The following is a 226,388-nucleotide window of genomic DNA, read 5'->3' as shown; positions in this document are numbered from 1 at the left end:
TCTCCTGCCGGGACACCCCGCTTATCGCGATGACGTCGGGGTTGAGATAGAGCGCGCCGCCGGAGGCAATCGCGCCCATGGCGAGTTCCGGGTGCCCGGGCAATCCGAGCTTTCGCGCGATGAGCACGTCGAGTTCGGCGCCCAAGGCCTTGGCCACTTCGTATCCCACCGGCACGCCGCCGCGCGGCACCGCCAGCACAAGCACGTCATGGTGGTGCGCATAGGCCTGCAGCGCCTGGGCCAGCTTGCGGCCCGCGGCGAAACGATCCTGGAAGCGATCATCCATGACGCCACCTCACACCGACACATGCCGTCAGGCTAGGCGGGTTGGCGTGGCGCGCGATTGATCGAGATCAAGTTGCCGAACCGAAGCGACGGGACATCCCGCGCCGAAGTTCCCGCGGCCCGCCGCGCTCAGACACCTTGCCAGCGGCGCACCCGGCCGATGTCGACATGCACGAAATCCGAGCGGGGATACAGGCCGACGCCTCCGACCTGCAACGACAGCGCGACCCGGTGCAGTTGCGTCAGGTCGTGCCCGGGAACGCGGATGTCGGCAGCCATGCCGTCCATGTGCAGGCTGTGCTTGGCCACGCCCGCGCTGCGGGCGTGCAGCATGGCGTTGGTGCTGGGCGAGCGGTAGCCCGACACGAGTTGGATGGGCTGGGTCGCGCCGAGTCGTTCGGTGATGGCGTGCAGCAGATCGAGCAGCGAGGGGGCGATGGCCCTGGTCTCGTTGTTGCGGAAATCGCGCAGCAGGTGGTTGACCTCGGCGAGCGATTCGGGAAGGTACACGCCTTGCGCCCAATAGACGGTGCGCAGGGTTTCGCCGGTGTGCAGGTTGTGCACGTTGAGCGCGCGCTCAGCGCTGGAGGCGCGTGTCTGGGCGAAGGCCGGTCGGGCGGCGACGCCGCTTCCCGCGGCCAGAATGCCGGCCGCGGCCGAGAGGAAACGTCGGCGTTCGTGGTTGGCTACTGCGTGTGGGTGAGACGGTGTATCGGGGCGGATACGCGACATGGTGGCTTCCTTGCTTACGGTGCCGGGGGCTGGTCTTCGGCTTGGCGGTCGATGCGCCTCGCCAGCCCCTCTTGCTGCTCGACGACTTGCCGGGCCTTTTGCCAGTCGATGCGGTCGGTCAGGCCATGTTCGGCCGCGAGTTTGACCAGCGCATCCCAGGGCTTGGGTTGTTTGCGGTAGATGTCCGGGTTGACCTCGAGTTCAATGTTGCCATCGGGCAGCGCGGCGAGCAGCAAGCGAGCATAGATGATCTTGCCGGGGGTGCCGAGCTGGACATGGGCGAACAGGGATTCGATGTCGTCCGGATGCAGCCGGATGCAGCCGTGGCTCTGGACATGGTAGACGCTGGGCGGCGCGCTGGTGCCGTGGATGCCGTAGCCGGGCAGGCTCAGCCCGATCCAGTATCGGCCCAAAGGATTGTCAGGCCCGGGCGGCATGCGGGTGATGATGGCCTTGCCTTCGCGCCGCATTTCCTCCTGGATCGACAGCGGGACATGCCAGGTGGGGTCTTTGCGCAATTCCACCACCTTGAAACGTCCCGCTGGCGTCGGCCAGCTCGGTTTGCCCAGGCCGACCGGATAGGCGCCGGCGAGCCGGCCGTCATGGAAGTCGAACAGCATGCGCTGCGGCAGATTGATCAGGATGCCATCGTCCAGGGTTTCCGGGACGATGTGGCGGTTGTCGATCTGAAGCGCCTGTCCCGGATGGATCGCGGCATGGGGAGCCAGCGCATTGCGCCGCGCGATGACGGCGGCCGACTCGCCGAAGCGCGCCCCGATCGCGGTCAGCGTATCGCCCTGGCGCACGGTGTATTCAAAGCTGCCGCCGACGATCTGCTGCGACAGCCCCGGCTGGGTTGGCAGGGGCGCCGTTGCGGGGGTCTGCGCCCATGCGCCGCCGGCGCCGACGCAAGTCAGCACGGCGGCGAGAAAACGGATGGCCATCTTGCGCATGAAAACGGCGGGCCTCGCTTGCCGGCGTTGCGCGCCGTCAGGCCAGGCCCGCAGGTCCGGGTGGGAGATTCACCGGGACGGCCAACACGCCGCTGCGCCCGGGCACGGTGCCCATGCCCACGCCTTTACGCGGCAATGCCCCCAGGTCCAGCGTTGCGGCGTAATCCGCCATGCTGCCGACGCGCAGACCGGACTGGCTCCAGCCGGTCAGCAGGGCATCGAACACGGGCGCGAGTTGGCCGCCTTCCAGTTCGGCGTGCAGGGTGTAGACATGGTCGCGGCCGTCCAGCGAAAGCTTGAGCAGGTGCGCGGCCACGTTTTCGGGGGTGATGCCGTCCACGCCGATGAGTTCGTCCAGCGTCGGCAAGGTGGTCGGCAACTGCGGCACGGCGAGGGCGCGGCCATGGACCACGGGGCGATACGGCGCATCGCCTCGGCCGTCCGAGGCGAGGGTAAAGCCGAGTTCTTCTTCCAGCAGGTAGGCGGCGTCGTTCATCTGCCAGCCCGCGGCGCCGTGCACCTTGGGCGCGTGGCCGAAAATCTCGGCGAAGCGATCCACCGCCAGCCGCATCTGGCGCCGCGTCCATGCGGCGTCCTTGCGCGCGACGTTGTCCTGCCAAAGGATGTGGTCCCAGGTGTGGACGCCGACCTCGTGCCCGGCGCGGTAGGTCGCGCGCATCGGTTCGGCCGCCAGCCGGCCGATGTCCGGCCCCGGCAGCAGGGTGCCGTAGAGCAGGGTCTTGAGGCCGTAGTGGCTGGTGACCGAGGTGCGCCGCACCTTGGCCAGGAACCCCGGGCGGAACACGCGCTTGAGCGCGCGGCCGGTATGGTCGGGTCCGAGACTGAACAGGAAGGTGGCGCGCAGACGATGGCGCGCCAGAAGCCGCAGCAGCGTGGGCACGCCTTCGCGCGTGCCGCGCAGGGTGTCGACGTCGACCTTGAGGGCGAGGGTTGCCATGCCGTACGGTGTCGCAGACTTGGTGCGCGGCTCAGTTCCCGCCGTCGTCCATCAGCGCGCGCGCCTGGCCGATCTGGCCGCGGTAGGCCTCGAAGATCTTGCGCAGGGCGGTGTCCATGTCGGCCTTCGGCGTCCAGTCGAGGTCTCGCATGGTGTTGGTGATCTTGGGCACGCGGTTCTGCACGTCCTGGTAGCCGGAGCCGTAGTAAGCGCCCGAGCTGGTTTCGACCAGCCGGACCTGTTTCGCGCTGTCGCGGTATTCGGGGTATTCCGCCGCGAGACGCAGCATGCGCTCGGCCAGATCGCGCACCGAGTGGTTGTTGGCCGGGTTGCCGATGTTGTAGATCTGGCCCTTGGCGACGCCGTTCTTGTTGTCGATGATGCGCATCAGCGCGTCGATGCCGTCGTCGATGTCGGTGAAGGCGCGCTTTTGCTGCCCGCCGTCGACCAGGCTGATGTTCTCCCCGCGCACGATGTGGCCGAGGAACTGGGTGACCACGCGCGAGCTGCCTTCCTTCGGCGTGTGGATCGAGTCCAGCCCGGCGCCGATCCAGTTGAAAGGCCGGAACAGGGTGTAGTCCAGCCCTTCCTGCTGACCGTAGCCGGCGATGACGCGGTCCATCAGCTGCTTGGAGCAGGCGTAGATCCAGCGTGGCTTATTGATCGGGCCGTAGATCAGCGGCGAGTTCTCGGGGTCGAATTCGGCGTCCGTGCACATGCCGTAGACCTCGGAGGTGGAGGGGAACACGAGGCGCTTGCCGTGCTTCACGGCCGCGCGCACGATGGGCAGATTGGCCTCGAAGTCCAGTTCGAACACGCGCAGCGGCGCCTTCACGTAGGTGGCGGGCGTGGCGATGGCGACCAGCGGGAGGATGACGTCGCACTTGCGCACGTGGTATTCGATCCACTCCTTGTTGATGGTGATGTCGCCCTCGAAGAACTTGAACCTGGGGTTGGGCAACAGATCGTCGATGCGATCCGTGCTCATGTCCATGCCGTAGACCTGCCAGTCGGTGGCGGCCAGGATGCGTTTGGACAGGTGGTGGCCGATGAAGCCGTTGACGCCGAGGATGAGGATTTTTTTCATGGCAGATGCGCTGCGAGTTCCGAAACTTGTTGCGGGCTGAGGGGCGTGCCTGGGAAGCCGGCGTCCCACAGTTCGAGGATATGGATGACCCCGCCGTCACCGGCCCTGGCCAGCAGCTTGCCGGCCGCCGCGTGCAGGCCGAGGCCGCAAGACTCGGGCAGCAGGGCGGCGATCTCGGGCCGCGCCAGGCGGGCCCGGGCGACGACGAGTCGCCTGCCGCCCGACTCGAAAAACGCGCCGGGGTAGGGTGGCGCCACGGCGCGGATGAGGTTATAGAGTTCGGCCGCCGGCCGGGTCCAGTCGAGCCGCCCGTCCTCGGGCTTGCGGCCGCCGAAGTAGCTGCCCTGCGCGAGCGGGTTGGGCCGGCGCGGCAGTTGCCCCCGCATGAGCTGCGGCAGCACGCTCCACAGCGCGATCTCGGCGGCCACGGTCACCTTGTCGAACACGTCCTTCGCCGTGTCGTCGGGCAGGATGGGCACCGCCTGTTGGGCGACGATGTCGCCGGCGTCGGGCTTGGCTTCCATGACGTGCAGGGTGGCGCCGGTTTCGCGCTCCCCGTGCAGCACGGCCCAGTTCACCGGCACCCGCCCGCGGTACTTGGGCAGCAGGGATCCATGCATGTTCAGCGCAGCGATGCGCGCCGTGGCCAGCAGCGCGGGCGGCAGCATGCGGCGGAAGTAAAAGGAAAACAGGTAGTCGGGATGGATGGCCGCCACGCGCGCCTGCAGTTCGGGCGGCACGGACAGATCCACCAGGGCCACCGGGATGCCATGCTCGGCCGCGACGGCGGCCACGCTCTCGAACCAGATGGTTTCACCGGGGTCGTCCGGGTGCGTGAGCACCAGCTCGACCTGCATGCCGCCTGCCAGCAGGGTGCGCAGGGCGCGTGCGCCAACGTTGTGATAGGCGAAGACGACGGCGCGCATGCGGCGGGTGCGGGCGGCTGAGTCAGCGACGGGAGGCGGCGAAGCGGTTGGCCTCGGCCTGCGCATTGCCGCTGGCGGGCGCGATGCCGGCCGTGGTGTCGTCCAGCACGGCTTGCACCACGTAGCGGGGACGGCCGCGCACCTGCTCGTAGACGCGCCCGATGTATTCGCCCAGCAGCCCCATGCTGAACAGCAGCACGCCCAGCAGGCAGAAGGTGATGGCGAACAGGGTGAACACCCCCTGGACCTGCGAGCCGAACAGCAGGCGTTCGATCATCAGGTAGAGGAACAGGGCGCCGGAGGCCAGCGACAGCAGGATGCCGAGGAAGGACATGAACTGCAGCGGCATGAGCGAAAAGCCGGTGACCAGGTCGAAATTCAGCCGGATGAGCTTGAACAGCGAATACTTGGACTCCCCGGCGGCGCGTTCCTCGTGGGCCACTTCGATTTCGGTGGGGCGCAGCGAGAAGGTGTAGGCCAGCGCCGGGACGAAGGTGTTGACTTCGCTGCAGCGGTTGATGGTGTCGACCACGTCGCGCCCGTAGGCGCGCAGCATGCAGCCCTGGTCGGTCATGCGCACATGGGTGATTTTCTCGCGCAGGGTGTTCATCGCCAGGCTGGCGTTGCGGCGGAACCAGGAATCCTGGCGCTGCAGGCGGATCGAGCCGACATAGTCGTAGCCTTCGCGCATCTTGGCCACGAGCTTGCCGATTTCCTCCGGCGGGTTCTGCAGATCGGCGTCGAGGGTGATGACGATGTCGCCCCGCGCGTGCTCGAAACCTGCCAGGATGGCCATGTGCTGGCCGTAGTTGCCGTTGAACAGGATGGCGCGGGTGACGTCCGGACGCTTGCGCTGCTGCTCGGCGAGCAGCGCGGCGGAGCGGTCCTTGCTGCCGTCGTTGATGAAGATGATCTCGTAGCGCTCGCCGAGGGCGTCGAGCGCGGGGTAGAGGCGGGCGAACAGGGAAGCGAGGCCGGCTTCCTCGTTGTAGACGGGAATGACGACCGACAGCGCCAGGGGCGGGGCGAAAGTGCTCATACCTTGAATTCTCGCAGCACGGCGGAGAGCGCCTCGGCGACGCGGCCGATGTCGCCGTCCCGCATGCCCGGAAACAGCGGCAAGGTCAGGGTGCCCGCGCCGACGCGCTCGGCATGCGGGAAGTCGCCCGGCTTGAAGCCCATCTTGCGGTACAGGGTGAACAGGTGCATGGCCGGGTAGTGCACCCCGGTGCCGATGCCGCGGTCCTTGAGCCGCTGCATCACCCCGGCGCGCTCCACCCCGTCGGGCAGCACGACCTGGAACATGTGCCAGTTGCTGTCGGTGAAGTCGCGCACCGGAAGCTGCACGCCGCGCCCTCCGAGGTCGAGGCCGTCGAGCGCGACGCAATAGGCTTGGGCGAGTTCCCTGCGGCGGGCGTTGAAGTCGTCCACGCGCTGCAACTGGCCGAAGCCCACGCGCGCCGCCACGTCGGTGAGGTTGGCCTTGCCGCCCAGCACGTCCACATCCATGCCGTCGAGGCCGAAGCGGCGCACGCCCTGCAGGCGCAGGCGCTCGGCAAGCGCGGGGTCGGCGTCTTCGGGCAGCACCAGGCAGCCGCCTTCGATGCTGGTGGCGTTCTTGTTCGGGTGGAAGCTGAACGAGGCGAAATCGCCGAAGCCGCCGATGCGCTTGCCGCGCCAGGTGCTGCCGATGGCCTGCGCGGCGTCTTCCAGCACGCGCAGCTTGTGGCGCTGCGCGATGGCGTCGATGGCGTCGAGATCGCACGGCAACCCCGCCAGATGCACCGGCAGCAGAACCTTGGTGCGCGGCGTGATGGCGGCTTCGATGCGCGCCGTGTCGATGTTGCGCGTCGCGGGGTCGATGTCGACGAACACCGGCGTCGCGCCCACGGCGAGGACCACGTTGGCCGTGGCAACCCAGGACAAGGGGGTGGTGATGACTTCGTCCCCCGGCCCCACGCCCAGCATGCGCAAGGCCACTTCCATGGTCACCGTGCCGGAGTTGAAGGCGCGCACCGTGCGCCCGCCGAAGTAATCCGACAGCGTTTGCTCGAAGCGGGCGGCCCAGGGCCCGGTGGTGATCCAGCCCGAGCGCAGCACCTCGGCGACGCCGGCGATGGTGGCTTCGTCGATGTCGGGTCGCGTCATCGGAAGGAAGTCGGAGGCAGTGGTCATGGTGGGTGGGTTCAGGAGCGGGCGACGAGGATCACGCCGACGATGATGATGGCGATGCCGAGCAGTTTCTGGGCCGTGAGCGCCTCACCGAACAGCCACCACGCGGCGAAGGCCGTGACCACATAGCCGAGAGAAATCATGGGATACGCCATGGACACCTGCACCCGCGTGAGCGCGAGGATCCACACCACCACCGACACGGCGTAGCAGGCCAGGCCCAGCAGAATCTGCCATTGCAGGGCGAAATGCAAGCCGGCCTGCCAGAGGTTGCCGAGCGTGAACGAGAACCGCCCGGCGGTTTCGGCGCCGGCCTTGATCAGCAGCTGCGCGGCGGCATTGAGCATCACCCCGGTCAGCACCAGCACGAGCGCCACCGTGCTCACGTGCGTGCTCCCGTGAGTCGGCGAGCCGCTTCGCCGGGGCTGGCGGCGCTGCATTCTGTCGGGTCCGGCACGGGGCTCATGGCTTGTCCTGGTGGTTGGTGCCGCCCGCCGTGGGGGCATTCCACGCCGCCGGGAGGCGCGCCGCGGCGGCTTGCGCCGCGGGCCCGTAATTCTGCCCCGGTTTGGCGATCACGGCATAACGCGGGGTGAGGTCGATGATGCGGAACGGCAGGCCCATCGCGCGCAGTGCGGCCAACTCGCCCACCGGCATGAAGGCCAGCGGCAGCCTGTCCTGTTCCCAACGCTTGGCGAAGTCCGCGACGCTGGGCACCCACAGTTGCGGCTGCTGGGTGATGCCGAAATGCAGCTCGCCCTCGTAGGCCACCACGGTCACCGTGCGGCGCAGGTAGAACGGCAGGGTCTGGTCGTAGGTGCCCACGGCGTAGAAAGGCTGACCCGCGTGCAGCCAGGGGCGGATGGCGGCGACCACGTCCTTGGTCGACGCGGTGCGTCCCAGGATCTGGAAGGCCTGCGTGCCCACCGTGAGTCCGACGAACATGCCGCCGGCCAGCACCAGCACGGCAGCGGTGCGGCGCCCCGCGCCCTCCAGACGCCAGGCCAGCAGACTGCAGATCAGGCCAAGCACCGCGGTGATCTCCAGCCACCAGCCGTATTGCTGATACAGCGCAGCGGGCGTGATGGCATTGCCCGCGCGCCACAGTTGCGTGAAGCCGACGATGGCCGCAAGCGAGATGGCCGCGTTCAGCACGAACTGCCAGCGCAGCGCGCCGCGCGGCGCGCGTGCGAAGCGCTCGCCCATCATCAGCGCCAGCGCCGGGAAGATGGGGAGGATGTACGAGGGCAGCTTGGAGTGCGAGGCGCTGAAGAACAGGAAAATGAACACCGACCAGATCAACAGCACCCAGTTCGGGCGCAGCGCGGCACGCGCGGACGATGTGGCAGCGCGCTCGGCCATCGGCTGCTTGTAGGCGTGCCACAACCCGGGAAGCAGTCCGCCCAGCCACGGCACGATGCCCAGCAGCAGAATGGGAATGAAGTAATACCAGGGCCCAGGCCGCTGTAGTTCGGGCGTGAGGAAGCGCGTGAACTGCTGGTAGACGAAGAAGTAGTCGAAGAATTCCGGGTTGCGGATCTGCACCCAGACGTACCAGGGCGCCGCGATGGCGAGAAAAATCAGCAGCCCGGACGCGATATGCAGGCGCTTCCACAGGCCCCAGTCGCGGGTGATCAAGGTGTAGAGCACCAGTGTCGAGCCCGGGAACGCGACGCCGATCAGTCCCTTGGACAGCATGGCCAGGGCCATCATGGCCCAGCAGGCCCACATCCACCCGCGCGTTTGCGCCTTCGTCGCGGCCTGGCGTTGCGCCAGCAAAAAGGCGAACAGGCTGCCGGCGAGAAAGGCCGACACGCCCATGTCCAGCGTGTTGATATGGCCCAGCCCGACCCAATACAGCGAACTGGCCAGAATCGCCGCCGCATAAAGGCCGGTACGAGGGCCATAGAGAACCCGGCCGGCAAATCCCGTGAACAGGATGGTGAGAAAGCCGGTGAGCGCGGTCCACAGCCGGGCCTGCCATTCGCCCAGGCCAAACAGTTCGTAGGCGGCGGCGGTGGCCCAGTACTGCAGAGCTGGTTTCTCGAAATACTTGAAGCCGTCCAGGCGCGGCGTCACCCATTCGCCGCTGGCCACCATTTCGCGCGGGATCTCGGCATAGCGGCCCTCGTCGGTGGGAACCAGGTCGCGCAGGCCCAGCACGCCGAACCACAGCGCGGCAAGCACGACGGCCAGCGCCAGGAGCACGCCACGCGAGGGAAGATGGTCTTGTGGGGAGGGGGAAGTCACGGAACAGGCGGTTGGACGTAGGCCGTTCGTGGTGCCGGTGAAAGGAATCGAAGAGCTAGTATTTATGCTGCTTCCAGGCGGTTTGGTGCAAATTCTGGTGCAAGTTTTCAAGGGTAGGAACGCGAACTCAACTGTAAACAATTCGACAAGGGCTTAAGTCTATCGCTGGAACCAAAGCGGCATCAGCGCGCGGTCCTTGGGCGGCCACCCTTGGACGTTGGCGCGCCCTCGCGATGGCTGGTCGCCCATTCGATCACTTCCGCGGCGCTCCAGCGCGGCGTGCCACGCACTCCGGCTACCGTCGGCAAACGGATCGCTTTGGGAAATCCTGGCATCAACGCGTAGCGCTCGGACACTTGGCGGGAGCCAACCTTGAGGTAGGCAGCGATTTCCTTGGCGCTCCAGAGTTCAACGTCAATGGGGACGGGGCGTGCAATGCGCTGTGCAATCACGGTTGCAAGCGCGTCAAGCTCGGCATTCAGGGCTGGCAATTTGGTTGCTGTAAGCATGGGGCATCTCCTTGCGTCCATTTCACGTCACGCATCCTGAGTTGCAACCTCGAAAAACATGAAAATCACCCCATCATTTGGAGGCGTATAAAGGTGACTGGTGGCTTCTTGGTCAAGCTAGGAGGCCGTCGGACTTGAGTCCGAGCGAAGCCGAATGATTGGTGCGACGCGTTTTTTTGGACGGCGGCGCGCTGATCGAGCGCTCTCGATGATTGACGAGACACTGTGAGGGCGCATGGGGCCGCCTGAGGACTCGGTTTGGGCGTGATCGGGGCGCATTTTGCCCTCACGCCGCGCGCAGTACGTGCATGCGCTTGATGTTCCAGGCCATGGTCACCAAGCTCCATTCGCCTTGTGCCTTGGCCAGCCCGCGCATGCTCATCTGGCGCCAGCCCATCACCCGCTTGATGATGCCGAACACCGGCTCCACCGTCTGCTTGCGCAAGCTGTAGAGGGCTCGCCCGGCCTGTGTGCTCAGCCGGTGCGCCATCTGCACCACCGGGTCCGTCGTCTGGGGTTCGGGCGCATCGGATGCGAAGCGCTCCATCACGGGCGTGTGATGCGACTGCCTCTTGAGCGCCAGCAGCGGCTCGACCCCGGCATCGCCGCAGGCGATCACGTTGGCCTGGCTGAAGAAGCCGTTGTCCGTGATCAGTGACTGCACCTCGCCCAGCACCGCAGGCAACGCCACGATCTGCTCCAGCGTGGGCACGACTTCGCGCTTGTCGTTGGGTGCCTGGCTCACATGCCGGGTGATCACCATCATCGTCTCGGTGTCCACGCCGGCTTGCGCGTTATAGCTTTGCTCGAAGCCCCCACCCGACACGGGCATGATGCGCGACTCCTCATCCGTGAGGTTGACTTGGTCGCTGCTCCGGGGGCCGGCCTGGGGCGGCTCGGGGTCCTTGCCGCGCGGCGTCCGTGCGGCCTCGCGCTGAGACTTGCGCTTGGCCGTCTTCGCCTCGTACTCCTGCTGCTCGCCCAGATGACGCTCGGCCGCGCGCTGCTCGATCCTGGCCTTGGCCTGTGCAATGGCGCTCAATCGGTCTTCACGCCGAGCGATCTCCGCCGGCACGTCCATGCCATCGGGCACCGCCGCGCGATCGCTGTTCTCGGCCAGCGCCAACAGGGTTTGCACTTCCTGGCGCAACTGCGCCTCGATCTTGTTGGCATGCGCCCACGACAAGGCCTTGTGCTTGCTGGCGTTGGCGTCGATCTTGGTGCCGTCCAGCGCGATGTGCCCGAGCTTGAGCAGCTTCATCTCGCGCGCCAGCACCAGCACCTGCACGAACAGCGCCTCCACCTCCCTCAAGAAGCGGCGGCGGAACGTCGCCAGCGTGTCGTGGTCAGGATGCGTGTTGGCCGCCACATAGCGGAACGCCACCGAGTCGTAGGTCGCGCGCTCGATCTTGCGGCTGGAATGCACGCCGTTGGCATAGCCGTCAATCAGCAGGCCCAGCAGCACTGCAGGATGGTGCGCCGCCGAACCCCGCCCCGCGTACTGCCGGGCCAGATCGCTCAGATCGAGCTGCTCGATGACTTCGACCACGAAGCGCGCCAAGTGATCTTTGGGCAGCCATTCGTCCACCGACGGCGGCAACAGATAGGCGGTGTCTCGGTCTACAGGAACGAAGCGGCTCATCGGGGCGGGCTGGGTTGTGCAGCAGCGATTGTCTCGGACAGTCTCAGCATCTGGAACACTGGAAAGCCCGACAAACTCCTAGGCAGGCGCGTCATGGCCGTGCCGCGGATGATCTCCGGAATCGTCCATGCGAAGGCGAAGGCGAAGGGCGACAAACTACCCAGCCCCTTCACATTGATGCCGCTGCGTGAAGGCTCCTAACAACGCACCCGTGAGCGCGTGGTAGCTCCCCATTTAGGCCAACAGCAGATAATCGGGCGCCACGGACAATTGCGCTCACTCCCGCGCGGTGCTCGATGGAAACCAGGATATTCCTGCGAAAAACTCGTCGAGCCCGAAGCACAGACCGATCCAGGCCGCGAAGGCTGATCGGAATGCCCGGCCTTCGCGCCCGGGAGCCATGACAAGCTATACGAAAAATCCGCCGACCGTGAGGCATGCCGTGTAACCCTGGTCGCCGTGGCCGAACGACAGCCCAAGGCACACGCCAAGGATGACGGCCATGAACGCTTGCGCAAGCGCTCACGGCAAGACGGCCCTGTTGTACTTTGATATGGACGCGCCCGATACGATCTTTAGAGGTGTCAGCAAACAAAGTGGACCTTGGCGGAAAACCCGGACCGTTCGCTGGAGTGTTTTGAATCGGATCAAGGACTTGCAAGTGGATGACCTGTTGCGGCGCCCAATTTCTGGGGTGCATCGGGCGCGATGAATGCCAAAGCGGCCGTGCAGGGATAAGACCAGATCGCGCACGCCTGGCTCGAGAACCTCAGGGCGTGCGGTCGGGTCGGCAACACAGACTGTTCGAATGCGCATGAACGCCTCACGCCATGCGCGTCGCCACCTTCCAGAACCCGCGCGCATTCGCCAGCACGGGCCTGGGCAGCACGCTGAAATCCACCCCGGCGAAGACATCGCGCATGGCATCCTCGAAATACTGCGCGCCGCCTCCAGCCAGGATCAGGTGGTCAACTCGCACCTTGTTCGATTGCTGGCTGCGCTGGAGCATCTCAGCCATGCGCTGCGCGATGATCCTGGCGCCCTTGCGCACCGTCTGGCGATACTCCGAGAAATCGATGCTGCCGACGCCGACCAGGGAAATCCTGCCGCGCTCCAGCCCGTCCTCGACCGTCTGGATGTCGACACGCGCATTGGGGTGCTTGCGAGTGATCGCCACAGACACGTCCTTGAGCAACTCTGACACCCCGCCGTCGAACGCCCCCGACAGATCCGGAATGATCACATGGCCGCGCATGGCGAACCAGTCGAACGTCTTGTAGCCAGGATCGGCCACGATCACCGTATCGCCTTCCGGGGGCGGCACGGTCAGGCGTCCGCGCCAATCCGTCATCGCGCCGACCGGCTGCGGCATGACCTTGATCGCCTTCGCCCGCACGAACACCGTGTCCTTCCCATAGGCGGCACGAAGCTTTGCCGGGACCGGAACCTCAAACCCCTTGCCCATTTCGGCCGCCAGACCCTCCCGGAACTTGCCGAAGCTGTAGACAGGCAGGCCAACGACGAGCGCGTCGACCCACTCGACCACCTCGCCGAGATCCTTGAACGCCATGTGCAGGGCTCCCGCGACCAGCGCGCGGTATTGCGGGGTATGGATGTAGTCGTCGTGCAGCGTGCGGCCATACACCGCAGTGGACGGGCCGACGACATAATGGCGGCCGTCGACCAGCACCAGCACCTCGTCAGTCTGCCCGGCAGAGGACAGGGCGCGGTAATCCTCCAGGTCGCGGATTTCGTGCGCCACCGATGGGATGATGACGTTGTGCTCAGGCCCGGCANCGAGCGCGTCGACCCACTCGACCACCTCGCCGAGGTCCTTGAACGCCATGTACAAAGCGCCGGCGACCAGCGCGCGGTACTGCGGGGTGTGGATATAGTTGTCGTGCAGCGTGCGCCCATAGACGGCGGTGGATGGGCCGACGACATAATGGCGGCCGTCCACCTGCACCAGCACCTCGTCGGTCTGCCCGGCCGAGGACAGGGCGCGGTAATCCTCCAGATCGCGGATCTCGTGCGCCACCGATGGGATGATGACGTTGTGCTCCGGACCTGCGTCGGTGGACCAGACGCCCTTGGTGTTGCCATAGCCCACGTCCAGGCCGAGGTTGAAACGAATGACTGCCATATTGAGACTCCAGGTTGAAAGGTTTTGGATTTGCGCCAGCAGGCGTGATCAGGCGAGCTTGCTGAAATCGAGTTCGTCGATGAACGTGTTCACATGCCCAGGATCTGAAACCGCCGGTGCGGCAACCTGATGGGGGGCCAATGAGGCAGGCATGGGAACGGGTTGTTGCGCGGCGCCTTGCCCATAGAGCATGGCCGTGCCGGTGTAGATGACTTGCTGAATCGCGCGGGCGCGATGTTGCTTCCCGGGGCCATGCGGGAGACGGATCAGGTGTTCATATAATGGCCTCAAGCCCGGGTCTTCCGGGTCGATGGTGAGATTGAAACGCACGCTTTTTCCTCACGATTTGGATAGCGAAAAACAGACCACGTCAAGCCAACGCGGATGAGCCGGTTTGCGGCGAGAAATCCGCCGATTGGGCCGAGAAACCAAGTTGGTCCGCGTCAAGGCCATGCAGTTGTTCTACACCGACATGCTGCATCCGCAAGCCGGTGGCGCCGCAGTTGAAAAATGACCCGCACGGCATGGGATTCGGTCCACACAAACCCCCGGTCTTCGGTTTAGGATGCAACCAGCCCATCACCGGGCACCGTTTTCCAACCCCGCACAAGCGGAAAGTGTCTCCAGCCGGCATGCCCGGTTTCTTGCGCCTTGCACGAGGCGCAAGGTCTCGCAAGAGACCATCGCACCATGCCGCCGCCAGGCGGTTTTTTTGACGTCCCTCACCAAAAAAAACAGCAGAACCCTGAGTGAGGCACGAACCGAGTCCACACGCGCTTTTCCGGGTATAAAAGACACCCTTCACCATCCAGTAGCAGAAAAAATCGTCGCCGCAGAAGCTGGGCAAGGCAGCCCCATCGTCGTTTCGCACGCATCATGATCTTGGTGCGGCGGGCGCGATGAAGCCATGTCTCCCGAGGGAGCATGGCCGCCCGATCGAGGTCGGGTCTCCAAGAATTAAAGCGCTGATGCCGCGCGCCGGGTCGCTCCGGCAGCATCCGCATGGCCCCCGTCAACGGGCCTGTTCCCTCTTCGCAGAGGGAGACCACCACCCGCAAGGGCGTGGCAGTTGGAAGCGGTGGCGACCGCTTTTGACTGAATTCGGGACTCCTGAAGCAATCTCGCCCCCTGTACACAGGTGAAAAGGCAGGACCCGGGGCCTCAATCCGTGGCGGTGAACGAGACACACCTGACTGTCTCAACCCCACATCCATGCTCGGTGCGTGGATGGTTGGTTCTTTACCCTGATTGCGCGCGCCGGGATGATGGGCGCGATGCGCCGCGGCCCACCCAGGAGAACTGGCGGCTTGCGCCGCGGCGGGTGCGACGAAAACTCTCAGCGATGGGCTGGTTTTTGCGTCGGCTTGCGCCGCGGCCACCTCTACCTTGACGGTTTCAGGAAGGAGCAGCCATGGCGACAGCCGCAGAAACCAAGCCAATCATCCGCCTCGACTTCGAGGGCAACCCCATTCTGGTGCAGATGGGAGACGACGGAAGCGTCTGGTATGCCGCCAAGCCCCTGTGCACGGCGCTCGGGTTCACGAAGATGACTGCAGCCCTTGAACGGCACGTCAAGCCAGGCGATCAACAGCCGCGAGGCGTGCCCACGGGAAGTGGCGTGCAACAGATGATGCACGTCAACGAAGCCGGGATGCAGGCGCTGGCATCAGCCAGCCGTCTGGTGGCCGCGAGACGTTTCAGGAAGTGGATCGTCGCTGGCGTGATTCACGCCGCTGTACGCGCGATGGAAGCCCAAGACGGCGAGGTGCTTGGAGACAGGCTCCAAGGAATGACGGAATTCAAGCCGGTCGAGCCAGAGCGACAAGCGTCATGTCCAGCGCCGCGCGGGCAGGAGGCGCAAGTTCAGGCAGCGGCAGAGCAGCAGGGGCAGGCCATGAGTACAGAGGTGATGGAATTCAGCTTCGGCGACAAGACGTTCAAAGCCACACTTGGATTAGACGGGCAGTCATGGTTTGTGGCATCAGAGGCGTGCGAAATCCTCGGTTTTGGCAATCCGCGCCAAGCTGTATCCACCCACGTTGAAGAAGAAGATCGGGGCGTCCATTCGATGGACACCCTTGGCGGCAAGCAGAAGGTGACAGTCGTCAATGAGTCAGGCTTGTACGCGCTGATTGTTGGCAGCCGCAAGCCCGACGCCAAGAAATTCAAGAAGTGGGTCACCAGTGAGGTGCTTCCGACGATCCGCAGAACGGGTCGCTACAGCGTGGAAAAGCCGGCATCCCCAGCCCTTGGCCCGATTCAAGCCCCCGGCACGCAAGAAAAGCTGCAAGGCGCGATGGACGTCGCCCGGGCCTTGATCGGTGTCGGCGAAGCGACACTCGGGCGAGAGGGCCTCAAAGTGCAAATCCCCCATCTCAGCCACCAGGAAGTCGCCCTCGGACTGGCCGGGCTGATCCTGAAGAACAAGCGCTTCCTGCTGACGGTGGACGACATCGAGCATCCGGTGATCCGTCCGCTCGAGAAAAACGAAATGATCATCCAGGCGAGCGGCAGCGAATGGATCGACAAGCTGCTCAGCGTCATGAGCCAGGATCAACTCAAGGCCATGGCGCGGCTTGCGATGGCCCGGATCGTTTAAGTCTCGACGAGGCAAGAAACCATGATGCACGTCTCGAAGATGATTGTTGTCCGGCGCGAGTACCGGGGCCAGCCGCTGGTCGTGCTGGTCCGTAACGGCCGTCCCTGGTTCGACTTCAAGGCCGTTTGCCAGGCCATTGGGGTCAAGGACGTCGAGGGCGAGGCCGCGTTATTGGGGGATGGACACGTCACTTGCGTCGACACCTACGACGAGGACGGTTCGGTGAACCGGATCATCAAGTGCAGCGTCGAAGGGTTGGATGTCATTCTCGACCGACGCCAAGCGAGCGCCTACAAGGCATGGGTGATCGACGTCGTCATGCCGGCGGTTCATCACGCCATCCGAACCATCATACGCAAGCATCCAGAGGCCGCGGCGCTGCCGCCGGTCGCTGAAGGCGTGGATTGGTTGATCGATGCGCTGGATGCTGGTCATGCCGAGCCTGCGGTTACGTTGGGGTGCCTGGCATGAACCGGATGCCGCTCACCGGCATCTGGCCGGAGCCAGTCGTCACGGCGATTGCTTGGATTCTCGCCAACCGGCTGCCAGGCGCGAGAGCATCGGATTTGGACGTGTACAGGATTTACATCGACGATCCATGCGACGGCACGAGATCCGAGCTTTCGGAGCATGAAGATCATGGAGAAATCAGCGTTCACCGCCTGCGCGCCGATCTTGAGGTCTGGCAAACCATGCCATCGTCATGCAAGGTCTGCGGTGCGGGGTTTGCGGTAGCCCAGCCCGAAGCCCATGGCTCCGAGTTTTTGGCGCGCTACGAGATACACGACAGACGACACTTGCCGACACTCGAGCCGCACACGCTCAACCAAGGCGTCGCCGAGGCCCCGCCAATCGAATCCAGTGAGAAAGCTAACCAGATCGCGCTGGCTTACTCTTACCCCTGAGCCAACCCAATGACGACGGCGAAACCGGACAGGGTCGTGTACAGCGCGTTTGGATGAAGAAAATGACGATCCTGACGCTGGTCTTGCAGACCCAGGTCTGCGGCGTATGCGGTTCCTGGATCGTCATGGCGCCGGCGCGGACACGGCGACGTGCCGACTGAAAACTCAGCTTCGCCAATCGGCACCGGGCATGATGCGGCGCATGAAGGCGTCGAACAACGGCACCGTGAACGCCGTGTCCCCGTGATTGGGGCTCCAGATCATGCCCTTGGCGATGAGCTGACCGCGCGTGGGTCCAAGCGACGTGACGTTACGGCCAAGCACATCCGCGATGTCACCCGAGCGGTGTGGCCCGGGGCCAAGCTCCGCCATGGCACGCATGTAGCGTTTCTCCGTTGGGGTCAGGCGGTCGAATCGCACCCGAAAGAAACTCTCATCCAGGGCGGCAAGGGAAATCTTCGAGGCCTCCTCGACATCGGCTGCGGTAATCGGGGATGCGCGAGCCGCATCCCAGGCTTGCTTGCCCCACTCCTGGATGAAGTAAGGGTAGCCGTGCGTTTCCACGACGATGGCGTGTAGCGCGCCGCCGTCGATGACCACGCCCTGGTCATGCAGAGGTTTGGTGATCGCGAGTTCGGCCGCGTCATCGGGCAGGGGGCCGATTTCCGGGAAATCGAACAGTCGCTCGGCGTAGGACTTGGCCAATCCCATTTGACCGCGGAGCTGTGGCAAACCAGCGCCAACCATCGTCACGGGTAAGCGGCGCTGAGCACAGCGGTGCAAGGCCGTGATGAGGGCCGCCAATTGCTCCTCATGCACATACTGCAGTTCGTCCAGGAACAGCACGAGGGCAGTGCCAGCCTCACGTGCGGCGACCCCGACCGCTTCAAACAAGTCGGGAAGGTCATTTTCGAGATCGCCGTTATCGGCCAGTCCTGGCTCCGGATCGAAATCCAGGCCGACTTCGATATCCTGGTATTTGAGCTTGAGCGCCCTGGCGAATCCGGCCAACCCCCTGAGAGCGCGTGTGGCGAGATCCTTGGCTTGATCGTTGCGGGACAGCCGAAGCAACGCGATGCGCAGTTGAGGCGCCAGGATGGCAGGCAATGATCGCTGCTCCGGCGCTTCGATCCTCACGCATTGGAACCCGCTGGCTGCGGCATCTTCCCGCATGCGGTCCAGCAAGACCGTCTTGCCGACGCCGCGCAGGCCGACCATGATGACGCTTTTGGTTGGGTGACCGAGGCGCACGCGCTCCAGCGCGATCCGGACGGTCTCACGCACCGCGTCTCGACCGGCAAGCTCTGGCGGAGGCGTGCCGGCGCCTGGCGCGAATGGGTTGTGGATCGGATTCATATGCGAGAATTTTACACGACAAAACCATATTTACAAAGAATACATAAGTTCGGATAAACTCGGTAAGAATCCAGCCGCGCTACACATCCTCGCGCAGCATCGGCAATCCGGCATCACGCATGTCGATCGAAGCTTGATTTTGTCCCAGCAAGCGGGATTTCAAAGCGTCGCGCGGAGAAAATAGGAACATCTTGAGGCGACGACCGGGGCTGCCGGATGCGGCGATTAGCCGCCACATTCGCCGCGTATGACGCGGAGAATGACTTGCCCTTGCGGCGAATTGGGTGTTTAATCTCCGCATGAACGGCGGAGAACAACACTACATCTGGCAAGCCGACGACTGGCCCAACTGGCGCTACGACCTGTCCGCGCTGGCCGGGCCGCTGACCGAGGTCAGCCGCGCCCAAGGCGTGCTGCTGGGCCGCCTGGCCGACGTGGGGTTGGCGCTGCGCGATCAGGCTAGTCTCGCCGCCTTGACCGAGGACGTAGTCAAGACCAGCGAAATCGAAGGCGAAGTGCTGAACGTCGAATCCGTGCGCTCGTCCATCGCCCGGCGTCTGGGCGTGGACATCGGCGCAGTAGCTCCGGTCGATCGGCACGTCGAAGGCGTGGTCGAGATGGTGCTCGACGCCACGTCCCACGCCGCCGCCCCGCTGACCGCCGAGCGCCTGTTCGGCTGGCACGCGGCGCTGTTCCCGACCGGGTATTCGGGCATGAACAAGCTCACCGTGGGCCAGTGGCGCGACGATGCCGCCGGGCCGATGCAGGTCATCTCCGGCCCGGTGGGGCGGCGCAAGGTCCACTTCCAGGCGCCGCCCGCCGAGATGCTGCCCGCCGAGACGGCGCGCTTCCTCGCGTGGGCCAATGAGGAAACCGGCGAGCCGATGCTCATCAAGGCCGGGCTGGCGCATCTGTGGTTCGTGACGCTGCACCCCTTCGACGACGGCAACGGGCGCATCGCCCGCGCCGTGGGCGATCTGTTCCTGGCCCGCGCCGATGGTAGCCCGCAACGCTTCTACAGCCTGTCGGCGCAAATCCAGCGCGAGCGCAAGGACTACTACGACGTGCTGGAGCGCTCGCAGAAAGGCACGCTCGACGTCACCTGCTGGCTGTCGTGGTTCCTCGGTACGCTCGGGCGCGCCGTCACCAGCGCGCAGACCACACTGGATGCCGTGCTGGTCAAGGCGCGTTTCTGGCAACGCAGGGCAGGCACGCCGTTGAACGAGCGGCAGGTGAAGCTGCTCAACCGTCTGCTCGACGGCTTCGAGGGCAAGCTCACCAGCAGCAAGTGGGCAGCCATCGCCAAGTGCTCGCCCGACACCGCGCTGCGCGACATCACCCAACTGTTGGAACTGGGCGTGCTGAAGAAGTCGCCCGGCGGCGGGCGCAGCACCGGCTACGAATTGGCGGATCAGTAGTCGGATGCCGGAAGCGGAAGTCAGACGGGCAGCGATGCCAAGGCCTGCTGCAACGATCTGCGCTGGTCGTCCGGATCGGTCTTTGCGTTGATGCCCTGATCCTTGGCCTCCTGCAACCAGCGCTTGGCCCATGCCATGACCTCGTCGCGGTCGAAGCGGATGAGTGTATGCGTCCAGCGAACCCGTCTTGACGCGGGTCCGGGCGCAGGTCAGGCGGCAGCCGGAGGCGGCGCGCTGGCCGCGACCCAGCGGTAGGCCTGCAGCACCCGCTGCGTCAAAGGTGACGAGTTCTGGGCACTCTCCGCCGGGCGGTGTTCATGTTGCCCCGTCCTGTCACCCGACCAACTTCAGGGATTGATGCATGAACGACGACGCAACAGCCGTGCTGACGCCCCGCCCATCTCCACATCCTCATGCCTTCGACACCGGCAACATCATGCCAGCGTCTCGGCGGTTTTTCGAGGCTCCCAGTTGTCGCTGAGCGCAAGGTAATTGTCGGCCGCCAGTTTTTGCAGCCATGGTGATCTCCTCGATCTCTCACTTGAGATACGTTGTATCGCAGACGATCAGCAACCAGAATCAATCTCCCGGACCGTGCGGCCGCCAACCATCGGCGCAGCAAAGTCGGTGAAGCCTTGCGTTGAAATCAGGCCAGCACCACCTTTGTATGGACCTCGACCTTGAGCGCATGCTTGATGGCCGCAAAAACTGCCGAGATGTTGCTCATGGTCGGATTGCCGGACTGCGACAGCATCCGGTGCAGACTCTTGGCCGGCTTGTGGATTTCTTCAGCCAGCGCCTCGAAACCGACCGTAGCGTTGACGAGGTCGCGCAGGATCAGCTTCGCCGATTCTGGCTCACCGTTGACGAACAATGTGATGGCCTGCACGCCAGGCCGATCTGCTCCCGGTCGATTACGACCACGTCGTCTTCACGCCGCCCACGCCCATCGCCGAGATCGCATACCAGAACAAGGCCGCCGTGTATGCCTTGCTGTTCGACGTCGCCGCCGAAGTGCTGCTGACCATTGCCGCCGACCCCAAGCACCTCGGTGCTCGGATCGGCGCCACGCTCGTGCTGCACACCTGGGGCTCGGCGCTGACGCATCACCCCCATGTGCACGGCATCGTGCCCGGCGGCGGCCTGGCACCCGACGGTACCTGGCGCGCCTGCCGAGCCGGATTCTTCCTGCCCGTGCGCGTGCTCTCGCGCCTGTTTCGGCGGCGCTTCCTCGAAGAACTCCAGCGCCTGCACGAGGGCGGGCGACTGCGCTTCTTCGGCGAGCTCACGGCGCTGGCTGAAGCCGGCGCCTTCGCCCACTGGCTCGCGCCCCTGCGCCGCACCGAATGGGTGGTCTACGCCAAGCGCCCGTTCGCCGGCCCCGCGGCCGTGCTGGCCTACCTGTCGCGCTACACGCACCGGGTGGCGATCTCCAACAGCCGATTGCTCAGCATGGACGCGCGCGGCGTGACCTTCCGCTGGAAGGACTACCGCGCCCGCGGCAGCATGCGTCGCAAGGTCATGACGCTGGCCTGCACCGAGTTCATGCGCCGCTTCCTGCTGCATGTGCTGCCCGCCGGCTTGCATCGCATTCGCCACGACGGCTTGCTGGCCAACGGCCGTCGCACATCAGGCCTTTCAGCAGCATTCACCAATCCGATGGACTCGTCCTGAGTCACACCCGAAACCTGCTGTAGGTTCAGCCCCATTGCAGCGCAATCAGGCTCCAATTTTGTGCATCGTACGACAGGCGCGACGTGTTAGGCAGCTCTCTAGCCATGCGATTTACGCATTTCTGTTGGCATGACAATTGCTTGCGTACAATCGTTGTAAAAATGGTATACAAAAATTCACCATATTACATTAATGGATGTATTCATTTCAGCAACCAAGGCTCAGCCAAATAGGGCCACTTCACTCCTCACTGCATAAGCGCAATGTGTGAATTTCCGCAATTTTCTAATTCTGACCATTGGAGTTGACGATGTGCCCTGAACGCCGAACTGTCCTCAAAGCTTCACTCGCTGCATTGACTACACCCTTTTTCGCGCGGACCAGTCTAGCCGCTGATTTGACAACTTTGAGCATGCAAGCCTCTTGGGTCAATGATGCCGAATTTGCCGGATATTTCGTGGCTATGGATAACCATCTTTACGAAAAGCAGGGGGTTGTATTGCATTACAAACCGGGTGGGCCGGACGTCATACCTGAGAGCACCTTGCTCGGCGGCGCAGCAGACATTGCACTAACAACACCAGATACGACCATCAAGGCTATCGCTAAGGACGGCGCGCCATTTCGCATCATAGGTGCGCAATTCCAGAAAAATCCTCTCGGTGTCGTCAGTTTGGCTAAGTCGAATATCCGTAAGCCTGCAGATCTCGTCGGTAAAGTGCTTGCAGTGCCACCTGTCAACACCTTGTCCGTGATGGCGATGTTTCGGATGAATAGAATTGATCCAAAATCGGTCAAGATCGTTCCTTATCAATATGACCCCACGCCACTTATCAAGGGAAATGTCGACGCTACTGTTGATTTCACGACAGATGTTCCTTTCACAATAGAACAAGCAGGACTTAAAGCCTCGTCATTTTTGCTCTATGATTATGGTTTTACGATTTACAACGATACGGTTGTCGTGACATTAAACACACTGAAAAAAAAGCGAGCTGCACTCATAGGTTGGTTGCGAGCCAGCCGAGAGGGATGGGTGGAAAACCTGAAGGATCCCAGCTTTTACCCACCGAAATTTTCGACGACTTGGTTCAAGGGAACAGGGCGTACGACGGCTAACGACGTATTTACGAATACAGCGGACAAGCCGCTGATCGAGAGCCCGAAAGGGATCTATGCGATGACGCCAGAGGGTGTTGAAATGAACATTAAGGCGCTGGCAGCAATTGGAATCAAGGCGAAGAAAGAGTATTTCGACACATCTCTCCTCGCTGAGCTATGACCGCATCGCTCCCTTCGCTCTTGATTTCTCAGCTTGAGAAGTCGTTCTCCGTGGGGGGCAAGGCAGTTCGGGCATTGCAAGACATCTCGCTGAGCTGTCCTGAGGGTTCGTTCACTGCGCTCATCGGCCCATCTGGCTGCGGCAAATCCACTTTGCTGAGGATCATCGCGGGGCTTGAGAGCGGGGATAGTGGCAAGGTACTTGTCGGGGGATCCATGCCCGATGTGCTGCGCCGCAGGGGTGCGTTAGGAGTAGCCTTTCAGGATCCTGCACTCCTGCCTTGGCGTAGTGTTAGACGCAACGTCGCACTGCCATTTGATGTACTAGGTCATCGCCCGACAAATTGGCGGCCCCGCGTCGATAGTCTGATCAGACTAGTCGGACTTTCTGCATTCGCAGACGCACTTCCCCGCCAGCTTTCCGGCGGTATGCGCCAGCGTGCATCAATTGCGCGTGCACTTGTAACCAATCCTAGTCTGCTTCTGCTCGATGAGCCCTTTGGTGCACTAGATGAAATCCTTCGACGCAGTATGAACCTGGAGCTCCAACGCATATGGTTGGAACAACCAGCCACAGCCGTTTTAGTGACGCACGACATTGAAGAAGCAGTGTTCCTAGCCGACCAAGTCGTGGTCATGCAGTCGCATCCTGGGCGCATTACGCGTATCTTGCCAGTGCCATTCCCGCGTCCAAGACCTCGGGCGCTGATGCGTGCTCCCGAATTCCATGCGTTGGTGGACGAGCTTGCAACGCTATTGGAAGGTACTCAAGCAGCATGAGGTCTCGCTATTCGACGATTGTCGGGCTCCTGACTCTGCTGGGTTTGTGGCAGCTCGCCGGACAAAATGGTTGGGTAGCAGATGGGGTCCTTCCCGCGCCATCGGCGATCTTGACACAGATTTTCAGTGACCGCGCGGAGTACCTTCCTCACGTCATGGCGACAGCCAAGGCTGCATTCCTCGGCTTCGCAGCGGGCAATGCGATAGCACTGATCGTGGCGATGCTCGTGATCCGATGGCCGCTCGTCGAGCGATGGACAGCAGGGATCAACATTGCAATTTTTACGGTCCCCCCCATCGCTGTGGTCCCTGTGCTCCTTATTGTGCTTGATGCTCAGGTCGAACGCGTCGTCATTGCCGCCCTAATGGTGTACTACACGAGCCTTGTGTCAGCCATACTTGGCATGCGTCAAGCTGATACGCGAGCTTTAGACGTTGTGCACGCCTACGGTGGAGGGGCATGGACAGCTTTGCGCCTAATCCGGTTTCGCTCAGGCCTACCAACAATGCTGGCTGGACTGCGAATTGCTGCGCCAAATGCTGTTCTAGGCGCAATCCTGGGCGAGTTTGGTAGCGGATTAAGGTGGGGGCTGGGCAGTTTTTTGCTGGGCTCTATGGGGCGCGCAGACCCCGTTCGTCTTTGGGGCATTGGCTTGGTCGCCACTGCCTTGGCTGGCTTCGCCTACAGCATTGCTTGGCTTCTCGGTGTCTTGTTTACTCGTGGGGCCACTCCAGCCACCCTTGCCACAGGGCGCAGTCACATGCCGGTGTTACAGACGCGGATGCAGCATTTATTCCAGTTGATCGGGACTGTTTTGCTGCCATTTACAGCCTGGTGGCTCCTATTGGATCTTGCGCGATTATCACCTATTATCGCAAAGACGCCAGCCGGTGTTTTTGAATACCTGTTCACGGCTTCTGGTGCTGGGGATTCACGGGCAACTTTGATTAGCGCGCTTGCGATCACCATGCCACATGCCCTCTATGGACTCGCTGTCGGCATACTTTTCGCGTTCATTCTCGCGATACTGGGCGTACTCATGCCACCATTGGTGCGCAGCCTTATGCCAATCGCGCTTGTCTCGCAATCCATGCCGTTGGTTGCCCTGACGCCGCTCATCGTTCTCCTGTTTGGTCGCGGCCTGACGGCCACGCTTGTCATCGCGATCTCGGTGACGTTTTTCCCTGCCTTTGTCACCATCAGCGAGGGGCTAGCACAGGTACCAAAAATTGCGTTTGATGTCGTGCGCAGCTATGGGGCTGGACCCTTTCGCCAACTGTTTTCGGTGGCAATACCTTTCTCAACCCCTTATATTTTAGCTGCTGCTCGGCTGGCCGCACCGCGCGCACTCCTGGGAGTGATGATTGCAGAATGGCTCGCCACTGGGGTCGGCCTTGGCAACTTATTGAACCAGTCTCGTGGCATGCTCGATTATGGAATGATTTGGGCCGTTGCCTTTGTATCAGTCGCGGTTGCCACGATGTTCTACGCAGTTGTTTTCACCATCGAGTCCATTCTTCTCAGACGCTTCTAGTGTATTTGCCGGTAAATGCTCGGCAAAATCGTGCATTCAGTTTCGGGGTGTTGGCGTCGGAGCAGTTTTATGACCTTGCCGCATGAAAGTAGAAATAGTGACTGCGAATAGTGACTGCGCTGGCGATTACTGCATTCTGACTAGCGCGCAGTCGCTTATGTTCGCACGGACTTGATGCTTAATATCAGCTGTTTTTGTATTCACCTCATAAACAGAGGTTCATCATGGATCACAAAGGTTCAGTTCGTGAGCGCGTCTTTCAAGATTTGCGTCAGGTCGCTTATCCGGACAGTCGTTTTCACTTCGATTTTGGCGAGTTCATTGCCGACTTTCAGGGCAGCGAACAAGCTACGGAGCGGCTGATCCAACACCCATGCTACCAAAATGCGAAGTGCCTATTCATTACCCCCGACAATTGCCTAGAACTGCTCCGTTACCGCGCACTACAGGACGGCAAACATGTGCTGATGACCACCTATTCCATCCGGCGTGGTTTCTGGCTGATTGACCCAGCCACCATACCGAAAGATCGCTGGTTATACGCCGTGACGCTGGATGGAATGGAACGTCATGCCAAACCGATGACGCTCGCGGATATCAAGACGCAATTGCCCCTGCTGGATTGCATGATTACAGGCACCGGCGCTATCAATGAGGCTGGTGTGCGCTTTGGCAAGGGGCATGGTTTTTTTGATGCAGAGTGGGGCATGCTTTATCGTATTGGCAAGATCACTACTGCCACCCCTTCGGCCGCTGTGGTTCACGACTGCCAGGTACTGACAGAGACTCTGTATCCAGAGGTGTTTGATACTGTGGCTGATGTCATCTTTACGCCTACGCGCACCATTGAAGTTGTGAATGCGCACAAGCCCACATGCGGTATTGTCTGGGAACTCCTTGACGCACACATGTTTGAAACTATTCCTCCGCTACAAGAACTCAAGGCCATGGAAGCGGACCTTTCGTTATGAAGACCGAGGAAGAGATTTACCAAGTGTCTGCCGACTTTAAGGAGACGCTGATTTATTCGATGCCGGCACGCCCCACATATCGCAAACCATTGATTTGCAATGGCCCAAACCAGACCAAGCGTTGTGTTTTCCGAGGAAATCAATGCTTCCTAAAAGAGGTAATTTTCGCGAGAGTATAGGGCGCCTCGAATTACCAGGGGCGATTTCAAGTGCTAAGTGCAACACCCTTGGGGTTAGATGGCGTTGTAAATCGTCTCGTAGAACACATGGCGGCTGGAATCGTCGGGATATGTGCGCTTGAGCGTCGCGGCGATCTCCAGGGGCGACCACTTCCACGCCAGCATCTCGCGCACCGCACCCCACCCCACGGCACGCTGCTGGGGGCCAGCTTCGTCGCAGGGCGACTGGGGACGCGGCGTCTGCCCCACCATGGCGTCGTATCCGGTCGCGTTCACTTGTGCATTGCGGGCAAGCTCCCGCGTCAAGGTCGAGGGCGAACGGTCCAGCCTGCGGGCCATGTCCCGCAGGCTGACCTTCTCGGCCTTCCGGATGGCAAAACGTGGCACTTCAGATTTGAGGCCGCCCGCTCAATCTGACCTACCAGAAATGCGTATTTTGTGAATTATCGCATCACCAAAGATCTGCAAGCACGAGGATGGTGCAAGCCAACGCCTAGCATAGAATTTGCTTGCACTCAGCCACGTAAAGTTTCTGAAGAAATTCTATGAATAAATTAGATTAAAACAAGGACTAATTGTCGCAAGAAAACACTTTTTATAATATCTAAATAAAATTTTAATTTCGGGTGGGTTGTCTTTTTGACAAAATAAATAGTATATCATATTGTCGCGCACTATAGGTCATGGTGCTTGAATAAAAATATTTTAAATTCTAGTTTGCATAATAATTTCTTATCATGAGGGGCGCTCCGAAAATGAATGAATTATATCCACACGTCGATATAAGTATGATCCGGCGCCTTGCTGGTGAGCGCGATTTCAGTAAATTCTTTGAGTTGGCAGCAACAGAGGCCGCACGTGCAGTTCAAGCGGATGGGGCAGCATTAATCCAGCATGCCGGGGATAACCGCCTTCAGTATCGTTTTTTCCAAGGGCTCCCTGCGGACTATCAAAAGCTGGCGTCCAGTTTTACATTCTCCAGCGAATCCGGCACCGCTGGTGTAGCCCTAAGAACTGGCTCTCCGATTTTCACACAAAACTATAAAGAAAGTCCCTATGCAATACCAGAATTTATTGAAACCGGCATACAGGCCAACTTCGTCATACCCATTGGACCAGAAGATGATCGACGCGCCGTGATGGCCATTGCATGGTTTAAAAGTAAACCAATTCAGCCACCAAATGCCACCCAACTTGCCATTGTTCAATTGCTTTCCGATTTGATATATGCCGCGCTTTACCGACAATCGCTTGAAGAAAATTTGGCTCAGCAGGCGCAGCATGATGCGTTGACGGGCTTGCCAAATAGGCGGTACTTACTAGATCATCTCGGCAAAATACTGAATCAATCTCAGGAAAATCGAGATCATATGGCGGTAGCCATACTTGATTTAGATGGCTTCAAACCCGTCAATGACACCTATGGGCATGCTGCTGGCGACCAGGTTCTTAAACAGCTTGCTGCACGAATGGTCACAGTGGCACGCGATGTTGATTTCATTGCCCGCTTGGGCGGCGATGAATTCGCATTCGTGTTCGGCAGCGTTCAGGGTAAGGCCTGTTTGGAAAACCTCTTGGATCGGATATGCGCAATCCTCGAAAAACCTTATATTTTATCGGATGGCAACAGCGTCGAATGCCCCAGTAGCCTGGGCGTCATCCTAGTGCCAGAACATGAAACGGATGCCGAAACATTATTACGGCATGCTGATCGCGCCATGTATGTCGCAAAGGGCAGAAAAAAAATTATTGACACACCATGGGAAATTTTCAAATCGGAGTCACTGAGCCATGCAAGCAGATCTAGTCAAGACTTAGGCGCACTCTTTTCAAGTCAGCTTGAATTGCACTATCAACCCGTTTTTGATATTTCACGTAAATGCGTGGTTAGACTAGAGGCCTTGGCTCGATTGCGTGATGGTGACAGACTCACGATGCCATCCAATTTCATCCCATCGCTCAATCAACGCCAGAGACGGAAGCTTTTTGATGCAGTATTAGAGGGTGTGCTAAATCAAGTACAAAAATGGAAGATTGAAAATGACTGCATAACGTCAATTTCAATTAATGTTGAACCTTTAACTCTTGTTGATTCACAATTGCCTCAACGAATTTATAACGGCCTCAATTTATACGATGTAGAGCCCCATCAGATCACACTTGAAATTTTGGAGCAGGGAGAATTTTTATCGCAAAAAGCAGCGATAAGGCAGTTAACTGAGCTTCGCGCCATGGGGATTAGATTAGCCATCGATGATCTTGGGGCAGCCTATTCAAGCCTACTTCGGTTGCGAAATTTTCCCATTGATGAAGTTAAATTAGACCAAGCTTTTGTGCGTGAACTCTCGAGCAATTTGAAGGACATCGCCTTTGTCTTAAGTGTTCGGGAATTGGCGCGCGGTCTAGCCGTTGATTTGGTTGCTGAGGGTGCAGAAACACCAGAGGTCATTAACATTCTGCAGGCCTTGGGAATAAACCAAATCCAAGGCTATGGCATTGCGATGCCGCAGCAGCCGTCAGATGTACCAAATTTACTGCATCAGCTCAATAGCTGGGAAAATCCTCCACAAAAAAATATTTTTGCGGTAGCGTATACCAAACACCTTACTATGGACTCCAATATTATTGGTTTATTGTTAAGCTCTCCTCGGCATCTCAACGCTGAAACGCTTTCCGGCCAGATCTCAAGCGCTTTGGGCGGAATTCTTGCGTGCATCCCGGAGGCATTTTCCTTATACCGAAAACAACTTGTTTTACTGCACGACATGGCCAGGCATCATGACACCGACCTTAGACTACCTATTAAGCGATATCAAGAACTTGGGAGTCAGCTACGTCATGTCTTACATGAAGCAGCCAGGATGGAATAGTTTCTTTGCAGTTTCGGTAAACATGAATTTTACGTAGGGAAGTGTGATTTCAGTTGACTGCGATTGCTACGTGCAGCGGGGCGTTTGAGGGGCGATTTCGCCGCGTTTCACACCCCTTAGGCTGCCTGTAGACCGACACGGATTCTCTCATTTCATGCAACAACGTGCGTCGCACCATCTAGAGATTGCTCAGCGCAAACAGCGTGTGCAACCAAGCCTCAGTCAAATAGGGCCGCATCCAAGTCCAGCGCCTTGCGAACCGCAGGCTAGCTCAAGCTCATGAGTGCCACGATGGCCATCACGCGGTGCCCGCACGATGCAGTCGCGCGACTTGCTTGCGCCTCTCATGCAACTGCTCCAATTTCTGAAAACGGGCATCTTCTTTCTCCATCTCCAATGGACACCAAGTCGCACGAAAAGTTTAGCTATGTTCGTACCGGATCCATAATGATGGAAGCGATGGACATTTTGACATCCCGATGTTGGCCCGCCGCCGTATCGAGACAACTCAGGGTAACTCCCCGACCTGCGCATGAGCCACCGGAATCGGCCGGAGGTCAATCAAGATGCCCAGGTTGATCAGCGCGCATCGGACGAGATTCGGGGCTCCAAGCGATGCACATGACCGTCTGACCGTGGATCCAGAACCTGCAACGGCTTGCCTGCCCTGAAGCGGGGCAGGCGAGTGCGTTGCCGCAGGAAGGTTTCGCCGGTTCTCGGGTTGCGCGTCATACGCGGCTGGATGACCGTGACGCGGAACGATCCGAAGTTGCGGATCTCGACGCGTTTGCCCTTCACGAGTGACTGCACGATGCCCCCGAGGATGACCTCCGTGGCCTCCTCCACATCACGCTGTCGCAGATTCGGGAAGCAAGTGTGCAGCCGGGCAATCAGATCAGAGCGGTTCATGTGAGCGTTTCATCAAGTTGGCGCGCATCGGTGCGCAAATCATCGGTTGAGTCTACCGCCGCTAGCCCCACCCACCATCGCCTCACATAGACCCCGAGCCGATCTGCAGCGTGTTGCAGATCGCCCCGTCCGGTTACCGCCTGCATGCTGCCAGGCAGCGACATCCTGGATTGCTGCCCGCCCGCGCCCAGCGCGATCAGAGGCTGATCCCGCACATTGAGCGCGGCTGGCAATCCAATCTGCAGGTCTATGGGGTCGATAAAGTCTGGATCATGCAACGCATGCACCACAAGTCAGGCGCGCACATCGACGACCAAGCCGCTTCAGCAAATGCATGGCAGACGCCGCGCGGCGAACACCGCGCAACGGGCTCAGCGCCACACAGCATCGTCCGCGGCGATGAAGGCCGCCAGCGCCCGGAGCATGCAGCGGTGGTGCTGCTTGAGCAGCCAGGTCATGCTCAGAACCCCCAGGCCAGCCAGCCAGAAGCTGACCAGGCGAGGGCTGTCGGCCGGCAGCCAAGCCAGGATGCCGACCCAGGTCAGCAAATTGACCCCCGCAGCCCAGGCCCAGCGCCGGGCCTGCGTCCAGGGATGCCCGATCGAGGCGCCCAGCGCCTCAGGCCGCCACGACGCCAGCACGCGCCGCAAGGGCAGGGCCTGGACAGCAATCCCCGCATTGCGATACAGCGCCCGCCACCAGGCATCGGCCCGCCCGAGTTGCAGCACCCCATGGCCGTACAGCAGGCCGATGGCCAGGCTCAGCGCCAGCAGCAGGTGGCGTCCTTCAGCCGAGCTGCCCACCAAGACATGACCGGCTGCGGCCAGGGCGATGACCCCAGAGGCGGGGTGCACAGCGTCACGATGACCATGCCGGCCAGCAGGCGGTGTGTGGCACGGAGCCTGGCCTGCTGCGGTGGCAGGCCGGCGCGGGTCGCGCGTTGCGCCAGGCGCCGGCACCCGCGCACGCCGGCCGCGGCGTCGCTCCAGAACAGGGCCAGGGTCAAGTCGCGCAGGCCAGCAGCCAGGCCTGCATGCGGCAGGGCAGCGGCGTCGGCATCGAGGGGAGTTTGCATGGTGATCTCCAGAAAAGGTGGGTGATCACCATCACAGCATGCGATCTGCGCGATGCAAGTCGCACCCGCGCGGCTCAGGTCTGTGGCGGGCGAGCTGGCCCCGGGCAGCTCTGCGCACGGGACAGGCGTGCGCGGCGTTCTGCACGTCGCAACTCGCGTTCTTCGAGCCAGTCGAGAGTGACGGCGACCAGCAGGCCAAGAGGGACTGCGGCGAAGACGATGAGCACCGGAATCAGTCGGGATGGCATGGTTGAATCTCCCCTGCAGGCCCGTGCAGGATAAATGATCGGCGTGCGATTTGCGGCCGGCTGTTCGAACCGCGCGTGGGGGCTCGATCGCGTCGAACAGGATCGGCGCCTGGCATGGTAAGCACAGCCCAGTGGCAGCGTCCACAGCAACATGAGGGGCCGGGAGGCTCCGGCTGGAGCGTGCCGGCGCTGGATTGAGCATCGATCAGCCGCCGCGCAGCGTAATCAAGAGATTCACCAGTTCGACGATGGCGGTGTAGGGCTCGGGGTCGCTGTAGGCGTTGAAGCGGGCGGCCAGCGCTCGCGCTCGTTGCGTGGCGGTGTCGAGCCGGTCGCGGGTGGTGGCGAAGGCACGGCCTGCGCCCTTCTCGTAACCGGGGATGTGCTGCTTCAGTCGGCGCATGACCTCGTCGCGGTGAATCGGCGCCTGAATGTCCTCGTCGTGCAGCAGCAGCCACAGTTCGAAGCTCGGCACCGAGGCGATGGCCTTGAAGGTGACGGGCCGTTTGTTGTCGTTCCTCAGCTTGCCGTCCAGCGACTCGGCCAGCTCCAGGGCGTTGAAGTAGCTGGCATGGTCGTCACGGTCGAACACGGCATAGACCTGGTCGAATACGCGCGGCTCGATACCTTTGTGGATGTCACCGCGCTCAAACAGATCCTTCGCATACTGCACGACCTGAATCGGCTCAGTTCCAAGCGCACTCGGTATGGCGGCAATATTGGCGGTGGGCAGACGCTGATCGATGCGGATTTCGTCGAAATACAGCGGTTCCGTCTTACGTCCTTCGGAGACGATCAAAATGCGGGCATAACCGGCGCACCGTCCCTGCTTTTTGCGCTCCAGTTGCTGGCGCTGACGCTCTTTGGGAGAGTTGTCGCGCCCCATCAGTGCTGCAATCCATACTGACTCAGGAAAGGCACTCCGCCATAGCGCCCTTGTAGATAGCCGCGCTCCAGAGCCTCGGTTTTGCGTGGGCTGAACTCCGTGAGTCCATACAACTCGGAGCTTTGGTCTTTTTTCTTCTCAACGAACCACACCTGATCGCGCCGGAATAGACCGTAGGCGTCGAGCAAAGAGGTGTCGTGGGTGGTGAAGATGAGCTGTGCGCCGCCGGTGTTGACGTCGGGGCGATGGAACAGCCGCACCAACTCGCGCACGAGCAGGGTGTGCAGACTGGTGTCAAGTTCGTCGATGACCAGCGTCAGCCCCTTGTGGAGGATGTCCAGTACCGGGCCAGCGAGAAACAGCAGATTGCGCGTGCCGCTGGATTCGTCCTTGAGATCAAAGATCGCCTCGCCGCCTTCGGTCACATGCTGGAATTTCAACTCGTTCACTTCATTCTCGACAGGGCCGATCTCCTGCGCACCCGTGACAAGATCAATTTTCACTCCATGGCTTATGACCTTGCGTGTCACGACATCGATATTGGTGATGCTGATGTCAGCAGCAGTGAGGAGGTCACAAATCTCCTTGCGTTTTTCCGGTTGCTTGAGCATCTGCACAGAAAAATTCTGGGCGAGCGGCGTGTCTTCGTTGAAGATGACCAAGCGGCTGGCGAACCAATCGAATACGGGGCGCAGGTCCTCGCTGTTGAGCTGTACTGCCCTCGACAGAAACAGCACGTTCTGAGGGGTCGCACCTTCCCACAGGTTCTTGGACCCCCTGAGGCCGGTGCCGAAGTCGTAGACGTCCTTTCCGGTTTTTGCATCGAAATGACGCTCAAACCAGCGCTGCGGCTTGAAGGCCTTGTAGACCAGAAGATGCTCGCTGACGATGCGCTGCGGCGTCATGGCAAAGCCGTACTGGTAACGCACATCGCCAAGAATGAAAGTAACCTCAAATTCCGTGGGATGGCTGGCGGATTCGGCATCAAGGCGGAATGGCTGCACGGCAAAGGTCTGGCCCGGCTGGATTGTGGCCGACCCCAACACGACGCCGCGCATATATTGCAGCGCCTTGATGAGGTTGGATTTGCCGCTGGCGTTGGCGCCGTAGATCGCAGCGCTCCTGAGCAGGCTGGGCGCGGCCTTGAGACCGGTGGCCAGGGTGTGGCTGTCTTGCAGGGTCTTGTCCTTGGACGCCACAAGACTCAGAACCTGCTCGTCACGCAGGCTCCGGAAGTTCTTGACGCGGAACTCGACCAGCATTGCATTCTCCTTTGTGATTTGAAATTTACTAAAATTATGCAAATTTAAAGCAAAATTGCAAGTTATTTTTACTTGCCTCCCATCCTGATGCGATGAAAGGCAGGCGTCGGTCTATTGCGACTTAAAGTTCCTTCATGCCTGGAGGCAGCGCTTCGCGCCAGGTTGGTGTTCCACCTCCGGCTGATCCGCCTGCTGACGCATCACCCACGCTCCGACGTCTTCGCCGCGCGTTCCGCCCGGCGCACGCGCACCGTCCCATCCTCCCCGACCTCCCAGGCCAAGGTATCCCCAGCTTCGACCCCGAGCGCCTCGAGGATCTCGGCTGGAACCCCAATCCTGCGGTGCTGGTTGCGGCGCCGGTTCTCCTGTTGCGTCCGCTCCGCCAGGCGCATCACGAACAGCACGCTCCCCAGGGTGCAGAGTATGGCCAGCGCGGCAGTGACATACACCCCAGTCATGAATGACATCGTCCTTCTCCTTCCGGTTCGATCTGCAAGTTGCATACCTTGGTGCTGCAGGGCGGGGATGCGTTCATGCGGTCGTTGTCGTCCGCAGCCCCGACTACCGCATCCGGGCTGAACACCAGATGGCGGCGCCAGGCGTGCCGGGTCTCCACCCTTGCGGTAAACCCCCGCTGGCGCAGGAACTGGATGAAAAACCTGAAGTCATCCGGCGAGCCGAACTCCGCTCCCAGGATGCTGGGTGCCGGATCCCCATGGCCACGGCGTCGGCGCAGCGTGCGGCAGGACACGCCGTAGTCGCCGGTCAGTTCCAGGAATTGTCGGGCGGTCAGGTTCAGGGTTTGGGGATCAACAACCATGGATCATCCTTTGACAAATGGGACAGAACAACAGCTTGAACAGCATTCAGGCCTGCGACAGAAACGGTTCGCCACAACGCCTGCAAATCCAGGACCGGTTCCAGCGCGCCACCTGCCAGGGCCGGATCGCGGTCGTTGAGGTTGCGGATGGCTTGCTCGTCCATCAGCGATGACCTTGCGTCCATCGTTCGTGCCGCACTGGGGACAGGTGCACGGGAGCATCAGAAGCTCCTCCGGGTCCGGCCATGGCATGGCCTGGCTTCCTGCGCCCGCACGGCGCAGCGCATGGCCCAGAATGCGGCCAGCGGCCACAGCAGCAGGGTTAACGGCAAGGAGCAGCGCGGCCACCGCCGCCCCAGGGCATCCCTGCCGTTTCAAAACCAGGAACGGGATCCGCGTCGCCACCAACATTTTCATTGCTCTTTCTCCTCGGATGCCCACCGGGGCATCTCCAGAACCATCATCCCGCACGCAAGGCGTTGCGCAAGTCGGCAAGCCAGGCGGCGGGTGCAAGCTGGCAAGACGGGTTTGCCGACTGCCGACTGCTCGACCGCCGGCAGACTTCAGGTGCTCGCCACCCAGAGCGTCTTGCCGCTGAGGTGGCACAGCGGGCGGATATGCCCCTCGCGTTCGAGCTTCACGGTAAGGGCTGCGCTGAGGGACAGACGCTGATGCGCGGCAACCAAGGTGTAGCGCCGTCCAGCCTGGTGGGACTCTTCGATCTGCGCGCCAGCGGCGACAAGTTAAATGAGGACGGGGTAGAGGCGTTCTTCGCGCATGGGATTCTCCTGAAAGCGATGGACAGTGCAGACGCACGAAGGGTGTGCGTGGTGCCATGCTTGGGGCCGCAACGGCGGCCGATTCAGGATGTGCGCGGGGGAAACCACCTCGACGAAGGGACGATGGAAATCATGTTACACGCGCCGTGCGTCGGCGCAACTGGACCCGCCGCCGTCATCGACTGTTTGGAGCAGATCGGCGCATTGCAGCAAGCCGAGAACTCGGCAAGATCCAGGGTGCGGGCAGGGCTGAGTCAACGCAGGGTGGCGTCGGGGCACACCAGGATCCAGGATCCTCCGTCGTATCGATCTCCTGCGTTGCAGCCCGCAACCCCTGTTCTTGCGCGAACCTTTCGAACGTACGCAGTTCCAGGAACGAGTCAAATCGCAGTTGGAGGCAGCGCCGCCCCGCTGCGCCTTTGGTCCCGGTACTGGCAAAGAATGGACTGACCCCGTACACGGCGCAAATCTGCAGCAACTGCTGCGTCAGCGGGGATTCGATGGGTTGAACGAGATGCGTGCGAGCGCTCCTTTGCGGACAGTGTCGCCCAGAATCTGCGCAGCGCAAGCGCCGCACCCGCGTAGGTTCTGGTCGGCTGCAAGCATGGGCACGGCGTAGAGCGCTGCCGGCATGGACCCACACAGCATTTTGGGGTGCGTACGCTTCCTCGGGCGCATGGTCATGTTGTCTAATGACGCCATACCCCAGTCGCCCCGGCGACCCAGCCTCTTCCTCGCCTGAAAACTCATGACAGCTTCCCAGACCCTGTGGCTTTACGGCGCCGTGGTGATCCTGACCGCAGCCGCCTGCGCCACGCTCCCCCGCGCGATGGCGGCGCTTGCCGGACGGCTGGACCGACGAGGGGCCGGTCGGTTGCGTCTTGTGGTCCGCGACCAGGCGCTGCAGCACCTGGCGCGGGACGTCCATATCCTGGCCTACCTTCAGATCCTCGCCGTCGTGGTCCTCGCGATCCGCGCGCACGATCCGGCAATTGGCGTTCTCGTCGCGGCAAGCGGCTGGCTCGCTCTCACCTTGGCCGCATCCTCCCTGCGGCGCAGGGGGCGGCGGCTGCAAGGGATGTAGCCGGACCGTCCCAAAAATCGGCAGCGATGGCGCCCGTGCAGCGCGATCTATCATCCAAGACGATGACGTTTCAGACAAAGCCCGCGCGGCGTTGCAGGCTGCGGCGCTCGTTGTCAACCGGGTGGAAGATCTCGGCGGCGGTATACGCGCGCCCGGCATCCGACGGCTCTGGCACACCGGCGGCACGCGCCAGGGCGCAGCACTCGGCGAAGTCCAGAGGCCGAAAGCGCAGCACGTCGAAGCAGCGCCCGGCGCGCACCAGCGCAGGATCGACGTCGGCCGGGCTGTCGAGATTGGTCGAGAAGATCATCTTCTTACCGGCCAGGGTCACCAAGCCATCGCCGACCGATAGCAGCCGGTGCATCAGGGTGTTGCCCTGTTCACGCGAGGCGAGCATGGCGTCGGCGTCTTCGAGCACAAACACGCCGGTCTCGCCGCTGAGAAAGGCGCTCAGCGGTCGGTCGGTGGCGAGCAGCGCCGGGTCGTAGCTCACCAGGGCATCGCTGCGGGTGTGCTGCAGGTAGCCGCGAATGAAGGAGGTCTTGCCCGTCCCAGGCGGTCCCATGAGCAGCAGGACCGAAGCGGACGAGGCGGTGTAGGCGTCGTAATAGTCCTGCAGGGGTGCGCCCAGGAAGGGGAACATCTGCGGCAGCGCGCGCAGATCCTCGCGCAGGGGAAGCTCCACGGCCTCGCCGTATTCGCCGCCATGCATCCAGTGGATGGCGCATCCGGCGGCATCGAACGCCTCGCCAAGCTCGGCCGCGACGGCGCGGGCCAGCTCTGGCGAGCCCAGCACCGTGACCTCGGCGGGGAAGTCCGCGGCGGTGAGCGCGGCGCCCTGTGGGGGCGAGTCGGTGGTCTCGCGCAGAAGCTCGCGCAATGCGCTGCCCGCGCGCCGGTGGGCATCCTGGTCCATGCGCAGGATCATGAGCACACCGCGCTCGCCGTCGAAGGCCAGCGACGCCACGCGCCCGCCGCGGTCGGTGCCTGAGTACAGCGACCACGACGGCCGCGCCTCAAACCAGGCGTGCCAGCGCTCCAGATGCACCCGCAATCGGAGGTGCTCAGTGACCGCGCAGCGGTGGCGCGCCAGCGTGGCCTGCCGGGCGCGGTCGACAAGGGTTGCGTACCAGGTGTCGTGTTGGATCGACGCAGGGATCGAGGTGCAGAGATCGGCGAGGGTTGCGGTCATAGGGAAGGAGGAAGGAGGTGAGGGTGGGGTGGGTCGATTGTGCGTGTATACGGGCGGGGCTCAGCAGCGCAGGCGTCACACCGCAAGCCATGGGATGCGCGCACGGCCCGCAATGGCACGCCATGCGCCAAAGTGGAGATCACTGATCCCCCTTCAGCGTTGGAGATACGTCCTCCATGGCAAATTCCTGTGGGCCGGGTTGGGTTCGGAGCCATCGAGGCCGGAATCCCTTCCGGCAGAGCATCACACCACAGCCGGCTGGGAGGACTTCGGTGTCGTTGGCATGGCGATCGGCAGCATGCGCGCGCCTGAGTCCCCAGTCAACGCGTGAAGAGTCAACGTGACGTCATACGGGTCGCGCTGACCGACAAGGCGAATTGCGGCGACTGCGTCACGCGCGATGGGGGAGTCGTGCGCCTGTGGTGTGGTCTGCATCCATGCCCAGAACCCGTCCAGCGAAGGTAAATCGGTGGCGCGCTGTTTTTTGAACTCGAACGGCAGGATGCCCAGGCGCTTCTGATGGCCGTCGCGCATCACCAGTTCGACCCAGACCAAGCGTTTGTCGTCCTCGAGCGCGAACAAAATCGGCAGGGCGTCGAGGGCACGTTCGCCAATCGCCGCTGCAACGATGCAGTCGCGCTCCTGTGGTGAGGCGATGGACTTGGCACAAGCGCATCGGTAGAGGTCGGGCGGCAACAGCTTCCAGCGCACCTCCTCGTAGTGCCGGGTGGTGGTGACCCGCGTGACTGTGAAACGCTCCCGGTCGGGATCGACCGCGGCAAAGACGACGAAGAAGGCAATCCGCTCGGGATCGAACACCAGCAGGCGCAGATCGCGGGGCGTCTGTGCCAGCGTCGCGCGCGCGTCGGAGGTTGTAGCCCACGCGAGGCGGGAGCCAATCGCGCGTTCGCAGATCGTGCAATAGCGGCCGTTGGCGATCAGTTCCACGAGATCGCTTGCGGTGATGCCAACGGCTTGTCGCAGTTGGGCCGCGATGCGATCGCCGACGCCCATGGAATACGCATCGATGCGGGACGAGGAGGTGTTGGCAGGCGGCGCCAAGGTGGCAGCGGGCGAGGCGCGGAATCGGAGAAGGATGGAAGTGAGCAGGTGGAGCATCAGGAACCTCGATGGATGGAGTTGCGATGCGTCCATCGTCCCAGCATCTTCCTCCGGTGCAAGTCGGGGCGACTTCTGGCAAGCGAAGCGGTCAGACAACACATCTCTAAGGTTCATGCGCGGCGGCAGGATCGGGCCTACCTTCGTCGCCTTGCAGAAGCGTCCCGACCGCTGCCATTACGAGAACATCGCCTGCAGCGATATCGGCGGCACGAGCTTCGACATGGCCCTGATCACGAAGGGCAATTTCGCCATCGCCTCCGATCCCGACATGGCGCGCCTGGTGCTCTCGCTGCCGCTGGTGGCCATGGACTCGGTAGGCGCCGGTGCCGGCAGCTTCGTTCGGCTTGACCCCTACAGCGGATCCATCAAGCTCGGCCCCGACAGTGCCGGTTACCGGGTCGGCACCTGTTGGGAAAAAAGCGGCCTCGACACGGTTTCGGTGTCGGATTGCCACGTCATTCTGGGGTACCTCAACCCGGACAACTTCCTCGGCGGCGCCATCAAGCTCAACGTCGAGCGCGCCCGCCAGCACATCAAAGTGTTGGCGCCGATGCCGATTTGAGCCACATGCCGATGGGCGAGTGAGCCACGGCAGACGAACTGCGTGCGGCGTCAGGCTTGAATGTCGTCGCGCTCCAGCCGGCTCACCGCAAATCCGGCGCCTGGCTCAAATCGGCATCGGCGCCAACATCGTCTGCCGACCTGTGCGGGACGAAATCGCCTCGCTTGTTCAGAAATTGAGCACCTGATGATCGCCATGACGCGATTGCAGAGGCTGGAACTCGTGCGTCAGACAAGTACTTCAACGGCCTGCTCGTATGTCGCGTGCGCAGGCGTAGCCCCGATCTCCATCGGCGGCCGCTAGGATGTTCGTATGGTTCGCCGATCCGCTCCAGGCATTCGCCATCAGACGGTTTATTTTTTCAAAAAATACTTCAAAAAGTTTGGAAACAAGAATATTCAACCGCCTTGGTGAGATCGAGCCGAGGGATTGGGATGGCCTTTGCGCGCGCGGCTCGGTGGCCATGACGCGTGACTTCTGGGGCGTCATCGAACGCTCCGGCATGAACGACTTCGCTTACCGCTACGTCATTGTGTACGAAGGCGCATCTGCTGTTGCCATAGCCGCCGTCTATACCGTAACCACAGACATTGCGATCTTTGCGCCGTCATTCATCCGTCGCGTGCTTGACGGCATTCGCAAGGTGTTCCCCAGTTTCCTGAAGTGGAAGATGCTCGAATGCGGCACCCCGATCACCATCAGCAGCCCGCCATATATCCGCGTCGAATCCGCTTCGGATGAGGCCATCATCGATGCGCTCAACAGAGAACTGCGTGCGCTGGCGAAAAAGGAACGATGCCTGATCATCGTCGTGCGCGATTTTGAACCGAATGCGCAAGGCTTGCGTGAACACTTTCGTCGTCACGGCTACCACTGGACTGACAGCCTGCCCAATACCTACATGGATATCCGTTGGTCCACGCCGCAGCAATATCAGGCGGCCATGCGCAGCTATTTCCGCAGCAAGCTCAACAAGCATCTCAAGCGCAATGTCGACGCGGGTATCCGCCACGAACTGGTGGACGATTTCGCGCCTCTGGCCGATACACTGTGCGCGCAGTGGATGGAGGTGCATACCCATGCCAGCGAGTTTCAACGCGAGGTCCTCACGCCGACGTTCTACCGCGAACTTCCAGCCCGCATGGGAGCGCTGGCCAAGGTGCTCTTGTTTTACAGAGGCGATGCGCTGGTCGGTCACGCTTTGCTGCTGATGGACGGAGCGATGCTGCGGTGGCTTTACGTCGGCCGTGAAGTCGCGCAGAACGACAGTCTCTATATCTACGTTGCCGAGAAGGTGGTCGAAACGGCCATTCTGCTTGGCGCCAAGCGCCTGGAAATGGGGCTGACGACCTACGCCATCAAACAAGACCTCGGTGCCGATGTCGTGCCGATCAAACTCGCTATTCGTGCCTCCTGGGGCTTGATCAATCCCTTTGTCGGATTGGGATATGCCTTGCTCAACAAAGTCCCCGATCCTCGGCCCCGCCAGGTCTTCAAGTCGTCCGCTGACGAGGTGCGCGCCCCATGAGCCCGCGCGATTACACAGGACAATCTGTCCTGGTGACGGGGGCGACCGGCTTTGTTGGCGGGCATCTCGTGCAGCGGCTTTTGCAGCAGGGCGCGCAACTCAAACTGTTGGTGCGCGACCCGGCCAAGCTCCCGGCGCAATGGCCTAGCCGTGTCGAGGTCTGTGTCGGCGACCTGACCGATGCAGCGTCGCTTGGCGACGCGGTCCACGGCGCGCGCTGGATTTTTCATTGCGCCGCCAATGTGCAAACCTGGGGGCGGGCGCAAGACTACGAGGCCGTCAACGTCCGGGGCGTACGCAACATCCTCGATGCGATCGCGCGGCAGACGGACAAACCCCACCGGTTCGTGCATGTGTCCACCGTGGACGTGTATGGTTTTCCGACGGCGCCGTGTGACGAGCGCTGCGCGCTGCGCCCTCCTGGCTTCGGATACGGCGACAGCAAACTGCGCGGCGAATTGCTGCTGCGCGAAACAGCGCGTGGCATGGGTCTGTCCTACGCCGTGCTACGCCCGGCCAATGTGATGGGGCCAGGCAGTCCCTTCATCGAACGGGTCGGACGCGAACTGCAAAACGGCTTGATGCTGCGGATTTCCGGTGGCCGCGTGGACGCCGGTTTTTTGTATGTGGACAACCTGGTCGATGCGCTGCTGTGGGCCGGCCAGGCGCCGCAGGCTGAAAACGAAGTCTTCAATGTTGTCGATCCGCAATCGGTCTCCTGGCGGCAACTGCTCGACGATTTGCGCCAAGGCATCGGTGGCAAGGGCTGGATCATCGATCTGCCGTATGCCATTGCTGCGCTGGCCGCCGCAGCAATGGAGTTGCCCTATCGTGCGCTGGGCATCAGGCAGGAGCCCTTGTTGCATCGCCTGATCGTGAAAATCTTCGGCCACACATGTGGTCATCGCGCCACCAAACTCGCCGCTGCCGGCTGTCCGGTGGGGCGTGTCGGCTATGCGCAGGGCATGGCAGAGTCTGCAAGCTGGTTTCTCACCAATCACACCAAGTGAGAGCCACGTTGTGAAAAGCCCAGCGCGCAATGCGTCGCTCGCCCCGCATCTTGTCTTCCTGCAAGGCATGCCATCGCCGTTTTATCGGTATATCGCCCAGCATCTCAAGGCGCATGGATGGCGCGTGACACGCATCAACCTGTGTACCGGAGACTGGTTGTTTTGGCACGGCGAAGATGCCATCCCCTACCGTGGACGTCGCAGCCGATGGCCGCGCTTCATTGCGCGGTTCTTCGCGGAACAGGGCGTCACCCATGTCCTGCTGCTCGGCGAAAACCGTCGCTATCACCGGCAGGCCGTGGACATCGCCTTGGCAAACGGTATCCAAGTTGTCGTCAACGATTTCGGCTACATCCGGCCAGACTGGATCACCTTCGAGCGCAACGGCATGAGCGGCGGGTCGCTGTTTCCCCGCGACCCCGATGCCATCCGGGCGATGGCCGCCTCACTGCCAGACATCGACTGGACCCCGCGCTTTGCCGACAGCGCCTTCCATATGGCCCGGGGTGATCTGCTGCACAACCTGTCCAACCTCTTCATGGGGTGGCTGTTTCCGTTCTATCGCCGCAGCGACCGCAGGCCCCATACCTTGATTTACACCCCGGCCAGCGGTCTGCGCCTGCTCACCAACCGCCTGCGCAAAAAACGCACCGAGCAGGACGTGGAGAATTTGCTTGCATCGCAGCAACCCTACTACCTGTTCCCGCTGCAACTCGATTTCGACTTCCAGATCGTCGCTTACTCGCCTTTCGACGGCATCGCACAGTCAATCGCGCACGTGGTTGCCTCATTCGCACGGCACGCTCCCACGCACACCGTGCTGCTGCTCAAAGAGCATCCATGGGACCCCGCGCTCAAAAACTGGGAGCGCGTTCTCCGGCGAGAGGCGGCCAAATGGGGCGTAGAAGAACGCGTACGGTATCTGCGCGGCGGTCACCTTGACACGCTCATCCATCGGGCGCGGGGCGTGGTCACGGTCAACAGCACAACTGGGATGCGTGCGTTGCACCTAGGCACACCGCTGGTAGTCCTGGGTCAGGCCGTATTCGATGTTCCAGGGCTCACCCATCAAGGCGGGCTCGACAGCTTTTGGAGCCAAGCAATCCCTCCTGACGCTGACCTGGTGCGCGCTTTTCTCAAGGCACTCGCCGGCGCATTGCAGATCCGCGGAGTTTTCTTCGAGAAGGAGGGTGTCAGCCTGGCGGCAAAGGAGGCGGCAGAGCGATTGATCCACGGCCGTGTGGGGCAAATCTCGACTGACGCGAGCACGACGTAGCGGGCGCCCGGTCATGGCGGCGAATGCAGAACAGCGGGGTGTACATTCGGAATCGGGGCGGAATTGAATTTTTTCTCAGGCTATTTGCCTCGCCATCGTCTTGATGATGGTGTGCAGAATGGTTCGAAGGCAACGCGATTCTCCCGCCATGGTTGCTGACAGCGCCGGGCGCGCACTGGCGATCCCTGCATTCTCGGCTTGGACCTCGCCGTAAAGAATTTCAGCCTCTCGTGTAACGCGGCTGCGCAGGTATTCCAGCAAGCGATCGGCCGTTCCTTTGGCCAGATTCAACACCGCGCCAGCCTCCAGCAGCAATTCACGGTTGATGTCCGAGAAGTGACGCGCACCCAAAATCGGCCAAGCCAGTTGGGTTTGTGCTGGCCAGCCACTTTTGTCGAAGGCGGGCGTGTCATAGCTGGCAACGCTGAGCAGGTCATAGAACGGCGCCAACTGCACACCCTCGTGGGAGACCATGAAACTGAGGTTTTTCAGATGGGCATCGGAATTGCCAACGAGTACATTGAACACCAGCCAGCCAAAGAGCCGGGCGCGCGCCACTGCCGGGCTGCGACAGACATTGGCCAGCGCCGCCAGACTCTCCATGCTGCCCTGGCTGTATTTGAAACTACGGTCCAGCCCCAGCAATTGGCAGGCATCGATCACATGCCGGCGTTGCCACCCCTGAGCATCAGGAATCCGGTCAAAGCGATCGATCAGATAGACCGGAGATGGCACATAGCGACGATGCACGTTCGGCACAATCAGGCCGAGGCCGAGGCGCTTGGCCAGGCTCATCGCGAACCACTCATTGATTACGGAATGCGGGTAGTCCTCGCCCGGGTGATCTGGCTTCAGGATCTGGGTGGAGGGTGTGGCGCCTGCGGGTTCAAACAACCGGCCATCTTGCAGGACGACCGCCAGCTTGTGCTGGGCGCCGGCAAGCGACATGCGTTTGATGGCTGCATGCGTCAGCGGTGCATTGGGTAGCTGACGGATACGCGCTTCCAGGGCATCGTCCGGCAAAGGGCGCAGTGGTCCTTCGGCTTGAAGCCCTGTATCCGGAGGCAGCAAGGTCACCGACCCTGCCGACTCGGCGCCGTACCAGGCCAGTAAGCTGAAGGCGTCAGCCGCATCCAGCTTGGCGTCTCCGGCCAGCAATACACGCTGCCCTTCTTCTGGCAGCAGGTTGTCGAAGTACCACTGCACTGGCCGTTGGCTTGCGCCGTCGAGCAAGGGCTCTGCCGCCAGTGGAAGATGCGGACTGAGCGCGAAACGCCCAGGGTCGTCCAGCCAGGCGTCCGAGTATTGGAAACTCCAAAGGCCGCTCACCTCCTGCAAGGTGCCGACCTCCGTCCGATTGATGAACGCACGCAAAGAGCGGCCGGTCATGGTGTCTTGCCCTGATTGCTCGATGGGGCGTTCAAATAGGCGGCCACGTTCTCGGGCACATCCACCACGACGCGCACGCCCAGCCCCTCCAGAACTTGAAAGAGCTTGCCCCATTGCACAGATTCGCTGCCGCGTTCGATTTTGCCAAGGAAGTTCTCGCTAACGCCGATGCTGCCTGCAGCATCATCCTGCCGGATCTTCTGAGCCTTGCGGCTGGCGCGTACCACCTTGCCGATGGCGGCTGCATTGTCGATCGGTATCTTCATGAAAAATCCTCACGTTTATGCGGATTTTGCACCAAGTGGGCGGGCTTGGCTACAAATCCTTTTGTTCGTGCGGATTTATTGCCTAGACAGCCTCATTCCCTGAAATTCCTCTCGTTCTTGAGGATTCGTGGGGGGGGTGGTTCTTTGATTGCCCCAGGCTCAAAACGCGCGCTGAAGCCCAACCGAGATGATGTTCTCGGACTCTGCATTGGGTCCAAAATCTTCCGTCACACGAAAATGGATGTCTTCAAGTCTCATCGTCCACTGCTTGTTTAACGCCCAATCCACCCCCGCCCCGACGTTGTAGCCATGCTTGTGGGATCCGGTCACAACGCCCCCTTTGACAAAGATCGGCCATGAGCCAGCAAAGGCAAGAGCGTCCAGCGTGATCTCCGGGCCTGCATGGGTGGTCGGTTCCTCCCGCCCCTTATTGATCACCGACCCCTCGATCGCCCATGCCTTGTTCTGGTAGCCGAGCGAAAAATAGCCACCGCCGGGAATGAAGCTGTACCCCAACCCGGCCGTCAGGCCGCCGGCGTGACTGACATTCAGCATGAGAAACGGCAGGAGGCAAAAGAGCAGTTTGTTGACGTGGCGTGACATGGATGTTCAGGTTCCTATTTCTGAGTTCGTGCGGGATTGAGACAACAAAACATCAAGCAGGTCACCGCACCCCGATGAAGCGGCGCAGGAAGAAGCGGTAGATTTCTTGCCACCAGGGCGTTTTACCCGCCACGCGTGCCTTCCAGGCCAGCAATTCATCCAACGCCTGCTCAGGCGTCACGAGCCGCTTGTTGGCGCGGCTGAGGTAGAGCGGATACAACAGCAGCACACCGGCAACCAGTTCATCGAGCTGCAGCCTGCGGGTGCGGCGCAGATGAGGGACGATGTCGTGCGTCAGGCCCCAGCCGGCATAGAACGGTTGCCCGTAGCAGGTCACGGTCTTGCCCCGCAGCAGAGCCTCGAAGCCGGCGAGTGAGGTCAACACGTGCACTTCGTCCACGCCGTGCAGTAATGCATCCATGCCGATGCCGGCGACGACTTCGTCGCACCAGCGCTGGGCGTGGTCTTCGTCCTGTCCGAGCTTGCGCAGCCTGGCCACCACGTCCGGATGCGGCTTGTACAGCACATAAGCCTCGGGGTTGGCTTTGCGCACCGCACGCAGCAGCGCCATGTTGTGCTGAAGATCCGTCGCGCCGAAGGCGATCGACGCATCGCTTTCCACCTGGCCAGGCACCAGGATCACGTGCGTGGCATGGTGCGGTCGCTGCCACGCTTGCGCGCCGACGTTGTATTTGGTCAACCCCGAAGACACAATCCGCTCGCGCAAGGCGCGCGCACGGTCCAGTAGTTCGGGCGCAAAGCTGGCATGACCTAGTAGCCATTCCAGATCGGACTCCTGCCCCGCGTCGTAGTAAATGCCGCGCGTGTCGATGACCCACGAGAGGGGCCGCACCAGATCGGCCCCCAGCCCGACCGAGCGCAAAAACCCATCCTCCACGCGCAAGATCCGCGCGTCAGTCGCCGCGCCTTGCGGCACGGCGGCCCTGCCCCAAAGCACCAGGCAGCGCGTCTGCTGCGTGACGTCCTCGGCTTGGATGAAGCGCAGCGTGCGTCCCGGAAAGCACTGCCGGATCACGGGCCATTTCCATCGCGGGAACGCCACCACGTGCAACACCTCGGGTAGACCCGCAAGGCGTTGCTCCGCGTCGGGGGGCGCGCCGGAAAAATCAGTCATGAGGCGCAAGACCCGCCGCATCGATGGCTGGTGTCCGGAGCATGCCGGCGCCTCGGGCGATCTGGCTCAGCCAGGTGTCAACCTTGGCGAAATGCGCGTCCCAAGTCGGCGCCTCAAACCCCTGCATGCGGACCTGTTGCGCCAGCCGCGCCGGGTGCAGCGGGTCGGCGAATGCCAGCACGGCCTGAAGCCACCCCAAGCCGTCGATCGGATCGAGATAGTGCGGAATGTCGCCCGCCACCTCGCGAAATGCAGGCAAGTCGCTGGCAATCACCGGCACGCCAGCGACCAAGGCCTCAACCAGTGGTAGCCCGTACCCTTCGGCGAATGACGGGAACAGCAGCGCCTGCGCATGCGCGAGCCAGGTGGACAACTGCGCGTCATTGCAGTGCGGCACTTCCAGCACCACGCCGTGCAGCGCGTCGCAGCGCTCGAGCAGATCGACCACCTGCTCGCACTCCCAGCCGCGCTGGCCGATGAGCACGAGTTTGGGTGCGGCGTGCCCAAGGCGCTCCACCAACTCGCGCCAGACATGCAGCAGCAGCAAATGATTCTTGCGCGCCTCGATCGTGCCCAGCATCACGAAATACGGCGGCGTGATCGGCGGCGTCGGGCTGGCCGGCGGCAGCTCGGAGCCGCCCAAGTGCGCCACCAAGGCCGCGGGGCAGGGCAACTCGTGCGCACGCGCATAAGTCTGCAAATCCTCAAGGGTCGCCTGCGAATTGGCAATGACCCCATGCCCCGTGTGCAACATGGTCCGCAGCCGCTGGTGGTGTTTTTGCACCTCCCCGGCACGGCAGTATTCCGGATGGGTGAGAGGAATAAGGTCGTGCAAAAAGTACACCGGACGCAAGGCGTGATGCCGCACCCGCTCGGCATACTGCGGGTCGTCCAACCCACTGTGTCCGGTGTTGAATAGCGGTGCGCCTTTGGTGAGACCCCAGCGCAGCACATAGGCCGCCGCCACACAACGGCGAAGCGTCGGCTTCGGCTGCTGGTCTTCCCCCAGCAGGGCCGCAAAAACCCGCAGCGACGCGCTGGGTGAAAGCTGCATCCACCGCCCCCAGTGCCGCACCACCGCCCGCGCCCGAGCGCGGTAATGAAAGATGTACGCCAGACTCACCCGATCCACACCGGTTGGGTGCTTACCTTCGAGCAGCCGCGCCGCCAGGCGGGTGACGTCGATGAGGATCGGTGCGATGTCGGAGGGCATGGAGGGAGTGGAGATGCAGTTGAGCGAGCGCGGCTCCGGATAAGCGAAATACGCCATGCATTGGCTCGGTTAGTTGGCGCCGATCTTTAACTGCTTCCCGGCCTTCAGTCCCGGGAGCAGTCAAATTCGTCACTCCTGAAAAACCGGCGTTAGCGCGCCGGGGTTGTAATCACGGCACCTGTTGGGCCGCGTGCTTCACTCTCAAAATCTCGACGGTGCGGGCCTCGGCCAGCACTCGATAAAAAATGATGTAGTTCGGATGCACGACCAGTTCGCGCAGCCACTCGGGCAAGCCCGGTCGCCCTTTGCGGCCAAGCTCTGGATGCTGTGCAAGCGGCTTGGTCTTGTCGCGTAGATCCTTGCCGAAGCTCTTGGCCCGCGTCGGGTTGTCCTTGCCGATGTAGCGAACGATGCCGCGCAAGTCCTCGCGGGCCATGGGCCGCCACTCAATGCGGTAAGGCTCGACCGTCATGCGCTCTTTTTCTTCGGCAAGGCGGCAATGTCGGCGTCCATCTCGGCAATGACTTCATCGTGAGGGATATTCGGCCGGGGGTCGTCAATGGATGCCTGAATCTCGCCGGCCAGCCACTGGTTATAGGCTGCAGCTTCATGCGCTCCGCGCATGGCCTCGGCTCGGCTCTGCCGGCTGCGGGTCATATCCTTCTGTTCGGGATTCCAGTTGGTGGCGTCGATCTGCGCAACGACAATGCCCACGTCACGCAAGACGATCATCGCGGAAGTGGGGTTACCAAAGCGGCGCGGCTCCGTGGTGCGGGCCTTCGCCAAAAAGGCGTCCTGGCCACTGCGGGTGGCGATTTCAACGAAGAAGCCGCCGCCCTGTCCTTTCAGGGTTACACCCGTCACACCGCCGGCGCTGGCCGTGGCGCGTAGCTGCTCTAGTGTCATGCTGTGCATGGCGCGCTCATTTATCAATCAAGGTTATTTACAGGCTTTTATTGTGCATGAGCGATAGAAAGCATGCAAGCGGTTTGCAGCCCCTAAACGATGCTCTGCGAGAAGCCTTGTCGATAAGGCGGCACAATGCAGCGCCGATGTGGCCGGGTCGTTCTCGAAAACCGCTCTCGTTTTGAGGGGTATCCGGATTTGCGTGTGGTCGATCGCGTAGCGCGGGGCGCGCTACATCATGCGCAAAACCGGATTTGGTTGTTGCGCCGAGCGTCACCCCTTGCTAGACTGAAACCGGACTTGCATGTGGAGGCGAGCATGGACGCGCACACGATTGATCCGGATACCGAGAGAGCGGTCAAGCAGTTTCTTGGGCTGCTCGCCGGACGCTACGACCTGGCTGGAGCCATGCTGTACGGCAGTCGTGCGCGAGGCACGCATCAACCCGATAGCGATGCGGACGTGGCCGTGCTCCTGCGCGGCGAACACCTGCGGTTGCTGCCGACGACGTTGGCGATGGCTGACGCCGCCTATGACGTGCTGCTGGAAACCGGCGTCAACATTACCCCGCTCCCGATCTGGATGGATGAGTGGGAGCACCCCGAGACCTATTCAAACCCCGCTCTGCTGCGCAACATTGCCCGGGAAGGGGTCCGTCTGTGAACGTGGACGATCTGATGACCAAGGCCGCGCAGGCGGCCGAATCCGCCCGCGCGCTGCTCACGCGCGGCGATGCCGACGGGGCTTGCAACCGCGCCTACTACGCCATGTTCGATGCCGCTCGCGCCGCGCTGCGGGCTGCTGGGCACGATGTGGGAAAGACTCACCGTGGCCTGCTCAACGCCTTCAACGATCTGCTTGTGAAGGACGGCCCGATGCCCAAGGAAACGGGCCGCCTCCTCAAGCACGCGGAAGCCTTCCGGTACGTTGCCGACTACAGCGACAACGCCGTGGATCTGGCTGACGCCCGCAATATGGTCGAGCAGGCCGAATCATTTGTGATGACCGTTCGATCCATCCTGGAACGCCTTGCTCCGGATAGCGACCATGCGCCGGACATGGGGCAGCGATGAATGACGACCCGACGAAAGAGGATCGACGCGCCAGAAGGCGCCGGATGGAAAACTGCCTCTCGATTCTCGGGAGTCAGCAGGCGCAACTCGCCAAGACCTCAGGGCAGACGAAGCAACAGATCCACGCCTGGATGGCGTCGGCGGGCGACCACGCCTGTTCCAAGTTCGCGCTGTCGTGTCGGATGGCGGGCCTGACCGTCACCGGCGACTGGATCGCTTACGAGTACGGCACCCACCCGTCAAAGCAAACACCGCGCTCGCAATTCTCTTGGCCGAATTCGAGCAGTTTTGTCATCGAGCGATAGCCCGTCTTCGCATTGCCAAGGTTCCATCATCACAGCCACTGGAGTCCAACCCATGACGCCCGCCCCCGCATCCACCTGCCCGGATCGCGGCGACATCCTGCTGTTGGTCAACCCCGCCAAGAAGCGCCGACTGGTCATCGAGGCGACACTTGCCGGCGTGCTCATGATCTTTCTGCTTGCGCCTGGGAATCCGATGAGACGCTGGGCGCAAGCCCAGGATCACCGTGACGAGGTGAGCAAGATGACGCCGACGATGGAACGGCTGGCCGCGCAGGGAAAACCTGACGCAATCATCTGGGTTGCGCGCAACGAACCCTCGAAGGACGATGGCCGGTTGGCCACGCTCGCAGCCTCGGGAAACGACGAAGCCCTTTTCCTTCTCGGCGCGAAGACTTGGCCTCATGACGATGCGAAGGCGCTGCAACTGCTGAAAGCCAGCGCGGTGGCGGGTTACGTCCCCGCCGTGAAAGCGGAGTTGCACGTGCCGCGACGCCAAGTCACCGCCTGGCGTTGAGGCGCTTGAAGGCATGCGCGACATCGCGGACCTCGTGGTCATCGTTTGGGCCAGCCTGTTTGGCGTCTCGTGGCTGTGGCGTGTCACAGATCCAGATCCGACCCGAGGCCGAGTTCGCTTGAGCCAAGCTGAGATCTCCGCCTCGCAAGAGAGGGAGCCGTGGGCAAGGGCGCAACTCGCCCAACTTGCCACGGCAGCGGGACTTCGCAGCGTGCCATCGTTCGGCGTCGCCAACGCCGGCACCTACTACATTCCGTTGCGCCACCGCATCCAGGTATCCCGTGCTTACCTGGCCAGATTGTCAGATGCGGAGTTGCGTTTGATATTGGCGCACGAGGTGGGTCATGCGACGCGCCGATGGAAGGCATTCGCTCGCCGCTCGCCGGACGAAGAAGTGGCGGCCGATCGTGTTGCGCTGCGCATCACAGGATCGACCCCAGATCAGTGGCGATATGCCGTGGAGTCCACTGGTCGCGCGGAACCTGGACAGATTGTCGGCGAGGATGTTGTTCATCGCGCGTCGGCGCTTGGATTGCAGGGTGAGTCGTGCCGGTCTTCCGTTCCCAAGTAGATGCCAGCGAACATCCTGAATCTGCCCGCCTACAAGGTTCTGCGGGTCGAAGAAACCGAGCACGACTATCACATCCGCGCGGAGGTCGCACAGCGGCCATCCCATTGCACGAACTGCGGCAGTGATCGCCTCCTGCGCTACGGGCGCAATGAGCAGCTTGTCCGCGACCTGTCGATCCACGGCAAGCGCGTCGGCATCTACGTGGACACCCAGCGTTGGAGGTGCCAGGCGTGCGGCAAGACCTTCATGGAGCCGCTGCCAGCAATCAACACCAAGCGGGAGATGACCGACCGCCTGGTCGTCTGGATCGGCCAGCAAAGCCTGCGGCGCACTTTCGCCAGCATCGCGGAAGACATCGGCCTCGATGAAAAGACGGTGCGCAACATCTTCCGCGACTACGTGAACGAGTTGGAGAAGACAGTTCGCTTCGAGACGCCGACCTGGATGGGCATCGACGAGATTCACATCATCAAGCCACGCTGCGTGATCTCCAACATCCGCAGCAACACCATCGTCAACCTGCTGCCGAACCGCGACAAGAAGACGGTCATCAACTATCTGGGCAACCTCGACGGCCGCCACGATGTTCAGACCGTGGCGATGGATATGTGGGTGCCATACCGCGACGCGGTGCAGGCGGTCATGCCCGACGCGCGCATCGTCATCGACAAGTTCCATGTCGTGCGCATGGCAAACGACGCGGTGGAGCGAGTCCGAAAGTCGCTGCGCGAGTCGCTGACGCCAAAGCAGCGCCGAGGGCTGATGCACGACCGTTTTGTCCTGCTCAAGCGCGAGCGCGACCTGAACGACAAAGAACGCCTGCTGCTCTCGGGCTGGACGGCGAACTACCCCGAGTTGGGCGAGGCGTACAGGCTGAAGGAGGCGTTCTACGGGGTCTACGAGGGCATGGGTACACCCGACCAGGCGCTGGCCCGCTATGCGGCCTGGCAGCGGTCTGTCATCCCGGAGGTGCACGATGCCTTCGCCGACCTGATCCGCGCCTTCACCAACTGGCAACCGCAGATCCTCGCCTACTTCGACCACCCGGTCACCAACGCGTACACCGAGAGCCTGAACAGCCTGATCCGGGTGATGAACCGTCTGGGTCGCGGCTACAGCTTCGAGGCGCTGCGCGCGAAGATCCTCTTCACCGAGGGCGTGCACAACAAGGTCAAGCTGAAATTCCGCCGTCGTGAAGTAATGGCCGACGACATGGCCGGGCGCATGGCGATGTTCACCACGTTTCAACACGACGCGCCAGAAGCAGAGAAGAACTACGGTGTGGACATTTCAACACTGGCCAGGCTCATCGAGGAAGGCAGGCTCTGAGCCTTCTTACACATTGACATCCTCCCCGGCCTGAAGGCCTGAGATTCCTACGGCGCTCAGGCGCGGCATGGAGCCGCGCCTGAGTCGCTTCGGTGGGTTCCTGCTGTTGGCGGCCTTGCTGCACCGCTCACTTCACAGGCGATCCGGGCTGTGCTCGCGCACCCGGCGGAAGCGTCCGCCGTGTTCTGCCCTTCGTCCCGCAGCATTTGCATCCCACGGGAAAGGATATTGATCGCGCCGACGACGTCGGCGTTTTCCTCGAAGCCGCATTCGACGCACGCGAACCGCGCCTGCGTCTGGCGGTTCTCTGCCGAGACATGGCCGCAGCATGGACAGGTCCGGCTGGTGTTCTGCGGCGGCACAGCGACGAGCCAGCCGCCGTTCCACGCCAATTTGTAGTCCAGTTGGCGCCTGAACTCGAACCAGCCCTGATCGAGGATGGATTTATTCAGGCCCGACTTGGCCCGAACATGTCTTCCCGGCTTCTCGGTGCTGCCTGCCGCCGTCCTGGACATATTCCGTACCTGCAAGTCCTCGATACACACCATCGCGTGGTTTTTGCTGATCGTGGTCGTGGTCTTGTGCAGGAAGTCGCGGCGAGCGTTGCCGATGCGGGAGTGAATGCGCTGGACGCGGGCCTTCGCTCGTCTCCAGTTGCTGCTGAACTTGGTTTTGCGGCTCATCGCCTGCTGCGCCTTGCGTAAGGCGATTTCGTGCTTCCTGAAGCTGTTGAGCGGAGCAACGAACCTGCCGTCCGAGAGCGTGGCGAAACGCGCTACGCCCATGTCGATGCCCACCGCGTCGCCCTGGGGTAACGGTTGTTCGACCTCGCGCTCGGTCTGGATCGACACGAACCACGTGCCGTCCGACTGGCTCACTGTGACGTTTTTCACCGCGCCCAGCACGTCCCGGCTGAAGCGGACCCGCAACCAGCCGAGCTTCGGCAGGAAGATGCGGCTGTTGGCCTGGTCGAGCTTGATCTGCTTCGGGTCGGGGTAGCGGAACCCGTCGCCCTGGCCTTTTTTCTTGAAGCGCGGGAAGTCGGCGCGTTTGGCGAAGAAGTTGGAATACGCGCGCTCCAAATCCTTCAGAGTCTGCTGTAGCGGGTGGACTGGCGCATCCGCGAGCCAAGTCCAGCCGCTTGCTGCGCAAGGAGCGGCCCGACATTCAAAAACGCTACTGGAAAGGCGTGCTGTGGTCGCCGTCCTACTTCGCCGCATCCTGCGGCGGCGCTCCGATCTCCATCGTGCGCCAGTACATCGAGCAGCAACAGACGCCACACTGAAACCCTAGGACGGCTACGCCGTCCGCGCTATCCTTCCCCGCCCTGAACGGCGGGGCTTGTCGCGCACCGGGTCAGTGCCATCACCACGTCCAGCATGTCGGAGAAGGCAAGCCCCAACTCATTTTGACGCAAGGTCGCACAGCGCATTCGCGCGTCACAGCCCCTCATACGCCGCAATCGCCTCGTTCACAGTCTCGTACACCGTTAACCGTCCTTGCTCCAGTACAGCGGCATGATCGCAGTGGTTGCGGATGAGATCGGTCTGGTGCGCCACGATGACCATGGCGCGGTCGCCCCGCTTTTCAAACAGCTCCTGGTCGCACTTCACTGCAAAGCGGTGGTCACCGACCGACATGGCCTCGTCGATCAGGAAACAATCGAACTCGATGGCCATGGAAATGGCAAAGGCCAGGCGCGCGCGCATGCCGGAGGAATAGTTTTTCACCGGCTCGCCCAGATACGCCCCCAGCTCGGCGAAACTCTCCACCATCTCCAGAGCCTTGTGATAGTCGACCCCATACACCCGCGAAATCAACCGGGTGTTGTCTTTGCCAGTGAGGCTGCCCTGGAAGGCATCGCCAAACGCCAGCGGCCAAGAGATGGACATCGTCTTGCGAACGATGCCGCTCTGCGGCCGGTCTGACCCGCTCATGACGCGGATCAGGGTTGACTTGCCCGCGCCATTGCGCCCCATGATGCCCCACTTCTCGCCGGGTTTCACCGTGAAGTTGATGTGGTCCAGCACCTGCCGCTGGCTGCGGCCGTGGTGAATGGGGTAGCTCTTGCAAATGTCGATGAGTTGCATCATTTTTACTGTGAATTCCTTCTCTTGCGTAGGCCTTGGGATAGCCCCTCTGCGTCCCCCTCATCCTCCATGGCGCGCCCAGAACTCGGCTGGCGTCAAGATTGGGTACCGGTCGGCAAGCGCCAGCAGGTCTTTGTCACCGGTGATCAAACAGTTCGCTGTGCTGGCCAGGAGTGTCTGCAGCACAGCTTGGTCAGCCTCGTCACGCAACTGCGCATCGCGAGTGCCCGAGAGTTCGACAATGTCGGCCAGGAACATGAAGCTATCGGCCAGATCGCGGATCTCCGCGCTGTTCAGCCTCACCCGCGATAAACGCGGCAAAACACGCACCATTTCATCCAGGATGTAGCGTGAGAGCGCCACGTCCAATCCCCCTTGGCGCCAGGCCATGACGATGCGCCCTGGTACGCTGGCCGGGTAGGCTAAACCTGACACCAGCACGTTGGTGTCGAGCACGACGCGCAGCGACGGCATCAGCGCTTGCCGCGTACGGCACTCACCGCTGCATCGATCTCGGCCAAGCCCAGCTCGATCGGCACCTCGTCATACGACGAAGCGATGCGGTCACTGAGCGCCTCGAAGCGCTCGCGCATGCGCCTAATGCGGGCGAATAACTCGGCATCCACCAAGGCCGCGACTGGCTTGCCATCCTTGTTGATGACGATGCTGTCGTTGCGGTACTGCACTTGATTGAGCATCTCGCCGAGGTTTTGCCGAAAATTGACAGCGCTGATTTCAGTGATCATGGCGGGCACCAGAGTGATATGGTCGATATGATCATTATGACTCAAGTGGCGACCTGCGTCCATCCGCATGCAGCCTCGGCTCGCTTCTGGCTGGCTTCGGCAACCATTGGAATGGGGGCATCATCAAACAGACTCATCTTCCCAGTTTTCCACGCGCAGATGCTCCACTCGGGTGAACTCGCGCAGATTGCGTGAAACCAGAATGAGGTCGCGTGCGCTGGCCTGGCCGGCGATCAGAAGGTCATAGCCACCGATGGGCGTGCCTGACGCCGCCAACACAGCTCGAATTTCCCCGGCGCGGCGCGCGTCTTCCTGGTCGAAAGGAACCACTTCGAAGCGCAAGCCATCGACGATGGTCAAATTTCTCTCCACGCGCTGACTTCTGAAAGCCCCGAAATACAACTCGTGCATCACGATGACCGAGACCCCCACCTCCGCTGGCCGATGCTGTCGAACACGTTGCGACACGGGCCCAGCCGGGTCTTTCAGCAGGGCAATGATGGCGTGGGTGTCGAGCACGTAGCGCATCAGCGAAACACTGCTTTCAGTTCTGGGCGGTCTTGGGCTTGCGTCTGCTCTGTTGCAGCCTGAACAAAATCGGCATCCAACGGAGCGCAGAGCGCATCCAGCCATGCCCAATCCACAGGCATGGGTTCGAGAATCACCGCCGCGCCGTGCCGACGTATGCGCACCTCGTCACCCTCAAACCGAAACGACTTTGGCAAACGCACGGCCTGCGACCTGCCGGACCAGAAGACCTTGGCTGTTTCCATTGCAAGTCCTCAAAAAGATATATCAAAAAGATATGCCTTTGTCTGTCTGTTGTCAACAAGCGCCAAGGGGTGTTGCTCTCGAAAGGCATGCCTGGCGCGCCTTGGGCCAGACACCCTAGACCAGCCCGCGCAAAAACGCCTCCCATTGCGGCACGATGCGCTCGGGCAGGTAACGTGCGCTTTGCTCCAGCCCGGCCGCCCGCAGGGTTTCGGCTCGTGGCTGGGCGTCGTCTGCATCAACGAGGGCCTGCAGGGCATGCACCACGGATTGCGTGTCGTACGGATCGAAGTACACCGCGGCATCGCCGTATACCTCGCGATGCACGGGAATGTCGGAGGCCGCCACCACGCCGCCGCAGCGCATGGCTTCCGCCCCGGAAAAATCAAAACCCTCGCCCACGCTCGGACACACCGTGACGGTGGCCTGCTGATACAGGATGCGCATCGACTCTGCCGGCACACTGTGCAGCATGAACAGGCCACCCTGTTCGATCCATGGCAGGCAGCCCTCCAGCACGGCCTTGTGGTCCCAGCCAATGTGGCCGACCAGGACCAGCTTGAGATCGGGATCGACCCGGTCGCGCAACACCTCCCAGGCCTCAATCAGCCGCGCGTGATTCTTGCGCGGCTCGATGGTGGAGACCATCAACACGAAGCGCGAATCAGGACCAAATGCCTGGGCGTAAAAGGCGGATTTTTCTGCTTCGTTCGAAAACGACTTGGCCAGCTTGTACACATTGCGGTCGGTCTTCGCGCTGCTGCCCTTGGGGCGATACTCGTCATGCAGATGCCGCCGCACAATGCCCGGCACGCGTTCCGGTTCCACCGCTTCAGGGTGATAGTGAGAGGGCAGCATATTGTGGATGGTCACCGCGCGCGCTTCGGCCTCGGGAAAGAGGCTGAGCAAATCGCGCCGTGTGGCCTCAGACACGCAGACGAAATGGGCTCCATCGCGCACATTGGCGGCCAGTGCCTGGAAGTGGCTGGCCTCGTGAAACGCCCGATCCGAAATGGTATGGGGCATCAGCACCGGAATGGCGTCGTGGTAGTGCACCACCAGCGCAGTCCCCGCGCTCACACGGCCCGGATAGGGCGTTTGGGTAATGAGCACGTCAACCCCCCGCGTGTCGAGCCTTGGATAGCGCGATTTGCCAAGCAGGCCCGCCCGCTCGATGCCCACCAGGTGCATCCAGCGCCAAGGCGAGGAGCAAATGCGATAGTCGCAGCGCAAGACCTGCTCGCGCTCCGCAGGGGGCACGCTGCGGGCAAACAACTGCTGCCAGATGAAGTCGCGAAACGCGCGGGTTTCAAACGACTGCAAGCGTAAGGGGGCGGCGCCAGCCCATGCCCCCCATCGCAGCGCCCATTTATGGAACAGGGCGCTCACCCAATCCGCGACGCTTTCCTTCCAGTCCGTGACGCTCTGACTTTTGAGCGACACCACCGCCTTGGAATAACGGTGCACCCGCTCGGCTTCGCTGAATGCCTGACCTGGCGTAACCCCGCCTTTGACCCGTCTGGTGGAGAGTTGAAGCAAACCGGAAACGCGCAAACCCGGCAGTGCCGCCAGTGCGCTGAACAACAGCCGGGTTTCCTGCGGAATGCCATAAAACCCATCGAGGGCAGGTCGCATGTCCAGCAGAACATCGGTGATGGGAGCGGCTTGCGCCTGCTCGGGCCGTGCGCGCGACGGTTGCGAGTCGCTGTTCAAGGCGATTCTCCGTTCAGCATCCAACGCAATGTCTGTTCCATAGGGATTTGCGGCGTCAAGCCGGTGTAATGCTGCAATTTTCGGCCCGACCCGAGCAGCCGCGGCACCTCATTTGCACGCACGAAAGCCGGGTTGACGCGAATCTCCACGGAATGGCCACAGATGCGCTCCGCCATGCCGAGAATGTCCCGCAGGGAATGTGCGCGTCCTGAGCAGACGTTGAGCGTTTGGCCCTCGACCCCCTCCGCATCCAGCAGTAAAGCGGTGTACATCGTGGCGACGTCCCTGACGTCGGAGAAATCGCGACTGACATCCAGGTTGCCCAATTCGATGAACGGCGCGCGGCGCTTGAAATGGTTCACGATCTTCGGGATGAGGAATTTCTCGTCCTGCCCCACGCCGGTGTAGTTGAACGGCCGCGTCATGACAATGGGCAAACGCTCGAACCATGTGCGCGCCATATGCTCCATGGCCAGTTTGCTGTTCGCATAATGATTGACGGGCGCAGGGCAGACCGACTCATCAATGACCTCCACGCCTGGCGTGCCATACACATTGGCGGAGCTGGCGATGAGCACTTTGCCCGGCGGCACTGGAAGCGCTGCAAGCGACTCCAACAGGTTCAGGGTTCCGAAGAGGTTGACGTCATAAAACGCCCTTGAATCTCCATGTCCGACGAAGGACAACGCGGCAAGATGCGCCACATGCGTGGGCTGAACGCGCGCCACCGCTTCCCGCAACGATGCGGCATCGGTGAGGTCGCAGGCGACTTCATCGGGGTCTTGCGCCACCCCCTGCACGAGACCCACAACCCGGGCGCCCCGCGTGCGCAGCGTAGCGTCCAAATACCGCCCGGTGAAACCACGCAGGCCAGTGATGAGAACTATCGGGCGCAAGGTCGTCTCCTGTCCATTGACCCCCGCCGGGAGCGGGCTGGGCACAGCCCTGACTTGGGAGCGCTCAAAACGACGCCCACGCCGCATTCCTGCGCAGGTCCGCTTCCACCATCATGGCGCAGAGCTGCTCCAGGGTGGTGGTCGGCTCCCAGCCGAGCTTGGCCTTGGCCTTGGCCGGGTTGCCGATGAGCAATTCCACTTCGGCGGGGCGGTAGAACTTCGGGTTCACCGCCACGACGGTTTTGCCCGTGGCAATGTTGATGCCGCGCTCCTGCTCGGCCTTGCCCTGCCATTCCAGCGCAAAACCAGCAGCCTTGGCCGCCATGGTCACGAAGTCGCGCACCGTCTCGGTGCGGTTGGTCGCCAGCACATAGGTGTCCGGCTCGTCAGCCTGCAGCATGCGCCACATGCCTTCCACATAGTCCTTCGCATAGCCCCAGTCGCGCTTGGCGTCCAGATTGCCCAACTCCAGCACGTCTAGCTTGCCCAGCTTGAGCTTGGCCATGCTGTCCGTGATCTTGCGGGTGACGAACTCGCGTCCGCGCAGCGGGCTTTCATGGTTGAACAAAATGCCGCTGGCGCCGAAGATGCCGTAGCTCTCACGGTAGTTCACCGTCATCCAGTGCGCATACAGCTTGGCCACGCCGTAGGGGCTGCGCGGGTAGAAGGGCGTGTCTTCCACCTGAGGCACGGCCTGCACTTTGCCGAACATTTCCGAAGTGCTGGCCTGGTAGAAGCGGATCTTGGGGTTGACGATGCGAATGGCCTCCAGCAGATTCAAGGCGCCGATGCCGGTGATCTGCGCCGTGGTGTGGGGTTGGTCGAAGCTCACGCCCACAAAGCTCTGTGCGGCGAGGTTGTACACCTCGGTGGCTTCACTGGTTTGCAGCAGGCGGATGGCCGAGCCCAGGTCGGTGAGGTCGAACTCCACCAGGTGCAACTTGGGGTGCTGGGCGATGCTCAGTTCCTCAAGGCGCCAGAAATTGACGGAACTGGTGCGGCGGTAGGTGCCGTAGACGGTGTAACCCTTGGCCAGCAGCAGTTCGGCCAGATAGGCACCGTCTTGGCCTGTGATGCCGGTGATGATTGCGATCATTTGTTTGCTTTTCCCCAATTAATTTTTGATAGTTCGCACTGATCCGATGCTGGCGGCTGTATAAGCACACCAAATAAATGGTCTGGAATATTAAAATTGCCGTCGTAAAGATCTTTTAGGTTTGGTAATGTAATGCATGGCTCCATTATTAAAGGGCCTTTCGGCCTGAATTTGTCTCGATGAAGCATAAACACATATTCGCCATACCAGGCGAATTCGTACGGCGCCATGCTGATAAGCCCGACAAATCCACAAAAACCCTTTTCGTTCGCATATTTTTCTAGGCCTATTGCAAGCTCAGAGTCAAAAAATCCTGACCCACCTATATATTGATGCGTGAATTCCGAGTCATTGCCCATGAATGCGCAAATGGCCTCCAGTGATTTGCTGAGATTCACTAATTCGCCATTCAACCAACCCTTTTCGTCGACGTGCTGATAGCATCTGTAAAAATCTTCTTTTCTTAAGGGGCTGGCCGCGGTGCAAAAAACACCATCATCGGAATACAGGGTTCGATAATCAAAGGGTTTTGTAAATATCATGGCGCTATCCAGGGTTAAATAGTGTCGCGCCAGTTTTGTTTTTGAAAAACAAAGCTTTATGATTTGTTGCACATGCCAGCCCGTGAACTCGGGGGGGCATGCGATACCCGACACATGAAGAACATCCTCCTCTGTTAATAAAAATGGTCTTTCTGTAACCGCGCCTTGCTCGACCTCAAGTTCAAAACGGCGCTCAAAATTCACAATATCTTCTTTGGGTACGACCATAAAAAACGGTGCTTCGCGTGCAGCATGCTTGCGCCACGATTTATATAGCGCTACTGACCATTCCATGTCCTTGGCATAACTCTTGTTCACAACCGCAAAATCATGGATAAAATTGCCAAAAATCTCGTTTTTTTGTTTTAATTCTTTTTGCAAATCAAATAATAATGACCCTACAAAAGAACCAGTCGCATGCATCACTGACACCTCAATGCCTTCCACACTCAGGCGGCTTTCTTCTCTCACACAAATGCGGATTTCCACATCCGCGTACGCGGTTTCGAGGCTGAATTCCTGCATTTCCTGCCATGTCCCTGGAGGACCTGCGCGCAATTCGAGATGGAACAGTTTGCGTTTGCCTTGGTTGCAGGACACATCCAGCCATTCCTTTCCGGTCCAGTGGTCGGCTGTGCCGCGAATGAACAGTTGGTACCGTCCTGGCTGGAACTGTTCATAGGGACCGTAGATAAGCATGCCCGCCTTGCCGGTAGCGCATATCGCACGGCCTTTGCGTTGACCGACTTCAGTGTGCAAGCGCGAATCTGCGCCCCAGTAGCGGCGCACGCCGTCGGGTAGCCAGGTTTTGTATGGAGGGGTCGTCCCCAAAATGGCATCCAGCGCTTGTTTGGCGCTATCTTTCCAAGTCTGGCGCGGCATGGCGTCACTAAGTGGGTGTTTGCCTTGGTGGTAGAGCTCGAGCCAGGTTTGCACCGCATCGCCAATGGCATCGGGCTCGCGCCGATCAGGGAAAAAAAAGGCGTGGGCTGCCGTGACCTCGTGGAACACCGGAATGTCGCGCACCAGCAGGGGCAGCCCGTTGCGAGCGGCTTCGATGAGCGGCAGGCCGAAGCCTTCGCCGTAGCTTGCGGCGATCAGGCAGGTGGCATGAGAATAGACCTGCTCGAGATATTCATCGCTGATGCCTTCGAGCCAGAAAAGGCGTTTACCGAGTTCTGGATGATTGCGTAGCGCACGGGCGGTTTGTGGGATGTCGCGGCGCTGCTCGTCGGGCACCGGCTTCCAGCCTTCCTTGCCGATGATGACGAGGTTCACATTCACACCCTGCGTCCAGAGTTGGTCGAAGGCCAGCAGAGTTTGCAGATATCCCTTGCGCGGTTCGATGGTGCCGACCATCAGGAAAGTTGGGCGCGATTGAAGCGCTGCGAGCGTGTTTGGCGCATCGCTGGGCATGCCTTGTGAGGGCGCGCTGCCATCCACATCTGCCCCCAGATGGAACCAATTCAGGGCAAAGGGCCGTTCGCGCTTTTGTCCAAAGGTTTGAAGCCAATCGAAGAGTTCATCGGCCACGGCGCGAGAAATACACAATGCGCCGTCAAAGCGGGTTATGGTGGATAACCAGTGCTGATGTAAATCTTGCGTACCTTCCGGGAATACCTCGGGCAGGGTGACTGGCAGCAGGTCGTAAATTACAAAATAAACAAAAACACCGCGCAATTTCCAATTTTTTAGCGTTTCTTCTTGCGCCAAGACGACATGATGCTGCAGATCCAATCCCAAGAAAATATCGCTCTGCCAAACCTCGACCGGCGCATCTTCGGCCCAGTCATCAGGCAACCCCAAGAACCGGCTGGTGAATTTTCTGGCATAGCGATAACCGGGCTGGTCTGGCGTGGCATAGACGGGTTCCACCGACCACCCGGCAGGCGGCGCGGCGAGCAGTGCTTGCAGCAGGGCGCGGGTGACGCGCTGTATGCCCGTTTTCGCATCGCGCTGTACGAGTTCGGAAAGATCGAGCAAAAGCTGCCGCCTGCGCGGGTGCGGCGGGAAATTTGCCGCCAGCGTTTGCGCCAAGCGCGGCAGCTCGGCGGGTGCCAGCGCCGGGGAAGCGACCGCCAAGGTCTGAGACAAGCCTGCCAAACCTTGCGCGGCCTGGGCGTAGGCGGTTTCCAGCGCGGCCGTATAGCGCTCGGCGCAGCGGCGGGGGTGGTGATGCTCATGGATGTGCGCCCGCGCCCGCGCGCCGAGTGCTTTGCGCCGCGCCGCATCCCGATAAAGACTAGCGAGCGCGTCGATCAATTCGGCATCGCTGAAGGCATCCGGCAGCATCCAGACCGTATCGGCGGGCAAATCGGCCATCGAGCCATGGGCGTTGACAATAGTGGGCAGGCCGTAATTCATGCAATCCAGCACCGTGCCACTGGTTTCGCCGCGCGACAGGGTACGGAGCTGAACGCCCACATCGGCTGCGGCCAGCCAGGCGCGGTAGGCTTCCGTGTCTGCCCAGCCAGTGATGGTGATGCGGTCGTGCGCCCGGCTGCTGGCAATGGTGTGGAAGAGATTTTGCCCGTAATCTCCGCCATCGTTTTCACCCACAAACACCAGGCGGCAGGCGGTGTCTTGCGCCAGCGGCGAGGCCAGCCAGGCGTCGAGCAGGCGATGGTTGAGTTTGGTGGAACCGAGCAACCCAAAACTGCACACCACAAAATCAGTTTCCGCCACCCCCAGTCGTTGGCGTGCTTGGGTTTTGTCTACCGGTTTAACAGGTTGACGTAGATGGGGAATCAAGACCCAAGCGGCCGCTGCATGCTCCCCGTAGAACTGCTGCGCGAGCTGGCGAGAAAAGCTGGAGTGGATGATGATCCCCTGCGCCTGTTGCAACACGGCCAAATTGCAGGGGTAAGCGGTGAGCACTTCGAGCACATCATTCCACGAGCTGACTTGCAGGCGTTCACGCACGGCATTCCAGCCATGACCGGCCAGCAGCGCCTGTGCCCAGCCATGCTGCGCAGGGCCATGTTCGTCGCGGTGCCAAACGGGCGAGGAGAGATAAAAATCATGCAAGACCACCATGCCGGGGATGTCAGCCAGAAGGTCGAACATGTGGCTGTGGAATGGCGAGTTCCCGAACTGGTAAATCACCCGGTCAAACTGCCGGGCGTGAGCACGGAACCAGGCCGCATCACGGATGGGCGCATTGGCCTGCACCCAGGCATTCTCAACCCGTTCCTGCTGCACGATGACGGTGATGTCGTAATGCCGTGCCAGCTCGGGCAAGATCTCGGCGGCATAGTCGGCAATGCCGGTTTTTTCGGGCGGCAGGGGGGAGACAAACGCCAAACGTGGCCGTTTGGCATGGGTGTGGCTGGGTGCACAGTTTTGCGCCTTTTGCTGATGCAGTGCATCCAGAGCATTCCAGGCACGACGGGCGCTCGTTTCCCATGAGAATTTTTTAGCTTGCTCGAGCCCGTGGCGCTCCAGTTCATGCCGGAATTCAGGGTTGCCGAGCACTTCGGCCATTTTTGCCGACATGGCGACATCGTCGCGCGGGGCGAACAGGGCCTCCGCGTGCCCCACCACTTCCGGCAGACTGGAGCTATTGGCGGCAATCACCGCTTTGCCGCAGGCCATGGCTTCCAGTACCGGCAGGCCAAAACCTTCGTGCCAAGACGGGAACACAAACAGCGTGCAGGCGTTGTAGAGGAGAACAAGATCGTCCTCGGTAACCTGATCGGTCAACAGCAGCTCGTTTTCAAGCAAACCTGCTTGTCTACTCAACGAGAAATAGCGCTCACGCTGGTCAAATAGTTCCCACCCGGCTAGCACTAGCTGGTATTCCGCGCGCAATGCAGGGGGCAGTCTCGCAAACGCACTAATCAAGCCTTCGACGTTTTTGCGCAGATCATTGCCGCCGGTGTACAGGACGAAGGGACGTTCGATACCAAAGGTTTGAGCAAGCCGTGCTCGGGCAGCATTATCGAGGGGATGCGTGCGAAAATGCGCGTCACAGGCCGTCGAAATATTGGTAATCGTGTGAGCTGGGAAATTCAGAAATTCTTTGCCTTCTTGTTCAGAAGATCCTGAGATTGCCAACAAAAGATCGATGCGACGAAGATGATCGAGTTTCCCGTAATACCAGCGCGACATATGCGGATCGCGCAGATAAATGTCCCGATGAACGAGTGGAATCAAATCATATAAAATAGCCGCCGTCGGCAAAGTGTTGGTTAATGTCCCCACTGAGATGACAGCTTCACCGCCATATTCTTCGAATAGTGACGATACCAGCACGACATCTGGCGCCAAGCTAGCCAGAAACGCCTCGCGTATGGCCTCTGCCGCCTTGCGCCGTGCGTCGTTGGCTGCATCGTGTCCACCTACCGGGCCCATCGCCTGCCAGACACGGACATGGTCAGCGGGCAAGAGATCGGCAAAAGCAGCTCGGATGGGCTCGATAGTGTCGGCGTAACCAGCGTTGAGCGCTAGGAAAACTTCATGCTGTCCGCGCAATTCTGCCATTGCCTTGACCAACGCCAGGGTGTAACGCCCGATGCCGCGAAACCGGCTTGCCGTTTGCGCACCTTGCATGTCAATCACTAGACGCATAACTTAAATTCCTATGTCGGCAAGCTTGGCTTGCAGTTGTTGTTTAAAAATGCCACGGGCGTGCTCTGTCAATGCAGCCAGGCGCGCCTGAAATTCATCTGATTGGATGAGAGCCTCACGAAGCACGGCTGCAGAAGGGAGAAGGGAGTGCCGATGGATGACTTCTTCGTTTTCGGGTTCTCGACCCAGAATTGCGCGAAAAAGGGATAGAACGGTTTCGCGTGACAAATGAGGCGGTTCTGTCGTCTGGGGTGAAAGGGCCGTGATCACTAGGGGTTGAGAATCCTCAACAGGACGAGGGAAGGCCCGAATCAGGGCAATAATCTCGGCATGGCGTTCGAAGTTGGCGTCGGACATGCGCTGGACCGCAGCGATGATTTGGTGTGTGCATTGTGTTGTCGTGTCTTCTAACCGCATTAGGTTGTGTTGTTGAATACGAGCGAGTTCATTGATGCCACTGTGCAGCCCTTCTTCCAGACGTTGGCGGCGGCCAAAGATTTGCCAAAACCAATGGGCTACACGACGCTCTTCGGCCATCAGTTGAGCAAGGCCACCAATCTTTGCTACCGATTGACACTCGGGAGATTTCGCTATTTGGGCAATGACAGCCGATTTTCTTTTTCCCATAGCTAAACGGCCAAGGTAATAGCGCATGCCGTGCTCATCTGGCTCGCGCGCGAGCAAATTGCGGTATGCCTCGACAACGAAGGTTTCTCCATCCAAGGCAAAGAGTTCGGCAATGTGCTGTATCGAAGGCATGGGTTGTTGCTTCATCGTTTCTTTGGTGATGATTGGTGATGCGGCCGGGTTTTGAGTTTGCGAGACGGCGATATCGGAATTTGCTTTGGGCGGTGGGGGCGCTGCCATGATCCGCTGCAACGATAACTGCACTTCACTCGCTCGCCGATTTTCGGGAAGTGGCATGAAAGACTGCCGAGGTTTGAACAAGCGCCGCCACCAGGGTTGTCGTATTGTGCGCATCTGTTCGACGAGCACTGCGATCGTGTTTTGTTGTTGTTGCATCTCCCAATACAAGTACTGTTGCGTGTCCTCTTGTTGCATAAAGCGCAGTTGCATCGCGTCTCTTTGTGCGGCAGTTTCGTTGCGGATTTCAGCAACACTGGCTTGGAGCCTTGCATCCGCATGGGTGGCTATAGCCTCACTTTGCGCCTGAAGTTCGTCACGCAGGGCGTCGAGTCGGGTCTGAGTGTCGTTGCGCAGCGCTTCCTCGCGGCAGAGCGTGGCGGCCTGGGCAGCTTCGAGGGCCTGACCCAGCACTACATGCCGCTCCTTCCATGCGGATTCGTATCGCTGCGCGAGAACGCTCAGGGTCAGGCCATATTCGGTTTGAAATGCAGAATCGAACGCGGAGAGAATCGATCCAAGTGCCGCTTTTTGGGCGACGACCGCGTAATCGGGACTAACGCCTTCGATAACTTGAAGTAGGCCAATGTCCTGCGCGTCGCGGAGTTCTGGCGCTTCTTGCAGGCGCACGACTTTGCTTCGGGCAAAACCCGCGCTCTCGGGTAGAAAGGCTAAAAGTTGCGGCGGTATGGGCCGCTGGTGGGTCGGGTCGAGATAAAAACTGCATGACCCGACGGTAAGATTTTCCGGATTTGGCGTTTCGAGAATGAGGATGCCGCCGGGCTTGAGTGTGCGTAGAGCTTCGGCCACGAGCGTTTGCAGAGCATCAATAGAGATGTGTTCGGCGACATGGAAGGCTGAGACGATGCATAAGCTTTCATCGGCACATGCTTCTAGCGCGCTAACTGCGTCTTGATGGGAGGTTTGCAAACCGCGTTCGATGCAGGCGGCCAGCATGCCATCGTCCAGGTCCACACCGCGTGCCGAAAAACCTTGCTCAGAAATGACTTCGAGCCATTCGCCCCTGCCGCAGCCTAAATCCAGTGCTTCCCCATGGGGATAGAGGATTGCGAGGGGTTGAATGAATGGCGCATATTGACACAAGCGCTGTCTTATGAGTTCACGCGAGCCCCGAAAAGCATCTTCGAAGGTACGGTAAAAGGTCGTTGTCTGATCGAGCATGGGAGACAACGCTTCAAAGCGCCTCGTAAGCGGCAATCGCTGCGTCTACCGAAGGCATGACACTCAGACGGCCTTGCTCAAGCGCGGCTGCGTGATCGCAATGGTTGCGAATGAGATCGGTCTGGTGGGCGACGATGATCAAGGCGCGGTCTCCGCGTTTCTCCAAAATTCTGTATCGCATTTTTTTGCAAATCGATGATCGCCCACGGACATGCCTTCATCGATCAATAAGCAATGGAACTCAATGGCCATGGAGATTGCGAATGTTCGGTGAGATAGGAGCCCAGTTCGGCGAAGTCTTCCACCATCTCGAGGGTTTGGTGAAAGTCCGCACCATAGACCGCGAGATGAGTTTGGTGTTGCCGCGCCCGGTGAGGCTGCCTTGGAAAGGGGCGCTGAAAGCCAGCGGCCAGGAGACGGTCATGGTTTTGTTGGCGCGGCCGGAGTGCGGCTTGTCAGAACCGCTGATGATGCGGATCAATGTGGATTTGCCTGCGCCGTTGTGCCCAAAGATGCTCCCTTTTTCATCGGGGTTGATGGTTAGATCGACATGGTCGAGCATGAGTTTTTGTGCCCGCCCGTGGTAGGTGGGGAGGTGGGTTTTGCAGATGTCGGTGAGTTCGATCATGGCGATTCCGCTCCCGGCCTCCGTCGCCAGCAGGGGAGGAGGGTTTGGGTGGTGGTGATGGTCAGTTGCGCTGCACGCGGCGGATGGCGATATTGGTGAGGGTGTAACCAAACAGCGTCATGGCGAGGATGACAAACATGCTGTAGCCGAGGTGGTAATAGGTGGTCATGCGGTCGCCGTAATATCCCCTATGAAAAAACTCGACGGCATCCACCAGCGGAAAGTAAAGCAGAATTTCACGAAATTGTTCTGGTATTGCATAGAGTGGAATAAAAACTCCTGAGACAGGCAACATGAGATAAAGCACGATATGCGAGACGCGCTCGATGGTTTCGCTGAGTTCAGCCAGCGCGGCCATAATGAGCACGAAGGCGAAGGAAAACCAGATCACCAGGATGTAACCTAGGGCCATGGTGAGGGTGTCGGCCGGCCAAGTGCAAATGCCGAGTTGCACAAAGACGAGGTAGAGAATGAAGAACGCCGCCGCCGAGCCGGAGAATTCGAGCAATATGCGCGAATAGATGATGTCCATCGGGCGGATTGGGGCGTGATGTAGTAGGGCGCGGTTGATTTCGATGGCTTTGGTCACGCGGCCAGTTCCATTGCGCCAGAACAACAGGGTCGGGTAGCTCACGGCCAGGTATTCCGCAATGGAATATGTCGCATGGCTTTCGATATGCGAGAAAATCACCATCACACCGACGATGAACATGGCAGGCTCGGCAACCAGCCAGATCGTGCCCAGCCCCTCGCGCCCGAAGCGGGTGATGGTTTCACGCATGGTCAGCGCCCAGATGACCCGGCGCTGAATGCGCAATTGGTGCCAGAAGCTCGGATTGGTGTCGACCGGCGCTGGGCGGTGGGTTTCAGCGGTCATGGTGCTCCTTCACGCCGCCGATGATCACGCTCAACACGCCCCACAGCAGCAGGCCGACGACGAGCACGGCCAGCACGCCGCGCACACGCTTGGGCTGCATGGCCTTGTCGGGCAGGCTGGGCTTGGCGATCACTTCCACGAAAAGCTGCTGTTTTTGGGCGGTGATGCGTGCTTGCTCGAGCGCGGCGATGGCTGCGGCAAGTTCTTTTTCGGCAAAGGTCTGGTTGAGCACCAGTTGCTCGTAGGGCGACGCCTTGCTGGCCAGGGAATTGCTGCCGCCCGTCACTTTGGCGCTTTGGCGGGTGATTTCCCGCTTCAGCTCCTCGATGCCTTTGCGCAGCAGGGGGGCCTGCGGGTTGCTGGGCGTGCCGGACAAAAGCTGGGCGAGCTGGGTTTGCTCGGCAATGAGCTTGTCTTGCAGCTTGGAAACCAGTTGCAGTTGCAGGGCGCTTTCCGGCGCGGGGTTGAACACGCCGTGCTTGTTGCGGTAGGCGGCCATGGCCAGCGAGGCGGCGCGCACCTTGGCCTCGGCGTTGGCAACATCTTGCTTGTAAAACCGCACCCCTTCCTCGTTGGCCTGGGCGTTGAGGCGGTTGACCAGGTTCTGGCCCAGTGCGAGGAGGTTGGCGTTGATGCGCTGGGCGTCCAGCGCGGTGTAGGCCTTCACCTGCAAGGTGCTGATGTTGGAGACGGTGTCGATGTTGTCGGACACCATTTTTTTGTAGTAATCGAACAGCTCTTCAAAGCTGGAGTACGGGGCCAGAATGCCGCCAAAGCGGTTGAACAGGTCAATGCGGCTGTTGCTGACCATCTGGCGGTAGTTCAGCGTGCGCTGCAGTTCGGCCAGCGCGTCGCGCGAGAGGATGTAGTCGTGCACGGAATACGCGCCCGAGCTGGAATGCGACAGCCCCGCCGTGGCCAGCAGTGAACTGAAGCCGCCCGTATTGGTTTGCTGCGGGTTGTAGATGACAAAGCTCGAATCCGAGATGTACTCCCCGCTGGCGATGAAGCCGTAATACACACCCGACAGCGCCGTGGGAACGACCACGGTGGCGAGAAAGAGTTTGTTGATGCGTTGCCAGAATGGCTTTTTGTTGATGGACACGGGTATGCGATCGATGGCGTTGCTGAAACCGGGAGGTTGATGCGCTGATTGGCGTGGTCAAGGTTTACGCGGGCTGGGCGGCTTGGGCATTCTCGGGCTTGGCGACACGGCCATAGGCGTCGGCAAAGCGGACGATGTCGTCCTCGCCGAGGTAGTCGCCGCTTTGCACTTCAATCATGACCAAACTGACTTTGCCGGGGTTCATGAGGCGGTGCGGGGTGCAGGGCGGAATGAAGGTGGATTCATTGGTGCGAACAAAACGGTCGTCCTCGCCGTTGATGATTTTCGCCGTGCCGGACACCACGACCCAGTGTTCGCTGCGGTGGTGGTGCATCTGCAGCGACAGGCTCGCGCCGGGCTTGACTTCGATGCGCTTGATCTTGAACTGCGGGCCTTCTTCCAGCACGGTGTAGGTGCCCCAGGGACGGTGCACGGTGCGGTGGAGTTTGTGGGTATCGTGGCCACGGGCTTTGAGCGCGGCATAGAGCTGGCGCACATCCTGGGTGTTGTCCTTGGACACCACCAGCAGAGCGTCCGGGGTGTCGACGATGATGAGCCCTTGCACCCCCGCCGCGCCGATGAGACGCTGCTCGCCGTGAATGGCGCAATCCTTCACATCGTGCAGCACCACGTCGCCATCGATGCGGTTGCCGTTGGCGTCCGAAGTCAGCAAGTTGCTCAAGGCGGTCCAACTGCCAATGTCGGTCCAGCCGATGTTGCAGGGCACGATGGCCACCTGGTCGGATTTTTCAGCCACGGCGTAGTCGATGGACTGGTCGTGCACGTGCGCGAAGCTGCGCGCGTCGAGCTCGACCTGCATGATGCCCTCGCCCTGCACCCGGCGCGAACGGCCCAGGCAGTCCTGCACGCCCTCGACGATCTCGGCACAATGCCGCTGCATTTCCCGCAGGATGGTGGCCGGGGTGAAGCAGAACATGCCGGAGTTCCAGTAATAGCCGCCTTGTTGCAGGAAGCCGCGCGCGGTGTCGAGATCGGGCTTCTCGACGAAGCGCTTGACCTTGTGGCCGTCTGCCTCGATGTAGCCAAACCCGGTGTCGGGCGCCTCGGGCTCGATCCCGAAGGTGACCAGCCAGCCGTCGCGCGCCAGTTCCGCGGCTTGCTGCACGGCGGTGGCGAAGGCGGCCTGGTCGTGGATGAGATGGTCTGCCGGCATCACCAGCAGCACGGCGTCTGGCTGCTGGCTTTCGGCGTGCAGCGCGGCCGCCGCAACGGCCGCCGCGGTGTTGCGGCCGAAGGGTTCCAGCAGGTAGGTGGTGGAGAGTTTGCCGGGGTTGACGGCGGCGTAGTCGTCTTCGGTCTTGAAAAAGAAATCGCGGTTGGTGACGGTGTAGACCTCCTCCACGCCCGGCAGCGCGGCAGCGCGCAAAAAGGTCTTTTGCAGCAGGCTTTGTCCGTCCGCCAGTTTGATGAAGGGTTTGGGATGGCTTTCGCGCGAAACGGGCCAGAGCCGGGTGCCGGCTCCGCCGGAGATGATGACGGGAATGAGAGTCATGGATGTCTCACTGGGTGATGTTGGGTGTCAGATCAGTTCGGCCAAGGCGTCGGCGGTGGCCAGCAGTTGCTGCGGCTCGTGCATGGCGCAGAGAAAGAAGCGGATGCGCGCGGCCTTTTCTTCCACCGCCGGGTAAATGATGGGTTGGGCGTTGATGCCGCGCTCGAACAGCGCGTTGGACAGCCGCGCCGCCTTGAGCGACGAGCCCACGATGGCCGGGGTGATGGCGTGCCCTTCGGACAGGCCGGTGTCGATGCCGCGCGCGCGGGCGAGCTGCAGAAACTCTGCGCCCACGGCCTGCAGCCGGGCCACGCGCTGCGGCTCTTCCTGCAGGATGTGCAACGCTTCCAGCGCCGCGGCGGCCAGTGCCGGAGACAGGCCCACGCTGTACACGAAGCCCGGGGCGTTGAACTTGAGCAGTTCCACCAGCGGGGTGCTGCCGGCGATGTAGCCGCCGCAGGAGGCCAGGGTCTTGGACAGCGTGCCCATCCAGATGTCCACGTCGCGGGGGTTGATGCCCCAATGCTCCGCGCTGCCGCGCCCGGTGGCGCCGAGCACGCCCAGGGCATGCGCGTCGTCCACCATCAAAAAGGCTTTGTGCCGCTGCTTGAGCGTGACGAAGTGCCGCAGGTCGGGGCCGTCGCCGTCCATGCTGTAGAGGCCTTCCACCACGATGAGCACGCGTTCGAACTGGCCGCGCAACTGGCCGAGCAAGGCATCGACCCATTGCCAGTCGTTGTGCGGAAAGCTGCGGCGGTGCGCGCCCGAGAGCTTGACGCCTTCGAGCACGCTGTTGTGGATGAGGGCGTCGTGCAGCACGAGGTCGCGCGGGCCCAATAGGGTGGCGATGGTGCTCACATTGGTGGCGTGGCCGCTGACGAAGGCGATGCAGTCGTCCACGCCAAGAAACGTGGCCAGGGCCTGTTCGAGCTGCCGTTGCACCGGACGCTCCCCGGCGACGAGGCGGCTGGCCGACGGCGACGTACCGTAGCGCTCCACCGCGCGCTGGGCGGCCTGGTTGACGCGGGGGTGGCCGTTGAGGCCAAGATAGTTGTAGCTGGAAAAGTTGAGGTACTGGCGCGCGCCGATGGTGGTGGTGGCTCCCGCCACCGCCTCGTGCACACGGAAGAACGGGCTCTGCACCCCATAGCGCTCGGCCGCGCTGTGCGAGACAAGCAGCCTTTCATACGCCGGGTGGCGCTCGAAGCGATAGAACTGATCGGGCACGTTGGCCGCGGGCGCGGCGGCGCGTGCGGGTGCGGCGCTCGCGCCGCCCTGGCGCGTGCGGAAACGGTCGATCAGACCGAGGCGGGCTGCCTTGCCCAGGCCCGGTGTGGGATCGTCGTCGGCGGGGGTGTTCATGCGATCAGGCGCGTGGCGCCGTGGGTTTTGGTGTGCAGGTCCTCGACCAGGTCCTGCACTTGCCGCGCGTCCAGACCGGATTCGGCGTGTTGCGCGGCCATGCTCTGCACGAGCTGGGTTTGGGCGGACGTTTCATCGGCCGCGCCTTCGCCGAACAGCCCGGCGTAGACCCGGTCGGCGATGCGTTCGACGGTCGGGTTGTCGTTGATCAACATGGCCGGCAATGTGACGCCAAAGCGTTTTTCCAGGGCGAGACCGAGTTCCACGGCCATGAGCGAATCCAGCCCAAGATCGTGCAGCGAACGCGCGCAGGGCACAGCCTCCGGTGGCAGACGCAGGATGGCGGCGACTTCACCTGCCAGCATGCCGGCTATGGCCTGCCGGGCTTGCTCGGGCGGCATTTGCGCGAGGTGGGCGCGAACGTCGCCATCGGCGTCCTGGCCCTGGCTGTTGCCGGCCATGCGCCACAGATCGGCAAAGCGGCGGCTGGCGGTATCGGGCAGGGCGCGGCGCAGGGTGGCGGCGTCGAGCGGCATCACGGCGAGACCGGAAACCCCGCTGGCGATGAGGCGACCCAGGGCTTGCAGGGCTTGCGCGGACTGCAGCGGAGTTTCGCCCAGGCGGGTTTCCAGGGCGTCGCGGGCGGCCGCGTTCGCCGTGAGCACGCCGACGTCGCCAATCGGTCCCCAGGCCACCGCCAACGCCGGTAGTCCTTGCGACCGCCGTGAGCGCGCGAAGGCTTCGAGCGCGGCATTGGCCGCGACGTAGTTGGCCTGACCGGGATTGCCCAGCATGACCGTGGCGGAGGAATACAGCACAAAGAAGTCCAGCGCCATGCCGAGGGTCGCCTGGTGCAGGTTCAGGGCGCCGCCAAGCTTGGCCGCGAGCACGGTGGCGAAGCGGGTGGCGTCAAGGTTGGGCAGCAGCGCGTCGTCGAGCACCATCGCGGCGTGGATCACGCCGCGCAGCGGGGGCAGGGCGTGCCCGAGCGGGGCAAGCGCTTGTTGCAGCGCGGCGGCGTCGGACACGTCGCAAGCCATCACAACGACCTGCGCGCCTTGTTCGCGCAAGGCCTGCAGCGTGGGCTCCAGGCCGGGGGTGGCCAGACCGCGGCGGCCCAGCAGCACGAGGTGGCGGGCTCCTTGTTGCACAAGCCACTGGGCCGTGGCCAGGCCGAAGCCGGACAGCCCGCCGGTGACGAGATAGCTGGCCTCGGCGTTCAGGCGAAGTTGCGGCGCGGCCTGCGCTGCTGTATGCACCTGGGTCGGGCGCTGGCGCAGGTCGATGATCAGTTTGCCGATGTGGCGGCCTTGCTGCATGTGCCGCAAGGCGTCCTTGATGCGATCGGCAGAAAATGCGGTGTAGGGCAGTGGGTTGAGGTGCCCTTGCGCGAACTGCGCCATGACTTCGCCGAACACGCGCGTGGACAGCTCGGGGCGCAGCGCCATGAGCTGATCGGCGTCGAAGCCGAAGTAGCTGATGTTGTTGCGGAAGGGGCGCAGGCCAATGGTGGTGTCTTCGTAGAAGTCGCGTTTGCCGAGTTCGACAAAGCGGCCAAAGGGGCGCATGGCGCGCAGGTTGCGCTCGATCGCCTGGCCGGCCAGCGAGTTGAGTACCACGTCCACCCCTTCGCCCTGGGTCAGGTCGAGCACGGCTTGGTCGAAGTCCGGGCTGCGCGAATCGAGCACATGGTCGGCGCCCAGCAAACGCACGAAGGCGCGTTTGTCGGCGTTGCCGGCTGAGGCGAAGATTTCGGCGCCGAGCAGCTTGGCCACTTGAATGGCGGCCAGCCCGACGCCGCCGGCTGCGGCATGGATGAGCACGCGTTCACCGGCTTGCAACCGGGCCAGATGCACCAGCGCATACCAGACGGTGAAGAACACCGTGGGCACGGTTGCGGCCTGCTCGAAACTCCAGGATGGGGGCTTGAGTGCCGCAGCGCGCTCGGACACGCACACGTGGCTTGCAAGACTGGATCCGGCAAAGGCCAACACGTCGTCGCCGGGTTTGAAGCGGGTCACGCCGGGACCGCAGCGCAGCACGCGGCCCGCGACTTCCAGGCCGAGCGCGGCGCCGGCGAAGCCCTGCTCCAAGGCCTCGTCACTCAGCAGGCCCATGGCGTACATCAGGTCGCGGAAATTGAGCCCGGCGGCAACCGCTTCGATTTCAATCTGATCGCCCTGCGGCGCGCCGCGGGAGGCCACCTGCCAGTGCAGATTGCGCAGTTGTCCCGGCAGGGTGAAGTCCAGACGCCAGTCATGGGCGGCTTGCGGCGCGGAGGAGGCTGGCGCGAGTGCACCGAGATCGACCGCCTGGATGCGTGGCGCGAAGCGGCCTTGCGCACTGAGCAGGGTTTCGTCTTCGCCGTCGTCATGCAGCACGGCGTGGGCGATGCGTGTCGCCATGGCGGCTGCACTGGCAAGGTCGGCCGGGTTTGGCACGTCGAGCAGGCGCATGGGCAGATGCGGAGCTTCGTTGCGCTGCACGCGCACCATGCCCCACAAAGCGGAGGGCACGGGGTCGTTGCTGCCTGGTTGCGGCTCCTCAGCCAGCGCGCCACCCTGGGTCACGAGCCATACGCACGGAGGCTTTTCCAGGGCGGCGGCTTGCAGCAGGCTGCGGCGCACGGCGTCCAGGTCGCGCGCCAACTGCTGTGAACCGGCTTGCAGCGTGGAAAGGGCGGGGAAAAGAATGGCTGCGTCGCAGTTGGCGAAGGTCGCCGCATCCGGCGCTTGCGTGGCGATGTGCGCGTATTGCCCCTGGCCGAGCAAGGTTGCGACCAGTGCTTCGGCCATGGGCCGCCAAGCAGGATCTTGCACCAGCAGGGCATGGCGTTTGGGCGCGCGATCTTCCAATGTGTTCCGGGCTTGTGTCGTGGGTGGGCGCGCCAGCACGACAAAACTTCCCAGCCCTGCGGCTCCGGCGATGGGGTCGGTCATGCTCTGCACGTGCTGCCAGCCGGCCGCCTGCAAAGCTTGCGTCCAGGCATGCGGGGTCATCAGGCTGGGGACGACGCCGCTGCCAGCGGTGTGCCACCAGTTGCGCTGTGCGCCAAACAGCAGGTTGCTGGCGCGGTCGGGCCAGCGTTCGGCGATGATCAGCACAGCGTCCGCCGCCATGCGCTTGGCGAGTTCGGCCAACGCCGCAACCGGGGTCGGGCTGGCATGCAGGACATGGTCGAGCAGCACGACATCGAAGTGTTCGGGCAAGCCATCGACCGCATCGACCGCGAAGCTGGCCGGATCGATGTGCGTGGCGACGCTGTGCGCCGCGCCATCCATGTGCGCCTGCAGGGATGCCACAGCCGTCTCCGAACTGCTCGCGTACACGAGATCGCTGCGATCGGGGGGCAACTCGGCGTGGAGGGCGTCAAGCAGGCTGCTTTCATTGGCGCAGACGTCGAGCACGCGCAGCCGGCGGTTGCGCGGCCAGCGCTGCACCAGCGCCCGCATGCCGTAGAGGGCGGCCTGGTGCGCGGCGGCGTACCAGGGCACATCGGACGCAGCGGATGCGACCTCTGCCGCGCGGTCGTTGGCTTGCGCGGTGGGGCCCTCGGCCAGTTCGGCCAGACTTTCGGCGACGCGCGCCATGCGGAGCAGTTCGGGCCAGGCTTGCGGACAATCGATCAGGGCCGATTGCCAGATCGCGGTGGTCGGGGGCAGTTCGTCTGCGCGGAGCTGCCAGCCAGCGGTGTGCCTGCGCAGGACGCCATCGTCTTGCAGCGTGCCGATACACCACGTCCACAGTGGATGGCTCTCGCGCAGTCGTGTGAGGGTGGCGGGGTCGAGCGTGCCGTCGGGCTGCGCAAAGGGAAGGAGGGCGTCGCGCGCAAAGGCGGCGGGCAATGCATCCACCAAGGGCGCGAGTTCTTCGGCATAGCGGCGGAACGCGCCGAGATCGGCGGCGGTGAAACCGTGTTCGATGGCCTCCACGAGGTCGGGCGTGGAAGGCAGCGGCGCCGTGGCGACGGGGTCGCCTTGCAGGGGCGTGAGTTGCGCCCGCGTGGCCCAGGCTTGCGGCAGTGTGTGCTGCGTGGTGAGGGCGGCTGCGCGAAAACGCACGCCGCGCGCCTCGGCCAGAACGTGGCTGTCGGCGTCAAGCAGATCAAAGTCCACCAGCAGCGAGCGCGGGCTGCGACGCACGAGGCGCGCACGCAGGTGCGTGGCCAAGGCGCCGACGTCCGCCTGTCGCACCGTGACGCGCTCCATGCCGACGGGCAGGAACGCCGTGGGGCGCGCAGCCGTGGCGAGTTCGGCCTCGAACCAGCCGAACGTGGCCTGAAAACACTGGTCGAGTACCGCGGGGTGCAGCACATAGCCCTGCGCCGGGGTGGTGTGTTCGGCCCAGGCGAGTTGCGCCTGCAGGGTGTCCGGCGCCACTTGCAAGGCGTGCAGGCCGCGAAAGGCGGGGCCATAGTCCAGGCCAAGTGCGCTGGCGACGGCGTAGAGGCGCGCACCGTCGATGGACGCCGCGTGTGCGCAAGGCGCGGGAATCTGCCCTGGTGCGGGGATGTGCTTGGCGCTGCCGGCGCGCACCTGGCAGCGTGCGTGCAAGGCCCATGCGTCATGGCTCAGGCGCCTGCGGCCTTCGATCCGCACGCGCCCATCGGCGGGGTCGAGCATGACGCGCAGGGTGTGGGCGTGCTCACCATCGAACACGACGGGGCTGAGGATTTCCAGGTGATCGACGAGGGTCTGTGCGGAGTCCTCGTGCCAGGCGCGCGCGGCAGCCAAGGCCATTTCAAGATACGCCGCGCCGGGCAGGATGACCGCATGCCCGACTTGATGGTCGGCCAGCCACGGCAACTTGACCGGGTCGAGATGGTTTTCCCAGGCGGCGGGCAGGTCGTTCAGCCGCCAGCCCAGCAAAGGGTGCACGAGGCTGCGCTCGATCAGGGCGCAGCTCTCGGCGGTGTGGCCGGCCCAGTAACGCTTGCGCTGCCAGGGGTAGGCGGGCAGTTGCGCTCGCTTCCAGTCGTTGTCGGCGGGGAAGTAGGCGTTGGCGTCCACCGGCGCGCCGAGCAGCGCGGTACGCAGGGCGGCGCGTTCGAGCGCCGGAAGATCATCGGCTTCGCGGCGGACGGTGGGCAGCGCACGGCCGGGGTGCTTGCCGTCCTGCAGGGTTTCGTCGATGTAGCGCTGCAAGATCGAATGCGGTCCGATTTCGAGGAACACGCGATGACCGGCCGCGGCCATGTGGTCGATGGTCGGCCCGAATTGCACGGGTTCGCGCACATTGCGCCACCAGTAGTCAGCGTCGAGCGCTTCGGATGTCAGCGGCGCCGCGCTGACCGTGGAGTAGAACAGTCCGGTCTGCGACCGCTCGTGGGCGAGGTCGGCCAGATCCGCCTGCAACCCCTGGCGAATCGGTTCCATCAAGCGGCTGTGGAAGGCGTAGTCCAGATCGAGTTCGCGATAGAAGATGGGTTGGGGCCGCAAGGCGTTGCGCAGAATGTCCAGCGCGGTCTTGAAGCCGCTGACGGTGACGTTGCGCGGGCTGTTGACCGCCGCGATTTCCAGCGCGTCGTCGAGTTGCAGGCGAGCAAGGGTGTCGCGCATGGCCTCGACGCCAAGACCGACGGCGGCCATGCGTCCGGTGCCGCGAGTGAGCGCCTGGGCCTTGCTGCGCGCGACGATGACGCGTGCCGCGGCATTCAGGTCGAGTGCGCCCACAGCCCATGCGGCGGCGATTTCGCCCACGCTGTGCCCGCAAGCAGCCTTGGCGTCGATGCCGAGGCTGCGCAGGAGTTCGGTCGTTGCCACCTGCACGGCAAACAGCGCGGGCTGAGCCAGCGCGGTGTCGTCCATCACAGCGGGGTCTTGCGCGTCGAGAACCTCCAAGACGTCAGGCCCGCCGTGTCGGGCAATGGCCGATGCGGTTTGCAGCAGCGCATGACGGAAGACGGCCGATGTCGCCAGGAGCTTGCGGCCCATGCCGGACCACTGCGCGCCGTTGCCGTTGTAGACGAAAGCAAGCTTTGCGGGAGCTGGCAGGGCTTGTTCGTGCACGAGGGTGGGGACGCTTTCACCCTCGGCAAAACGCCGCAGGGCGTCGAGCGCGTCGGGGTCGAGCAAATCGGGCAGGGCCAAGCGCATGTCCAGCCAATCGCGCCCCTGCCATGCGGCCTGGGCGATGCGAATGCGGCCCGCCGCATGGGTCTCGGACAACAGCGGTAGATACCGTGCGGCGAGTTCGCGCAGGGCGGCGTCGTCCTTGGCCGACAGCAAGAGGGGAAGCGGAGGGCCGTCGCGGCGCGGTAGCAAAACCGGCTGGGGCACGAGTCGCGGGGATTGCGCGGGCGTGGTGTGCCCATGACCGGCCCGGTACTCCTCGAGAATGACGTGGGCGTTGACTCCGCCGAAGCCGAAGGAATTGATGCCGACGCGAAGCGGACGGTCTTGCTCCTCCAGCGCCATCGCCTGCCGCGCGACCCGCAGATGCAGCGCATCGAAATCGATCTCGGGATTGAGCGTCTGAGCATGGATCGACGGGGGGATGGTGCGGTGCTGCAGGATGAGCAGTGCCTTGAGCAGCCCAGCCATGCCCGAGGCGGGTTCCATATGCCCGAGATTGCTCTTGACCGAGCCGATGGGCAGCGGCTGCGCGCGCCGCGCTGCGGCGCCGTACACCTGGCCGATGGCGCGGGCTTCGATGGGGTCGCCGATGCGGGTGCCCGTACCGTGGGCTTCGATGTAATCGATTTCTTCGGGCAGGAGCCTGGCGCTGCGCAGCACCTGACGCATGAGTTCGGCCTGGGCGTCCGCGCTGGGAATGGTCAGCCCGGTTTTGCGCGCGCCGTCGGCATTCACCCCGCTGGCTCGGATCACGCCCCAGATCCGATCTCCGTCCTGCTCGGCCTGATGTAGCGGCTTGAGCAGGAACATCGCCGCGCCTTCCGCGCGGACATAGCCGTCTCCATTCTCGGCGAAGGCGCGGCAGCGGCCTTGCGCCGAGAGCATCGATGCCTTGGTAAAACCGACAAACGGATAGGGGTGCAACAGCAGATTGGCGCCACCGACCAGGGCTGTCGAGGCTTGGCCCGTTGCCAGGGCGGTGCATGCCTGGTGCAGCGCGACCAGCGACGACGAGCAGGCGGTATCGATGGCCATGCTCGGCCCGTGAAGGTCGAATGCATACGACAGGCGATTGGCGGCGATACTCAACGTATTGCCCGTCATGGAGTGCGCACCCATCTTGGACAGGTCGTCGAGCATGCGCATCCCGTAGTCCAGCCCTGAAATCCCCACGAACACACCGCAATCACGACCGGCGAGCGTGGAGGGTTTGACGTGGGCGTTTTCCAGCGCCTCCCAGGTGAGTTCCAGCAGCAGGCGCTGCTGGGGATCGAGCAATTCAGCCTCGCGCGGGGAAATCCCGAAAAAAGCCGCGTCGAACGTATCGATGCGCGACAGGACGCCTGCAGAGAATGTCACGCTGCGGCCCGGCTCGCCGCGCTTGGGGTGTTCAAGGGCGTCCACCGCCCAGCGGGAACCGTCGATTTGGGTGACGAGATCAGCGCCCTCGATCAGCGCTGTCCAAAAGGACTGGGCGTCAGCCAAATCACCGGGCAAACGCATCGCGATCCCGATGATTGCGACATTTTGTAATTTGTCGTTATTTTTATTTGAAAAAGGCATTCTTCCCCGCCCAAGAAATGATTTTTATGTCCGTTCTAAAAACATCCTAACCGAAAAGGATGACACATTTTTGTCACGTCGGGCCGACAGCGGTTCGCGCTCCGACAGCTAGCATCCGAGTTTTGGCCCGATCAAATTTCCACAGACCCCACTTTCGCTCATGGCCCATATTCTTTTGGTTGGTAAAGGCGGGTTTGGCGACATGATTCCCTTGTTTGCACTGGCTAAAGCACTGCAAGATCGGGGCCATGACATCCAAATTGCAGCGGAAGAACATCACCGTTCGGCCTGCACAGCCATGGGCATGCGTCTGGAACCGTTACCGCAGGCTCGGCACATGCCTATCGAGCAGCACCAAAATAGGGCGCATTCCCAGAGTCTGGGAATGCGCCTGCGATCCACCCTGGCGCCTCGGCAGTTCGAAGCGGAACTCGATGCCTTGCTGCCGCTGGTGCAACAGTCGGACCTGGTGATTGGCAACCAGCTCGCCTATGCCGGCGCACTGGCTTGTCGGGTTGCAGGCCGGCGCTGGGTATTTTCGGCAGCGTCCCCCTTGGTCATTCCGTCCCGCCATGACGCGCCGTTCTGGCCCTATCTGTATCCCTGGCAACAACGCGCGGCACGTCTGGGGCTGTCGCAACGGATGTTCTTGCCCTTGGCTCGACTGGCCACACGTGTGTTGATGCAATCGCAGGTGCGGCTGTATCGCCGGTTCGGCATTCCTCTGCCGGGGCATCCGCGCTTTGAGGGCATGTATTCCACGGCACTCAATCTCTTGATGACGTCGCCCGAACTCGCCCCGACGCAGTCGGATTGGCCGCAGGGCGCTTTGGCGACGGGCTTTGCCTGGTTTGACCCACCGTTCCTCGGTGGAGACGATCAGGAGCAGGCCATCGTCGCTTTCGCCACAGCGGGGCCGCGGCCCATCGTGTTTGCCCCTGGCGGCAGCACGCGCGGCGATCCGGGGACGTTTTTCGAGCAGAGCGTGACGGCGGCGCGATCAAGTGGTCGGCGCGCAATCATCGTGGCCGCCAAAAAGTTTCACGGGCAATTCGCGCCGCACGCGGACATCCTGGTCACTGGCTATTTCCCGTATGCCCGGCTGTTTCGTCACGCCGCGCTGGTGGTGCATTCCGGTGGCATCGGTGCCCTGGGCTGGGCCGCGCGTTTCGGCGTGCCCTCCCTGCTCGTCCCGTCGGAATGGGACCAGTTCGACAACGCGCGCCGCGCCGAGTGCATCGGGCTGGGGCGCGTGCTGGACATCGGGAACTACACCGGGGCGAACATTGCCGCCGCGATCCGCACGATTGAAGGGGATGACCGGATCGCCAAAGGCCTATCGCGCATCGCGCCCATCTTGAACGCCGAGGATGGCGCGCGCGTCGCGTGCGATGCGATAGAAGGTCTGTTGGAGCAGTCTGCGGCATGACCCAAAAATCGGTCGGAATGACCGATGTGGTCTGCCGACATCCGTGGTGCCGAACCCATGCCGGACGGCTGCGCGGCATCCCGTCCAGACGCCGCGCCGTGCTTTTGCCCCCGATCAACGCATCCCACGGTTACCGTATGACGCCAAAGGATTGAAGGGTCTGGAAGGGATAGACGATGGAGCCCACGACGTTGAGGACCTTTTGCAGATCCGTGGCCGGGGCGTCGGACACGTAGATCAGATCCTTGTTCTCCACTGGGAATGTCTGTGCGACAAAAAACGTTGCGGGATCGCGCAGATTGAACTGAAAAATCGTGGGGACCTTGCCATCGATCAGCGTCGTGGGCTTTTGTGGCCACGGCAGTGCATCGGGCGGCACCATGCGGAACAGGAAGACGCCCGCCGGATTGGAGCGGTTGTCGTCCAGCCCGCCGATGCGCGCCAGAGCTTGGGCCAGATTGATGCCGTTGGCTTCGAAATCGACCTCACCGTTGCGGCCGATCGCTCCCAGCGCGGTGAAACTCAACGGCTGATACAGGGCCGTGACGACGTCGCCCGATTGCAGGGCGATGTTGTCCTGGGGGTTGCGCAAAATCGCTTCCAGCGGCAACGTCATGGTGCGCCCGTCGCGTGAAATCTGAATGGTCGACTTCTCCACCGGTTTGGTGACGCCGCCCGCAAGCGCGATCGCCCGTAGAAGCTTGACCCCGCCGGGGGTCATCGGCACTTCCATGCTGTGCTGCACATTGCCGACGATGGTGACATTCTGGGTATTGTTACGGACCAACCGAACAATGACTTGCGGATGATTCGCCTTGCCGCGCAGCCGGTTGGTGATGTCGGCTTCGATTTCGGAGAGTGTCTTGCCGTCCACCCCAATTTTTCCGGCGAACGGAACGACGACCGTGCCAGAGTTGCCGACGATCTGTTCGGGCAGGGTTACCGTACCCGTGCCACTGCTGCTGAGGCCCGAGCCGCTGAGTGCTTGTGGGGTGAACAGCATGGCAGGCGGCGCTTCCCAGATGAACACCTGCAGGACATCTCCCGGGCCGACGTGATAGTCGGTGAGCCTGGGCTGGCTGAAAAAACTGGAAAACCGGCGCCCCTCGCTTTGCTTCTTCAGCGCCGTGGCAATCCCATAATTGACATCGACGAGTTCGATGCCATGCAGGGAGGCTGCCTGTGGGGCATCCACGACGGAGGCCGTGCGTGGCCCGGCCGAGGGAACGAAATGGGCACACCCGCTCAGAATGGCGAGGGTCGAGGCCGCGAGCGCGAAGCCAATCTGACGGATCATGGGAAGCATGGGATGGGATGAAAAAAAACGGATGGAAAGCTCGCCAGGTCAGCAACATGCCCTTGAAGCGGCGATGCCTGCTGCTTGCGTCGCGGACGACAGCCACGGCAAACTGCGGCAAGTGTAGCGATTGCGGTCAGTCACACGTCTTGAATCTTGACGCTTTTGCGGGGCCAGACCCTCCCGAAATCACGGCCATGGGACAGACGCGCCGTCGAGCAATATCGGACGCGTCGCGACGACGGTGAGGTCGTCAGCCGATGCGTCGGTGATCTGGGTAGGCCGGCGACGTCGCGGAAAGTTTCGGCGACCGAGGCCAGACCGCTCGCACCAAAGCCAAGCAGATCGGCGTCGCGTGTCGCTCGATGCGGCATGTCGTACCGAGGGTAAACAGGAGCGCGCCCTTGCGCAGAAAACGACCCGCGTGCTGCGATCGGGTCGGGCGATCGAGGCTGCGCTCCAGCGCGAAGCGCGCCAGGACCTGATTGAAATGGGTATCCAGATTTGAGTGTGTATTTGTATGATCGGTCTGCGTCTGTCATGAACACGATAGATCGGATCAATCTTTTGTCGTGAGCGCAGCATCATCTTATGATGAATTCGGATTGCGTTGTGGAGATCAAGCCATGAGACCACCTGCCGCCCTGGAGTCCAACCGCGTGGCGATCCGCCGGATTGCCGAGGCGCACCGCACCCGCAATCCGCGCGTGTTCGGTTCGGTCCTGTACGGCGATGACGCCGAGGGTAGCGACCTAGACTTGTTGATCGACCCGACCCCAGAAATGTCGCTGGTCGACATCGGCGCGATCCGCCTCGAACTGAGCAATCTGCTCGGCGTGTCGGTCGATGTGTTGACACTCAATGGTTTGCCGGACAAGTTCCGGGCCACGGTCATTGCGGAAGCGAGGCCCGCATGAAACACGACGATCTGCGGCTGCCGGACATCTCGGCCACATTCTCGAAGCCATCGGGCGCAGTTTGCGCGACACGGACCTACCGCTGATTGATGCCCACCAACATCCTGAATCTCCCCGCCTACAAAGTCTTGCGGGTTGAGGAAACCGAGGATGACTACTACATCCGAGCCGAGCTCGCTCATCCGAATTCGGTTGTGTTCTCCATGCCTGGGGAGGAAGATGAGACACCTTATCGGTTCAGTTTTCGGTTTGTTTCTCGGTTTTTCTCATGCGTGGGCAGCGTCGCCCTGGTCGGCTGGGATCAGCCTCGGCACACTCGGGGCTGGTCTAGTTGTCAGCCGTGATGTCGTGCCAGAGAGTCTTAGCATCGAGGCGTCCATTCAGGAGTCCAATCTGTACCACAGCTATGACAGCGGCGGTGGACATACGGACGGCACCGTTCAATTGCGCAGTGCCATGATGCGTGCCAACTATGCACCGTTCCTGGGTCGGTTCTTCCTGAGTGCCGGGGTTCTCTACAACGACTCCCGCATCAATCTGCAGGCGACGGCCACGGCTGGGGGCTATGTCCTCAACGGCCACACTTACAGCGCCCAGGATGTCAGCAGTCTGGATGGGCAAGCCCGTTATGCGCGCTGGGACCCTTATCTGGGTGTGGGCTGGCAAGGCAATGCACCGGTGGTCAGGGGGTGGCATTGGCAGGTCGATGTCGGTGCGTTGTACCAAGGCGGCGCCATGGTCCATCTGCAAGGGGTGACCACGCTGGGTGGAGCGCAGCAAACGGCGTTGCGCACGGACCTGGATGCGCAACGCCAGGATCTGACTGGGGCATTGAATCAACTGCGCTGGTATCCCGTGCTGGGGTTGGTCTTGCAGCGCAGTTTCTGAACATCGAGGAGTTTTCTCATGCATCTTCGCATTGGCATGAAGCGTCTAATTGGTTCGTTGTGTACAAGTCTGGCGGTCGTGCTTGCGGGTTGTGGCGGCGGAGGGGCCGCCAGCACGACTTTGAGTTGCCCGACGTGCACCAAAGCGGCCTCTGCAAGTCCGAGTTCTTCTCCCACAAAGCCCGCTTCATCGGCTTCTGCGCCGATCGCAGCCAAGGCGCAGCCTTGGCCCATACCCCCGGCGCCACAGCCCGTCAAGGGGGTGCTGACGGGCGAAGCGCTGAGGCTTTATGTGCTGAACTCAGCGCGTTACATGATCGCGCACCCACAGTTGCTAGATCAAACCTCCACTATCGCGGGCATCACCAACGCCCACGGCATCCGGGTGGATATCTACAACTGGATTCAGGGATTGCCGATGACGGCGGCGCAGAAGGCGGCCATGGTGCAAGAGGCACATGCGACTCAGGACGCATTATTGGTTGATCCCACCAACGCAAAAGCGCTCGCTGCGGTCGACGCAGAAGTTGGCAATGCGGTTAACTGCCTAGGCGACTCATTGGGTAGTGTATTTTATGACCCCGGTTGGACCAATGCCATCGATTTCATGATTGCGAACACACCTATCCGTCAGAAAGCATATATGGCCTATAACAATGCGCCAAGCGGCCCTCTCGGACTCCCGTCTGGAGACACTTGTAAATCCTATTGAGCGTCGCTATAGATATGCTTCGAAATATCGCCACTTATTTCCTTTCGGCGCTTCTTCTAGCTTCCCTGCTTATGGTCCCGGAAAGGTTTGTTTTAGCGCAGACTTGCCCAGCGCACAAGATTATTATTCCATTTATCAATGGTGTTTTTGTCACAAAAATTGGGGCCTATAAGGATATAAAATTCTTAAAGTCCGCCATTTGCGCCAACCCCTCCGACACAACCGCCTGTCAGAACGGCGATTTCGAATTGCTATACAATAGTAGCGGTCTAAACAACCTGCCATCTGACAAGGGAACGCTCACCTCCATGGTCGATGCCATCAAAGGCGCTTGGCAGGACGTTGTCGAAACCCTCTGGCAAATCGCCAACGAGAATGGCCGCCCCGCGCCAGCCTGGTATGACTATTTGCTGTACATCTTCATGAACCCAGGCAATCAGTCGGTCGTCAATCTCAATGCCGCCGATCTGATGTACGAGGCTGCACACCCGCCGACGCGGGCCGATACGGCGGCGATGAGCACGGCGTTAGATGGCTGGTACAACGCAGGCGATGACATCCTTCTGACGGCACACTCTCAGGGCAATCTTTTTGCCTACCCGGCCTACAACACATTCACAGCCGGGCATAGCGCTCAATTCATCGCAGCGTATGACATTGCTCCGCCCACATCACTGCTACCGGGACAGTACACACTCAACTCGCTGGACTTGGTGATCAAGCTGGCGAGTGTGGCCGACGGCGTGCTCAACCCCAGCATCGAGCCGCCAACCCCGAACACGTCGGAGTTCTGCTCGGATGACTGGAGCGGGCATAGTCTGACGTGCTATCTAGAAGGGCAACAGGGAACTGGGATTACGAGCGATATCGGGACGCTGTATTTGCAGCTTGAAAATAATGGATATCCATCACTCCAGCCGCCTATTGTGCTAACACGCTATTACAATGCATCGCTTATTTCGGCGGATGCCATCACTGGATCCGTAGCTGGCTGCGCAAACCCAGGTTCAGAAACAACCTTAGCGGCCGCTGAAAACGATGCAGAAAGTTGGACCGCCTGTTATGCAAGCGTAATACATTCTAGCGAAGGCAACTTCGATGGCCCGTGGACACCAAGCACAACTGCAGATCTATTTTATAATCAAACGCAAGCCGTCTTTTCAATCTTCCGCCAATATGGGAGCATGAATACTATGCATGGGTCTATGCGTGTTCAAGCAACTTATACGTGCGGCCAGATGTACACTCCACCGTACGGCTCGATTCTTATTAATACTGATGGGACCGTCCCGTATCCACCAAGTTGCATAGTGCGCACTTACTGCAAGTAATTTATCACAAAACACCGTGATGATTCTTCCATATCCGAGTCGCGTGCCGGGAGCCTCTTGAGTTCGTCGATCCGTTCCAATTTTCCGATCCTGATCCATGATCGCATCACTGGGTATTATAAAATTCCCGCTAATATCCTGAATCTCCCCGCCTACAAGGTATTGCGGGTTGAGGAAACCGAGCACGACTACCACATCAGCGCCGAGATTGCGCAGACGCCAACCCACTGTCGGGCATGCGGACACGACTGCCTGCTGGGCCATGGTCGCAACGAGCAGATCGTGCGTGATTTGTTGATCCACGGCAACGCGTGGGCATCTACGTGGACACCCAGCGTTGGAGGTGCCAGGCGTGCGGCAAGACCTTCATGGAGCCGCTGCCAGCAATCAACACCAAGCGGGAGATGACCGACCGCCTGGTCGTCTGGATCGGCCAGCAAAGCCTGCGGCGCACTTTCGCCAGCATCGCGGAAGACATCGGCCTCGATGAAAAGACGGTGCGCAACATCTTCCGCGACTACGTGAACGAGTTGGAGAAGACAGTTCGCTTCGAGACGCCGACCTGGATGGGCATCGACGAGATTCACATCATCAAGCCACGCTGCGTGATCTCCAACATCCGCAGCAACACCATCGTCAACCTGCTGCCGAACCGCGACAAGAAGACGGTCATCAACTATCTGGGCAACCTCGACGGCCGCCACGATGTTCAGACCGTGGCGATGGATATGTGGGTGCCATACCGCGACGCGGTGCAGGCGGTCATGCCCGACGCGCGCATCGTCATCGACAAGTTCCATGTGATCCGCGCCTTCACCAACTGGCAGCCGCAGATCCTCGCCTACTTCGACCACCCGGTCACCAACGCGTACACCGAGAGCCTGAACAGCCTCATCCGGGTCATGAATCGCCTGGGTCGCGGCTACAGCTTCGAGGCGCTGCGCGCGAAGATCCTCTTCACCGAGGGCGTGCACAACAAGGTCAGGCCGAAATTCCGCCGCCGTGAAGTAATGGCCGACGACATGGCCGGGCGCATGGCGACGTTCACCACGTTTCAACACGAGGCGCCAGAAGCAGAGAAGAACTACGGTGTGGACATTTCAACACTGGCCAGGCTCATCCAGGAAGGCAGGCTCTGAGCCTTCCTACACAGTCAAATCCGGATAGCCATTGAAATCGACACCCTGCGTCTTGGCGAGGTTGAGCAGGCGCGCACGGACGGGGGCTGCAATATTCGCCTGATTCGTTGCCCGCGCCAGGCTCATGCGATGTTCTCCAGATCGGGCCGCATCACGTTGGCCACGCGGCAGACTTGGCGTAGTGCCAGATGGCATCGACCGAGGCCCTGTTGCGGGCCCGGGCGTCCTTCAGGGCCTCCGGTGCCGCGTCCAAGCCGATCTTGTTGCGAGGCTTGAAGCAACCAGCAATCGGCCACGGTCTTGGCTCGTCGGCGTAGGCCCCTTCAATCCATCTTGAGTCGATCCGCCATCGTCTCGGCGCTTTCGTTGTAATAGATTTAGATTTGCAGCATGCGAAGATCCTTGTGCCCGATCATCCTCGCCAGATCCAGAATGGGGAGTTTCTTGGCGAGTCGGGTAACTGCCGTATGCCGCAGATCGTGGAAATGCAGATCTTCGATCATGGCGTGCTTCTTCGCTTTGCGCCACAGCGAATCGAGCTGCGATGTAGCCAGATCAAAAACTCTGGCCGTGAGGTCGACCGGATCCGGTTTCAGCCCTGACAACACGGTTTGCGCGACGGGTGAGAGCGGAACACGGCGTGTTGCGGCGGCGGTCTTGCCTGAACGCACCGTCGCGACGGTCGGAGCGACGTCGGCCCAGGTCAACTTGGCAATTTCGCCGGCCCGCATGCCCGTCTCGACAGCGAACACCGCAGCGGCTCCAATGCGCTGCGAAATCGTGGATGGGCGCAGTCCAGGCTGATAGCTGAGCGTCAAGAGGATGCGACCCAGTTCCGCCTCGGTTGCCAAGCGGTCTCTTGGCGGGGTTGGGGGAGGGCGCCGCACCCCAGTAAACGGGTTTTCGACCAGCCAATGCCACTCCCTGACGGCCAGACTGCAGGCGTGCGACAGCAGGTTCCATTCGCGCTGCACCGATGCGGGGCTGACCTGCTTTAATCGCCGGTCTCTCCATGCCACGACAGCAGGTTGTGCCAGACGCGCCAGCGGCACCTCGGCAATCGGGTCTCGCAATGTACGGTGGATGCGCGCGACCTCCCAGCGCTTGCCGCGCTTGGATTCGCTCACCTGATCTCGGTAGTGTTCGAGCAGGGTGGCGAACGTCGCTCCAGCAGGGGCGACCGTGTCACCGGAAGCGCCGGCATCGATGTCCCGCTCGACTTGTTCGACCCATGCGTAAGCTGAGGCCTTCGTATCGAAGGTCGCGGACCGGCTGATGCCATGGCGCCTGACTTGCGCCCGAAATGTCTTGCCGCGCTTGACGACCGTTCCCATCCCCCGTTCACCTCCAAGCTTGGTGCAGCACCTGGTGCAAATTTGGTGCAAATGGTATGGGAAATTATCGAAAATGGCGATGATTGGTGGTTAGATGAAGCAACAAAAAAGCCACGTAACTCATTGAATTACGTGGCTTTTAGGGGTTAAGCGGTGTTTGGTGATAAATGTTCGTGGTGCCGGGAGGGGGACTCGAACCCCCACGCTTTTAAGGGCGGCGGATTTTGAGTCCGCTGCGTCTACCGATTCCGCCATCCCGGCAAAGCGTTCAATTATTTCACAGTCGAGCCAATCCAGGCTGACGCTTCAATTTGTTTGCCTTAAGCGCGGGCACTTGGCAGGGGCGGTGGTTCCGCCATGGCCGACGCTGTGGAGGGCAGCGCAGTTTGGCTGTAGCGCAGTCGCAAGCCGCCGGTGGGGCGGTTGTCGAGTTGGATGCTGCCCCCGAGGTTTTGCGCGATGTTGCGCATGATGGCCAGGCCCAGGCCGCTGCCCATGGACTCGGCCGCGCGGTCGAGGCGCTCGAACGGTTCGAAGGCGCGCTCCAGGTCTTGCTGCGGGATGCCGGGCCCGGTATCGGCGATATCGATGTTCACGCGTTTCACCCCGTTGCCCGACACTTCCGTGAACACGGCGAGGTCCACGCGCCCGCCCTGCGCTGTATAGCGCAGGGCGTTGTCCAGCCCGTTGCGCAGCAGGGTGTAGAGCTGGGTGGGGTCGGCGAGGACAAGGGCGCCCTCGTTGCGTTCCAGGCCGAGATCGATGCGGCGCTGCTGGGCCACGGGCATGAGATCTTCGATCACGTGGTGCAGCACCTGGGCCGGGTCGGTCGGGCGCAGCGCCACGCCGCGGCCCGACTGCGCGCGAGCCAGGCTGAGCAATTGCTCGACCACGGCACGGGTTCTCGCCAGGCCTTGCTGGAGGCTGCGCAGGCGGGCGCGCGTGTCGTCGGGCAGCGCGGCGTGTTCCAGGTTCTCGGCCTGCAGGCTGAGTGCGGCAATCGGGGTGCGCAGTTCGTGGGCGGCATCCGCGACGAAGCGGCGTTCACGTTCCAGCATGGCGGCCAGGCGCATCAGCAGGCGGTTGATGGAGGCGAGGAAGGGGCGGATTTCCTGCGGCACGTCGTCCAACGGCAGCGCGTCGAGTCGGTCGTCGTCGCGCGCGTCGACTTGAGCGGCCAGCCTGCGCACCGGCCGCAGCGCCCGGCGCACGACCCAGGCCGCGAGCAGGGCCAGCAGAGGGATCAGGGCCAGCAGCGGAAACAGAGTGCGCTGGGCGCTGTCGATCGCGGCGTCGGTGCGCAGATCGGTGCGCTGGGCCACGGCGATGCGTCCATGCGCGCCACCGCGCACATACACCCGCCAGGCATGCCCGTCGGACTCGACGACGTGCATGCCGTCGGCCAGACCGGGCGGCAGATGCAGGCCATGGTGTGGCGCCGGCAAGTCCAGGCGCTGGACGACGATGCGCGCGTCCTGGTCGACGTCGGCGCCGCGCGGTTCGACAACGCCTTGCGGAGGATGGCCCCAGCGGTGCGCGAGGCTGGCGATCTGGCGCAGCTGCGCATCCTGCAGCTCATTGGCTTCCTGGTAGCCGAACCAGTAGGACAGGCTGGCGGTGGCGATGCCGACGCCGACGACGATGACCGTCATCCACAGCCACAGCCGCCGCAGCAGCGACTGCGCGGCCCAGCGCCGCAGCGGCGTCAGAGGGTTCATGATCCGGGCGCGGCGGAGGGTTGTTGCGCTTCGCGGTCCACCATCCACCCCACGCCGCGCACGTTTTTGATCGCAGCCTGTCCGAGTTTTTTGCGGATGCCGTGGATGAGGAACTCCACCGCATTGCTTTCCACTTCCTCGTTCCAGCCGTAGATGCGTTCCTCCAGTTCGGCGCGCGACAGGATGGCGCCAGGGCGCAGCAGCAGGGCGTGCAGCAGCGCGTATTCGCGGGCGGACAGGCGGGCTGCGCTGGTGCCGAAATTGGCCTCACGCGTGGCCGGGTCCAGGCTGAGCAGACCGTTGCTCAGCACGGGCTGGGCCTGGCCGCCCTTGCGCCGGGCGACGGCGCGCAGCCGCGCCAGCAATTCCCCGGCCTCGAAAGGTTTGATGAGGTAGTCGTCGGCGCCCAGATCGAGGCCGCGAATGCGGTCGTCGACGCCGTCGCGCGCGGTGACGACAATCACCGGAAGATTGTTGCCGGCCTGGCGCAGCGCCTGCAGCACGGCCAGCCCGTCGCGCTTGGGCAGGCCGAGGTCGAGCAGCATGGCTTCGTAGGGGGAGGCCTTGACGGCCGCCAGCGCCGAATCGCCGTCCAGCACCCAATCCACCGCGTGGGCCGCGTCGCGCAGCGCCTGCTGCGTGGCCGCGCCGAGCATGGAATCGTCTTCAACCAGCAGAATGCGCATCGGTTGTTACCTCATCGATTGCTGTGGGGTCATTGTCTTCGCTGGCGAGGCTGCCGCCCAGCAGCTTGAACAAGGCTGGCATGAGCAGCAGCACCAGCGGCAGTTGCACCGCCAAACCGGCGATGATGGCCACCGCCAGCGGTTGCTGCATGGCCGAACCCTGGCCGATGGCCAGGGCCAGCGGCGCCAGCGTCAAGATGGCGGCCAGCGTGGTCATGGCAATGGGGCGCATGCGGTTGATGCCGGCCTGCACCAGCGCCGCGTCGAGCGAGATGTCGGGGTGCGCCTGCTGCAACTCCTGCACCTCGCTGAAGTAGAAGATGGCCACCTCGGTGACGATGCCCACGATCATGGTCATGCCCATCATGGCCGAGATGTTCAACTCGATGCCCGAGATCCACAGCCCGATGAACACCGCCGGCAATGCCGCCAGCGGCATGGCGAGTATGGCGAGCGCCACCTTGAAACGCTCGTACAGGAACAGCAGCAGGAAGAACACCAGCAGCACTGCGGCCACCAGCACCTGCAGCAAACCCTTGAAGGCGATTTGCTGCTGCTTGTACAGGCCGCCGAGCCGGGTGTAGACCCCTTCTGGGTAATAGTTCGGGGCATCGATCACGTGTTTGACTGCCACGATCGTCGAGCCGAGGTCGCGTCCGCTGATGCGCGCCGTCACCGCCGCCATGCGCTTCAGGTTTTCGCGCGTGATCTCGGGCTGGCCGGTCAGAATGTTGATGTTGGCGACTTCGCGCAAGGCGAACACATGGCCGTCGGGCGCGCGCAGTGGAAGCGCAGCGATGTCTTCGGGCGTTTGGCGCAGGTCGGGTGCGTCCCACACCCGCACGCCCACCATTTTCGGCCCCTGCTCGATCTGCGTCGCCACGCTGCCGCCGATGAGCGCCGCCAGTTGCGCCTGCACCTGCTGCGCGTCCACGCCCTGCAGCGCCATGCGCGTGGGGTCGAGGCGGATGTTGAGGGCGTCCCCGGCAGGTTTGATGCCGCTTTTCACATCGACGATGCCCGGAATCTTGGCGATGCCCGCTGCAGTCTTGTCGGCCAACTGCGTGAGTTGTCGCGGGTTGTCGTCGAAGATCTTGATCTCGACCGGCTGGGGCACGGCCGTCAGATCCCCGATCAGGTCCTCCATCAGTTGGGCCATCTCGATCTTCAGCCCCGGCACCTGCGTCTCGATGCGCTGCCGCACCGCTTCCATCACCTGATCGATGGGCTTGCGCGGCGGGGGTTTGAGGCGCACGAAGAAGTCCCCCTCATTCGCTTCGGTAATGCCGCCACCCAACTGCGCCCCGGTGCGCCGCGACCACGTTTGAACTTCGGGCGTCTGACGCAAGATCGATTCGACTTGGGTCAGCAAGCGGTTGGTTTCGGTCAGGGACGTTCCCGGCGGGCTTCGGTAGTCGAGAATAAAACCACCCTCATCCATATGGGGCATGAAACCGCTGCCTACGTGGTGATAGGCGATCCAACCCACCACCAGCAACGGCACCAGCCCCACCAGCAGCAAGGCGGGCCGGCGCAGCAATGCCGGCAGCAGGCGGCCATAGCCGCGCTGGAAGGCCGACAGCAGACGGCCATGCTCGCGTTGCTGCTCCTTTTCCACGTCGCGCCGGGTGATGAAACGGTCGGCCAGCAGCGGCACCGCCAGCCACGAGACGAAAAAGGAAATGACCAGGGCCGCCGCCATGGTCAGCGCCAGCGCCTTGAAGAAGGCGCCGGTCACGCCCGACAAAAAAGCCAGCGGCACGAAGATGATGACGGTGGAGGCGCTGGAACCGGCCAGCGGGCGGAAGAACTCCATCGCCGCGTGCATCACCCCGCTACGGCGCGCCGTACCGCCTTCCTCGCCGGTATGCGATTCGCCCAGCCGGCGCACGATGTGCTCGCTCATCACGATGGCGTCGTCGATCACCAGGCCCACGGCGGCCGCCATGCCGCCCAGGGTCATGATGTTGAAACTCATCCCTAGGGCATACAACAACACCACGGTGGCGGCCAGCACGGCTGGAACCGTGATCATCGCGATCAGCGTGATCTTGAAGCTGCGCAGGAACAGCAGCAGCACCAGGCCCGCCAGCACCACGCCGATGAGGATGGCGTCGCGCACGCTGGCGGCGGAGGCCACCACCAGTGTGCTCTGGTCGTACCAGTTTGCCAGCTTCACGCCCGGCGGCAGTTTGTAGCGGGCCAGGGCCTGGCGAACCATGCGCGCGATCTGCACGCTGTTGCCGCCGGGTTGCTGGTAGATGTTCAGCAGCACGGCATTGTGGCCATCCGCCGTCACGCGTATCCACTGCGGAACCGTGCTGCGTGTGACCACGGCCACGTCGCGCACGCGCACCACCCCGGTGGGCGTGGCCCTGAGCACCAGGTCGCCGATTTGCGCGGCGCCGCGCAGGCGCGAGTCGGCCAGTGCGAGCAAGAGTTTGTAGCGATCCTCCAGCTTGCCGACGGCTTGCACGCCGTTGCCGGTGGCGAGGGTGCGCTCCACATCGCCCAGACTCAGGCCGTCGGCCTGCAGTTTGGCCGGATCGACGATGACGTGGTATTCCTCTTGTTCGCCACCTTGAACCTGCACCCGTCCGACACCGTTGATGCTGGACAGCAGCGGGCGCAACTGGAATTGAGCCAGGTCGTAAATACGGGTCAGGGGCACCGTGTTCGACGTCAGGCTGTAGGCGATGATGGGATCGACCGTCGGGTCCATGCGCTTGCTGGACAGAATCGTTCCCGGCGGCAGTTGAGGAAGTTTCTGCGTCACTGCCTCATTCACCTGCACGGCGGCGACATTCATGTCCGTGCCCCAGTGAAAACTCACGGAAATATCGGCTGTGCCACGGCTGGTGGTCGAGCGCACGTCGACCACACCCGGCACCCTTCTCACCGCCTGTTCCAGTGGGTAAGTCACCTGCAGCATCATCTGGCGCGAAGGCCGATCGCCTGCGTCCGCGCTCACCACCACGCGCGGAAAATCCACATTGGGGAACAATCCGACCGGCAGCTTGAACGCCGCCATCACCCCGCCGGCGGCCAGCAGGGCGAGCAAGAACAGCACCGAGCGGCGATGCCGCTGCAGCCATTGCGAGACATTCATTTCGCCACCCGCAGTGCCATGCCCGGGCGAAGTTCGTCGTTGCCCAGAACCACCAGCGGCAGGCCCGGGTTCAACGGCCCACTGACGCCCGTGTGCTCGGCCTGATCGAGCTCGATCTTCACGTTCACGCGCCTGGCCTTGCCGTGATCGTCCTGGAACACATAGGCCTGGCCCGAGGCGTCGCGCAGGACGGCCTGACGTGGCACGACCCAGCCTCGCCAATGGCGCAGGTCCATTTGCGCCTGGACCGCAAGGCCGGGCAGCAAGCCCTTGGTCTGCGGCGACAGCGCGAGGGTCACGTTCACGAGGTGGCTCTGCGGGTCCACCACGCCTGCGATGGACAGCACCGTGGCGGTGTCCGTCTTGTCGGGGTCGAACACGGGTTGCAGGCGCGCGGGCTGGCCCGCGACCAGTGCGGCCGCGACTTCGGGCGTCACGCCCACGACGGCTTGTAAACCCGCCGAGGGCGCCAGCGTCAGCGCGGCGCTGCCGGGACCCAACAGCGCGCCGGGCGTGGTCTGCACCGCAGTCACCACGCCGGCAAATGGCGCCATCGTTTGGCGCACGCCGCTGCCCATGCCCTGCTGCTGCGTGGCGGCCAGTTGCGCTTGCGCATCGGCCAGGGTCTTGCGTGCGGCGTTCACCTGTGTCTCGGTGGCGAGTTGCTGCGCGGCCAGTTGCTGCACGCGCTGCAAGTCGGCTTGGGCGTAGCGCACCGCGTTCTGGGCCTGGGTGTAGGCCAGATCGGCACCCGGGGCCGTCTGCACCGTCATCAAGGGCTGGCCCTGTTTCACGCGCTGGCCCGTACGGACCAGAACCCGTCGCACCTGCACCTGGCGCGGAAAGACAATCGTCAGATTCCGGCTGCTGGCCGTGGTGACGCTGCCGAGTGCGTGCACCGTCTGCGCGAGCTGCCCCTGGCGCAGCGGCGCCACTTGCGCCAGCACCGAGACCGCCGGTGCAGCCGCGGCCTGGGTGCGGCCTGGTACGGCGGTTGCGAGCACCAGGCCGAGCAAGGCCAGCGGTCGCAGCCGGCGCAGGAGATGGTCAGGAGATGCGCAGGGCAGGGACATCATCATCGGGATTTGCTCCGCAGTTCGGAAGTTGGCTTGGGCGTGTCGGGCTGCAGCGCGGCCGGCGCCGGGCGGTACACCCCGGTGCCCGTGAGAAGGTCCAGGGCCACGGCCTGCTCGGCGGCTTGCTGGGCGTTGGCCTGCAGGGCCAGGCGTTGCTGCAGCAAGGCCATGCGCTGGGCCTGGGCCTGGGGCAGGGTGATGGCTCCGGCGTCCAGCGCCGCGGTGGCGGCGCGTTCGGCGCTTTCGAGCTGTGGCAAGCCGGTTTCCAAGTTGTGGCGCTGGTGCTGCAACAGGTCGAGGTTGGCGAGGACCTGGGCCACATCGGCACGGGTCTGGTCCAGCCGCAACTGGTAGGCGTCGAACAGCTCTTGCCGCGTGGCGCGCTGCACCGCGATGGCGCCACGGCTGCCGTTGAAGATGGGCAGGCTGAAACTCACACCGAAGCCGAGGGTGTTGACGTTGGCGGTGTCGCGCGCCCGGTTCAGGCCGACGCTGAACGAGGGGAACTGCGCCAGCACCGCCTCGCGCAACTTCTGCTCCTGGCTGGTGTAGCCGGCGCGCAAGGCCATGAGGTCGGGGCGGATGGCGGCGAGATGCGCCAGGGCTTCGTGTGCGGCAGCGGTGTCGTGCGCCGGCAGGGCCGGCAGCGGCGCCAGTTGCAAGGGCACGTTGGGCGCCAGGCCGAGCAGGGCGTGGAGCCTGGATTCGAGCTGGAGGCGCTGCTGCGCGTCGCTCGCCAGGCGCTGCTCCACGGCTTGAAGCTCGACCAAGGCCGCGTCGGCGTTGGTGCGCGGCAGGTTGCCGGCCGCAACCGCCTGGCGCGTGCGTTGCAGCCCTCGCCGCAGCAAGTCGCGTTGGCTCCGAAGCAAGGCGTCACGCTGCTGCAGGCCGCTCAGTTGCACGAACAGCAGTTGCGCCTGTCCCACGGTTTGCCATTCCCGCCACAGCAGTTGCAGGTCGATGTCGCGCACATGGGCCGTTGCCGCGGCGCGCGCGGCCGGGCGGGTGATGAGACTGCCGAGGTCGAAATTCAGGGAGTAGTTGTAGGCACTGCTGGTGGCTCCCGCGCTGTTGCCGGGATAGTCCTGCGTGGTGGAAAACTGCGGGTCGGGTAGCAAACCCGCGGCAAACGCCTGCGCCTGGGCGATGCCAACCTGGTCGCGCGCCAGTTGCAGTTGTGGGTTGTTGAGAACGGCCAGCGTGGCCACCGCGTCCATCGTGAGGGGTTGGCCAAGGTCCAGAGGCTGCGCCGCCAGGCGGGGCAGAGGGATATCGCTTGGATTCACGCGCAGCGCGGCAAGCTTGTCCTGCCAGTGGGCGTTTGCGGGCAAGGGCTTGGGGGCATAACCCGCGCAACCCGCCAGCAACAGCGCGAGGGCCGCAAGGCTGCCGGCCAGCATGACCTTGCGACGGCGACGGCGCTGGCGTCTTGCGTCGGTGACGAAGGCGCGAAGCCCGATGTGCGCGGGCGCATGGCGCATGGCCGGCGTTCCTTGCGGTGCCGGGATGGACGGGCCAGGCGGCGTCTTGCTCATGCTTCGATCCAGTGACGCGCGATCAGCGGCTGCGCGATGCGCCGATAGACGCGATTCATGAGGCGCGTGGCGAACCGCAAGGCCCCATGCCAGGGCCACAGCAGCAGCGCGCTGCCGCTGGCGACCATGGCGGCACCCAGCATGTCCAGTGGCCAGTGCACGCCCAGGTAGACGCGCGCCCAGGCCACGGGAAGGCCCATCAAGGCCAGCGCGAAACCGGCTTTGCGCCAGCCCTTGTGGAACAAGAGGGAGAAGGCCGTGCCCCAGATCACGGTCAGATGGTCGCTGGGGAAGCTGTTGTCCGCTCCGTGCGCGAGGAACTGGTGCCCCAGGCCGAGCATGAACGGCCTCGGTTCGAACCACAGCAGGCCGATTCCCTGGTTGATCATCAGGCCCAGCAGCGCGGCCAGCGCGGCATGCACCAGCGCCGCGCGCGGCGCGCGGGTGCGCCACAGCCAGCCGCCCACCAGCAGAAGGGGTGCGGCCAGCACCAGGGTTTGCGCGGCAAACCAGGCCAGATCCAGCAGCCAGACGGGCGGCCGCGCCGAAGCATTGATCCAGAGAAAAGCGGTGGTGTTGAACGAAACCATCGAGACCCGACGTTCCGGCGCCAGCATGGTGCCGTACGTCTCCCACAAGGCCCGCCGGATTGGCGTGAACCGCAGCCTAGGAGCGGGGACTTAGGGGTTTCTTAGGCCGCCGCGCGCCGCGGCCCGGTGCGATCAGCCCGTGTTGCGCAGCCCCGCCGCGATGCCGTTGATGCTCAGATGGATGCCGCGCTTGGTGCGCTCGTCGGTCTGGCCTTCGCGGAAGCGGCGTAACAGCTCGATCTGCAGGTGGTTGAGCGGATCGATGTAGGGGAAGCGGGCGCGGATGGAGCGCGCCAGCGTGGGGTTGCTCTGCAGGAAGGACGTCTCGCCGGAGATGCGCTGCAAGGCGCGCACGGTGCGCTCCCATTCCTGCGCGATGGCCGAGAACACCTGTTTGCGGGTGCGCGCGTCGGGCACCAGTTGGGCGTAGTGCGAAGCCACGGCCAGGTCGGTCTTGGCCAGCACCATGTCCATATTCGACAGCAGGGTGCGGAAGAAGGGCCATTGCTTGTGCATGCGCGCCAGCAGCTCGGCACCGTTTTCCGGGTGGGCTGCGATGAACTGCTCGACGGCCGAGCCGAAGCCGAACCAGCCGGGCAGGGCGACGCGGCACTGGCCCCAGGAGAAGCTCCAGGGGATGGCGCGCAGGTCGGCGATGTCCTGGCTGGCCTTGCGCGACGCCGGCCGGCTGCCGATGTTGAGGCCGGCGATTTCGCTGATGGGCGTGGCGGCGTAGAAATACTCGGCGAAGCGCGGGTTGCCGTAGACCAGGTCACGATAGGTGGCGATGGCCACTTGCGACAGGCCGGCCGCGGCCTGCAGGAAGGTCTGCGGCGCGCCGGTGCGTACGCCCTGGCGTGGTGGCGTGTCGCCGCTCTTGCCGCGTGCGGACAGCAGCGTGGCTTCCAGGGTGGCGGCCACCAGGGTTTCCAGGTTGTGGCGGCCGATCTCGGGGTTGGCGTATTTGCTGGAGATCACCTCGCCCTGCTCGGTGAGGCGGATGCTGCCGCCCACGGTTCCCGCCGGCTGGGCGAGGATGGCCTCGAAGCTGGGTCCGCCGCCGCGGCCCACGCTGCCGCCGCGGCCGTGGAACAGGCGCAGGCGGATGCCATGTTCGGCGCCGAGCTGGGCGAACAGCTCGGCCAGCGCGACCGAGGCCTTGTGCAGTTCCCAGTTGGAGGTGAAGTAGCCGCCGTCCTTGTTGCTGTCGGAATAGCCCAGCATGACTTCCTGCAGCGCGCCGGACTGCCGCACCAGTTCGGGCATGCCCGGCAGGGCGTGGAAGCCGCGCATGATGTCGGGCGCATTGCGCAGGTCGTCGATGGTCTCGAACAGCGGCACCACCAGCAGCTCGGCGCTCGCGCCCTCGGTGCCCAGGGTGCCGTGGAACAGGCCGCATTCTTTCTGCAGCACCAGCACCTCGAGCAGGTCGCTCACGCTTTCGGTGTGCGAGATGATGGTCTGGCGGATGGCGTCTTCGCCCAGCAGGCGGCGTGCCTGGCGCGCCTGCTCGAACACGGCCAGCTCGGAGCATGTCCAGTCGGAATAGCTGGCGTCGGGCACCCGCAGCGGGCGCGGGTCGCGCAGGGTGTGCAGCAGCAGCTCGATGCGCGCGGTTTCGTCCAGCGCGCTGTAGTCGGGGCACAGGCGGGCCGTGGCGAGCAGCTCCGCCACGACCTGCTCGTGCTTGTCCGAGCTTTGGCGCAGGTCCACCGTGGCGAGGTGGAAACCGAACACCTCCACGGCGCGGATCAGCGGGTCGAGCCGCGGACGGGCCAGGGCCTCGGCGTGGTGGCCGGCGAGCGAATCGCGCGCCGTGCGCAGGTCGTAGGCGAAGGCCTCGGCATTGGGGTAGGGTTCGGCCTGGCCCATTTCGTGGCGCAGCACCTCGGCGCCGCCCAGCTTGCGCAGCGTGGCGGCAAGGCGCGCATACACGCCGATGAGGGCGCGGCGATAAGGCTCGTCCAGACGATGCTCGGATTTGTCGGGCGAGGCTTCCGCCAGCGCGAGCAGCTCGGGGCTGGCCGAGGCCAGCATGAGCGAGACCGACAGTTCGGCTCCCAGCGCATGCACCTGGTTGATGTAGTGCTCGAGCGCCGTGCGCGCCTGCAGGCGCAGGGCGTAGGCCAGGGTCTCGGCGGTGACGAAAGGGTTGCCGTCGCGGTCGCCGCCGATCCAGTGACCCATGCGGAAGAAGGGCTGCAGGCGCCAGGGCTGTCCGTCCGCGCGCGGGAAGAGTTCGTCGAGATCTTGTTCCAGCTCGATGTACAGGCGCGGCACCTCGCTGAAAAACGTGCTGTCGTAATAGGACAGCGCATTCTTGATCTCGTCGGAGACGCGCAGCTTGGTGTAGCGCAGCAGCCGCGTCTGCCACAGCTGGGTGATGCGTGCGCGCAGTTCGGCGTCGATGTCGCGCAGCCGGCGCGGCGGCTGGGTCTGGTCGCGCTCGGCCAGCAGGCGGGCGATCACGCGTTCGGCGTCGAGCAGGCTCTTGCGCTGCACCTCGGTCGGGTGGGCCGTGAGCACGGGAGAGATGAGCGCGCGAGCAAAAAAATCGCCGATCTGCTGCGCGTCGAAGCCGGCCTTGCGCAGCTTGTCCAATGCAGCGCGCACGCTGCCCGGCTGGGGCTTGCCGCCTTCCAGTTCGTGGGCCTTGCGCCGCCGCAAGGCATGCCTGTCCTCGGCGATGTTGGCCAGGATGGAGAAATAGCTGAAGGCCCGGATCACGCTGACCGCCTGGTCGCGCGTGAGGCCTTGCAGCAGCTTGTCGAGGGCGCGGCGCTGCTTGGCGTCGCCTTCGCGGTGGAAGGCCACCGACAATTGCCTGACTTTTTCCACGACGTCGAACATGGCCTGCCCTTCCTGCTCGCGGATCACGTCGCCGAGCAGGCGGCCGAGGTGGCGTATGTCGTCGAACAGGGCGATATCGGAATGCGGGTCGGCGGGGCGGTTGGACATGGCGGAGCGGCTGGCGAGGCGACTGGCAGAGAGGAATGCGGTGCGCAACGGCGGTAGGGAGCGGGACGTTTCATGCTATCAGCCGGTGGTGCCGGTGGAAGCCCCGGGCCGCGAGCTTGCGCATGCACATTGCGCGGGCGCGAATTTCCGTCATGCCATGACCTGTTGCCACTGCTACGATTTCCCGATGAATCTCGCCGCGACGATCCCATCATCTGCCCCCCCTTCGATTCCTCCCCGCCTGGTTATTGCCACCCGGGAGAGCCGTCTGGCCATGTGGCAGGCCGAGCATGTGCAAGCCCTTTTGCAGGCGCTCCATCCGTCGAGCCGGGTGTGCCTTGACGGCATGACCACGCGCGGCGACCAGATCCTCGACAAGACCCTAGCCAAGGTCGGCGGCAAGGGCCTGTTCGTGAAGGAGCTGGAACTGGCGCTGGAAAGCGGCGAGGCCGACCTGGCCGTGCATTCGCTCAAGGACGTGCCCATGGTGCTGCCGGCGGGGTTCGCGCTGCCCGTCATCATGCAGCGCGAAGACCCGCGCGATGCCTGGGTGTCCGAGCGCGCCCCGCACTTCACCGCGCTGCCGCCGGGCGCGGTGGTGGGAACGTCGAGCCTGCGGCGCGAGATGCAGATCCGCGCCCTGCGCCCCGACCTGCGCGTGATGCCGCTGCGCGGCAATCTGGACACCCGCCTGCGCAAGCTCGACGAAGGTCAGTACGACGGCATCGTGCTGGCGGCGGCCGGACTCAAACGCCTGGGCCTGGAGGCGCGTATCCGGGCCCTGATCGACCCCGCCGAGCTGCTTCCCGCCGTGGGCCAGGCGGCGCTGGGCATCGAGATACGTGCGGACCGTGCCGACATGGCCGTCATGCTGGCGCCGCTGGACCATGCTCCCACGCATCTTTGCGCCCTGGCCGAGCGTTCGGTGGCGCGCGCCTTGGGCGGCAGCTGCAGCACGCCGCTGGGGGCGCATGCGCAGTGGTCCGGGCAGACCCTGGAATTGCGCGCGTTGCTCGGACTGCCGGATGGCAGCCGCATGCTGCGTGCGGAGGTGGCGGCAACCGTGGCCACGTCCGCGCAGGCCGACGCGCTGGGCCTGGAAGCCGCGCGGCAACTGCGCGAGCAGGGTGCGCAGGCCTTGCTCGACCAGCTCGAGGCAAGCTGAGCGTGCGGCATGGCGACGGCCGATCGGCCTGATATCCGCCGCGGACCCGTGCTCGTCATCACCCGCCCGCGCCGCGGCGCGCAAGACGACGACGCGGATGACGCGCGCGAGCGCGAACTGCGCGCCCGCGGCATTGCGCTGCGGTCTTTCCCGCTCATCCGCATCCTGCCTCCCGCCGCGCCGGCGCCGGCCGCCCAGGCTCTCATGAGGCTGGCTGACTTCGATCTGGCGATCCCCGTCAGCCCCGCCGCGGTGCAGGCCACCTTGGCCATGCTGCAAGGTCCTTGGCCGCAAACCTGCGCCGTGGGCCTGCTCGGACCCGGCAGCCGGGTTGCATTCGAGCAGGCGCTGCGGGCGCGCGGGCAGGCGCCCGAATCGCTGCGCATCGTCTGCGCGCCTGCCCAAGCGGCGGATTCGGAGGGACTGTGGGCCGCGCTGCGGAGCCTGCGCGCGGACGCTTGGGCCGGCGCCCGCGTCCTCATCTTGCGGGGCGGAAACGGCCGCGACTGGCTGACCGAGGCGCTGCAGGCCGCAGGCGCCGAAGTGCTGCGGGTGGACGTCTATCGCCGCGAGCCCCCGGAAACCGACCCGGTCACGCTCGAGACCTTGCGCGAGCTGCTGGACAGCCCCGCGTCCTGGTTGCTGACGGCGTCCGAAGGCGTGCGCAATCTGCAAGGCCTGCTGCGCGCCGCGGGCATGGACCCGGCCGCAGGGCTGGCGAACCAGCGCGCCCTGGCCACGCACGCCCGCATCGCGGAGGCGGCGCGGCAAGCCGGCTTTGGCCGCGTCGAGGTCTGCCCGCCGCAGACCGAGGCCATCGTCGCCGCGTTGCACCGGGATGCGAAGGCCTGAACCGCGGGTGCGCGGAACAACCGCCGGAGAGCCAAAACCGCCTCGGCATGACCCTGGCCGTCCGCAGCTTTCAAGCTTCCCTAGAATCAGCGCATGTCCGAGCCGACTCCCACCCCAGCCCAGGGCCCTGAATCGCTGCCGGAACCTGCGGGTTCCAGCACCGGCTCGGCCGTGTCCGCGACCATGCGGGCAGCGTCCAGCCCGCCCTACGAAAGCGTCGACGCGTCGGAGATCGCTCGGCCTGACGCCACGGGCCAGCCCAGGGTGGGGTTGTTGTGGCTGGCCGTGGCGGCTCTCGCCGTGCTGGTGCTGGCCGTGGCCTGGTGGCTGAATGGACGGCTTTATGCGACCCAGGCCGAAATCGCGCGCCGCCTGCAAGGCGCCGAGACCGCATCCATCGAGGCGCGCACCATTGCCAAACAGACGGCCGACGCGGCGCGCGACCTCAACGCCCGCGTGGCCGTGCTGCAGGCGCACGAGCAAGACCTGTCGGCGCAGCGCCAGGCGCTGCAGCAGATCTACCAGGACTTTGCCAAGAGCCGGGACGACGCCTTCCTCAGCCAGACCGCCGAGCTTATCGCCCTGGCCCAGCAACAGGCCCAGCTCACCGGCAGCCTGGCGCCGCTGGTCAGCACGCTCGAATCCTCGGCAACGCGGCTCAAGCGCGCCCAGGGCAATCCGCGCGCTTCCATGGTGCTGCGCGCCGTGCAGCTCGACCTGAGCCGACTCAAGAGCAGCGTGGCGCCCGATATTCCAGCCGCCGCGCAACGTCTGGACGAACTGGCCTCCCTGGTCGATGGCCTGCAGCCGCTGTCTTCGGCGGCGCCGCTGGAAGGCCGGCATGCGCCGGCGGAGCAGGCGGCCCCCGCGCATGAACCGACAGGTCCGCGTTGGGCGCCCTGGCTGGGCCGCTGGGCCCATGCCGCCTGGCTCGAAGTGCGCCAACTCGTGACCATCACCAAGGTGGATCACCCCGACATGCTGCTGATGTCACCCCAGCAAAGCGACTACCTCCGCGAAAACCTGAAGCTGCGCGTGCTCAACGCGCGGCTCGACCTGCTGTCGCGCAACGCCTCGGCTTACCGCGAAGACATGCGCGGCATCGACACCGCGCTGCATGCGGACTTCAATGTCCGCCAGCCTCGCACCCAAATGGCGTTGGCGCTCGCGCGCCAGGCGGCGCAAATCGATCTCGCGGCCCAGCCGGCGGCCAATCTCCAGTCCCTGGCGGTGCTGGCCAATCTCGGCCAGGGGAGTAGCTGATGCGCTGGCTCGCCTGGGTCGTGGCGCTGGGGCTGACCGCGGCATTGCTGGCCATGGCGGCGAGCGGCCGGCCGGGCAATGTCGCCATTTTTCTGCCGCCCTATCGCATCGACCTGTCGCTGAATCTGGCCGCGCTCCTGGTGCTGGCGAGTTTCGCGCTTTTCTACATCGCGATCCGGGCTTTCACCCTGCTGCTGCGATTGCCGCGTGCCGCCGCGTTGTTCCGCTCGCGCAGGCGCTTGCAGGTCGCGGCGACGGCGCTGCATGAAGCGATCATGCATCTGCAGGGCGGCCGCTTCCGCCGCGCCGAACGCGCCGCGGGAAGGGCCGCCGAGGCGGAAAACTTCAAGCCCGGCGCCTTGCTCACCGCCGCCCAGGCCGCCCAGGCCATGCAGGCCTACGAGCGGCGCGACGCCTATCTCGAAGCCCTGCCGACCGCGGCGCGCGAAACCGGCGCCCTGCTGCAGGCCGAATGGCAGATCGAGGCGCGCGACGCGCGAGCTGCACAGAATGTCCTGCGCACCCTCTCCGGCGGCATGCAGCGCCGCACGCAGACCATGCGTCTGGCGCTTGCGGCCGCGCGGGCGTTGCAGGACCACGCCGAAGTCATGCGGCTGGCCATGACCTTGCGCAAGCATCATGGCCTGCACGAGGCCGCGGCCCAGGCGATGATCCATGGCGCGGCGCTCGGATTGATCCGGCAGGCCAACCACGACGCCGAGACCTTGCGCCGGCTCTGGAAGTCTTTCGACGTCGCGCTGCGTCTCGATGCCCAGATCGCGGTGGCCGGGGCCCGCGGTTTTGCCTTGGCCGGCGATATGGCCCAGGCGCGCGCCCTGCTGATCGAGGCCCTGCGCGTGCCGAGCGCGGAACCGGCCGCGCTGATGCCCGCGCTGCGCGGCATGCTGGCCGGGATCGATGCCGGTTTCGTCGCGCAGGCCGAGGCCTGGGTCGACCGTTGGCCGCAGGAGGCGCAAGCCGTGTTCCTGGCCGCGCGAGCCTGTATCGAGCTTGAACTCTGGGGCAAGGCGCAGCAGTATCTGAGCAAGGCGCTCGAGCTGTGCCAACCTGACGAGCGCCGCCTGCGTGGCAGCGTCCACACCGCCCTGGCGCGTCTGCAGGAGCGCATCGAGCGCGAGGATCAGGCGGGGCGCCACTGGCGCCTGGCCGCGCTCGACCTCTCGGGTGAGGATGCCGGCACTCACGCCTGAGATCGTGCGCGGGCTTCTTTCCCGCCTGCGCGGCTTTCTGAGACGAGAGCGCCTGCTGGGGGTTTTCGGTTTGCTGGCGCTGTTCCTGGCGCTGGCCGATCCCCGTCCATGGGCCCTGTACCGCAACTGGCTCGACCTGCCGACGCTGCTGGGTCTCGCCGCCCTGCTCGTCACCGTGGAGGGCATACGCGCCAGCGGTTATGTGCAACGCGCGGCGCGCTACACGGCCCTGCGCACGCGGAGCCTGCGCGGGCTTGCGCTGCTGCTGGTGCTGGCGTCGGCCTTGCTGGCCATGCTGCTGACCAATGACGTGAGCCTGTTCCTGGTGGTGCCGTTGACGGTGGCGCTCGGCCGGGAAGCCCGTCTGCCGGTGCAGCGCCTGGTGATCTTCGAGGCCCTGGCGGTGAACGCCGGCTCCACGCTCAGCCCCATCGGCAACCCGCAGAACCTCTTGCTGTGGCAACGCTCGGGCCTGTCGATGCCCGGGTTCATGCTGCACCTGCTGCCGACTTTCGCGGTCATGCTGGCCTTGTTGCTGGCGCTCGTGTGGTTCATGTTCGACGCCCGCACCTTGACCCTGCAAACCTCGGCGCGCACCGCGGCCGAGGCCCTGCCGCGTCCCGCCCTGGGCGTGACGGCCGGCTTGTTGCTGCTGGTCGTGGTCGGGCTGTTGCAGGGACATCATGCGCAAGGCGCCGCGGCCTTGGTCCTGGCGGTGTTCGCGGTCATGTTTCGCGAGGTTCTCCAACGCGTCGACTGGATGTTGCTGGCGACGTTCGCCGCGATGTTCGTGGGCCTCGGCCACCTGGCGCAGATTCTGCCCGTGCAGGGCCTCGGCCTGCAGCAACCCGGGGTGCTGTATATCGCGGCCATCGCGCTGTCGCAGGTCATCAGCAATGTGCCGGCCACCGTGCTCCTGGAGCATGGCGCGCACGACGTCATGCTCCTGGCGGCCGCGGTCAATGTGGGCGGATTCGGCCTGGGCATCGGATCGCTGGCCAATCTCATCGCCCTGCGTCTGGAGGGCAGTCCCGGCTCTCTGGCACGGTTCCACCGCATCAGCGTGCCGTTCTTGCTGGTGTGCGCGCCGCTCGTGTGGCTGGTGCTGCGCTGGGTTGCCTGAGCCGGATCCGTCGCCGCATGCCAGAATGCACCAAGGAGAAAAAACCATGCCTTACCTCACGCTCGATCAGACCATCGGCAACACGCCGCTCTTTCAATTGCAACGCGTCGCGGGCGCCGACAACGCGCGGCGCGGCAATGTCATTCTCGGCAAGCTCGAAGGCAACAATCCGGCGGGCTCGGTGAAGGACCGCCCGGCGCTCTCGATGATCCGCCGCGCGCAGGAGCGCGGCCAGATCAAGCCGGGCGACGTGCTGATCGAGGCCACGTCCGGCAACACCGGCATCGCGCTGGCGATGGCTGCAGCCATCCTCGGCTACCGCATGGTGCTGATCATGCCCGAGGACCTGAGCATCGAGCGCGCGCAGACCATGAAGGCGTTCGGCGCCGATCTCATCCTCACGCCCAAGGCGGGCGGCATGGAATACGCGCGCGATCTGGCAGAGCAGATGCAGCGCGAGGGCAAGGGCCTGATGCTCGACCAGTTCGCCAACCCCGACAACCCGCGCGTTCACTACGAAACCACCGGTCCCGAGATCTGGCGCGACACCGAAGGCCGCATCACCCATTTCGTCTCGGCCATGGGCACCACGGGCACGATCACGGGCGTGTCGCGCTATCTGAAGGAGCAGAACCCGGAGGTGCAGGTCGTCGGCGCGCAGCCGGAGGAGGGCTCGCGCATTCCCGGCATCCGCAAATGGCCGCAGGAGTATCTGCCCAAGATCTACGAACCGCAGCGCGTGGACCGGCTGGAGTACGTCAGCCAGGCGGCGGCGGAGGCCATGGCGCGCCGCCTCGCGCGCGAGGAGGGTTTGTTCTGCGGCATCAGCGCGGCCGGCGCCTGCGAGGTGGCGCTGCGCCTCGCGCGCGAGGTGGAAAACGCCACCATCGTGTTCATCGTCTGCGATCGTGGCGACCGCTATCTGAGCACCGGGGTTTTTCCGGCCTGATGTCCGGATCGGCGTTCAGCTCCCGTGCAGCAGACCGTAGGCCAGGCTCCACATGGTCAGGCCGATGACCAGTTCCAGCACCTGCCACGTCCGGGGCCTCTGGAACAGCGGCCGCAGCAGACGCGCGCCGTAGCCCAGGGCGAAAAAGAAGACGAACGAGGCCGACGCCGCGCCGAGGCCGAATTCGAACCCGTGCCCGGGAAACTGGGTGGACACGGACCCGATCAGCAGCAGCGTATCCAGATAAACGTGCGGATTCAGGAACGTGAAGGCCAGGCACGCGGCGAGTGTCTGCCAGAGCGTTGCCGGGTCGCTCCCCATGGGTTGCAGCGTGGACGAAGACCTGAGGGCAGCCAGCAGGCTGCGCCCGCCGTACCACAGCAGGAAGGCCGCACCGGCATAGCGGCCGGCCGGCTCCAGCCAGGGCGCACGCAGGATGAGTCCATGAAAACCGGAGACGCCGGCGGCAATCAAGACGGCATCCGAGACCGCGCAGGTCAGGCTGACCCAGAACACATGCTCGCCTTTGAGCCCCTGCTTGAGCACGAAGGCGTTTTGCGCGCCGATGGCCAGGATCAGCGATAGGCCGAGAGAAAACCCGTAGAAGTAGGTTGAGGCGTTCGTGTGCATGGGGCGGGCGAAACGGCAAGAGCCGGGGCCGAATGCATGGAGGAATGCGTCGTATCGGGCTGGCCCGGGCTGAATCGCCTATTCTCGCAGCCGAGGCTTTTTCGTACTGTGCCCACCCGCTGAGCCCACCGCATGTCGACACCCAAAACCCCGCTGCCGTCCCTGGCCCAGTCGTCGGGCATTGCCACCGCCATGCTGGCGGCCCTGTTGTTCGGCGCCAGCACTCCGCTGGCCAAGCTGCTGCTGGCCGAAACCAGTCCCTGGATGCTGGCGGCGCTGCTTTACCTCGGCTCCGGTCTGGGTTTGGCGACATGGCTCGGCGTGCGCCGGCTGCGCCATCCGGATTCGCCCCGCGCGCGCCTGCAGCGGGGCGAATGGCCATGGCTGGCCGGCGCCATTCTGGCGGGTGGCGTGGCGGCACCCGTGCTCCTGATGTCCGGGCTGTCGGCGATGCCGGCCACGGGGGCCTCGCTGCTGCTCAACGCCGAAGGCGTGTTCACCGCCTTGCTGGCCTGGTTCGTGTTTCGCGAGAACGTCGATCGCCGCATCGCGCTGGGCATGCTGGCGATCGTGGCGGGCGGCCTGGTGCTGAGCTGGCCGCAGGATGGCGCGCACCTGCACTGGAGCGCGCTCTGGCCTGTGATGGCCGTGCTCGGCGCCTGTCTGGGCTGGGGGCTGGACAACAATCTCACGCGCAAGGTGGCGCTGGCCGATGCCGGTTTCATCGCCATGACCAAGGGCCTGGCGGCCGGCGCCACCAATCTTCTGCTGGCTTTGTTCCTGGGAGCGCGCCTGCCGCAACCGGACGTGGCCGCGATGGCGGCCGCGCTGGGATTTGCCAGCTATGGAGTCAGCCTGGCCTTGTTCGTCGTGGCACTGCGGCAATTGGGCACGGCGCGCACAGGGGCCTATTTTTCGGTGGCGCCGTTTTTCGGCGCGCTGCTGGCCGTGCTGCTGCTCGGCGAACCGCTGACGATACCGCTGCTGCTGGCGGGGTTGCTGATGGCGCTGGGCGTCTGGCTGCACGTGAGCGAGCGCCATGCGCATCTTCATACGCATAGGCCGCTGACGCACGACCACAGCCATGTCCACGGCGGCCCGCGCGATGATGGCCATCACGACCACGTTCACGAACCCGCGCTGCCGCCCGGCACGCGGCACAGCCACCCGCATGCCCACGCGCCAGTCACCCACAGCCACGCCCATTTCCCGGATGTGCATCACCGCCATCGCCACGGTTGAACCTTGCCGCAGAACGCTGCAACCGTTCCGGGCCCAAGGCGAGGAGCGTGTTTGTGGCCCCATGGACACAACACCGCGAATGGTTGACGTGACGCAAATAGAAACATATTGCGCGTCCCTAGACTGAGCTCTGCACGTTGCGCAGGGTGCCGAGGGCCAAGGTGGGCGGCGAAACAGGCATGCGTTGTCGGGTTTTTGCCGTTCCACACGAAAAATTTCAGGTCCTGTGGAGGAGACATCTGCGGAAACAACCATGGGGAAATGAAATGAAAGCACAGTGGGTCGCGATGTTCGCGTTGACGGTGGCGGGCCAGGCTCTGGCGGCGGGAGTGGCACAGGTTCCGAACCCCCCGACGCAATACCCGGAGGGGGAGCTTGGGCGCATGGTCAAGCTCGGCGAGGACATCATCATGCATACCAACACCCAGCCGCTGACCAAGGATCTGGTGGGCAACAAGCTCCAGTGCACGAGTTGCCACCTCGAAGGCGGTCGCTCCAAGACCATCGGCACGTTCATGGGCACGGCCACCGCGTTTCCCGCGTATTCAGAGCGCGAGAAAACCGTGCAGACGCTGCAGGATCGCATCAACAACTGTTTCATGCGCAGCATGAACGGCAAGCGTCCGATCATCGACACCGAAGCCTCGATCGCCATGGCGACCTACATCACCTGGCTGTCCGAGGGCCAGCCGATGAAGATGAACGCCAAGAAACCCGTGACGCCTTACTTCACCGCCACCTGGCCGGACAAGGACGTGGTGCCGCTCATCAAGCAGGCGACGCATGAGAGCTATGTGAACGGGCAGAAGGTCTACCAGCAGAAATGCCTGGCCTGCCACGCCGAGAACGGCCAAGGCGTCGGGAATTTCCCGCCGCTTTGGGGCCAGGACAGCTACAACACGGGAGCGGGCATGAGCAAGCTCAACAAAATGGCCAGCTGGGTCGAATCCAATATGCCGCTCGGCAATGCGAATCTGACCAAGCAGGAAGCGGTGGACGTCACGCTGTACGTCGATGCGCAGCCCAGACCGAACTTCAATCTGCAGGACCATTTGCTGCCGCGAAGCGAGATGGGCTACTACAACTCCAAGGTGCTCGAGGAAAAGCACACGGTGCGCAGCAATTTCAAGATGTTCGGCCTCGACGTCGACACCATTCGCGGCGACCATCTGATTCCATGATCGGCACGGCCCTGCATCGGCCGGCGAGATGCGTGCCTTCCCCGGGGGGTGACATGCCTCCCGGCGGCTTGGCCGCTTCGGCGCTAGGCGTTGCCGATGAGAACGCCGACGGTGAAGACGAGCGCGCCACCCACGATCACCTGCAGCACCGCCAGGCCGAAGGACGTGTCCATGTAGCGCTTGCGCACCCAGGCGATGAGGCCGAGTTCGGCGATCACGATCGCGACGGCGATGGCTGTGGCGATGTGGAATTGCGGGATCAGGTAGGGCAGGGTGTGCCCGAGGCCGCCCAGGGTGGTCATCAGGCCGGTGATGCCGCCCCGCAGCACCGGGCTGCCGCGGCCGGTCAGCGCCCCGTCATCGGACAAGGCCTCGGCAAAGGCCATGCTGATGCCGGCGCCGATGGCGGCGGCCAGGCCCACCAGAAAGGTGCTCCAGGTGTTGTGCGTGGCGAAGGCGGCGGCGAACAGCGGCGCGAGGGTGGAGACCGAGCCGTCCATCAGGCCGGCCAGGCCGGGTTGGATGAACTGCAGCACGAACATGCGGCGCTGGGTCTGGCGTTCGGTGCGCACGGCCCCTGGGGTGATGAACTTGTCGCCCAGGGTCTCGGCCTTCGATTCATGCCTGCTTTCCTCGGCGGCGAGGTCGCCGAGCAGTTGGCGGATGGCGGCGTCGGTGGTGTGGCGCGCGGCCTGGGCGTAGAAGCGCCGGGAATCGGCCTCCATGATCTCGGCCTGGGCGCGGATCTTCTCCAGGTCCAGCGGCTGCATCAGCCACAAGGGCTTGCGCTCGATGAAGCCGCGCACGTCCTGGCGCCGGATCAGCAGGATGCGCTCGCCGAAGCGCTCGCGGTAGAGTTCGATCAGGCGGTGGCGATGGCCGTCCTCCTCCGCGGCCATGCCGCGGAACAGTCGGGCGGTGTCGGGATAATCGCCGGCCAGGGTGTCGGCATAGGTGTTGTAGATGCGGGCGTCATCCTCTTCCAGCGCGATGGCCAGGCTGAGGATCTGCTGTTCGCCCAGATCGGAAAAATTCAGGCCGGCCGATTCTCGGCCGGGCCGTACCGGGAAATTGAACCAGGATGCAATGGCCATGGCGACGGTGTGTGGAGTGGCGTCATGGCTATTGTCGGCCCGACACCTTCGCGCGGCCATTGAACTTTTAGAATCACCTCATCGAACGCGACAACACAAGGGGACGACCGTGGACATGAACGCAGCGGCGGAAAAGGCTGATGTGGAAGTGGACGCGCGCGGCTTGAACTGCCCGCTGCCCATCCTCAAAGCCAAGAAGGCCTTGGCGGGCATGCAAAGCGGGCAGTTGCTGCGCGTGCTGGCGACCGACCCCGGCTCGGTGCGCGACTTCCAGGCCTTTGCGCGGCAGACCGGCAACGAACTGGTCGAGCAGAAAGAGGCCGATGCCGGCTTTGCCCACGTGCTGCGCCGGCGCTGAGACCCGGTGTTCTTGAAACACCGGGCGCGGGGTTCTGCCCGCCTTACGCCAGCTTCAGGTTCTTGATGTACTCGGCGAAGGCCGGCCCGGCTTCGGGGTGTTCGAGCCCGAGTTGCACCGTGGCTTCGAGGTAGCCGGCCTTGCTGCCGCAGTCGAAGCGGCGGCCGTTGTACCGGTAGGCGTACACCGCTTCCTCGGCCAGCAGCGCGGCGATGCCGTCGGTGAGCTGGATTTCTCCGCCGGCGCCAGGCTTGGCGTTGTTGAGATGGTGGAACACGCGGGAACTGAGGATGTAGCGGCCCACCACCGCCTGGGTGGTCGGCGCATGTTCCGGCGCGGGTTTTTCGATGATGCCCGACAGCGAGGTCAGACCCGGCGTGATTTCCTGACCGCTGACGATACCGTAGCGGCGGGTGTGTTCGCGCGGCACGTCCTCGGTGGCGATAACGCTGCGCCCGTGGCGGCCATGGATCTCGACCATCTGCGCCAGCACGGGAGGCGTCCCCACCAGCAAGTCGTCGGCGAGCAGCACGGCGAAGGGCTCGTTGCCGACCAGCCGCTCCGCGCACAGCACGGCCGCGCCGAGACCGTTGGCCACGGGCTGGCGCACGAACACGCACTGCACGTCGGCCGGCTTGACGCTGCGCACCACGTCCAGCAGCGCGGACTTGCCGGCGGCCTCGAGTTCATGTTCCAGCTCGTAGGCCGTGTCGAAGTGGTCCTCGATGGCGCGCTTGTGGCGCCCGGTGACGAAGATCATTTCGGTGATGCCCGCGGCATAGGCCTCCTCCACGGCGTACTGGATCAGCGGTTTGTCGACCACCGGCATCATCTCCTTCGGCGTGGCCTTGGTGGCGGGCAGAAAACGCGTGCCGAGGCCGGCGACGGGAAAGACGGCTTTGGTGATGGCTTGGGGCATGGGCATAAATTCTCCGTAGGTTTGTTGAAACACAGGATAGTGGCCGTTCGTGACGGCCCCATCCCCGGAACGCAGGCCACCCCCATGGCCTGCTTGACGCTGCCTTCAGGCTGGCAGCGGAAGGCGGTCGATCTGCTCGCGCACCTTGGCCAGCGTGGCGCGGAATGCGTCCAGCCGCTCGCGCTCCTGGGCCACCACGGCGGCCGGTGCGCGCTCGACGAAACTGGCGTTGCTGAGCTTGCCTTCGGCCTTGGCGATCTCGGCTTCGAGGCGCAGCGCCTCCTTGCCCAGACGTTCGCGCTCGGCGGCGGCGTCGACTTCAATGAACAGGGCCACGCGGGTGGCGCCGACCACGGTGCTTGGAGACGCTTGCACCGCTTGCATCCATGCGGCTTCGTCCGCGAACAGCCGGACATCCGCCAGCTTGGCCAGCGCCTGCAGGGCGGGGCGGTGACGCTCGATGCGCGCGGTGTCGCCGCAGGCCAGCAGCGGCAGCTTCTGGGCCGGCGACACGCCAAGCTCGCCGCGCAGATTGCGGCAGGCGTCGACCAGTTGCTTGAACGCGGCGATCTCGGCCTCGGCCTCGGGGTCGATCTTCTCGGGCTGGGCCTGCGGGTAGGGCGCGACGCAGACCGAATCACCCGAGCGACCCGCCAGCGGCGCGACCTTCTGCCACAGTTCTTCGGTGATGAAGGGCATGACGGGATGGGCCAGGCGCAGCACCGTTTCCAGCACCCGGATCAGGGTGCGCCGCGCGGCGCGCTGCTGCGCGGGCGTGCCGGTGGCGGTCTGCACCTTGGCGATTTCCAGGTACCAGTCGCAGTACTCGTCCCACACGAACTGGTAGATGGCCTGGGCGACGAAGTCCAGGCGGTAGTCGGCGAAGCCCTGCGCCACCTGCTGCTCGGTGCGCTGCAGTTGCGAGGCGATCCAGCGGTCGGCGGCGGAGAAGTGCATGTAACCCTCCGGGCCGCAGTCGCCCGTGCAGGTTTCCATGCCGCGGTCAAAGTCCGACAGGCCGTCGACCTGCATCAGCACGAAGCGCGTGGCGTTCCACAGCTTGTTGCAGAAATTGCGGTAGCCCTCGCAGCGCTTGGTGTCGAAGTTGATGTTGCGCCCGAGCGAGGCGTACGACGCCATGGTGAAGCGCAGCGCGTCGGCGCCGTAGGCCGGGATGCCGTCCGGGAATTCCTTCTTCACCCGGGCGGCGACCTTGGGCGCGGTCTCGGGCTTGCGCAGGCCGACGGTGGACTTGTGCACCAGCCCGGCAAGGTCCACGCCGTCGATCAGGTCGACCGGGTCGATCACATTGCCCTCGGACTTGCTCATCTTCTTGCCGTGCGCGTCCAGCACCATGCCGTGGATGTAGACGTTGCGGAACGGCACCTTGCCGGTGAAGTGGGTGGTCATCATGATCATGCGCGCCACCCAGAAAAAGATGATCTCGTAGCCGGTGACCAGCACGCTCGACGGCAGGAACAGGTCCTGCTCGACGGTGTGCGCCGGCCAGCCCATGGTGGAGAAGGGCACCAGGGCCGAGGAGTACCAGGTGTCGAGCACGTCCTGCTCGCGCTGCAACGCGCCGGTGTAGCCGGCGGCCTGCGCCTTGGCACGTGCCTCGGCTTCGTTGCGCGCGACGAAAATTTCGCCTCCAGCTCCGTACCAGGCCGGAATCTGGTGCCCCCACCAGAGCTGGCGCGAGATGCACCAGTCCTGGATGTTGTGCATCCACTGGTTGTAGGTGTTGACCCAGTTCTCGGGCACGAACTTGACGTCGCCGCTGGCCACCGCGTCGATGGCTTTTTGCGCCATGCTCTTGCCGTCCGGCCCCGGCTTGGTGGTGGCGACAAACCACTGGTCGGTGAGCATGGGCTCGACGATCTGCCCGGTGCGCGCGCAGCGTGGCACCATCAGCTTGTGCTTCTTCACCTCGACCAGGAAGCCCTCGGCTTCGAGCTGGGCGACGATGGCTTTGCGGGCTTCGAAGCGGTCGAGGCCTTGGTATGGCATCGGCGCCTGTTGGTTGATCTTGGCGTCAAGAGTCAGCACCGACAACACTGGCAGCCCATGCCGCTGCCCCACCGCATAATCGTTGAAATCGTGCGCCGGGGTGACCTTCACCACGCCGGTGCCGAAGTCCTTGTCCACGTAGGCGTCGGCGATGACGGGCACCAGGCGGCCGGTGATGGGCAACTTCACCTGCTTGCCGATCAGGTGCTGGTAGCGTGTGTCGTCCGGGTGCACCATCACCGCGGTGTCGCCCAGCATGGTTTCGGGCCGGGTGGTGGCCACCACCACGCTGTCCGAGCCGTCGGCCAGCGGGTAGCGGATGTGCCAGAGGAAGCCATCCTCCTCCTCGCTTTCCACCTCCAGGTCACTCACCGCGCTCTTGAGCACCGGGTCCCAGTTCACCAGGCGCTTGCCGCGGTAGATCAGGCCTTGCTCGTACAGGCGCACGAAGGTTTCCACCACCACATCGGACAGCTTGTCGTCCATGGTGAAGTACTCGTGCTTCCAGCTCACCGAAGCGCCCATGCGGCGCATCTGGTTGGTGATGGTGTTGCCGGACTGTTGTTTCCATGTCCAGACCTTGGCCGTGAACGCCTCGCGCCCCAGGTCGTGCCGGCTGATGCCCTGGGCCTGCAACTGGCGCTCGACCACGATCTGCGTGGCGATGCCGGCGTGGTCCGTCCCCGGCACCCACAACGTGTTGTCGCCGAGCATGCGGTGGTAGCGGGTCAGCGCGTCCATCACCGTCTGGTTGAAGGCGTGACCCATGTGCAGGGTGCCGGTGACGTTGGGCGGCGGCAGCTGGATGCAGAACGAAGGGCGCGCGGGGTCGAGCGTGGGCTCGAACCAGCCACGCTGCGCCCAAGCGGCGCTCCAGCGGGATTCGATGTCGGCGGGTTCGAAGGATTTGGCGAGTTCGGTCATGAAGGCTAGGGTCTGGGGAATGCGGTGTGGTCGTGGGCCGCGCGGGTCACATCAGCAGATGTTCGCCGGCGTTGTTCTGGCCGAGGATGACGTAGTTGACCTTGCGGATGTCGGCCAGCACGGTGCCGCCGGCGTAGGAGATGGAGCTTTGTAGGTCCTCCTCCATTTCCTTGAGCGTATCGACCAGCCGGCCCTTGACGGGTTCGAGGATGCGCTTGCCCTCGACGTTGCGGCGCAGCCCCTTGTTGAACTCGGAGGCGCTGCCGTAGTACTCCTTGTACAGCGCACCGTCGACTTCCACGGTCTTGCCGGGGGATTCCTCGTGCCCGGCCAGCATGGAGCCGATCATCACCATGGCGGCGCCGAAACGCACGCTCTTGGCGATGTCGCCGTGTTCGCGGATGCCGCCGTCGGCGATGATGGGCTTGGTCGCCACGCGGGCGCACCACTTCAGCGCCGAGAGCTGCCAGCCGCCGGTGCCGAAGCCCGTTTTCATGCGGGTGATGCACACCTTGCCCGGACCGATGCCCAGCTTGGTGGCGTCGGCGCCCCAGGATTCGAGATCGATGACGGCCTCGGGCGTGCCGATATTGCCGGCGATGACGAAGGCCTCGGGCAGCTTGTGCTTGATGTGCCCGATCATGCGCTGCACGCTGTCGGCATGGCCGTGGGCGATGTCGATGGTGATGTAGTCGGCCCCCACCCCCTCGGCGGCGAGCTGGTCGATCGTGGCGGCGTCGTCGGCTCGGACGCCGATGGAAATCGACACGAACAAGCCGGCGTCGCGCATCTGGCGGGCGAAGGCCACGGCGTCGACATCGAAGCGGTGCAGGATGTAGAAATAGCCATGCTCGGCGAGCCAGCGCGCGATGTGCGCGTCGATCACGGTCTTCATATTGGCCGGCACGACGGGCAGGCGGAACTTGCGCCCGCCGAAGGTGGTCGAGGGGTCGCATTCGGCCCGGCTGCCGACCCGGCAGCGCCTGGGCAGCAGCAGAATGTTCTCGTAATCGAAAATTTCCACCACGCACTCCCGCGCAAGCCCCGTACAGAGCACCCGCGCCAACAAAAAACCGGGCGCGAAATCGCGGCCCGGTGCCCGATTGTAGGCGCCAGCCGGACCCCACGCTGCACTGCGCGCGGCGCGCTTTTCACAACCCGGCCGGGCCGTCCCCGGGGTTTTCCTGGCACGCGCAGCAGGGCTGCGGCGCGACCCGCGCCGCAGGCGCCCGGAAGCGGGGCGGCACCTAGAATGCGGTCATGTCCGATCTGCTGGCCAACCTCAATCCCGAACAGCTTGCCGCCGTCACGCTGCCCGCCGAAAACGCTCTCATCCTGGCCGGTGCGGGCAGCGGCAAGACCCGGGTGCTCACCACCCGCATCGCCTGGCTGATCGGCACCGGCCAGGCGTCGCCGGCGGGGATCCTGGCCGTCACGTTCACCAACAAGGCGGCCAAGGAGATGCTCACCCGGCTGTCGGCCATGCTGCCCATGCCGGTGCGTGGCATGTGGGTGGGAACCTTCCACGGCCTGTGCAACCGTTTTCTGCGCGCGCACTGGAAGGTGGCGGCCCTGCCGCAGACCTTCCAGATCCTGGACACGCAGGACCAGCTTTCCGCCGTCAAGCGCCTGCTCAAGGGCCTCAATGTGGACGAGCAGCGCGCGCCGCCGAAACAGGTGCAGTGGTTCATCAACGGCTGCAAGGAGCAGGGCCTGCGGGCCAAGGACTGCGAGGTGCGCGATGCCCAGAGCCGGTTGATGGCCGAGATCTACGCCGCCTACGAGGCGCAATGCCAGCGCGAGGGCGTGGCCGATTTCGCCGAGCTGCTGCTGCGCACCTACGAGGTGCTGCGCGACCACGCCGAGATCCGCCAGCATTACCGCGCCCGCTTTCGCCATATCCTGATCGACGAGTTCCAGGACACCAACCGCCTGCAATACCAGTGGCTCAAGCTGCTGGCCGGACCCAACGAGGCGCAGCCCTCGGCCGTGCTGGCCGTGGGGGACGACGACCAGAGCATCTACGCTTTCCGCGGTGCCAACGTCGGCAATATGGACGACTACCAGCGCGAGTTCCATGTGCACCATCTCATCAAGCTGGAGCACAACTACCGCTCGCACGCCAACATCCTGCAAACCGCCAACGCCCTCATCGCCCACAATGCGCGGCGCCTGGGCAAGAACCTGCGCACCGAGGCCGGCGCCGGCGAGCCGGTGCGGGTCATCGAGCAGCCGACCGACCAGCAGGAGGCGCTGTGGCTGGTGGAGGAAATCCGCCTGTTGCTGCGCGACGGCTATGCGCGCGACCAGATCGCGCTGCTGTACCGCTCCAACGCACAGTCGCGCGTGATCGAGGGCGCGCTGTTCAACGCCGCCATTCCCTACCGCGTGTACGGCGGGATGCGGTTTTTCGAGCGCGCCGAGATCAAGCACGCATTGGCCTATCTGCGTCTGCTCGACAACCCGCACGACGACACGGCCTTTCTGCGCGTGGTGAATTTTCCCCCACGCGGCATCGGCGCGCGCACGCTGGAGCAGTTGCAGGACGCTGCCCGCCTGCGCCAGGTGCCGCTGGCCGACGCCATCTCCGCGCTCGGCGGCCGCGGCGCCGCCAGCCTGCAGGCCTTCGTCGACATGCTGGGCCGCGCCCGTGTGGAGTGCGCCGCGATGTCGCTGCCGGACCTGGTGCGGCACGCGCTCGACGTTTCGGGCCTGCTGGAACATTACCGCGCCGAACGCGACGGCCAGGACCGTGTGGAGAACCTCGAGGAGCTCATCAACGCCGCCACCGCCTTCGTCACGCAGGAAGGTTTCGGCCTGGACGCCGAGGCCCTGCGCGAGCAGGCGCTGTCCGAGCAGGCGCTGCAGAACCTGCAGGCGGTCGACCCGGCCACCGGTGAAACCCTGTCGCCCTTGACGGCGTTTCTCACCCATGCCGCGCTGGAGGCCGGGGACAACCAGGCCCAGGCCGGACAGGACGCGGTGCAGATGATGACCGTGCATGCGGCCAAGGGCCTGGAGTTCGACGTCGTGTTCATCACCGGCCTGGAAGAGGGGCTGTTCCCGCACGAGAACGCGATGAACGAGGCCGACGGGGTGGAGGAAGAGCGGCGGCTGATGTACGTGGCCATCACGCGCGCGCGCAAGCGCCTGTACCTGAGCCACGCGCAAAGCCGCATCCTGCACGGGCAGACGCGCTACAACCTGCGTAGCCGGTTCTTCGACGAGTTGCCCGAGGACACGCTGAAGTGGCTGTCGCCGAAGGCCGGCGCGGGCGGCTTCGGCGGCGCGTACAGGCCGACCCTGCGCGCCGCGTGGAACGCCGCGCCCGCCGCGCCCGCGGTGCCCTTCACGCCGGCGGTGCAGGCCTCGGCGCCGCCGCATGGCTTGCGCGTCGGCCAGTCGGTGTTCCACACCAAGTTCGGCGAGGGCGTCATCCTCACGCTCGAAGGCCAGGGTACGGATGCGCGCGCCCAGGTGCGCTTCCATCGCCATGGCCCCAAGTGGCTGGCGCTCAACATCGCCAAGCTCACACCGGTGAACTGAGCGGGCGCGCGGCTTGTCGGCAACCGGCAAGCATGCCGGGGTGGGCCCTTCGCCGTGTCCAAGCCCGCGCAGGCAGGCTTGGAGCCGCACGGCTCAGCGTTTGACGACGACGGGCCAGTCGCTGAGTTCGTTGCGCTGCGCGCCGTCCCGTGCGGGGGCATGTTCGGCGAGCAGCTTGCTCACGTCGTCCACCCCTTGCAGGATGGCATCGAGATGGCGCGACTGGCGCAGATGCCGCTCCATGCCGCGGCACACCGCCTGCCATGATTCGGGGGCGACGCGCGCGGCGATGCCGCGGTCGGCGACGATTTCCACCGCATGCTCGGCCAGCAACAGGTAGATCAGGACGCCATCGTTGCGTTCGGTATCCCACACACGCAGCGAGGAGAACAGGGCTATGGCCTGTTGGCGCGGCGTGACGCCGCGCCAGAGTTCGGGCCAGTCCAGCGCGCCCTCGATGGCGACGCGGATTTCCCCGCCGTGCCGGCCCTCGGCGGCGTGGATGGCGTTGGCGATGACCTGCATCGCCTGGCGCGGAAACAACATGTGGACCCGCGCCGTGGGATAGAGCGTGTGGCGGAACAGGCGCTGGAGGGCCATGCTCACCATCTCCCGGAAGCGCCGCCGCCGCCGAATCCGCCCCCGCCGCCGGAAAACCCGCCGCCCCCTCGGCCGCCGCCGAATCCTCCGCCGCCGAAACCCCCGCCCAAGCCACCGGGTCCGCCGAAGCGCATGCCGCTGAACACCGCGAAGAAGGCCAGCAGCGCCGCAAGCCCGGCGAGCAGGCCGGAGCCGATCAGCAGCCAGCCGGCGAAACCGGCCACGGCTGCGGATGCGCCTGCGCCCAGCAGGCGGCCCAGTGCCGCGCGCAAGGCCTGGCCCACGACCACCGCGCCGAACACGATGAACAGGGCCAGCTCCAGCGGCGGGCCATGCGTTTGCGCGGTTTTCTGGCTGGGGGCGGGGGGCAGGGATTCGCCGTCGATGATGCGCATGATCTGCGCGGTGCCAGCGCCGATCCCGCCGGCGAAATCGCCCGCCTGAAAGCGCGGAACGATGACCTCGGCGACGATGCGCTTGGCCACTGCGTCGGGGATGGCGCCCTCCAGCCCGTAGCCCACTTCGATGCGCACGGCGCGGTCGTCCTTGGCCACGAGCAACAGCACGCCGTCATCCACACCCTTGCGGCCGAGCTTCCAGGCGTCGGTGACGCGGATGGAATATTGCTCGATGGTTTCGGGCCGGGTGGTCGGCACGATGAGCACGGCGACCTGGCTCCCCTTGCGGGCGGCGAAGGCTTGCAGTTGCTGGTCGAGTTCCTGCACCTGGGCCGCGGTCAGGGTGCCGGTGAGATCGGTGACGGGGGCGGTGAGCGCCGGCACGGCGACGAGCGCCCACGCCGGCAGCCACGCGCAGCAGGCCAGCAGCAGGCCGATGAGCCCGTGCCGCGTCGATCGGCTTGAAGGCCGTCTCGCGATGCGTTTCATCGGCTTGTGCCGCGGGGGGCTGCGCTCAACGCGACGCGGCAGGCCGGGGTACTGGCGCGGCCGTGCCGAAGTCCACCTTGGGCGGCGCGGCAATGGCTTTCTCGTTCTCCACCGTGAAGCTGGGCTTGGTCTTGTAGCCCAGGGCCATGGCGGTCAGATTGCTGGGGAACTGGCGCACGGTGCCGTTGTAGGCCTGCACCGCCTCGATGTAGCGCATGCGTGCCACGGCGATGCGGTTCTCGGTGCCCTCGAGCTGCGCCTGCAGGTCGCGGAACGAGGCATCGGCCTTGAGTTGCGGATAATTCTCGGACACCGCGAGCAGGCGAGACAGCGCGCCGGTCATCTGCTGCTGCGCGGCCTGGAATTTGGCGAAGGCCTCCGGGTCGTTCACCAGTTCGGGCGTGGCCTGGATCTGCCCGACCGAAGCGCGCGCTTCGGTGACTGCGGTCAGGACGTCTTTCTCGTGGCTGGCATAGCCCTTGACCGTGGCGACCAGGTTGGGCACCAGGTCGGCCCGGCGCTGGTACTGGTTGAGCACCTCGGCCCACGAGGCCTTGACCTGTTCGTCTTCGCGCTGCAGCGCGTTGTAGCCGCAGCCGCTGAGGGCGGCGGTGAGCAAGAGCAGAGTTGCCAGGAGCAAGCGTCGCATGGTGGGCCTCGTCGGTCGGAATGCACGGTGACAGTCCGAAGCATACGGTGTCCGGATGTATCGCCGCTCAGGGCTTCGCGTCCGGCGACGTGTGGGCGGGGATGACGCCTCCCGTTTCGCGCTCGGGCAGCAGGCTGCGCGCGCTGGCGTAGAAGGACATGATGAAGGCCAGGAACATCAGCAGCGCCACCGGCAGGCTCAGGAACATGGCCGTCTCCACGTTGGCGCTCATGGCCCGCGCGAGGGTGGAAACCAGCAGCGGCACGGTGGCGAACAGCAGGAACCACTGGATCAGATAGAGCACGAAAGCGCCCAGATTGCGCAGCACGATGACGAAGCTGGTGAACAGCGCCTGCATCGGCCCCATGCCATGCCAGCTCACCAGGGGCGGAGCGAACCAAAATGCCATCGACACCGGGATGTAGCAGACCGTCGCCAGCAGGGCCGCACCGCGCAGAAGGCCGCTTTTCACCACCCCGCTGCTCGGTTCCGTGCCGAACATCAGCATGCGTAACAGCGCGCCGCCGTCCACCAGCGCGGCGATGGCGAGCACGCCCACCACGGCCGCGGCGTACAGCATCCCCAGAGCCAGCAGGGCATGCACGCGCGGCCGGCTCTCGCGCAGCCCGGCCAGCAGCACGCTGGGCCAGACGGTGCGGCCGCGCTCGATGTGCCTGGATGCCGTCATGAAACCCACGGTGGCGATCTGCACCGCCAACAGCGGCACCAGCCCGCCCACCATCGGCAGCAGGGAGAACAGGCCGACCGCGAAGATGTAGCTGCCCATCATCAGCAGCACGCTCCAGGGCTGGCGCAGCAGCCAGACGAAACCCTGTTTGACCCAACTCAGACCCTCGCGGGCGGGGACGGTGCGTAATTGCATGGTGGGCGGACGGTGGGGGAGTGATGCAGAGGAAGAGAGAAGAACGCAGCCGGGGGCCGTTCAGGCGAAGGCGAACAGGTTCTGTTCGGCGTCGACCCGCTGGCGCAGCACACGCTCGAAATGCGCGGGATCGTGCGGGGTCAGCAGGTGGGCGTCGCGCGGCAGGTGATAGTCGGCCAGGCGCGAGGTCCAGAAACGCAGCGCGGCGGCGCGCAGGGCGTCCGGCAGCAGGGCGCGTTCATCGGCCTGCAGGGGCCGCTCCCGCTGGTAGGCGTCGAGCAGGGCGCGGGTGCGGGCGGATTCCAGCGCGCCGCTCGGCGGATCGATGCACCAGTCGTTGAGCGCGACGGCGAGGTCGAAGATCCAGCTGTCCACGCCGGCGAAATACCAGTCGAACACGCCGGTGAGCCGATCGTTCTCGAACAGTGCGTTGTCGCGGAACAGGTCGGCGTGGACCGCGCCGCGCGGCAGCCCGGCATGGGCGCTCGTGGCGGCCAGGGCGGTCTGGTGCGCCAGTTCGTTGACGATCAGCGCGCGCTGACCGGCGCTCATATAGGGAAGCACGCGCGGGATGGTCTGCTGCTGCCACGCCAGGCCGCGCAGATTCGGCTGCTGCAGGGGATAGTCGCGCGCGGCCAGATGCATGCGGGCCAGGCAGCGGCCGATCTGCGCGCAATGCGACGCCGCCGGCTGCATCACGCTATGACCGGGAAGACGGGTCACCAGCGCGGCGGGCTTGTCCTTGATCCGGTGCAGGATATGGCCCTCGCGGTCGGCCATCGGGTCGGGGACCGGAATGGCGTGCGCGGCCAGATGGTGCATGAGCCGCAGGTAGAACGGCAGCTGCTCGGCGCTCAGGCGCTCGAACAGGGTGAGCACGAAGCGCCCTCGTGTCGTCGTCACGAAGTAATTGGTGTTCTCGATGCCGCTGGCGATGCCTTGCAGCTCGCAGAGCGTGCCCAGGTCGAAGCGGGCCAGAAAGGCCTCGACCTCGCTCGCGTCGAGTGGGGTGAAGACAGCCATGGGGATGCGATTCAGAGGGGGGGCGCCTGCCAGTGGGCGCCAGACGACGAGGCGCGCGCGAACCCGGGTCCGCGCGCGGGGTGACGGTTCATCGGAAGGTGCCGAGGGTCCACTGCATGCGGCCCTGCATATGGGCGGGATCGGTGCTGGACGAGACGTCGGGCGGCACGATGCTGTAGCTGGGCCCGCCGTGCAGGGGTTGCACGTGGATTGCGGTGGTGGCGCCTCGCACTTGCTGTTCCCGGATGCGCACCGCGCGGTCCTGTATCACCCGGTTGCGCACCACGGGTTCAGGAAACGTCGGCTTGGGCTGGGTGTCGGCCAGGCGTGCCGCGGGCGGCAAGCCGCTGCGCGGGGAGGAACTGGCTGGGGCCGGGAGCTGGGCCCGGGCCGAGGCGCAAGCCAGCCCGAGCCAGAGGACCAGGGCGGAGCGCGCGGCGATCTGTGTGGGTTTCATGGCGCCGATTTTAACGGTCGGCCATGGCCATGCTCCACGGCACGGGGTCGGCGGGCGCGCGCGGCGGCAACCGATAATCCCGCCATGACCGACCATCCCGACTTTCCCCCCACGCTGCTGCTGGTGGATGGCTCCAGCTATCTCTACCGCGCGTTTCACGCCATGCCCGACCTGCGCGGCCCGCAGGGCGAGCCCACCGGGGCGCTCTACGGCATGGTGGCGATGCTGCGGCGCCTGCGCGAGCAGTATCCGCCGTCCAAGGGCTACCGCTACTGCGCCTGCGTATTCGACGCCAAGGGCCCCACGTTCCGCGACGCGTTGTATGCCGACTACAAGGCGCACCGGGCGCCGATGCCCGAGGATCTGGTGCAGCAGATCGATCCGATTCACGAAGCCGTGCGCCTGATGGGCTGGCCGCTGCTCGAGGTTCCGGGGGTCGAGGCGGACGATGTGATCGGAACCCTTGCGGTGCGTGCGCACGCCAAAGGCATCCGCACCCTGGTCTCCACCGGCGACAAGGATCTGGCGCAACTGGTGAACGACCACATCACCCTGGTCAACACGATGAGCAACGAGATCCAGGACGAGGCTGGCGTGCTGGCCAAGTTCGGCGTGCCGCCCGCGCGCATCGTCGACTATCTCACGCTGGTCGGGGATGCCGTCGACAACGTGCCAGGCGTGAGCAAGGTCGGGCCGAAAACCGCGGTGAAATGGCTGACCGCGTATGGCTCGCTGGAGGGCATCATCGCCCACGCGGGGGACATTTCCGGTGCGGTGGGCCAGAGCCTGCGCGACGCGCTCGAATGGCTGCCCACCGCGCGCGCGCTGGTGACCATCTCGACGGATTGCGACCTGGACGGCTACGCGCAGGATTTCGACGCCGACCTGACCCCGGCCGCGGAAGATGCCGCCAGGCTCGCGCCCTTTTTCGCCCGCTACGGACTGAAGAAATTCCTGCACGAGCTGCAGGCCAGGCAGCCCGCGGCGCAGGCTTCTCTCTTGCCGACCGGGGCGACGCAGCAAGGCGCCGAAACGTCGGCCGGTTCCGACCCTCCGGCTCCTCGCATCGCTTCGCTGGCGGGGACCTACGAAACCGTGCTGACCTGGGCGCAGTTCGACACCTGGCTGGCCCGCATCGATGCCGCCGAACTCACCGCGCTCGACACCGAGACCGATTCGCTCGACCCCATGCGCGCGCATCTGGTGGGTGTCTCGCTGTGCGTGGAACCGGGCCAGGCCGCCTACATTCCGCTGGCCCACCGCTACCCCGGGGTTGCGCCGCAGCTGCCGCGCGACGCGGTGCTGGAGCGGCTCAGGCCCTGGCTGGAGCGCGCGGACAAGCCCAAGCTGGGCCAGAACAGCAAGTACGACCGGCATGTGCTGGCCAATTGCGGCATCGACGTGCGCGGCTATGCGCACGACACCCTGCTGCAAAGCTATGTGCTGGAAGCCCACAAGCCGCACAGCCTCGACAGCCTGGTGTCGCGCCACCTCGAGCGTGACGACACGCTGAGCTACGAACAGGTGTGCGGCAAGGGCGCCAAGGCCATCACCTTCGACCAGGTGGCGCTGGACGTGGCCACCCGCTACAGCGGGGAGGATGCCGACCTGTGCCTGCAAGTGCATCGCAAGCTGTGGCCGGGCATTCAGGCCGACCAGGGCCTCGGCCGCATCTACGCGCTGGAAATGCAGGTCAGCGAGGTGTTGCAGCGCATGGAGCGGACCGGGGTGCTGGTCGATGGCGATGCGCTGCGCCGGCAAAGCGCCGAACTGGGCAAGCAGATCGCCGCGCTCGAGGCACGGGCCTACGAACTGGCCGGCGGGCCCTTCAACCTCGGCAGCCCCAAGCAGATCGGCGAGATCCTGTTCGACAGGCTGCAATTGCCGGTGCAGAAAAAAACGGCCGGAGGGGCCCCCTCGACCGACGAGGAGGTGCTGGAGAAGCTGGCCGAGGACTACCCGCTGCCGCGCGTCATCCTGGAACATCGTGGGCTGTCCAAGCTCAAGAGCACCTACACCGAGAAGCTGCCGCAGATGATCAATCCGGCCACCGGCCGGGTGCATACCAACTACGCCCAGGCCGTCGCCGTGACGGGGCGGTTGGCGTCGAACGACCCCAATCTGCAGAACATCCCGGTGCGCACGCCGGAAGGACGGCGCATCCGCGAGGCCTTCATTGCCCCCAGGGGCTGGGTCATCGCCTCGGCCGACTACTCGCAGATCGAACTGCGCATCATGGCCCATCTCTCGCAGGATTCCGGCCTCCTGAAGGCCTTCGCGCAGGGGGAGGACATCCACCGCGCCACCGCGGCCGAGATTTTCGGCGTCACACCGCTGGAGGTGAATGCCGATCAGCGCCGCATGGCCAAGGTCATCAACTTCGGCCTGATCTACGGCATGAGCGCCTTCGGCCTGGCCCGCAACCTGGGGCTCGAGCGCAGCGCGGCGCAGCTCTACATCGACCGCTACTTCGCACGCTACCCGGGCGTGGCGCAATACATGGAGCGCACCCGCGCCCAGGCCAAGGCCCAGGGCTATGTGGAAACCGTGTTCGGGCGCAGGCTCTGGCTACCGGAGGTCAACTCACCCAACGGGCCGCGTCGCGCCGGCGCCGAGCGCGCCGCGATCAACGCGCCGATGCAGGGCACTGCGGCCGATCTCATCAAGATGGCGATGATTGCCGTCGACAGGGAGCTGGCGCAAAAGCGTCTCGGCGCCCGCGTGGTGATGCAGGTGCACGACGAACTCGTGCTCGAAGTTCCGCAGGACGAGATCTTCTGGGTGCGCGAGCATATTCCGCGCCTCATGGCGAGCGTCGCCAGCCTGAAGGTGCCGCTGGTGGCCGAATTGGGGCTGGGCGCCAACTGGGAGCTGGCGCATTGAGTGTGGCTGGCGCCTGACCGCGCGCTTGACACGTCTGACAACAATTGGTGACACTGCGATGCCATCCAGGCCGGGAGACGAGCATGTGGAACGCCGATTTGCAGAGCGAATGGAATAGTCTGACGCGCAGCGGCCCGGATCCGGGTTTTTCGAGACGCGACTTCGTGCGTACGGCGCTGGGTGTGGGGTTTGCCGCCGCCGCCGGGCCTGTCGTGGCGCAAACGGCCATCGAGACAAGCAGCGAAGGATTGCTGGTGGGGGATGTGCAGGTCGATTCGGCCGGGCAGAAGATCCCGGTGTACCGCGCGCAGCCCAAGGGCAAGTCCGATTTACCGGTGGTTCTCGTCGTTTCGGAAATTTTCGGGGTGCACGCGTACATCGCCGACGTGGCGCGCCGTTTCGCGCACCAGGGCTACCTGGCCCTGGCCCCCGACTTGTTCGTGCGGCAGGGCGACCCCATGGCGTACGGCAGCATCGCCGAGGTCATGAGCCAGATCATCGCCAAGGTGCCCGACGCGCAGGTGATGCAGGATCTGGACGCCTGCCGCACCTGGGCGCAGACGAACGGCGGCAGGGCAGGGCATGTCGGCGTCACGGGCTTTTGCTGGGGCGGGCGCATCGTCTGGCTGTACTGCGCGCATGCCCCGGTGCAGGCCGGCGTGGCGTGGTACGGCAGGCTGGTGGGCCATACGGGTCCGCTGACGCCGCGCAACCCGATCGACGTGGCCAAGGATCTCAAGGCTCCCGTGCTGGGACTCTATGGCGGCAAGGACCCCGGCATCACGCTCGAATCCATCGCGCAGATGCGCAACGCCCTGGCCGGGGGAGACGCGGCGGCCAGGGCCTCGGACATCGTGGTGTATCCCGAGGCCGGGCATGGTTTCCATGCCGACTACCGTCCGAGCTACAACGCCGAGGCCGCGAAGGACGGTTGGGCGCGGACGCTGGCCTGGCTGCACAAACATGAGGTGGTGGCGCTTGAAGCCGAATTCCCGCCCCAGGACGGCACCTGTGCCGGACTTCCCGGTTTGCTGGGTGCGCCGCCCGGGGACGGTTGAGCGGACTTCGTGCGGCGTCCTGCGCAGCGCAGGACAAGCCCGGTCTCGGCTTCAGCGCACGACCAGAACCGGAACCTTGGTGTGCGACAGCACGCGCGCCGTCTGGCTGCCGAGCAGGGCCGACGTCAGGCCGCCGCGGCCATGCGAGGACATGACGATGAGGTCGCAATGTTCGCGCTCGGCGACGGCCAGCAGGCCGCGCCAGGCGAGGGTGTCTTCCTGCACGGCCGTATTGCAGGGTATGCCCGCCGCCTTGGCGGCGTCGGCCACCTTCTGCACCGCGGCGTCGGCCTGGGCGCGAATGGCTTCCTGCCAGCCCTCGATGCCGGTGGGCATGACCTCGATCGCCCCGATGTAGGGATACAGATCGATCACGGACGCCGCGGTCACGCGCGCGCCATTCAGCTTGGCCTGCTCCAGGGCGATCGGCAGGGCTCGGTCGGAAAGCTCGGAACCGTCTGTGGCGATGAGGACATGCTTGAACATGGTGGTCTCCAGGAAAGTGGTCGGGAAGCTTGGCGGGCGGTGTTCAGGAGCGGCCTCATGCTCCGGGATCAGCGCACCACCAGGACCGGCAGGTGGGAGTGGGTCAGCAGCTTCTGGGTTTCGCTGCCGAGCAGCAGCGACTGCATGCCGCGTCGGCCATGCGAGGCCATCACCACCAGATCGCAGGATTTTTCCTGGGCGACTTCCAGCATGGCTTTCCAGGGGTGGATGTTTTCGGAGACCACGCAGTCGCAGGCCAGGCCGGCCGCCTTGCAGGCATCGACCAGGGGCGACAGCGCAGCCTCGGCCGCCTTGGTCACGCTCACGCGGTATTCGTCTGCCGTGATGGGAACGGACTCGGCCAGGCCCGAATAGGGGTAGGGGTCGGTCACCGTGACGCCAACAAGGGCGGCACCGCATTGTTTGGCCAGTTGCACGGCTGGGGCAATCGCCTTGGCGGCCGTCGCAGAGCCGTCCGTCGGAACCAGAATCTTGTTGTACATGGCATCCTCCTCGTTCGGTGAAAGATCAAAACATGCCGATATATTGCAGCGCGCGGTCGTCGCGCGGTTTGATCTGGTGCAAACTTCCCGCCTTTGGGCGCCGGCATCCCGCATCGAGGCCCGGCAGGCCAGACGCCCGCTGCCGAAAACTACGACGACGCTTCGCAAACCATCGGGCGCGCGGGGTCCGCGCACCATTCGCTCCACGACCCCGGATAAAGCAGCGAGCCGTCCAGCCCCGCATGCTCCAGTGCCAGGATGTTGTGGCAGGCCGAGACTCCCGAACCGCACTGGTTCACCACCTCTTGAGGTTTGCGCTTGCCAAGAATGGCCAACCATTCCGTGCGCAATTCGTCGGCGGATTTGAAGCGGCCGTCGTCCCTCAGGTTGTCGCGGTAGAAGCGGCACACGGCGCCCGGAATATGGCCGGCTTTCGGATCCAGGGTTTCGCCTTCGCCGCGGTAGCGCTGCGGCGAGCGGGCGTCGATCACGAGGCGCTGGCGGTGTTGCAGATTGCCGAGCACGTCGTCCACCTGGACGAAGCGCACCAGGCTGGGCTTGACGGCGAAGTCGCCGCGCGGGCGCGCGGCAGGGGTTTCGGTCTGGCTCGCGCCCCCTGCTTCCAGCCAGGCTTGCCAACCGCCGTCGAGCACGGCGACCGGCGCATGCCCCAGCCAGCGCAGCAGCCACCACAGGCGTGCCGCGTAGGTGCCCTGGCTGCGGTCGTAGGCGACGACCTGCTGCCCCTGGCGCAGACCCATGGCCGCCAGTTGCGCGGCCAGCTCGGCGGGGTCCGGCAAGGGGTGCCGGCCATTGCGCCCGTTCGGCGCGGAGGAGAGGTGCGTGTCCAGATGCAGGTGGACCGCGCCCGGGATATGGCCGGCTGTGTAGTTTTGCAGCCCGGCGCGGGGATCGGTGAGTTCGTGACTGCAGTCGGCCACGAAGGCGGCAGACAGACCGCGTTGCAGCTGTTCGGCGGAAATGAGCGTGGTGTAAGGTGTCGTCGGCATGGCGGGGAGGGAGAAGAAAACGGGGGCCGGGCGCATCGATTATGCCCCGGCCCCCGTGCCATGGACCACCTTGGGTCCGTCTCAGCCTGCGGGCATGTTCAGCTTGCGCCGGTACCACTCGTGGAAGTGCAGCATGCCATCCTCCATCGGCGACTGGTAAGGGCCGGCCTGGTCGTCACCGCGTTCCATGAGGGCGCGGCGGCCGGCGTCCATGCGCAAGGCGATCTCATCGTCCTCGATGCAAGTCTCCATGTAGGCGGCACGCTCGGCTTCGATGAAGTCGCGTTCGAAGGCGGCGATTTCCTCGGGGTAGTAGAACTCGACCACGTTGAGGGTCTTCTGCGGCCCTTGCGGATACAGCGCCGATACCACGAGCACATGCGGATACCACTCCACCATGACGTTCGGGTAGAGCGTGAGCCAGATGGCACCGTGTTCGGGCAGGACGCCCTGGCGAAAGTTGAGCACGGCCTCGTGCCATTTCGCATAGACCTTGCTGCCGGCTTTGCGCAAGGCATTGTTGATGCCGACGGTTTGCACGCTGAACGCATCGCCGAACTGCCACGCGAGATTGTCGCAGCTGACGAACTGGCCGAGCCCGGGGTGGAAAGGGCCGACGTGGTAGTCCTCCAGGTACACCTCGATGAAGGTCTTCCAGTTGTAGTCGCAGACATGCTGCTCCACGTGGTCGAGCACGAAGCCGCTGAAATCGAACGCGGCTTCGTGCTGCAGTCCCCGCAGCGCCTGGGCGACGTCGAAGCCGTTGCGCTCGAACAGCAGGCCGTTCCAGTTCTGGGGCTGCGCATAGCGCTGCAGGTTCAGGCAAGGGTCGTCATCGAAATGCGGGGCGCCGATCAATTCGCCGTCGAGCCGGTAGGTCCAGCGGTGCAGGGGGCAGACGATGTTGTGCCCGGTGCGGCCGCGGCCCTTGAGCATCACGGCCTGCCGATGCCGGCAGACGTTGGAGATGAGGTCGATGCCAGTCGCATTGCGCACCAGCGCGCGGCCTTCGCCTTCCTGCGGCAGGGCGTAGTAGTCCCCCGGGTTGGCGACGGCAAGCGCGTGCCCGAGGTAGCGCGGCCCTTCATCGAAGATGAGTTGTTTCTCCTTCGCATACAGCTCAGCGTCAAAATATGCCGTCACCGGCAGTTGGGTTTTGCTCGGGGCCAGATGCACACTCAAATCCGACATGATGGGCTTGAAATCTCCTGAAAAATCAAACAAATAAACGCAGGCCGATTCTAGACCGACCTTGGCGCGACGGGGATACTGGGGACGGGGGGTATCTTCCCCGGCTCTGTCGATAAAATCAAGCGTTCGATCCCATTTCACCGGCCTCGCCATCCCGGCAAGGCCCCGGCGACATCGCCGCTCCCTCATGAATGCAAGCACGCGCAAGCAAACCCCGGCCGACACCCAGCCCGCCAGTTACGAGCAGGCCACCGCGGAGCTGGAACAACTGGTCCAGCAACTCGAGTCCGGGCAGATGAGCCTGGACGACACGCTCAAGTCCTACCAGCGCGGCGCGACACTGCTGCGCTATTGCCGCGAGAAATTGCAGGCGGTCGAGCAGCAAATCCAGATCCTGGATGGCACCGAACTCAAGCCTTATGCAAGCGACCGCCAAGCAGGCAACTGACGCGATGCCGGTGGACGGTGCATCGTCGCCCAGCCAAGCCGCCGTGCCGCAGCATCGCCGGGCGGCGCATTCGTCACCGGCCGGCAGCGAACACGACTTCGACGCCTGGGTCGCCGCTCGCACCGCGCGTATCCAGGCGCTGATCGGCCAGCATCTTCCTTTGCAGCCGGCGGCCAGTGCGGCGCTGGCCGAGGCGATGCACCATGCCGCAGCACTGGGTGGCAAACGCATGCGGCCGCTTCTTCTGTGGGCGGCTGGCGAGTGTTTCGACGCGGATCCGGAGGCCATGGATGCTGCGGCCTGCGCGGTCGAGTTGATGCATGCGTATTCCCTCGTGCACGACGATCTGCCCTGCATGGATAACGACGTTTTGCGCCGCGGCCAGCCCACGACGCACGTGAAATTCGGCGAGGCCATGGCTTTGCTGGCTGGCGACGCCTTGCAAACACGCGCTTTCGAGGTGCTCACGGCGAATCCCGGCATTCCTGCGCAGACTCAAGCGCGCCTGTGCGGCTTGCTCGCAGGGGCCTCCGGCGCCGCGGGCATGGCCGGCGGCCAGGCCCTGGATCTTGCGGCCACCGGCCATGCGCTGGGGGTCGATGCCCTCAGCGACATGCACCGGCGCAAGACCGGGGCCTTGCTCAAGGCGAGTCTGCTGATGGGGCTGGCCTGCCGCCAACCCGGCAGCGTCGCCCCGAGCGACGAGCTGCGGGACGCCGAAATCATGGGCCGCTACGCCGATGCCATCGGCCTGGCCTTCCAGGTGGTCGACGACGTGCTCGATGCGAGCGCCGATTCGACCACGCTGGGCAAGACAGCGGGGAAAGATGCGCGGCAAGCCAAGGCCACTTTTGTGACGCTTCTGGGCCTGCACGCGGCGCAGGACTGGGCGCAGCGTCTGCTCGCGGACGCGCTGGCGGCCTTGGATGGACTGCCACCGGAGCGACGTCCGAGGGCGCAGCGGCTGGCCGAACTGGCGCGGCGTATCGTGAGCCGGAGCCATTGATCATGGACCTGCTCGGACGCATCCAAGATCCTCACGACCTGCGTCGGCTCAAAGCCGAGCAGCTTCCCCAGCTCGCGCAGCAGTTGCGCCAGTTCATTCTCGACACGGTGTCGCGCACGGGCGGCCACCTCTCGTCGAATCTGGGCACGGTGGAACTCACCGTGGCCTTGCATTACGTGTTCGACACTCCGCACGACCGCCTGGTCTGGGACGTCGGGCATCAGACCTACGCGCACAAGATTCTCACCGGGCGGCGCGAGCGCATGGGTTCGCTGCGCCAGTACGGAGGCATTTCAGGTTTCCCGCGCCGCGAGGAATCGCCGTACGACACCTTCGGCACGGCGCACTCGTCCACTTCGATCTCGGCGGCGCTGGGCATGGCCCTGGCAGCGCAGGCCAAGGGCGAGCGGCGCAAGGTCGTGGCGGTGATCGGCGACGGCGCGATGACGGGGGGCATGGCCTTCGAGGCCATGAACAACGCAGGCGTGCACCCCGAAGCGGATCTGCTCGTGGTGCTCAATGACAACGACATGTCGATTTCCGCACCGGTGGGCGCGCTCAACCGCTATCTGGCGCGCCTGCTGTCCGGGCGTTTCTATGCCAGTGCACGCGACGCTGCCAAGCAGGTTCTGAAGGCCGCTCCGCCGCCCTTGTTCGAGCTGGCGCGCCGCATCGAGGAGCATGCCAAGGGCCTGGTGGCGCCAGGGACGCTGTTCGAGGAATTCGGTTTCGACTACGTTGGCCCCATCGACGGGCACGATCTGCACGCCCTGATCCCGACGCTTGAGAACCTGCGCGAGCGCACCGGCCCCCGCCTGCTGCATGTCGTGACGAAGAAGGGGTATGGCTACAAGCTTGCCGAGGCCGACCCCATCACCTATCACGGCCCGGGCCGTTTCAACCCGGCCGAAGGCATCAAACCGCCGGCCGTGGCGCCCAAGCCGACCTACGCTCAGGTGTTCGGCCAGTGGCTGTGCGACATGGCGCGGCAGGACGAACGCCTGACGGCCATCACCCCGGCCATGTGCGAGGGTTCGGGCCTGGTGGAGTTCGCCAAGCTGTTCCCCCGGCGCTACCACGACGTGGGCATCGCCGAGCAGCACGCCGTGACCTTTGCCGCCGGCCTGGCCTGCGAGGGCATGAAGCCCGTGGTGGCCATTTATTCCACCTTTCTGCAGCGGGCCTACGACCAGGTGATTCACGACGTGGCGATCCAGAATCTGCCCGTGCTGTTCGCGATTGACCGCGCCGGCGTGGTCGGCGCCGATGGCGCGACGCATACCGGGGCTTTCGATATCGCGGCCCTGCGCTGCCTGCCCAACTTCACGCTCATGGCACCGGCCGACGAGATGGAGTGCCGGCAAATGCTGTCCACCGGATTTTCTCTCGATGGGCCGGCCGCAGTGCGCTATCCGCGTGGGGCCGGGATTGGTGTGCGCGTCGATCGATCCTCGCTCGAGGCGCTGCCCGTCGGGGTGGCGTCGCTGCGTCGCGAATCGCGCGCGGCGACGGGCCGGCGCATTGCCATTCTGTCGTTCGGGCCCGTGCTTTATGCGGCCTTGCAGGCGGCGCAGACGCTGGATGCGACCGTGGTGAACATGCGCTTCATCAAGCCGCTGGATCTGGACATGCTGCGGCGCATGGCATTGAGCCACGACGCCCTGGTGACGGTGGAGGAGGGGACCGTGCTTGGCGGGGCGGGGTCGGCGTGCATGGAGGCTTTGCAATCCCTGGGCATGCAGATTCCCGTGTTGAACCTCGGCCTGCCCGATGCCTGGCTCGAGCATGGCGATCCGGCGCAGATCACAGCGCAGCTTGGTTTGGATGCAGCCGGCTTGCTGGACAGCATTCGCACGCGATTTCCCGGACTCGTCGGCGACCATCCCGATGCGCCACGGCGTGCGGCCAACGCATGATCGGCCATCGGTCCCCGGGCATGGGCGACTGGCGAGGCGGTGGTTTCGCCGGTAGCACCCCCTGGGCAGCGCCGGATTCCAGATGCCGCGATAATTCCGAACGAATCAGTCAACAATGTCCTTGTCCAGCATGATCCGGCAGGGCTCAACCATGAACAAGCCTTTCGAAGCCATTCCGGATATTCAGAGCGCGACGGACCATCGCCACATGGCGATTCAACGCGTCGGCGTCAAGAGTTTGCGTTACCCGCTGAGCGTGCGTACGGCAGACGGCGGCAGCCAGCCGACCGTGGCCGTGATCGATGCCGATGTCGCCCTCGCTGCGGAGAAGAAGGGCACGCATATGTCCCGGTTCGTCGAAATTCTGGAGGGTGTCGACGCGCCCCTGGATCATGGCGGGCTGGTGGCCCTGGCTCAGGTCATGCTTCGGCGCCTGCAGGCCGATGCCGGACGGATCGAGTTTCGGTTTCCACTTTTCGTGCGCAAATCCGCTCCCGTCAGCGGTGTGCCGAGCTTGATGGATTACGAGGCGGGGTGGATCGCACAAGCGCAAGGCGGCGGCGTCCAAGTCACCGCGCGAGTCCAGGTTCCGGTCAAGGCGCTATGTCCCTGCTCGAAGGAAATCTCCGACTATGGCGCGCACAACCAGCGCTCGCACATCACCATCACGGCTCAGCTCAAGGAGCCGGTGCCGTTCGAGCAGCTCATCCGCATGGCCGAGGAGGAAGCTTCCTGCGAGCTATGGGGCCTGCTCAAGCGCCCGGACGAAAAGTACGTGACGGAGCACGCATACGAGAATCCGAAGTTCGTCGAGGACCTCGTGCGCGATGTGGCGGCGCGGGTGCAGCGGGATGCCCGTATCGGCAGCTATGTCGTGGAAGCCGAGAATTTCGAATCCATCCACAACCATTCCGCCTACGCCCGCATCGAGGGGGCGGGCTGAGCGGCCGGGCGTCAAGTCCAGAGGCTTGCGTTTTCTGCCTCTTTGCCCCTGGGTTGGCTGGCTACTGAGGCGTCGCCAGCAGGGCTTTGGCGCGTGCGGAAGCCTGCCCCATGTCGGCGCGGCCGGCCAGGCGCGCCTTGAGCGGGCCCATGACCCTGCCCAGGTCTTGCGGCGTTCTGGCCTGGACCTCGGCGATGACGGCTCGAATTTCACGGTCGAGTTCCTCGCCGGCGAGCCGGGCGGGGAGGTAGGGTTCGAGAACGAGAATTTCCGCCTTTTCCTTGTCGGCGAGGTCATGTCTGCCGCCGGCTTCGAACTGACCGATGGCATCGCGACGTTGCTTGATCATCTTGTCGATGATCGAGACGACGCCGGAATCGTCCAATTCCACCCGCTCGTCAACCTCCTTCTGCTTGATGGCGGCCATCAGCATGCGGATGGTGCCGAGGCGATCCGCATCCTTGGCACGCATGGCGGCCTTCATGTCGTCTTGAACACGGGTTTTCAGATTGGTCATGGCAAAAAGCCCGCAGCCTTTGGGGGCTGCGGGCGGAATTCTGGGCGACGTGAAAATGGCGGGTATGAACTCGGGGCACAGGTCTGAACCGACCCATGCTGCAACTGCATACCCGGAGCGATTTGGCTCAGTACAGGCGCTTGGGCAGCATGTGGCTGCGAATGCGCTTGTAGTGGCGTTTGATGGCGGCGGCTTTCTTGCGCTTGCGCTCGGCCGTCGGCTTTTCGTAGAACTGACGCGCGCGCAGGTCGGTCAGCAAGCCGAGTTTTTCAATCGTGCGCTTGAAGCGGCGCAGCGCTACATCGAAGGGTTCATTTTCTTTGATGCGAATCGTGGTCATTGCAAACAACTACCTTTCAGCAAAGCCCGAGCAAATCTCGGCTGGATTGGACAAAATTAACTTGCGAAGTATAACGTCTCGGACGAGACTTCGGTGCGAATGAAGCGGCCTGGACGCCGCAAATCACGAACACGGAACAATACGAGTCTTGAAAACAACCATCAGGCCCATCATTCCATGCGAACCTCCATCTGCATTCTCGGTCTGGAAACCTCATGCGACGAGACTGGCATCGCGGTGTACGACAGCGAGCGGGGGTTGCTTGCCGACGCCTTGCATTCGCAGGTGGCGATGCACCAGGCCTATGGTGGCGTGGTGCCCGAACTCGCCTCGCGCGACCACATCGCGCGGACGCTTCCCTTGGTTGAACAAACCTTGGTTCGGGCCGGTTGCGGACTGGCGGACATTGACGCCGTCGCCTATACGCGCGGGCCGGGACTGGCGGGCGCCTTGCTGGTCGGTGCGGGGTTGGCTGCGGCGCTGGCCATGGCGGTCGATAAACCTCTCATCGGCATCCACCATCTGGAAGGCCATTTGCTGTCTCCCCTTTTATCCGATCCCGCGTTGAAATTTCCTTTCGTTGCGCTGTTGGTGTCGGGCGGGCACACCATGCTGCTCGATGTCGCGGCACTCGGCAACTATCGCCTGCTCGGAGAAACCGTGGACGACGCCGCAGGCGAAGCGTTCGACAAATCCGCCAAACTGCTGGGGCTTGGTTATCCGGGCGGCCCCGAACTGGCGCGCATGGCGGCCTTCGGCCATGCGGAGGCGTTTTCCCTGCCCAGGCCCAAGTTGCATAGCGGCGACCTCGATTTTTCCTTTGCCGGCTTGAAAACCGCGGTGCTGACGCGCGTCAACCAGTTGGGCGCCAACGTCTGCGAGCAAAGCCGTGCCGACCTCGCCGCGGCAACCCAGGAGGCGATCACGGATGTGCTGGTCAAGAAAGCCATGGACGCGATGCAACGGACCGGCAGGAGGGTTCTGGTGGTTGCGGGTGGCGTCGGCGCGAACCGCCGCCTGCGCGAGAAACTCGATGCATCATGTGCGAGCGCGGGGGTGCGGGTGCATTACCCCGCATTGCAATGGTGCACCGATAACGGGCCGATGATTGCCTACGCGGCGTGCCGCAGGATCGAAGCCGGACTGGCCCGTCCGCGCCGCAGTTATGCCTTCGACATCAAGCCGAGATGGGATTTATCGGAACTGGCCGAGGGCGAGACGTTCGAGGCCGGCGTGGAAGCGCCGGCTTCGGCCTGACCGCACCCTTGGGACGCCCCGTGATCAGACCTCCCAGACGCCCAGGGGTTTGAAGTCGTAATCCTCACCGCTGCTGGCATGCCCGCGGGAGTTGCAGATCACCCGCGAGGTGCCGACGGCGTAATCGTGCCGGCAGTGCAAGTGGCCATGGATCCACAAATGGCAGCGTTCGATCAGGTCGTCATAGGCATTGCAGAAGCTGGCTGTGGCGCCGTTGACTGGATAGCGCGCATCGGTGCTGCGCAGACTGGGGGCGAAGTGGGTGATGACGACGGTCTTGTCGTACTCGCCTGGCACGCTGGGCGGTGCTTGCAGCACGCCGGACAGCCAGGCTTTGTTGAGTAGTCCTTCCTGGCGCAGCGACTCGGCGTCCATCGGCATGCCGTGGCGCGTCGAGCGCTGGATTTCGTCGATGAAATAACGGGCGGCACGCATGCAGCGCTGGCGTTCGTCGGGGCCGAACAGATCGAAATCGTTCCAGAGCGTCGTGCCGACGAAGCGCACGCGTTGCGAGCCGAAGCGCATGACGATGCTTTCGCGCTCGAGCATGATGATGCCGTTGCGCTCGCAACGCTCGCGTAGCGCCAGGAGGGTGGCGTCGAAATCCTTGTTGTCGAATTCGTGGTTGCCCGCCACGAACAGGACCGGGACAGGCCACTCGGCGAATCGATCCAAGCCGGTGTGCTGTGCGTCAATATCGCCCGCCAGCACCAGCACGTCGGCTCCGGGTGCAGGCTGCGGCGAGAACGTTTCGGTTTCGAGGTGAAGGTCGGAGAGGAGTTGAAGGCGCATGGCGCGCATGTCGGGGACGAAGTAATCGAGCCAATGTAACTGCAAAATCCTGGCCAGGGCGCAAGATTGCGCCGGCTTGGCGTGAAATGCAGGGTTCGCGTGAAATACCGCACTTCTCGTGCGGTGAAGTCCAACTTGATGCGCGGTCGAGGCCCGGTCCGTCTGGCTTCATGTCCTGGGACTGCTTGCACGTTCCGTTGTCCGCCGAGATCAGGACGGTGTGCTTGCCGCGCCCCGGTCTTCGGCATCAGGTAAACTTCGCTTTTTTTCACGGCGCGGAACGGTTTCTTCTGCGTTCGCCAGTTTTTTCACAGGAAACTTTCAACATGAGTCTCGAGAAGAGCAACACGGCGCAAATCGTCGCCGACAACGCGCGTGCGCCCAAGGACACGGGATCCCCCGAGGTTCAGGTCGCCCTGCTGACAGCCCGCATCAACGAGCTGACCGGGCATTTCAAAATCCATGCCAAGGACCATCACGGCCGTCGTGGCCTGCTCAAGATGGTGAGTCGGCGTCGCAAGCTCCTGGACTATCTCAAGTCCAAGGACGCTGAGCGCTACAAGGCCCTGATCAGCAAGCTGAGCCTGCGCAAGTAAAGGTGGTGGATTGAATCGGGCGCCTGTGTTGAAGCTTCGACGCAGGCGCTTTGTTGTTGCGCGGGCCGCAGGGTGTACGCGGGGCCCGTTTGACGAGGGAAGTGCCGCTGTGTCATTCCAATGCGACTTTTCGTTTCGCAGCACAGCCCTAGAGTTGCGCTGGAATGGCATTGTGCTTCCCGCCTCACCCTGTTCCTTGCGGGCAGGTCACTGACAGAGGGTGCCGGGGATGTCCCCCGCGCCCATGAACTGGAGTTCACGATGTTCAACAAGATCACGAAATCTTTTCAATGGGGCCAACATACGGTGACCCTGGAGACGGGCGAAATCGCGCGTCAGGCCTCGGGCGCCGTGCTCCTCAACATGGATGACACCGTGGTGCTGGCCACCGTGGTGGCGGCCAAGAAGGCCAAGCCCGGGCAGGATTTTTTCCCGCTCACCGTCGATTACATCGAAAAGACCTATGCCGCGGGCAAGATTCCCGGCGGCTTTTTCAAGCGCGAAGGCCGCTTGAGCGAGAGCGAGACCCTGACCTCGCGCCTGATCGATCGCCCGATCCGGCCCTTGTTTCCCGAAGGTTTCTACAACGAGGTGCAGGTGGTCATCCATGTGATGTCGCTGAATCCGGAGGTCGAGGCCGATATTCCGGCGATGATCGCCGCCAGCGCGGCCCTGGCCATTTCCGGCGTGCCGTTCAACGGCCCGGTCGGCGCGGCGCGCGTGGGCTATGTGAATGGCGAGTTCGTGCTCAATCCCAGCAAGGCCCAGTTGGCCGGCTCGCAACTCGATCTGGTCGTTGCCGGAACCGAATCGGCGGTGCTGATGGTGGAGTCCGAAGCGGACCAACTCTCCGAGGACGTGATGCTGGAGGCCGTGATGTACGGCCACAAGCAGATGCAAACGGCCATCGACGCCATCCATGAACTGGTGCGTGAAGGCGGCAAGCCGGCCTGGGATTGGAAGCCCGAGGCCCGCGATGAGGCGCTGATTGCGCGCATCGACGCCGTCGCCGGGGAAGGTTTGCGCGCAGCCTACAAGATCACGCAGAAGCAGGCCCGGACCGATGCTCTGCGCCAGATCTACGCCCAGGTGCATGAAACCTTGGCGGCCGACGGCACCGAGGTGGATGCCGCCAAGGTCGAGTCGATCCTGTTCGACATGGAAGCGCGCATCGTGCGTGGCCAGATTCTGAACGGCGATCCGCGCATCGACGGGCGCGACACGCGCACCGTGCGTCCGATCTCCATCCGTACCGGGGTGCTGCCGCGTACCCACGGCAGCGCCTTGTTCACCCGCGGCGAAACCCAGGCTCTCGTGGTGGCCACGCTCGGCACCGATCAGGATTCCCAGGTCATCGACGCCTTGGGCGGCGAGTACCGCGACCGTTTCCTGCTGCACTACAACATGCCCCCGTTCGCCACCGGCGAGACCGGGCGCATGGGCTCGCCCAAGCGCCGCGAGATCGGCCACGGTCGCCTGGCCAAGCGCGCCCTGCTCGCGGTGCTGCCGAAGAAGGATGATTTCGCCTACACCATGCGCCTGGTGTCGGAAGTGACGGAGTCGAACGGGTCTTCGTCGATGGCCTCGGTGTGCGGCGGCTGCCTGAGCCTGCTCGACGCCGGCGTGCCGCTGAAGGCGCACGTCGCCGGTATCGCCATGGGACTGATCAAGGAAGGCAACCGTTTCGCCGTGCTCACCGACATCTTGGGTGACGAGGACCATCTCGGCGACATGGACTTCAAGGTCGCCGGCAGCGCCACGGGCATCACTGCGTTGCAGATGGATATCAAGATCCAGGGCATCACGCGTGAAATCATGCAGGTGGCTTTGGCGCAGGCGCGCGAAGGGCGCATGCACATCCTGGGGCTGATGCAGCAGGCCGTGGGCGGCGCGCGCACCGAGGTTTCCCAGTATGCGCCGCGCCTGTACACGATGAAGATCAATCCCGAGCGCATTCGCGACGTGATCGGCAAGGGCGGCGCCGTGATCCGCGCCTTGACTGAGGAGACCGGCACGCAGATCGACATCGCCGAGGACGGCACGATCACGGTCGCCGCGACCGACGCCGACCGCGCGAAGGAGGCAATGCGTCGCATCGGGGAACTCACAGCCGAAGTCGAGATCGGCCAGATCTACGACGGCACGGTGGTCAAGCTGCTGGACTTCGGCGCGCTCGTCAACGTGCTCCCGGGCAAGGACGGCCTGCTGCACATCTCTCAAATCGCCAACGAGCGCATCAACAAGGTCTCCGATCATCTGCAGGAAGGCCAGAAGGTGCGCGTGAAGGTCATCGAGACCGACGACAAGGGACGTTTCCGCCTCTCGATCAAAGCTCTGCTGTCGGCCGAGGAAGGATCTGCCCAGCGCGAGGCGGTGGAGCCGCAACAGTCCTGATCCCGAGTCGGCGCGCGGCCATTGCTCCCGAGTCCCTAGTCCCATGTCCATGCTCGTTGCCGAAATCAGCCAACCCGGCCCTCCGGGCGTGCTGCGCTGGGTCAGCCGCGCGCGGCCGGAGCCTGGGCTCGGCGAGGTGCTCTTGCGCGTGCGTGCCTTCGGCATCAACCGCCCGGACATCCTGCAGCGCAAGGGGTTGTACCCGCCGCCGCCCGGCGCCTCCGACATTCCCGGGCTGGAAGTCTGCGCCGACGTGGTGGGAGGCGATCTTGCCGAGTCGGCGTTGCGCTCCGGTCAGCGTGTCTGCGCCTTGCTCACGGGGGGCGGATACGCCGAGTATTGTGTTGCCCCGGCCGGACAATGCCTGCCCGTCCCCGAGGGGCTGAGTGACGCCGAGGCGGCGGCACTGCCCGAGACCTTTTTCACGGTCTGGCATAACGCATTCGAGCGCGGTGCGCTCAAACCGGGCGAGTTGATCCTCGTGCAAGGCGGCTCCAGCGGAATCGGGACTGTGGCGATCCAGTTGGCCCATGCCCTGGGGTCCAGGGTCTGGGCGACGGCGGGATCCGAGGCGAAATGCCAGGCCTGTCTGGCGCTCGGCGCCGAGCGCGCCATCAATTACCGCACGCAGGACTTTGTCGAGCAGGTTCGGGAACACACCTCGGGCCGGGGCGTCGATGTGATCCTCGACATGGTGGCGGGGGATTACGTGGCGCGCGAGATGGCTTGCCTTGCCGAGGATGGGCGTCTGGTCGTCATCGCCGTCCAGGGCGGCACCGCCGCCGCGTTCGACGCCGCGCTGCTGATGCGGCGCCGGCTGAGCATCACCGGATCCACGCTGAGGGCGCGCAGCGTGGAGTTCAAATCCAGGCTCGCCGAAGCCTTGCGCAAGAACGTCTGGCCATTGCTCGAATCTGGCCGGGTCCGTCCGCAAATTCACGCCGTCTTGCCGGCGGAGCAGATCGCCCAGGCTCACGCCATGATGGAAGGTGGTCAGCACATCGGCAAGATCGTGCTGACCTGGTCCTGATCGACCCCACAAGGAGACAACACGAGATGCGTCGCAACATGGTTGCCGGTAACTGGAAAATGCATGGTTCATTGGCTGCGAACCAGGCCTTGCTGTCGGCCTTAATCGCAGCTCCCGAGCCCGCTTGCGACGTCGTTGTTTGCGTGCCATTTCCCTATCTGGCGCAGGCGGGTCAATTGCTTGCCGGGCATGCCATCGGGCTGGGAGCGCAAGACTGCTCCATGCACGAACAGGGCGCTTATACCGGCGAGGTTTCGGTTGGCATGTTGCGCGAGTTTTCCTGCAGCCATGTCATCGTCGGGCATTCCGAGCGCCGCGCCTATCACGCCGAGGGAGATGCGCTGGTGGCCGCAAAGGCCCAGCGCGCACTGAGCGCCGGGATCACGCCGATTGTCTGCCTGGGCGAAACCCTCGAGCAGCGCGAGCGTGGCCAGACCGAGGCCGTGGTGGGTATGCAGCTCGATGCCATCTTGCATCTGCTCGGCAGCCGCATGCATGAACTGGTGCTGGCTTACGAGCCTGTCTGGGCCATCGGCACCGGCCGTACCGCGACGCCTGAGCAGGCACAGGACGTGCATGCCTTTATCCGCCAGCGGGCTTTGCGGCACCATGTTTCTGCCGAGCAGACGCGTTTGCTCTATGGCGGCAGCGTCAAGCCGGACAATGCCGCCGAACTCTTTGCGCAGCCTGATATCGACGGGGGCCTCATCGGTGGCGCCTCCCTCAAGGCCGTGGACTTCCTCGCCATCGTCGACGCGGCCAAACACCGCGGCTAAAGCGCGGAACGTTTATCAACGGATTTCCATCATGCATATCGTTCTGAACCTCATCCTCATCGTCCAAATCCTCTCGGCGCTGGCCATGGTTGGCTTGATCCTGATGCAGCACGGCAAAGGTGCTGACATGGGGGCATCGTTTGGTTCGGGCTCATCCGGCAGCCTATTCGGTGCCACCGGTTCGGCCAATTTCCTGAGTCGCAGCACGGCTGTTGCCGCCACCGTGTTTTTCGTCTGTACCCTGGCTCTGGCTTATTTCGGCAATTTGCCTGGAAGCGACGGGGGCGGTCTGATGAGCCGGCTTGCCGGCACGGAGAAATCGGCGACCGTGCAACCGCCGGCTGGCCCGTCTTCCGCATCGGCTGCTTCCAGCGTGCCTTCCGGTATCGCCCAGATTCCCGGCGCCGCTTCCGGCGTCGCTCCGGCGGCCAAGCCCAAGTCCGTCGCCTCGACACCCGCGGCGGCCACGCAAAGTGGTGGCAAGAAGCCTTGATGGTGCAACGCACAACACTTTTTCTGCGGTTTGTCAATCGGTTCGGATTTTGAAACTTGTCGTTGCGCAAACGTGCGCTCTGCGGCGTTGCGGGATGGCTACCGAAGTCGTTAAAATGTAGAGTTTGGTTGCATCCCGCTTGGGGTGCGGCCGGTTCTGAATGAAGCGTCATGCCGACGTGGTGAAATTGGTAGACACGCTATCTTGAGGGGGTAGTGGCGAAAGCTGTGCGAGTTCGAGTCTCGCCGTCGGCACCAGATTTGTTGCGGTGAATCAAACAAGAAAAAAGCAGCTGCCGATACATTGACGGCACGTTGCGGGTGGATCCGGTTGACCTGTGTGCAACCGTCTTGAATCGACCAAATCACGAGGAGGAGAGCCTGATGTTTTTGGAGCAATACCTGCCTGTTTTGCTCTTCATCCTGGTCGGGATCGGGGTTGGTGTCGGTCCTTTGGTGCTGGGACGTCTGCTTGGGCCGAACCGACCCGATAGCGCGAAGAATGCGCCCTACGAGTGTGGCTTCGAGGCCTTCGAGGATGCGCGCATGAAGTTCGATGTTCGCTACTACCTGGTTGCCATCCTGTTCATCCTGTTCGATCTCGAAATCGCCTTTCTTTTCCCCTGGGCCGTCGTGCTCAGGCAGGTGGGGGCGACCGGTTTCTGGGCCATGATGATCTTCCTGTCCATTCTTGTGGTGGGCTTTATCTACGAATGGAAAAAGGGGGCGTTGGACTGGGAGTAATCTTGGTCGCGCACCTTGGGGAGCAAGCATGAGCATCGAAGGCGTTTTGAACGAGGGCTTCATCACCACATCGGCCGACAAGCTGATCAACTGGACGCGCACGGGATCGCTTTGGCCCATGACCTTTGGCCTGGCTTGCTGCGCCGTCGAAATGATGCATGCCGGTGCCGCGCGTTACGACCTCGACCGCTTCGGCATCGTGTTTCGTCCCAGCCCGCGCCAGTCCGACCTGATGATCGTGGCCGGAACCCTGTGCAACAAGATGGCCCCGGCGCTGCGGAAGGTCTACGACCAAATGGCCGAGCCTCGCTGGGTGGTCTCCATGGGGTCCTGCGCCAACGGTGGCGGTTACTACCACTACTCCTATTCGGTGGTGCGCGGCTGTGATCGCATCGTGCCGGTCGACGTCTACGTGCCCGGTTGCCCTCCCACGGCGGAGGCGCTGCTCTACGGCCTGATCCAGCTGCAGAACAAGATTCGGCGAACCAACACCATCGCGCGCTGAGCCCGGTTCACAGCGCACTTACCGCACGTCCCGATGACCAGCAAACTTGCACAGCTTCAGCTCGATCTCCAGCAATACTTGGGTGAACGCATCGCGCCATTGTCGATGGACTTGGGTGAACTGACCCTGGACGTGCGGCCATCCGAATATCTCGAAGCCTGCCGCATCCTGCGCGATCACGAATCCCTGCGTTTCGAGCAGCTCATCGACCTCTGCGCGGTCGACTACCAAGGGTATGCGAACGCCCCTTGGGACGGGCGCCGCTATGTGGTGGTGCTTCACCTCCTGTCCGTGCACTGCAATCATCGCGTGCGGGTGCGGGTATGGTGTCCCGACGACGATTTTCCCATCGTGCCTTCGGTCGATTCCATCTGGAACAGCGCCAACTGGTACGAGCGCGAGGCATTCGATCTCTATGGCGTGGTGTTCGAGGGGCACAACGATCTTCGCCGCATCCTGACCGACTACGGCTTCATCGGGCACCCCTTCCGCAAGGACTTCCCGATCAGCGGTACGGTCGAGATGCGCTATGACCCCGAAGCCAGGCGCGTGATCTACCAGCCCGTGACCATCGAGCCGCGCGAGATCGTGCCCCGCATCGTGCGCGAAGCCGGCTACGGCGGCCTGAAACACTGAGCAAGCCATGGCAGAAATCAAGAACTACACGCTGAATTTCGGCCCGCAGCATCCGGCGGCGCATGGCGTCCTTCGTCTTGTCCTGGAACTCGATGGCGAGGTCATCCAGCGCGCCGATCCGCATATCGGGCTGCTGCACCGCGCGACCGAAAAACTGGCGGAGACGCGCACCTACATCCAGGCCCTGCCCTATATGGACAGGCTGGACTATGTGTCGATGATGTGCAACGAGCACGCCTATGTGCTGGCGATCGAGAAACTCCTCGGCATCGAGGTGCCGGAGCGCGCGCAGTACATCCGCGTCATGTTCGCCGAGATCACGCGCTTGCTGAACCACCTGCTTTGGCTGGGTGCGCACGGGCTGGACTGCGGCGCGATGACCATCTTCCTCTACGCCTTCCGTGAGCGGGAGGATCTGTTCGACATGTACGAGGCGGCTTCGGGTGCCCGCATGCATGCCGCCTATTTCCGTCCGGGCGGCGTGTATCGCGACCTGCCCGACTCCATGCCGCAGTACCGCGAATCCAGCGTCCACGGTCCCCGCGAGACCAAGGCGCTGAATAGCAATCGAAGCGGATCGTTGCTGGACTTCATCGACGACTTCACCCAGCGCTTTCCCAAGTACGTCGATGAATACGAAACCTTGTTGACGGACAACCGCATTTGGAAGCAGCGCACGGTTGGCATCGGCGTCGTGTCTCCCGAGCGCGCCTTGCAACTCGGTTTCACGGGCCCCATGCTGCGCGGTTCTGGCATCGTCTGGGACTTGCGCAAGAACCAGCCCTATGACGTCTACGACCGGATGGACTTCGACATTCCCGTGGGCAAGGAAGGCGACTGCTACGACCGCTATCTGGTGCGCATGGAGGAGATGCGCCAGTCCAATCGCATCATCCAGCAGTGCGTGGCTTGGCTGCGCGCCAATCCAGGGCCGGTCATCACCGACAACCACAAGGTGGCTCCGCCATCGCGGGTCGAGATGAAGACCAGCATGGAACAGCTCATTCATCACTTCAAGCTGTTCTCCGAGGGGTTCCACGTGCCCGAAGGACAGGCCTATGCGGCCGTGGAGCATCCCAAGGGCGAGTTCGGCATTTATCTCGTCTCCGACGGCGCGAACAAACCCTTCCGTCTGAAGATCCGCGCCCCTGGCTTTGCGCATCTTGCCGCGATGGACGAAATGTCGCGCGGCCACATGATTGCCGACGCCGTGGCCATCATCGGCACGATGGACATCGTGTTCGGCGAAATTGACCGGTGAATCCCATGTTGTCTGAATCGACCCGCCAGCGCATCGATCGCGAATTGGCCAAATACCCCGCTGATCAGAGGCAGTCGGCAGTCATCGCTGCGTTGTCCATCGTGCAACAGGAAAGCGGCTGGGTTTCGCCCGATGCCGAGCGCGACGTCGCTGACTACATCGGCATGCCGGCCATCGCCGTGCACGAAGTGGTGACCTTCTACAACATGTTCAACACCAAGCCGGTGGGACGCTACAAATTGAACATCTGCACCAATCTGCCGTGCCAATTGAGCGGCGGCATGCAAGCGGCCCAGTATCTGAGCGAGAAGCTCGGCGTGGCACTGGGGGAGACCACACCGGATGGTTTGTTCACGCTGCAGGAAAGCGAGTGTCTGGGGGCTTGCGGTGATGCGCCCGTCGCCTTGGTCAACGACCGTCGCATGTGCAGTTATCTGAATCACGCTCAACTCGACGCTCTGATCGACGAACTCAGGGCCGACGCGGCGCGAGGGGGAGCGGCATGAAGGCTGGAACATCGAGCGGCCTGGAAACCTGCTTCCACGGCCGTCATCTGAGCCCGCAGATCCTGCTCGGGTTGGATGGCAAGAACTGGGGCCTGAGCGGCTATGTCGCGCGCGACGGCTACCAGGCATTGCGCAAGATTCTCGGCGCTGACGGCGGCCCCGGCATGACGCCGGAGCAAGTGATCGCCGAGGTCAAGCTCTCGGCCCTGCGCGGGCGGGGCGGCGCCGGTTTTCCGACCGGTTTGAAGTGGAGTTTCATGCCACGGCAGTTTCCGGGTCAGAAGTATCTGGTGTGCAATTCCGACGAAGGCGAGCCCGGAACCTTCAAGGACCGCGACATCCTGCGCTTCAATCCGCACATCGTCATCGAAGGCATGGCGATCGCCGCCTACGCCATGGGCATCAGCGTCGGCTACAACTACATTCACGGCGAGATCTTCGAGGATTACGAGCGTTTCGAGGAAGCCTTGGAAGAGGCGCGCGCCGCAGGTTTTCTCGGCAACAACATTCTTGGCAGTTCGTTCAGCTTCCAGTTGCACGCCTCGCACGGCTTCGGCGCCTACATCTGTGGCGAGGAAACGGCGCTGCTGGAGTCGCTCGAAGGCAAGAAGGGGCAGCCCCGCTTCAAGCCTCCATTCCCCGCCAGTTATGGCCTGTACGGCAAGCCCACCACGATCAACAACACCGAGACTTTCGCCGCGGTGCCCTGGATCATTCGCAATGGCGGCCAGGCCTATCTCGAGGTCGGTAAACCGAACAACGGCGGCACCAAGATCTATTCGGTCTCGGGCGACGTGGCGCTGCCGGGCAACTACGAGGTGCCGATGGGCACGCCGTTCTCCAAGCTGCTGGCGCTGGCCGGGGGCATGCGCGGGGGCAGGGCGCTGAAGGCCGTGATCCCCGGCGGATCTTCCGCGCCGGTGCTGCCCGCGGACATCGTCATGGACTGCACGATGGACTACGACTCCATCGCCAAGGCCGGCTCCATGCTCGGTTCCGGCGCGGTCATCGTGCTCAACGACACGCGCTGCATGGTCAAGTCGCTGCAGAGGCTGTCGTACTTTTATCAGCATGAGTCGTGCGGGCAATGCACGCCATGCCGCGAAGGCACGGGATGGCTGTACCGCATGGTTCACCGCATCGAAAACGGTCAGGGCCGCGCCGAAGATCTGGAATTGCTGAACTCCGTGTCCGACAACATCGCAGGGCGCACCATCTGCGCGCTGGGGGATGCGGCGGCCATGCCGGTGAAATCCTTCATCAAGCATTTCCGCGCCGAGTTCGAGCATCACATTGAACACAAGACCTGCATGGTTCCCGCGTATGTTTGACGCCATCGACGCCAAGCCGCAGACCCTGCACACGAGGTTGACACGACATGGTTGAACTGGAAATCGACGGTCGCAAGGTCGAGGTGCCCGAGGGCTCCATGGTCATGGACGCCGCGCACAAGCTCGACATCTACGTTCCGCACTTCTGCTACCACCCCAAGCTGTCCATCGCGGCCAATTGCCGCATGTGCCTGGTCGACGTGGAAAAGGCGCCCAAACCCCTGCCGGCCTGCGCCACGCCCGTGGCGCAGGGCATGATCGTGCGCACCCATTCGGACAAGGCGGTGCAGGCCCAGAAGGGCGTGATGGAGTTGCTGCTCATCAACCACCCGCTGGATTGCCCGATCTGCGATCAGGGCGGCGAGTGCCAGCTGCAGGACTTGGCGGTCGGTTACGGCGCGTCGGCTTCGCGCTATCAGGAAGAAAAGCGCGTCGTGTTCCACAAGAACGCCGGCCCCCTGGTGGCGATGGAGGAGATGAGCCGCTGCATCCATTGCACACGCTGCGTGCGTTTCGGCCAGGAGGTGGCGGGCATCATGGAGCTCGGCATGGTCCATCGCGGCGAGCATTCCGAGATCACCACCTTCCTCGAAGGCTCGATCGACTCCGAGTTGTCGGGCAATATGATCGACATTTGCCCGGTCGGCGCGCTCACCAGCAAACCCTTTCGCTTCGCCGCGCGCACCTGGGAGCTCACGCGCCGCGCGTCCGTGAGTCCGCACGACAGCCTGGGCAGCAACCTGGTGATGCAGGTGAAGAACAACAAGGTCATGCGTGTGGTGCCGCAGGACAACGAGGCCATCAACGAATGCTGGATTTCCGACCGCGATCGTTTCAGCTACGAGGGGCTCAATAGCTCGGAGCGCCTGACCCGCCCCATGATTCGCGACGACGGGACGTGGCGTGAGACAGACTGGCCCACGGCGCTGGGCTATGTCGCGCAGGGTTTGCGCCGCGTCATCGAGGTGGACGGCGCCCGGGCCCTGGGGGCGCTGGCCACCGCCGACAGCACGCTCGAGGAGTTGTTCCTGCTGGGCAAACTGGTGCGCGCCTTGGGGAGCGAGAACATCGATTTCCGCTTGCGCCATGCCGACTTCTCGCACGATGCCGTCGGCCACGGCATTCCCTGGCTGGGCCTGCCCATCGCCGATGTGCGACGTCTGCAGTCCGCTTTCGTCATCGGATCCTTCCTGCGCAAGGATCATCCCCTCCTCGCCGCCAAGCTGCGCCGCGCTTGCAAATCAGGCTGCAAGCTCAGCGTGCTGCACGCGGCAGACGACGACTTGCTCATGCCCGTGCATGCACGGCTCATCGCCGCTCCCAGTGCCTGGGTGTCCCTGCTGGCCGAAGTGGCGGCCGGTGTCGCCGATGCCAAGGGCATCGGGCGCCCCGTGGCAGTCGCGAGCGTGCGCCCTGGCGAAGCCGCCCAGCGCATCGCGCAAAGTCTGATGGCCGGGGAACGCAAGGCCGTGCTGCTCGGCAACGCCGCGGCCCAGCATCCCGAAGCCACCCAGCTGGCGGCTCTGGCGCGCTGGCTTGCCGACAACACGGGGGCGAGTTTCGGCTATACGGTGGAGGCGGGCAATACGGTTGGCGCGCACCTCGTGGACGCAAAGCCGCGTCAGGGCGGATTGAACGCGGCGCAAATGCTGGATGCGCCGCCTGCCGCCATGCTGTTGCTGAACGTCGAGCCCGAGTTCGACACGCCGCGCGGGGCCGCAGCCCTCGAGGCGATGCGCAAATCCGCCTTCGTCGTGGCCCTGAGCGCCTACAAGCATGGCGCGATGGACTATGCCCAGGTCATGCTGCCCATCGCGCCCTTCAGCGAAACGGCGGGCAGTTTCGTGAATTGCGAAGGTGTCTTGCAGTCCTTTAATCCGGTCGTGGCCTCGGTCGGCCAATCGCGTCCGGCGTGGAAGGTCCTGCGCGTCCTGGCCGACCAGCTCGGTCTGGCCGGTTTCGAGTACGACGCCATCGAGGCCGTGCGGGAGGCTGCATTGCAGGGCGTGGATATTGCCGCGCGTCTGGGGCGGTCTGAGGCGCCGCCGCTGTCGCAGACCCTGGGGTCGGCCAACGGCCGGGAGCCAGCTGGCGATGCCGGGTTCGAGCGCCTGAGCGAAGTCCCCATCTACCGCAGCGACGCCATCGTGCGCCGCGCGCCTTCGTTGCAGCAAACGCGCGACGCGCGCCTGGCTGGGCAGATCGCCCTGCCTGCCGATGCCTGGGAACGCCTGGGCTTGCAGCCGGGCGATCGCGTCACCGTGAAGCAAGGTCCCTTCTCCGCCGAATTGCCGGCCAGGCTGGATGCCGGGTTGGCTGCCGGCGTGGTGCGAATCCCGACGGCACATCCTGCCACGGCCAGTCTCGGCGCGTTGTTCGGCGCCGTCTCCGTCCACAAGGTCTGACCCATGTTCGACGCCTTCAACTCCGGTGGTTTGCAACTGCTCGGGCCCGTGGCCTGGCCGGTGGTATGGACGGTGATCAAGATCGTCGCCATCGTCCTGCCGCTGTTCATCGCCGTGGCCTATCTCACGCTGTGGGAGCGCAAGCTCATCGGCTGGATCCAGATCCGCATCGGCCCGAATCGGGTCGGTCCCTACGGCTTGCTGCAGCCTATCGCCGACGGCTTGAAGTTCATCTTCAAGGAAATCATCGTCCCGACCAAGTCCAGCCAGTTCCTGTTCATTCTCGGCCCCATCATGACCATCATGCCGGCGCTGGCCGCGTGGTCGGTCATGCCCTTCGGGCCCGACGTGGCGTTGGCCAACGTGAATGCGGGGTTGCTGCTGATTCTCGCCATCACCTCGCTGGAGGTGTACGGCATCATCATCGCCGGCTGGGCATCCAACTCCAAATACGCCTTTCTCGGCGCGATGCGGGCATCGGCGCAGATGGTGAGCTACGAAATCGCCATGGGCTTTTGTCTGGTGATCGTGCTGATGGTCTCCGGCAGCCTCAATCTGAGCGCCATCGTGGCCGGCCAGCAGAAGGGCCAGTTTGCCGGCATGGGGCTGAACTTCCTGTCCTGGAACTGGCTGCCCCTGCTGCCGATTTTCGTCGTCTACCTCATTTCCGGCATCGCCGAAACCAACCGCCATCCCTTCGACGTGGTCGAAGGCGAGTCCGAGATCGTGGCCGGGCATATGGTCGAATATTCGGGCATGTCGTTCGCGCTGTTCTTCCTCGCCGAATACGCGAACATGATCCTGGTGTCCTTCCTCGCCAGCATCATGTTCCTCGGCGGCTGGGATGCCCCGGTGGCTTTTCTCGGTTTCATTCCCGGGTGGATCTGGCTCGGTGTCAAGGCCTTCCTGGTGGTGTCGATCTTTCTCTGGGTGCGAGCCACCTTCCCGCGCTATCGCTATGACCAGATCATGCGCCTGGGCTGGAAGATCTTCATTCCCGTCACCTTGGTCTGGCTGGTCCTGATCGGCGCGTGGATGCAAACGCCCTGGTCGATCTGGCACTGAAACGGAGAACACACAGCCATGGCCGCAGTCCGCGACACCTTCAACAGCTTTTTCCTGGTCGAACTCGTCAAGGGTCTGGCCCTGACCGGCAAGCACGCCTTCCGGCGCAAGATCACGGTGCAGTACCCGGAGGAGAAGACGCCGATGTCGCCGCGTTTCCGCGGCCTGCATGCGCTGCGCCGCTACCCCAACGGCGAGGAGCGCTGCATCGCCTGCAAGCTCTGCGAGGCGGTTTGCCCGGCGCTGGCCATTACCATCGAGTCCGAGCAGCGCGATGACGGCACGCGCCGCACCACGCGCTACGACATCGACCTGACCAAGTGCATTTTCTGCGGCTTCTGCGAGGAAAGCTGTCCGGTCGATTCCATCGTCGAAACCCATATCTTCGAGTACCACGGCGAGCAGCGCGGTGATCTGTATTTCACCAAGGACATGCTGCTGGCCGTGGGTGACCGCTACGAGCACGAAATCGCCCCCAACAAGGAGGCCGACGCCAAATTCCGCTGAAGGCGGCCATGCCGGCTCGGACTTGACCCGGCTGGAAGCCTCTCCTCATTGCCAGTGCATCGAGCAAGCTTGCCTGCGTCAAGCCTTGCGCAGTTTTCCCGCGCTGTCGAAACCATCCGATCATGAGCATCCAAACCGCGCTGTTCTATCTGTTTTCCGTCGTCCTGTTGTTCGCCGCGTTCCGCGTGATCACCGCGCGCAACCCGGTGCATTCGGCGCTGTATCTCGTGCTGGCGTTCTTCCAGGCATCGACGATCTGGATGCTGCTGAAGGCCGAATTCCTCGCCATCGTGCTGGTGCTGGTGTATGTCGGGGCGGTGATGGTGCTGTTCCTGTTCGTGGTGATGATGCTCGACATCAACCTCGATCGCCTGCGCCAGGGTTTCTGGCGCTATTTCCCGGTTGCGGCGCTGGTCGGCGCACTCATCATCCTGGAGATGTCCGCCGTGCTGATGCAGGCGTTCCAGATCGGGGGCCAGACCGCGGCGGCCCAGGCCGCAGGCCAGGCGGTCACTCCGGTGGCACACGCGCTCGCGCAACTGCCCAATACCAATGCCCTGGGGCTGGTGCTCTATACGCGGTATCTCTACCCGCTTGAAATCGCGGCGGTCATTTTGCTGGTCGCCATCATCGCCGCCATTTCACTGACCCTGCGTCGTCGCAAGGACACCAAGACGATTCAGGTCTCCGAGCAGATCAAGGTGCGGCGCGAGGACCGCGTGCGCCTGGTGCAGATGAAAGCCGAAGGCAAGGAGTAAGCCATGTTGGGATCCCTCAGTCTGGCCCATTACCTCGTGCTGGGCGCCATCCTGTTCGCCATTTCGGTGGTGGGCATCTTCCTCAACCGCCGCAACCTGATCGTCTTGCTCATGGCCATCGAGCTGATGCTGCTCGCGGTCAACCTCAACTTCATCGCGTTCTCGCATTACCTGCAGGACATGGCGGGACAGGTGTTCGTGTTTTTCATCCTCACCGTGGCCGCGGCCGAGTCGGCCATCGGGCTGGCGATTCTGGTGGTGCTGTTCCGCAACCTGTCCACGATCAACGTGGATGAACTCGATCATCTCAAGGGTTAAGGCATGGCTGACACGCTCAATCCCACGCTTCTGCTCGTCATCGCGCTGGCTCCCTTGGCGGGGGCCGTCATCGCCGGGCTGTTCGGACGGAGCATCGGACGCACAGGCTCGCACGTCGTCACCATCGCCGGTGTCGGCCTTTCGTGCGTCCTGTCGGTCTGGGTGCTGATCCAGGTCATCGGCGGCGCCCACTACAACGCCACGGTCTACACCTGGATGCAGGTCGGCAGCCTCAAGATGGATGTCGGCTTCCTGATCGACAGCCTTTCGGCGCTGATGATGGTGATCGTCACCTTCGTCTCACTGATGGTGCACGTCTACACCATCGGCTATATGTCGGACGACCCGGGCTACCAGCGCTTCTTCGCCTATATCAGCTTGTTCACCTTCAGCATGCTGATGCTGGTGATGAGCAACAACATGCTGCAGCTGTTCTTCGGCTGGGAGGCGGTGGGCCTGGTGTCGTATCTGCTCATCGGCTTCTGGTACACCAAGCCGTCGGCCGTGTTCGCCAACCTCAAGGCCTTCGTCGTCAACCGCGTGGGCGATTTCGGCTTCATCCTGGGCATCGGCCTGGCGCTGGCCTACACCGGCAGCCTCAACTACAGCGACATCTTCGCCAAGGCGCCCGCGCTGGCGCAGCTGCATTTCCCGGGCACGGACTGGATGCTGATCACGGTGATTTGCATCAGTCTGTTCATCGGTGCGATGGGCAAGAGCGCGCAGTTCCCGCTGCATGTCTGGCTGCCCGATTCGATGGAGGGCCCCACGCCCATCTCGGCCCTGATCCACGCCGCCACCATGGTCACGGCCGGCATTTTCATGGTGGCGCGCATGTCGCCGCTGTTCGAGCTGTCCAATACCGCGCTGTCCTTCATCCTGGTCATCGGCGGCATCACGGCCCTGTTCATGGGTTTCCTCGGCGTGATCCAGAACGACATCAAGCGCGTCATCGCCTATTCCACGCTGTCCCAGCTCGGCTACATGACGGTGGCGCTGGGGGCCTCGGCCTATTCGGTGGCCATCTTCCACCTGATGACCCACGCCTTCTTCAAGGCCCTGCTGTTCCTGGCGGCCGGCTCGGTCATCATCGGCATGCACCACGACCAGGACATCCGCCACATGGGCGGCCTGCGCAAGTACATGCCCATCACCTGGATCACCTTCCTGGTGGGCTCGCTGGCCCTGATCGGCACGCCTTTCTTCTCCGGCTTCTACTCCAAGGACAGCATCATCGAGGCGGTGGCCGCAAGCCACCTGCCGGGCGCGGGATTCGCCAGCTTCGCGGTCACGGCCAGCGTGTTCGTCACGGCGCTGTATTCCTTCCGCCTTTACTTCCTGGTGTTTCACGGCAAGGAGCGATTCCGCGACCTGCCGGGACATGACGAACACGGCCATGATGGCGGGCACCACGCCGCGCTCGAACCGCACGAGTCGCCCTGGGTGGTCACGCTGCCGCTGATCCTGCTGGCCATTCCCTCCGCGGTCATCGGCTATTTCGCCATCCAGCCGCTGCTGTTCGGTGGTTTTTTCAACGGCGCCATCACGGTCGACACCGCGGCGCACCCGGCCATGGCCGACTTGGCCGAGCATTTCCATGGCCCGCTCCTGATGACCTTGCACGCCTTCGCTTCGCTGCCGCTGTGGCTGGCGGCGGCCGGCGTTGCCGTGGCGTATTACAGCTATATGGTCAACCTGGCGTTCCCGGCGACGATGGAGCGCATGTTCAAACCCGTCTACACCCTGCTCGACCACAAGTACTACATGGACTGGATCAACGAGCACATCATCGCTGCGGGAACCCGCCTCGTCGGCAGGGGGCTCTGGAAAGGCGCCGACGCCGGGCTGATCGATGGTGTGGTGGTGAACGGCACTGCCCGCCTGGTCGGGATTGCCGCAGGCCTCATCCGCCAATTGCAGACCGGCTTCATCTACTACTACGCCCTGGCGATGATCGCCGGAGTCGTGGTGTTCATGTGGCTGTTCGTTCCGGGCAAGTTGTTGTCCGGCTGGTTCATCCGATAAATCCAACAGGGCCCGCGGCTTTCGTTCAACCCTATGCAATCGCTACCCTTGCTGAGCCTGTCCATCTGGACGCCCATCGCCTTCGGCATCCTGATCCTGCTGCTCGGGCGCGAGACCAACGCCCCTGCCATGCGCTGGCTGGCGCTGGTCGGCGCCTTGCTGAGCTTGCTCGTGACCATCCCGCTGGTCACCGGGTTCAACATGGCCGACGCCGGCATGCAGTTCGTCGAGCGCGCGCCCTGGATCGAGCCGTTCAACATCCACTACCACCTCGGCATCGACGGCATTTCCCTGTGGTTCATCCCGCTGACGGCCTTCATCACCGTCATCACCGTGATTGCCGGCTGGGAGGTGATCACCGAGCGCGTGCCGCTCTACATGGCGTCCTTCCTCATCCTCTCCGGGTTGATGGTGGGGGTGTTCTGCGCGCTCGACGGCATCCTGTTTTACGTCTTCTTCGAGGCCACGTTGATTCCGATGTACCTCATCATCGGCATCTGGGGCGGTCCGCGCCGGGTCTATGCGGCGTTCAAGTTCTTCCTCTACACCCTGCTCGGCTCGCTGCTGATGCTGGTCGCGCTGATCTATCTGTACTTCCAGTCGGGCGGCAGCTTCAACATCCTCGACTGGTACACCGTGCCGCTGTCGCGCATGGCGCAGATCCTGCTGTTCGTGGCCTTCTTCTTCGCCTTCGCGGTCAAGATCCCGATGTGGCCGGTCCACACCTGGCTGCCCGATGCGCACGTCGAGGCGCCGACCGGGGGCTCCATCGTGCTGGCGGCCATCATGCTCAAGCTCGGCGCCTACGGCTTCGTGCGCTTCGTGCTGCCCATCGTGCCGGACGCCAGCCATGAACTGGCGCCGGTGGTCATCGCCCTGTCCATCATCGCGGTCATCTACATCGGCCTGGTGGCGATGGTGCAGACCGACATGAAAAAGCTGGTCGCCTACTCGTCCATCGCGCACATGGGTTTCGTCACCCTGGGCTTCTTCCTGTTCTCCGACCTGGGCGTGCAGGGCGGGCTGGTGCAGATGATCTCGCACGGCTTCGTCTCGGGTGCCATGTTCATGAGCATCGGCGTGCTGTACGACCGCATGCACACCCGGCAGATCGCCGACTATGGCGGAGTGACCGGCCCCATGCCGCGCTTCGCCGCGTTCGCCGTGCTGTTCGGCATGGCCAATGCCGGCTTGCCGGGGACCAGCGGCTTCGTCGGCGAATGGATGGTGATCCTGGCCGCGGTCAAGAGCAGCTTCTGGCTGGGCCTGCTTGCCGCGACGACGCTGATCCTGGCGGCGGGCTACACCTTGTGGATGGTCAAGCGCGTGTTCTTCGGCCCGGTGGCCAACGATCACGTCGCGGCGCTGAAGGACATCGGCGCTCGCGAATTTCTCATCCTTGGCGTCCTGGCGGCCGCCGTGCTGTGGTTCGGCCTGTACCCCAAATTCTTCACCGATCCGATGCAAGCCAGCGTCACCCAACTCCTGCAGCATGTCGCTGCTTCCAAACTGCAGTAAGCCTGCCCCTTCACGATGAACTGGATTGCGGTCTATCCCGAGATCTTCCTGCTGATCATGGCTTGCGTGGTCATGCTCGCCGACCTGTTTTTCAAAGGCGCCGAGCATCGCGTGGCCTATGGCCTGACCTTGTTCACCCTGCTGGTCCTGCTCGTGTTGAACGCGGCTTACTACATGGCTGGCTTCGATCTGTTCGCGATGGACCGCATGGTCATCGTCGATCCCATGGCCATGCTGCTCAAGCTGTTCACCACGGCGGCCACGGGCATGAGCCTGATCTACGCCCGGCGCTACGCGCTGGATCGCGGCATGTGGGGCGGCGAGCTGTTCAGCCTCGCGCTGTTTGCCCTGCTCGGCCAGTTCGTGATGATCTCCGGCAATAACCTTCTGGTCATCTATCTCGGGCTCGAACTGCTTTCCCTGGCGCTGTATGCGCTGGTGGCCTTGCGCCGCGACTCGGCGCTGGCCACCGAGGCCGCCATGAAGTATTTCGTGCTCGGCGCGCTGGCGTCGGGCTTCCTGCTCTACGGCATGTCCATGATCTACGGCGCCACCGGCTCGCTGGATCTGGCCGTGGCCTTCAAGACCATTTCGCTCGAACCGCTCAACCGCGCCGCGCTGGTCATGGGGATCGTGTTCATCGTCGCCGGACTGGCCTTCAAGCTCGGCGCCGCCCCGTTTCACATGTGGATTCCCGACGTCTATCAGGGCGCTCCCACCGCGGTGGTCTTGCTGGTCGGGGGCGCACCCAAGCTCGCCGCTTTCGCCATGAGCATCCGGCTCTTGGTGGAAGGGCTGTTCCCTCTGGCCATGGACTGGCAGCAGATGCTGGTGGTGCTGGCCGTGCTGTCCATGGCCATCGGGAACTTTGCCGCCATTGCGCAAACCAATCTCAAGCGCATGCTGGCCTATTCCACGATCGCCCAGATCGGCTTCATGCTCTTGGGGCTGATGTCGGGCATGATCAACGGCAACGGCATTTCGGCTTCGGTGGCCTACAGCGCCTCCTTGTTCTACCTCGTGATCTATGTGCTCACCACGCTCGGGACCTTCGGCATCATCATGTTCATGGCCCACCAGGGTTTCGAGGCCGAAGACATCCAGGATTTCGCCGGGCTGGGCAAGACGCATCCTTGGCTGGCTGGCATCATGACCTTCCTGATGTTCTCGCTTGCCGGCCTGCCGCCGTTCGCCGGGTTCTATGCCAAATTCGAAGTGCTTTCGGTCTTGCTCGCCACAGGCCGCGTCTGGCTCGTCGTGCTCGCGGTGATCCTGTCCGTGGTCGGCGCCTTCTACTATCTGCGCATGATCAAGACGATGTATTTTGACGCGCCGACACGGGAACACAAGGTGCAGGCATCGCCGACCGCCTGGGTTCTGATGTCGCTCAACGGCTTGTCGGTGCTGGCGCTGGGAATCGTCCCCGGCGGCTTGATGACGCTGTGCTACCAGGCCATCGCCAACTCGCTGCACTGACCCAGGGCTGTTGCCTCCCATTACCACGCATCTTCCGGAAATCCCTTATCCATGCAATCGTCCGCTGTCTGGCTGGTGCTGGTGTTGGCCATCATTGGCGCCAACCTGCCGTTCTTGTCCAACCGCTTTTTCCTCATCTTTCCGCTCAAGCGCGACAAGGGCTGGATCATGCGGGTGGGCGAACTCATCGTTTTGTACTTCATCGTGGGCGGCCTGTCGCTGGCGCTCGAATCGCGCCTCGGCCAGATCTACCCGCAGAAGTGGGAGTTCTATGCCGTGTCGGCTTCGATGTTCATCGTGCTGGCCTTTCCCGGCTACGTGGCGCGCTACCTCACGCGCCGCATCACCGATTAAACGCGCCGACCGACGCAGCCCATGACCGAGCCCGTGCACGCCGACCTGCAGGAAATCGTGGTGTCCTCGCACCGGGTGTTCGACGGCAACTTCCTGCACGTGCAGCGCGATACCGTGCGCCTGCCGGACGGCGCCTTGGCCGAACGCGAATACATCAGGCATTCCGGCGCCGTCATGGTCATCCCGCTGCTGGCCAACGGTCGCGTGCTGATGGAGCGGCAGTGGCGCACGCCCATGCACCGCGTGATGATCGAGTTCCCGGCGGGCAAGCTCGACCCCGGCGAGAGCTGGCAAGTCTGCGCCCAGCGAGAACTGCGCGAGGAAACCGGCTACACGGCGCGCGAGTGGGCCTATATCGGCATCATCAACAACGCCATTTCCTATTCCGACGAGGCGATCCACCTCGTGCTGGCGCGCGATCTGACTCCTGGGCGCCAGCAGCTCGACGCCCATGAGTTTCTCGACGTCTTCGAGGCGGAACCGCGGCAGGTCCTGGACTGGGTCCGCGACGGGACCGTCACCGACGTCAAGACCGTGATCGGCGCGTTCTGGCTGGACAAGCTCTTGTCCGGTGCCTGGGACCTGCCCTGGCAGGCGCTGAGCACGGACTGACCACGTCGCGGCGCCGCGGCGGGCTTACATCGCGCGGCCGCTTTCCAGCCACGCGGCCCAGTCCGCGGCCCCTTCGGCGCGCGCCTTGCGCGCCGCCGCATCCCAGTCGTAATCCACCGCGAGCAGCGCCGCGCTCCAGCGTCCCGCGCGGCGCTCGCATAGCGCGTAGCGCGCGTGCGGGCTACCGGTTTCGATGACGTGAAACCCGCCATGAAGGTCGTCGAAGGCGGGTAGACCCACGCTTCCTGGGTTCACCAGCAGGCTCGGCCCGTGCCGCACGACACGCGGCTGATGACTGTGGCCGCAAAGCAGTAGCTGGGGCCGATCCAGTCCCTTCAGCCGCGCGGCGATTTCCTGCGGCCGCGCCAGGCGCGCGCCCGCCGCGCCGGCGTCCGGGCTCACGGTTTCGAGCAGATAGTCCAGATCATTTTCCGGCCGCCCATGCACCATCAGGACATCCGGCACGGGTGTGCGGGACGCGGGCAGGGCAGCGAGCCAGGCGAGGTGCCGGTCCTCGCAGGCTTCGAAGGCGAACTGATCCGGCGCCCCGCCGGGCGATTGGGCGCAGGCCAGCAACTGGCGCTCGTGATTGCCCGCGATGGACGGCCAATCAAGACGCATCAGCAGCTCGGCGGTCTCGCGCGGCCACAGCGGCCCGCTGAGCAGGTCGCCGCAGTCGACGATGAGGTCGGCACCGCGCCGCGCAATGTCGTCCAGCACCGCATGCAAGGCGGCAAGATTGCCGTGGATGTCGGAGACCGCGGCAATGCGCAGGGTCGAGGTCGTGGGCATGGTGCTGGCTCGATCGTGTTGTGCTCATTTTGACACCAGGACGCGCCGGCCACGAGCAATGTGAAACTAAATGCAACAATTGGGGCATCACGGAAACGATGTCGGATGCCCACAATCGCGCTCGGCCTGTTGCTCGGAAGTCTGCTGCAAATGCAGCAGGCGACCCTCTGGCCGTCGCGGACGTATCTCTGGATGTGCGCAGCGGCGATCGCCTGGCTGGTGGTGTCGGGCGCCGTCACGCTGCGCGCGCGCTGGCGGGGCGTGGGCGAACGGGCAGCAGGCCGAAACGCCGAGCAGGCCGCTGCGGCGCCGGGCCGCAGGCGACGCGCGATCGCCGCGTTGCAAGCGGTCCTGGCCCTGGCCGCGGCGGCGTGTCTCGCTTATGGCGCGGCCGGGTGGCGCGCCGGGCATCGGCTGGCCGACCGCCTGGCGCCGCCGCTCTGGGGCCAGGTAATGCCTGTCGAAGGCGTGGTCGAAAGCCTGCCTGTGCGCCATCCGGACAGCACCCGCTTCGTCTTCGTCCCCTTGCATCTCGTGCCAGGCATGCCCGCGCGCATTCTGGTGTCCTGGCACGCGCCGCGTCCGCGCAAGGACTGGTCGGATGCCGCGTCGGGCAGCGGCGAAGCCGAGGCCGTCATGGCCGCGCCACCGCTGGTGCATCCCGGCGAGGTGTGGCGGCTGCCCTTGCGCTTGAAGCCGGTGCATGGGAGCGCCAATCCGGCGGGTTTCGACGCCGAGCTGTGGCTGTTCGAGCAGGGGGTCGGCGCCACCGCCACGGTCAGCCAGGCCAGGCGTTACGAACCACCCACGCCGCTCGGGCGCTTGGCCGGCAGCTCCGCGCTGGCGCTCGAGTCGCTGCGCGACGCGCTGCGCGCGCGCATCGATGCGGCGCTGTCCGGCAACCCGCAGGCAGGCGTCATCGCCGCGCTGGCGCTGGGTGATCAGGCGGCCATCCCCTCGCGCGAATGGGCGGTTTACCGCATCACCGGCGTTGCCCATCTGATGAGCATTTCCGGCCTGCACATCACCATGCTGGCCTGGATCGCGGCCTGGTCGGCGGCTGCGTTGTGGCGCCGCACCGCGCGCCTGCGCAGGCCTGGGCCGTTGTGGCTGCCGGCGCCGACGGTCGCGGCGGCCTGCGGACTGCTGGCGGCCACCGCCTATTGCCTGCTCGCCGGCTTCGGCGTGCCGGCGCAACGCACGTTGCTCATGCTGGGCGCGGGCCTTTTGCTGCGCATGGCCGGCTTGCGATTGAGCTGGCTCCAAACGCTGGCATGGGCGCTTTGCGCCGTGCTGTTGTGGGATCCTTGGGCGGTGCAGCAGCCGGGCTTCTGGCTGTCGTTCTGCGCTGTGGCCATCCTGTTCCTGTCCGACCCGTCGACCGTGGCGCGGCAGGACCAGCAGGGCATCCGGCAACAGGCCACTGCGCCCGATGGCCGGCAGACGCTGGGGCAGTCGAGCCTGGCGCGACTCAAGGCAGCGGGCCGCTCGCAATGGGCGGTCACGCTGGCGCTCGCACCGCTGACCTTGCTGTTTTTTCAACAAATCGCCTTGCTTTCGCCGCTGGCCAATGCCGTGGCCATCCCGGTGGTCACCCTCTGGGTGGCGCCGTTATCCGTGCTCGGGCTGATCCTGCCGGCTCCGCTCGACACGTGGGTCTGGCAGGCGGCGGCATGGGCGCAAGCTTGGCTTGCATGGCTGCTGGCGCAGATCGCCGCATGGCCCCAGGCGCAGTGGCATGCGGCGGCCCCGGCATGGCCGGCCTTGCCGTTGGCGGCATTGGGCGTCTTGGCGCTGGTCTTGCCCTGGCCATGGCGTCTTCGCGTTCCGGGTTTTGCCCTGCTTGCGCCGTTGCTGTTCAACCCGGGCCAGCGCCCACAGGATGGGCATGTGGAGGCCTGGCTCGCGGACGTGGGTCAGGGCATGGGCATCATCGTGCGCACGGCGAAGCACACGCTCTTGTTCGACGCCGGACCGACCCTGGGGCCGCAGAGCGACGCCGGGGAACGCATCTTGTTGCCCCTGCTGCATGCGCTGGGCGAGCGGCGGCTGGACAAGGTCGTGCTCAGCCATGCCGATGCCGACCACATCGGCGGAGCGGTTTCCCTGGCGCGGGCCTATCCGGGGACCGCTGCCGTGAGTTCGGTGGCGCGCGAGCGCGTGCTCGCACTGGGCTATGCCAGTGCCCAGCCCTGTGTCGCGGGCATGCGCTGGGTGTGGGATGGCGTCGAATTCGCCCTCTTGCATCCCCAGCCCGGGGATGCCACGCCCGCGCATCGCACCAACGCGCATTCCTGCGTGTTGCACGTGGCCAGCCGGTACGCCTCGCTGCTGCTCACGGGGGACATCGAGCGGGCGCAGGAAAGGCTGCTGGCGGCCGGGCCTCGGGCCGAGATGCTCGCGGCCGACCTGCTGCTGGCCGCGCATCACGGCAGCAAGAGCTCGTCCAGCGCCGAATTTCTGCTGGCCGTGCATCCGCGCCTCGTCGCCATCCAGGTGGGTTTCATGAACAGCTACGGACATCCACACCCCGACGTCATGCGGCGCTATGCCGAGTTTGGGTTGCCGGTGCGCCGTACCGACCGGGACGGCGCCCTGCTATGGCGCGATGCCGAACCCGGCATGCTGCGTTCCTGGCGCGAGAGCCAGCGGCGCTATTGGCATTTGCGCTGGACGCAAGCGCAATCCGCGCCTCCGGAGGCGCTGGCAGGCGCCCGCCGCGCAGCGGCCGCCAGATAGCCGCCGGGTCGAGAATCCGAGCAGGCCGCAAGCCGGCGGCCACAGGGTTGCGAGCAAGGATCGGTGCCGCTTGGAATAATGGCCGGATGCGCGCGCACACCAAACTTGATTTCAGCACGGTTCTCCTGCTGACCCTGCCACCTCTGCTTTGGGCCGGAAACGCCGTGGTCGGCCGCTTGATGGTCGGGCAGATTCCGCCCCTGGCGCTGAGTTTCGACCGCTGGTTTTTCGCGCTGCTGGTCTCCTTGCTGTTCACCGGGCCCGCCTTGTGGCGCGAGCGCGCGGTGCTGCGCCGGCACTGGAAGCCGTTGGCCTGCATGGGCCTTGTCGGCGTGGCGAGCTACAACTCGCTGCAGTACGTGGCGCTGCACACCACCTCGCCGCTGAACGTCTCGCTCATCACTTCGGCCGCGCCGGTCTTCATCCTGCTGATCGGCGCGGTGTTCTACCGCGAGCCGATCGGCGCGGGGTCCTGGTGGGGTGCCGCCTTGTCGGTGGGGGGCGTGATCGTCGTGGTCACCAAGGGGCAGCTCACCCATCTGCTGCAATTGACGCTCGCGCCCGGTGATCTGCTGATGCTGCTGGCGGTGTTCCTCTGGGGCTTCTACACCTGGGAGCTGCGTCGCCGTCCGCTCGGCCTGTCGCCCTTCGTGTCGCTCTCGGCGCAAATGGCCTGGGGCACTTTGTTCATCGCGCCTTTCGCCGCCTACGAACATTGGGTGCTGGGCGAGAGCACGCATTGGGGGGCGCCGGTGGTGCTGTCGATCGCGTATGCCGCGGTGCTGGCGTCCTTGCTGGCTTATGTGTGCTGGGGCACGGCGGTGGCGCGGACCGGAGCGCAGATCCCGGCCTATTTCGGGAACCTCGCGCCCGTGTTCGCCGCGCTGCTGTCCTATCTGTTCCTGCACGAAGGCATTGCGCTGTACCACCTGTTTGGCGCGGCACTGATCTTCGCGGGCATCCATGTGGCGCTGCGTGCGCGGCCACGCATCGCCGCCGCGCATTGACGGCGTCTAGGGCCTGTTCACGCTATGTCTGCACCCGCGCCGGGGGTTTGGGCAAATCCAGCAAGGCGTCGAGGCTGCTGACTTGGTAGGGCGGCGCGGCAGGCAGCCTTTCGGCGGCCTGCCCGCCACGGTTGCACCACACCACCTGCAGACCGTAGGCGCTCGCGGAATAGGCGTCCCAGCCATTGGACGAGACGAAGCCGATCGCCGCTGCCGGCAGGCCCAGGGCACGTTCGGCCTGACGGTAGACCTCGGGATGCGGCTTGTAGACGCCGACCGTGTCGGCCGAGAGCACGGCGTCGAGCGAGGCGCCGAGCCCGCTGGCGCGCACCGCGGTGTCCAGCCATTCCGGCGTACCGTTGGACAGGATGGCGAGGCGGAATCCGCGCCCATGCAGCGCCGCGAGCGTGGCCGGGGCATCCGGGTAGGCGCTCGGCGTGCGGTAGGCGTCGAGAAGACGCTGCCGAAGCGCGGCGTCGTGGATGCCGAGGGTGTCCAGCGCGAAGTCCAGCGCGTCGGCGGTGACCTGGGCGAAGTCCGCATAGCGTCCCTGCAGGGTGCGCAGCCAGGTGTATTGCAGCTGCTTGTCGCGCCAGAGCCTGGCCAACGCGGCGGCCGGCTCGCCCAGGGCCTCGGCGCAGGCGGCAACGGGCGAGGCCACGTCGAACAAGGTGCCATAGGCATCGAAGACGAAGGCCCGGATCGGAGGTGCGGCTTGGGTCATGGATCGATCACTCCCGCGCACACATCGGTCGGCACAGCCGCCGCGTGCCCGATGACGGGAATCATCTTGATCCCGGCCGAAGCCACGCGGCAAGGCGCGGCCACCACGCCGCAGCCGGACAGCGCAAAGCTTGCCAGCAGCGAGGCGGTGATGGACCAGAGGGGAAAGGGTCGGTTCATCGCATCATCCCGGTTGTCGGCGCCGCGCCCACGCCCTGTGTCTCATCCCTGCGCGGCGGCCATGGCCGCTTGCCCCAGTTCGATCACGGCCAATGCGTAGAAGGCCGAGTGGTTGTAGCGAGTGACGACATAGAAATTGTCGGTACCCAGAATGTAGTCGGGCTTGCTCCCGGCGTTGGGCAGCTGCACCACGGCCAGCTTGCCGGGATAGTCCAGCACGCGCGGCAGCAGCGGCAGGCCTGCGGCGCGCAGTTCCTGCGGCGTGAAGCTCGGCACGATGTCGGGCTCGAGCAATTTTGCCAGGGTCTCGGGTGGAACGTCGCTCGGCACCAGCAGCGGGAAATGCGTGGGCTGGCCGGGCTGCCAGTCGTGGCCTGCCAGGTAGTTGCCGACGCTGCCGATGGCGTCGGCCGGGCTGTTGATGATGTCCACCTTCGTGCCGCCCTCGAAATTCACGGCGTAGCGCAGGATATTGCCCGGCATGAACTGCGGCATGCCGATGGCGCCGGCGTACGAGCCTTTCACCGCAGTGGGGTCGAAGTCGCTTTGGCGGCACCACAGGAAGTAGTCGCCGAGCTGGCTGGCGAAGTAGGCGCTGCGGTCCTTGGGCGCGGCGGCGGGGAAATCCATCGACAACGTGGCCAGCGCGTCGAGCACGCGGAAGTTGCCCATGTGCCGGCCGTAGATGGTCTCGACGCCGAGGATGCCGACGATGATGTGGCGCGGCACGCCGAAACGGGCCTCCGCCTTGCGCAGCCAGACGTCGAACTCCTGCAGGAAGTCCGCCCCGGCGTCGATGCGCACCGGTTCGACGAAGCGGCTGCGGTAGACCTGCCAGTTTTTCTGGCCCGGCTTGCCCGGGATGATGAGCTGGGTCACCGCGGGTTGGAACTGCGCCTGGCCGATCTGGGCGGCAAGCCAGGCGGCGTCCAGCCCGGTTTGCTGCGCAAGCTGGGCTGCGAGTGAGTCCACACGGGGTGAACCCGCGTAGCGCAACGCGGCGCTGGCATCGGCAGTGCCGCTGCTTTCCGCGCGTGCCCGTGGGACCAGCAGCGTGCCGGCCAGCAAGGCGGATGCGTGGTGCACGAAACGGCGGCGGGATGGCATGGGGATGGGGCGGGTGCGGGGCGGGGAACAAACGTGGTGCGCGGCGGGCGGCATGATCTGCGCCCGCGGCCCAGTTTAGTCGCCGGCCGTCAGGCCCCGAGCGGCGCCGACGGCAGCTTCATGGCCGCATCGCTCGCTCGATCTCGGCTTGCGTTTTTTTGTAGACCGCCAACTGAGGGCCGCCCAGGCGTATGGCCTGCGCAATCGTGTCTTGCGCCGCGTGCAGATCCCCCGCGGCAAGCAAGGCCTGGGCCAGGTTGTTGAGCGGATCGCCGTCGTTCGGATGGGCGCGGGAAGCCTGTGCGAAATGGATGGCCGCCCGCGCGTAGTCCTTGCGGGCATACGCCAGGTTGCCGAGGCCCATCATCGCGATCCAGGCATGCGGCCAGCGCTGCAGGGCCGCCGCGTAGGCCTGGCGCGCCGCTTCCGGCGCCACGCGTTCCAGCGGGGCGATGGCGCGCAGCGCGTCGAACTCGGTCACGCCGGCCGGGAACTGCTCGGGTTCGAGCGCGACGAAGCCCCAGCGCTGGCCTTGCGCCCAGGAACGGTCGAACTGGTCGATCGACATCACCAGATCGCGCGCCGTGCTGGAGTGCAGGGTCACGGCGTCGGCGCGCAGGTCATAACCGGTGACGACGGCGAAATGCCAGTCGCCGGATCCCAGTCCCACCTTCTGCAGCACGACGACGGGAATTCCATCGGCCACCTGCGCGAACAAGGCGGAGAGCTTGGGCGCAATGACGTAGGCCACCCGCCCGGCGCGGCGCGTGGCGCCCAGCATGTCGTATTGCAGGGTGCCGTCGAGTTTGGAGGTGTAGACCTGCGGCACGAGTTGTTGCGGCGTGGTCGGGACGCCTGAGAAGCGCAGGACCGAGGCCAGCGAGGCAGGCCCGCAATAACTGCGGTCGTCGGCGTAGAACGGCACGCCCTGCACATGCGCGCTGGCGGGCAGCCCGGCCGGTTGATCGACCAGGGCGCCATGGCTGTATTGCGCCACGTAGGGAGGGCCCGCGCCCGGCAGGGCGCAACCGCCGAGCATGCCGCAGACCAGCAGCGCGGCGGCACCTGGCGCCAGGCGCGCCGCTTGGCCCGGGCGGAAAAGCCGTGGAACCGTCACGCGATCAGACGGCCAGAACCACGAGGATGGCCACCAGCAGGATGATCACCATGTCCTGGAAGCCCAGCGCCCCGGCCGCCGGCATGCTGTTGATCTTGTCGGCCAGCGTGGCCACCTCGGCGTCGCTCAGGGCGGCGATGCGTTGCTGCGACACCTCCTGGCTCAAGCCCATCTGCTCGAGCTTTTTCTGCACATCGGCGCGAGCCAGAAAGTTGTCGACCGTTTGGCGGTCACGTGCCAAGGGGGCATCTTGCCCGTTCCCATTCTGCGCGGTGAGTTGTTGGGTGCCGATCAGTTCTGCTTTCGCGGCAGGGGCGGCGACGAGCAGGCCCACGCTGAGCAGGGTGGTGACGACTTGGCTGGTTAAGCGTTTGGCGTTCATGGCAGACTCCCGGTTGTAGGCGTGAACAAAATCACGGATCCATGCTTGGTCTGTGAATTTTAGCGATTGATAGCGGGCAGGATGCATGGCGCCGCAGGGCCTGCCTGCGGCGCCGTTCGAGTTGAATTCTGAGAGCCATTGCAGTGGCTTGGCGTGGAGGGGCACTGGCGCGGTCGCGTGCCAGGGCCTCGATTCGCACCGCATGTTTTCGATCTGCGGGGGGACCGCAGACACCGTCGGGCATCCGTGCCGATGGTGTCGTTCTGGGTTTCACTTCGGAGGGAAAACACGATGCAGCATGGACCTCAATGGGTCGTTTGTTTCGCCGCCGCGCTCTGCTGCCCGGCCTTCGCCGCCGATCCGGCAGGCGCACCGCCATCGGGCACAGCGGATCATGGCCCGTGGACCGGTTCGGCCGAACTCGGCGGCGTCGCCACCACGGGCAACACCGAGACATCGAGCCTGGACGCCAAGTTCAAGCTGAATTACACCAGCGGGCCGTGGACCGACACCGCGCGGCTGGGAACGCTGCACGTCAGCAGTTCCGGAACGACCACGGCCAACCGGACCTACGGTTCGCTGGACTCCAAATACGCGCTGGCGCCGTCGGATTTCGTTTTCGCCAATCTGCGCGGCACGCACGACCAGTTCTCGGGCTACAGCTACCAGGCCTCGGCTTCCCTCGGCATCGGCCGCCTGCTGGCGCACACCCGGCGGGTGATCCTCAGCACGGAAATCGGCGCCGGTTATCGCCAGTCCAGACTGATCGGAGGGCCGACCGGAAAGGAACCGATTCTCCGCCTGCACGGGAAATTCCAGTACCGTTTCTCACGGAGGGCCCACTTCAGCCAGAAGCTCACGGCCATTGCGGGTAGCCAGAACACCGAGTTGGAGGTTGTCTCGGGGCTGACCACGTCCATCACCGGGGCCTTGGCGCTGAAGGTGTCGTATACCGTCCTGCACAACTCGAAGGTTTCTGCGGGGCTGAAAAAAACCGACACATTCACCTCGATCAACCTGGTCGACCATTTCTAGTGACCCGGAGCGCCTCGGCCGAAACCGATCGGGCCCGGCGCGCGGTTCAAGGGATTGGCCGCCAGCGCCTGACGGCGCGCCGGAGTTGGGCCAGGCGCTGGCGTTGCGTCCTCGCTTGCGATGGGGCGGCATAGCGCCAGCGCTCGAGGTCTTGCAGCAGCGCGCAAGCCGAGGCGACGGCTCCAGGCGGCAGCGCGCTGCGCCGCACCCGTGCGGCCAGCGTGAGGGGCGCGTCCGCCGGCGTGCCGGCGATGCCGTACTCGCCCAGGCGCTTGCGCAGCCGCGCATAGGCGTCGCTCCAGGGGTCGGTCCTGCGGCGCTCCCACACCAGCAGAAGGCCCATGACGCTGACGGCAAGGCTGAGCGCGGCAAGGGTCAAAGCCGAGAGCTGGCGCCAGTCGGGCTGGTTCATGCCGAGTTTGCGCAACAGGGCGTACTGGCGGGCCTGGCCGTAGTCCAGAATCCACTGATTCCAGCTGTTGTTGAGCGCGTCGCCCAGATTGCGCAGGCGCAGCAGCAGGGCGGTATCGCGCGGGCCGAAGGCGGCAACGCCCAGCAGCGGTTCGCGCGCGGCCAGGGTCTGGCCGCTGCGGTCGACGCGGGCGGGATCGACCATGGCCGTCGGATCGGCGCGCAGCCAGCCGCGGCCCGCCACCCAGTATTCGGCCCAGGCGTGGGCGTCGCTCTGGCGCACCACCCAGGTGTGGTCGATGGGATTCTCGCGTCCACCCTGGTAGCCGGTGACGACCCGCGCCGGAATGCCTGCCGCGCGCATGAGCACGACGAAAGCCTGGGCGTAGTGCTCGCAGAAGCCGACGCGGCGGTCGAACAGGAAGTCGTCGACCTGGTTTCGTCCCGGGTAGGGGCCGGGATCGAGGGTGTAGCGAAAAGGTTCGCGGCGGAACATCTGCAAGGCCGCCTGCGCCACCTGCAGCGGGCCGCCCCCTTCGGCCTGGGCCTTGCGCGCGAGTCGCTCGCCGAGCGCGACCGTGCGCGGGTCGTCGCCCGGCGGAAGTTCGAGATCGGCTTCGAAATGCCGGCTCAAGGTGCGCGGGCCATAGCTGAATTGTGGGTAGGAGGTGAGGTCGTAACGGGTGAGCTGGGTGATGGGGTGGTTGGCGCGCAACTGCAGGTCCGACAATTGATAGACCTCGGTTTGCGGTTGGCCGCGCAGCGTGGGGGCGCCTTCGGCCGCGTCCAGCGCGAAGACGAAGGGCTGTTGCGAGGGCTGCATCGTGATGGTGTAGCGCACGCCAGGGCCTTGCGTGCGCAGCTTGCGCGGCGGGTCGTAGCCTGGGCGCAGTTCCAGCGGCGTCACGGGCAGCGGACTCCACTGCTGGCCGTTGAACAGGGTGAGCACCGGGCCGCGCCAGTACAGCTCGCGTTCCGGCGGGCGCGGGCCGTGGAACTTGACGCGGAAGGCGACGCTGTCGTCGCGCGCCAGGCTGGCGATGGAGCCGGCGTCCATGCGGTCGGTCAGGCCGGTGGCGCTTCCCGCCGAGCTGGGCAGGGCCCACAGCGGCCCCGCGAAGCGGGGAAACAGCAGGAACAGCACCACCATGGCCGGCGTGCCGAAAGCTAGCAGCTTGAGCGTGAGGCCGAAGCGCTGGCGCAGCGGCGGCTCGCCGGCGGGCAGGTTGGCGTTGATCAGGGCGGTGATCCAGCCGGCGGTGGCCAGCAGCATCCAGCCTGCCGTGAAGGCGGATTGCGAGTACAGGAAATTCGCCGAAACGCCGAAGAAGCCGACGTAGAACAGCACATAGGTGTCGCGCCGGTTGCGGGTTTCCAGGGCCTTCAGACCCAGCAGCAGACTCACCAGCGCGATGCCGGGATCGCGTCCGAAGATGGTGCGAAACTGCCACAGCGTCAGGCCGGCGCCGGCGATGAGCAAGGCCGCCAGCATCCAGCGCGCCGGCAGCGGGCGGCTGCGCCAGGCCAGGACCGCGCGCCAGGCCAGCAGGGCGGCCGCGCCGAGGCCTGCCCACGGCGGCAGGTGGGGCGTCAACGGCACGAGGGTGATGCCCGCCACCGCGAGCAGGAACAAAGTGTCGCGCGCGTCGCGCGGCAGGCCGCGCAATTGCGCCAGCCAGCGGCGAGGAAGCTTGGAACCTCGTGCGGCCTGCATGGCTTCAGGACGAGGCGCTTGCCTGCCCGCTTGCCTGCCCATAAGTCGCCAGCACGCGCAGGCAGCGGCGCGTGTGCGCGGCGCCGCTGCCCGGCGCGATTTCATGTCCGGGCAGACGCAGGCCGAAGGGCTGGGGGTTGCGCTGTGCGGCCAGCACCCAGGCGCACAGGCGCGACAGGCGCGCCTCCAGGGCTTGCGTCGCGGGCAGGTCGTTCCAGTCCAGCCAGCGCTCGGGCAGGGCGGTGGCGGGCGTGGCGGTGCGCACGATGAGGTCGTCCGCGTTCGTCTTTTTCCAGACCACGTGGCGCAGCGGGTCGCCGCGGCGGTAGGTGCGCAGGTCGTCGAGTTCGTCGCCCGGCGTCAGGCGCGCGATGTTCTGGCCTTCACTGCGGACATGCCGTTGCGCGGGCAGCGCAGGCGCCGGCGTTTCGGGGGCGGGATAGACCCAGATCGACGCGCCTGGCCGCCACACGCTCCAGGCCCGCCAGAGGCCCAGCGGATAGCGGCTTTCGACCACCAGCCGTGGCCAGGGTTGATGCCCGCGTGCCCGCGGGGTCCAGGGCAGGGCGAAGTCCAGGGTGGTGTCGCGGCCGACGTCCACGGCATGGAAGCCCTGGCCGTCGGGCGCCGCCAGCAGGCCCCAGCGCTGCCGGCCGGGACTGTGCAGTTGCAGGCGCAGCGCGGCGGGCTGGCCCGCGTAGAACACGGCGTCGTCGGACAGGCGGGCTGCCAGCGCCAAGCCGCGCACATTGTTGTGGGTGACGTGCAGCGAGGCCAGGGCGCTGCCCGCCAGCAAGAAGGTGAGCAGATAGCCGAGGTTGAGCTGGTAGTTGATCGCGGCCACCAGCAGCACCAGCAGCGTGAGGGCGAAGAACCAGCCGGCGCGCGTGGGCAGGATGTAGACGTTGCGGTGGCTGAGCAGGGTCTGGGCGCCGGGGTCGTGCCGCTGCTGCGCCCAGCGGGCAAAGCGCTCGCGCAGGCCACCGGCGGGCGACAGGCCCCGGTTGCGCAAGAGCCCAGTCGCGGGGCGCCCTCGGGGCTGGCTCAAGGCGGAAGCCGCGGGCTTGGTCATGCCGGTTTCCCGGCGCTTTGGGGGGCGCGGGCCGGCATGCCGTATGCACCGGCGTGCGTGGCAGGCAGCGCGACTCGCCGGCGCATGTCGGGCACCCGTCGGCTAGATGCCGATCTGCCTCAGCAGTTCGGCGACCTGCGCCTGCACGGCGTCGCGCGTCGAACCGGCCTCGGCCGTCGGGCGCAGGCGATGCACGCACACGGCGGGCAGCACGGCCTGCACGTCCTCGGGGCTGCAGTAGTCGCGTCCCTGCAGCAGGGCGTGGGCGCGTGTGGCGCGCAGCAGCGCGAGGCCGGCGCGGGGGCTGAGTCCCTCGGAGAAGCGGCGGGTGTCGCGCGTCGCGGCGAGCAGGCGCTGGACATAGTCCACCAAGGCGTCGGCGACGTGCACCGCCTGCGCCTGCTCCTGCAGCTGCGCCAGGCTGGCGGTGTCCAGAAGGGCGGGAAGGCGGGCCAGCAGCGTGCGGCGATCCTCGCCCAGCAGCAGCGCGCGCTCGGCGCCGGCATCCGGGTAGCCGAGCGACAGGCACATCAGGAAGCGGTCGAGCTGGGATTCGGGGAGCGCATAGGTGCCGCGCTGGTCGTGCGGGTTTTGCGTGGCGATGACGAAGAACGGCGAGGGCAGCGCGCGGGTGTTGCCGTCGATGGTGACCTGGCGTTCTTCCATGGCTTCGAGCAGGGCGCTCTGGGTCTTGGGCGGGGCGCGGTTGATCTCGTCGGCCAGCAGCACCTGGGTGAACACCGGGCCGGGGTGGAAGGTGAACTGGCCGCTGGCGCGCTCGATGACCGTCATGCCGAGCAGGTCGCCGGGCATGAGGTCCGCGGTGAACTGCACGCGCGAGAATTCCAGGCCGAAGGTGCGCGCCAGGGTATGGGCCAGGGTGGTCTTGCCGACACCCGGCAGGTCCTCGATCAGCAGGTGGCCGCCGGCGAGCAGGCAGCACACCGCAAGCTCGGCCTGGGCGTGCTTGCCGACCAGCACGCTGTCGATCTGCGCGACCAGGGCGGCGAGTTGGGGGTTCATGGATGGTGGAATGCGGTTTGATCCGCGGTAGCACAATACAAACACCATTGTGCCTTCGGCGCGGCGGCGCGCGTGGCCGAGGGCCAGACGGCCGGATTTTCCGCCCGCTGCGTTGCGATGCACGAGGCGAACGAGGAGACCGTATGCGCACCGGGTACTACACCCACCCTGATTGCAGGCTGCACGAAATGGGCATGCACCACCCTGAATGCCCGCAGCGCCTGGCCGCCATCGACGACCAGCTGATCGCGTCCGGCCTCGACTGGGTGCTTCAGCGCCCCGGCGACATTCCGCTGGCCAGCGAGCAGGCGATGCAGCTGGCGCACTCCGCGCTGCACGTCGCCGAGTTGCGCGAGAAGGGGCAAGTCGAGGATGGCTATGCCTGGATCGATCCCGACACGCTGATGAACCCGCACACCTGGCAAGCCATCCGGCGCGCCGCGGGCGCCGCCATCGCCGCCACCGACGCCGTGCTGGACGGCGTGCTCGACAACGCCTTCTGCGCCGTGCGCCCGCCCGGCCACCATGCAATGCGCGCGCAGGCCATGGGCTTTTGCTTCATCAACAACGTGGCCGTCGCCGCACGCCACGCTCTCGACGTGCGCGGACTGTCCCGCGTGGCCATCGTCGATTTCGACGTGCATCACGGCAATGGCACCGAGGATATTTTTTCCGGCGACGAGCGCGTGCTCATGACGAGCTTTTTCCAGCACCCTTTCTATCCGTTCTCCGGCACCGAGCATCCCGCGGCCAATATGCTCAACGTGCCGCTTCCGGCCTACACCGGCGGCGCGCGGGTGCGCGAAGTGGTGCAGAACCAGTGGTTGCCGCGCCTGCGCGGGTTCGAGCCGCAGATGCTGTTCATCTCCGCCGGCTTCGACGCCCACCGCGACGACGACCTCGGCCAGATGGGCCTGGTGGAGGCCGACTACGCCTGGATCACCCGCGTCCTGCACGAGTTTGCCGCGCAATGCTGCGGCGGGCGCATCGTGTCCTGCCTGGAAGGCGGCTATAACCTGGGCGCATTGGGCCGCAGCGCGGCCGCGCATATCCGGGTCCTGGTAGGGGTCGACGCGTAGCCGCGCCGCGTGCAAGCGCGGGGTTGTTTCCCGGCGCGAACCGGATGCCGGATATCCCGGCCAAACGGCAGAATTTGTCATGGTTATTCGTCCATCGCTGGCAACGTGCGACGTTGCGTCGTCGTATTCTGGTGCGGTCTGGCGATATTGACAGCTTTCTGGGAGAAGGAATGAGATCTTGGCTGCGGGCGTTTCTGTTGGCGGTTTCGGCCTGGGGCGCCAGCATGGCGGCCGGGCAAGCGGCGGAGCCGACGTTCACGGTCGCCGTGGTTCCCCAGTTCGCGCCGGTGCGGGTCTACCAGGATTGGCAGCCTCTGCTGGATCGCCTCGAACAGGTCACGGGCTATCACTTCAAGCTGCTCGCCTACGCGAAGATTTCCGACTTCGAGGCGGCCTTGCTCAAGGGCGTTCCGGATCTCGCCTACGTGAATCCCTACGACATGGTGATGGCCAGGCAGGAGCAGGGTTACCGGCCCCTCGTGCGCGACAGCCGATTGCTCAACGGCATCCTGGTGGTGCGGCGCGATTCGCCCATCACGGCGTTGAGCCAGCTCAATGGCAAGACCCTGGCCTTTCCGGCAGCGAATGCTTTCGGGGCCTCGCTCCTGATTCGCGTCGAACTTGCGGACAAGCATCTGGATATCAGGCCTGAATATGTCGGCAGCCATCAAAACGTCTACCGCGCCGTCGCGCTGGGCGAGGCGGCCGCCGGCGGCGGGATCAAGGAAACCCTCGCCAGGGAGCCCGCGGCATTGCAGTCGCAGTTGCGGATTCTCTACACCACGCCGGGGGTGCCGCCACATCCGCTGGCGGCCAGTCGACGCGTGACGCAGGCCGAGGGGCAAAAGCTCGTGGCCGCGCTGCTGGCGCTGCGCGGCACTGCCGGAGGCCGCCGCCTGCTCGACGCCACGTTCTTGAACGACCCGGTGAGGGCTGATTTCGCGCGGGACTACGCGCCCCTGGAAAAGCTCGGCATCCAGCGCTTCATCGTCAACCCCGCGCCCTGAATGGACAACATCGCATCCGGCGCGGTTGGCCAGCGCGAAGCCTGGGTCCGGCGCCTGCTTCCCAGGCATTTCAACATCCAACTGCTCCTGCTGTCGGCGATTCTCGTCCTCGCCAATCTGGCCGGCGTGATGTCCTACATCGTGTCCGAATTCATTGGTTTCAGACGGGCCGACACACAGGCGCAAATCCATGCGGTCGCCGAAAACCTGGCCCTGGGCGCGGCGCCGCTGATTCTGACCCGCGACTACGGTTCGATCGAACAACTGCTGGAGAGCGCGGCCGATTATCCCGGCGTGCGCTCCCTGACCCTGGTCGATCGCCAGCATCGCATTCTGGGCCAGGTTCTGCGCGAGCCCGGCGGCACCGCCCGGGCCGTGTATGGCGAGGGTGTTTTGACGCCGCCGCAGGCCGGCGGGAGCCGCGCCGCCTGGATCTATGCGCCCGACAACTTCGGCCCGGGTCTGCCGAAGGACTTGCGGGCGGCGTCGCTCGTGCTCTGGCATCCCATCGAGCGGGGCAAACTGGGATGGCTGCGCATGGAGGTCTCGACCACGGACATTCCGGCCCAGGCCACCCGCTTGATCGTGAACAGCGGCCTGTTTCTGCTGCTGTTCGTCGTGCTCGATACCGCGCTGCTGTATGCGCTGATCAGGCCGACGCTGAACGCCCTGGTACGCGCGACCCGCTTCGTTCAGGGCCTGGGCGACGTCAGCGGCCAGCAGATGCGGGTGTCGACCGCCAATGTCGAGATCGAGACGCTGGGCCGCACCCTCAACCGCACCTCGGCGCGGCTGCAGGCCCAGGAGGACGCGCTCAAGGCCAGCCAGATCCAGATCGCCGCGGTGGTCGAAAACCTCGCCGACGGCATCATCACCATCGACGCCAATGGAACCGTCCTGATGGTCAATTCCGCGCTGTGCCGCCTGCTTGGATACGCCCGCGAGGAATTGGTGGGCGGCAATGTTTCATCCCTGATGCCAGAGCCGTACCGCACGGCGCATGACGGCTATCTCGACCGCTACCTCGAGACCGGCCAGGCGCGCATCATCGGGTTCGGACGCGAAGTGACCGCCCAGCACAGGGATGGCAGCATCGTCCCGGTGCAACTGGCGGTGAACCAGTACAGGATCGGCGAACAGCGCTACTTCGTGGGCGTCATGCACGATCTGCGCGGCCACAAACGCCTGATCGGCGAGTTGCAGCAGGCACGCGACACGGCGCTGGAGGCCAGCCGCGCAAAGTCGGATTTCCTGGCCGCGATGAGCCATGAGATCCGCACGCCGCTCAACGGCGTCATCGGCATGCTGGATCTGCTGCGGCAGACCAGCCTCGACGGACAGCAGGCCAAGATGGCCGAGATCATTCACGATTCGGCGCATACCCTGTTGAACATCATCAACGACATCCTGGACCTGTCCAAGATCGAGGCCGGCAAGCTGGAATTCGCGCCCGAGCCGTTCTGCGTCGAGGACATGGTCGAGGCCGTGTGCATGCTGGAGCAGCCGGTGGCCATGAAGAAAGGGGTGGAACTCACGCTTTTCGTCGACCCGCGCATTCCACGGCTTGCTTCCGGCGATGCGCTGCGCATCCGGCAGGTGCTGACGAATCTGGTCAACAACGCGATCAAGTTCTCCAGCGGCCTGGAGCGCGCTGCGCAGGTCGCCTTGCGCATCCAGCTGATGATGGAGGAGGACGGCCGGGTCTGGGTCGAATGCATCGTGCGCGACAATGGCATCGGCATGAGCGCGGCGACCCAGAACAAGCTGTTCCAGCCCTTCGAGCAGGCCGATGCCAACACGACCAAGCGCTACGGCGGCACCGGTCTGGGGCTGGCGATCTGCCACCGCCTCACGAGCATGATGGGGGGCGGATTTCCGTGATCAGCGCCCCCGACCGGGGCAGCGCGTTCACCGTCATCCTGCCGCTCGGAAAACTGGAGCAAGCGCCCGAGCCGCCGTCGCCCGTGGCCGGGTTGTCCTGCTTGGTCATCGGCCCGCAGGCCGGCATGGCGGCCGACATCGCGCTGCATCTGCAGCAGGCCGGGGCCGATGTGCTGCGTGCGCCGGATCTGGATGCCTTGCGCGCGTTTCCCAAGCCGCTTCCCGCCCTGTGGGTCTGGGTGTTGGAGTTCACCGGTGTTCCCGACCTGGCCAATATGCGCGACGCGGCGCATCAGATCCACGGCGCGGATCTGAATTTCTTGCTGGTGCAGCACCTGTCGATCAACCGCGGCCGGCGCCTCAAGCCCAGGCGGCTGGCGCACGACGTGGTGCAGGTCGATGGCAACCTGCTCACCCGCCGGCGCATCCTGGAGGCGGTGGCGGTCGCCGCGGGGCGCGCGGTGGCGGAAGAGCTGCCCACGATTCAGGCCCAGCGCGGCAGGGCGGTGCAGGCGCCATCCCGCGAGGAAGCGCAGCGCCAAGGGCGGCTCATTCTCGTGGCCGAGGACAACGAGGTCAATCAACTCGTCATTCGCTCCCAGCTGGAGATCATCGGGCTGGCCGCAGACCTGGTTCCCAATGGGCAACTGGCCCTGGAGCGTTGGGCCAGCGGCCAGTACGGGCTGGTGCTCAGCGATCTGCACATGCCGGTGATGGACGGCTATCAGTTCGCCGCCGCCGTGCGCGAGCAGGAGGCGCGCAGGATTCTGGCGCGCACGCCGATCGTGGCCTTGTCGGCCGCGGCCCAGCGGGGCGAGGCCGAGCGCTGCAGGGCGGCGGGCATCGACGACTATTTGTCCAAGCCCGTTTCGATCGAGCGCCTCAAGGAGACGCTGGAGAAATGGCTGCCGCCCGTCCAGTCCGAGACTCAGGTCCGCAGCGGGGAGCCGGCGCAGGGCGGGAACCGAGCAACAAACGTTCATCTCGATCTCGACGTGCTCAAAGCCCTGGTTGGCGATGACGCGGACCTGATCGCGACGCTGCTGCAGGAGTTCCGGCTGCGCAGCGTGCCGACCGCCGACGCCCTGGTGTCGGGGTTTGCCGAGGGACGGCTGGAGGATGTCGGCTTTCACGCGCACAAGCTCAAATCCTCGGCGCGCAGCGTCGGGGCCCTGGCTCTGGGCGAGGCATGCAGGCAGTTGGAGGCGGCCGGGAAATCGGGCGATCGAGAGAAGGTCGCGACCCTTTTACCGGGATTCGAGGACGAACTCGACGCCGTTCTGGAGGCGGTGGATCGGTGCATGGCTGATCTGGCCATGAAAGGCAAGGAGGGAAACACAAGATGACGGACATGACAAGCACGCGCATCCTCATTCTCGACGACGATCCTTTCATGCTCAAACTCTTGAGCACGATGCTGACCCAGTTCGGGTATTCGCAGGTGAGGGGCGTTGAGAACGGTGCCGAGGCGCTGGAGTTGTGCGGCGCGCCCGAATCCCGGCCCGACTTGATCCTGCTCGACATCAACATGCCGGGCATGGACGGCGTGGAGTTCGTGCGCCATTTGGCCACTTGCGGGTACCGGGGATGCCTGATTCTCGTCAGCGGCGAAGACACCGTGATGCTGCAAGCCACCGAGCGGCTGGCGCGCAACCAGCAGTTGCGCGTGGTGGGGGCATTGCCCAAGCCGCCCTCGCGCGACAAGCTCAACGACTTGCTTGGCCTATGTGACAACGAGGTGCGCGCCAAGGCCAAGACGGCCCGCAAGACTTATGGCCGCGACGAGGTCGCGGCGGCCATCGCGCAAGGGCAAATCATCAACTACTACCAACCCAAGGTGGTGGTGGAGACCGGGGCGTTTCTTGGCGTGGAAACCCTGGCGCGCTGGATGCATCCCCATGACGGCCTGGTGTTTCCCGACCAGTTCATTGCAGTGGCCGAGGAGCATGGCCTGATCCAGGATCTCACGCGCGCCGTGGTCAAAGGCGCGCTCAACCAGACCCGGAGCTGGACCCAGGCGGGTTTGCCCTTGCAGGTGGCCATCAACGTGTCGATGCAGGATCTGGGGCAGATCGACTTCGCCGACTGGGTGGTGCTGCAGGCGCTGGCAAGCGATGTGCAGCCGCGGCAGCTGGCGCTGGAATTGACCGAGAGCGGTCTGATGCATGAACTGTCCACCGCGCTCGACGTGCTCACGCGCTTGCGGCTCAAGCGTTTTTGCCTGTCCATCGACGACTTCGGCAACGGCTATTCCTCGCTGGTGCAGCTTCGCGACCTGCCGTTCGATCAGCTCAAGATCGACTACGGGTTCACGCATAACGCCTGGCAGGATCCCAAATTGAGGGCGATTTTCGAGGCCAGCCTGAATCTCGCCAAGCAGCTCGGCATGGAAGTCGTCGCCGAAGGCGTGGAAGACAAGCAGGATTGGTTTTTCCTGCAGACCACGGGATGCGACATCGCGCAGGGGTATTTCATCGCCCGGCCCATGCCCGCCGATGCGGTGTTGGGATGGAGCAAGGACTGGCAGCGCCGTCTCGTGGAGGAGCGCCTGGTGGGCGGCGCAAGCCCTCCCGCTTGACTGCCGTGCTGTCTTGCCTGTGCTGCAGCGCGCGCTTGGCATACATTGTGGGGAAAGTCCGGCGCTCGACGCCGGTCCGCTGCAAGAGACAAGCAGGAGACAATCATGCATGACGCCGACTTGACCCCCAACGCGGCCAACCACGCGCCGCTCACGCCGCTCATTTTTCTCGACCGCGCCGCCGACGTGTATCCGCGCCGCACGGCCATCGTGCACGGGGCCTTGCGCCAGACCTGGGGCGAGACGCGCGAGCGCTGTCGCCGCCTGGCTTCGGCGCTCCTGCGCCGGGGCTTGCAGCGCGGGGACGTGGTCGCCGTCATGCTGCCCAACGTGCCGGCGATGGTCGAGGCGCATTTCGGCGTGCCGCTGGCCGGCTTGGTGCTCAACGCGTTGAATACCCGGCTGGATACCGAGTCCCTGGCCTACATGCTCGCGCACGGCGGCGCCCGCGCCGTGCTGGTGGACCCGGAACTGGCCGGGGTGATGCGCAGCGCGGTGGAGCTGGCCGTGCAGCAGGGCCTGCCCGCGCCGCTGGTGGTGGACGTCGCGGAGGCGCAGTTCGATGTGGCCGGCCCACGCATCGGCAGCCTGGACTACGAGGCGCTGCTGGCCGAAGGTGACAGCGCCGACGCCTTGCCGGGCGTGGGCGACGAGTGGGACTCCATCGCCTTGAACTACACCTCCGGCACCACCGGCAAGCCCAAGGGCGTCGTGTACTCGCACCGCGGCGCCTACGCCAACGCCGTGTCCAACATCCTCGAATGGGACATGCCCAAGCACCCGGTCTATCTGTGGACCCTGCCGATGTTCCACTGCAACGGCTGGTGCTTTCCCTGGACCGTGGCGGCGCGCGCCGGCGTCAACGTCTGCCTGCGCAAGGTGGAGGCGCAGGCCATCTTCGAGCGCATCCGCAGCGAGGGCGTCACGCACTACTGCGGCGCGCCCATCGTGCACAACCTGCTGGTCAACGCCCCGGCCGAGTTGAAGACCGGCATTGCGCAGACCGTGCGCGCCATGGTGGCCGGCGCGGCGCCGCCGGCGGCCATGATCGAAGGCCTGCATGGCATGGGCTTCGAACTCACCCATGTGTACGGCCTCACCGAGGTGTACGGCCCCGCCTCGGTGTGCGCCTGGCAGGCCGACTGGGATGATCTGCCGCTGTCCGAGCGGGCGCGCCTGAACGCGCGCCAGGGGGTGCGCTACCACCTGCAGGACGGCACCACGGTGCTCGATCCCGGCACCATGCAGCCGGTGCCGCACGACGGCGAGACCATGGGCGAGGTGATGTTCCGCGGCAACATCATGATGAAGGGCTATCTGGCCAACCCGCAGGCCACCGCGGCGGCCTTCGCCGGCGGCTGGTTCCACACCGGCGACCTCGCCGTGGTGGACCCCGACGGCTATATCAAGATCAAGGACCGCAGCAAGGACATCATCATCTCGGGCGGGGAGAACATCTCCAGCATCGAGGTGGAGGATGTGCTGTATCGCCATCCCGCGGTGATGGTGGCCGGCGTGGTGGCCATGCCCGACCCGAAGTGGGGCGAGACGCCTTGCGCCTTCGTCGAACTCAAGCCGGGCGCCCAAGCCGCCGAGGAAGACATCATCGATTTCTGCAGGAAGCACCTGGCCGGCTTCAAGGTGCCGCGCCGGGTGGTGTTCGGCGAGATGCCGAAGACCTCCACCGGGAAGATCCAGAAGTACACCCTGCGCGCGCGGGCTCGTTCGCGCGACGCCATCGACGTCTGATGCAAGGAAGACCATCATGAATGCCGCGATGCAAACCTCCGACACAACCCTGGTGCTGAATTCGCGCGACGCGCGCGGCGTCGTCACCCTCACCCTCAACCGCCCGCAGGCGTTCAACGCCCTGTCCGACGCGCTGCTCGCGGCGCTGCAGGCCGAGCTGGACGCCTTGCGCGACGACCGCTCCGCGCGCGTGGTCGTGATCCAGGGCGCCGGCCGCGCCTTCTGCGCCGGGCACGACCTGAAAGAAATGCGCGCCGAACCCAGCCTCGACAAAAGCGGCGACTTGTTCGCGCGTTGCAGCAAGGTCATGCTCTCGCTGCTGGCGCTGCCGCAGCCGGTGATCGCCAAGGTGCATGGCATCGCCACTGCGGCCGGGTGCCAGCTCGTGGCGCAGTGCGATCTGGCGGTGGCGGCGGCGGACGCGCGCCTGGCCGTTTCGGGCATCAACGTCGGTCTGTTCTGCTCCACGCCCAGTGTGGCGCTGGCGCGCAACGTGCCGCGCAAGGTGGCGATGGAAATGCTGCTGACCGGCGATTTCATCGATGCGCAAACCGCGCGGCAATGGGGCCTGGTCAACCGTGTCGCCGCGCCAGAGAACCTGGACGCCGAGGTGGACAAGCTGGTGCAGAGCATCCTGGCCAAGCCGGCCGAGGCCATCGCCATCGGCAAGGCGCAGTTCTACCGGCAGATCGAAATGGGCATCGCCGCCGCCTACCAGCTTGCCGGGCAGTCCATGGCGTGCAATTTCATGGACGAGGCCGCGCTCGAAGGCGTGCAGGCCTTCATCGACAAGCGGCCGCCGGCCTGGCGCCAGGCCTGAGCCGAGGCGCGGCGGCGCGGCGCCCCGGCGGGGGCGTTCGGCCTGCCATCGCCTACGATACCGTGCCACTTTCGCCGCGCGCAGCTTCGCCGCGGACGCTGCCCGACATTGCCTGACCTTCCATGCGCTCTCCGCTACTCGAAGCTCTTCTTCACCACCCCTGGACCCAACTACGCTGGCAATTGCTGGTGATTCTCGGCGTGCTCGTGCTGGCGCTGGCGGTGGGCATGTGGCTGGAGCGGCGCTTCATGCAGGCGGCGCATTGGCGCGACGCGCTGCGCGTGGCGCTGGGCCACGGGGTCGGCCTGCCTGCCGTCGCCCTGCTGTTGCTGCAATTCGTGCGCCATGGCTCGCCGCTGCTGCTGCGCGCGCCGCTGCTCAAGCTGGCGCTTCCGGTGTTGGCGGTCTGGCTGCTGGTGCGCGTGGCCGCGCGGGTATCCCATCGGCTGTACCCGCGCAGCGAACCCATCGGCTTCCTGGTGCGCGGCCTGAGCTGGATGGCCTGGCTCGGCCTGCTGCTCTATCTGAGCGGCGCGCTGCCGGAGATCGTCGAGGCGCTCGACGCCGTGTCGCTGCACATCGGCAACCAGCGCCTCACGGGCTGGACCCTGCTGCGCGGCATCGTCTCCATTGTCGTGACCCTGGTGCTGGCCTTGTGGGTGTCGTCGCTGTTGGAGAGCCGTCTGCTGCTGTCGCCGCTCGACATCAACCTGCGCCTGGTGCTGTCGCGCCTGATCCGCGCCGCCATTTTCACCACGGCGCTGCTGGTGGGGCTGCAGATGGTGGGCATCGATCTGACCGTGCTCGGCGTGTTCGGTGGCGCCCTCGGCGTCGGCCTGGGTCTGGGCCTGCAGCGCATCGCGGCGAACTACGTGTCGGGCTTCGTCATCCTGCTGGAGCGCAGCTTGCGCGTCGGCGACAACGTGCGCCTCGACCCCGGCTTCCAGGGCAAGATCCTCGACATCAAGACCCGCTACACCGTGGTGCGCAGTTCGGGTGGCACCGAGTCCATCGTGCCGAACGAGATGCTCATTTCCAATCGCATCGAGAACCTGTCGTACACCGATCCGAATGTGTGGATGTCCACCACCGTGTCGGTGGGCTACGACAGCGACCTGGATACGGTGCTGCCGCTCATCCGCGAGGCCGCCGCCGCCGTGCCGCGCATCCTGCGCGATCCGGCGCCAAGCGCCGTGTTGAGCAACTTCGGCGCGGACGGGCTGGAAATCACCCTCGGCTACTGGATCGCCGATCCCGAGAACGGAACCTTGAACGTGCGCGGCGCGGTGAACCTGGCGATCTGGCACGCGCTCAAGAGCAACAGCGTGGACATTCCGTTTCCGCAGCGCGTGCTGCGCTGGGCTCCCGGGCAAGGCTCGGTTGCGCCGGCGGCGCAAGCGGCCCTGGCCGAGCAGGGACCGGGCGCGGCGGCACACATGCCCGGCGATGGGGCTTGATCCGACGGGCGTTCTGTCGATACACTGGCAAAATAGAACGATCGTTCGATTCCCGTGCTGGCCGAAGATCCGCCAGCAGCGAGTCTGGACGCGCGCGGCGGGCGCTGGCCTTGACAGGCCCACGCCAGGGTCGGGGCGCTGCCTATACTCGGGGTCGCAGTTTTCAATCATGGGAGTTCTGGATGAAGGTGCTGGTGGCAGTCAAGCGTGTGGTGGACTACAACGTCAAGGTGCGTGTCAGGAGCGACGGTGGCGGGGTGGACACCGCGGGGGTGAAGATGAGCATGAACCCCTTTGACGAAATCGCCGTGGAAGAGGCCGTGCGCCTGAAAGAGAAGGGCGTGGCCAGCGAGGTCGTCGCCGTGAGCTGCGGCGCCGCGGCCTGCGGCGAAACCCTGCGCACCGCGATGGCCATCGGCGCCGACCGCGCCGTGCTGGTCGAGACCGAGGCCGAACTGCAGCCGCTGGCCGTGGCCAAGCTGCTCAAGGCCGTGGTCGACAAGGAACAGCCGCAACTCGTCATCCTCGGCAAACAAGCCATCGACGACGACTGCAACCAGACCGGGCAGATGCTCGCCGCGCTGCTGGGCTGGCCGCAAGCCACCTTCGCCTCCAAGGTCGAACTCGTCGACGGCGCGGCCAAGGTCACGCGCGAGGTCGACGGCGGGCTGGAGACCCTGCAGGTCAAGCTGCCCGCCGTGGTCACCACCGACCTGCGCTTGAACGAGCCGCGCTACGTCACCCTGCCCAACATCATGAAGGCCAAGAAAAAGCCGCTCGACACGCTCAAGCCCGCCGAACTCGGCGTCGACGTGGCGCCCCGCCTCAAGACCCTCAAAGTCGCCGAGCCCCCGAAGCGCGGCGCCGGCGTCAAGGTCCCCGACGTGGCCACCCTGGTGGCCCGCCTCAAGACCGAAGCCAAGGTGATCTGAGCGCCGCCACGGCCGAACCCACCCGCCATCACCCCCGCCGCCGCCCGCCGGCGCGGGCACACCAGGACCAGCCCATGACCGCACTCGTCATCGCCGAACACGACCACCACGGCCTCAAGCCCTCCACCCTCCACACCGTCACCGCCGCGCTGGCCTGCGACCCGCAAGTGCATGTGCTGGTCGCCGGACGCGACTGCACCGGCGCGGCCCAGGCCGCCACGCAAATCGCCGGCGTGGCCAAGGTGCTGCAAGCCGACGCCCCCCACCTGGGCGACGGCCTGGCCGAGAACCTCGCGCCGCAGGTGCTGGCCCTGGCCGGCGGCTACACGCACATCCTGGCGGCGGCCACCGCCTTCGGCAAGAACCTCATGCCGCGCGTGGCCGCGCTGCTCGACGTCATGCAGATCTCCGACGTCATCCACGTGCTTGGACCCGACACCTTCGACCGCCCCATCTACGCCGGCAACGCCATCGCCACCGTGCAAAGCGCCGATGCGGTCAAGATCATCACCGTGCGCACCACCGGCTTCGACCTCGCCGCCGCCACCGGCGGCAGCGCCGCGCTCGAGTCCATCGCCGCGGTGCCCGACTCCGGCCTGTCCAGCCTGGTGGGGCGCGAGACGACCAAGAGCGAGCGCCCCGAGCTCACCGCCGCCAAGATCGTCGTCTCCGGCGGGCGCGGCCTGGGCAGCAAGGAAAACTTCGACGCCGTCATGACCCCGCTGGCCGACAAGCTGGGCGCGGCGCTGGGTGCCAGCCGCGCCGCGGTGGACGCCGGCTACGCCCCGAACGACTGGCAGGTCGGCCAGACCGGCAAGATCGTCGCCCCCCAGCTCTACGTCGCCGTGGGCATCTCCGGGGCCATCCAGCATCTGGCCGGGATGAAGGACAGCAAGGTCATCGTGGCCATCAACAAGGACGAGGAGGCCCCCATCTTCGGCGTGGCCGACTACGGCCTGGTGGCCGACCTGTTCACCGCCGTGCCCGAAATGGTCAAGCAGCTCTGATCGCGCCGCGGCGCGAGGTTCACCACCAGAAGCTGCAACGCCACCCGGCGCCAAGCGGCTCGCCGAAATATCAAGGAGACTCGCATGCGCTACACAGCACCCGTCAAGGACATGGCCTTTTGCCTCGAGCATCTGGCCGGCCTGCCCGACATCGCCCGGCTCCCCGGCTACGAGGACGCCACGCCCGACACCGCGCGTGCCGTGCTGGAGGAATGCGCCCGCTTCAACCAGGACGTGGTCGCCCCGCTCAATGCAACGGGCGACCTGCAGCCAAGCAGCTGGAAGGATGGCGTGGTCACCACCACGCCCGGTTTCAAGGAGGCGTTCCGCCAATTCGCCGAAGCCGGCTGGCAGGGTTTGCAGCACCCGGTGGACTTCGGCGGCCAGGGCCTGCCCAAGAGCATCGCCGCCGCCTGCACCGAGATGCTCAACAGCGCCAATCTGAGTTTCGCGCTGTGCCCGCTGCTGTCGGACGGCGCCATCGAGGCCCTGCTGACGGCGGGAAGCAAGGAGCAGCAGCAGCGCTACATCCCCCGGCTGATCTCGGGGGCGTGGACCGGCACCATGAACCTCACCGAGCCCCAGGCCGGCTCGGACCTGGCCCTGGTGCGCAGCCGCGCCGTGCCACAGGATGGTGGCGGCTACCGGATCTTCGGGCAGAAGATTTTCATCACCTACGGCGAGCACGACATGGCGGACAACATCGTCCACCTCGTGCTGGCCCGCCTGCCCGACGCCCCCGCAGGCGTGAAGGGCATCTCGTTGTTCATCGTGCCCAAGGTGCTGCCCGACGGCCGGCGCAACGACGTGTGGTGCGCCTCGATCGAGCACAAACTCGGCATCAAGGCCAGCCCCACCGCCGTGCTGGTGTACGGCGACGGCAAGGGCGAGGTGGGCGAGGGCGCCATCGGCGAGCTGATCGGCGAGCCCAACCGCGGGCTCGAATACATGTTCATCATGATGAACGCCGCGCGCTACGCCGTGGGCATGCAGGGCGTGGCGTTGGCCGAGCGGGCCTACCAGAAGGCGGCCGGCTATGCGCGCGACCGCGTGCAGTCGCGCCCGGTGGACGGCAGCAGCGCGCAGTCGGTGGCCATCGTGCACCACCCGGACGTGCGGCGCATGCTCATGACCATGCGCGCCCTCACCGAGGGCGCGCGCGCCCTGGCGCTGACGGCGGCCGGTCTGCACGATGTCGGCCGCGCGCATGCCGACCCCGCCCAGCGCGCCGCCCACGAGGCGGCCTACGAATTTCTGGTGCCCATCGTCAAGGGCTTCTCCACCGAAACGAGCATCGAGGTCGCCAGCCTGGGCGTGCAGGTGCACGGCGGCATGGGCTTCATCGAGGAGACCGGCGCGGCGCAGTATTACCGCGACGCACGCATTCTCACCATCTACGAGGGCACCACCGCCATCCAGGCCAACGACCTCGTCGGCCGCAAGACCCTGCGCGACGGCGGCACCCTGGCGTTGGCTTTCGCCCGCCGCGTGCAGCAGACGCAAGAGCGCCTGCAGGCCAGCGGCGACCCGCAGGCGCAGACCCTGGCCGGGCAACTCGGCCGGGCGCGCGAGGCGTTTGAACAGACCGTGGCCTTCGTCGTCGCCAACGGCAAGGCCGAGCCGAATGCGGTTTACGCCGGCAGCGTGCCCTACCTGATGCTGGCCGGAACCCTGCTGGCCGGCTGGCAGATGGGCCAGGCCTGGCTGGCCGCCGGCGAGATGATGGCCGCCGAGGCCTCCTTCGCCCAGGCCAAGCGCACGACCGCGGCGTTCTACGGCGCGCATCTGCTGCCGCGGTGCGCCGCCTTGCGTGACGCCGTGTTGCAGGGCGCCGACAGCGTGATGGCGCTGCCGGCCGAGGCGTTCTGACCCGGCTGCGCCAGGTCGTCCCCTGCACAGCCACGGGGCGGCTCCGCCAGGGCGAACACAAGAAACATCGCCCGCCGGGGCCCGCCACCGCCACCGATCCCAGCCAACCGGCTCCCGTTCACGCGTTGACCCCACCATGCCGCTTCCTTCAGCCCTGTCCCGCCTGCGCCTGCCGATCATCGGCTCGCCGCTGTTCATCATCTCCAACCCCAAGCTCGTCATCGCCCAGTGCACGGCAGGCATCGTCGGCAGCTTTCCGGCGCTCAACGCCAGGCCGGCGGCCCAGCTCGACGCGTGGCTGGCCGAGATCACCGAGACCCTCGCCGCGTGGGACCGGGCGCACCCGGATCAGCCCGCCGCGCCTTTTGCCGTGAACCAGATCGTGCACAGGAGCAACGACCGGCTCGAGCACGACCTGACGCTGTGCGCCAAGTACCGGGTGCCCATCGTCATCACCTCGCTGGGCGCGCGGCCCGAGGTCAACCAGGCCGTGCACGCCTGGGGTGGCATCGTGCTGCACGACGTCATCCACAACGCCTTCGCCCACAAGGCCATCGAGAAAGGGGCCGATGGCCTCATTGCAGTGGCCGCGGGGGCCGGCGGGCATGCCGGCACCCTGTCTCCCTTCGCACTGGTGCAGGAAATCCGGCAGTGGTTCGACGGGCCGCTGGCGCTTGCCGGCGCGATCGCCCGGGGCGACGCGGTGCTGGCGGCGCAGGCCATGGGCGCGGACTTCGCCTACGTCGGCAGCGCCTTCATCGCCACCGAGGAGGCGAGGGCGCCGGAAGCTTACAAGCAGATGATCGTGCAGGGCATGGCGCAGGACATCGTCTACTCCAATCTGTTCACCGGCGTGCACGGCAACTACCTGCGCGGCTCGATCGCCGCCGCCGGGCTGGACCCCGACCATCTGCCCGAAGGAGACCCGAGCAAGATGGATTTCGCCGCGGCGGTCGGCGGAGCCAAGGCCTGGAAAGACATCTGGGGCAGCGGCCAGGGCATCGGCGCCGTCGAAGGCGTGGTTCCCGCCGCCGAACTGGTGGCTCGACTCGGCCGGGAGTACGGCGCTGCGCGACAGCGCTTGTGCGCTGCCGGCTGAACGGCGGAGGACGGCGCCGTGCTGCGCCTGTTGGCGGCCTATAGTTGATTCGTTGATTCGTTAATTTGGCGCAGCGCGGGTGCCGCGCCGCGAAGGAGGTTTCGATGCGCGCACGTGATCGTCATACCCGGCAAGCCCACACGCCGCCGCAGGCCTCGCCGCCCGATCTCGCGCGCTTGGCTGCCAGCCGCTCGTTCGCCGAGTTCTATCCCCTCTACCTGGCCGAGCACCGCAACCCCATGTGCCGCCGCCTGCATTTCATCGGCTCCACGCTGGCCCTGGCGTGCTTGTTCCTCCTGCTGTTCACCGGCCAACCGGAATGGCTGCTCGCCGGCGTGCTGCTGGGCTATGGCTTCGCCTGGGCCGGGCATGTCCTTTTCGAGCACAACCGCCCGGCCACCTTCAAGCGGCCGATCTACAGCCTCATGGGCGACTGGGTCATGTGGTGGCATATGCTCGCCGGCAAGTTGCCGTTTTGAGTCACGCCGCGCACCGTGCGGTGCATGTCCGTTTTTTGTCCTAGACGGTCCCGATCCAGCGTCGCGCGCAGCGGCCTGCGGCCCCATCATGCAGGCTGTTCCCCAACCTGCCGGAGCCTGCTTATGAAAACCGCCTTGCTGTTGATCGACGTTCAAGAATCCTTTCGCCATCGCCCGACCTGGGACGCGCGCGACGTTCCTGCCTTCCTGCACGCCTGCAACACCTTGGTGCAGGGCTGCCAGGCGCGTGGCGTGCCCATCGTGCGCATTTTTCACCTCGGTGGTGACGATATGGCGGCCAATCCCTTCGCCAAGGCCAGCGGTCATGTGCGTCCGCTGGACGGACTCGACGCCTTCGAACCCGCGTTCACGGTCGAGAAGCGCCGCCACAGCGCCCTGGTCGGCACTGGCCTTGCGGACTGGCTGCGCGAACATGGCATCGCGCGTGTACTCGTCGCTGGCATCCGCACCGAGCAGTGCTGCGAAACCACGGCACGCCACGCCAGCGACGAAGGCTGGGAGGTCGACTACGTCACCGAAGCCACGTTGACCTTCGACATGCAGACCCCCGCTGGCAAACTGCTCACCGCCGAGGCCATTCGCGAGCGCACCGAAACCGTTCTCACCGGGCGTTTCGCCACCTTGGTAACGGCCGCGCAGGCACTGGAGCGCGTGGCATGAGCCCATCGTCCGGCCGTCCGAAGATGGGCGATGCCCCGCTCGGCGGGGCCGCGTGCAGCGCGGGGGAGCCCACCATGGTCCCATCGCTCGACCGTCCGAAGATGGGTGACACCCCGCAAGGCACGGATGTGCACGCCACCACCGTCCTCATGCTCGTGTTCGACGACATGGAACTGCTGGACTTCGCCGGCCCTTACGAGGTGTTCACCACCGCGGCGCGGGTCCACGCCCGCCAGGCCGCCGCCGTTGCGCCGCCCTTGTTCACGGTACGCACCGCCTCGCGCGACGGCCGGGCCGTGCGTGCCCGCGCTGGCGTGGTCATCCAGCCCGACCACGCGCTGCGCGATGCGCCCGCCACGCCGTGGCTGCTGGTGCCAGGCGGCGTGGTCGACGCCGTGCTGGGCGACCCTGCCATGCTCGCCTGGGTGGCCGAGCGGGCATCATCGGCGGCGCTGACGGCCTCGGTCTGCACCGGCGCCTTCGTGCTCGCCGCCGCTGGCGTGCTGCACGACTGCGAAGCCACGACCCACTGGGAAGACGTGGCGGAACTGGCCCGGCTCCATCCCGACCTGACCCTGCGCCCGGATGCGCGCTGGATCGACCATGGCGCGGTAGTCACCTCGGCGGGCATCGCCGCCGGGATCGACATGAGCCTGCATCTGGTGGCCCGGCACGCGGGGCGCGAACTCGCCGCTGCCACGGCGCGGCAGATGGACTACCCCTGGACTGAACCCGCCTGAAGCATGCCCGCCGACCCCATCGACGTTCTGTTCGTCGTTCTGCCCGACACCCTCTTGCTCGATCTTGCCGGTCCTGCCGAGGCGTTTCGGCTGGCCAACCAACACCTGCGTTGGCGCGGCCAGCCCGAAGCCTTTCGCCTGCGCTACGTGGGGCCGCAGGCCGAAGTACGGACCTCCGTGGGCGCCCATCTGACCGGAATTGAACCCCTGCCGCCGGTGATTTCAGCACATGTTTGGGTCGTGCTGCTGGGGCGCCTTGGCACCATGAGCGACGTGGCCTGGCGGTTGCCAGTCTGGCTGGAAACGCGCAACTGGCTCGCCGCCAATCTCGGCCCAGCGCTGCAAGGGCAGGGGGGCGCAACCCGGCTGCTCACCATCTGCGTGGGCGCATTGATGGCCGCCGACGCAGGACTCATTGGCCGGCACAGGGTCACCACCCATCACGAATTGCTGAACGACCTTGCGCGCATGGCACCAGCCGCACAAGTTCTGGGACAGCGCGCGTTCGTGGACGACGGCACGCTGCTGTCCAGCGCTGGCATCACCGCCGGTATCGACCTTGCGCTGTACGCCATCGCCGGCCATTGCGGCGCCGCTGTGGCCGCGGCGGTCGCGCAAACCATGGTGGTGTTCGCCCGACGCGGCCCACAGGCCGACCAGATTTCACCCCTGCTGGCCTGGCGCGACCATATGCACCCCGCCTTGCACCGTGTCCAAGACGCCGTGTGCGAACACCCTGAACATCTTTGGAACGCCGCCGCCCTGGCGCGTGTGGCGCTCGTCACTCCCCGGCACCTGAACCGGCTGTTTCGCGAACAAACCGGCATTTCCCCGCGCGATTACGTGGAGCGGGTACGCCTGGCACTGGCCGAGCAGGCATTGGCGCAGGGCGCGCCAGTGACACGAAGCGCCGAGCTGGCCGGCTTTTCCTCGCCGCGGCAACTACGGCGGGCGCGTTCCAGAGCGTAGAACCACTTTTCCCCGCACTTGTGACCAACCGCCGTGGAGTTTGTCGAAGGGTCGAGAATCTTCACATGTTGCGAAGACGCTGGAGGCCTGCTTGCAAGCTTGGGGTCGGCGAAGACGGAGCGCGCCTACTGGCCGTAGACGCCCCAGAAGCGCTCGCGCTGCGTCTTGTTGGCCTTGACCTCGCCCAGGGCCCGCTCCGCATGCCGCAGCAAGCCCTGGGCATCGACGTTGTCGTCGGGGTAGAGGGTGATGCCCATGCTGATCGGGCATTGCCACAACAGCGTGTCGGACAGGGTGTAGGGCACGTCCAGGTCCAATTGCAGGCGCTCGAGCAAGGGCGCGAGGTTCTCCAGGCGGTGGATGTCTTCCAGCACCAGCACGAAATCATCGGCATCCAGTCTGACCACCAGGTCGGTCCTGCGCAGGGCGCGCCGCAGGCGCTCGGCCAGTTGCTGCAGCACCAGATCCCCCAGGACCGTGCCGTGCGCCTCGTTCACGCTGCGGAAGGCGTCGAAGTCCAGCCGCGCCACCGCCACCTTCGTGCCGTTGCGCCGCGCGCGATCCAAGGCGGTGGGCAGCATTTCGTCCAGGGCCGCGCGGTTGAGCAGACCGGTCAGGACATCGCGCAAGGGACTACGCTCGAGCTGTCGGCGCACATGGTCCCCGGCCAGCCGGTACCCTTCCATCTGCCAGGCCTCGTCGCGCCGCAGGCGCTTGTACAGGGCCGCCATCAGCGGCCGGCGCTGCGGCAGCGACAAATCGGCGGCGAAGGCCTCGAAATCGGCGGCGAACAGCGACGACGTGGTCATGATCCACAGCGGCGGCAGCCCCCAGCGGTAATACAGATCGCCGACCTCGATCATGCGGTGCTGCAGTTGCAGGGTGTATTGCGGCGCGAGCAACTCCCGATAGTGCTCCGCATGCATCTCGATGAGCTGGGCGCACTGGTCCGTGCTCAGGGCGCTGAGCATGCCCCCCTGGGTGCTCAAGATCTCGACCTGTTCTTGAAAGGCCAGCGTCGGCACCTGCGCGCGGTTCAACAGCTCCGGCGCGAATTCGGCCAAGGCCTGGGCCTCGGCATCCGTCAACTGCAAGAAGTCCATCAGGATCTGCATGCTTTGCTCCATCAGGTGATGGTCCAGATTAAAGCTTCCCGACCAATGAGCAATGCATCTCGAAGACCAAATGCGAGGAAGATGCGATCTTTATCACGTTCAGTGAGATTTCTTGAATGAATCTGTCAAATATATCTGCCTTGATCCCGCTCCTGGCCGTTTCCGCCAGCGTCATGGATGCCCTATCGACGGCGCCGGCTCAGACACATGCGTGTCGGCGATCGTCACGAGCGTGAAGATACGATCCGGGCGGGTTTCAACTTATGCTTCAATTGCATGGGCAGCACACCCCCTCAGCGCCGTCAGCGCTGAGGCCTTGGCGCGGTGAACCTCGAGTCCAACGACATGAATCCAATCAAGCTTGTAGCAATTGCTCTAATCGTCGCCGGCACGCTTGGGCTCATCTATGGCGGCTTCAGCTACACAAGAAACACCACGGTGGTCAAAATTGGGCCTGTTGAACTCTCCGCGAAGGAGAAGAAAACGGTCAATATTCCGCTCTGGGCAGGTGTTGCCGCCATCGGGGTTGGCGGGCTTCTGCTCGTCTTTGGCAGCAAAAGAAAGTAAAGACCGAACCCGTTCCATGGCGTCGGCGGCTGTGACAGGCTGTTTTTTGATGTGAACGCGTCGCTGACCCAAATGCATGAGATCTGGCCGCGCTTAGATTGGTCGCCGACCTTGCAGCGGAGGTGCCGGAAAACACCCCTGGCGTTGTAGCCTGCGCGCGACATCACGCGACGCTCGGCGACCGGATGGCACTGACAAAGTCACTGACATCGCCGGGTTTGGGACCCGAAAAAGCATCAAGGCCCGACAGCTTGCGCTGTAAGGCCTTGATTGTCCTCTGTATTTCTTGGCTCCCCGACCTGGGCTCGAACCAGGGACCTGCGGATTAACAGAGGACGTATCAGGCCAAACCCGGAGCGTCGTACGCCGACTGCCCCCAACAAAATCAATCACTTGGCCGACCCTAAACGTTACAGAACGTCACGGAGCGACCGCCTCCGACAGGCTTTTCACTGACAAAATCACTGACAAGCCTGTCTTGCGGACTCCATGCTAGATGCGGTTGCGCCGTCCAGCAAGACTGACGCATCCGGGCCACGTCTGGCGTTGCCGGCACGACGCGGTCTGACCGGTTTAGCGGGCCCCTGCGGAATGCGTCGGCGCGGCAGACAACCTGGGCCCAGGAGCGCGCCAAAGAGCGCCGCGATTGCATCGGGCGTCCAAAGGTTCCGGAACCGAAAGCCCTCGGCTTTACCGCATCCGCGTTCCCCGAGCATGGCCAGAACGGCGGGGGCGCAAAGTCCTCGGCGAGGACCCGCAAGTCCAGGCCAAGGGCCTTTGGGCCCGGCGACTACACGGTGGCGAAATCCTCCCCCCCCCGATGCAGAGCAACCTAGCCATTGCCGAGGAGCTCCTGCGCATATCCGATTACCTTGGGCCTGTACTGCCTCTCCCGTTGCGGCGGGATGGATGCGCCGGTAGACAAGCAGTTGCTGCGTCAGTCCTGTGCATGCCGGAGCCCTTTGAACTATACTTCCGACTGTTCGGAGGTATTAGTCACCATGTCCACTCAACACTTCATCCCAACCGCAGAAGCTGCGTTCATCGCCGGCCTGACGGACCGTCAGATGAATCGGGTCGTGGACGAAGGCCTGGTGCCAGAACGCCTCTTTGCGCGCCAAGGAAGCAACCGGCGTTTCACGCGGTTGAGCGCTGCCTTCGCAATGTTTTACTTCGCAACCGAAGACCTGCTCATCGCAGGTGCTCGTCGACAGGTGCTCGAGGAACTCACCGCGCGGGTCGAACTGCGGGGTGTGATGGACCATGTTCTCACCTTAAGGTTGCTGGACGCCATCAGTTGGAAGGTCGAGCGCGAACCCTTGGTCGTCGACATGACGCTCTACATTCAGAGCGCGCTCGCCCGTGCCAAGGAAGTCGACCAAGCGAACGCGCTGGTAACCACTGACCAAGAAGTCATGGGCGGAGCGGCGGTGTTCGCAGGCACTCGGGTGCCCGTCGACATCGTGCTTGGCTCGCTGGCCGCTGGCATCGACATGGGGCGCCTGAAGGCGTCGTACCCGTTCCTGACCGAAGCGCACATCCAGTCCGCCAAGGTCTACAACGAAGTCCATCCTCGCCGTGGCCGGCCGCGCCGCATCTCAGAGGCGAATCCAGGGCTCCCGCGTCGTGTCACGCGCGTCGTCAAGCGCGTGGCCGCTGCATGACGTTCCGGTTCCTCATCGACGAGTGCCTCACACCGGAACTCGTACAGATGGCTGTTGACGCGGGCCACGTCGAGTCCACTTGCGTGCGCGACCGGGGTTTGGCAGGAACCAAAGACTGGGCACTCATCGAACGCGTGGTCGCCGGTGACTTCACGCTGGTGACCCACAACTCTGTCGACTTCCGCGGTGGCGGGCCAGGCAAGCTCGGCGGGGAGCACGCGAGGCAGCCGATTCACGCGGGGCTCGTGTGCTTGAACTCCGTGCACACCCTCGACCTGCAGCGGCAGCTCGACCTATTTCAGATAGCCCTCAACGAGCTCGCGGCGATGGATGACCTGGTCAATCAAGCGTTGGAGGTCTTCGAACGCGAAGATGGCTCCATCGAGGTGAGCATCTATGACATTCCTGACGCAGCGTAGCCGCCCCGCCATTTATGCAGGTGAGGCGTGGCCTCACGTTGGCGGAACGCGCGGTGGCCAGCTCCAACACCGACCGGAGGCTCTGGTTCGGCAAAAGCGCCTACGACCCTGACGTTCTGGTCACGGTGTTGAGCATCTTCCGCACTTACTTCAACTACTGCGAGGTGGGTCGGGACGGAAAAACCCCGGCCATGCGCCTGGGCCTAGCCCGGGGACCCGTCGCTCCGGAGGACATCATCTACGTTCAGCCAGACCTGCCCGCTAGGCGTCGGGCCCCAGCGAACAAAACAAAGCCCCTCGCGTCGAAGCGGGAGGGGCTTGAATCAACCGAAATGGCTTAGCAACACCTTAACAGAACGGCTAGCCCCACGTGGGGGCCGCTCAAGAACCACATCCGTCCCAACGCTGGGGCACCATCACCCTCAGCGGTCGATTTCACCGCTTGCGCTCAATGCAGGACAGCACCCGCCGCCACCGGCTCACCTTGTCTGACGTCAACATCGCTGTGGACACCAGACGCAGGTGGGGGCAAACACGCGACGACGAAGCGCTCCCCAACGTCGAAGCCCGTGATGAGGCTCTCCTGCGATGCTTCTAGCTGCTTCAATAAGCTAGCCAGTTCCAGCGTGCGCGTCACGAAATCCCCCTCCACTGGCGCTTCATCGACCTGCTTGCGAATCGCTCTCCACTCCGCGCTTCCAGGGTCTTTTACAGGCGGCCCGGACGTCACGACGATGACTTGGGGCTTGTCGGCAATCGCGACGACAACGTTCATGCAATGCAGCGTTTCGACTGACTCAAAGAGCCAAGCCCTTGCGACCGGACTGAGCAGCGGCACGATGCACACCACTTGCGTCGATGCCGCTTGCCGTGTGACGACGGCGCACATCATGTCGCCATTTTCGCGGATGGCCAATCCCTGCGTGGTCGGCACGAGGGTGCTCTCAAACAGCCGCGCCACGCGGTCCGGTAGCTCGATAAACAGGGCGTGGCCGTCGTAATGCGGGCGCTGCTTGAGCGTGGCGAGTTCAGCTGCAAACTGCAGCGGGTCGAGCACGAGCCCGAATCCACGATGATTTTGAACAGGCATATCCTTTCTCCTTCAGTTGGGTGGCCTGCTCTCGTGTAGCGAACGCCATCCAGCGCGGAAAAAGCGGGCCCGAAGGCCCGCGAAGAAGAAAGAGGAAAGATTCCAATCCAGAAGTGGCCTTTGCCTTGCGTTACCGCATCGCCCGCACAGCCTCGCCTTCGTTGCCGTCATGCACGATGGCCGCGCGTTGCAGCCACCGCAAAATTTCCGGCAAGCGAGGCGCCTCCGGCCAGTCCAGGTGGCGGTGCTGGCCGTGGATGTCGAGCAAGAGTCGCTTGTAATCCAAGGTCAATTCCGCATCGTCGTTCGCGACAAGCGCTCGCAGCTGTGGGTTGGCCATGAACCGCGCGAACTCCCTCTCAATCACCACGTCCTCAGGCTCCGTGCGCGTCGCAAAGTCGCGGATGGTGATGTCTCCCACGAGCAACCGTACGGTCACCGGCGGGATGCCGAGATAGCGGGCGGCCTTCGCAATAAACGCGTGGTCACGTAACAGTTCTGGTGCCTGGCCGCGGTCAAGAAGCCGCATGTCTTGGTTGCTGACACAGAGCTCTTGGGCCAGCTTGACCGCGTTGTGCCCGCGTCGTTCTGCGTCCTCGAGCAACCATGCCACGAGCGGTCCAGCGGGATGTCGGTACAAGCGCAGCACTCGCTGCGCTGGTGTTTCAGCTTGCGCATGGATGAGCGCAGCGGCAGGCTGCGCTGAATGATTCCTTGTCGTCATAGATGTCCTTGGGATGCACGCAAAGTCGTGCACTGGGTGTAGCGACCGCGGCTCATCGAATCCCCAGCCGCTTGTGTGGCAGCAATTACGACTAGAGCCGGTAGGTGCGCGTCACGTGGGCGCCGTCGCATGGCGACGTGTCGTAACGCCTTTGCTTGATTGCATCAGCGGCAGCTTGGGCATGCGTGAGCTCGCCAGTCGATGCTTGTAGGTAACAAACGGTAATAGTTGTTTTAATACGCAGGTAAGGCGACAACATGCGGCTACAGGTGCCGGCAGGAATAAATACGGTGACTACACGAGGCTCCCTTCAACTCTCAGGAGTCTCTGATGACCTCACCGAAGCATTTTTCCAACATTTCTCCGACCGCCACCGCCACCTCCGCGAGCGAGGTTGCGTCAGACCAGCAGCGTCTTCGCTTTCGCCTGCTCACGTCGCTCGAACTGACGAAGCTGGCATTGGCTCTCCGACAGCAGACCGTGGCCGCGGCCAGCGAAGCCATCCGTGGGCTTGGCGTGGCGCCCCGCCGAGAGACCGCGCAGGCGGTGCTTGACCGCCGCACCTCCATTGACAATGTGCGCCGCTCCAGGGCCGCTCGGCGCCAATTCAACACGCAACCAGCTTTGGCGCAGCGCCTGCGCACATACAAGGCGTCCAAGGTCTTTCCGGTTGCGAAGTCACTGTTCCGCCATGGCGCCGCCGGCGGCGGGACATTCAAGCTTTGGTTTGTGGAAAAGAGCTCGGAGGTCAGCTACAAAGTCGATATCGACTCCAACCGCGACACCTATCGAGGCAGCTTCAAGGGCTGGAGCGCCACGGAGGACCACCACCGCATTTGGGTGCCCCGCGACTGGGCTGCACGTGTACTCGCCCATGGCCTTGCGGACCTGGATGGCATGATGACCCTGGATGCGCACCGATTGATGAGTCCAGAGGGCATCACGCTCTATGCAGCCACCTGGGCTGCGCAGTCACGCGGTTACAGCGTTACGACCCACCGTGGTTTCATTGCCATCTCGGGTGGGCTGTCCTTTCATGCAGACTCGGCAGAGCACGCTGTAGCGGGCATTCGTCGCAAGGTCACCGCCGCCGGCCGGCCGCCGCGGCAGCTTGTGTCGCCGTTGGACACTGACATTGATGCGTTCGTGCGGCGCTACCAGCGCTATGACGTAACGGTCAACCTTGACGATGCGCGCGAGAGCGGCAGTTGCGAGTACGGCATCCGCTCCTGGTGCGAAGCGGTCGGCCTCGACTATGAAGACGGCGAAGCGCCTCTTGCCGACATCCTCACAGCCTTCCAGGCGCGGCCGCAGGTCGAAGTGCGCCGGGCCATTTTGCATGCCATCCGTCGCCAACAAGCCCACCTGCGCAAAGCGGCCTAAGTCACACTCGCGGGGGCGGGTCTACCCGCCCCGCTTCTTGACGAAGCCACTGCCCTGCAGGGCGCGCAACAGCGAGCCCTCGGTGTCCCCCTGCACGGCGTCAAAAAGCTGCGACCAAGTCTTGTAGGTTCGCGTTGTGCGGACACCTTCTGCCGGCGCTGTGCCATAACGACCAGATGTCACCGCTTGGGCGGCAGTACGGATGGCGGTGAGTGCCTCGGCCAGCGGGTCAGTTTGCTTGGTCGTTGCTGCGGTTACGGGAGCGCCCTTCGTGTGCAGCCGAACGACGGCTTGCTGCACACGGTCCAGGATGGCGGCATGGACCGGTTGTGATGCGCTGCGGTCGGCTGCCTCACCCAACAGCCGCTGCGCTTCTTCTATCCGCCACCCCGGGTCCTTCTCTCGCTCCGCTGCAGCCCGCTGCTCCTCGGCCGCACGCTGTCGGGCAGCGTCGCAGATTTTGGATTCAACGAATGACAGTTCGTCGGCGCTCAGCCTGGATTGCAGGGGGGCTGGGATGGAGCTCGCAGTGAGGGGGATGCTGCCCACGTAACGCTGTTGCGTGTAGCCATGCGTGTTAGCGGCGGTGCCTTTTGGAACCCAGGTAGAGCGGTAGAGGAGGGCGCGATTGCGGCGGAACTTGAGGTGCATGGTGACGACATTGGCGACGAGTGATGTCCTGTGTAGCCATCACCGTTCCACACGCCACCGTCGCAGGGTGACCCGGCGTATGGACCCAGCGGTACGAAGCCTGCCAACACGTCGGCACCGGGCCAATACCTCGCGGCATCGGCGTGGGTGCACCACGGAGATACCCATGTCCCCCTGACCGGAGGTCCCCAGCGCGTGCTCCAGGCTGTGCCCGCGACGAGGCGGAGCGACTACTTCGCCGGCTTGCTCTTCAAGGCTTTGGGCAGCGCCGCAGCGGACGCGGACAGGCGGGCTGTGGCCGATGTGTACGCCACGTTGTCTTCGCGCTTGTCGACCGCAAGGACCAGGACAATCAACTGGTCGTCCTCGACGCAGTAGACAAGCCGCACGCCCTGCTTGAGGAGCTTGATTTTGTAGCATCCAGCCAGCGCGCCGTGGAGGGCGCCGCCGGGGACATGCGGACGGTCGAGCCGCTTCGCGAGGGTCTTCTTCAGGTTGACGCGTATCGAGCCGTCGAGTTGGTGCCATTCCTCGAGGGCCTCGGGCATGAAGTGCAGCCGGTATTTGGGCTGGACCTTGCCCTTAGAGGTCGTCAAGGTCGACCTCCACGGCCCGCGACTTGTCCGCCAGCCGGCTGAGCGCCTTGCGATGCAACTCCTGGTCGGCCAGCTCGTCCATCAACGCCTTGAACAGCCGCGGTTCGACCATGTAGAACGCCGCCCGATTGTGGTTGAGCACCGCAACGGGGCGGTTGTTGGCTTCGCGCAGCACGGCGGCCGGATTTTTCTTGAATTCCGACATGCTCACGGTGATGTCGGCAAGGATGGCTTCCATGGTTCGGCTCCAAATAATGAGCCAATTATAGCTACGATAAACGTTCGCATCGAACTCGGGCCATGGCTATTGCGCTGGCCGCCAAGGCCCTTGAAGGCAACGACTCGGAGGAGCGATGGCGAGGAGGCAGTCCTTGCCGAAACCGCCACGACTGGCGCGCGCAGTGCCAACCTGCCACCCCATGCTCCGCGATGACATGGATGTCCGTCCGCAGCGCCATCGCCTCATCTGCGCTCAAACGGGCGCTCTGTGCATCGATAGAATTCACGGCATGAACTGACCCCACCACCGCGGGCGCAACGCCCGCAGACCTCGCTTACGGATTGCACGACAGGGGTCGTGCGTCCGCACCAAACGAGGTCATCATGCATACCAGTCAGTTCAATGCCGTCATCCAACTGCTCGCAAGCGGCGCGTACATCGAGCAAGTCTCCGAGGCGCCGCTCGTTTACCGAATCCGCCTCGGCAGCGACTCCGCGCCCCTTCCGGGCGGGCTGGTTCAGCAACTGCTGGCAAGCAGGGTCATCAAGCAGAGCTGCAGGGTTAGCGGTCGGATGCGGTACGTCGCCACTTGAGTGCCGTGGGTAAGGGTCCGGGGGAAAACGGTCGGCCCCTCGCGCAGCTGCTCTTGAACCACAGTGACCATGCGACCTAGCAACACTTGACGCTTGGCCCAGCGTCACTGCTGCCACGCGCGCCGGTACCTGTTGGCACCCTCGCCATTGCCAAGCACGCCATCCAAGTACTTCAGGCCCGACGGCTCCTCACGATTGCTCTCGATAGAAGTAGCTGAAGGACGGCTCGGCGTCCAGCCGAGTGCCTGGGCAGCGCATCTGCTGCGTGCAAGGGTCACAGTGCTCTCGAGGGTGCGGTAATGGAAGAAGAGTTGCTCGCGACCGGGCACGGCGAGGCGGTGCGAACCGCCGCCGGCCCAGCGCAGCCCCCTCGAAGAGACTGAACGAGCGCCGACAGGCGCGTAGCTGCAAGCAGCGCGGGCCCCGGGCTTTCAACGACGGCGCCTCGGATGGCACACCCGGCCGGCGTGGGAGTACGAATTTCCACGTGGAAAGTCTCCGCCCCCCGGGAGGCACCTCCGACGGCACGGCCGCTTGAAAGACAGGGCCAGCTGCGGAGGCACGGCTGCTGGAAGAACAGTTGGTGCCGACGTCGACAACACAGCGGCTTCGAAAGACGGTTAGGGACGGCGGCGGTTCGCACCGGCGAAGCCGGGCGGATGGACATGTGGCCTTGCTGGACGTCGCGACGAAAACGTGAACGACGCGCGCCCCAGCGCGCGAGCCATGGCGTGGGGAACAAGCACTTGCCCCCTGCCCACGGCTTGGCGTGCGTGAACCCTTGAGCAACCAACGTCGGCTCGGTGGCGGCGTGGTGGGCTGGCTATTGGGATGCGATGGCGCAGCGCTGGCTACACGGGTGATGCCGCTGCTGCCGAGACGAGACCAATCGATGGACAGCGGCCCCGCAATCCCCATCGATGGAGCACCCAGCCATGCCAACACAAACGAAGACACGCCCAAGCGCAACACGCGATGCCGGGCCAGTCGCCACAGGTTCACCCTCGCCCGCAACAGGTGGCGCCACCTCCGGCATCACCGTGAGCACGCGAAACGGCGTAACGGCTGTAACGCGTAACGGCGTAACCAACGAGGCCAAACTCGGCGACACGCCGGTTACAGCGTTACACGGTTACGACGACCAACGCCCGCTCGCACCCTCTCGCGGTCTGACCACCAGGGCATCGAGCCTCCATCTGCGTGACGCCATTTTCGAACGGTCCCTTCGGCTCGCAAACAGATTTAGGGTCATCCGCACCATCGACGTCGCCGCCGCTTGCTTTCCCGAGCGCCCATTCAAAGCTTCCCTGACAGCAGCCCAACGGGCGGTCCGCGGCATGGTCAAGCGTGGCCTTCTGCGTCGTTACAGGACCGACCGATTCCAGACGGTCTACGGACTCACGCAGCCCGGCGTAGATTGGCTCGGCGACCATGGCCACGACGCCGCATCTTCAGTGCGAAGGGTCAGCGATATGACCAATCCCGAACACCGATTGTGGGCCCAATTTCTTGTGGTTTGCAGCTGGGCGCGAGGCCTCCGTGCGGTCACAGAATCCGAGCTCCTGCATGACCTCAATGCCAATGCCAAAGCTGGCACGCGCAATGGGAGCAGCAAGGCCGTCCAAGGTTACATCACCGTGAGCGTCCATCGCCGCGGCGCCTCTGTCCGCAAGCACCTGCGCCCAGATGCGGTCGCGTTCGATGTGGAGGGGCGAGGCGTCACATGGTTCGAGGTCGACCGCAGCAAGCGAGGCTCCGACCGCCAGGCCGACCTCGCGGCGTTGGTGGGCGCGATTGGCAACAAGCTCGCCGATGGGCGGGTGCTGCGCCGCGTTGTCGTCATGTGCAAAACCGAGCGCATCGAGCGTGACGCGGTCCGTGTCGTCGAGCAGCTCGCGGCTGCTTGCAATCAGCTCGTGCTGACCGAAGGGCGTAGGCACATCCGGCGGCAGAGTGATGGCGTCTACGAGGTGATGGCTGCAATCCCGGTCAAGCGCCAGGACAGCCGAACCGCACTGATAGATGAGCAAGTTGGTCATGTCATCGTGCAGATGCTGCCAATTTGGCTGCCCAAGGTGCGGATTGATGTGACGAACAAGTGGAGCACCGACGGCTGGTTTGGCGACAACTACTTGCCTTACAAACGGCCGGCGAATCTGAGCCTTTGGCGAGTGCCAGGGTCGCCGCTGGTGCCGACCGATGATGAGGATGGCGACGATGGCTGACCGGTCGCTACACGAAGGGATGGCATTTGCCATCGCATTTGAATGAGGACACTATGCAAGTTTTTGGAAACGTGGCGACGCAACCCGAGCGCAAGGTATCGAAGAGTACGGGTCGTGGGTACTACGAATTTCGGTTGTGCGAGAGCCAACGCGGGGTCGATACTGAGTCCACTTGGTACACCGTGCGCATGATGAAGGACCACAACCCGCGCCTTGATAAGGGGGCGTTCGTCAAGGTCACGGGCAAACTCAAGACCGATTTTTACCTGTCGCGTGAGGGCAAACCCACAGGCACGCTGCTCATCCTTGCGTTCGAAGCGAGCAAGCTCGCTCGACCAGCCATTGCACTCGCAGCGGAACAAGCCGCCACGGCGTAGGAGAACCCTGCGCAGGCTGCCTAGTCCATCCCCGTTTGCGACCAATCTGGTGGTCGCTGATGACAGGAGATATCGATGCTTGACATGCTCAGCCTTCTCGCACTTGGGGCGGTGCTCGCGGCCTGCGTCGCAGACCTGCGCCGAACCGTGGGGCGTCATGCCCGCAGGCGCAGTTCTAGGTCATAGACGTCTAAGAACGTCTGAGGTCAAGCGGGCCCCAGCTTCACGAGTTTATTGATTCCAAAAAACAGCCCCCGGAGAAAATCCGGGGGCTTTATCAATTCGCGGTGCTGTCCTGGGTTCGCTTGAGCGCAGCGCGACGCTTGACCAATTGCCGCTTCATGGCGTGCACCTCGCGCGCCAAGGTCCTGGCCTGGAGTTCCATAGGCAGCAGGGTCTTGCCAGTCGCAGCCTCGTAGAGCTTGACGATGCAGTACTGCGTCTCAGCCTTGCTCGCGCGCAGTTCGGCTGTGAGCAGGTGCCCCCACATGATGTCCTCAGCGACGAATCGCATCGCTGGCTCGAGAGCTCGCGCATGAAACAAGTCGGGCTCGAACAAGTCCTGGGGTCGAATTCGCCCCGCTAGTTGCAGCACCGTCATGCGTGGTACGCGTAAATACAGCGCACACGCTTGCGCGAAGTCGTCGCTGATTTGGTCGACACGCCGCGTACCTGCTATCAGCAGATTGAGGTATGGGTAGCTGTAGCCAATCGCCTCTGCCATTTCGTGCATCGACTGTCCCCGCTCGCTTGCGCATTGCACCAGCGCTGCCATGAGCAGGCCGCCTGGGCGGTGGGCTTGCGTCTTGTCGAAGTTCCCAGACCAATGGGTTATGGGGGCGGGAGCTTCGTGGGTGGTCGCGTTCATGCTGTTGTTCTTTCTTGCCATCTTTGTTTCCTTTGCCTGAGAGGGACGTTGCACCCGTCGTGAGTGTGAATTTCTCCTTCGTGTAGCGAGCGGCACTCCACAGTGCGCGGGGGCTGTCAGGTGGCCGCCAGCGAGGGGCGATGCATAAACGAGGTGGCTACACATGCCAGTTGAGACCGATGGATGGTTTCAACCGGCAAGAGCGGTCGGGGTCGGTCGACGTGTTTGCCAGCCAAGAACCGGCCTGGAAAGTACGCAATGGAAGTGCAACGATTATTGGATTTGGGCGAGCTAGCTGAGGTGCTCGGCAGAAGTCCAGAAACCATCAAAAAAGACCTTAAACGTAACCCCGAAGCGGTGCCACCGCGATTGATGCTGCCGCATACGCGCCTGTTGCGCTGGCGCGCAAGCGACGTGGATGCGTGGCTTGAACAGCACGTGCAAACAGCGGGAGGCCGTCATGTCTGAGACCACCACCCTCTCCAAGCCGAAGCCGGCGTTCTCGGACCCCCTCGATGTGCATGCGCTGCTGACGACGCCCCCGACTCCGCTGGACCATGTCCTGCCCGGTCTGCTGGCCGGAACCGTGGGCATGCTCGCCGGTCCGGGCGGGGCTGGTAAAACCATGCTCGAGTTGCAGCTGGCCATCGCCATGGCGACCGGAACTCCGGCCTGTGCCGGTCTGTTCGCGGGGCTGCTGCCTACCAGCAAACCCGCCTCCGTGGTTCTCGTTGCGGCGGAGGAGTCCAAGGCCGTGCTGGCGCATCGTCTGCACGCCATCGCCCACACCCTCTTCGAACGGCGGGAACAGTTCGGCATCAAGCTGGCGTTTGAGGAGTTTCTCGCTCGGCTGCAGAACAACCTGCGCCTGTTCGCGGGGACAACGCAGTCCTACGCCCTGCTCGATGCCGACCAGCAACGGACCCGTGTGCTCAGGGACCTGGCCAAGGCCTGCGAGGGTGCGCGCCTGGTGCTCATCGACCCGTTGCGTCAGTTCCATGACTGCGACGAGAACGACTCCGCGGCGATGAACAAGCTGGTGCAGGCCCTGCGCAGTCTCGCCGAGCATGTCGGTGCCGCGGTGCTCTTTGCCCATCACGCCAGCAAGGCGGCCACCTTCTCCGGCCAGGGAGACGCGGCGGGGGCCGCACGCGGCTCCTCCGCCCTGACTGACGGCGCACGGTGGCAGCTCAACCTGAGCCGGCTGTCGCGCGACCAGGCGCAACACGCGGGCGTCTCCGAAGAAGCCCGCGGACAGGTCCTGCTGCTCGACGTCGCCAAGGCGAACTACCTGCCGCCGCAGCCAACCATCCGTTTGCAGCGGCTGGCCGGTGGCGTCTTGGCTGTTACAGAGAGCGTGGCTGGTCAGGTGACGCAGACACGCACTAAGGTGCCCAGCACCGCTGCGCCCCGTGCGCGGCAGCTCAAGCTTGCGGGGGCGCACGCATGAACTCGACATCGCCATTGCGCATCGTGCGCTATGACCCGGCCACGGGTCTCAGTCAGCTGTTTCGCCCGCTGCCGAAAACCAAGACCCGTCCAACCCTCGATGTCGTCTATCGTCCGGCCCAAGGCGGGATGACGTTGCGTTTCAGTGCCCGCGAAGCGCTTGGCATGCCCGAGCAGACGCTATTGCTCGTGCTGCTGGAGCTGGCGCAAGAACAATACGCACAGGTCGCACGGGATGTGGTGGTCATCGACCGCCGTGCGACCGGCATCGGCCAGGACTTGTGGCGTGCCATGCATGACGGTCAAGCGGCCGTGGAGGGCGAAACATTGCACATCCGCACGTCCTGGTACGAGCTCGCCGGGCGCTGTGGCAGCCACGGGGGGCGCAGCCAGCAGTTACGCGAAGAGCAGTTGCGGCGCCTGTGTGAAGTGGTCGTCTGGGAGAAAGCCAACGATGCCCTGAACAGCGTCCGGCAATCTCGACTCGTGACACTCTGGCATGGCAACGATGTCCGCCTGCATCTCGCGGTGAACTGCCGCCTTGCCGGCGCGGTCATGGGTGGGCTGTATGCCCAGGTGTCGATGCGTGAGCGCCAGGACCTGGCGACCGACACGGCCCAGGCCGTGCATGCCTTCTTGTCGACCACGCTCAGAGCGGGGCGCTCGCTCAAGGTCGGGGTCGAGACCCTGATGCAGCGTCTCTGGGACGCGAGCGGCGTGATTCCGCAGGGCACACTCCGGGCTCGGCGCAAGGCGGTGCGCGACAGCCTGGTGGCGCTTGGGCGGCTGCCTGGCTGGGGTGTCGCCTGGCCGCGGGTTGAGGTGGCCGAAATCACCCGACGCGCGGTACGGGCGCGGCAGCAGCCAGGGACTATCGGCAACGCCAAGCCTGAGGCCGCCGTGCTGGAGGATACACCGCAGGCTGTCTCGACGGCCATGGTCGAGCGCTTCGATGCCACCCGATTCATGCAGCGCGTTGTCGATAGTCCATCCCCAGGGACTATCGACAACGCCGACATGGACGATGGGCAACGGGGTGATGCAGAAAACCCATGCCAAGACAAGGCCTTGAGTCTTCTTTGAGAGCCTGGACTAACTTGAACAAGCGAAACCAGGGGGCATGACGGCGCCCCTGGTTCGCCGGATGCGCAACCTGCCTGAGCTGGCTTCGCCACCTCGTGTGCCAAAGGCAGGCGTTCCCCAGCAAGGCCGCCAGGGCCGCTGGCCAGCAGCACAAACTCTGCCGGGCAAAGGCCGCGCGCTTCACAGAAACTCCCGCCACCCATCGCCAGCCTGCCGCCCATGGCCCGCCTCCAGTCCAGGCAACCAGGCTCGCCATGGCTGGGTTCCGGCGCGGTCGCGCGGCGGTAAGCTGTGGCAAACCGAACCGGAGGCCGCATGCGCTTCATTCACGCCGCTGACATCCATCTCGACAGCCCGCTCACCGGCCTGAGTGCGTACCAGGACGCCCCGGCGGAGCTGCTACGCACCGCCACCCGCGATGCCTTCGAAAACCTGGTTAGCCTTGCCCTCGAAGAACAGGTCGATTTCATGGTCATCGCCGGCGACCTCTACGACGGCAACTGGCGCGACTTCAACACCGGCATCTTCTTCTCCGGGCAAATGGGTCGCCTCAAACAAGCCGGCATTCGGGTCTATCTCCTTTATGGCAACCATGACGCCGAAAGCGAGATGACCAAGCGGCTTGCCCTGCCGGACAACGTCCACGCCTTCTCGGCGAACAAGGCCGAGACGTTCAAGCTCGACGACCTTCAGGTGGCGCTGCACGGGCGCAGCTTCAAGGTCGCGGCAACAACGGAGAACCTGGTTCACACCTACCCGGACCCCATCCCTGGCTGGCTCAATATTGGCGTCTTGCACACCGCGCTCGAGGGCCACACAGCGCACGCCAATTACGCGCCGTGCTCGGTGGCGGAATTGCACGCCAAGGGCTACGGCTACTGGGCGCTGGGCCACGTGCACGACCACCAGCAATGGGACGGCGCGTCGAGGATTGCCTATCCGGGCAACCTCCAGGGGCGCCATATCCGGGAGACGGGGCCGAAGGGGGCATTGATGGTGACGGCCCAAGGCCCAGACATCCAGTCGGTCGAGCGCGTCATCGTGGACGTGCTTCGCTGGGCTGCACTCGATGTGGACGTCTCGCACGCCAGGACCCTCGCCGAGGTCGTCCAGTGCGTGGGGCTTAGCCTCGAAGCATTGGTCTCCAGCACCGAGGGTTCCCTGACCTTGGCGGTGCGGGTGAGGCTGACAGGAAGCTCTCCCGCCCATGGCCACCTGTTTGGGCTTGAAAGTCAGCTGCGCGCCGAAATCCTCAACCAGGCCGCCGCCATCGCGCCAGGGCGCCTCTGGATTGAGAAAGTCAAGGTGGAGACGCAACCGATTGAGCTGCCCGCCCAGGTCGCAGCGCGCGCCGACGCCATCGCGGACTTGCAATCCATCCTCGCCAATGCGGAAGATGACCAGGAGTTCCTGCAGTCCCTGCGCGAGGATTTGATGCAAATGGTCGGCAAGCTGCACTTGGATGTCCTCCATGCCGTGCCGCAGTTGGAGGCCCTTCGAAACGGCGATGCCCGCGACCTCGTGCGCAGCGTCGTGCCATCCCTCGTGGCCCACGTGGCGCAGGCGGAGTGAGCGACATGCGAATTCAGCGCATCGACCTCATCCGCTATGGCAAATTCACCGGCCACAGCATCGAGCTGCCACGGCGGGGCCACGACATCCACGTCATCGTCGGCCCCAATGAAGCGGGCAAATCCACCGTGCGGTCGGCCATCGTGGACATGCTCTATGGATTGCCGATGCGCTCCGCCCATGCATTCCTGCATCCGCTGCCCGAGCTTCGTCTAGGCGGCCTGCTGGAGCAGGACAACAACATCCTGGAGTTCCACCGCGTCAAGGCCAATAAGCAAACCCTTCGCACGCCCCAGGAAGCGCCACTGACGGACGGGGCCTTGGGCGGCTATCTCGGCAACACGGACCGGGAATTTTTTTTGCAGATGTTCAGCCTGGACCATGAACGACTGGTCAAAGGCGGCGCGGCGATTTTGTCGGCGTCGAGCGACCTCGGCCAGATTCTGTTTCAGTCCGCAGCCGGAATCGCCTCGCTCGGTGACATCCGCGAAGCGCTCGAGACGGAGGCCGACAAACTCTGGGGGCCTCGCAAGTCGGCGGACCGCGCCTATTACCAGGCACTCGAGGCCTTCGAGGCGGCCACCAAGACCCTCAAGGACGTCACGGTTCGCGCCAAGGACTGGTCCGATGCCCAGAGCAAGCTTGCCGAGCTCGACAGCGCGCTCCTGGATGGCAGGCAGCGACACGCCGCGCTCAAGCAACGGCGCGGGCAGTTGAATCGGGTTCGCGCCGTCAAGCCGTTTTTACTGGAGCTCGACCAGCTGCGCCTGCGGCTCGATGCCCACGCGCAAACCCCGTCCCTGCCCGAGAACAGCGCGACGACCCTCGCGGATGCCGAACAGAAGGCGGCCGTTGCTGCAAGCGAAGTCAAGCACCACGCCGAGGCGGAGGAGGCAGCCCAGACGGCGCTTGGGGCGCTGCATGTCGAACGCAATCTTCTGGAACACGCCCCCGAAATCGTGGAGCTGAACAACCAGCGCCTGCAGTACCGCGCCCATCCGAACGATATTGCGCGGCGGCAAGCCGAGGTGGATGCACAGTGGCAGGTCGTGGCCTCACTGGCGCGGCAGATGGGCTGGGCGGAAACGGATGAGCAAGCCCTTCGGGCACGCGTGCCCACCGCCATGACGCGTTCGAGCCTGGCGCACCTCATCGGACGGCACGCCGTCCTCCATGAAAAGCGACAGGCCTCGCAGAAAGCATGCAAGGCCAAGGCCGGGGAGCTCGAAAGGGCGCAGGCGGAACTGGACAGACTGCCTGCAGGGCAGCCGCCCGTCAGACTGGTTGCTGCCTTGACCGCTGCCCAGAGTCTTGGCGATTTCGAGGGCGTCTTGCGGGAGAGGGAGGCGCTCGTTGCGCAGCGCAAGTCGGAAGCCGAGGCGGCCCAGCTCGCCCTCCACCCCTGGCAAGGGCCGCCCGAGACCTTGCGTTCCATGGCGCCACCCTCCAGGGAGACCATCCAGGCCCTGGTCCTGGCCCAAAACCAGGATGAAGCCGAGGCCAGGGCCGCGGCCAAGCGCATCGCCGAGCTCGAAGCCGAGACGGGCACGCTCGAGCTCGACATCAAGCAACTTCGCGACACGCGCCATCCGGTGACGCGCGACGAGGTTTTGCATGCGCGCCAAACCCGGGACAGCACCTGGGCCAGCCTGAAATTGCAGCCCGGGCGTCTCGTCGATGATGCACCCCAGTTCGAGCGCGAAATCGCCGAGGCCGACGCGCTGGCCGATAGCCGGCATGACACGATTCAGGATGCGAGCACCCTTCAAGCCAAACAGGCTCAACTGGAACGAACCGCGCTCGCCATGCGCAGCGCACAGTCGGCCTTGAAGGCGCTGCATGATGGCGTTCAAGAGCGCCAAACCCAATGGGGGGTGCAGGCGCAGCGCTGTGGGCTGCCGGCGCTGCCCTTTCAATCGATGGGTAGTTGGCTGGATGCGCGAAGCCGAGCTTTGGAGTCGATGGACGCGCTGACCGCGGCCACGCAGTCGCATGGGGCGCAGCAACAGGCCATCGAGCATGCAAGAGCCGAGTTGTCCCAGGCCATGCAGTCTCTGGGCATGGCGGCGCAAGAGGGCTCACTCCACGCCCTCATGGTGCAGTCCGAGAGCCATTTGCGTGCCGTCACCCAAGCCCTAGGGCAGCGCCAAACGGTCATGCGGCAAATTGGCGATGCCACCCGAGACCTCGAGTCGCTTCGCCTCGAACAAGACAGCGACCAAGTCGCTCTCGATGCGTGGACGTCGCAATGGACAGCGGCCTTGGCGCAGGCTGGATTTGCGCCATCGGACACGACGGGCGCGGTCGAGGGCGCGCTTGAAGTTCTTCAGAAAATCGACGACGGCCTGGACTTGATGCGCAAGACCCGGGTGGAGCGCATCGAGACGATGCGTGCCGACCTCGCGGCCTTTGAGGGCGCAGCCAAGACGCTTGCGGCGCGCATGGCCACCGACCTTGCCGACCGCTCCCCTGAGGAGATTGCCCAGGAGCTTGAGCGCCGGTTGCGCAGAGCCCAGGATGCCGAGAAGGAGCATCGCCGACTGCACGCCGCGTTGGAGGATGCCAAGGTCCGCAAAGCTGACGCGCAGGCGCGTGTCGAGCAGGCGAACGCTGCCATCCAGCCGATTTTCGAGCGTGCCGGCGTGGCGACGCACGAGGAGCTTCGCGCGGTCATTGCCGCATCGGACGAATGCAGGCAGCTCACGATGCGGTATGCCGCGGCGGAGGAATCCATACGGAATCTTGGCGAGGGGATGCGCTTGGAGGCGCTCAGGGCCGAATCCGACTCCATTGATGGGACTGCGGCCTCGGCAGAGTTGGATGACCTGGACCGCCAGGAGGAAGAGCTGTTGAGTCAAGAGCGCGAGTTGTCTGGTGCCAGGCAGGACGCCAGGACGCGGCTGTCAGCCATGGCGGGAAGTGCTGGAGGCGCAAAGGCCGAGGCCCAGCGGCAGGAGGCGCTGGCCGGAATGGTGGAGGCGGTCGAGCAGTATGTGCGGCTGCACACGGCAACCCGGCTGCTGCGCTGGGCCATCGAACAATACCGCGAACTCAAACAGGGCCCCATGCTCGCGACAGCCAGCCGACTCTTTGCGCAGCTGACGTTGGGCTCGTTCGAGCGGCTGTCTGTCGACTTTGAGAGCGAACCGCCGAAGCTGCTGGGGCGCAGACAGAGCGGCGAGTCGGTCGGCGTCGATGGCCTGAGCGACGGCACGCGCGACCAGCTCTATCTGGCCCTGCGCCTAGCGGCGCTGGACATGCATCTCGCGCAATCGCACGCGATGCCGTTCATCGCCGATGACCTGTTCATCAATTACGACGATGCCCGGTCCAAGGCGGGACTTGAGGCACTAGGCGAGCTCTCGACGAAGACGCAGGTGATTGTGCTGACGCACCACGACCATCTGCTGCCAGCGTTTCGTCAGGCCTTTGGACTCGACGTGAACGTGGTCGAGCTTTGAATTTTTCGGGGACAGTGCAGCCTAGATAAACTCACCTAGGCACTTTATCCACAGTCTTTCAATCACTACGAGGTAAAAATGTCTGCAACTGAACAGCTCAATGAACAATGCCTTCAGGCATGGCAAGAATACGCCGAATCAGCCGACGCAACAGAACTTGCTGAAACGGAGGTGGCGCTTAGTGTCGCGGCCAAAAGTTTTCCGAACGCCTTTACCGCCGCTGACCTCGCTAAGGCATTGGGAAAGAGTGTTGAGTACGCAAAAAATGTTCTTGAGACCAGGAAAGACCCGATATCTGATGGATGGCTAGGGGGGCTTTTTGAGGGCTGCTATCAACTGTCGGTTTACGGCCGCGCTCTCGTGAGTCAATCTGGCGAGTTTGGAGGCAATGTTCCTGAAATCTCAGAACAAGAAGCGGAGGATTGGTTGTAAAGAGGTGGGGAAGCCGCCATGAACCTAGCGTCGTTCGACCACCTGTCCGGGCAGCTCAAGAAAGGCTAGGCCACTGGTTGCCTCGGGTTCTAGCCGAGCGCCGGAATCCGAAAAGGGCTATAGCGCTGGTGTGCCGGCCGAATCAGAGCAAGAGGGGTTCCCACCGCCCGGCCATCCGCTGCAGCGTTTCCTCGGGAACGCCGTGCACATTTCCCCAGTGCCCCTGGGCTTCGATGACACGGACCCGGCGACTCATGGCCTGGTACGGCGCCATTTCCCGCAGCTGGGTGAACGTGTTGCTGACGACGGTCCGGTGACCTTGCAGCAGGGCCTTGCGGGTCATGTCCTGGCACCACGCATGGGCCTCCCGGATTCGTGAACCGTCAAAGCGGTAGACGCCGTCCTGCATGAAGAACTGGTCAGCCTCGAAGTGCTGGTAGCCAACCAAGGCGAGCACCCTGGCCATGGTCGACTTGCCGCTGCCGGGGAGGCCCCGAATCAGCACGAGTTCGGTATCGACGGGTCCTGGGTGAGTGGTCGGCTGGACGTTGTGACCGGTTCCATGCAGGCGGGCGCGGGCGTTTTGTTCGGTATTGAGGCTCAGAACGGCTTCCATCTCATCATCTCCAAAAGTTGGTGGTGACGAGTGAAGCGAATCGATTTATTCGCGGGCTTTGACGGCGGCCTCGGTTTTTCTTGTTACGCGCAGTTGGGCCTTTGCAGCGCACGGGCGGGCGTGAACTGCGCTTGGCGCAGGGACTTGACGGGGGCATGGGGGTGTTCGCCCGTAACCGTGTAACGGCGTCACGAACACCCAGGCCGGCGGTTACACCGTTACGCGGTTACCAGCAGTCCGCCCACCACTGTCGACCGGGCCAAGTGAGTCTGTGGCCAGCCAGCGCAGGTGGACTGGGTGGCCTCAAAGGGCCAATTGCATCCTCGTTGTGCCTATCCGCGCCACCGCATCGTCCCTCAGGCACGTTTGCCCGCGTCTTCAGCGCTGACCATCTCGATGGCTGTCCAGTCGAGTTGCCCGCGTCCCTTGGCAAGACTGGTCAGCAGGCGGGCATGGAGCAAGTCGGCCAAGGGCATCGGCACCGTGGCGCTCTCGGCCACATCGCGGACCAGGCGCACGTCTTTCATGCCCAGCTCCAGCTTGAACCCCGCCGGCGCGTAAGTCTGGGCTGCCAGGATGCGTCCGTAGTTCTGATAGATGGGGCAGTTGAATATCGTCTGTCCCAGGAAACCGGCCAGGGCCTGCCGGTCGATTCCGCTCTTCTCGGCCAAGGTGAGGGCCTCGGCCATCGCCTCCACGGCGGACAGAATCAGAAAATTGCCCGACAGCTTCACGACATTGGCAGCACCCGGCTCCTCACCAAAGTCGTGAATGGCCTGACCCATGGTCTCGAGCAGCGGCTTGGCGCGCGTCTTGGCCTCGGCCGCGCCGGACTGACAAATCCACAGCTTCTGCGCCGCGGCCGCTTCTGGGCGGCCGAAGACAGGTGCGCTGAGCCACAGGCTGCCGCGCTTGGCATGCTCGGCAGCCAGGTGGCGGGACGTTTCCGGCGAGACGGTGCTCATGGAGATGTGCAAACCCCCAGCGCCCAGCCGGTCGGCAACACCCGAGTCGCCAAGGGTGACGTCCAGCAGTGCAGCGTCGTTGGCCAGCATGGTGATGACCACGCCGCCCGGAGTCACCGCCGCGGCGACCGAGTCGGCGACCTTGGCACCTGCGGTAGCTAGCGGCGCGGCGCGCTCACGGGAACGGTTGTAGACGGTCAGCGCGACGCCGCTGCGCAGCACGCTCGAGGCCATGGGTTCCCCCATGGCGCCCAGACCGATGAAAGTGACCGATGAGTCTTGCATCGTGGATTCTTGGCGAACTCGACGACAAGAACCTGCTGTTCCAGGTCGTGCAAAAGTTCGCCGGCATCGATTTGCATCCGGATACGGTGCCCAACGAGACCATGGGCCTGGTGTTCGAAGAGCTCATCCGCAAGTTCGCTGAGGCTTCCAACGAAACCGCCGGGGAACACTTCACCCCACGCGAGGTCATTTCGCTCATCGTGCACTGCCTGTTCGCCAAGGACGATGAGGCGCTGGCCAAACCTGGCGTCATCCGTTCCCTCTACGACCCGACAGCCGGCACCGGGGGCATCCTCTCGGTTGGCGAAGCGGTGGCCAAGAGCATCAACCCCTCGGCCGTCATCCGCCTCTATGGCCAGGAGCTCAACGACGAGTCCTATGCCATCTGCAAGGCCGACATGCTCATCAAAGGCCAGGACCCGAAGAACATCAAACGCGGCAACACCCTCTCGGCCGATGGCTTCATCGGCGAGACCTTCGACTACGGCGCCGCCAATCCGCCGTTCGGTGTGGACTGGAAGAAGGTGCAGGACGTGGTCAAGGTCGAGCACGAGCGCCGGGGCTATGCCGGGCGCTTCGGCCCGGGCCTGCCGCGCGTGTCGGACGGCTCCCTGCTGTTCCTGATGCACCTCATCGCCAAGATGCGCCCTGCGGCCAAAGGCGGGGGACGCATCGGCATCGTGCTCAACGGCTCGCCGCTCTTCACCGGGGATGCCGGCTCCGGCGAATCCGAAATCCGTCGCTGGATTCTGGAGAACGACCTCCTGGACGCCATCATCGCGCTGCCCAACGACCTGTTCTACAACACCGGCATCGCCACCTACATCTGGATTCTGGACAACCACAAGCAAGGCGACCGCAAGGGCAAGGTGCAGCTTATCGACGCCACGCGCATGTACGCCAAGATGAAGAAGAGTTTGGGCAACAAGCGCGTGTACCTGACCGAGGAGCAGATTGTCGAAATCGTCGAGACCTATGCCGGCAACCTCGATGGCGCCACCTTCGGGCTGGAGTACAAGGAACAGGTCAAGGGCAATGGAACCGGAAACGGCCAGGCCAAGACCGAGGACGAGCCCCCGCGGGTCGTCTCCAAAATCTTCCCCACCACCTTCTTCGGCTACCGCAAGGTGACGGTGGACCGCCCGCCCCAGCCGGGCAAGGAGGTGAAGGTCAAGTTCAAGAAGGGGCAGAAGCCCTACGACCCGGACCTGCGCGACACCGAGAGCATCCCCTTGGGTGAAGACATCGCCGCCTACATGGCGCGCGAGGTGCTGCCGCATGTGCCGGACGCCTATGTCAACGAGGACATCAAGGACGAGAAGGACGGCCAGGTCGGCAAGGTGGGCTATGAAATCAACTTCAACCGCTACTTCTATGTCTACAAGCCGCCGCGCAAGCCCGAGGTCATTGCCGAGGAAATTCGGGCGATGGAGGCAAGGTTCCTGGAGTTGATGAAGGGGGTGGTGGCGTGAGTGCAGTCCCCTCTTGCACTCGTCGCCTCAAGTACGCGGTGGAAGGCTGTTTCAACGGCGTATGGGGGGACGAATCGAACGGAGTCGATGACCTTGTTGTTGTTCGCGTAGCGGACTTCGACCGGGAGAAAGCCAGCGTAATACTTGGGGACAGTCCGACTGTTCGCGCCATTCCCGAGAGCGCAAGGAACCGCCGCGTATTGCGACGCGGAGACCTTCTCATTGAAAAATCAGGCGGTGGTGAGCAACAGCCAGTTGGTAATGTTGTTTTGTTCGATGATGCACGTGCCGCCGTATGTTCGAACTTCATTGCCCGCTTGCCCGTAGTGAGCTGGTGCGACAGCCGATACGTTGCATACGTGTTTCGGGCCATGTACTCGGAAAAACGAAATATTCCCCATATCAAACAGACCTCGGGCATCCAGAACTTGGATTCCGAAAGCTACTTGAATGAGCTTGCGTGGCTCCCCGCGCATGAAGACCAAACCCGCATCGCCGACTTCCTCGACGAGAAGACGGCGCGGATTGATGCTTTGCTTGCAGAAAAGGAGAGGCTTATCACGACACTCGAAGAGTGGAGGGAAGCTGAGTTAACCCATATTTGTTTCGGTGGCTCCGGTGCATCCGAGCCAACAACGAATGTCTGGATTCAGGCGCTTCCGAAGGGTTGGCGCCTTGCTCGCCTTAAGCACCTGGTTGCCGGCGTTGAGCAGGGCTGGAGCCCGGAATGCGAATCACGTGTAGCAGAAGAAGGCGAATGGGGGGTTCTAAAGGCGGGGGCGTCCAATGGAGGGACTTACCGAGACACAGAAAACAAAGCACTCCCCGCAGAGCTTGAGCCAATACCAGGTCTCGAGGTGCATGTGGGAGATGTGCTGGTGTCGCGCGCGAGCGGCTCAGCGGACCTAGTGGGCTCCTTCGCCTACGTGTATGGGACGCGCTCACGATTGATGTTGAGTGACAAGAATTTCCGGCTGCAATTTGCAGAAAATCCGCCCTTATCACCCGAGCTCTTGGCTTGGATGTGCAACACGGATGCCCTTCGCCAGCAGGTGCGTCAATACGTGAGCGGTGCCGATGGGCTGGCGAAAAATATTGGTTCGGGAAGCTTGAAAGAGCTATGGCTTGCAGTTCCACCTAACGAGATACAACCCAAACTAATAGATGAGTTGAGGCGTGTGAAACTGAACCTAGCTGCTCTTGAGGCGCACTTGACCGCGCACATCGGCCGCCTTCGCGAATACCGCTCCTCGTTGATTTCAGCAGCCGTCACCGGTCAGCTGAACATCGATGACTTCCAGGCTCGACAGTTGGAGGCGGCGTGATGGCCTCAGCAGGTCTCGCGGCCCCTGTAACCGAGGATGAGCTTCGCGCCTTTATCGACGCTGCTGAAGAAAGTAGCTTGGTTGAGTACAAGCAAGCATTTAACGAGGGGCTGTGTGACGAAGCGTCCAAACAAGAGTTCGCCAAGGATTTCTGCTCGTTCTTGAATCACGGGGCCGGAGTGCTGATTTTTGGCGTGGCAGACGGCACTTCTCGACGCCTTACGCCGATTCTTGCTAAGGAGGCGGCAGCTGGCTCTGGCCATCGTGCGCTGGAATTGCTGAAGTCGAGGATTGTTGAGGCCAGAAAGCTAATCGTTGGCTCCAGCCTCAGTCAGTTGAGGCCTGTCGAGACATCCGCGTGCTGCTACGAGCACATCTTTTCGGCAGCAGACGGGGGCTACTACGTCGTCTTTGGATTTCGCGAGAGCCCAGCCGAGCGCTGCTACGTCCGCAAGCAAACTGGACGGGGAGAGCTTGAAGGTTGGCCCTATGGGCGAAATACCAAGGGCGTACAAGTTCCTTCGGACCAGGAAGTAATCCGTGCCAATGTAACAGCACTCACCGTGAGTTTTGAGTTCAAAAGCGAAGGCGTTTCTACGCACACGCGTGACATGTTGAAGCGCCTTCAGGGCGCCCAAGAGTTCAGTTACAGCGTTGACAAGGAAACCAAACGACATCAGCTGGTGAAAGACCTTACCTTTACGCGTGCCCGGGGAGGGGTTACAGACGAGGAAATCTATGGGGCGTTGATTCAGGCTCTTGGACCTGTCTCTGTAGGGCTGTACGTTGTCGACGACCTGGAAAAAGGCTCCTCTGAAAAGTTGGAGGTTTTGGGCGCAATAGAGAGCATCGACATCGCCTGGGAGACAAACGGACTTTCAGCTATGTCCCAGGCCGGCACCAGCATTTCGTTTCCGCCTGAGATGCGTTTTCGCTACACGACTCAGCAGCAATGGCGATACCTTCAGAGCTGCTTTTCAGCAGACGCATTTCGAGGGGCAGGAGCCGAGATTCCCCTGTTTAATTTCGGCGTTCCGCAAAGCCCCTGCATCCCCCTGGCCTGGTGACCGACGCATAAGCACAGCGTCTCCATGAGTGGACCGACATCAACAAGAACAAATCCGACATGCCCAAACTTTCCAACGTCCACACCGAGCGCATCTTTGAGAACGAGCTCTGCGACCACCTGGCCACCCACGGCTGGACTGTGCGTACGCACCTGCAGAACGCCACCGCCTACAGCCGCGAACTCGCCCTGTTCCCAGACGACCTGCTGGCCTTCGTGCAGGAGACCCAACCCCAGGAGTGGACCAAGTTCTGCGCCTGGCACAACGGCAAGTCCGAGGCCGTCTTCGTCAAGCGCGTGGCCGAACAGCTCGACAAACACGGCACGTTGCACCTGCTACGCCACGGCTTCAAAGACCGCAACGCCAAGTTCATCCTTTGCCAGTTCCGCCCCGCCCACCAGAAAAACCCTCACCTCTCGACCTGGTACGCCGAGAACCGCCTGACCGTCATCCGCCAGCTGCATTACAGCCTGCACAACGAGAACTGAACCGCCCCGGGTTTTGAGGAGGCTCCAACCTTTGAGAAGATGGAGCCATGAACAAGACGAACAAGTTTTCCCCCGAAGTGCGCGAGCGCGCGGTACGCATGGTGCAGGAGCACCGAGGCGAGTACCCCTCGCTGTGGGCCGCAGTCGAATCCATGGCCCCCAAGATTGGCTGCGTGCCACAGACGCTGCTGGAGTGGGTCAAGCGCGAGGAAGTCGATACAGGCCAGCGCGACGGCCTGACGAGCAGCGAGCGTGAACGCCTCAAACAACTCGAGCGCGAGAACAAGGAATTGCGCCGGGCCAATGACATCCTCAAAGCGGCGAGTGCTTTTTTCGCCCAGGCGGAGCTCGACCGCCGTTTGAAGAGTTGAAGCGATTCATCGACCAGCACCGCCCCATGCACGGGGTCGAGCCCATCTGCAAAGTGCTGCAGATGGCCCCGTCGTGTTACTGGCGCCATGCCGCGCGTCATCGCAACCCCGAGTTGCGCAGCGCCCGTGCTCAGCGCGACGATGCGCTGGCTGCCGACATCCAGCGTGTGTGGCACGCCAACTGGCAGGTGTATGGAGCTGACAAGGTTTGGTTGCAGATGAACCGCGAGGGCAACCGGGTGGCGCGCTGCACGGTCGAGCGGCTGATGAAACGCCTGGGGCTGCAGGGTGCGCGGCGGAGCAAGAAGGTGCGAACCACGGTCCCCGACACTTGCACGCCGTGTCCGCAGGACCACGTCAACCGGGTGTTCAAAGCCGAGCGACCCAACCAGCTCTGGGTGTCGGACTTCACCTATGTGAGCACCTGGCAGGGCTGGCTGTACGTGGCGTTCGTCATCGACGTGTTTGCCCGACGCATCGTGGGCTGGCGCGTGAGCACATCCATGCAGACCGATTTCGTGATGGACGCGCTGGAGCAGGCTTTGTACGCGCGTCGGCCCGCTGCCCATGCCTTGGTCCACCATTCGGACAGAGGCGTGCAATACGTCAGCGTCAAGTACACCGAACGCTTGGCGCAGGCAGGCATCCAGCCCTCCGTGGGCAGCAAAGGAGACTCCTATGACAACGCCCTGGCCGAGACCATCAACGGGCTGTATAAGGCCGAATTGATTCACCGCCGCGGACCCTGGAAAACCAGGGAAGCCGTCGAACTGGCCACCCTGCAATGGGTGCACTGGTTCAACCACACCCGACTGCTCAAACCGATTGGGGGTATCCCTCCGGCAGAAGCTGAGGCAAACTACTGGCGCCAACAAGCCAGTCAACACGCCATTCCGGCATGACTTAAACCAACTAGCCTCCACGAAACCCGGGGCGGTTCAAACAGCATCGACCTGGTGCTGTTTGTCAATGGTCTGCCGGTGGCCACCGCCGAGCTCAAGACCGACCTGACCCAGAACATCACCGACGCCATCCAGCAGTACAAGAAGGACCGGCACCCGAAGGACCCCAAGAGCCGCGAGCCCGAAGCCCTGCTTCAATTCAAGACCCGGGCGCTGGTGCATTTCGCTGTGTCTACCGACGAGGTGTTCATGACCACCAAGCTCGATGGCGACAAGACCTTCTTCCTGCCGTTCAACCTGGGGCGCCCGGATGGCTACGGCGGTGCGAGCGCTGGCAACCCCGCGGCCCCACCCGAATACGGGTACCCCACCTACTACCTCTGGCACAAGGTCTGGTCCAAGGACGTCTGGCTCGACATCCTGGGTAACTTCCTGCACCTGGAGGTCAAGACCGAGGTGGATGCCAACACGGGCGCCAAGACCACCAAGGAAACACTCATCTTTCCGCGCTTCCACCAGCTTGACGCCGTGCTGCGCCTGGTCAAGGCCGCAGGCGATGAAGGAGCCGGACACGCCTATCTGGTGCAGCATTCCGCCGGCTCGGGTAAGTCCAACACCATCGCCTGGACCGGGCACCGCCTGGCCAACCTGCACAACGCCCAGGACGATAAGGTCTTCGACTCCGTCATCGTCATCACCGACCGCCGCGTATTGGACCGCCAGCTACAGGAGACCATCAGCCAGTTCGAGCACAAGGCCGGGGTGGTGCAGAAGATTGACGAGAACAGCGCCCAGCTTGCCGAGGCGCTGAACAGCGGCACGCAGGTCATCATCACCACGCTGCAGAAGTTTCCCTTCGTCATCGACAAGGTGGGCGCGCTCAAGGGCAAGCGCTTTGCTCTCATCATCGACGAGGCCCATTCCAGCCAATCCGGCAGCGCTGCGCAGAAGCTGCGCTCCGCGCTGACCAAGGACGAGCGGCCGAAGGAGGTCATCAAGGTCGAACTCGACGGGAAGGTGGTCGAGGTTGCGGCGGATGTGGACCTCGACCCCGAGGACCTCACGTCCGAGGACGTCATCAACAGCGTGCTCGAAGGCCGCAAGCGCCCGGAGAACGTCAGCTACTTCGCCTTCACCGCCACGCCGAAGTCCAAGACCCTGGAGCTCTTCGGCCGCACAGGCCCCGACGGCGTGCCGCTGCCGTTCCATGTGTATTCCATGCGCCAAGCCATCGAGGAAGGTTTCATCCTCGATGTGCTGCAGAACTACGTCTCCTACAAGACCTATTACAAGCTGGGGTCCGTGGTCGACGACAAGCTGGTGCCGCAGAAGAAGGCCAAGAAGGCCCTGGCCCGCTATGCCGTGCTCCACCCTTACAACATCGCCCAGAAGGTGGTGGTCATCGTCGAGCACTTCCACGAGCACGTCGCCAAGAAAATAGGCGGCAAGGCCAAGGCCATGGTGGTGACCGACAGCCGCAAGGCGGCGGTGCGTTACAAGCTGGCGATGGACAAATACCTCAAGGAGCGCGGCTACGACAAGGACATGCGCGCCCTGGTGGCCTTCTCCGGCAACGTCGACGACCTGGACTCGGGACCCGACCCGTTCAACGAATCCAACATGAACCCGGACATCCGCGGCAAGGACCCGGCCGAGGCGTTCAAGGAGAACGTCTACCGCGTGCTGCTGGTGGCGAACAAGTACCAGACCGGCTTCGACCAGCCGCTGCTGTATGCCATGTATGTCGACAAGCGCCTATCTGGCGTACTGGCGGTGCAGACCCTCTCACGCCTGAACCGCACCTACCCCGGCAAGGACGAGACCTTCGTGCTGGACTTCGTCAACAAACCCGAAGAGATTCTGGCGGCCTTCCAGCCCTATTACCGCACGGCGCAGCTCGAAGAAGTCACCGACCCCAACATCGTCCATGAGCTGCATATCAAGCTCGACCAGGCCGGGGTCTATCTGCCGAGCGAGGTGGAGTCCTTCGCCGAGGCGTTCTTCGACCCCAAGCGCAAGCAGGCCGGGCTGCACGCCTACCTCAAGCCCGCCGCCGACCGGTTCGCCGAACTGTCGGAGACGGAGCATGAAGATGCCGACCAGTTCCGCAAGGACCTGGGCACCTTTCTGCGCATGTATGACTTCCTCTCCCAACTGGTGGCCTACGACGACCCCGACCTGGAAAAGCTCTATGCGTATGGCAAGAACCTGATGCCGCGCATCATCGAGCGCACGTCATCGAGCATCCTGGAGTTGGACGCCGACGTGCGCCTGACGCACTACCGGCTGCAGAAAATCGGCGAACAAAAACTCGACCTGGCGTCCGGGGATGTCATCAAGCTCAAACCCGTGTCCGAAGCGGGCACCGGAGCGGCAGATGAAGACGAGAAAAAGCAACTCGCCGAAATTGTCGGGGTCATGAACGACTTGTTCTCAGGCAACCTGACCGAGGCCGACATGGTCGGCTATGTGGCCACCATCACCGGCAAGCTGATGGAAAACGAAGCCCTGGCCGAGCAGGCCCGGAACAACAGCGAGCAGCAGTTCGCGCTTGGGTCCTTCAAGGACATCATGACCGACGCCATCATTGACAGCCAAGATGGGCACAACGCCATTGCGGACCAGTTGCTCAAGGACGAGCGGGTGTTCACCGCCATGATGGGGATGCTGGCGAAGCAGGTTTATCGGGCGTTTGAGCGGCGACGTACTGCGTAAGCAGCGTATCGTGAGCTGGCCCCAGATTTCATTGACTGCCAGGCAACATCAATATTTCGCTTGTAGCGAAGAAATATTGACAATAGCAAATAGTTTCCTTATTCTTCAACCTGAGGCTGACAGAGACAACTGTCGTAGTTGTGCTGGGGTACGTTGGTACCTTGTGGGGCTGAAAGGCTCTAATTACTCGCTCGCTCTCCTCGGTGGGGTGCCTTGCCTCGGCGCCCGGCCATGAGAATCGGCGCGAGCATGCCCGGGCGACATCCCGGGCATGCATCTGGAAACGAAGGGGAGTAACTCGCCACTTAGCTCTGCTTGATTGCGCGCGACAGCCACGACCTGCACATGGTGTGCAGGCCGGATGGTGCAGTCAAGGAGAACAACCTTGAAAAATGTTCTTAAGCCTCCCAGGTGGCGGGAGACGAAGCACCGGCTTCAAAAGTCATGGGTGCGTCCCGAGACGTTCCGCATGGCTATCTTGGTGATGCAGTTGGTAGCGCAAGTTGCCAAGCTCATTGCCCTGCTGAAGCAGTGAATAGTCACCCCTTTGTTTCATGTTTTTAGGGGATTGAAATGTTGAACCGGGCATTGCGATTGCTCAGGACTTACCACCAGTTCACCCAGGTCGAACTGGCCAAGCGCCTGGGCATTTCGAATTCGTATCTGAGCGAGCTGGAAAAGGGGGACAAGACCCCGGGCTTGGACCTTCTTGAGAAGTATTCCGAGCTGTTCAAGATGCCCGTGTCGTCCATCCTGCTGTTCTCAGAGAACATCGACGATGGACGCAAGCCTGGCACCAAGCTCCGTGTGGCAGCAGCCGACAAGATTCTTCGGCTGCTCGAGTGGCTAGAAGAGCGAGACTCTCTTGAGCGAGCAGCCTAAGCGCTACCCGATTGACCAGTCTCCCTTGTACAGCCTTTGCGGCAAGGGAAAGTTCGAAACAGTCATTGGAGTGAGTTGGGATGCTGTTCCCGAACTTTGTTCATCATCGAACTACAGGGTTTGGACAAATGAGAACGGGCGTGAAATCCAGGCCCCCTTCAAAGGGCTAGCCGCCACTCACCGCAAAATCGGGCTCCTGCTGTCCAGAATTGATGTGCCTGGGTACGTCTATTCGCAAAAAGGGCGGTCCTATGCCGACAATGCTCGGCAACATCTGGGGCATCATCCGGTCATCAAAACAGACATCCAGGGTTTTTATCCAAGCATTTCGCGGGCGAGAGTTTATGGGATGTTTCGGCAGGATTTTCATTGCGCCGCCGACGTCGCAGCAAGGCTAGCGGACATCTGTAGCTACCAAGGACTACACCTACCCACGGGAAGCCCATTGAGCGGTCGCGTAGCATTTCTTGCAGCACGGCATCTGTTTGATGACATTGCAAAGCTGGCTAGTGCGTCCGACTGCACGTTTACTGTCTATGTCGACGACATCACGCTGTCGGGGGCGAACGCTACGAAACGACTTCTTGCGGAAGTTCGCAGACTCATAGAGAAGCATGGTTTGCGCTCAAAACGAGGCAAGTCAAAGTCTTTTTCACCCTCAAGCCCAAAGTCGGTGACGGGCGTAATCTTGGTCGGTGAGGACGTCCGCCTTCCGAATAGCCGGCATCAAAAAATTTGGGAGACGCGGCGAGCACTTTTGACTGCCACAGGTGAAGAGCGACTGAAATTGGAGCGGCAGCTCAAGGGACGAGAGCAAGAAGCGAATCAGGTGCTTTGCTCGCCCCGAAATATTGAACCGCCCCGGGTTTCGTGGAGGCTAGTTGGTTTAAGTCATGCCGGAATGGCGTGTTGACTGGCTTGTTGGCGCCAGTAGTTTGCCTCAGCTTCTGCCGGAGGGATACCCCCAATCGGTTTGAGCAGTCGGGTGTGGTTGAACCAGTGCACCCATTGCAGGGTGGCCAGTTCGACGGCTTCCCTGGTTTTCCAGGGTCCGCGGCGGTGAATCAATTCGGCCTTATACAGCCCGTTGATGGTCTCGGCCAGGGCGTTGTCATAGGAGTCTCCTTTGCTGCCCACGGAGGGCTGGATGCCTGCCTGCGCCAAGCGTTCGGTGTACTTGACGCTGACGTATTGCACGCCTCTGTCCGAATGGTGGACCAAGGCATGGGCAGCGGGCCGACGCGCGTACAAAGCCTGCTCCAGCGCGTCCATCACGAAATCGGTCTGCATGGATGTGCTCACGCGCCAGCCCACGATGCGTCGGGCAAACACGTCGATGACGAACGCCACGTACAGCCAGCCCTGCCAGGTGCTCACATAGGTGAAGTCCGACACCCAGAGCTGGTTGGGTCGCTCGGCTTTGAACACCCGGTTGACGTGGTCCTGCGGACACGGCGTGCAAGTGTCGGGGACCGTGGTTCGCACCTTCTTGCTCCGCCGCGCACCCTGCAGCCCCAGGCGTTTCATCAGCCGCTCGACCGTGCAGCGCGCCACCCGGTTGCCCTCGCGGTTCATCTGCAACCAAACCTTGTCAGCTCCATACACCTGCCAGTTGGCGTGCCACACACGCTGGATGTCGGCAGCCAGCGCATCGTCGCGCTGAGCACGGGCGCTGCGCAACTCGGGGTTGCGATGACGCGCGGCATGGCGCCAGTAACACGACGGGGCCATCTGCAGCACTTTGCAGATGGGCTCGACCCCGTGCATGGGGCGGTGCTGGTCGATGAATCGCTTCAACTCTTCAAACGGCGGTCGAGCTCCGCCTGGGCGAAAAAAGCACTCGCCGCTTTGAGGATGTCATTGGCCCGGCGCAATTCCTTGTTCTCGCGCTCGAGTTGTTTGAGGCGTTCACGCTCGCTGCTCGTCAGGCCGTCGCGCTGGCCTGTATCGACTTCCTCGCGCTTGACCCACTCCAGCAGCGTCTGTGGCACGCAGCCAATCTTGGGGGCCATGGATTCGACTGCGGCCCACAGCGAGGGGTACTCGCCTCGGTGCTCCTGCACCATGCGTACCGCGCGCTCGCGCACTTCGGGGGAAAACTTGTTCGTCTTGTTCATGGCTCCATCTTCTCAAAGGTTGGAGCCTCCTCAAAACCCGGGGCGGTTCATATCGACCATTAGGCGTGGGGACATGAAATCGCCGTGTGTACTCTATCGCTTACAGAGTACTGCCAAAGTCCATGACCGACGAATCTCAACTCACCATCCCGCCGTCCTTCATCGCCCTTTACGTGGAGCCAGGCCGCACCAAGCCCAATGCGCCGCGCGAGGTCATTGCCCAACGCTACGAGTTCTGCGAAGACCTAGCGACGATGCTGACCGACCGCGCATCGGAAATCAAGTTCGACCTGGGGGTGACCGAGTCGGATGTTCTTGAACGCATCCACCGCGGCTTGGAGGTCGAAGGCTCTGGCCTTGATGCCAAGGAGGCGCGGTGGGTGGTGACGCGCCTGGCGGAATTGCTGGGGTGGACGGCGTTGGATGTTTGAGAAGGATACGTACGCCTGATGTGCCGATTGGCTTGCGTTCCAGACACCGCGCATTCACACGTGGAACGACGGCGGCCTCAGTTCGGTCGGCCGGCCCTTGCCTTCCAGAAAATACCCAATCTCGACCATGGCCCACGTGTCCTGTTCACAGTAGGCCAGCAGGTTGCGGCGTAACTCCGCCTTGCGCCTGGGCGTCAGCTCGGCGTCGAAGCAGGACTGCAGGTAGGCAACCTGCGCGCCGGTGCCGTCCTGCACCTCGTCCAGTTCTCCATAGTTCAGGTCGGGGGCGATGACCGGCAGCACCTTCTTGATGGAGAACGACCCCTCCATCGCCGGATGGTAGAAATGCTCCTTGACCACGGGGTGCAGGTCGACCAATCGCGCGGCCAGTCGCTTCAGCCGGTCCGCAAAGGCCGGATGGCGTTTGGCCAGCTCGACGATGCGACCTCGTTCATACGTGGCGTAATACACCAGGATGGGGCCACCGTCCCCCACGTCGATGGCGTGCAGCATCTCCTCGATGCAGGGCTCGGAGGGGTCATGCCCGCTGAGGTCCAGGAAGGCGCGGTGCTCGAACACGCCGGGCGCCCGCTCGATATGGCAAGACCACTGGAACGGCACCTGCTCGTAAGGGCGCAAGCCGACCCACCGCGGCACCGGCAGGTCAATGCCTTCGAAGTCGAAGTAGTAACGGGGATACGTCAGCCTTTGCATGAAGGTGTCGGCGCCGGGGGCGAGGATGGGGCGCCCGGTGCGGTGGGCCTGCTGGATGCGGCGGTACAACGCCGCCTGTGCACCGACCAGCTCACCGGGACGCGGCTCCAGCAAAGACGTATAGCCCTTGGCGGCGAGCTTGCGCGCCAAGGCCTTCCCAGCCGTATCGGGGAGCAAACTCAGCGGATGTTCGGGGCCGGGCGGCTCCAGCCTTTGGCACAGCGCCGCGTAAGGGCAGGGGTGAGGATGGGTGCATTGATTGCCCATGCGGACGTCGGGCATGTCGCCGTCAATCACGTCCCGAGCCTGCCGCAGCCATTGTGGAACAGCACGCATGCGCTGTTGCACCGCATCGGTGACGTCCAGTTGGCGAAACAAGCCGCGGTAGTCGCCGGCGCCTGGATAGCGCCATTGGTTGTCCAGCAGATTGAGCTCGGCGCGCGCCAGCGGCAGGCCGGCGCCTTCCAGCACCCAGGCCTGCACGGCGACATCATCCAAATGATGCTCGTCCGGCGAACTCGGGGTGGCCCTGTCCGGCTTCAGCGGAAACGTGGAGGCCTTGGTCTCGCGCAGGACATAGCCCGCCGCCTCCGGCAGCAAGGCATCGGCGCGGGCATACAAGCCGTCGCGCACCATGGGCATTTCGACGGCGGGCAGCATGGCGGCGGCGGTCAGTTCGGCCAA

Annotated in this window: 204 protein-coding genes, 2 tRNA genes, 7 pseudogenes and 2 other annotated features (1 of these 215 running past the window's edge); of the genes and pseudogenes, 111 read left to right on the top strand and 102 right to left on the bottom strand. The window is 64.0% G+C overall.

What is annotated here, in order from left to right; translation table 11 throughout:
• The 14 genes from THIARS_RS17555 to THIARS_RS17495 form a co-directional block, all read right to left on the bottom strand.
• On the bottom strand, window positions 1-286 hold the beginning of the coding sequence (locus THIARS_RS17555) for a phosphoribosyltransferase (RefSeq protein ID WP_094162005.1). It extends 368 nt beyond the left edge of the window; 286 of the gene's 654 nt are visible here — the first part of the coding sequence; it begins with the start codon at window positions 284-286; the stop codon falls past the left edge of the window.
• A 128-nt stretch (window positions 287-414) separates the two neighbouring features.
• Complete coding sequence (gene mepK / locus THIARS_RS17550) at window positions 415-1,017, bottom strand: peptidoglycan L,D-endopeptidase MepK (RefSeq protein WP_094162004.1); 603 nt, start codon at window positions 1,015-1,017, stop codon at window positions 415-417.
• A gap of 14 nt (window positions 1,018-1,031) precedes the next feature.
• On the bottom strand, window positions 1,032-1,970 hold the full coding sequence (locus tag THIARS_RS17545; protein ID WP_222423084.1) for a L,D-transpeptidase family protein: 939 nt from the start codon (window positions 1,968-1,970) through the stop codon (window positions 1,032-1,034).
• Between the two features lie 37 nt (window positions 1,971-2,007).
• Window positions 2,008-2,928, bottom strand: coding sequence for a polysaccharide deacetylase family protein (locus tag THIARS_RS17540; protein WP_094162003.1), 921 nt, complete (start codon window positions 2,926-2,928; stop codon window positions 2,008-2,010).
• Between the two features lie 31 nt (window positions 2,929-2,959).
• Window positions 2,960-4,015, bottom strand: a complete 1,056-nt coding sequence (locus THIARS_RS17535) for a bifunctional UDP-4-keto-pentose/UDP-xylose synthase (protein WP_094162002.1) — start codon at window positions 4,013-4,015, stop codon at window positions 2,960-2,962.
• Complete coding sequence (locus tag THIARS_RS17530; protein ID WP_094162001.1) at window positions 4,012-4,941, bottom strand: formyltransferase; 930 nt, start codon at window positions 4,939-4,941, stop codon at window positions 4,012-4,014. Before THIARS_RS17530 ends, THIARS_RS17535 begins: the two co-directional genes overlap by 4 nt.
• 22 nt (window positions 4,942-4,963) lie before the next feature.
• On the bottom strand, window positions 4,964-5,980 hold the full coding sequence (locus THIARS_RS17525) for a glycosyltransferase (RefSeq protein WP_094162000.1): 1,017 nt from the start codon (window positions 5,978-5,980) through the stop codon (window positions 4,964-4,966).
• On the bottom strand, window positions 5,977-7,116 hold the full coding sequence (locus THIARS_RS17520; RefSeq protein ID WP_094161999.1) for a DegT/DnrJ/EryC1/StrS family aminotransferase: 1,140 nt from the start codon (window positions 7,114-7,116) through the stop codon (window positions 5,977-5,979). The genes THIARS_RS17525 and THIARS_RS17520 overlap by 4 nt, the downstream gene beginning before the upstream one ends.
• An 11-nt stretch (window positions 7,117-7,127) precedes the next feature.
• Window positions 7,128-7,499 carry an SMR family transporter gene (locus THIARS_RS17515; protein WP_094162232.1) on the bottom strand — a complete coding sequence of 124 codons (372 nt, stop codon included), beginning with the start codon at window positions 7,497-7,499 and terminating at the stop codon, window positions 7,128-7,130.
• Between the two features lie 76 nt (window positions 7,500-7,575).
• Window positions 7,576-9,363 carry a glycosyltransferase family 39 protein gene (locus tag THIARS_RS17510; protein ID WP_245845972.1) on the bottom strand — a complete coding sequence of 596 codons (1,788 nt, stop codon included), beginning with the start codon at window positions 9,361-9,363 and terminating at the stop codon, window positions 7,576-7,578.
• 182 nt (window positions 9,364-9,545) lie between these two features.
• Window positions 9,546-9,872, bottom strand: a complete 327-nt coding sequence (locus THIARS_RS18460; RefSeq protein ID WP_013107026.1) for a hypothetical protein — start codon at window positions 9,870-9,872, stop codon at window positions 9,546-9,548.
• Window positions 9,873-10,158: 286 nt separating this feature from the next.
• Window positions 10,159-11,514: an IS1182 family transposase gene (locus THIARS_RS17505; RefSeq protein WP_094161998.1), complete on the bottom strand. Its 1,356-nt coding sequence runs from the start codon at window positions 11,512-11,514 to the stop codon at window positions 10,159-10,161.
• A gap of 823 nt (window positions 11,515-12,337) precedes the next feature.
• Window positions 12,338-13,657 (bottom strand): ParM/StbA family protein, encoded by a 1,320-nt coding sequence (locus THIARS_RS17500; RefSeq protein WP_094161997.1) that lies wholly within the window; start codon window positions 13,655-13,657, stop codon window positions 12,338-12,340.
• A gap of 48 nt (window positions 13,658-13,705) precedes the next feature.
• The gene (locus THIARS_RS17495) at window positions 13,706-13,987 is read right to left on the bottom strand and encodes a hypothetical protein (protein ID WP_094161996.1); all 282 of its coding nucleotides are present in this window, start codon (window positions 13,985-13,987) and stop codon (window positions 13,706-13,708) included.
• A 1,081-nt stretch (window positions 13,988-15,068) separates the two neighbouring features.
• Between THIARS_RS17495 and THIARS_RS17490 the strand changes: the two genes are divergently transcribed.
• The 3 genes from THIARS_RS17490 to THIARS_RS17480 are packed head-to-tail and all read left to right on the top strand — an operon-like array spanning window position 15,069 to window position 17,161.
• Window positions 15,069-16,256, top strand: coding sequence for a BRO-N domain-containing protein (locus THIARS_RS17490; protein WP_094161995.1), 1,188 nt, complete (start codon window positions 15,069-15,071; stop codon window positions 16,254-16,256).
• Window positions 16,257-16,277: 21 nt separating this feature from the next.
• Window positions 16,278-16,727 (top strand): BRO-N domain-containing protein, encoded by a 450-nt coding sequence (locus THIARS_RS17485; RefSeq protein WP_094161994.1) that lies wholly within the window; start codon window positions 16,278-16,280, stop codon window positions 16,725-16,727.
• Window positions 16,724-17,161, top strand: coding sequence for a hypothetical protein (locus THIARS_RS17480; protein ID WP_094161993.1), 438 nt, complete (start codon window positions 16,724-16,726; stop codon window positions 17,159-17,161). The genes THIARS_RS17485 and THIARS_RS17480 overlap by 4 nt, the downstream gene beginning before the upstream one ends.
• A gap of 165 nt (window positions 17,162-17,326) precedes the next feature.
• On the opposite strand, the gene THIARS_RS17475 is transcribed toward THIARS_RS17480, so the two are convergent.
• On the bottom strand, window positions 17,327-18,517 hold the full coding sequence (locus THIARS_RS17475) for an ATP-binding protein (RefSeq protein WP_094161992.1): 1,191 nt from the start codon (window positions 18,515-18,517) through the stop codon (window positions 17,327-17,329).
• Between the two features lie 299 nt (window positions 18,518-18,816).
• Here THIARS_RS17475 and THIARS_RS17470 point away from each other — a divergent pair, with 299 nt between their 5' ends.
• Window positions 18,817-19,935 carry a Fic family protein gene (locus tag THIARS_RS17470; RefSeq protein WP_094161991.1) on the top strand — a complete coding sequence of 373 codons (1,119 nt, stop codon included), beginning with the start codon at window positions 18,817-18,819 and terminating at the stop codon, window positions 19,933-19,935.
• 646 nt (window positions 19,936-20,581) lie between these two features.
• Here the strand turns inward: THIARS_RS17470 and THIARS_RS18725 are convergent.
• Window positions 20,582-20,824, bottom strand: coding sequence for a helix-turn-helix domain-containing transcriptional regulator (locus THIARS_RS18725; RefSeq protein ID WP_186436763.1), 243 nt, complete (start codon window positions 20,822-20,824; stop codon window positions 20,582-20,584).
• Here THIARS_RS18725 and THIARS_RS17460 point away from each other — a divergent pair.
• From THIARS_RS17460 to THIARS_RS17440, 5 genes and pseudogenes are all read left to right on the top strand, one after another.
• Window positions 20,824-21,576, top strand: a pseudogene (locus THIARS_RS17460) (IS91 family transposase); the annotation flags it as partial. The gene THIARS_RS18725 and the pseudogene THIARS_RS17460 sit on opposite strands and share 1 nt — an antisense overlap.
• 343 nt (window positions 21,577-21,919) lie before the next feature.
• Entirely contained in the window at window positions 21,920-22,891 is a 972-nt protein-coding gene (locus tag THIARS_RS17455) for an ABC transporter substrate-binding protein (protein WP_094162230.1), read from the top strand.
• Window positions 22,888-23,670 carry an ABC transporter ATP-binding protein gene (locus THIARS_RS17450; protein ID WP_094161990.1) on the top strand — a complete coding sequence of 261 codons (783 nt, stop codon included), beginning with the start codon at window positions 22,888-22,890 and terminating at the stop codon, window positions 23,668-23,670. Before THIARS_RS17455 ends, THIARS_RS17450 begins: the two co-directional genes overlap by 4 nt.
• A complete protein-coding gene (locus tag THIARS_RS17445) occupies window positions 23,667-25,205 on the top strand; it encodes an ABC transporter permease (protein WP_094161989.1) in 1,539 nt (512 codons plus the stop codon). Before THIARS_RS17450 ends, THIARS_RS17445 begins: the two co-directional genes overlap by 4 nt.
• Window positions 25,206-25,429: 224 nt before the next feature.
• Complete coding sequence (locus THIARS_RS17440) at window positions 25,430-26,176, top strand: 5-formyltetrahydrofolate cyclo-ligase (RefSeq protein WP_094161988.1); 747 nt, start codon at window positions 25,430-25,432, stop codon at window positions 26,174-26,176.
• A gap of 233 nt (window positions 26,177-26,409) precedes the next feature.
• On the opposite strand, the gene THIARS_RS17435 is transcribed toward THIARS_RS17440, so the two are convergent.
• The gene (locus tag THIARS_RS17435; protein WP_245845971.1) at window positions 26,410-26,631 is read right to left on the bottom strand and encodes a hypothetical protein; all 222 of its coding nucleotides are present in this window, start codon (window positions 26,629-26,631) and stop codon (window positions 26,410-26,412) included.
• Window positions 26,632-26,649: 18 nt separating this feature from the next.
• Window positions 26,650-26,742: pseudogene (locus THIARS_RS19320) on the bottom strand (helix-turn-helix domain-containing protein); the annotation flags it as partial.
• 401 nt (window positions 26,743-27,143) lie between these two features.
• Here THIARS_RS19320 and THIARS_RS17430 point away from each other — a divergent pair.
• A complete protein-coding gene (locus THIARS_RS17430; protein WP_186436738.1) occupies window positions 27,144-29,225 on the top strand; it encodes a bifunctional diguanylate cyclase/phosphodiesterase in 2,082 nt (693 codons plus the stop codon).
• A 579-nt stretch (window positions 29,226-29,804) separates the two neighbouring features.
• Here THIARS_RS17430 and THIARS_RS17425 read toward each other — a convergent pair.
• A complete protein-coding gene (locus THIARS_RS17425; protein ID WP_094161985.1) occupies window positions 29,805-30,134 on the bottom strand; it encodes an HU family DNA-binding protein in 330 nt (109 codons plus the stop codon).
• Window positions 30,135-30,229: 95 nt separating this feature from the next.
• Here THIARS_RS17425 and THIARS_RS18450 point away from each other — a divergent pair.
• Window positions 30,230-30,403 (top strand): annotated as a pseudogene (locus THIARS_RS18450) (IS3 family transposase); the annotation flags it as partial.
• Between the two features lie 102 nt (window positions 30,404-30,505).
• Here THIARS_RS18450 and THIARS_RS17415 read toward each other — a convergent pair.
• The 9 genes from THIARS_RS17415 to THIARS_RS19155 all read right to left on the bottom strand — a co-directional run bounded on the left by THIARS_RS17415 (window position 30,506) and on the right by THIARS_RS19155 (window position 35,111).
• Window positions 30,506-30,988, bottom strand: a complete 483-nt coding sequence (locus THIARS_RS17415; RefSeq protein ID WP_186436737.1) for a hypothetical protein — start codon at window positions 30,986-30,988, stop codon at window positions 30,506-30,508.
• A complete protein-coding gene (locus tag THIARS_RS17410) occupies window positions 30,895-31,209 on the bottom strand; it encodes a hypothetical protein (RefSeq protein ID WP_094161982.1) in 315 nt (104 codons plus the stop codon). The genes THIARS_RS17415 and THIARS_RS17410 overlap by 94 nt, the downstream gene beginning before the upstream one ends.
• 74 nt (window positions 31,210-31,283) lie before the next feature.
• Window positions 31,284-31,457 carry a hypothetical protein gene (locus THIARS_RS18720; protein WP_186436736.1) on the bottom strand — a complete coding sequence of 58 codons (174 nt, stop codon included), beginning with the start codon at window positions 31,455-31,457 and terminating at the stop codon, window positions 31,284-31,286.
• Window positions 31,458-31,662: 205 nt separating this feature from the next.
• Window positions 31,663-32,343 (bottom strand): RloB family protein, encoded by a 681-nt coding sequence (locus THIARS_RS17405; RefSeq protein WP_094161981.1) that lies wholly within the window; start codon window positions 32,341-32,343, stop codon window positions 31,663-31,665.
• A complete protein-coding gene (locus THIARS_RS17400; RefSeq protein WP_094161980.1) occupies window positions 32,343-33,605 on the bottom strand; it encodes an AAA family ATPase in 1,263 nt (420 codons plus the stop codon). The genes THIARS_RS17405 and THIARS_RS17400 overlap by 1 nt, the downstream gene beginning before the upstream one ends.
• A gap of 200 nt (window positions 33,606-33,805) precedes the next feature.
• On the bottom strand, window positions 33,806-34,072 hold the full coding sequence (locus THIARS_RS17395; RefSeq protein WP_094161737.1) for an AbrB/MazE/SpoVT family DNA-binding domain-containing protein: 267 nt from the start codon (window positions 34,070-34,072) through the stop codon (window positions 33,806-33,808).
• The gene (locus THIARS_RS17390; RefSeq protein ID WP_094161978.1) at window positions 34,060-34,425 is read right to left on the bottom strand and encodes a hypothetical protein; all 366 of its coding nucleotides are present in this window, start codon (window positions 34,423-34,425) and stop codon (window positions 34,060-34,062) included. The genes THIARS_RS17395 and THIARS_RS17390 overlap by 13 nt, the downstream gene beginning before the upstream one ends.
• Entirely contained in the window at window positions 34,401-34,589 is a 189-nt protein-coding gene (locus tag THIARS_RS18445) for a hypothetical protein (protein ID WP_141202459.1), read from the bottom strand. The genes THIARS_RS17390 and THIARS_RS18445 overlap by 25 nt, the downstream gene beginning before the upstream one ends.
• Window positions 34,590-34,988: 399 nt before the next feature.
• On the bottom strand, window positions 34,989-35,111 hold the full coding sequence (locus THIARS_RS19155; protein WP_281254220.1) for a hypothetical protein: 123 nt from the start codon (window positions 35,109-35,111) through the stop codon (window positions 34,989-34,991).
• Window positions 35,112-35,952: 841 nt separating this feature from the next.
• Between THIARS_RS19155 and THIARS_RS17380 the strand changes: the two genes are divergently transcribed.
• A complete protein-coding gene (locus THIARS_RS17380) occupies window positions 35,953-36,288 on the top strand; it encodes a hypothetical protein (protein WP_094161976.1) in 336 nt (111 codons plus the stop codon).
• A gap of 70 nt (window positions 36,289-36,358) precedes the next feature.
• Here THIARS_RS17380 and THIARS_RS17375 read toward each other — a convergent pair whose 3' ends face one another.
• Together THIARS_RS17375 and THIARS_RS17370 are read right to left on the bottom strand one after the other, a co-directional pair.
• Window positions 36,359-37,480, bottom strand: coding sequence for an AAA family ATPase (locus tag THIARS_RS17375; protein WP_094161975.1), 1,122 nt, complete (start codon window positions 37,478-37,480; stop codon window positions 36,359-36,361).
• A 243-nt stretch (window positions 37,481-37,723) separates the two neighbouring features.
• Entirely contained in the window at window positions 37,724-38,599 is an 876-nt protein-coding gene (locus tag THIARS_RS17370) for a hypothetical protein (protein ID WP_094161974.1), read from the bottom strand.
• Here THIARS_RS17370 and THIARS_RS17365 point away from each other — a divergent pair.
• From THIARS_RS17365 to THIARS_RS17350, 4 genes and pseudogenes are all read left to right on the top strand, one after another.
• Window positions 38,493-39,161 (top strand): annotated as a pseudogene (locus tag THIARS_RS17365) (hydantoinase/oxoprolinase family protein); the annotation flags it as partial. The gene THIARS_RS17370 and the pseudogene THIARS_RS17365 overlap by 107 nt on opposite strands.
• Before the next feature lie 307 nt (window positions 39,162-39,468).
• Window positions 39,469-40,692 carry a GNAT family N-acetyltransferase gene (locus THIARS_RS17360; RefSeq protein ID WP_094161973.1) on the top strand — a complete coding sequence of 408 codons (1,224 nt, stop codon included), beginning with the start codon at window positions 39,469-39,471 and terminating at the stop codon, window positions 40,690-40,692.
• Window positions 40,689-41,702, top strand: coding sequence for an NAD-dependent epimerase/dehydratase family protein (locus THIARS_RS17355; RefSeq protein WP_094161972.1), 1,014 nt, complete (start codon window positions 40,689-40,691; stop codon window positions 41,700-41,702). The genes THIARS_RS17360 and THIARS_RS17355 overlap by 4 nt, the downstream gene beginning before the upstream one ends.
• A 10-nt stretch (window positions 41,703-41,712) precedes the next feature.
• Window positions 41,713-42,978 carry a capsule biosynthesis protein gene (locus THIARS_RS17350; RefSeq protein WP_186436735.1) on the top strand — a complete coding sequence of 422 codons (1,266 nt, stop codon included), beginning with the start codon at window positions 41,713-41,715 and terminating at the stop codon, window positions 42,976-42,978.
• A gap of 75 nt (window positions 42,979-43,053) precedes the next feature.
• On the opposite strand, the gene THIARS_RS17345 is transcribed toward THIARS_RS17350, so the two are convergent.
• The 7 genes from THIARS_RS17345 to relB form a co-directional block, all read right to left on the bottom strand.
• Window positions 43,054-44,367, bottom strand: coding sequence for a HipA domain-containing protein (locus tag THIARS_RS17345; protein WP_094161970.1), 1,314 nt, complete (start codon window positions 44,365-44,367; stop codon window positions 43,054-43,056).
• Window positions 44,364-44,633 carry a helix-turn-helix domain-containing protein gene (locus THIARS_RS17340; protein WP_094161969.1) on the bottom strand — a complete coding sequence of 90 codons (270 nt, stop codon included), beginning with the start codon at window positions 44,631-44,633 and terminating at the stop codon, window positions 44,364-44,366. The genes THIARS_RS17345 and THIARS_RS17340 overlap by 4 nt, the downstream gene beginning before the upstream one ends.
• A 159-nt stretch (window positions 44,634-44,792) precedes the next feature.
• Window positions 44,793-45,236 (bottom strand): hypothetical protein, encoded by a 444-nt coding sequence (locus THIARS_RS17335; RefSeq protein WP_094161968.1) that lies wholly within the window; start codon window positions 45,234-45,236, stop codon window positions 44,793-44,795.
• Window positions 45,237-45,297: 61 nt separating this feature from the next.
• Window positions 45,298-46,371 (bottom strand): capsular polysaccharide export protein, LipB/KpsS family, encoded by a 1,074-nt coding sequence (locus tag THIARS_RS17330; protein WP_094162229.1) that lies wholly within the window; start codon window positions 46,369-46,371, stop codon window positions 45,298-45,300.
• Window positions 46,364-47,641 carry a glycosyltransferase family 4 protein gene (locus tag THIARS_RS17325; protein WP_425444259.1) on the bottom strand — a complete coding sequence of 426 codons (1,278 nt, stop codon included), beginning with the start codon at window positions 47,639-47,641 and terminating at the stop codon, window positions 46,364-46,366. The genes THIARS_RS17330 and THIARS_RS17325 overlap by 8 nt, the downstream gene beginning before the upstream one ends.
• A gap of 112 nt (window positions 47,642-47,753) precedes the next feature.
• The gene (locus tag THIARS_RS17320; protein WP_094161967.1) at window positions 47,754-48,056 is read right to left on the bottom strand and encodes a type II toxin-antitoxin system RelE/ParE family toxin; all 303 of its coding nucleotides are present in this window, start codon (window positions 48,054-48,056) and stop codon (window positions 47,754-47,756) included.
• On the bottom strand, window positions 48,053-48,499 hold the full coding sequence (relB, locus tag THIARS_RS17315) for a type II toxin-antitoxin system RelB family antitoxin (protein ID WP_094161966.1): 447 nt from the start codon (window positions 48,497-48,499) through the stop codon (window positions 48,053-48,055). The genes THIARS_RS17320 and relB overlap by 4 nt, the downstream gene beginning before the upstream one ends.
• A gap of 309 nt (window positions 48,500-48,808) precedes the next feature.
• On the opposite strand from relB, the gene THIARS_RS17310 reads away from it, so the two are divergent.
• Genes THIARS_RS17310 through THIARS_RS17285 form a run of 6 tightly spaced genes read left to right on the top strand, consistent with a single transcriptional unit; the run spans window position 48,809 to window position 52,282 of the window.
• Window positions 48,809-49,153 carry a nucleotidyltransferase domain-containing protein gene (locus tag THIARS_RS17310; protein ID WP_094161965.1) on the top strand — a complete coding sequence of 115 codons (345 nt, stop codon included), beginning with the start codon at window positions 48,809-48,811 and terminating at the stop codon, window positions 49,151-49,153.
• Window positions 49,154-49,167: 14 nt separating this feature from the next.
• Window positions 49,168-49,563 (top strand): HEPN domain-containing protein, encoded by a 396-nt coding sequence (locus tag THIARS_RS17305; protein ID WP_094162227.1) that lies wholly within the window; start codon window positions 49,168-49,170, stop codon window positions 49,561-49,563.
• Window positions 49,560-49,868, top strand: coding sequence for a hypothetical protein (locus THIARS_RS17300; protein WP_094161964.1), 309 nt, complete (start codon window positions 49,560-49,562; stop codon window positions 49,866-49,868). The genes THIARS_RS17305 and THIARS_RS17300 overlap by 4 nt, the downstream gene beginning before the upstream one ends.
• 52 nt (window positions 49,869-49,920) lie before the next feature.
• A complete protein-coding gene (locus THIARS_RS17295) occupies window positions 49,921-50,382 on the top strand; it encodes a hypothetical protein (RefSeq protein WP_094161963.1) in 462 nt (153 codons plus the stop codon).
• 13 nt (window positions 50,383-50,395) lie between these two features.
• A complete protein-coding gene (locus THIARS_RS17290) occupies window positions 50,396-50,953 on the top strand; it encodes a M48 family metalloprotease (RefSeq protein ID WP_094161962.1) in 558 nt (185 codons plus the stop codon).
• On the top strand, window positions 50,954-52,282 hold the full coding sequence (locus THIARS_RS17285) for an ISL3 family transposase (protein WP_094161961.1): 1,329 nt from the start codon (window positions 50,954-50,956) through the stop codon (window positions 52,280-52,282). It begins immediately after the preceding gene.
• Window positions 52,283-52,338: 56 nt separating this feature from the next.
• Here the strand turns inward: THIARS_RS17285 and THIARS_RS17280 are convergent.
• Window positions 52,339-53,412 (bottom strand): annotated as a pseudogene (locus THIARS_RS17280) (RNA-guided endonuclease InsQ/TnpB family protein); the annotation flags it as partial.
• Here THIARS_RS17280 and THIARS_RS17275 point away from each other — a divergent pair.
• Window positions 53,412-53,567 (top strand): annotated as a pseudogene (locus THIARS_RS17275) (transposase); the annotation flags it as partial. The pseudogenes THIARS_RS17280 and THIARS_RS17275 overlap by 1 nt on opposite strands.
• Before the next feature lie 154 nt (window positions 53,568-53,721).
• Here THIARS_RS17275 and THIARS_RS17270 read toward each other — a convergent pair.
• The 16 genes and pseudogenes from THIARS_RS17270 to THIARS_RS17195 all read right to left on the bottom strand — a co-directional run bounded on the left by THIARS_RS17270 (window position 53,722) and on the right by THIARS_RS17195 (window position 79,873).
• On the bottom strand, window positions 53,722-54,375 hold the full coding sequence (locus tag THIARS_RS17270; RefSeq protein WP_094161960.1) for an ABC transporter ATP-binding protein: 654 nt from the start codon (window positions 54,373-54,375) through the stop codon (window positions 53,722-53,724).
• Window positions 54,376-54,432: 57 nt separating this feature from the next.
• A complete protein-coding gene (locus tag THIARS_RS17265; RefSeq protein WP_094161959.1) occupies window positions 54,433-54,846 on the bottom strand; it encodes a putative toxin-antitoxin system toxin component, PIN family in 414 nt (137 codons plus the stop codon).
• On the bottom strand, window positions 54,846-55,181 hold the full coding sequence (locus THIARS_RS17260; protein ID WP_245845970.1) for a type II toxin-antitoxin system Phd/YefM family antitoxin: 336 nt from the start codon (window positions 55,179-55,181) through the stop codon (window positions 54,846-54,848). The genes THIARS_RS17265 and THIARS_RS17260 overlap by 1 nt, the downstream gene beginning before the upstream one ends.
• 60 nt (window positions 55,182-55,241) lie before the next feature.
• Window positions 55,242-55,646: a type II toxin-antitoxin system VapC family toxin gene (locus THIARS_RS17255; RefSeq protein WP_094161957.1), complete on the bottom strand. Its 405-nt coding sequence runs from the start codon at window positions 55,644-55,646 to the stop codon at window positions 55,242-55,244.
• Window positions 55,646-55,891, bottom strand: a complete 246-nt coding sequence (locus THIARS_RS17250) for an antitoxin (RefSeq protein ID WP_094161956.1) — start codon at window positions 55,889-55,891, stop codon at window positions 55,646-55,648. Before THIARS_RS17250 ends, THIARS_RS17255 begins: the two co-directional genes overlap by 1 nt.
• Window positions 55,892-56,006: 115 nt before the next feature.
• A complete protein-coding gene (locus THIARS_RS17245; RefSeq protein ID WP_222423083.1) occupies window positions 56,007-57,602 on the bottom strand; it encodes a glycosyltransferase family 4 protein in 1,596 nt (531 codons plus the stop codon).
• Entirely contained in the window at window positions 57,599-58,543 is a 945-nt protein-coding gene (locus THIARS_RS17240) for a GDP-mannose 4,6-dehydratase (protein ID WP_245845969.1), read from the bottom strand. The genes THIARS_RS17245 and THIARS_RS17240 overlap by 4 nt, the downstream gene beginning before the upstream one ends.
• Window positions 58,544-58,562: 19 nt before the next feature.
• Window positions 58,563-59,594: a GDP-mannose 4,6-dehydratase gene (gene gmd / locus THIARS_RS17235; protein ID WP_094161954.1), complete on the bottom strand. Its 1,032-nt coding sequence runs from the start codon at window positions 59,592-59,594 to the stop codon at window positions 58,563-58,565.
• Window positions 59,591-64,705: a DUF6492 family protein gene (locus tag THIARS_RS17230; RefSeq protein ID WP_094161953.1), complete on the bottom strand. Its 5,115-nt coding sequence runs from the start codon at window positions 64,703-64,705 to the stop codon at window positions 59,591-59,593. The genes gmd and THIARS_RS17230 overlap by 4 nt, the downstream gene beginning before the upstream one ends.
• A 3-nt stretch (window positions 64,706-64,708) precedes the next feature.
• Entirely contained in the window at window positions 64,709-66,751 is a 2,043-nt protein-coding gene (locus tag THIARS_RS17225; RefSeq protein ID WP_094161952.1) for a methyltransferase domain-containing protein, read from the bottom strand.
• A gap of 13 nt (window positions 66,752-66,764) precedes the next feature.
• Window positions 66,765-67,379: pseudogene (locus THIARS_RS17220) on the bottom strand (ABC transporter ATP-binding protein).
• A 61-nt stretch (window positions 67,380-67,440) separates the two neighbouring features.
• The gene (locus THIARS_RS17215) at window positions 67,441-68,256 is read right to left on the bottom strand and encodes an ABC transporter permease (RefSeq protein ID WP_094161951.1); all 816 of its coding nucleotides are present in this window, start codon (window positions 68,254-68,256) and stop codon (window positions 67,441-67,443) included.
• The gene (locus tag THIARS_RS17210) at window positions 68,246-69,361 is read right to left on the bottom strand and encodes a KpsE/RkpR family capsule polysaccharide export protein (RefSeq protein WP_094161950.1); all 1,116 of its coding nucleotides are present in this window, start codon (window positions 69,359-69,361) and stop codon (window positions 68,246-68,248) included. Before THIARS_RS17210 ends, THIARS_RS17215 begins: the two co-directional genes overlap by 11 nt.
• Window positions 69,362-69,425: 64 nt before the next feature.
• Window positions 69,426-70,874, bottom strand: a complete 1,449-nt coding sequence (locus THIARS_RS17205; protein ID WP_094161949.1) for a mannose-1-phosphate guanylyltransferase/mannose-6-phosphate isomerase — start codon at window positions 70,872-70,874, stop codon at window positions 69,426-69,428.
• Window positions 70,875-70,901: 27 nt separating this feature from the next.
• Window positions 70,902-72,236: an aminotransferase class I/II-fold pyridoxal phosphate-dependent enzyme gene (locus THIARS_RS17200; RefSeq protein WP_094161948.1), complete on the bottom strand. Its 1,335-nt coding sequence runs from the start codon at window positions 72,234-72,236 to the stop codon at window positions 70,902-70,904.
• The gene (locus THIARS_RS17195) at window positions 72,233-79,873 is read right to left on the bottom strand and encodes a type I polyketide synthase (RefSeq protein WP_094161947.1); all 7,641 of its coding nucleotides are present in this window, start codon (window positions 79,871-79,873) and stop codon (window positions 72,233-72,235) included. Before THIARS_RS17195 ends, THIARS_RS17200 begins: the two co-directional genes overlap by 4 nt.
• A 160-nt stretch (window positions 79,874-80,033) precedes the next feature.
• Between THIARS_RS17195 and THIARS_RS17190 the strand changes: the two genes are divergently transcribed.
• Window positions 80,034-81,302: a glycosyltransferase gene (locus tag THIARS_RS17190; protein ID WP_141202458.1), complete on the top strand. Its 1,269-nt coding sequence runs from the start codon at window positions 80,034-80,036 to the stop codon at window positions 81,300-81,302.
• Window positions 81,303-81,432: 130 nt separating this feature from the next.
• On the opposite strand, the gene THIARS_RS17185 is transcribed toward THIARS_RS17190, so the two are convergent.
• Complete coding sequence (locus tag THIARS_RS17185; protein WP_094162225.1) at window positions 81,433-82,599, bottom strand: polysaccharide biosynthesis/export family protein; 1,167 nt, start codon at window positions 82,597-82,599, stop codon at window positions 81,433-81,435.
• Between the two features lie 355 nt (window positions 82,600-82,954).
• Between THIARS_RS17185 and THIARS_RS19315 the strand changes: the two genes are divergently transcribed.
• The 6 genes from THIARS_RS19315 to THIARS_RS17160 all read left to right on the top strand — a co-directional run bounded on the left by THIARS_RS19315 (window position 82,955) and on the right by THIARS_RS17160 (window position 87,585).
• Window positions 82,955-83,107, top strand: a complete 153-nt coding sequence (locus THIARS_RS19315; RefSeq protein WP_186436732.1) for a hypothetical protein — start codon at window positions 82,955-82,957, stop codon at window positions 83,105-83,107.
• Window positions 83,108-83,225: 118 nt separating this feature from the next.
• Entirely contained in the window at window positions 83,226-83,516 is a 291-nt protein-coding gene (locus tag THIARS_RS17175; RefSeq protein WP_094161945.1) for a nucleotidyltransferase family protein, read from the top strand.
• 348 nt (window positions 83,517-83,864) lie between these two features.
• Entirely contained in the window at window positions 83,865-84,404 is a 540-nt protein-coding gene (locus tag THIARS_RS17170; protein ID WP_141202457.1) for a hypothetical protein, read from the top strand.
• 18 nt (window positions 84,405-84,422) lie between these two features.
• A complete protein-coding gene (locus THIARS_RS18440; RefSeq protein ID WP_141202456.1) occupies window positions 84,423-85,115 on the top strand; it encodes a hypothetical protein in 693 nt (230 codons plus the stop codon).
• Between the two features lie 14 nt (window positions 85,116-85,129).
• The gene (locus THIARS_RS18435; RefSeq protein ID WP_141202455.1) at window positions 85,130-86,446 is read left to right on the top strand and encodes a hypothetical protein; all 1,317 of its coding nucleotides are present in this window, start codon (window positions 85,130-85,132) and stop codon (window positions 86,444-86,446) included.
• Window positions 86,447-86,814: 368 nt separating this feature from the next.
• Window positions 86,815-87,585, top strand: a complete 771-nt coding sequence (locus THIARS_RS17160) for a transposase (RefSeq protein ID WP_245845967.1) — start codon at window positions 86,815-86,817, stop codon at window positions 87,583-87,585.
• Window positions 87,586-87,962: 377 nt separating this feature from the next.
• On the opposite strand, the gene THIARS_RS17150 is transcribed toward THIARS_RS17160, so the two are convergent.
• From THIARS_RS17150 to ppc, 9 genes are all read right to left on the bottom strand, one after another.
• Entirely contained in the window at window positions 87,963-88,919 is a 957-nt protein-coding gene (locus THIARS_RS17150; RefSeq protein ID WP_094161942.1) for a tyrosine-type recombinase/integrase, read from the bottom strand.
• 174 nt (window positions 88,920-89,093) lie between these two features.
• Window positions 89,094-89,180 (bottom strand) — tRNA-Leu (locus THIARS_RS17145).
• 59 nt (window positions 89,181-89,239) lie between these two features.
• Entirely contained in the window at window positions 89,240-90,637 is a 1,398-nt protein-coding gene (locus THIARS_RS17140) for a sensor histidine kinase (protein ID WP_094161941.1), read from the bottom strand.
• Entirely contained in the window at window positions 90,634-91,323 is a 690-nt protein-coding gene (locus THIARS_RS17135) for a response regulator transcription factor (protein ID WP_094161940.1), read from the bottom strand. Before THIARS_RS17135 ends, THIARS_RS17140 begins: the two co-directional genes overlap by 4 nt.
• Window positions 91,304-94,432 (bottom strand): efflux RND transporter permease subunit, encoded by a 3,129-nt coding sequence (locus THIARS_RS17130; protein ID WP_094161939.1) that lies wholly within the window; start codon window positions 94,430-94,432, stop codon window positions 91,304-91,306. Before THIARS_RS17130 ends, THIARS_RS17135 begins: the two co-directional genes overlap by 20 nt.
• The gene (locus THIARS_RS17125) at window positions 94,429-95,511 is read right to left on the bottom strand and encodes an efflux RND transporter periplasmic adaptor subunit (protein ID WP_094161938.1); all 1,083 of its coding nucleotides are present in this window, start codon (window positions 95,509-95,511) and stop codon (window positions 94,429-94,431) included. Before THIARS_RS17125 ends, THIARS_RS17130 begins: the two co-directional genes overlap by 4 nt.
• Window positions 95,508-97,043: a TolC family protein gene (locus THIARS_RS17120; protein ID WP_245845966.1), complete on the bottom strand. Its 1,536-nt coding sequence runs from the start codon at window positions 97,041-97,043 to the stop codon at window positions 95,508-95,510. The genes THIARS_RS17125 and THIARS_RS17120 overlap by 4 nt, the downstream gene beginning before the upstream one ends.
• The gene (locus THIARS_RS17115; protein ID WP_245845965.1) at window positions 97,040-97,660 is read right to left on the bottom strand and encodes a phosphatase PAP2 family protein; all 621 of its coding nucleotides are present in this window, start codon (window positions 97,658-97,660) and stop codon (window positions 97,040-97,042) included. The genes THIARS_RS17120 and THIARS_RS17115 overlap by 4 nt, the downstream gene beginning before the upstream one ends.
• A gap of 105 nt (window positions 97,661-97,765) precedes the next feature.
• The gene (gene ppc, locus THIARS_RS17110; protein ID WP_094161936.1) at window positions 97,766-100,591 is read right to left on the bottom strand and encodes a phosphoenolpyruvate carboxylase; all 2,826 of its coding nucleotides are present in this window, start codon (window positions 100,589-100,591) and stop codon (window positions 97,766-97,768) included.
• A gap of 187 nt (window positions 100,592-100,778) precedes the next feature.
• Here ppc and hemC point away from each other — a divergent pair, with 187 nt between their 5' ends.
• The 6 genes from hemC (at window position 100,779) to cysM (ending at window position 107,154) form a co-directional block, all read left to right on the top strand.
• On the top strand, window positions 100,779-101,756 hold the full coding sequence (gene hemC, locus THIARS_RS17105) for a hydroxymethylbilane synthase (RefSeq protein ID WP_094161935.1): 978 nt from the start codon (window positions 100,779-100,781) through the stop codon (window positions 101,754-101,756).
• A gap of 9 nt (window positions 101,757-101,765) precedes the next feature.
• The gene (locus THIARS_RS17100; protein WP_094161934.1) at window positions 101,766-102,608 is read left to right on the top strand and encodes a uroporphyrinogen-III synthase; all 843 of its coding nucleotides are present in this window, start codon (window positions 101,766-101,768) and stop codon (window positions 102,606-102,608) included.
• Window positions 102,609-102,701: 93 nt separating this feature from the next.
• Window positions 102,702-103,871, top strand: coding sequence for a uroporphyrinogen-III C-methyltransferase (locus THIARS_RS17095; RefSeq protein WP_245845964.1), 1,170 nt, complete (start codon window positions 102,702-102,704; stop codon window positions 103,869-103,871).
• Window positions 103,871-105,082 (top strand): heme biosynthesis protein HemY, encoded by a 1,212-nt coding sequence (locus THIARS_RS17090; RefSeq protein WP_094161933.1) that lies wholly within the window; start codon window positions 103,871-103,873, stop codon window positions 105,080-105,082. The genes THIARS_RS17095 and THIARS_RS17090 overlap by 1 nt, the downstream gene beginning before the upstream one ends.
• Window positions 105,063-106,205, top strand: coding sequence for an SLC13 family permease (locus THIARS_RS17085; RefSeq protein WP_094161932.1), 1,143 nt, complete (start codon window positions 105,063-105,065; stop codon window positions 106,203-106,205). The genes THIARS_RS17090 and THIARS_RS17085 overlap by 20 nt, the downstream gene beginning before the upstream one ends.
• Window positions 106,206-106,251: 46 nt before the next feature.
• Window positions 106,252-107,154, top strand: a complete 903-nt coding sequence (gene cysM, locus THIARS_RS17080; RefSeq protein ID WP_094162222.1) for a cysteine synthase CysM — start codon at window positions 106,252-106,254, stop codon at window positions 107,152-107,154.
• Window positions 107,155-107,169: 15 nt separating this feature from the next.
• Here cysM and THIARS_RS17075 read toward each other — a convergent pair whose 3' ends face one another.
• Window positions 107,170-107,784, bottom strand: coding sequence for a LysE/ArgO family amino acid transporter (locus THIARS_RS17075; RefSeq protein ID WP_094161931.1), 615 nt, complete (start codon window positions 107,782-107,784; stop codon window positions 107,170-107,172).
• A gap of 132 nt (window positions 107,785-107,916) precedes the next feature.
• Here THIARS_RS17075 and THIARS_RS17070 point away from each other — a divergent pair, with 132 nt between their 5' ends.
• Together THIARS_RS17070 and THIARS_RS17065 are read left to right on the top strand one after the other, a co-directional pair.
• On the top strand, window positions 107,917-109,026 hold the full coding sequence (locus THIARS_RS17070) for a DMT family transporter (RefSeq protein WP_094161930.1): 1,110 nt from the start codon (window positions 107,917-107,919) through the stop codon (window positions 109,024-109,026).
• A 266-nt stretch (window positions 109,027-109,292) separates the two neighbouring features.
• Complete coding sequence (locus THIARS_RS17065; protein ID WP_094161929.1) at window positions 109,293-110,207, top strand: c-type cytochrome; 915 nt, start codon at window positions 109,293-109,295, stop codon at window positions 110,205-110,207.
• Between the two features lie 83 nt (window positions 110,208-110,290).
• Here the strand turns inward: THIARS_RS17065 and mbfA are convergent, their stop codons facing one another.
• Window positions 110,291-111,301 carry an iron exporter MbfA gene (mbfA, locus tag THIARS_RS17060; RefSeq protein WP_094161928.1) on the bottom strand — a complete coding sequence of 337 codons (1,011 nt, stop codon included), beginning with the start codon at window positions 111,299-111,301 and terminating at the stop codon, window positions 110,291-110,293.
• A 115-nt stretch (window positions 111,302-111,416) separates the two neighbouring features.
• On the opposite strand from mbfA, the gene THIARS_RS17055 reads away from it, so the two are divergent.
• Window positions 111,417-111,659: a sulfurtransferase TusA family protein gene (locus tag THIARS_RS17055; protein ID WP_094161927.1), complete on the top strand. Its 243-nt coding sequence runs from the start codon at window positions 111,417-111,419 to the stop codon at window positions 111,657-111,659.
• Window positions 111,660-111,702: 43 nt separating this feature from the next.
• On the opposite strand, the gene galU is transcribed toward THIARS_RS17055, so the two are convergent.
• From galU to THIARS_RS17040, 3 genes are all read right to left on the bottom strand, one after another.
• Window positions 111,703-112,578: a UTP--glucose-1-phosphate uridylyltransferase GalU gene (galU, locus tag THIARS_RS17050; protein WP_094162221.1), complete on the bottom strand. Its 876-nt coding sequence runs from the start codon at window positions 112,576-112,578 to the stop codon at window positions 111,703-111,705.
• Between the two features lie 105 nt (window positions 112,579-112,683).
• Window positions 112,684-115,512 carry a valine--tRNA ligase gene (locus THIARS_RS17045; protein WP_094161926.1) on the bottom strand — a complete coding sequence of 943 codons (2,829 nt, stop codon included), beginning with the start codon at window positions 115,510-115,512 and terminating at the stop codon, window positions 112,684-112,686.
• A 46-nt stretch (window positions 115,513-115,558) separates the two neighbouring features.
• Complete coding sequence (locus tag THIARS_RS17040) at window positions 115,559-116,536, bottom strand: GMP reductase (protein WP_094161925.1); 978 nt, start codon at window positions 116,534-116,536, stop codon at window positions 115,559-115,561.
• Between the two features lie 236 nt (window positions 116,537-116,772).
• On the opposite strand from THIARS_RS17040, the gene THIARS_RS17035 reads away from it, so the two are divergent.
• Window positions 116,773-119,058 (top strand): UvrD-helicase domain-containing protein, encoded by a 2,286-nt coding sequence (locus THIARS_RS17035; protein ID WP_094161924.1) that lies wholly within the window; start codon window positions 116,773-116,775, stop codon window positions 119,056-119,058.
• Window positions 119,059-119,151: 93 nt separating this feature from the next.
• Here THIARS_RS17035 and THIARS_RS17030 read toward each other — a convergent pair whose 3' ends face one another.
• The 6 genes from THIARS_RS17030 to THIARS_RS17005 form a co-directional block, all read right to left on the bottom strand.
• Entirely contained in the window at window positions 119,152-119,658 is a 507-nt protein-coding gene (locus tag THIARS_RS17030; protein ID WP_094162220.1) for a TPM domain-containing protein, read from the bottom strand.
• 2 nt (window positions 119,659-119,660) lie between these two features.
• The gene (locus tag THIARS_RS17025) at window positions 119,661-120,545 is read right to left on the bottom strand and encodes a TPM domain-containing protein (protein WP_094161923.1); all 885 of its coding nucleotides are present in this window, start codon (window positions 120,543-120,545) and stop codon (window positions 119,661-119,663) included.
• A gap of 25 nt (window positions 120,546-120,570) precedes the next feature.
• Window positions 120,571-121,194: a LemA family protein gene (locus tag THIARS_RS17020; protein ID WP_094161922.1), complete on the bottom strand. Its 624-nt coding sequence runs from the start codon at window positions 121,192-121,194 to the stop codon at window positions 120,571-120,573.
• 67 nt (window positions 121,195-121,261) lie between these two features.
• Window positions 121,262-122,077 carry a BPSS1780 family membrane protein gene (locus THIARS_RS17015; RefSeq protein WP_094161921.1) on the bottom strand — a complete coding sequence of 272 codons (816 nt, stop codon included), beginning with the start codon at window positions 122,075-122,077 and terminating at the stop codon, window positions 121,262-121,264.
• 60 nt (window positions 122,078-122,137) lie between these two features.
• Window positions 122,138-123,100 carry a homoserine kinase gene (locus tag THIARS_RS17010; RefSeq protein ID WP_094161920.1) on the bottom strand — a complete coding sequence of 321 codons (963 nt, stop codon included), beginning with the start codon at window positions 123,098-123,100 and terminating at the stop codon, window positions 122,138-122,140.
• An 88-nt stretch (window positions 123,101-123,188) separates the two neighbouring features.
• Complete coding sequence (locus tag THIARS_RS17005; protein ID WP_186436731.1) at window positions 123,189-123,557, bottom strand: hypothetical protein; 369 nt, start codon at window positions 123,555-123,557, stop codon at window positions 123,189-123,191.
• An 84-nt stretch (window positions 123,558-123,641) separates the two neighbouring features.
• Here THIARS_RS17005 and polA point away from each other — a divergent pair, with 84 nt between their 5' ends.
• The gene (gene polA / locus THIARS_RS17000; protein ID WP_094161919.1) at window positions 123,642-126,440 is read left to right on the top strand and encodes a DNA polymerase I; all 2,799 of its coding nucleotides are present in this window, start codon (window positions 123,642-123,644) and stop codon (window positions 126,438-126,440) included.
• An 83-nt stretch (window positions 126,441-126,523) separates the two neighbouring features.
• Window positions 126,524-127,498, top strand: a complete 975-nt coding sequence (locus tag THIARS_RS16995; RefSeq protein ID WP_094161918.1) for a dienelactone hydrolase family protein — start codon at window positions 126,524-126,526, stop codon at window positions 127,496-127,498.
• 51 nt (window positions 127,499-127,549) lie between these two features.
• Here the strand turns inward: THIARS_RS16995 and THIARS_RS16990 are convergent, their stop codons facing one another.
• From THIARS_RS16990 to THIARS_RS16975, 4 genes are all read right to left on the bottom strand, one after another.
• Window positions 127,550-127,984 carry a universal stress protein gene (locus THIARS_RS16990; RefSeq protein WP_094161917.1) on the bottom strand — a complete coding sequence of 145 codons (435 nt, stop codon included), beginning with the start codon at window positions 127,982-127,984 and terminating at the stop codon, window positions 127,550-127,552.
• A 68-nt stretch (window positions 127,985-128,052) separates the two neighbouring features.
• A complete protein-coding gene (locus THIARS_RS16985; RefSeq protein ID WP_094161916.1) occupies window positions 128,053-128,487 on the bottom strand; it encodes a universal stress protein in 435 nt (144 codons plus the stop codon).
• Between the two features lie 149 nt (window positions 128,488-128,636).
• Complete coding sequence (locus THIARS_RS16980) at window positions 128,637-129,497, bottom strand: sulfurtransferase (RefSeq protein WP_094161915.1); 861 nt, start codon at window positions 129,495-129,497, stop codon at window positions 128,637-128,639.
• Between the two features lie 81 nt (window positions 129,498-129,578).
• Window positions 129,579-130,688: an aromatic ring-hydroxylating oxygenase subunit alpha gene (locus THIARS_RS16975; protein ID WP_094162219.1), complete on the bottom strand. Its 1,110-nt coding sequence runs from the start codon at window positions 130,686-130,688 to the stop codon at window positions 129,579-129,581.
• A 187-nt stretch (window positions 130,689-130,875) separates the two neighbouring features.
• Here THIARS_RS16975 and THIARS_RS16970 point away from each other — a divergent pair, with 187 nt between their 5' ends.
• The 4 genes from THIARS_RS16970 (at window position 130,876) to folE2 (ending at window position 135,001) form a co-directional block, all read left to right on the top strand.
• Window positions 130,876-131,136: an exodeoxyribonuclease VII small subunit gene (locus tag THIARS_RS16970; RefSeq protein ID WP_094161914.1), complete on the top strand. Its 261-nt coding sequence runs from the start codon at window positions 130,876-130,878 to the stop codon at window positions 131,134-131,136.
• A complete protein-coding gene (locus THIARS_RS16965) occupies window positions 131,108-132,142 on the top strand; it encodes a polyprenyl synthetase family protein (protein ID WP_245845963.1) in 1,035 nt (344 codons plus the stop codon). Before THIARS_RS16970 ends, THIARS_RS16965 begins: the two co-directional genes overlap by 29 nt.
• Before the next feature lie 2 nt (window positions 132,143-132,144).
• A complete protein-coding gene (dxs, locus tag THIARS_RS16960; protein ID WP_094161913.1) occupies window positions 132,145-134,058 on the top strand; it encodes a 1-deoxy-D-xylulose-5-phosphate synthase in 1,914 nt (637 codons plus the stop codon).
• A gap of 151 nt (window positions 134,059-134,209) precedes the next feature.
• Window positions 134,210-135,001: a GTP cyclohydrolase FolE2 gene (gene folE2 / locus THIARS_RS16955; protein ID WP_094162217.1), complete on the top strand. Its 792-nt coding sequence runs from the start codon at window positions 134,210-134,212 to the stop codon at window positions 134,999-135,001.
• A 61-nt stretch (window positions 135,002-135,062) separates the two neighbouring features.
• Here the strand turns inward: folE2 and THIARS_RS16950 are convergent, their stop codons facing one another.
• Window positions 135,063-135,518, bottom strand: a complete 456-nt coding sequence (locus tag THIARS_RS16950; protein WP_094161912.1) for a GatB/YqeY domain-containing protein — start codon at window positions 135,516-135,518, stop codon at window positions 135,063-135,065.
• 127 nt (window positions 135,519-135,645) lie between these two features.
• Window positions 135,646-135,858, bottom strand: coding sequence for a 30S ribosomal protein S21 (gene rpsU, locus THIARS_RS16945; protein ID WP_094161911.1), 213 nt, complete (start codon window positions 135,856-135,858; stop codon window positions 135,646-135,648).
• Between the two features lie 177 nt (window positions 135,859-136,035).
• On the opposite strand from rpsU, the gene tsaD reads away from it, so the two are divergent.
• A complete protein-coding gene (gene tsaD, locus THIARS_RS16940; RefSeq protein ID WP_094161910.1) occupies window positions 136,036-137,115 on the top strand; it encodes a tRNA (adenosine(37)-N6)-threonylcarbamoyltransferase complex transferase subunit TsaD in 1,080 nt (359 codons plus the stop codon).
• Between the two features lie 24 nt (window positions 137,116-137,139).
• Here the strand turns inward: tsaD and THIARS_RS16935 are convergent, their stop codons facing one another.
• On the bottom strand, window positions 137,140-137,907 hold the full coding sequence (locus THIARS_RS16935) for a metallophosphoesterase (RefSeq protein WP_094162216.1): 768 nt from the start codon (window positions 137,905-137,907) through the stop codon (window positions 137,140-137,142).
• 326 nt (window positions 137,908-138,233) lie between these two features.
• Between THIARS_RS16935 and rpsO the strand changes: the two genes are divergently transcribed.
• From rpsO to THIARS_RS16825, 22 genes are all read left to right on the top strand, one after another.
• Window positions 138,234-138,503 carry a 30S ribosomal protein S15 gene (gene rpsO / locus THIARS_RS16930; RefSeq protein ID WP_094162215.1) on the top strand — a complete coding sequence of 90 codons (270 nt, stop codon included), beginning with the start codon at window positions 138,234-138,236 and terminating at the stop codon, window positions 138,501-138,503.
• Between the two features lie 261 nt (window positions 138,504-138,764).
• A complete protein-coding gene (gene pnp / locus THIARS_RS16925) occupies window positions 138,765-140,897 on the top strand; it encodes a polyribonucleotide nucleotidyltransferase (protein WP_094161909.1) in 2,133 nt (710 codons plus the stop codon).
• Window positions 140,898-140,946: 49 nt separating this feature from the next.
• Window positions 140,947-141,927, top strand: a complete 981-nt coding sequence (locus tag THIARS_RS16920; protein WP_094162214.1) for an NAD(P)H-quinone oxidoreductase — start codon at window positions 140,947-140,949, stop codon at window positions 141,925-141,927.
• 26 nt (window positions 141,928-141,953) lie between these two features.
• The gene (gene tpiA, locus THIARS_RS16915) at window positions 141,954-142,703 is read left to right on the top strand and encodes a triose-phosphate isomerase (protein WP_094161908.1); all 750 of its coding nucleotides are present in this window, start codon (window positions 141,954-141,956) and stop codon (window positions 142,701-142,703) included.
• Between the two features lie 31 nt (window positions 142,704-142,734).
• Complete coding sequence (gene secG, locus THIARS_RS16910) at window positions 142,735-143,196, top strand: preprotein translocase subunit SecG (RefSeq protein ID WP_094161907.1); 462 nt, start codon at window positions 142,735-142,737, stop codon at window positions 143,194-143,196.
• Between the two features lie 172 nt (window positions 143,197-143,368).
• Window positions 143,369-143,453, top strand: a tRNA-Leu gene (locus THIARS_RS16905).
• A gap of 126 nt (window positions 143,454-143,579) precedes the next feature.
• The gene (locus tag THIARS_RS16900; protein ID WP_094161906.1) at window positions 143,580-143,939 is read left to right on the top strand and encodes an NADH-quinone oxidoreductase subunit A; all 360 of its coding nucleotides are present in this window, start codon (window positions 143,580-143,582) and stop codon (window positions 143,937-143,939) included.
• A gap of 28 nt (window positions 143,940-143,967) precedes the next feature.
• Window positions 143,968-144,444: a NuoB/complex I 20 kDa subunit family protein gene (locus THIARS_RS16895; protein WP_094161905.1), complete on the top strand. Its 477-nt coding sequence runs from the start codon at window positions 143,968-143,970 to the stop codon at window positions 144,442-144,444.
• 33 nt (window positions 144,445-144,477) lie between these two features.
• Window positions 144,478-145,080, top strand: a complete 603-nt coding sequence (locus THIARS_RS16890) for an NADH-quinone oxidoreductase subunit C (protein ID WP_094161904.1) — start codon at window positions 144,478-144,480, stop codon at window positions 145,078-145,080.
• 7 nt (window positions 145,081-145,087) lie between these two features.
• Entirely contained in the window at window positions 145,088-146,341 is a 1,254-nt protein-coding gene (locus tag THIARS_RS16885) for an NADH-quinone oxidoreductase subunit D (protein WP_094161903.1), read from the top strand.
• 5 nt (window positions 146,342-146,346) lie between these two features.
• On the top strand, window positions 146,347-146,847 hold the full coding sequence (nuoE, locus tag THIARS_RS16880; protein ID WP_094161902.1) for an NADH-quinone oxidoreductase subunit NuoE: 501 nt from the start codon (window positions 146,347-146,349) through the stop codon (window positions 146,845-146,847).
• Entirely contained in the window at window positions 146,844-148,178 is a 1,335-nt protein-coding gene (gene nuoF, locus THIARS_RS16875; RefSeq protein ID WP_094161901.1) for an NADH-quinone oxidoreductase subunit NuoF, read from the top strand. Before nuoE ends, nuoF begins: the two co-directional genes overlap by 4 nt.
• A gap of 47 nt (window positions 148,179-148,225) precedes the next feature.
• Window positions 148,226-150,583 carry an NADH-quinone oxidoreductase subunit NuoG gene (nuoG, locus tag THIARS_RS16870; RefSeq protein WP_094161900.1) on the top strand — a complete coding sequence of 786 codons (2,358 nt, stop codon included), beginning with the start codon at window positions 148,226-148,228 and terminating at the stop codon, window positions 150,581-150,583.
• Window positions 150,584-150,586: 3 nt separating this feature from the next.
• Entirely contained in the window at window positions 150,587-151,648 is a 1,062-nt protein-coding gene (nuoH, locus tag THIARS_RS16865) for an NADH-quinone oxidoreductase subunit NuoH (protein ID WP_094161899.1), read from the top strand.
• A gap of 18 nt (window positions 151,649-151,666) precedes the next feature.
• Entirely contained in the window at window positions 151,667-152,155 is a 489-nt protein-coding gene (gene nuoI / locus THIARS_RS16860; RefSeq protein WP_094161898.1) for an NADH-quinone oxidoreductase subunit NuoI, read from the top strand.
• 122 nt (window positions 152,156-152,277) lie between these two features.
• A complete protein-coding gene (locus tag THIARS_RS16855) occupies window positions 152,278-152,913 on the top strand; it encodes an NADH-quinone oxidoreductase subunit J (protein ID WP_094161897.1) in 636 nt (211 codons plus the stop codon).
• A 3-nt stretch (window positions 152,914-152,916) separates the two neighbouring features.
• Window positions 152,917-153,231 (top strand): NADH-quinone oxidoreductase subunit NuoK, encoded by a 315-nt coding sequence (nuoK, locus tag THIARS_RS16850; protein WP_031404013.1) that lies wholly within the window; start codon window positions 152,917-152,919, stop codon window positions 153,229-153,231.
• Between the two features lie 3 nt (window positions 153,232-153,234).
• Window positions 153,235-155,256 (top strand): NADH-quinone oxidoreductase subunit L, encoded by a 2,022-nt coding sequence (nuoL, locus tag THIARS_RS16845; RefSeq protein ID WP_094161896.1) that lies wholly within the window; start codon window positions 153,235-153,237, stop codon window positions 155,254-155,256.
• A 33-nt stretch (window positions 155,257-155,289) separates the two neighbouring features.
• Window positions 155,290-156,774: an NADH-quinone oxidoreductase subunit M gene (locus tag THIARS_RS16840; protein ID WP_094161895.1), complete on the top strand. Its 1,485-nt coding sequence runs from the start codon at window positions 155,290-155,292 to the stop codon at window positions 156,772-156,774.
• A gap of 15 nt (window positions 156,775-156,789) precedes the next feature.
• Entirely contained in the window at window positions 156,790-158,250 is a 1,461-nt protein-coding gene (gene nuoN, locus THIARS_RS16835) for an NADH-quinone oxidoreductase subunit NuoN (protein WP_094161894.1), read from the top strand.
• A gap of 51 nt (window positions 158,251-158,301) precedes the next feature.
• The gene (locus THIARS_RS16830) at window positions 158,302-158,604 is read left to right on the top strand and encodes a DUF2818 family protein (RefSeq protein ID WP_094161893.1); all 303 of its coding nucleotides are present in this window, start codon (window positions 158,302-158,304) and stop codon (window positions 158,602-158,604) included.
• Window positions 158,605-158,625: 21 nt separating this feature from the next.
• A complete protein-coding gene (locus THIARS_RS16825) occupies window positions 158,626-159,216 on the top strand; it encodes an NUDIX domain-containing protein (RefSeq protein ID WP_094161892.1) in 591 nt (196 codons plus the stop codon).
• A 24-nt stretch (window positions 159,217-159,240) separates the two neighbouring features.
• Here the strand turns inward: THIARS_RS16825 and THIARS_RS16820 are convergent, their stop codons facing one another.
• On the bottom strand, window positions 159,241-159,990 hold the full coding sequence (locus tag THIARS_RS16820; RefSeq protein ID WP_186436759.1) for a metallophosphoesterase family protein: 750 nt from the start codon (window positions 159,988-159,990) through the stop codon (window positions 159,241-159,243).
• A gap of 123 nt (window positions 159,991-160,113) precedes the next feature.
• Here THIARS_RS16820 and THIARS_RS16815 point away from each other — a divergent pair, with 123 nt between their 5' ends.
• On the top strand, window positions 160,114-162,747 hold the full coding sequence (locus tag THIARS_RS16815; RefSeq protein WP_094161890.1) for a DNA internalization-related competence protein ComEC/Rec2: 2,634 nt from the start codon (window positions 160,114-160,116) through the stop codon (window positions 162,745-162,747).
• Window positions 162,748-162,833: 86 nt separating this feature from the next.
• Window positions 162,834-163,754 (top strand): DMT family transporter, encoded by a 921-nt coding sequence (locus THIARS_RS16810; RefSeq protein ID WP_094161889.1) that lies wholly within the window; start codon window positions 162,834-162,836, stop codon window positions 163,752-163,754.
• Window positions 163,755-163,776: 22 nt separating this feature from the next.
• Here THIARS_RS16810 and THIARS_RS16805 read toward each other — a convergent pair whose 3' ends face one another.
• The 5 genes from THIARS_RS16805 to THIARS_RS16785 form a co-directional block, all read right to left on the bottom strand.
• The gene (locus THIARS_RS16805) at window positions 163,777-164,478 is read right to left on the bottom strand and encodes a haloacid dehalogenase type II (protein ID WP_094161888.1); all 702 of its coding nucleotides are present in this window, start codon (window positions 164,476-164,478) and stop codon (window positions 163,777-163,779) included.
• Window positions 164,475-164,657 carry a DUF6726 family protein gene (locus tag THIARS_RS16800; protein ID WP_094161887.1) on the bottom strand — a complete coding sequence of 61 codons (183 nt, stop codon included), beginning with the start codon at window positions 164,655-164,657 and terminating at the stop codon, window positions 164,475-164,477. Before THIARS_RS16800 ends, THIARS_RS16805 begins: the two co-directional genes overlap by 4 nt.
• A gap of 42 nt (window positions 164,658-164,699) precedes the next feature.
• A complete protein-coding gene (mltB, locus tag THIARS_RS16795) occupies window positions 164,700-165,764 on the bottom strand; it encodes a lytic murein transglycosylase B (protein ID WP_186436730.1) in 1,065 nt (354 codons plus the stop codon).
• A 118-nt stretch (window positions 165,765-165,882) separates the two neighbouring features.
• Window positions 165,883-166,881, bottom strand: coding sequence for a PA2778 family cysteine peptidase (locus THIARS_RS16790; RefSeq protein ID WP_245845962.1), 999 nt, complete (start codon window positions 166,879-166,881; stop codon window positions 165,883-165,885).
• A gap of 4 nt (window positions 166,882-166,885) precedes the next feature.
• Entirely contained in the window at window positions 166,886-167,263 is a 378-nt protein-coding gene (locus THIARS_RS16785; protein ID WP_094161885.1) for a PA2779 family protein, read from the bottom strand.
• 291 nt (window positions 167,264-167,554) lie between these two features.
• Between THIARS_RS16785 and THIARS_RS16780 the strand changes: the two genes are divergently transcribed.
• Entirely contained in the window at window positions 167,555-168,298 is a 744-nt protein-coding gene (locus THIARS_RS16780; RefSeq protein WP_186436729.1) for a DUF481 domain-containing protein, read from the top strand.
• Between the two features lie 46 nt (window positions 168,299-168,344).
• On the opposite strand, the gene THIARS_RS16775 is transcribed toward THIARS_RS16780, so the two are convergent.
• From THIARS_RS16775 to THIARS_RS16765, 3 genes are all read right to left on the bottom strand, one after another.
• Window positions 168,345-170,423, bottom strand: coding sequence for a transglutaminase TgpA family protein (locus THIARS_RS16775; RefSeq protein ID WP_094161883.1), 2,079 nt, complete (start codon window positions 170,421-170,423; stop codon window positions 168,345-168,347).
• A 4-nt stretch (window positions 170,424-170,427) separates the two neighbouring features.
• Window positions 170,428-171,495 (bottom strand): DUF58 domain-containing protein, encoded by a 1,068-nt coding sequence (locus THIARS_RS16770; RefSeq protein ID WP_094161882.1) that lies wholly within the window; start codon window positions 171,493-171,495, stop codon window positions 170,428-170,430.
• 102 nt (window positions 171,496-171,597) lie between these two features.
• Window positions 171,598-172,518, bottom strand: a complete 921-nt coding sequence (locus THIARS_RS16765) for an AAA family ATPase (RefSeq protein WP_094161881.1) — start codon at window positions 172,516-172,518, stop codon at window positions 171,598-171,600.
• A 143-nt stretch (window positions 172,519-172,661) separates the two neighbouring features.
• Here THIARS_RS16765 and THIARS_RS16760 point away from each other — a divergent pair, with 143 nt between their 5' ends.
• From THIARS_RS16760 to THIARS_RS16685, 16 genes are all read left to right on the top strand, one after another.
• Complete coding sequence (locus THIARS_RS16760; protein ID WP_094161880.1) at window positions 172,662-173,597, top strand: histone deacetylase family protein; 936 nt, start codon at window positions 172,662-172,664, stop codon at window positions 173,595-173,597.
• Window positions 173,598-173,767: 170 nt separating this feature from the next.
• A complete protein-coding gene (locus THIARS_RS16755) occupies window positions 173,768-174,604 on the top strand; it encodes a phosphate/phosphite/phosphonate ABC transporter substrate-binding protein (RefSeq protein ID WP_186436728.1) in 837 nt (278 codons plus the stop codon).
• The gene (locus THIARS_RS16750; protein WP_094161878.1) at window positions 174,605-176,485 is read left to right on the top strand and encodes a hybrid sensor histidine kinase/response regulator; all 1,881 of its coding nucleotides are present in this window, start codon (window positions 174,605-174,607) and stop codon (window positions 176,483-176,485) included.
• Window positions 176,482-177,831, top strand: coding sequence for a response regulator (locus tag THIARS_RS16745; RefSeq protein WP_094161877.1), 1,350 nt, complete (start codon window positions 176,482-176,484; stop codon window positions 177,829-177,831). Before THIARS_RS16750 ends, THIARS_RS16745 begins: the two co-directional genes overlap by 4 nt.
• On the top strand, window positions 177,828-179,063 hold the full coding sequence (locus THIARS_RS16740; RefSeq protein WP_094161876.1) for an EAL domain-containing response regulator: 1,236 nt from the start codon (window positions 177,828-177,830) through the stop codon (window positions 179,061-179,063). Before THIARS_RS16745 ends, THIARS_RS16740 begins: the two co-directional genes overlap by 4 nt.
• Window positions 179,064-179,168: 105 nt before the next feature.
• On the top strand, window positions 179,169-180,812 hold the full coding sequence (locus tag THIARS_RS16735) for an acyl-CoA synthetase (protein ID WP_094161875.1): 1,644 nt from the start codon (window positions 179,169-179,171) through the stop codon (window positions 180,810-180,812).
• 16 nt (window positions 180,813-180,828) lie between these two features.
• Window positions 180,829-181,632 carry an enoyl-CoA hydratase gene (locus tag THIARS_RS16730; RefSeq protein WP_094161874.1) on the top strand — a complete coding sequence of 268 codons (804 nt, stop codon included), beginning with the start codon at window positions 180,829-180,831 and terminating at the stop codon, window positions 181,630-181,632.
• A 122-nt stretch (window positions 181,633-181,754) separates the two neighbouring features.
• Window positions 181,755-183,089 (top strand): mechanosensitive ion channel family protein, encoded by a 1,335-nt coding sequence (locus tag THIARS_RS16725; RefSeq protein WP_094161873.1) that lies wholly within the window; start codon window positions 181,755-181,757, stop codon window positions 183,087-183,089.
• Between the two features lie 182 nt (window positions 183,090-183,271).
• Window positions 183,272-184,021: an electron transfer flavoprotein subunit beta/FixA family protein gene (locus THIARS_RS16720; RefSeq protein ID WP_094161872.1), complete on the top strand. Its 750-nt coding sequence runs from the start codon at window positions 183,272-183,274 to the stop codon at window positions 184,019-184,021.
• Between the two features lie 74 nt (window positions 184,022-184,095).
• The gene (locus THIARS_RS16715) at window positions 184,096-185,028 is read left to right on the top strand and encodes an electron transfer flavoprotein subunit alpha/FixB family protein (RefSeq protein WP_094161871.1); all 933 of its coding nucleotides are present in this window, start codon (window positions 184,096-184,098) and stop codon (window positions 185,026-185,028) included.
• An 84-nt stretch (window positions 185,029-185,112) separates the two neighbouring features.
• Window positions 185,113-186,897 carry an acyl-CoA dehydrogenase gene (locus THIARS_RS16710; RefSeq protein ID WP_094161870.1) on the top strand — a complete coding sequence of 595 codons (1,785 nt, stop codon included), beginning with the start codon at window positions 185,113-185,115 and terminating at the stop codon, window positions 186,895-186,897.
• Between the two features lie 136 nt (window positions 186,898-187,033).
• Window positions 187,034-187,996 carry an NAD(P)H-dependent flavin oxidoreductase gene (locus tag THIARS_RS16705; RefSeq protein ID WP_094161869.1) on the top strand — a complete coding sequence of 321 codons (963 nt, stop codon included), beginning with the start codon at window positions 187,034-187,036 and terminating at the stop codon, window positions 187,994-187,996.
• Between the two features lie 104 nt (window positions 187,997-188,100).
• Window positions 188,101-188,475 (top strand): Mpo1-like protein, encoded by a 375-nt coding sequence (locus THIARS_RS16700; RefSeq protein ID WP_094161868.1) that lies wholly within the window; start codon window positions 188,101-188,103, stop codon window positions 188,473-188,475.
• A 123-nt stretch (window positions 188,476-188,598) separates the two neighbouring features.
• Window positions 188,599-189,156 carry a cysteine hydrolase family protein gene (locus THIARS_RS16695; RefSeq protein ID WP_094161867.1) on the top strand — a complete coding sequence of 186 codons (558 nt, stop codon included), beginning with the start codon at window positions 188,599-188,601 and terminating at the stop codon, window positions 189,154-189,156.
• On the top strand, window positions 189,153-189,896 hold the full coding sequence (locus THIARS_RS16690; RefSeq protein WP_342747768.1) for a DJ-1/PfpI family protein: 744 nt from the start codon (window positions 189,153-189,155) through the stop codon (window positions 189,894-189,896). The genes THIARS_RS16695 and THIARS_RS16690 overlap by 4 nt, the downstream gene beginning before the upstream one ends.
• A gap of 3 nt (window positions 189,897-189,899) precedes the next feature.
• Window positions 189,900-190,865 (top strand): GlxA family transcriptional regulator, encoded by a 966-nt coding sequence (locus THIARS_RS16685; protein ID WP_094161866.1) that lies wholly within the window; start codon window positions 189,900-189,902, stop codon window positions 190,863-190,865.
• Between the two features lie 125 nt (window positions 190,866-190,990).
• Here THIARS_RS16685 and THIARS_RS16680 read toward each other — a convergent pair whose 3' ends face one another.
• Window positions 190,991-191,992 (bottom strand): GGDEF domain-containing protein, encoded by a 1,002-nt coding sequence (locus tag THIARS_RS16680; RefSeq protein ID WP_094161865.1) that lies wholly within the window; start codon window positions 191,990-191,992, stop codon window positions 190,991-190,993.
• A 333-nt stretch (window positions 191,993-192,325) separates the two neighbouring features.
• On the opposite strand from THIARS_RS16680, the gene THIARS_RS16675 reads away from it, so the two are divergent.
• The 3 genes from THIARS_RS16675 to THIARS_RS16665 all read left to right on the top strand — a co-directional run bounded on the left by THIARS_RS16675 (window position 192,326) and on the right by THIARS_RS16665 (window position 194,630).
• On the top strand, window positions 192,326-192,547 hold the full coding sequence (locus THIARS_RS16675; protein ID WP_094162211.1) for a hypothetical protein: 222 nt from the start codon (window positions 192,326-192,328) through the stop codon (window positions 192,545-192,547).
• A 1,001-nt stretch (window positions 192,548-193,548) separates the two neighbouring features.
• On the top strand, window positions 193,549-194,211 hold the full coding sequence (locus tag THIARS_RS16670; RefSeq protein ID WP_094161864.1) for a DUF433 domain-containing protein: 663 nt from the start codon (window positions 193,549-193,551) through the stop codon (window positions 194,209-194,211).
• Window positions 194,208-194,630 (top strand): DUF5615 family PIN-like protein, encoded by a 423-nt coding sequence (locus tag THIARS_RS16665; protein ID WP_094161863.1) that lies wholly within the window; start codon window positions 194,208-194,210, stop codon window positions 194,628-194,630. The genes THIARS_RS16670 and THIARS_RS16665 overlap by 4 nt, the downstream gene beginning before the upstream one ends.
• 448 nt (window positions 194,631-195,078) lie before the next feature.
• Here THIARS_RS16665 and THIARS_RS16655 read toward each other — a convergent pair whose 3' ends face one another.
• On the bottom strand, window positions 195,079-195,720 hold the full coding sequence (locus THIARS_RS16655) for a urocanate hydratase (RefSeq protein WP_094161861.1): 642 nt from the start codon (window positions 195,718-195,720) through the stop codon (window positions 195,079-195,081).
• Between the two features lie 130 nt (window positions 195,721-195,850).
• Complete coding sequence (locus THIARS_RS16650) at window positions 195,851-196,333, bottom strand: hypothetical protein (protein WP_245845960.1); 483 nt, start codon at window positions 196,331-196,333, stop codon at window positions 195,851-195,853.
• Window positions 196,334-196,774: 441 nt separating this feature from the next.
• Here THIARS_RS16650 and THIARS_RS16645 point away from each other — a divergent pair, with 441 nt between their 5' ends.
• Complete coding sequence (locus THIARS_RS16645) at window positions 196,775-197,827, top strand: hypothetical protein (RefSeq protein ID WP_094161860.1); 1,053 nt, start codon at window positions 196,775-196,777, stop codon at window positions 197,825-197,827.
• A 21-nt stretch (window positions 197,828-197,848) separates the two neighbouring features.
• On the opposite strand, the gene THIARS_RS16640 is transcribed toward THIARS_RS16645, so the two are convergent.
• From THIARS_RS16640 to THIARS_RS16630, 3 genes are all read right to left on the bottom strand, one after another.
• Window positions 197,849-198,478, bottom strand: coding sequence for a hypothetical protein (locus THIARS_RS16640; RefSeq protein ID WP_094161859.1), 630 nt, complete (start codon window positions 198,476-198,478; stop codon window positions 197,849-197,851).
• 230 nt (window positions 198,479-198,708) lie between these two features.
• Window positions 198,709-199,074 carry a type II toxin-antitoxin system RelE family toxin gene (locus THIARS_RS16635; RefSeq protein WP_233224424.1) on the bottom strand — a complete coding sequence of 122 codons (366 nt, stop codon included), beginning with the start codon at window positions 199,072-199,074 and terminating at the stop codon, window positions 198,709-198,711.
• A complete protein-coding gene (locus THIARS_RS16630; RefSeq protein WP_094161857.1) occupies window positions 199,061-199,312 on the bottom strand; it encodes a type II toxin-antitoxin system Phd/YefM family antitoxin in 252 nt (83 codons plus the stop codon). The genes THIARS_RS16635 and THIARS_RS16630 overlap by 14 nt, the downstream gene beginning before the upstream one ends.
• 365 nt (window positions 199,313-199,677) lie before the next feature.
• Here THIARS_RS16630 and THIARS_RS16625 point away from each other — a divergent pair, with 365 nt between their 5' ends.
• The 3 genes from THIARS_RS16625 (at window position 199,678) to THIARS_RS16615 (ending at window position 202,489) form a co-directional block, all read left to right on the top strand.
• Window positions 199,678-199,887 carry a hypothetical protein gene (locus THIARS_RS16625; RefSeq protein WP_094161856.1) on the top strand — a complete coding sequence of 70 codons (210 nt, stop codon included), beginning with the start codon at window positions 199,678-199,680 and terminating at the stop codon, window positions 199,885-199,887.
• Window positions 199,888-200,927: 1,040 nt separating this feature from the next.
• Window positions 200,928-202,112, top strand: coding sequence for a replication-relaxation family protein (locus THIARS_RS16620; RefSeq protein WP_245845959.1), 1,185 nt, complete (start codon window positions 200,928-200,930; stop codon window positions 202,110-202,112).
• 53 nt (window positions 202,113-202,165) lie between these two features.
• Window positions 202,166-202,489 carry a single stranded DNA-binding domain-containing protein gene (locus tag THIARS_RS16615; protein ID WP_094161855.1) on the top strand — a complete coding sequence of 108 codons (324 nt, stop codon included), beginning with the start codon at window positions 202,166-202,168 and terminating at the stop codon, window positions 202,487-202,489.
• Between the two features lie 277 nt (window positions 202,490-202,766).
• Here THIARS_RS16615 and THIARS_RS16610 read toward each other — a convergent pair whose 3' ends face one another.
• Window positions 202,767-203,357, bottom strand: coding sequence for a helix-turn-helix domain-containing protein (locus tag THIARS_RS16610; protein WP_094161854.1), 591 nt, complete (start codon window positions 203,355-203,357; stop codon window positions 202,767-202,769).
• Between the two features lie 258 nt (window positions 203,358-203,615).
• On the opposite strand from THIARS_RS16610, the gene THIARS_RS16605 reads away from it, so the two are divergent.
• From THIARS_RS16605 to THIARS_RS18425, 6 genes are all read left to right on the top strand, one after another.
• The gene (locus THIARS_RS16605) at window positions 203,616-203,825 is read left to right on the top strand and encodes a helix-turn-helix transcriptional regulator (protein ID WP_094161853.1); all 210 of its coding nucleotides are present in this window, start codon (window positions 203,616-203,618) and stop codon (window positions 203,823-203,825) included.
• Window positions 203,818-204,807, top strand: a complete 990-nt coding sequence (locus THIARS_RS16600; RefSeq protein ID WP_094161852.1) for a helicase RepA family protein — start codon at window positions 203,818-203,820, stop codon at window positions 204,805-204,807. The genes THIARS_RS16605 and THIARS_RS16600 overlap by 8 nt, the downstream gene beginning before the upstream one ends.
• Window positions 204,808-204,830: 23 nt before the next feature.
• Window positions 204,831-205,889 carry a replication protein C, IncQ-type gene (gene repC, locus THIARS_RS16595; protein ID WP_245846002.1) on the top strand — a complete coding sequence of 353 codons (1,059 nt, stop codon included), beginning with the start codon at window positions 204,831-204,833 and terminating at the stop codon, window positions 205,887-205,889.
• Window positions 205,890-206,204: 315 nt separating this feature from the next.
• The gene (locus tag THIARS_RS16590) at window positions 206,205-207,461 is read left to right on the top strand and encodes a metallophosphoesterase family protein (RefSeq protein WP_094161850.1); all 1,257 of its coding nucleotides are present in this window, start codon (window positions 206,205-206,207) and stop codon (window positions 207,459-207,461) included.
• Window positions 207,462-207,466: 5 nt separating this feature from the next.
• Entirely contained in the window at window positions 207,467-210,922 is a 3,456-nt protein-coding gene (locus THIARS_RS16585; protein ID WP_141202453.1) for a YhaN family protein, read from the top strand.
• Between the two features lie 78 nt (window positions 210,923-211,000).
• Window positions 211,001-211,354 carry a hypothetical protein gene (locus tag THIARS_RS18425; protein ID WP_141202452.1) on the top strand — a complete coding sequence of 118 codons (354 nt, stop codon included), beginning with the start codon at window positions 211,001-211,003 and terminating at the stop codon, window positions 211,352-211,354.
• Between the two features lie 142 nt (window positions 211,355-211,496).
• On the opposite strand, the gene THIARS_RS16580 is transcribed toward THIARS_RS18425, so the two are convergent.
• Together THIARS_RS16580 and THIARS_RS16575 are read right to left on the bottom strand one after the other, a co-directional pair.
• Window positions 211,497-211,970, bottom strand: coding sequence for an AAA family ATPase (locus THIARS_RS16580; protein ID WP_094161848.1), 474 nt, complete (start codon window positions 211,968-211,970; stop codon window positions 211,497-211,499).
• A 356-nt stretch (window positions 211,971-212,326) separates the two neighbouring features.
• A complete protein-coding gene (locus THIARS_RS16575) occupies window positions 212,327-213,220 on the bottom strand; it encodes an NAD(P)-dependent oxidoreductase (RefSeq protein ID WP_094162208.1) in 894 nt (297 codons plus the stop codon).
• Between THIARS_RS16575 and THIARS_RS16570 the strand changes: the two genes are divergently transcribed.
• From THIARS_RS16570 to THIARS_RS16535, 9 genes are all read left to right on the top strand, one after another.
• The gene (locus THIARS_RS16570; protein ID WP_094161847.1) at window positions 213,208-214,692 is read left to right on the top strand and encodes an HsdM family class I SAM-dependent methyltransferase; all 1,485 of its coding nucleotides are present in this window, start codon (window positions 213,208-213,210) and stop codon (window positions 214,690-214,692) included. The genes THIARS_RS16575 and THIARS_RS16570 overlap by 13 nt on opposite strands.
• Window positions 214,689-216,017, top strand: coding sequence for a restriction endonuclease subunit S domain-containing protein (locus THIARS_RS16565; RefSeq protein ID WP_141202451.1), 1,329 nt, complete (start codon window positions 214,689-214,691; stop codon window positions 216,015-216,017). Before THIARS_RS16570 ends, THIARS_RS16565 begins: the two co-directional genes overlap by 4 nt.
• Window positions 216,017-217,084, top strand: coding sequence for an AlbA family DNA-binding domain-containing protein (locus THIARS_RS16560; RefSeq protein WP_094161845.1), 1,068 nt, complete (start codon window positions 216,017-216,019; stop codon window positions 217,082-217,084). Before THIARS_RS16565 ends, THIARS_RS16560 begins: the two co-directional genes overlap by 1 nt.
• A 59-nt stretch (window positions 217,085-217,143) precedes the next feature.
• Window positions 217,144-217,572: a hypothetical protein gene (locus THIARS_RS16555; RefSeq protein WP_094161844.1), complete on the top strand. Its 429-nt coding sequence runs from the start codon at window positions 217,144-217,146 to the stop codon at window positions 217,570-217,572.
• 47 nt (window positions 217,573-217,619) lie between these two features.
• A protein-coding gene (locus THIARS_RS16550) for an IS3 family transposase (RefSeq protein WP_094159366.1) occupies window positions 217,620-218,845 on the top strand; the annotation gives its coding sequence in 2 pieces (ribosomal slippage) (window positions 217,620-217,899 and window positions 217,899-218,845; 1,227 coding nt in all).
• Window positions 217,898-218,014, top strand: a sequence feature (AL1L pseudoknot). It overlaps the preceding gene by 117 nt.
• A gap of 45 nt (window positions 218,846-218,890) precedes the next feature.
• Window positions 218,891-221,560: a DEAD/DEAH box helicase family protein gene (locus THIARS_RS16545; RefSeq protein ID WP_094161843.1), complete on the top strand. Its 2,670-nt coding sequence runs from the start codon at window positions 218,891-218,893 to the stop codon at window positions 221,558-221,560.
• 385 nt (window positions 221,561-221,945) lie between these two features.
• Entirely contained in the window at window positions 221,946-222,095 is a 150-nt protein-coding gene (locus THIARS_RS18710; protein WP_186436727.1) for a hypothetical protein, read from the top strand.
• Window positions 222,096-222,154: 59 nt separating this feature from the next.
• Window positions 222,155-222,442: a helix-turn-helix transcriptional regulator gene (locus tag THIARS_RS16540; protein WP_425444258.1), complete on the top strand. Its 288-nt coding sequence runs from the start codon at window positions 222,155-222,157 to the stop codon at window positions 222,440-222,442.
• Window positions 222,426-223,355: a reverse transcriptase family protein gene (locus THIARS_RS16535; protein ID WP_094161841.1), complete on the top strand. Its 930-nt coding sequence runs from the start codon at window positions 222,426-222,428 to the stop codon at window positions 223,353-223,355. The genes THIARS_RS16540 and THIARS_RS16535 overlap by 17 nt, the downstream gene beginning before the upstream one ends.
• On the opposite strand, the gene THIARS_RS16530 is transcribed toward THIARS_RS16535, so the two are convergent.
• A protein-coding gene (locus THIARS_RS16530) for an IS3 family transposase (protein ID WP_094159366.1) occupies window positions 223,334-224,559 on the bottom strand; the annotation gives its coding sequence in 2 pieces (ribosomal slippage) (window positions 223,334-224,280 and window positions 224,280-224,559; 1,227 coding nt in all). The two genes, THIARS_RS16535 and THIARS_RS16530, sit on opposite strands and share 22 nt — an antisense overlap.
• Window positions 224,165-224,281 (bottom strand) — a sequence feature (AL1L pseudoknot). It overlaps the preceding gene by 117 nt.
• Window positions 224,560-224,681: 122 nt before the next feature.
• Here THIARS_RS16530 and THIARS_RS16525 point away from each other — a divergent pair.
• Complete coding sequence (locus THIARS_RS16525; protein WP_094161840.1) at window positions 224,682-224,990, top strand: ATPase with chaperone activity; 309 nt, start codon at window positions 224,682-224,684, stop codon at window positions 224,988-224,990.
• A 54-nt stretch (window positions 224,991-225,044) separates the two neighbouring features.
• Here the strand turns inward: THIARS_RS16525 and THIARS_RS16520 are convergent.
• On the bottom strand, window positions 225,045-226,388 hold a 1,344-nt coding region (locus tag THIARS_RS16520; protein WP_094161839.1), incomplete at its 5' end, for a DUF2779 domain-containing protein.

The organism is Thiomonas delicata, from assembly GCF_900088825.1.
Lineage (GTDB): Bacteria > Pseudomonadota > Gammaproteobacteria > Burkholderiales > Burkholderiaceae_C > Thiomonas_A > Thiomonas_A delicata.
The sequence above is the reverse complement of the archived record's forward strand: the minus strand, read 5'-3'. Positions and strand labels throughout refer to the sequence as shown.

What these genes read in the sequence shown, in the direction of transcription:
- THIARS_RS16555 (WP_094161844.1), top strand. Translation starts at nt 217,144, where the DNA reads ATGCCCAAACTTTCCAACGTCCACACCGAGCGCATCTTTGAGAACGAG.
- THIARS_RS17260 (WP_245845970.1), bottom strand. Translation starts at nt 55,181, where the DNA reads ATGGACGCAGGTCGCCACTTGAGTCATAATGATCATATCGACCATATC.
- cysM (WP_094162222.1), top strand. Translation starts at nt 106,252, where the DNA reads ATGCCTTACCTCACGCTCGATCAGACCATCGGCAACACGCCGCTCTTT.
- THIARS_RS16600 (WP_094161852.1), top strand. Translation starts at nt 203,818, where the DNA reads ATGTCTGAGACCACCACCCTCTCCAAGCCGAAGCCGGCGTTCTCGGAC.
- THIARS_RS16720 (WP_094161872.1), top strand. Translation starts at nt 183,272, where the DNA reads ATGAAGGTGCTGGTGGCAGTCAAGCGTGTGGTGGACTACAACGTCAAG.
- THIARS_RS17085 (WP_094161932.1), top strand. Translation starts at nt 105,063, where the DNA reads ATGCCGGCACTCACGCCTGAGATCGTGCGCGGGCTTCTTTCCCGCCTG.
- THIARS_RS17215 (WP_094161951.1), bottom strand. Translation starts at nt 68,256, where the DNA reads ATGACCGCTGAAACCCACCGCCCAGCGCCGGTCGACACCAATCCGAGC.
- THIARS_RS16610 (WP_094161854.1), bottom strand. Translation starts at nt 203,357, where the DNA reads ATGAACGCGACCACCCACGAAGCTCCCGCCCCCATAACCCATTGGTCT.
- THIARS_RS17480 (WP_094161993.1), top strand. Translation starts at nt 16,724, where the DNA reads ATGAACCGGATGCCGCTCACCGGCATCTGGCCGGAGCCAGTCGTCACG.
- THIARS_RS17360 (WP_094161973.1), top strand. Translation starts at nt 39,469, where the DNA reads ATGTTCGTATGGTTCGCCGATCCGCTCCAGGCATTCGCCATCAGACGG.
- THIARS_RS17130 (WP_094161939.1), bottom strand. Translation starts at nt 94,432, where the DNA reads ATGAATGTCTCGCAATGGCTGCAGCGGCATCGCCGCTCGGTGCTGTTC.
- THIARS_RS17485 (WP_094161994.1), top strand. Translation starts at nt 16,278, where the DNA reads ATGATGCACGTCTCGAAGATGATTGTTGTCCGGCGCGAGTACCGGGGC.
- THIARS_RS17320 (WP_094161967.1), bottom strand. Translation starts at nt 48,056, where the DNA reads ATGACGGTCGAGCCTTACCGCATTGAGTGGCGGCCCATGGCCCGCGAG.
- THIARS_RS17300 (WP_094161964.1), top strand. Translation starts at nt 49,560, where the DNA reads ATGAATGACGACCCGACGAAAGAGGATCGACGCGCCAGAAGGCGCCGG.
- THIARS_RS16770 (WP_094161882.1), bottom strand. Translation starts at nt 171,495, where the DNA reads ATGACCAAGCCCGCGGCTTCCGCCTTGAGCCAGCCCCGAGGGCGCCCC.
- THIARS_RS17455 (WP_094162230.1), top strand. Translation starts at nt 21,920, where the DNA reads ATGTGCCCTGAACGCCGAACTGTCCTCAAAGCTTCACTCGCTGCATTG.
- THIARS_RS17295 (WP_094161963.1), top strand. Translation starts at nt 49,921, where the DNA reads ATGACGCCCGCCCCCGCATCCACCTGCCCGGATCGCGGCGACATCCTG.
- THIARS_RS17450 (WP_094161990.1), top strand. Translation starts at nt 22,888, where the DNA reads ATGACCGCATCGCTCCCTTCGCTCTTGATTTCTCAGCTTGAGAAGTCG.
- THIARS_RS17505 (WP_094161998.1), bottom strand. Translation starts at nt 11,514, where the DNA reads ATGAGCCGCTTCGTTCCTGTAGACCGAGACACCGCCTATCTGTTGCCG.
- THIARS_RS17380 (WP_094161976.1), top strand. Translation starts at nt 35,953, where the DNA reads ATGACAGCTTCCCAGACCCTGTGGCTTTACGGCGCCGTGGTGATCCTG.
- THIARS_RS17330 (WP_094162229.1), bottom strand. Translation starts at nt 46,371, where the DNA reads ATGACTGATTTTTCCGGCGCGCCCCCCGACGCGGAGCAACGCCTTGCG.
- THIARS_RS17375 (WP_094161975.1), bottom strand. Translation starts at nt 37,480, where the DNA reads ATGACCGCAACCCTCGCCGATCTCTGCACCTCGATCCCTGCGTCGATC.
- THIARS_RS17410 (WP_094161982.1), bottom strand. Translation starts at nt 31,209, where the DNA reads ATGCAAACTCCCCTCGATGCCGACGCCGCTGCCCTGCCGCATGCAGGC.
- THIARS_RS17305 (WP_094162227.1), top strand. Translation starts at nt 49,168, where the DNA reads ATGACCAAGGCCGCGCAGGCGGCCGAATCCGCCCGCGCGCTGCTCACG.
- THIARS_RS16625 (WP_094161856.1), top strand. Translation starts at nt 199,678, where the DNA reads ATGCATACCAGTCAGTTCAATGCCGTCATCCAACTGCTCGCAAGCGGC.
- THIARS_RS16810 (WP_094161889.1), top strand. Translation starts at nt 162,834, where the DNA reads ATGCGCGCGCACACCAAACTTGATTTCAGCACGGTTCTCCTGCTGACC.
- THIARS_RS16590 (WP_094161850.1), top strand. Translation starts at nt 206,205, where the DNA reads ATGCGCTTCATTCACGCCGCTGACATCCATCTCGACAGCCCGCTCACC.
- THIARS_RS16800 (WP_094161887.1), bottom strand. Translation starts at nt 164,657, where the DNA reads ATGAACCGACCCTTTCCCCTCTGGTCCATCACCGCCTCGCTGCTGGCA.
- THIARS_RS16985 (WP_094161916.1), bottom strand. Translation starts at nt 128,487, where the DNA reads ATGTACAACAAGATTCTGGTTCCGACGGACGGCTCTGCGACGGCCGCC.
- THIARS_RS16705 (WP_094161869.1), top strand. Translation starts at nt 187,034, where the DNA reads ATGCCGCTTCCTTCAGCCCTGTCCCGCCTGCGCCTGCCGATCATCGGC.
- relB (WP_094161966.1), bottom strand. Translation starts at nt 48,499, where the DNA reads ATGCACAGCATGACACTAGAGCAGCTACGCGCCACGGCCAGCGCCGGC.
- THIARS_RS17120 (WP_245845966.1), bottom strand. Translation starts at nt 97,043, where the DNA reads ATGAGCAAGACGCCGCCTGGCCCGTCCATCCCGGCACCGCAAGGAACG.
- folE2 (WP_094162217.1), top strand. Translation starts at nt 134,210, where the DNA reads ATGAACAAGCCTTTCGAAGCCATTCCGGATATTCAGAGCGCGACGGAC.
- hemC (WP_094161935.1), top strand. Translation starts at nt 100,779, where the DNA reads ATGAATCTCGCCGCGACGATCCCATCATCTGCCCCCCCTTCGATTCCT.
- THIARS_RS17010 (WP_094161920.1), bottom strand. Translation starts at nt 123,100, where the DNA reads ATGGCTGTCTTCACCCCACTCGACGCGAGCGAGGTCGAGGCCTTTCTG.
- THIARS_RS17125 (WP_094161938.1), bottom strand. Translation starts at nt 95,511, where the DNA reads ATGATGATGTCCCTGCCCTGCGCATCTCCTGACCATCTCCTGCGCCGG.
- THIARS_RS17100 (WP_094161934.1), top strand. Translation starts at nt 101,766, where the DNA reads ATGGCGACGGCCGATCGGCCTGATATCCGCCGCGGACCCGTGCTCGTC.
- THIARS_RS16760 (WP_094161880.1), top strand. Translation starts at nt 172,662, where the DNA reads ATGCGCACCGGGTACTACACCCACCCTGATTGCAGGCTGCACGAAATG.
- THIARS_RS16755 (WP_186436728.1), top strand. Translation starts at nt 173,768, where the DNA reads ATGAGATCTTGGCTGCGGGCGTTTCTGTTGGCGGTTTCGGCCTGGGGC.
- THIARS_RS16750 (WP_094161878.1), top strand. Translation starts at nt 174,605, where the DNA reads ATGGACAACATCGCATCCGGCGCGGTTGGCCAGCGCGAAGCCTGGGTC.
- THIARS_RS16830 (WP_094161893.1), top strand. Translation starts at nt 158,302, where the DNA reads ATGCAATCGTCCGCTGTCTGGCTGGTGCTGGTGTTGGCCATCATTGGC.
- THIARS_RS16970 (WP_094161914.1), top strand. Translation starts at nt 130,876, where the DNA reads ATGAATGCAAGCACGCGCAAGCAAACCCCGGCCGACACCCAGCCCGCC.
- THIARS_RS17440 (WP_094161988.1), top strand. Translation starts at nt 25,430, where the DNA reads ATGGATCACAAAGGTTCAGTTCGTGAGCGCGTCTTTCAAGATTTGCGT.
- THIARS_RS17345 (WP_094161970.1), bottom strand. Translation starts at nt 44,367, where the DNA reads ATGACCGGCCGCTCTTTGCGTGCGTTCATCAATCGGACGGAGGTCGGC.
- THIARS_RS17270 (WP_094161960.1), bottom strand. Translation starts at nt 54,375, where the DNA reads ATGATGCAACTCATCGACATTTGCAAGAGCTACCCCATTCACCACGGC.
- THIARS_RS17310 (WP_094161965.1), top strand. Translation starts at nt 48,809, where the DNA reads ATGGACGCGCACACGATTGATCCGGATACCGAGAGAGCGGTCAAGCAG.
- THIARS_RS17140 (WP_094161941.1), bottom strand. Translation starts at nt 90,637, where the DNA reads ATGAACCCTCTGACGCCGCTGCGGCGCTGGGCCGCGCAGTCGCTGCTG.
- pnp (WP_094161909.1), top strand. Translation starts at nt 138,765, where the DNA reads ATGTTCAACAAGATCACGAAATCTTTTCAATGGGGCCAACATACGGTG.
- THIARS_RS16935 (WP_094162216.1), bottom strand. Translation starts at nt 137,907, where the DNA reads ATGCGCCTTCAACTCCTCTCCGACCTTCACCTCGAAACCGAAACGTTC.
- THIARS_RS17475 (WP_094161992.1), bottom strand. Translation starts at nt 18,517, where the DNA reads ATGAATCCGATCCACAACCCATTCGCGCCAGGCGCCGGCACGCCTCCG.
- nuoH (WP_094161899.1), top strand. Translation starts at nt 150,587, where the DNA reads ATGTTCGACGCCTTCAACTCCGGTGGTTTGCAACTGCTCGGGCCCGTG.
- THIARS_RS17045 (WP_094161926.1), bottom strand. Translation starts at nt 115,512, where the DNA reads ATGACCGAACTCGCCAAATCCTTCGAACCCGCCGACATCGAATCCCGC.
- THIARS_RS18445 (WP_141202459.1), bottom strand. Translation starts at nt 34,589, where the DNA reads ATGGACGAGCAAGCCATCCGCAACCTCAACGACCGCGATCCGGCCCTG.
- THIARS_RS16920 (WP_094162214.1), top strand. Translation starts at nt 140,947, where the DNA reads ATGCTCGTTGCCGAAATCAGCCAACCCGGCCCTCCGGGCGTGCTGCGC.
- THIARS_RS17520 (WP_094161999.1), bottom strand. Translation starts at nt 7,116, where the DNA reads ATGACCACTGCCTCCGACTTCCTTCCGATGACGCGACCCGACATCGAC.
- THIARS_RS16780 (WP_186436729.1), top strand. Translation starts at nt 167,555, where the DNA reads ATGCAGCATGGACCTCAATGGGTCGTTTGTTTCGCCGCCGCGCTCTGC.
- THIARS_RS17055 (WP_094161927.1), top strand. Translation starts at nt 111,417, where the DNA reads ATGAACGCAGCGGCGGAAAAGGCTGATGTGGAAGTGGACGCGCGCGGC.
- THIARS_RS17335 (WP_094161968.1), bottom strand. Translation starts at nt 45,236, where the DNA reads ATGTCACGCCACGTCAACAAACTGCTCTTTTGCCTCCTGCCGTTTCTC.
- THIARS_RS16645 (WP_094161860.1), top strand. Translation starts at nt 196,775, where the DNA reads ATGACCTCACCGAAGCATTTTTCCAACATTTCTCCGACCGCCACCGCC.
- THIARS_RS16900 (WP_094161906.1), top strand. Translation starts at nt 143,580, where the DNA reads ATGTTTTTGGAGCAATACCTGCCTGTTTTGCTCTTCATCCTGGTCGGG.
- THIARS_RS17175 (WP_094161945.1), top strand. Translation starts at nt 83,226, where the DNA reads ATGAGACCACCTGCCGCCCTGGAGTCCAACCGCGTGGCGATCCGCCGG.
- THIARS_RS17195 (WP_094161947.1), bottom strand. Translation starts at nt 79,873, where the DNA reads ATGCCTTTTTCAAATAAAAATAACGACAAATTACAAAATGTCGCAATC.
- nuoI (WP_094161898.1), top strand. Translation starts at nt 151,667, where the DNA reads ATGGCCGCAGTCCGCGACACCTTCAACAGCTTTTTCCTGGTCGAACTC.
- THIARS_RS16785 (WP_094161885.1), bottom strand. Translation starts at nt 167,263, where the DNA reads ATGAACGCCAAACGCTTAACCAGCCAAGTCGTCACCACCCTGCTCAGC.
- THIARS_RS16735 (WP_094161875.1), top strand. Translation starts at nt 179,169, where the DNA reads ATGCATGACGCCGACTTGACCCCCAACGCGGCCAACCACGCGCCGCTC.
- nuoE (WP_094161902.1), top strand. Translation starts at nt 146,347, where the DNA reads ATGTTGTCTGAATCGACCCGCCAGCGCATCGATCGCGAATTGGCCAAA.
- mbfA (WP_094161928.1), bottom strand. Translation starts at nt 111,301, where the DNA reads ATGGCCATTGCATCCTGGTTCAATTTCCCGGTACGGCCCGGCCGAGAA.
- THIARS_RS16585 (WP_141202453.1), top strand. Translation starts at nt 207,467, where the DNA reads ATGCGAATTCAGCGCATCGACCTCATCCGCTATGGCAAATTCACCGGC.
- THIARS_RS17535 (WP_094162002.1), bottom strand. Translation starts at nt 4,015, where the DNA reads ATGAAAAAAATCCTCATCCTCGGCGTCAACGGCTTCATCGGCCACCAC.
- THIARS_RS17545 (WP_222423084.1), bottom strand. Translation starts at nt 1,970, where the DNA reads ATGCGCAAGATGGCCATCCGTTTTCTCGCCGCCGTGCTGACTTGCGTC.
- THIARS_RS17525 (WP_094162000.1), bottom strand. Translation starts at nt 5,980, where the DNA reads ATGAGCACTTTCGCCCCGCCCCTGGCGCTGTCGGTCGTCATTCCCGTC.
- THIARS_RS17470 (WP_094161991.1), top strand. Translation starts at nt 18,817, where the DNA reads ATGAACGGCGGAGAACAACACTACATCTGGCAAGCCGACGACTGGCCC.
- dxs (WP_094161913.1), top strand. Translation starts at nt 132,145, where the DNA reads ATGGACCTGCTCGGACGCATCCAAGATCCTCACGACCTGCGTCGGCTC.
- nuoK (WP_031404013.1), top strand. Translation starts at nt 152,917, where the DNA reads ATGTTGGGATCCCTCAGTCTGGCCCATTACCTCGTGCTGGGCGCCATC.
- tsaD (WP_094161910.1), top strand. Translation starts at nt 136,036, where the DNA reads ATGCGAACCTCCATCTGCATTCTCGGTCTGGAAACCTCATGCGACGAG.
- THIARS_RS17095 (WP_245845964.1), top strand. Translation starts at nt 102,702, where the DNA reads ATGTCCGAGCCGACTCCCACCCCAGCCCAGGGCCCTGAATCGCTGCCG.
- THIARS_RS17115 (WP_245845965.1), bottom strand. Translation starts at nt 97,660, where the DNA reads ATGCTGGCGCCGGAACGTCGGGTCTCGATGGTTTCGTTCAACACCACC.
- THIARS_RS16815 (WP_094161890.1), top strand. Translation starts at nt 160,114, where the DNA reads ATGCCCACAATCGCGCTCGGCCTGTTGCTCGGAAGTCTGCTGCAAATG.
- gmd (WP_094161954.1), bottom strand. Translation starts at nt 59,594, where the DNA reads ATGATCGCAATCATCACCGGCATCACAGGCCAAGACGGTGCCTATCTG.
- THIARS_RS16560 (WP_094161845.1), top strand. Translation starts at nt 216,017, where the DNA reads ATGGCCTCAGCAGGTCTCGCGGCCCCTGTAACCGAGGATGAGCTTCGC.
- THIARS_RS17340 (WP_094161969.1), bottom strand. Translation starts at nt 44,633, where the DNA reads ATGAAGATACCGATCGACAATGCAGCCGCCATCGGCAAGGTGGTACGC.
- THIARS_RS16775 (WP_094161883.1), bottom strand. Translation starts at nt 170,423, where the DNA reads ATGCAGGCCGCACGAGGTTCCAAGCTTCCTCGCCGCTGGCTGGCGCAA.
- THIARS_RS17065 (WP_094161929.1), top strand. Translation starts at nt 109,293, where the DNA reads ATGAAAGCACAGTGGGTCGCGATGTTCGCGTTGACGGTGGCGGGCCAG.
- THIARS_RS17425 (WP_094161985.1), bottom strand. Translation starts at nt 30,134, where the DNA reads ATGAACCGCTCTGATCTGATTGCCCGGCTGCACACTTGCTTCCCGAAT.
- THIARS_RS17205 (WP_094161949.1), bottom strand. Translation starts at nt 70,874, where the DNA reads ATGACTCTCATTCCCGTCATCATCTCCGGCGGAGCCGGCACCCGGCTC.
- THIARS_RS16895 (WP_094161905.1), top strand. Translation starts at nt 143,968, where the DNA reads ATGAGCATCGAAGGCGTTTTGAACGAGGGCTTCATCACCACATCGGCC.
- THIARS_RS17200 (WP_094161948.1), bottom strand. Translation starts at nt 72,236, where the DNA reads ATGAACACCCCCGCCGACGACGATCCCACACCGGGCCTGGGCAAGGCA.
- THIARS_RS17405 (WP_094161981.1), bottom strand. Translation starts at nt 32,343, where the DNA reads ATGGGGCGCGACAACTCTCCCAAAGAGCGTCAGCGCCAGCAACTGGAG.
- THIARS_RS17070 (WP_094161930.1), top strand. Translation starts at nt 107,917, where the DNA reads ATGTCGACACCCAAAACCCCGCTGCCGTCCCTGGCCCAGTCGTCGGGC.
- nuoL (WP_094161896.1), top strand. Translation starts at nt 153,235, where the DNA reads ATGGCTGACACGCTCAATCCCACGCTTCTGCTCGTCATCGCGCTGGCT.
- THIARS_RS16710 (WP_094161870.1), top strand. Translation starts at nt 185,113, where the DNA reads ATGCGCTACACAGCACCCGTCAAGGACATGGCCTTTTGCCTCGAGCAT.
- THIARS_RS17160 (WP_245845967.1), top strand. Translation starts at nt 86,815, where the DNA reads ATGGAGCCGCTGCCAGCAATCAACACCAAGCGGGAGATGACCGACCGC.
- THIARS_RS18720 (WP_186436736.1), bottom strand. Translation starts at nt 31,457, where the DNA reads ATGCCATCCCGACTGATTCCGGTGCTCATCGTCTTCGCCGCAGTCCCT.
- THIARS_RS16615 (WP_094161855.1), top strand. Translation starts at nt 202,166, where the DNA reads ATGCAAGTTTTTGGAAACGTGGCGACGCAACCCGAGCGCAAGGTATCG.
- THIARS_RS16725 (WP_094161873.1), top strand. Translation starts at nt 181,755, where the DNA reads ATGCGCTCTCCGCTACTCGAAGCTCTTCTTCACCACCCCTGGACCCAA.
- THIARS_RS16950 (WP_094161912.1), bottom strand. Translation starts at nt 135,518, where the DNA reads ATGACCAATCTGAAAACCCGTGTTCAAGACGACATGAAGGCCGCCATG.
- THIARS_RS16640 (WP_094161859.1), bottom strand. Translation starts at nt 198,478, where the DNA reads ATGCACCTCAAGTTCCGCCGCAATCGCGCCCTCCTCTACCGCTCTACC.
- THIARS_RS16575 (WP_094162208.1), bottom strand. Translation starts at nt 213,220, where the DNA reads ATGCAAGACTCATCGGTCACTTTCATCGGTCTGGGCGCCATGGGGGAA.
- rpsU (WP_094161911.1), bottom strand. Translation starts at nt 135,858, where the DNA reads ATGACCACGATTCGCATCAAAGAAAATGAACCCTTCGATGTAGCGCTG.
- THIARS_RS17190 (WP_141202458.1), top strand. Translation starts at nt 80,034, where the DNA reads ATGGCCCATATTCTTTTGGTTGGTAAAGGCGGGTTTGGCGACATGATT.
- THIARS_RS16855 (WP_094161897.1), top strand. Translation starts at nt 152,278, where the DNA reads ATGAGCATCCAAACCGCGCTGTTCTATCTGTTTTCCGTCGTCCTGTTG.
- THIARS_RS17230 (WP_094161953.1), bottom strand. Translation starts at nt 64,705, where the DNA reads ATGCGTCTAGTGATTGACATGCAAGGTGCGCAAACGGCAAGCCGGTTT.
- THIARS_RS17265 (WP_094161959.1), bottom strand. Translation starts at nt 54,846, where the DNA reads ATGCCGTCGCTGCGCGTCGTGCTCGACACCAACGTGCTGGTGTCAGGT.
- THIARS_RS16740 (WP_094161876.1), top strand. Translation starts at nt 177,828, where the DNA reads ATGACGGACATGACAAGCACGCGCATCCTCATTCTCGACGACGATCCT.
- nuoF (WP_094161901.1), top strand. Translation starts at nt 146,844, where the DNA reads ATGAAGGCTGGAACATCGAGCGGCCTGGAAACCTGCTTCCACGGCCGT.
- THIARS_RS17355 (WP_094161972.1), top strand. Translation starts at nt 40,689, where the DNA reads ATGAGCCCGCGCGATTACACAGGACAATCTGTCCTGGTGACGGGGGCG.
- secG (WP_094161907.1), top strand. Translation starts at nt 142,735, where the DNA reads ATGCATATCGTTCTGAACCTCATCCTCATCGTCCAAATCCTCTCGGCG.
- nuoG (WP_094161900.1), top strand. Translation starts at nt 148,226, where the DNA reads ATGGTTGAACTGGAAATCGACGGTCGCAAGGTCGAGGTGCCCGAGGGC.
- THIARS_RS16665 (WP_094161863.1), top strand. Translation starts at nt 194,208, where the DNA reads ATGACGTTCCGGTTCCTCATCGACGAGTGCCTCACACCGGAACTCGTA.
- THIARS_RS17490 (WP_094161995.1), top strand. Translation starts at nt 15,069, where the DNA reads ATGGCGACAGCCGCAGAAACCAAGCCAATCATCCGCCTCGACTTCGAG.
- THIARS_RS18435 (WP_141202455.1), top strand. Translation starts at nt 85,130, where the DNA reads ATGCTTCGAAATATCGCCACTTATTTCCTTTCGGCGCTTCTTCTAGCT.
- THIARS_RS16675 (WP_094162211.1), top strand. Translation starts at nt 192,326, where the DNA reads ATGAATCCAATCAAGCTTGTAGCAATTGCTCTAATCGTCGCCGGCACG.
- THIARS_RS17325 (WP_425444259.1), bottom strand. Translation starts at nt 47,641, where the DNA reads ATGGCGTATTTCGCTTATCCGGAGCCGCGCTCGCTCAACTGCATCTCC.
- THIARS_RS17020 (WP_094161922.1), bottom strand. Translation starts at nt 121,194, where the DNA reads ATGCGACGCTTGCTCCTGGCAACTCTGCTCTTGCTCACCGCCGCCCTC.
- THIARS_RS16700 (WP_094161868.1), top strand. Translation starts at nt 188,101, where the DNA reads ATGCGCGCACGTGATCGTCATACCCGGCAAGCCCACACGCCGCCGCAG.
- nuoN (WP_094161894.1), top strand. Translation starts at nt 156,790, where the DNA reads ATGAACTGGATTGCGGTCTATCCCGAGATCTTCCTGCTGATCATGGCT.
- THIARS_RS16680 (WP_094161865.1), bottom strand. Translation starts at nt 191,992, where the DNA reads ATGGAGCAAAGCATGCAGATCCTGATGGACTTCTTGCAGTTGACGGAT.
- THIARS_RS17025 (WP_094161923.1), bottom strand. Translation starts at nt 120,545, where the DNA reads ATGAAACGCATCGCGAGACGGCCTTCAAGCCGATCGACGCGGCACGGG.
- THIARS_RS16805 (WP_094161888.1), bottom strand. Translation starts at nt 164,478, where the DNA reads ATGACCCAAGCCGCACCTCCGATCCGGGCCTTCGTCTTCGATGCCTAT.
- THIARS_RS16685 (WP_094161866.1), top strand. Translation starts at nt 189,900, where the DNA reads ATGCCCGCCGACCCCATCGACGTTCTGTTCGTCGTTCTGCCCGACACC.
- mltB (WP_186436730.1), bottom strand. Translation starts at nt 165,764, where the DNA reads ATGCCATCCCGCCGCCGTTTCGTGCACCACGCATCCGCCTTGCTGGCC.
- THIARS_RS16715 (WP_094161871.1), top strand. Translation starts at nt 184,096, where the DNA reads ATGACCGCACTCGTCATCGCCGAACACGACCACCACGGCCTCAAGCCC.
- THIARS_RS16730 (WP_094161874.1), top strand. Translation starts at nt 180,829, where the DNA reads ATGAATGCCGCGATGCAAACCTCCGACACAACCCTGGTGCTGAATTCG.
- THIARS_RS18460 (WP_013107026.1), bottom strand. Translation starts at nt 9,872, where the DNA reads ATGCTTACAGCAACCAAATTGCCAGCCCTGAATGCCGAGCTTGACGCG.
- THIARS_RS16765 (WP_094161881.1), bottom strand. Translation starts at nt 172,518, where the DNA reads ATGAACCCCCAACTCGCCGCCCTGGTCGCGCAGATCGACAGCGTGCTG.
- tpiA (WP_094161908.1), top strand. Translation starts at nt 141,954, where the DNA reads ATGCGTCGCAACATGGTTGCCGGTAACTGGAAAATGCATGGTTCATTG.
- THIARS_RS17290 (WP_094161962.1), top strand. Translation starts at nt 50,396, where the DNA reads ATGCGCGACATCGCGGACCTCGTGGTCATCGTTTGGGCCAGCCTGTTT.
- THIARS_RS17250 (WP_094161956.1), bottom strand. Translation starts at nt 55,891, where the DNA reads ATGGAAACAGCCAAGGTCTTCTGGTCCGGCAGGTCGCAGGCCGTGCGT.
- THIARS_RS17445 (WP_094161989.1), top strand. Translation starts at nt 23,667, where the DNA reads ATGAGGTCTCGCTATTCGACGATTGTCGGGCTCCTGACTCTGCTGGGT.
- THIARS_RS16690 (WP_342747768.1), top strand. Translation starts at nt 189,153, where the DNA reads ATGAGCCCATCGTCCGGCCGTCCGAAGATGGGCGATGCCCCGCTCGGC.
- THIARS_RS16655 (WP_094161861.1), bottom strand. Translation starts at nt 195,720, where the DNA reads ATGCCTGTTCAAAATCATCGTGGATTCGGGCTCGTGCTCGACCCGCTG.
- THIARS_RS16630 (WP_094161857.1), bottom strand. Translation starts at nt 199,312, where the DNA reads ATGGAAGCCATCCTTGCCGACATCACCGTGAGCATGTCGGAATTCAAG.
- THIARS_RS16980 (WP_094161915.1), bottom strand. Translation starts at nt 129,497, where the DNA reads ATGCCGACGACACCTTACACCACGCTCATTTCCGCCGAACAGCTGCAA.
- THIARS_RS16825 (WP_094161892.1), top strand. Translation starts at nt 158,626, where the DNA reads ATGACCGAGCCCGTGCACGCCGACCTGCAGGAAATCGTGGTGTCCTCG.
- THIARS_RS17540 (WP_094162003.1), bottom strand. Translation starts at nt 2,928, where the DNA reads ATGGCAACCCTCGCCCTCAAGGTCGACGTCGACACCCTGCGCGGCACG.
- THIARS_RS16570 (WP_094161847.1), top strand. Translation starts at nt 213,208, where the DNA reads ATGAGTCTTGCATCGTGGATTCTTGGCGAACTCGACGACAAGAACCTG.
- THIARS_RS17035 (WP_094161924.1), top strand. Translation starts at nt 116,773, where the DNA reads ATGTCCGATCTGCTGGCCAACCTCAATCCCGAACAGCTTGCCGCCGTC.
- THIARS_RS16695 (WP_094161867.1), top strand. Translation starts at nt 188,599, where the DNA reads ATGAAAACCGCCTTGCTGTTGATCGACGTTCAAGAATCCTTTCGCCAT.
- polA (WP_094161919.1), top strand. Translation starts at nt 123,642, where the DNA reads ATGACCGACCATCCCGACTTTCCCCCCACGCTGCTGCTGGTGGATGGC.
- mepK (WP_094162004.1), bottom strand. Translation starts at nt 1,017, where the DNA reads ATGTCGCGTATCCGCCCCGATACACCGTCTCACCCACACGCAGTAGCC.
- THIARS_RS17225 (WP_094161952.1), bottom strand. Translation starts at nt 66,751, where the DNA reads ATGCTCGATCAGACAACGACCTTTTACCGTACCTTCGAAGATGCTTTT.
- THIARS_RS17030 (WP_094162220.1), bottom strand. Translation starts at nt 119,658, where the DNA reads ATGGCCCTCCAGCGCCTGTTCCGCCACACGCTCTATCCCACGGCGCGG.
- galU (WP_094162221.1), bottom strand. Translation starts at nt 112,578, where the DNA reads ATGCCCCAAGCCATCACCAAAGCCGTCTTTCCCGTCGCCGGCCTCGGC.
- THIARS_RS16670 (WP_094161864.1), top strand. Translation starts at nt 193,549, where the DNA reads ATGTCCACTCAACACTTCATCCCAACCGCAGAAGCTGCGTTCATCGCC.
- THIARS_RS17135 (WP_094161940.1), bottom strand. Translation starts at nt 91,323, where the DNA reads ATGCGCATTCTGCTGGTTGAAGACGATTCCATGCTCGGCGCGGCCACG.
- THIARS_RS16990 (WP_094161917.1), bottom strand. Translation starts at nt 127,984, where the DNA reads ATGTTCAAGCATGTCCTCATCGCCACAGACGGTTCCGAGCTTTCCGAC.
- THIARS_RS17430 (WP_186436738.1), top strand. Translation starts at nt 27,144, where the DNA reads ATGATCCGGCGCCTTGCTGGTGAGCGCGATTTCAGTAAATTCTTTGAG.
- ppc (WP_094161936.1), bottom strand. Translation starts at nt 100,591, where the DNA reads ATGTCCAACCGCCCCGCCGACCCGCATTCCGATATCGCCCTGTTCGAC.
- THIARS_RS16965 (WP_245845963.1), top strand. Translation starts at nt 131,108, where the DNA reads ATGCAAGCGACCGCCAAGCAGGCAACTGACGCGATGCCGGTGGACGGT.
- rpsO (WP_094162215.1), top strand. Translation starts at nt 138,234, where the DNA reads ATGAGTCTCGAGAAGAGCAACACGGCGCAAATCGTCGCCGACAACGCG.
- THIARS_RS17005 (WP_186436731.1), bottom strand. Translation starts at nt 123,557, where the DNA reads ATGAAACCCACACAGATCGCCGCGCGCTCCGCCCTGGTCCTCTGGCTC.
- THIARS_RS16975 (WP_094162219.1), bottom strand. Translation starts at nt 130,688, where the DNA reads ATGTCGGATTTGAGTGTGCATCTGGCCCCGAGCAAAACCCAACTGCCG.
- THIARS_RS16890 (WP_094161904.1), top strand. Translation starts at nt 144,478, where the DNA reads ATGACCAGCAAACTTGCACAGCTTCAGCTCGATCTCCAGCAATACTTG.
- THIARS_RS18440 (WP_141202456.1), top strand. Translation starts at nt 84,423, where the DNA reads ATGCATCTTCGCATTGGCATGAAGCGTCTAATTGGTTCGTTGTGTACA.
- THIARS_RS18425 (WP_141202452.1), top strand. Translation starts at nt 211,001, where the DNA reads ATGTCTGCAACTGAACAGCTCAATGAACAATGCCTTCAGGCATGGCAA.
- THIARS_RS17090 (WP_094161933.1), top strand. Translation starts at nt 103,871, where the DNA reads ATGCGCTGGCTCGCCTGGGTCGTGGCGCTGGGGCTGACCGCGGCATTG.
- THIARS_RS17400 (WP_094161980.1), bottom strand. Translation starts at nt 33,605, where the DNA reads ATGCTGGTCGAGTTCCGCGTCAAGAACTTCCGGAGCCTGCGTGACGAG.
- THIARS_RS17015 (WP_094161921.1), bottom strand. Translation starts at nt 122,077, where the DNA reads ATGCAATTACGCACCGTCCCCGCCCGCGAGGGTCTGAGTTGGGTCAAA.
- THIARS_RS17370 (WP_094161974.1), bottom strand. Translation starts at nt 38,599, where the DNA reads ATGCTCCACCTGCTCACTTCCATCCTTCTCCGATTCCGCGCCTCGCCC.
- THIARS_RS16840 (WP_094161895.1), top strand. Translation starts at nt 155,290, where the DNA reads ATGCAATCGCTACCCTTGCTGAGCCTGTCCATCTGGACGCCCATCGCC.
- THIARS_RS17395 (WP_094161737.1), bottom strand. Translation starts at nt 34,072, where the DNA reads ATGTCATTCATGACTGGGGTGTATGTCACTGCCGCGCTGGCCATACTC.
- THIARS_RS16525 (WP_094161840.1), top strand. Translation starts at nt 224,682, where the DNA reads ATGACCGACGAATCTCAACTCACCATCCCGCCGTCCTTCATCGCCCTT.
- THIARS_RS17530 (WP_094162001.1), bottom strand. Translation starts at nt 4,941, where the DNA reads ATGCGCGCCGTCGTCTTCGCCTATCACAACGTTGGCGCACGCGCCCTG.
- THIARS_RS16605 (WP_094161853.1), top strand. Translation starts at nt 203,616, where the DNA reads ATGGAAGTGCAACGATTATTGGATTTGGGCGAGCTAGCTGAGGTGCTC.
- THIARS_RS17390 (WP_094161978.1), bottom strand. Translation starts at nt 34,425, where the DNA reads ATGGTTGTTGATCCCCAAACCCTGAACCTGACCGCCCGACAATTCCTG.
- THIARS_RS16995 (WP_094161918.1), top strand. Translation starts at nt 126,524, where the DNA reads ATGTGGAACGCCGATTTGCAGAGCGAATGGAATAGTCTGACGCGCAGC.
- THIARS_RS16885 (WP_094161903.1), top strand. Translation starts at nt 145,088, where the DNA reads ATGGCAGAAATCAAGAACTACACGCTGAATTTCGGCCCGCAGCATCCG.
- THIARS_RS17150 (WP_094161942.1), bottom strand. Translation starts at nt 88,919, where the DNA reads ATGGGAACGGTCGTCAAGCGCGGCAAGACATTTCGGGCGCAAGTCAGG.
- THIARS_RS17255 (WP_094161957.1), bottom strand. Translation starts at nt 55,646, where the DNA reads ATGCGCTACGTGCTCGACACCCACGCCATCATTGCCCTGCTGAAAGAC.
- THIARS_RS17285 (WP_094161961.1), top strand. Translation starts at nt 50,954, where the DNA reads ATGCCAGCGAACATCCTGAATCTGCCCGCCTACAAGGTTCTGCGGGTC.
- THIARS_RS17075 (WP_094161931.1), bottom strand. Translation starts at nt 107,784, where the DNA reads ATGCACACGAACGCCTCAACCTACTTCTACGGGTTTTCTCTCGGCCTA.
- THIARS_RS17185 (WP_094162225.1), bottom strand. Translation starts at nt 82,599, where the DNA reads ATGATCCGTCAGATTGGCTTCGCGCTCGCGGCCTCGACCCTCGCCATT.
- THIARS_RS16580 (WP_094161848.1), bottom strand. Translation starts at nt 211,970, where the DNA reads ATGGAAGCCGTTCTGAGCCTCAATACCGAACAAAACGCCCGCGCCCGC.